Raw genomic sequence first — 225,663 nt, forward strand, 5'->3', positions numbered from 1 at the left:
CCTCGGCCAGTTCCTCGTCGTCGAGGTCGTCGTACTCGTCGAGGTCGTGGTCGAACTCCTCGTCGTCCTCTTCCCCGTCGTCTTCTTCGTCTTCCTCGTCGTACTCCTCTTCGAGCTCGTCCGCGTCCTCGGCGTCCTCGGCGTCGAACTCGGCCTCGTCGTCGTAGTCCTCTTCGTCCTCCGCGTCCACGACGACCTCCGCTTCGGGCTCGGGCAGGACCACGCGCGGCGGCCGGGGCCCGGCGAACCAGGCCACCACCGCGCCCGGCACGGCCACCCAGCCGAACGTGAGCACGGCCAGCAGCCCGGCCGGGATGGTGACCGGGTTGAACGCCCCGCCGCCCAACGTGCCGCCGGCCACCGCCGCCAGCACCAGCGCGGTGACGCCCGCGGTGACCGCCGAGACCAGCACCGCGCGCACCCGGGCCCGCGGCGTCTCGGCCGCGTCGCGCAGCGAGAACCCGACCGCCACGCCGATCACGCCCGGCAGCACGAGCACCAGCGGCAGGTAGCCCGCCTGCGCCTCGGGCAACGCGGCCAGCAGCGGCACGGGCGGCACCGGGCCGCCGACGAACTCCAGCGGGCCGACCACCGCCGCGCCGATCGAGAACCCCGCCCCCGCCACGTACGACAGCGCGCCGACCACCGCGTTGGGCAGGTACGCCAGGCACAGCAGCCAGATGCCGAGGCCGGTGCCGATGGTGCCGCCGCTCTGGTCGAACAGCGACGCGGTGGTCGACCACGAGAACAGCAGCCCGAGCGCCAGCACCAGGGCGCCGCCCGCGACCAGCGCGAACAACGCCAACGCGCCCGCCCGCAGCCCGCGCCGCGCCACCGGGTCGACCCGCTCGAACACGACTTCCACCAGGCCGCACCGCTGCGCGACGCCCGCCACCGCGGCGAGCCCGGACACCACCGCGCAGCCGAAGAACGCCACCGCCGGCGTGGCGCGGACCGGGCCCTCGTCACCCATCAGGAAGGCGATCACGCTGCCCACCACGGCGTGCGCGCCGGCGATGCTGAACACCACCGACCGCGCCTGCAACGGCTCGAACAGCCCCAACCGGTCCGCCGCGCCCGCCGCCGCCCGGTACACCAGCAGCATCACCAGCGCCGTCGGCAGCAGCGGCAGCAGGCCGAGCTGCCCGCCGTCGAAGCGCAGCGGCACGTGGTGCGCGACCAGCCAGCCCGGCGCGGCGGCCGTCAGCACGCCGGTCGTCGAGAACGACGCGTGCGCGGCCGTCGAGGAGATCAGCGCCAGCAGGGCGGCGACGCCCGCGTAACCGACCACCACCGACCCGGCGGCGGTCATAGTGAGCACGCGCACCCGTTCGGCGCGGGAGAACTCGGGCGGGCGGACGGAGTCCGTCACGACGCCGTGCGAGGTCGTTTGCTGCACCGACATCCTCCCACTGTCCCAGTAGCGGTGAGCCGTTCGGGCGAGACTCGCCGGACACGCGAAGAGGGGTGGCGCCGGACACCCGCGCCACCCCTCCCACGACTTGGTCAGCCCTGCTGCGGGCCGCCGAACCCACCGGGCGGCGTGCCCTGGCCGGGCTGCTGGCCGGGCTGGCCGAACTGGCCGGGCTGCGGCATGTAGGACGTCGGCTGCGGCTGGCCCGGCTGCTGGGCCTGCTGGGGCGGCGGCGCCTGCTGGCCGAACTGGCCGGACGGCGGGCCGAACTGCTGCGGCTGCTGGCCCTGCTGCGGGAACGCGCCGGACTGCGGGTTCCAGCCACCGGGCTGGCCGTAGACGTTCGCGGGCTTCGGCTGGAGCTTCACGATGCCGGTCTCCAGCAGGAGGCTCATCACGACGGCCGCCGACAGCAGCAGCGACACGATCAGCAGCACGATCTGCATGCCCTGGACGTCGGCCTCGGTGGTGATCAGCCCCTGGAGCAGCCTGAGCGTGGGGATCAGCGCGATCGGCACCGCCGCGTACAGCAGGCCCTTGGGTGCCCGCGGCAGCACGGACAGGCCGGCGAGGATGCCCGCCGCGATCAGGAAGTCGTCGAACTGGACGTCGTCGGCGAACGCGAGCAGGAACGCGATCAGCGCCAGACCGGCGGCGACCAGCGGAAGGATGAGGTTCAGGTTCACACCCACCGCCGGCTGCGCCGGACCCGGCTGCTGCTGAGGGGCGCCGTACGGCTGGGACATGATGCGGTCTCCTCCACCTTCGGAACTGATTTCGGGTCGACAGAACGCTAGCCGATGCGCACTCTCCGACGGCGACCGGACCTCCGTGGTTCCCCCCAATGTGCGCATTGACTCGTCCCCGGAACGCACTGAGGGCCACCTCCCGGGGGAGGCGGCCCTCAGCGTTCGCACGAACGGCCCAGTGTCAGCCGATGGACTGCATGATCTCCCGCATCAGCGCGGCCGTCTCGCTCGGCGTCTTGCCGACCTTGACGCCCGCCGCCTCCAGGGCTTCCTTCTTCGCCTGCGCGGTGCCGGCCGAGCCGGACACGATCGCGCCCGCGTGGCCCATCGTCTTGCCCTCGGGCGCGGTGAAGCCCGCCACGTAGCCGACGACCGGCTTGGTGACGTTCTCCTTGACGTAGGCCGCGGCCCGCTCCTCGGCGTCGCCGCCGATCTCGCCGATCATCACGATCGCCACGGTCTCCGGGTCGGCCTCGAAGGCCGCCAGCGCGTCGATGTGGGTGGTGCCGATGATCGGGTCGCCGCCGATGCCGATGGCGGTGGAGAAGCCGAAGTCGCGCAGCTCGTACATCATCTGGTAGGTCAGCGTGCCGGACTTCGACACCAGACCGATCTTGCCCGCGCCGGAGATGTTGGCCGGGATGATGCCCGCGTTGGACTGCCCGGGGCTGATCAGGCCGGGGCAGTTCGGGCCGATGATCCGGGTCTTGTTGCCGGTCGCCACGGCGTGCGCCCAGAACGCGGCGGTGTCGTGCACCGGGATGCCCTCGGTGATCACGACGGCCAGGCCGATGCCCGCGTCGATCGCCTCGATCACGGCCGCCTTGGCGAACGCCGGCGGCACGAAGATCACGGTGACGTCGGCGCCGGTCGCCTCCATGGCCTCGGTCACGGACCCGAACACCGGCAGCACGTTGCCGTCGAAGTCGACCTTCTCGCCGGCCTTGCGCGGGTTCACGCCGCCGACGATGTTCGTACCGGAGGCCAGCATCCGCTTGGTGTGCTTGGTGCCCTCGGCGCCGGTCATGCCCTGGACGATGACCTTGCTGTCCTTGGTGATGAAGATAGCCATCGTCAGACCCCCGCAGCCGCGAGCTCGGCGGCCTTGTCGGCCGCGTTGTCCATAGTGTCCACCACGGTGACCAGCGGGTGGTTGGCCTCGGCGAGGATCCGGCGGCCCTCCTCCACGTTGTTGCCGTCCAAGCGGACCACGAGCGGCTTCTTGGCCTCGTCGCCCAGGATGCCGAGCGCGGCCACGATGCCGTTGGCCACCGCGTCGCACGCGGTGATGCCGCCGAAGACGTTCACGAAGACGGAACGCACGTCGGGGTCGTGCAGGATGATGTCCAGGCCGTTGGCCATGACCTCGGCCGACGCGCCGCCGCCGATGTCGAGGAAGTTCGCGGGCTTGACGCCCTTGTGCTTCTCGCCCGCGTACGCCACCACGTCGAGGGTGGACATCACGAGACCGGCGCCGTTGCCGATGATGCCGACCTGGCCGTCCAGCTTGACGTAGTTGAGGCCTTTCGCCTTGGCCTTGGCCTCCAGCGGGTCCTCCGCCTGCTTGTCCACCAGCGCCTCGTGGTCGGGGTGGCGGAAGGAGGCGTTCTCGTCGAGCGTGACCTTGCCGTCGAGGGCGACGATCTTGCCCTCGGGGTCGCGGACCAGCGGGTTGACCTCGACCAGCGTGGCGTCCTCGGAGACGAAGGTCTCCCAGAGCTTCACGATGACGTCGGCGACCTGGTCGGCCACCTCGGCGGGGAACTTGGCGGCGGCCACGATCTCGTCGGCCTTCGCGCGGTCGACACCGGTGATCGCGTCCACCGGCACCTTGGCCAGGGCCTCGGGCTTGGTCGCGGCGACCTCTTCGATGTCCATGCCGCCCTCGACGCTGGCCATGGCCAGGAAGGTGCGGTTGGCGCGGTCGAGGAGGAAGGAGAAGTAGTACTCCTCGGCGATGTCGGACGCGGGCGTCACCAGCACGCGGTGGACGATGTGGCCCTTGATGTCCAGGCCGAGGATCGCCTCGGCCTTGACCTCGGTCTCGTCCGGGGTCTCGGCGAGCTTGACGCCGCCGGCCTTGCCGCGGCCGCCCGTCTTGACCTGGGCCTTGACCACGACGGTCTGGCCGAAGCGCTCCGCGATGGCCTTGGCCTCGGCGGGGGTGGTCGCCACGTCGCCCGGAAGTACCGGGACGTCGTGGGCGGCGAAGAGGTCCTTCGCCTGGTACTCGTACAGGTCCACTCGGGTCTCCTGCGACGTCGGTGTCGGACACCGCGTCAGGTCGTGCGGTCCTCTGAGGTCCCGGCGCTCCAGGCTGGGGCCTGGTGCCCACACGTACCAGGCATCACCTGGAACGCCGGCACAGCCGTGGGGGGACCGGCTCGACGCGGCTTCGCAAGACACTATCGACCTGCCCGGAGTCCACCGCACCCCACGCCCGTGAACTCCGTCATAGAGGTGGTGAGGTCGATCACGACCGCCGGTCGGGCGGGTGGGCGCGCGGTCGGTTCAGCGGGCCGTCCGCAGGGCGCCGGCGATGACGAACGCGGCCGTCGCGGCGGCGGCCAGCCACAGCCCCGGACCGGGGGCGGCCTCGGCGGCGCGCGCCGCCGTGAGCGGGTACTCCCAGGCGCGCACGGCGGTGACGACGGCCGCGCCCAGCAGCAGGGCCGCGCCGCGGCCCGGCCGGGCCCTGAGCGCGACCACCGCCGCGACCACGACCGCGAGCAACGCCACGAGCAGGCCGAACGAGCCGACGCGCAGCCCGAACGCGCCGATCGCCACGTAGTCCGGGGCCCGCAGCACGGGCAGGGCGAACGCGCCGACCGCGAGCAGCGCGGCGATCAGGGCGGCGGCGAGCAGCGGCAGCGGCGGTTCGGCCGGGGCCGTGCCCACCTCGTCCCGCTCGACCGCGCCGGCCAGGGCGGCGGTGACGGCGGCAGCCGCGGCGGCGACCACGGAGCCCGCCGTGAACCAGACCCCGGCGCCGGGCTGGACCACGTCGACCCGGGTCGCGGTGAAGACGGCGTCGAGCGCGCCGGCGGCGCTGAGCGGGATGGTGGCGACGGCGACGGTGAAGGCGGGGCGGACGGCGGCCTTGGCCAGCAGCGCGGCGGCCAGGACGCCGGTCGCGATCGCGGCCGGCCAGAGCAGGCGGGCGGCGTAGTCGACGGGCGGCGGTGAGCCGTCGGGCAGGACCAGGTGGTCGGTCGACGCGCCGACCGCGGCCATCGCGGCGGCGATCAGGCCGAGGGTGCCCGCGATGACGTGCAGGCGGCGTTGGCCCGGCAGCTCGACGTCGCGCTCTTCTGTGTTCTTGTCGTCGCGCACGGCCCGCTGCGGCCAGGCGAGCGCGACGGCGCCGGCGAGGACCAGGAAGGGGCCCACGGCGAGGCCGAGGGCGTCGACCGCGACGGCCGCGGCGATCGGCGGCACGGCGCAGGACAGCAGGACGGCGGCGAGGCCGAGCAGCCCGCCCCGGCGTGCCTCGTGCGTGGTGGCGCTGGCCGCGAGGACGGCGAGCGCGGGCGCGGCCAGGGTGAGGACGAGACCGCCGACCATCGGCAGCGTCGGCGAGTCGACCGCCCCGCGCGCCGGGATCAGCGCGTCGGAGGAGGTGAACGGCGCGGTGAACAGGCCGATGCCCGCGACGATCCCCGCCGTGGCCGGCAGGGCGAAGTTCGCGCGTTCGCCGCGCGCGTCCGGTTCCGCGCCCAGGGTGGCCAGCAGGCCCGCGCCGATGAGCAGGACGTGCCCGGCCAGGAGCAGCCACAGGCCCGCGGCGGGTCCGGGCGGGTCGAGGCTGGTCGGGCGCATCAGCTCGGGGCGCGCGGCGTCGATCGGGTCGACGAGGAGCTGCAGGTCGGCGAACAGCCGGCCGACGGCGAACACGGCGGGCGCCACGAGGGCCGCCGCCGCGGTGAGCTCCTGCCCGCGGGCGAGGAAGAGCACGGCCAGGGCCGTCGGGAGCAGGGCGAGCGGGGCCAGCGCCGGCCAGGCGGTGAACGCGGGCGGCGCGGAGCCGTCGACCACGCCGACGACCGGGGCCACCGCGGTGAGCAGCGCGCCGGCCACGGCCGCGCCGACCGCCGCCCGGAGCCTCGTGCGGACCGGTGAGACCGGTTCAGCGGTTCGGATCACCGGTCGGACGCTAGCAAAACGGAGCCGGCGCCGACGGCCGCGGTCGGGACCGCCGGGGGTTGTGGACGGCGGCTGTCGGGTACTGCCCGTGAGTGCGGGCATCACCTACTTTCAGCCCTATGAGTGACGCGGTGCGGCGGCTCGTCGAGACCTGGTCGGGCCGGGTCGGCGCGAGCGTGGACGCCGGGCTGGGCGTGGCGGGCGAGGCCCTCGGTCTCGCCGGCGACGTGCTCCGGGCCGCCGCCACCCCCGGTGGGGTGCGAGGTGTCGCCGTGGAGGCCGCCTGGCTGGCCGCGCGCACCGTCCTCTACCCGTGGGGCGTCCTGGAGGAACGGGCCAAGCCCGACGGGCACTACCGCACCGACCGCCTGTCGCCCCGCCGGCGCGGTCTGCTGGTTTCGGCCCCGGAGGTGGCGGGCACCCCGATCGTGTTGGTGCACGGCATCGGGGACAACCGGTCCGCCTTCGCAGTGCTGTCGGGGGCGCTGCGGAGGCGCGGCTTCGGTGCGGTGCACGCGGTGAACTACAGCGTGCTGACCGCGTTGACGGGGGACGTCCGGCGGTCGGCGGCGATGCTGGGCGAGCACGTGGAGCGGATCTGCGAGGAGACCGGATCCGACCGGGTGCACGTGGTCGGCCACTCGCTCGGCGGCCTGATCGCCCGTTATTACGTGCAGCGCCTGGGCGGGGACGCGCGCGTGGGCACGCTGGTCACCCTGGGGACCCCGCACCGCGGCACGTTGGCCGCCTACCTGCTGCCCACGGCGCTGACCAGGCAATTGCGGCCGGGTTCCGACCTGTTGTCCGAATTGGCCGAACCGTGCCCGCCCTGCCGCACCCGGTTCGTGGTGGTGTGGAGCGAGATGGACCAGGTGATCGTCCCGCAGCGGAACGCCCGGTTGGAGCATCCGGCGTTGGTCGTGGAGGAGCACCGGATACGTGATTCAGGTCACCTTTCGCTATCGGTTGATACCCGCACCCTTCAGCTCGTTGTGACCGCCCTCACGCATTCGTATGACAGTGGGGTTCACCCCATCGTGCCTGCACGCGCCGGGTATTCGTAGCCTGTTCATAACCCTGAGTCACCGGTCATACGCACGGATGTCCCACTGACCCCTAAACGGCCAACCTCGGCTTCGGGGATTGCCCTTAAGGGCTCCGCGCCGTTATCTTCCCCCGGTCCGTTGTCACGGTCTGGTCACAAGCAGGACGACGAGCCGGTACCCCGACCGGCTCAACCGGGATCCCCCGCCCGGTAGTCCGACCGGACTCCCCGAAGACGGAAGGCCAGGTTTTGTCTCAACACCGCTCCCCCGGCGGCCATACGAGTTCTGCTGTGCTCGACGAAGCGGTGGACCGCGCTTCGACCCGCACGGTGAGCACGCACCGGCTCCCGCCTCCGCCCTCGGCGCTGCGCGGACGGATCGTGGTCGCCGCCGTGGCCGTCGGCGCCTTCGCCGCCGCCGGCGCAGGGCAGACGCTCCACGCGCTCGGCTCCGACTCGCCGGCCTCCGCCGACGAGGTCACACCGCTCGCGAACGCCGCGGCCGATGGCGCCGCCGCGTTCGGCGTCGGTGGCACCGGCCCCGCCTCCCCGCAGGTCCTGCCCGTCGCCAAGACGGTCGACCCGGCGGCCGAGGCGCAGAAGCTCGTCAAGAGCCAGCACATCACCGAGACCCGCGAGGCCGAAGAGGCCGAGGCTCGGCGACCCAAGTTCGCCCGTCCCGCCGCCGGCGAGTTCACCTCCGGGTACGGAGGTCGCTGGGGCGAGATGCACTACGGCATCGACATCGCGGGCCCGATCGGCACGCCGATCCTGGCCGCCGCCGATGGTGTCGTGATCGAGGCCGGTCCGGCAAGCGGTTTTGGCCTGTGGGTCAAGGTCGAGCACGCCGACGGCTCGGTGACCGTCTACGGCCACGTGGACACCTACTCGGTGCGCGCGGGCCAGCGGGTCCTGGCGGGCGAGCAGATCGCGCGCATGGGCAACCGCGGCTTCTCCACCGGTCCGCACCTGCACTTCGAGGTCTGGAACGCGGACGGCAAGAAGATCAACCCGCTGGGCTGGCTGAACGCCCAGGGCATCAGCGTCTGAGCCGACCGGGCTCGTCACCGCGCAGACAGCTCACAGCGCAGATACCGAAGAGGGGCCGGGCTGCTCGGCAGCCCGGCCCCTCTCCTGCGTGGAACCGCCCCCCGAAGGTGATCCCTCGTGCGGTCACCGCCCCGACGCGGCTCCCGCCTTGCCACCTACCCCCGTAGGCAACCCCCTGTGCCGCCAAGCGCTCCCCCTGGCCGGGTTCACCCCGATCGACCCGGCCGTCCCGCTCGTGACACCCCTATAGACGCACGTGCGGGATCCGGGTTGCACGGAAATCAGGCCACGTTCAGGTGAACACCGGTCGACCCTCTGGGGGCCGGCCGGCACACCTCTACACACGTAAGGCGGCGAACTACGGCTGAGCGCGCCTCAGAGCTTCACGAGGGGCACGCCGCCGATGAGCATCAGCCGCACCGTTCCCGCGCCGCCGAAGTCGATCGTGGCGGTCGCGCGGGGCCCGGAGCCGTCCACGGCCACCACGCGGCCGAGGCCGTACTTGTCGTGGCTCACCCGGTCGCCCACGTCCAGCTTCAGCGCGGGCGTGTCCTTCCAGCCCGCGTTCGTCGGCGCCGGGCGCGACGGACCGGAACCGCGACCGCCGCCCCACGAGGTCGGCGCGGACGGCGCGGAGCGCTTGGGCTCCGTGCGCCGCCAGTCGAGCAGGTCGGCCGGGATCTCGTCCAGGAACCGCGACGCCGGGTTCGCCGAGGGCTGGCCCCACGCCGAGCGCACCAGCGCCCGCGACAGGTACAGCCGCTTCTGGGCGCGCGTGATGCCGACGTACGCCAGGCGCCGTTCCTCGGCCAGCTCCGTCGGGTCGCCGAGGGCGCGCAGGTGCGGGAAGACGCCGTCCTCCCAGCCGGTGCAGAACACCACCGGGTACTCCAGGCCCTTGGCGGTGTGCAGGGTCATCAGCGTGACCACGCCGTCGGACTCCGCGTCCGGCACCGAGTCGGCGTCCGCGACCAGCGACACCCGCTCCAGGAACGCCGCGAGCGAGCCCTCGGAGGGCAGGTCCCCGAGGTCGGAGGCCGCCACCTCGTCCGGCGCGGGGGTGTTCAAGTCCCCGAACTCGCGGGCCACCGTGACCAGCTCGTTCAGGTTCTCCACCCGGGTGTGGTCCTGCGGGTCCTCGCTGGCCTCCAGCTCGGCCCGGTATGCGGTCTTCTCCAGCACCGCTTCCAGGACGTCGGCCACGTCGTCGCCGCGCTCGACCAGCACGCCGAGCTCGTCCATCATCTCGACGAAACCGGCGATCGCGTTGCGCGAGCGCGGGTTGAGCAGCGGCACCTTGCCCGTCACGGCGTCGCGCAACGCCGCCGCGAAGCCGATCCGCTCGCGCTCGGCGTACATCGACACGCACGCCTCCGCGCGCTCGCCGATGCCGCGCTTGGGCACGTTCAGGATGCGCCGCAACGACACCGTGTCGTCGGGGTTGGACAACGCCCTCAGGTACGCCAGCGCGTCGCGCACCTCGCGCCGCTCGTAGAACCGGACGCCGCCGACCACCTTGTAGGGCAGGCCGAGGCGGATGAAGATCTCCTCGAACACGCGCGACTGGTTGTTGGTGCGGTAGAACACGGCGATCTCGCCGTTGTTCGCCTCGCCGCCGTCCACCAGGTGGTCGATCTCGCGGGCGACGAACGCCGCCTCGTCGTGCTCGTTGTCCGCGACGTAGCCGACGATCTTCTCGCCGTCGCCCAGGTCGCTCCACAGCCGCTTGTCCCGGCGGTTCGGGTTGCGCGAGATGACCGCGTTCGCCGCGCTCAGGATCGTCTGGGTGGACCGGTAGTTCTGCTCCAGCAGGATCGTGGTGGCCTGCGGGTAGTCCCGCTCGAACTCCACGATGTTGCGGATCGTCGCGCCGCGGAAGGCGTAGATCGACTGGTCGGCGTCGCCCACCACGCACAGCTCGCCCGGCGGCACGCCGTCCTCGCCGGTGCCGATCAGCTCGCGGACCAGCGTGTACTGCGCGTGGTTGGTGTCCTGGTACTCGTCGACCAGCACGTGCCGGAACCGGCGGTGGTAGTGCTCGGCCACGTCCGGGTGGTTCTGCAGCAGCTCGACGGTCCGCATGATCAGGTCGTCGAAGTCGAGCGAGTTCGAGTCGCCGAGCCGGCGCTGGTAGCTCTCGTAGACCTCGGCGACGCGGCGCTCCAGGTCGTTGCTCGCGCGCTCCTTGGCGGTGGCGGCGTCGACCAGCTCGTTCTTCAGGTTCGAGATGTGGATCGCCAGCGTGCGCGCCGGGTAGCGCTTGGGGTCCAGGTCGAGGTCCCGCGCCACCAGCGTGATCAGCCGGCGGGTGTCGTCGGAGTCGTAGATGGAGAAGCTGGACGACAGGCCGAGGGTCTTCGCCTCGCGGCGCATGACCCGCACGCACATCGAGTGGAACGTGGACACCCACATCGAGCGGGCCCGCGCGCCGACCAGGTCGGCCACGCGTTCCTTCATCTCGGCGGCGGCCTTGTTGGTGAAGGTGATCGCCATGACCTCGCCGGGGTGGACCTGGCGCTCGGCGAGCAGGTAGGCGATGCGGCGGGTGAGCACGCGCGTCTTGCCGGAGCCCGCACCCGCGACGACCAGCAACGGGGCGCCCGCGTGCTCGACGGCCCGTCGCTGGGACGGGTTGAGGTCTTCGAGCAGCCGCCCAGAAGGGGAATGCGCGGACCGGGAGGAGGGGGGACTTGCAGGCAAGTCGAACAAGGCGCTCATCGCCTGTCCACGTTACCGGGTACCCCCGACAGTCCGTGGCTGTGGCATGATGAGCGGGTGCGCATGGCCCACTTCGAGTTTTTTTACGGGAACCGGACTCCGGCTCCCGTGGACCGCTAGCGCCGACAAGCCACCACGAAGCCCCGGAGTCCTCGGACCCCGGGGCTTCGCTGCTGCCAGGGCTGGGACTCCAACCAGAGTCGAGAGGTCGTCACGATGAACAGCACCGAAGCCGCACCGGACATCGACGCGCTGCGCCAGGAGATCGACCACCTGGACGCCGAGCTGCTGAGGCTGGTCAAGCGGCGGGTAGAGGTCTCCAAGGTGATCGGCGCGGCGCGGATGGCCGCCGGCGGCACCCGGATCGTGCACAACCGGGAGATCGACGTGATCAACCGCTACAAGGACCTCGGCCCGGAGGGCCGGGACCTGGCGATGATCCTGCTCAGGCTGGGCCGCGGCCACCTCGGTCGGTAGGGCCGTTCGATCGCCGCTGCTCCGCGGACGGCGGGCGAGGTCGCCGCCGCGGCTCCGTCCGCGGCTCGGCGGCGAATCTCCAGGCGGTGAGGGTGGACCTGGCCCTGGCCAGGTCCACGTCCACCAGCTGGGTGTCGTCCGGCACGTAGGCGAGCGGGTCGTCCAGCAGGTCCAGGCCGAGCAGGCCCTCCACCAGCGCGTGCAGGCACAGCGCCGAGTAGCCGCGCAGGTAGCCGCCCTCCTGCGTGAGCACGGTCGGCAGGCCGAGCCCCGACACCGCCCGGCCGATGTCCCGGTAGCCGGCGGCGGTCAGGTTGTGCCTGCCGTTCGGGTCGAACGCGGAGCCGTCGAACCCGGACGCGCAGACCAGGAAGTCCGCGCCGAACTCGGCCAGCGCCGGGAACGCGATCTCCGCCAGCGCACGCCGGTACGCGCCGTCGCCCGCGCCCAGGGACAGCTCGACGTTGATGTTCGACGCGCCCGACTCGGCCGGCGCGCCGGTCTGCGCGTGGTTGGCGCCCCACGGGCCGTGCCGCATGTGCACGGACACCGTGAGCACGTCGTCGGTGTCGCGGAACACCTCCTGCGTGCCGTTGCCGTGGTGCACGTCCCAGTCCAGGACGGCGACCCGGCGACCCGCGCGGCGGGCCGTCTCGGCGACCAGCGCGGCGTTGTTGACCAGGCAGTACCCGTCCGCCGCGGTCGGCTGGGCGTGGTGGCCGGGCGGGCGGACCAGGGCGTAGGCCAGGCGCGTCCGGCCGGCCGCGACCGCCTCGTAGGCCGCCAGCGCGGTGCCGGCGGCGGCCCGCACCGCGTCCCACGAGCCGGGGCCCACGACGGTGTTCGCCTCCACCACCGTGCGCCGCTCGCACGCGGTCCGCAGCCGGGCCAGGTAGGACGGCGCGTGGACGCGGGCCAGCTCCTCGTCGTCGGCGAACCGGCCGGTCGACCAGGACAGGTGCGGCGCGACCGGCCCGTGCGCCAGCGCGTGCCGGAACGTGCGCAGCCGGGCCGCGTTCTCCGGGTGCGGTTCGGGCTCGTCGAGCCACTCCCACCGGCCGGGCAGCTCCCACAGCCCGGCGCCGGTGTCGTGCGCCAGGCAGGCGTCGTGCCAGAAGACCTCCACCCCTGGGAGATATCAGGGCGATCACGGATGGTCCAGCGGGTTTGGCGACGGGCACACTGGTGCCATGGTCATCGGTCTCATCACGGGCCTCATCGCGATCATCGGTGTGCTCGCCGCGCTGGCGCACGACGGTTACCTCGCGATGCTCGGTTCCGCCGCCAAGTCCAAGCGCGCCGCCGGCGCGCCCATCGCCCAGTACGTGCGCAGCCGGTGGACCGTCGCCGGGGTGACGACGATCATCGCGCTCGTCGGTCTGCTGATCACGTCGGGCGCGTCCACCTCCGGCGACATCATCGGCGCGCTGATCGCGGGCGGCGCCGGCCTGGCCGCCACCAACGCGCTCCAGGGCACCAGGAAGAAGCTGAACAGCGGCAGCTGAAAGATTCACTCTTAAGTGTGTCGCCGGCCCCCACAAGGCTGATCAGCGCAGCTCTCCGTGCACCCTGCACCTACCCTGAGGTAGCGGCGGGGTCCTCGGCGTCCCACCCCCATTCCCCGCGCCACTCGGACCCGCTGGTGAGTCCGAGCCACAGGTGAACCGCGAGGGCCGTCAGGTCGGGGGGCGGAGGGGTCTGCACAGCATGGACATCGGGGAACCGGAACGGTCGGGTCGGCATCGGCTGGAGGACGGGGCGGCGATCTGGCTGCCCATGGGCGGGGAGCTGGACCACACCCCGCTCGACCGCGCGGTGGCGCGACCGGCGCCCGCGCCACCACCACGACCGGCGCCGCCACCACCGCGAGCGCCACGACCACCGGCGCCCCCACCCGAGCCGCCACCACCGGACCCGTTCGTCGACACCGACGCGATGGGGCTGCGCAAGTTCAACATCGGCCTGGTGCCGGCCTCGGTGACGCCGCCCCGGACGTGGAAGCGGGCCGCCTGGTTCACCGTGCTGTCCTCGGCGGGCGTGCTGGTGGGGCTGGCCGTCGTGGCGTCCAACCTGGTCGGCACGAACGGCCCGGCCGAGCGCATCGCGCTGCCCGGCTACCCGACCGGCGTGCCGCTGCTCACCGGCTTCCCGCCGCCACCGCCACCGCCCACCTCCTCCACGGCGCGCCACGTGCCCGCCGCGGCCGTGGTGGACGAGCTGTCCCCCGCCGGCGGCGACCGGGCCGCGGCGGCCGGCAGCGCCCCCGACGACCCGGTCGCCGGCCCGGTCGTCGACCCGGCGCCGGAGACCTCCGCGGTCGTCACCGCGGTGCCCTCCGAGTCCGCGCCGGTCGTGGACGCCGACACGCTCGCGATGAGCACCGAGCTGTTCTACGAAGAGGTGGCGGCGAACTCCGACGGCGCGCTGACGCTGGTCTCGGAGGCGTTCCGGATCGCGGGCGACGTGCTGGACCTGGAGCGAGAGTTCGCGGACGTGTCGCTGATCGAGGTGCTGGAGATCAGCGTCGACCCGACACGGGGCGTCACGGTGAGCACGTTGGGCGTGACCCACGAGGACGGGTCCAGGACCACGGAGAAGCGGGAGCTGGTGTTCACCACCACCGGCACACCGCTGATCGACGGAGAACGGCCCGCCGGCGGCGCCTGAGCCCACCCGGGGTGGGCGTCGCTCCGTAATCCTTCCTCCGTTCGAGGTACCGGCGTCGACCACTGGCCGCCACGAACGAGTGAACTCACACGCTGAGCTGGCTTCTCGCAGGTCCCCCACGGTACGAGTCTTGGCGACTACACGACCGAGGGAGTCGCCAGTGCAGCGCCCTACGACGAGCGGTCGCAGGCACAACCGCACGGGTTCGGTCACGGTGGCGGAGCTGATCAGGAAGCAGCCCGCGCCGGTGCGGATCCGGACCCGCGATCAGGCCGCCACCCATGGCCTGGTCGCCGACCTGTTGCGCGAGGAGAACGACACGGCTCTCTCAGGGAGACGTCCCACCCGCACGGCGAAGCTCGCCGGCGTGACCACCGGTGCGGTCGTGCTGCTGGCCTCGATCGCCGCCACCGCGGTCCTCGCGGGCAACCGCCCCGCCGGTCCCGACGGGCCCCGGGTCGAGCCGCCCGCGGCGATCAGCGGGTCGGCCGCGCTGCGCCCGGACCTGCTGTCGGCGGGGCTGGGCGCCGAACGGCCGGACGGGGTGCCCGCGCAGGCGCGCCTGGTCGCCCCGACGGCCGTCTACACGCCGGCGGAGCCGCCGATGATGGTCCCGCCGACGCAGGTCGACGTCGGCCCCGAGCCGCAGGTCGACATCGTGCGGAAGTTCTTCGAGCTGCTGCCCGCCAACCCCACGCAGGCGGCCCGGCTGCTGTCGCCGGAGCTGCTCGGCGGCAGCCGGCGCGACTTCGTCGAGTCCTGGGAGCACGTGCAGGCGATCACGATCGAGTCGACCTCGCTGCGGCCGGACGGCGCGGTGCTCGCGGTCGTGTCGATGCAGGAGCGCACCGGCCGGTGGATGCGGGTCGAGCAGCTGTTCCGGCTGACCGACACGAGCGTCCCACGCATTGTCGCGACCGAGGTCCTATCGGCCCAGCGCGGGTGACGCAGCGTGACGATCCAGCCCTAACTGTTCACTCAGCGTTCAACTGATCTGCGAAAGCGTAGGAAACTTCACTCAAAGGGGTTACGTAGACGGTCACGATTCGGTATCCATGGTCCCGGTCAGTAGCGCAATGCTCTCCCCCGGGAAAGGTGTCCAGCGGTGTCGAACGACGACAAACGCCGTCGACAGGATGGCTCGACGGCCAAGCTGTCGGTCGCCGACCTGCTCGCCAGGCGCGAGGCGGAGACGCAGCCGATCCCGCGGATCACCGACACCGGAGCCGACACCCGGGCCACCGCGCGGACCGGCGACGACGAGGAGACCGTGCGCTTCTCGGTGGCCGCCCTCTCGGCCGCGGCCGCCGCGAAGAACCTCCCGAACCTCTCGGGCCGCGAGCTGCACATCACCGAGCTGCTGCGCCGCGAAGGCCGCGCCGGCGAGGAAGAGCGGGGCGGCGGCGGGTTCTCCGTGCCGAAGCTCGTCGCGATGGCGAGCGGCGGCGTGGTGCTCGCCGGCACCGTCGCGTTCACCGCGACCAACCTGATGTCGTCCCCGGACGAGCGCCCGCTGGCGGAGGTGCGCTTCGACGCCCGCCCGGCGGCACGCGCCACCAACACGCTCACCAAGGACCTCGGCGCGGCGGCCGCCCAGCAGCAGGCGCAGCAGCAGACGCAGGCCGAGACCACCACGACGACGCCCGAGCAGGCGGCCGAGACGACGACCCAGCGCGCGCCGCGGCCCGTCACGCAGCAGCCGACGACCACGACGCAGCAGCAGGAGACGCAGCAGGCCCCGCCGGGCACGAGCACCACCACGCCGGCGCCGAGCAGCAGCACCCAGCAGACGACGACGCCCCCGCCGCCGAGCACGACGACTCCCCCGGCGCCGAGCAGCAGCTCCCAGCCGCCGTCGTCCTCCACGCCGCCGCCGTCCTCGTCCACCCCGAGCACCCCGAGCACCCCGAGCACCCCGCCGTCCGACGACGGCTCGGGCATCGACCTCGGCCTCGGCCTCGACCTGGGCGGGATCCTGAACCCGATCGGCGGGTTCGACTTCTTCGCCCCGGCCAGCTGACCTCCGCACCGCCCTTCCCCGACCCCGCCGCCCGGACACGCCGAGTGGCGGGTTCGAGGTGTGCGGTGGGGTCGAGGTGCGCGAGCGGTGCGCCCGAACGGGTGGCGTGTCGGGCAGTTAGCCCGTTCGGCCGCAAAACTGGCGATCTTCGTGCGAACGGGTGTCCTTACGGCCCGGTATCAGGTATCCCTTCCCGGTCACCTCTCGGCTCACGTGACCTGCGCAACGGCTCGAAAGGCGTAGTCACGGCCGGGGTAGGCTCTGCGGGCGAGCGGTGGCCTAGCCTGTTCCGCGCACCGATCCGCACGACGAGGAGCCCGAGCGTGAGACCTGCTGCCCTTGCCGCGGTCACGCAGCGCCCCAGCGAGGTGGTCCGGTGAGCAACGACGGTCGCGTCATCGCCGACCGCTACCGCTTCCTGGACCGGATCGGCAGCGGCGCGATGGGCGTCGTGTGGCGAGCCCAGGACGAGCGCCTCGGCCGCATCGTGGCGATCAAGCAGCTGCTGCTGGCGCCGAGCCTCGACGAGCGCGAGCAGGACGAGGCGATCCAGCGCGCCATGCGCGAGGGCCGCATCGCCGCCAAGCTGCACCACCCCAACGCCATCGCCGTCTACGACGTGGTGGAGGAGAACGGCGCTCCGTGCCTGGTCATGGAGTACCTGCCGTCCTACAGCCTGGCCGACACGATGGCCGAGCACGGGCCGCTGGACCCGATCGAGGTGGCGCAGATCGGCATGCAGGCCGCGTCCGCGCTGGCCGCCGCGCACACCGCCGGGATCGTGCACCGGGACGTCAAGCCCGGCAACGTGCTGCTCGCCGACAACGGCCTGGTCAAGATCACCGACTTCGGCATCTCTCGGGCCAGCGACGACGTCACGGTCACCAAGACCGGCCTGATCGCGGGCACGCCCGCCTACCTGGCGCCGGAGATCGCGCGCGGCCAGGACCCGGGCCCCGCCTCGGACGTCTTCTCGCTCGGCTCGACGCTGTACGCGGCGGCCGAGGGCGAGCCGCCGTTCGGGCTGTCGGAGAACACCCTCGGCGTGCTGCACGCCGTCGCGGCGGGGCGGATCAACCCGCCGTCGGTCGACCACCCGTTGACCGACGTGCTGCTGCGGCTGCTCAACTACGACCCCGCCGACCGGCCGACCATGGCGCAGGCCCGCGACATGCTCAGCGCCGTCGCGCACGGCCGCAACCCCAGCCTGACCGGCCTGCTGCCGGCCAGCTCGCCGGGTTTCGCGCCGGTGCCGGCGGGCGCCACGGCCCTCATGGACGCCGACCGCACCCGCGTGGTGCGGCCCGGGCCGCGGTCGACGAGCGGCGCCACGCCGGTCGTCGCGCCGCCGCCGTCGCGGTCGAGCGACAACCGGCCGCTGGTGATCGCCGCCGTGGTGCTCGGCGCCGTGCTGCTGCTCGGCTTCCTGGCGGTGGCGCTGGACTGGTTCGGCGGCAAGGAACCGGTCACGCCGCCGGCGAGCGAGTCCAGCTCGTCCACGGCCAAGCCGACCACGACCACCACGCCGCCGCCCACGACCACCGTGGAGACGGAGACGGTCACGGTCGAGCCGACCACGACGACCGAGCCGACCACGACCACCACCACGACGACGACCACGCCGCCGCCGACCACGACCACTACGACCACCACGACCACGACCACTACGACGACAACCACCGTCGCGGGCTCTACACCCCCCACTGCGGGACAGGGCGGACCGTGAACCTCGTAAGGTGGTGCCGAGCCCGATCGGGTGACGCAACGTTCTTGTCCTAGTGGCGTCTTGTCGTTCGCCACTGAATGAAGCCCTAGCAGCTACTGGGAGCACGCCGTGAGCGACGATGGCCGCCTGGTTGCCGGCCGCTACCGACTTGGCCGGCGGATCGGCAGCGGTGCTATGGGCATCGTCTGGGAAGCGCACGACGAGCGGTTGCACCGCACCGTCGCGGTCAAGCAGCTGCTGCTGCAGCCCGGCTTGGCCGAGTCCGACACGGACGAGGCGAAGCGCCGCGCCATGCGCGAGGGCCGGATCGCGGCACGCCTGCAGCACCCGCACGCGATCGCGGTGTACGACGTGGCGGAGGACGACGGCCAGCCGTGGCTGGTGATGGAGTACCTGCCGTCCAAGAGCCTGTCGACGGCGTTGTCGGAGCGCGGCACGCTGCCGCCCCGCGACGTGGCGTCGATCGGCTCGCAGGTCGCCTCGGCGCTCGCCGCCGCGCACAACGCGGGCATCGTGCACCGCGACATCAAGCCGGGCAACATCCTGCTCGGCAACGACGGCACGGTGAAGATCACCGACTTCGGCATCTCCCGGGCCACCGGCGACGTCACGGTCACCGCGACCGGGATGCTCGCGGGCACGCCCGCCTACCTCGCGCCCGAGGTGGCCAAGGGTTACGACCCCGGTCCGCCCTCGGACGTGTTCTCGCTCGGCTCGACGCTGTACGCGGCCATCGAGGGCGCGCCGCCGTTCGGCCTGAACGAGAACACCATCGCCCTGCTGCACCAGGTCGCGTCGGGCAAGGTGGTGCCGCCGAAGCAGGCGGGCCCGCTGACCGCGCTGCTGATGCGCCTGCTGCGCGCCGAGCCGGAGGACCGGCCCACCATGGCCGAGGCCCGCGAGGCGCTGGCCGCGGTGGCGGCGGGCCGGGCCGCGCCGGAGTTCCCGGTGGCGATGCCGCAGAGCCACCCGCCGTCGTGGCAGGGCTCGCCCGTGCAGGCCCAGCCGACCCGCGCGCTGACCCCGGCGGGCCAGCACAACCCGCCCGCCGCGCCGAACAACCCGCCGCACTCCGCGACCAGGGTGGCGCCCGCGCCGACCCCGCAGCCCGCGGCGCAGCGGCAGCAGGGCCACGCCCCGGCGGTCCGCCCGGCCGCCCGCCCGGCCGGCGCGTCGAGACCGGGCGGCGGTCCGATGAAGAGCAAGCGGTCCACCGTGTTCACCGCGCTCGCCATCGCGGGCGCGGCGGTCGTGGGCATCCTGCTGGCGAGCGTGCTGTCCGACAAGGACGAGCCGGGCGACAACCAGGCCGGCGCGACCACGACGACCGCGGCGCAGGAAGCGGGCGGCGAGGCGTCGGTGACGCCGTCGAAGAAGCCGACCACCCCGACCGCCAAGATCACCGCGATGCCGTCGCCCCAGCAGCAGGAGCAGGCGCTGCGCGACTACTTCGCCCTGCTGCCGGAGTACGTGGACGAGGGCTACAGCCGGTTGACCGCCAGGATGCAGTCCACGGCCGGCGGCCCGAGCGGCTACCAGGGCCTGTGGGGCCAGGTGAAGTCGGTCGAGCTGGAGAACGTTCGGGAGAACTCGTCGTTCGCCTACGAGGTCGACATCGCCTACCACATGAAGGACAACTCGGTGATGACCGAGCGCAAGCTGATCATCCTGAAGTGGGAGAACCAGGGCATCTACATCGACGGTGAGCAGAAGCTCGGCCAGCCGTAGGCAGGCAGGTCAGCGGGACGACGACTTCAGCGCCTCCAGCAGGGTGGTCACGGCCGGTGAGCCGGCGCCGTCCTCGCGGATCGCCGCGCAGATGGACCTGGTCGGCTCCGGGTGGCGCAGCTTGCGGACCACCACGCCGGGGTGCACGACGCCGAGGCTGAGCTTCGGCACGATGGTCACCCCGAGCCCGGCCGCGACGAACCCCTGCGCGGTCGGGTAGTCGTCGGCCTCCACCACGGTGTTGGGCGCGAACCCGGCGCCCGCGCAGGCGTTGAGCACGATGTCCCGGCACGGTCCGGGCGGCGACACGGCGTCCACCCACTGCTCCCCGGCGAGGTCGGCGAGGTCGAGCACGCGCTTGCGGGTCAGCTCGTGGCCGCGCCGCAGCACGGCCACGTACGGGTCGTCGAGCAGGTGCACGAGCTGCACGCCGCGCGGCGGCTCGGCGTCCGGTTGGTGCACCACGATGGCCACGTCGGCACGACCGGCCTCGACCTCCACCATCGGGTCGTCCGGCTCGGTCAGCTTGAGGTCGAGCTGGACGTCCGCGTGCTTGGCCCGGAACAGGGCGACGGCGGGCGGCACGAGCGCCGCGCCGGCCGTGGCGAAGTAGCGCACCCGCAGCCGCCCGGTGCGGCCCGCGCGCAGGTCCGCGAGCGCCGCCTCCGCCTCGACCAGCCGGTCGGTGATGTGCGCGGCGTGCTCGGTGAGCAGCCGACCGGCCAACGTCGGCCGCACGCCGCGCCCGACCCGGTCCAGCAGGGGCAGGCCGGCCTGCTTCTCCAGCGCCGAGACCTGCTGGCTGACGGCCGAGGGCGTGTACCCGAGGTTGACCGCCGCGGCGGTGATGGAGCCGGTGGTGACCACGGCCCGGAGCACCTGCATGCGTCGCACGTCCAACATGGCACAACCTTACAGCTGTGCTTAAGCATCGTGCAGTTCTATTCACTTGTGCTGATACTTCGCGAAGCGCACAGTGTGCTCGTGAACAAGCCTGGCACGCTGATCAGGATGGGTGTCCTGGCCCTGCTCTGGGGTTCCAGCTTCCTGTGGATCAAGATCGCGCTCACCGGCCTCTCGCCGATCCAGATCACCCTCACCCGCACGGCGCTCGGCGCGCTGGTGCTGGTCGCGCTCGTCTACGGCAGCAAGCAGCGGCTGCCGCGCGACCGGGCGTCGTGGCTGCACCTCGGCTTCGCCGCGCTCTTCGGCAGCGCGGTGCCGTTCGCCCTGTTCGCGCTGGGCGAGACGACGGTGGACTCGGGCGTGGCCGGTGTGCTCAACGCCACCACGCCGCTGTTCGCGCTGGGCATCGGGTTGGTCCTGGGCACGGAACGGCAGCGCAACCCGGCCCGGTTCGCGGGCCTGGCGCTCGGCTTCGCGGGCGTGCTCGTCATCTTCGCCCCGTGGCAGAAGGCCGGTCTGGCGAGCTGGGGCGCGCTCGCGTGCCTGGCCGCGGCGGCGTCTTACGCGGTCAGCTACGCCTACGTAGGCCACAAGGTGTCCGGCCGCGGCCTGACGCCGATGCAGATCTCCTCGAGCCAACTGGTGGCCGCGGCGGGCATGACGGCCCTGGTGGTGCCGGTGGCCGGGTTGCAGCCGGTGCACCTGTCCTGGCAGCCGCTGGTCGCCGTGGCGATCCTGGGCGTGTTCGGGACGGGCGTGGCGTTCGTGCTGAACTACCGCGTCATCGAGGACGAGGGCGCGACCAACGCCACGATGGTCGGCTACCTGCTGCCCGTGGTGTCGGTGCTGCTGGGCGCGCTGTTCCTCGGCGAAGCGCTCAACCTCCGCGTCGTGCTGGGCATGGTCGTGGTCCTCGTCGGCGTCGCGCTGACCCGGAAGCAGCCCGCGACGGCGATCGCGCCGGTGCCGGACGAGCCCGCCGAGCCCGCGCGGACCACCGTCGCTACGCTCAAGTGACCTGCGATAACGCAGTGTTACCCGCCGGTATGGCGGGCCGCGGGGCCAACTGAGACACCCGTCCTGGGCAAACGGGTGGACTTGAGACACAGGTCTCCCCCGATCGCGTGGTGTTCAGGCGATACGCGTCCTGATTCGCCCTCTCGGACGTCTCCTCACATGAGAGGGACGACTTCGGAAGGGAACCCACAGGACATGAGCAACGACAGCATCACCATCACGACGACGTTCCACCTCCTCGTCCCGGGCGTGGCCCCGGCGCCGGTGGAGGCCGAACTCCACTACGAACCCGAGGACCCGTACGCCGTAGCCGTGCTGTTCCACACCGGCCAGGGCAAGGTCGAGTGGATCTTCGCCCGGGACCTCCTCGCGGACGGCCTGCTGACCTCCTCCGGCGAGGGCGACATCCTGGTCCGGCCGGCCGCCGACGACCCGGAGCGGGTCCTGGTGGAGCTCAACGCGCCGACCGGGTTCGCCATCCTGTCGGCCGACGCCGAGGACATCGCCGAGTTCCTGGACCTCACCTACGACGTGGTCCAGCCCGGCGAAGAGGACCTGTGGATCGACTTCGACCGCGAACTGGCCAAGCTGGTCTCGACCAACTGACACCCCCGCGGGCCACGCCATCGCCTAACCTGCTGGCGTGGCGGAGTCCGGGGGGACGGGTACGGGGACCGGAGCGGGGACGGTCGGCGGCCGGTACGCGCTGGTCGAGCGGATCGGCAGCGGCGCGATGGGCGTCGTCTGGCGGGCGCGGGACGAGCTGCTGGACCGCGAGGTGGCGGTCAAGCAGCTGCGGTGGCCCGACCTGACGGCGGACGAGGTCGAGGTGGCCAGGGCGAGGGCGATGCGCGAGGCGCGCAACGCGGCCCGGCTGCAGCACCCCGACGCGATCTCCGTGTTCGACGTGGTGGTGGAGGACGACCGGCCGTGGCTGGTCATGGAGTACCTGCCCTCGCGCAGCCTGGCCGGGCTGCTGGCCGAGCGGGGCAGGCTGAGCCCGGACGAGGCGGCCCGGATCGGCGGCCGGGTGGCGGCCGCGCTGGCCGCGGCGCACGCGGCGGGCATCGTGCACCGGGACGTGAAGCCGTCGAACGTGCTCATCGGGCACGACGGCACGGTCAAGCTCACCGATTTCGGCATCTCGCGAGCCGCCGGCGACGGCACTCTGACCGACAGCGGCATGATCACCGGCACCCCGGCGTACCTGGCGCCCGAGGTGGCGCGGGGTGAGCAGCCGGATCAGGCGTCGGACCTGTTCTCGCTGGGCGCGACGCTGTACGCGGCGACGGAGGGCCAGTCGCCGCACGGGGTGAGCGACAACAGCTTCGGGCTGCTGTACCGGGCCGCGGCGGGCCGGATCGAGCCGCCGACGCGTTCCGGGGCGTTGACGGGTGTGCTGACGAGGTTGCTCGCGTCCGACCCCGCCGAACGGCCCACGGCGGTGGAGGCGGTCGAGTTGCTGGTCGGTCCCGGGCGGACCGGGCTCGAGCCGGGAGGCGCGAAGCGGGCCGGTGCGAGGACGGTGGCCGTCAGGAGGCCCGGTGCCGAGCGGGTGGACCGCGAACCGGCCGGCGTGGACCCGGCCGGCGTGGACCCGGTCGACGTGGAGCCGGTCGAGGTGGGGCCGGGCACGTCGGAGACGGGCACGTCGTCGGTCGAGGCGGGGGCGGGGGCGGAAGCGGGTCGGGGCAGGCAGCGGAAGTGGTTGGCGCCCGTGGTGGCGGCGGTCGTGCTGCTGCTCGGCGCGGGAGCGGTCGCGGTCGCGGCGCTCCAGCCCTGGACGTTCAAGGACGCGAGCCCGACCACGCCCCCTCCCCTGGGCCTCACGGCGAGCGACGCGGCCGAACTCGTGCGCAGGCACTACGAGGCACTGCCCGAGGACCCGGCGGCGGCCTACGCGAACCTGGCCGCGCCGTTCCAGCGGCCGTTCGAGGAGTACCAGGCGTTCTGGGGCCAGTACGACGACGTGCGCGTCGACGGCATCGAGGTCGTCGAGGTGAGTTCGGCGAGGTACGCCGTGCGGGTGCACGTGAACTTCTCGCACGCGGGCACCGCGTCGTACGGGCGGTACGAGCTGGGCGTGTGGCCGGACGAGGGCAGGTTGCAGATCTTCTCGTCCCAGCAGCTGGAGTAGCGGGCCCGACCCGACCCGTCAGACCAGCCTGCGGTCCGAGGCCCAGCGGGACAGCTCGTACCGGTTCGACAGCTGCGTCTTGCGCAGCACGCTCGACACGTGCGTCTCGACCGTCTTGACCGAGATGAACAGCTCGGACGCGATCTCCTTGTACGCGTACCCGCGCGCGAGCAGCCGCAGCACGTCCCGTTCGCGCGGGGTCAGCAGGTCGAGCTCGGGGTCGCTGATCGGCGCCGCGCCCGGCCGGTCGGCGAACGCGTCCAGCACGAACCCGGCCAGCCGCGGGCTGAACACCGCGTCGCCCTCCGAGACGCGCACGACCGCGCGCACCAGCTCCTGGCTGGAGATGGTCTTCGTCACGTACCCGCGCGCACCGGCGCGGATGACCGCGATGACGTCCTCGGCCGCGTCGGACACCGACAGCGCCAGGAACACCACCTCGGGCAGCGCCGTGCGGACCTGCCGCAGCACCTCCGCGCCACCGCCGTCGGGCATGTGCACGTCGAGCAGCACCACGTCCGGGCGGTGGTGCCCGATGCCCGCGACCGCCTCGCCGACCGAACCGGCCTCGCCGACCACCTCGATCTCGTCGGTGATCGAGTCCAGCTCGGCCCGGACCCCGGCGCGGAACAACGCGTGGTCGTCCACCAGGAACACCCGAACGGTCATGTCCTGGCCCCCGTCTCTCGCTTGTCTGCGGTTTTCCTCGGCATCATCAGCTGCACCTCCGTGCCCTCACCCATCCGGGTGCGGATCCGGACTTCGCCGCCGTGCCGGTCCATCCTCCCCCCAATGGAGTCCGCGAGGCCATGCCGGTCGTCCGGGACGGTCTGCGGGTCGAAGCCCTTGCCCCGGTCGCGGACGAACACCGTCACCCGTTCGGGTTCGACTTCGCCGTAGACGCTGATCTCGCCGACGCCCGCGTGCTTGGCCGCGTTGACCATGGCCTCGCGGGCGGCCTGCACCAGCGCGTACAGGTTCGGGTCGAGCTCGCAGTCGCCGACCACGACCTGCTGCACGGCCAGCGCGAAGCTGTCCTCGACCTCCCCGGCCGCCTTGGCGATCGTGGCGGACACGGTGGTCGGCTGGTTGTTCTCCTCCACGACCCGCCCGTAGAGCCACTCCCGCAGCTGCCGCTCCTGGCCGCGCGCCAGGCGCTTGACCTCGCGCGGCTGCTCGGCCTGCTTCTGGATCAGGGCGAGCGTCTGGAGCACGGAGTCGTGCAGGTGGGCGGCGATCTCGGCGCGTTCCTCGGTGCGGATGCGGACCCGGCGCTCCTCGCCGAGGTCGTTGATCAGCTTGATCCACAGCGGCACGGTGAGCACCGCCACCCCGCCGAGGGTCGCGACCACGGCGAGCAGCGCGAAGCGGAGCTGGTCGACGCCGTAGCTGTTGACGAGGAGCACGCCGATGCCGATGGCGACGAGCGCCACGCCGGCGAGGACGCGCACGATCGTGCTGCGGCCCGTGCCGCCGAAGATGCCGGACTTCGCGCCGTCCCGCCAACGGCGGCGCTGCGCCTCGTCCGCCTCGCGCCACACCACGGCCGCGCCGACCAGGGCCACCGCGAGCGGCCCGGCGATCCAGCCGCTGACCGGGCCGGAGAACAACCCGGCGAGCACGGCCGCGGCGATGCCGATGGCGACCAGGCCGAGCGCCTGCTGGCGTTCCCTCGGGTTCGAGGGCGCCTCCGGCTCGCCGGCCGCGCGTTGCGGCACGAACAGCCACAGCAGGCCGTACGCGATCACGCCGACGCCGTTGAGCGCGGTCAGCGCGGCGAACGCCGCCCGCACCCAGAACACCTCGATGCCGAGGTGGTCGGCCACACCGCCCGCCACGCCCGCGACCACCCGGCCGCCGCGCCTGCGGCGCACCGGCTCGACGGCCTTCGTCTCCACACTCACCCGTTGATGGTCACACGCGGGTCCGGGCCGGTCATCAGGGTTCCACCCGATGCGCGGTTCAGGGTGGGTCCCCGATGTGCTGGGCGCGCCGGTTCAGCAAGCTTGTCGTCGTGAGCGGGAGCATCAGCGCAGCCAGCGTCGAAGAGACGCTGAAGGACTTCTGGGCCACACGGCCCAGGCGGCCCCACGACGGTCGCAAGATCGCCGGTGTCGCCGCCGGTATCGCCAGGCGGTACCAGATCGACCCGGTGATCGTCCGGGTGGCGTTCGTGGCCATGGCGTTGTGCAACGGCGCCGGGGTCCTCATCTACCTGCTCGGCTGGTTGCTGCTGGCGCAGGCCGACGACGAGGTGTCGGCGGCGGAGTCGCTGATCGGGCGGGGGCACAGCTCGACGCCGACGGCGTTGACGGTGCTGCTCGGGCTCGCGGTGATCCCGGCCACCGGGTTCTTCGTGGACGGCGGCTTCACCATGGTCGGCGGCGTGCTGCTGTCCGTGGGCGCGATCTACCTGCTGCACCGCGGTCGCGGGCAGCTCAACCGGCCGGAGCCCGCGGTGGCGTTCGGCGGGGGTGGGAGCGGAGAGGGAGAAGTCGGGCTCGGCGGAACGGGGGGCAAGGTGTCGGCGACGGACGAGCAGACGACGACCGGGGGTGTGACGCCACCGGCCTGGGACCCGCTCGGCGCGGCGCCGTTCGCGTGGGACCTGCCCGAGCCGGGGGGCGCGCCGGAACCGGTTGCCGCGTCGACCCCGGTGGTGGCACGTCGGCCCAGGTCACGGGTGGGCGTGGCGACGTTCGGGGTGGCGCTGGTCGCGCTGGCCGGGTCGCTGGTGACGTCGTCGTACTCGGACTGGTTCCACGCGCAGCACGTCATCGGCCTGCTGGTCGCGGTGCTCGGCGGGGGCATGGTCCTCGGCGCGCTGCGCGGCGGCGGCGGACGCGGGCTCATCTGGCTCGTCGTGCCGCTGTCCGTGGTGGGGGTGCTGTTGACCACGGTGGACTTCGACGTCGACGGCAAGCAGATGGGCAGCACGAAGGCGTCGCCGACGACGGTGGCCGAGGTGCTGGACCGGTACACGGCCAGCGTCGGCGAGGTGGAGCTCGACCTGACCGGGCTGCCGAACACCGGGACGGTCACCACGGGTGTCGAGGTCGGGTTGGGCAGCGCGAAGGTCCGGGTGCCCGCCGACGCGGACGTGACGGTGGACTGCCGGGCCGACCTGGGCTCGGTGCGCTGCCTCGACCGGGAGTCCGACGGCGAGGGGCGGCACGAGTCGGTCACCGACTACGGCGACGACGGTCCCGGCGGGTTGAAGATCGTGCTGGACGTGCGCAGCGATCTCGGAGAGGTGGAGGTGCGTCGTGGCTGACCAGGATTCGATCGAGAAGCGCGGGGTCGACGTGGTGGGGCTGGTGTTCGGGGTCGCGGCCCTGGTCGCGGCGGCCTACATGCTCTCCGACGGCGCGGCGTGGCCGGACTTCCTCGACCTGAGGTGGGCGCTGGCCGGAGGGGCGTTGGTGATCGGGTTGGGGCTGCTGGCGGGGTCTGCTCGACGTCGCCGGTGAGGGGTATCGGCAGGGGTTGGAGTTGGGGTTGGGGTTGGAGTAGGGGCAGGGGGTAGGGAAAAGGAGAAGGCCCGTCCTGGGGAGGACGGGCCTTCTCCTTTGTGCGGCTGGTGGGTCACTCCCACTCGATGGTGCCCGGCGGCTTGCTCGTCACGTCCAGGACCACGCGGTTGACCTCGTTCACCTCGTTGGTGATGCGGGTCGAGATGCGCTCCAGCACGTCGTACGGCAGGCGGGTCCAGTCCGCGGTCATGGCGTCCTCGCTGGACACCGGGCGCAGCACCACGGGGTGGCCGTACGTGCGACCGTCACCCTGCACGCCCACGCTGCGCACGTCGGCCAGCAGGACGACCGGGCACTGCCAGATCTGCCGGTCGAGGCCGGCGCTGGTCAGCTCCTCGCGGGCGATGGCGTCGGCCCGGCGCAGGATGTCCAGGCGCTCCTGGTTGACCTCGCCGATGATCCGGATGCCCAGGCCGGGACCCGGGAACGGCTGCCGCTGCACGATCGTCTCCGGCAGGCCCAGTTCGGTGCCGACGCGGCGGACCTCGTCCTTGAACAGCGCGCGGAGCGGCTCGACCAGCGTGAACTGGAGGTCCTCGGGGAGGCCGCCGACGTTGTGGTGGCTCTTGATGTTCGCCGCGCCGGTGCCGCCGCCGGACTCGACCACGTCCGGGTAGAGCGTGCCCTGCACGAGGAACTGGTAGTCGCCCTCGGCCTTCAGGTCGCGCTCGGCCTGCTCGAAGACCCGGATGAACTCACGGCCGATGATCTTGCGCTTCTGCTCGGGGTCCGTGACGCCCTTGAGCGCGTCGAGGAACCGCTCACGGGCGTCGACGGTGATCAGGTTCACGCCGGTCGCGGCCACGAAGTCGCGCTCGACCTGGGCGCGCTCACCCGCGCGCATCAGACCGTGGTCGACGAAGACGCAGGTCAGGCGGTCACCGATGGCGCGCTGGACGAGCGCCGCGGCGACCGCGGAGTCCACACCGCCGGACAGGGCGCAGATCGCCTTGCCGTCGCCGACCTGCTCGCGGATCCGGGCCACCTGCTCGTCCACGATCGAGGACGTCGTCCACTGCGGCCGGATGCCCGCGATCTCGTGCAGGAACCGGCGCAGCACCTCCTGGCCGTGCGGCGAGTGGCCGACCTCCGGGTGGTACTGGACACCCGCGAAACGCCGTTCGGCGTCCTCGAAGGCCGCCACCGGCGCGCCTTCGCTGGTCGCGGTGACGGTGAAACCCTCGGGAGCCTTGGTCACGCAGTCGCCGTGGCTCATCCACACCGGGTGGTTGGCGGGCAGCTCCTCGTGCAGCAGACCACCGGCCTGCCGCACACCGAGCTCGGTGCGGCCGTACTCGCGGGTCCCGGTGTGCTCGACCGTGCCGCCGAGCGCGCCCGCCATCGCCTGGAAGCCGTAGCAGATGCCGAAGACGGGGACGCCGACGTCGAACAGCTTCGGGTCGACCTGGGGCGCACCCGGCTCGTACACGCTGGACGGACCGCCGGACAGCACGATGGCGGCCGGGTCGCGTTCCAGCAGTTCCGCCACGGGTGTGGTGTGCGGGACGACTTCCGAGTAGACCTGCGCCTCCCGGACTCGCCGGGCGATCAGCTGCGCGTACTGCGCGCCGAAGTCGACTACCAGCACAGGGCGGTTGCTGCTCTCGGCCACTGGGGAAAAACCTCTCGTCTGGCGGATCCGCGCAGGTGAAGGATGTCATGCGTGCAGGAAGAAGCGCTCACCGGAGGCGGGCTCAACGAGGTCGTGCGGATCGGGTCGACGGTGCGGAGGCCGACCGGTCCGTGGACACCCAACGTGCACCGGTTGCTGGAATACCTTGCGCCGCTTGGCATTGCGCCGGTGCCGCACGGGGTGGACGAGCGCGGCAGGGAGGTGTTGACGTACCTGGAGGGTGAGGTCGGCCACCCGCCGTTGGCCGACTGGTTGCGATCGGACGAGGTGCTGGTGGCGGTGGCGCGGATGGTGCGGCGGTTGCACGACGCGACGGCTGGGTTGGTGGAGGGGTGGGGGAAGGGATCGGGGAAGGGGTTGGGGAAAGGGCTGGGGAAAGGGTCGGGGAAGGGGTTGGTCGAAGGGTGGGAGGAGTGGCAGGGGTGGCAGTTCCCGGCGGTGGTGCCGGTGGAGGTGATCTGCCACAACGACCTCGCGCCCTACAACATGGTGTTCCGGGACGGGATGCCGGCCGGGGTGTTCGACTTCGACGGCGCTCGACCAGGGCCACGGTGGTGGGACGTCGCGTACACGGCCTATTGCCTCGTGCCGTTCTCACCGGAATTCGGGACGGTCGAGGACCAACGGCGGCGGGCGGGGTTGTTCTGCGAGGCGTACGGGTTGCCGGTGGCCGGAATGGGGCGGCGGGTGTTGGCGAGGTTGGACGACATGGTCGCGATGATCCGGGAGCGGCCTGAGTTCTGGAGACAGCGCGAAGAGGGGCACGAAGGGTATTACCTGGGGCACGTCGAGTACGTGAAGGACAATTTTTTGGGGTTGTAGGTCGGGGTCGAGCAAGTTTCGAGTTCTGCTCGATTCAAGTCGGGAGGCGAGAGGCGAGAGGCGCAGGTTCGGCTCGATTTGACATGGGGCCCTTACGGGCGCTCCAGGCAGGCCAAAGCCGGGCAGGCCTGGCGGATAAAGCGCCCGCCAAGCCTGTCCGGCTTCGACCAGCCTAAAGCACCCGAACCCATGTCAAATCGGGCCTGGGTGGGGTGGTGGCGGGTCCGTTGGGGGTGGGTGGGGGGCAGGGGTGGGTGGGGGGCAGGGGTGGGGGGCAGGGGTGGGTGGGGGGCAGGGGTGGGGGGGCAGGGGTGGGGGCGAGGTGAGGGGGTGGGGTTGCTGGCTGTGCTCCGGCTGCCGGGGGTGGCGTCCGGGGGGTCTTCGAAGATCAATAGGTCGAAGTGCGCGGGTCGGGCTTACGGTGTTCGGCATGGACGCGTTTACGCCGCAGCCACGGCCCTGTTGGATTGCCGGACACGCCGAGCAGGGCGTTTCCTCCCTCGCTGTGCACCACCCGTTCGATGGAACAGAGGTGGCCTCGGTCGCGGTGCCGGGGGCGGAGCAGGTGGAACGGGCCGTTGCCGCCGCGGCGGCGGTGGCGAAGGAGTTCAGGCGGACGCCGGCGCACGTGCGGGCCGCCGCGCTGCTGCAGGTGTCCCGGATGTTGGAGGAGCGGGCCGAGGAGATCGCGGAGACGATCACGGCGGAGAACGGCAAGCCGTTGAAGTGGGCGGATGTCGAGGTGAAGCGGGCGGTCAGCACGTTCCGGTTCGCGGCCGAGGAGGCGCGGCGGTTCACCGGCGACCTGCAGCGGTTGGACACGGACGCCACCGGGGAAGGGCGGTTGGCGGTGGTCCGCCGGGTGCCGCGTGGACCCGTGCTGGCCGTCGCGCCGTTCAACTTCCCGTTGAACCTCGTGGCGCACAAAGTGGCGCCGGCACTGGCGGTGGGCGCACCGGTCATCGTGAAACCCGCCTCGGCGACACCGTTGTCGGCATTGCTGTTGGGCGAGTTGTTGGCCGAGACGGATCTGCCCGAAGGCGCGTTCTCCGTGCTGCCGGTGCGCGGGGCGGACATGAAGGCATTGGTGACCGACGAGCGGTTGCCCGTCATCTCGTTCACCGGGTCGACGGAGGTCGGGTGGTCGCTGATGGATTCCGCGCCGCGCAAGCACGTGGTGATGGAACTCGGGTCGAACTCGGCGGCGATCGTGTGCCCGGACTGGGCCGACCTGGAATTCGCGGCCGAGCGGATCGCCACGTTCGGGAACTACCAGGCCGGGCAGTCGTGCATCGCGGTGCAGCGGGTGCTGGTGCACCGCGAGGTGGCCGGCGAGTTCGTGCCGAAGTTGGTGGAAGCGGTCCGGGGATTGCGGACCGGTGACCCGCACGACCCCGAGGTGGAGGTCGGGCCGCTGATCGACGAGGACAACGCCCGGCGGGTCGAGGAGTGGGTGGCCGAGGCCGTGGCCGGTGGCGCGGTGCTGCACGTCGGTGGTGGGCGGTCCGGGACGTCGGTCGAGCCGACCGTGGTGCAGGACGTGCCCGCGGAGTCGAAGCTGTGGCGCCAAGAGGTGTTCGGGCCCGTGCTGGCGGTCGCCGTGGTCGATTCGGTCGAAGAAGCGTTCGAGCAGGCCAACGCGACGGACTACGGCCTGCAGGCGGGCGTGTTCACCAAGGACGTGACGGTGGCGTTCGCGGCGGCGGCGGAGCTGGAGGTCGGTGGGGTGATCGTCGGCGACGTGCCGTCCTACCGGGCCGACCAGATGCCCTACGGCGGGGTGAAGGGGTCCGGGACCGGGCGGGAAGGCGTCCGGTCGGCGATGGTGGACTTCACCGAGGAGCGCACGATGGTGCTCACCGGCATCACTCTCTGAGCGCGCCCTTGGCGATCATCAACAGGCCGTCGACCAGGTCGTCGGTGCCGGACCCGGTGGCCAGGGCGCGGAGCTTCAAGCCCATCACCATGCCGACGACGGCACTGGCCACCCGGTCCGCGTCCTTCACGCCGATGGACGCCAGGACCGTTTCGGCGAGCTTGTCGTAAGCGGCGAAGCACTCGGCGGCCGCGGCCCGGAGCTCCGGGTCGCGGCCGGCGTGCAAGTACAGCTCGTAAGGCGCGATGCGGTCGCTGTCGGTGCCCGTCGCCTCCGCGACCTGGCCCACGATCTCCACCACCTGGCCGAGGTCGTCGCACTTCACGTCATTCTGGGCGGCCAGGTCGCCGAAGCGCTTCGTCTCCTCGGTGACGAAGTGGCGCAGGCTCTCCCGCAGCAGGTCCTGCTGGGTGGCGAAGTGGTAGGTGACGGAGCCGAGCGAGACGCCCGCCTCCTGCGCGATGCGCCGGTTGGTGACGCCCGCGACGCCGTCGTCGCCGATGATCCGCAGCACGGCCGCGATGATCCGCTGCCTCGTCTCGGCCGGTCTCGTCATGCCGCTCATTGTCCGCCATGAGACCGACCCGCCGATCCGCGATACTGTTCGTTCGAACGAACAGTTGAGGAGGCGTCATGCGGGTGTCCGGGTCGACCGTGTTGGTGACCGGTGCGACGGGCGGGATCGGGCAGGCCATCGCGCGTGCGCTGGCCGGTCGTGGGGCCGAGGTGGTGCTGACCGGGCGGAAGGTCGCCGAGCTGGAGCGGCTGGCCGCCGAGGTCGGCGGGCGGGCGGTGGCGGCCGACCTGGCCGAGCCGGGTGCGGCCGGGCGGTTGGTGGCGGAGGCGGGCGCGGTCGACGTGCTGGTCGCCAACGCGGCGCTGCCGGCCAGTGGCGCGCTGGTGGACTTCACGGCCGAGCAGGTGAAGCGGGCGCTGGCGGTGAACCTGGAGGCGCCGATCGCGTTGACCCACGAGCTGGTGCCGTCGATGCTGACCGCGCGGCGCGGGCACGTGGTGCTCATCGGGTCGTTGGCGGGCAAGGTGGCGTCGGCTCACGCCTCGCTCTACAACGCGACGAAGTTCGGGCTGCGCGGCTTCGCGCTGGGGCTGCGGGAGGACCTGCGCGGCAGCGGGGTCGGGGTGTCGATCGTGCAGCCCGGGTTCGTGCGGGACGCCGGGATGTTCGCCGACACGGGCGCGAAGCCACCGGCGGGGATGCGGACGGTGTCACCGGAGGAGGTCGCGGCGGCGGTGGTGAAGGCGATCGAGGAGGACCGGGGCGAGCTGACCGTGGCGCCGCCCGAGCTGCGGGTGGCGAGCGTCCTCGGTGGCGCGTTCCCGGCGTTCTCGTCGGGGTTGCAGCGGCGGCTGTCGAACGACGAGCTGATGAAGCGGATGGGCACGGCGAACAGGGGGAAGCGATGACGGCCGCGGTGATCCCGCACCCCCGGTGGCGGGTGCCGTTCCTGGGCGACGTGCTCGGCACGAGCCGGCGCACGCCCGTGCAGGACACGATGCGGATGGGGCGCGACCTCGGGCCCGTGTTCACGCGGCGGTTCCTGGACCAGGAGATCGTGTTCGTGGGCGGTGCGGCGTTGGCGGCGGACCTGGCCGACGAGTCGCGGTTCGCCAAGCACCTGGCGCTGGGCGTGGAGGCGTTGCGGGACGTCGGCGGGGACGGGCTGTTCACCGCCTACAACGAGGAGCCGAACTGGCGGGCGGCGCACGAGGTGCTGCTGCCCGCGTTCACGCAGAGCGCCATGCGCGCCTACCACCCGACGATGGTCGACGTGACCGCGCAGCTGGTCGGGAAGTGGGACCGGGGCGGGGTCGTCGACGTCTCCGGCGACATGACGAAGCTGACGTTGGAGACGATCGGGCGGGTCGGGTTCGGGTACTCGTTCGAGTCGTTCTCGCGGGCCGAGACCCACCCGTTCGTGCGGGCGATGATCGGGTCGTTGCGGTACGCGCAGCGCAAGAACTTCGTCCTGCCGCTGGTGCGCAAGGTGTTCGGGCGCGAGGCGGAGGAGCGCTACCAGCGCGACCTCGCCTACCTCGCGGAGGTCGTGGACGAGGTAGTGCGGTCCCGGCGGGGGTCGGGCGGGTCGGACCTGCTCGGGTTGATGCTGTCGTCCGGGGAGCTGGACGAGGTGAACATCCGCAACCAGGTGATCACGTTCCTGATCGCCGGGCACGAGACGACGTCCGGTGCGCTGTCGTTCGCGCTGTACTACCTGTCACGGCACCCCGAGGTGGCGGAGAAGGCCCGCGCGGAGGTCGACGCGGTGTGGGGCTCGGCGGACGTGCCGGAGTTCGAGCAGGTCGCGAAGCTGCGGTACGTGCGGCGGGTGCTGGACGAGGCGTTGCGGCTGTGGCCGACGGCGCCGGGGTTCGCGCGGGAGGCGCGGGCGGACACCGTGCTCGGCGGGCGGTACCCGATGCGGGCGGGCCAGTGGGCACTGGTGCTGCTGCCGCTCGTGCACCGCGACCCGTCGGTGTGGGCGTCGCCGGAGGCGTTCGACCCGGACCGGTTCGCGCCGGCGGCGGTGAAGGCGCGACCCGCGCACGCCTACAAGCCGTTCGGCACGGGGGAACGGGCGTGCATCGGGCGGCAGTTCGCGGTGCACGAGGCGACGTTGGCATTGGGCACGGTGCTGCGCCGGTACGACCTGGTCGGGTCGCCCGACTACCGGTTGCGGGTGGCGGAGATGCTGACGTTGAAGCCCGACGGGTTCACCGTGGCGCCTCGGCGGCGGTGAAGCCCTTGGCCCGGCGCAGCGCTTGGGCGAGGTCGGTCGCGGTGGCGGCGGTGTGACCGTCGGGGCGGATCAGGGTGTCGCCCTCGACGGTGAAGCCGGGGCCGTACCGGCGGCTGTCCGGGCGGAGCGCGCCGTCGCCGTCGGTGGTGAGCGGCGAGTCGCGGTAGGCGAAGGGCTCGAAGAGCTTGCCGGAGTCGATCCGGTCGGTGAGGGCGTGCTCCAGGACGTGGTTGCGGTGGGCGCGTTCGGCGTCGGTCCGGGGCACCAGGAAGCGCATGGTGGCGTCGGTGACGCGCAGGTTCTCGTCGGCGGCGGCGGCCCGCTCGTGGTGGTAGGAGTCGAGGAGGTGGGGGCCCGCTTCGCCGGCGCGGTCGAGGGCGACCTTCCACGCGGCGTTGTCGGCGTCGCAGATCCCGGAGTTGAGGCCGCGGGCGCCGAACGGGCTCATCACGTGGGCGGCGTCGCCCGCCAGCAGGACGTTGCCGTCCCGGAAGCGGGCGGCTCGGCGTTGGTGGAAGCGGTAGGTGGACTGCCACAGGACCTCGTGCGGGCGGTCCCCGGTGACCGCCCGGACGTGGTCGGGGGTGAACGCGAAGTCGTCGGGGACCTGCCAGTCGATGCGGTGCACGCCACCCGGTTGGGGGTGCACCAGGACCTGGCGGCCGGGGTTGGCCGGCGGGTCGAAGTAGAAGCGGCGCTCGGGCTCGGGGTGGCCGAGGTCGACGCGGACGTCGGCGATGACGAACCGGTCGTCGTAGGAGTGGCCCTCGAACGGGATGCCGAGCAGGTGCCGGACGGTGGAGTGCGCGCCGTCCGCCGCGATGCAGTGCGTGCCCTCGAACCGCTGGTCCCGGGTGTGCAGGACGACGTGGTCGGACTGCTGCACGCGTTCGACTCGGTGGCCGAAGCGGAGGTCGATCAGCGGTTCGTCCCGGGCTCTCGCGTGCAGCAGGCGTTCGACGGTGGTCTGCGGTGTGTTGACGAACGGCGGGAAGCCCTCGGTGCGCGGCAGCTCGACGGTCAGCACTTCGCGGTCGCGGTAGTAGGTCCGGCCGCGGTACCAGGTGACGCCGGCGTCGACGACGGCCTGGCCGACGCCGACGCGGTCGAGGACGTTCAGCACGTCCCGGTGGACGCAGAGGGAGCGGCTGCCGATCGCCAGGTGCCGCGGCGCGGCTTCCAGGACGACCGTCGGCACGCCGGCGCGGGCCAGCAGGAGCGCGGCGGTCAGACCCACCGGGCCCGCGCCCACCACCAGCACCGGTGTCATCGCGGGCCCCGGGTCATCGCAGCGCCGCCCAGACCTCGCGGTCGCGTTCGGCGGTCCAGATCCGGGGCCACGACACGCCGTCGCGCTCGTCCCAGTACCGCTGCACGTTGAACGGCAGGCAGTGCTCGAAGATCGGCCAGCGGCCGTAGCGCGGGGCCAGGGCCGCGTGCGCGGCCTCGAACGCGTCCTTCACCGTGCCGCCGCTGACGTGCACGGTCCCGACCGTGCGGCGCAGCTCGTCCAGGAAGTGCCGGGACTGGGCGATGGCCGCGTCCACCTCGACCCGGTCACGGGCGGGCGCGCCGCGTCCGCCCACGAGCTGCTCCGCGCCCAGCGCGGCGACCCGGTCCAGCGTCGACGTGGCCCACTCGTCGTGGAACGCGTCACCGGTGTACAGCGCGGCCTGGGCCTCGACCAGGTCGCCGGCGAACAGGATGCGCTGGTGCGGCAGCCAGGCCACGATGTCGCCCGCCGTGTGCCCGCGCCCGCAGAAGCGCAGCTCCACCTCGCCCCGGTCGCCGCCGAGCGGGATGGTGAGCCGGTCGGAGAACGTGACGGTCGGCCAGGTCAGGCCGGGGATGCCCGCGGGCTCCTCGAACAGCCGGGGCATCCGGCCGTACTCGCTGAGCCAGTCCTCCCGGCCGCGCTCGGCGATCAACGCCCTGGTGTTCTCGTGCGCGATGACCTCGGCGGCGCCGAACGCGCTCGCGCCCAACGTGCGGACCGCGTGGTAGTGGGTCAGGACCAGGTGGCGGACCGGTTTGTCGGTGCGCTCGCGGAGCAGGTCGAGCCAGCGGCGGGCGGCCGTCGGCGTGGCCCTGGCCTCGACGCAGACCAGGAAGTCCTCGCCCTCGATCGCGCCGACGTTCGGGTCGCCCCCGGCGGTGAGGGCGTACACGCCGTCCGCGAGTTCGACGAGCTGCTCGTCCTTCGGCGTGAGGTCGGCGCTGGAGGCGAACGGCTTCGTGGCCACACCACCCACCATAGGACGATCAGGCGTGCTTGACCTCCACGATCGGCAGCCGCAGGGCGCCGGGCGCACCGGTCGGCACGGCGGGGTTCCGCGGCGCCACCGCCGCGACCCGCCGGTAGCCCGCGGCCTGGTCGGGGCGCTGGTCCGGCTCGCCCTTGTTCGGCCACACCGAGAACGCCCGCTCGGCCTGCGCGGTGATGGTCAGCGACGGGTTCACGCCCAGGTTCGCCGAGATCGCCGAGCCGTCCACCACGGACAGGCCCGGGTAGCCGTAGACCCGGTGGTAGGGGTCGATGACGCCGCCCGCCGGGTCCGACCCGATCGGGCAGCCGCCGATGAAGTGCGCGGTCAGGGGGATGTCGAACAGCTCGCCCCACGTGCCGCCCGCGATGCCGTCGATGTGCTCGGCCGCGCGCAGGTTGGCCTCGTGACCGGCCTTGATGAACGTCGGGTTCGGCTGCCCGTGCCCCTGCTTGGAGGTGAGCTTGCGGCCGAAGAGCCCTTTCCTGGTGTACGTGGTGATGGAGTTGTCGAGGCTCTGCATCACCAGCAGGATCACCGTCCGCTCGCTCCACCGGTGCACCGACATGAGCCTGGCCAGCCGCAGCGGGTGGCGGACCGCCTGGGACAGGAACTGCAGGATGCGCGGGGTCGACCTCGCGCCGTCCGTGGCCAGCGTCTGGAGCAGCCCCATGGCGTTGCTGCCCTTGCCGTAGCGCACCGGCTCGATGTGGGTCTGCTCGTCCGGGTGGATGGACGAGGTGATCGCCACGCCCTGGCTGAAGTTGCGCTCCTCGTCCACCGTGAAGCGCGCCGCGCCGATGATCGACTCGGAGTTGGTCCTGGTCAGCTCCCCCAGCTTGGGCGAGAGCTCCGGCAGCGCGCCGTCGGCCTTCATCCGGTGCAGCAGCTGCTGGGTGCCCCAGGTGCCGGCGGCCAGCACGACCTGGCCCGCGGTGATCGTCCGCCGGCCACGGCGCAGCTTGCCGCCGGTGCGCCGGGTGCCGATCGCCCACGTGCCGTCCGGCGCCTGGCGCAGGTCGGTGACGGTGGTCAGCGGCAGCACCTCCGCGCCGTTGCGCTCGGCCAGGTAGAGGTAGTTCTTGACCAGGGTGTTCTTCGCGCCGACCCGGCAGCCCGACATGCACGCGCCGCACTGCGTGCAGCCGGTCCGGGCGGGGCCCGCGCCGCCGAAGTACGGGTCCGCGGCCGGCTCGCCGGGCTCGCCGAAGAACACGCCGACCGGCGTCGGGTGGTAGGTGTCGGCCACGCCCATGTCCTCGGCGACCCGCCGCATCACCTCGTCCGACGGGGTGGTGGTCGGGTTCTCCACCACCCCGAGCATCCGGCTCGCCTGGTCGTAGAACGGCGCGAGCTCGGCCTCCCAGTCGGTGATGTGCGCCCACTGCCGGTCGGCGTAGAACGGCTTGAGCGGTCGGTACAGCGTGTTCGCGTACACCAGCGACCCGCCGCCGACACCCGAACCGGCCAGGACCATCACGCTGCGCAGGGCGTGGATGCGCTGGATGCCGTAGCAGCCGAGCGCCGGCGCCCACAGGTATCGCCGCAGGTCCCAGGACGTCTTGGCGAACTCGTCGTCGGCGAACCGGCGGCCCGCCTCGACCACGGCCACCCGGTAGCCCTTCTCGGTGAGCCGGAGCGCGGCGACGCTGCCGCCGAAGCCCGACCCCACCACCACGACGTCGTAGTCGGTGTTGTTACCGGCGAGTTCACCCATGGTGGGAGATTAGGCGTAACTTCCGGTAACAGGCTAGTGCTCGATCGGTTCAGGCGGCCTCGGGCACGAAAAAGGCCCCCGCCTGGAGCAGGGGCCTCTTCGGGCGTCGCCTAGCCGCGGATGGTCAGGCCGACCTTCTGGAACTCCTTGAGGTCCGAGTAGCCGGTCTTCGCCATCGCCCGGCGCAGCGAGCCGAACAGGTTCGTCACGCCGCGCGGGTCGACCGACGGGCCGAACAGCAGCGTGCGCAGGTCGACGACCTGGTCCACCCCGGTCGACACGTGGCTGCGCGGCACCGACGGGTGCGCCGACGCGGCCGTCCAGTACAGGCCCTGGCCCGGCGCCTCGGACGCCGCCGCCAGCGGCTCGCCCAGCATCACCGCGTCCGCGCCGCACGCGATCGACTTCGCGATGTCGCCGCTGGTCAGCACGCCGCCGTCGGCGATCACGTGCACGTACCGGCCACCGGTCTCGTCCAGGTAGTCCCGGCGGGCCGCGGCGGCGTCGGAGATGGCCGTGGCCATCGGCACGCCGATGCCGAGCACCGAGTCCGTCGTGGTCACGCCCGGCGTGTAGCCGTAGCCGACGATCACGCCCGCCGCGCCCGTGCGCATCAGGTGCATCGCGGTCCGGTAGTCGCCGACGCCGCCCGCGATCACCGGGATGTCGAGGTCCGCGATGAACGACTTCAGGTTCAGCGGCTCGCCGTCGCGCGACACGTGCTCGGCCGAGATGATCGTGCCCTGCACGACCAGGATCTCCACGCCCGCCGACAGCAGGTCCGGGGTCAGCTCGGCCGCGCGCTGCGGGCTGACCCGCACCGCCACCGTGACGCCCGACTCTCGCACCTGCTTGATCGCCTCGGCGATCAGGTCCATCCGCACCGGCGCGGCGTGCAGCTCCTGCAGCACCCGCACCGGCGCGGCCGGGTCGTCGGTGTCCTCGACCGCCTGCACCAGCCGGAACAGGGCCTCTTCCACGTCGCCGTGCCGGGCCCACAGGCCCTCCGCGTTGAGGACGCCCATGCCGCCCAGCTCGCCGACCGCGACCGCCGTGCCCGGCGACACGATCGCGTCCGTCGGGTGGGTGATCAGCGGGATCTCGAACCGGTAGGCGTCGATCTGCCACGCCGTCGAGACGTCCTTCGAGGACCGGGTCCTGCGGGACGGGATGATCTCGAGGTCGTCCAGCTCGTAGGCCCGCCTCGCGGTCCGGCCCATGCCGATCTCGACCAGATCGCGCACCTTTGTCGTCCTTCCGTGGAGCTGATGGTCCCGGGGGGAGCCGGCGGAACCTGCGAACACTAGCCCAAGGCGATCCGGTTCAGCGGGTCGTGTAGTTCGGGGCCTCGACGGTCATGGTGATGTCGTGCGGGTGGCTCTCCTTGAGCCCGGCCGCCGTGATCCGCACCAGCTGCTTGCGCTGGAGGTCCACGACGGTCTTCGAGCCCGTGTAGCCCATGGCCGCCCGCAGGCCGCCGACCAGCTGGTGCACCACGGTCGACAGCGGGCCGCGGAACGGCGTGCGGCCCTCGATGCCCTCGGGCACCAGCTTGTCCTCCGACAGCACGTCGTCCTGGAAGTAGCGGTCCTTGGAGTACGACTTGCCCTCGCCGCGGCCCTGCAGCGCCGCCAGCGAACCCATGCCGCGGTAGGTCTTGAACTGCTTGCCGTTGACCAGCACCAGCTCGCCGGGAGCCTCGGCCGTGCCCGCGAGCAGGCTGCCGAGCATGACCGCGCTCGCGCCCGCCGCGATGGCCTTCGCGATGTCGCCCGAGTACTGGATGCCGCCGTCGCCGATCACCGGCACCCCCGCCGGACCGCACGCCAGGCCGGCCTCGTAGATCGCGGTGATCTGCGGCACGCCGACGCCCGCGACCACGCGCGTGGTGCAGATCGAGCCGGGGCCGACGCCCACCTTCACGCCGTCCGCGCCCGCGTCCACCAGCGCCTGGGCGCCCGCGCGGGTGGCGACGTTGCCGCCGACCACGTCGACGTCGTCGCCCAGTTCCTGCTTCACCTTGGCGACCATCTCCAGCACGTTGCGCTGGTGGCCGTGCGCGGTGTCGACCATGATCACGTCGACGCCCGCGTCGGCCAGCGCCATCGCGCGGGCGAAGCTGTCGTCGCCGACGCCGATCGCGGCGGCGCACAGCAGCCGGCCGTCCGGGTCCTTCGAGGCGTTCGGGTACTGCTCGGTCTTGACGAAGTCCTTGACCGTGATCAGGCCGCGCAGCTTGCCGTCGCCGTCCACGATCGGCAGCTTCTCGATCTTGTGCCGGCGCAGCAGGCCGAGCGCGGCCTCCGCCGACACGCCCACCTGGGCGGTGACCAGCGGACCCTTGGTCATCACCTCGCTGACCTTGCGCGAGTGGTCGACCTCGAAGCGCATGTCGCGGTTGGTGATGATGCCGACGAGCTTGCCGTTCTCGTCGGTCACCGGCACGCCGGAGATCCGGTAGCGCGCGCACAGCTCGTCGACGTGGCGGATCGTGTCGTCCGGGGTGCACGTCACCGGGTCGCTGACCATGCCGGCCTCGGACCGCTTCACCGTCTCCACCTGGCGGGCCTGCTCCTCCAGGGACAGGTTGCGGTGCAGCACGCCGATGCCGCCCTGGCGGGCCATCGAGATGGCCATCCGGCCCTCGGTCACGGTGTCCATCGCCGCCGAGGCCAGCGGCACGCGCAGGGTGATGTTGCGCGAGAGCTTGGTGCTGGTGTCCACGCCGCTCGGCACGATCTCCGACTCGGCGGGCAGCAGCAGTACGTCGTCGAAGGTCAGTCCCAGCATGGCGAACTTGGGCGGGACTCCGTCAGCGTTGAGCTCGCTGGTCATGGCGGCTGGCTTGCCTTCCGTCGTGCGGCGATCCCGCCGCCGCGGATCGGGTTCCACGCAGCGGCGATGGGTTCAGGTCATGGTATCTGGACGTGGCCGGGGGTCCGCCCGGTACCGTGCGGGGTCGTGCCGCACGACGCGTTGCCACCAGACCCGTTCGCGGGCGACCCGGAGGACCCGGCCCGGGCCCTCGGCGAACCCGACCACGACCACGACCACCCGCCGATGGACGACGCCGAGCGGGCCGAGCTGGTCGGCGACCTCAGCGACCTCGCGGTGTACCAGGCGTTGCTCGAACCCCGTGGTGTCAGGGGAATCGTGGTGGACTGCGGCGAGTGCCAGGAGCCGCACTACCACGACTGGGCCCTGCTGCGGTCGAGCCTGGAGCAGCTGCTGGCCGACGGCCGGATGCGCCCGCACGAGCCCGCGTACGACCCGGACCCGGCGGCCTACGTCAGCTGGGAGTACTGCCGCGGCTACGCGGACGGGGTCACCGCGACCGAGAGCGCCCGCTGACGATGTGACGAAGCCCGCCCCCGGACGAGGGGCGGGCTTCGTCACACGTGCGCTCCGGGCTCAGCTGTCGGACGTGGTCTCGCCGTCCGTGGTGCCCTGGGTCGGCGTCTCGCTGCGACCCTGGCCGCTCCCCGGTGACTCGCCCGACGTGGGCGGCGGGGGCGGGGGCGTCTCGCCGCCCGTGGGCAGGGTGGAGTCGTCGACGGGCGCCGTCGTGGTCGTGGTGATCGGCGCGGGCGACGAGGTCGTCGTGGTGGTGGTCGTGGGGAGGTCGACCGGCGGGACCTCGGGCGCCGCCGACGGCTCGACGGTGGTCGGCGTGTTCACCGGCGGCGTGGTGCTGGTCAGCTCGTCCAGCAGCGACTCGTGCTTCTGGGCGAGGTCGTCCTTGCCGTCGTCCGGCGAGACCGACGGCAGGGTCGCGCTGGCCTTGAGCAGCGCGTCGCGCGCCTCGCCGTAGCGGCCGTCGCGCAGTGCCGCGCGAGCGGTGTCGAGGTCGGTGCGCACGGCCACGGCGGCTTCCACCGACCGCGCGTGCTCGGAGTAGAGGACCCTGGTCAGGCCCCAGAGCGCGTCGCCCGGCTCGGCGTCGCGCGCGACCAGGCTCATCCCGGTGAACGCGATCGCCAGCACCGCGGCGGCGGCGGCGAGGGGGATGAGCAGGCGTTGCCTGGCCCTCGGCTGGGTGCGGGCGGCGGCGATCGTGGCCACCGCCGTGTCGGTGTCGACCAGCTCACCCATGGGCGGGCGGTCGACTTCGCGGCGCCAGGCCAGCAGCAGCTCGTTCAGCTCGTCGTCGACGAGCGAGTCCGGCTGGTCGCCGTCACGCCCGCCCAGCACGTCGAGCAGCGCGTCGTCAGCCCGGATACCCGCGAGGTCGTCCCCCGGCTCGGCCGCGGTGTCCTCGGCCAGGGTGTCATCAGACTGCGGCGGTCTCTCATCTCGTCCGCGCACGACTTCTCCATTGCCCTTCTCGTGCTGGTCAGCCACTCAGACCACCTCCTCCGCTGCCAACGTCTTGCGAAGGCGGGCCAGGGCGCGGTGTTGTGCCACCCGAACCGCGCCCGGCGTGGAGCCGACCGCGTCGGCGGTCTCTTCGGCCGACAGGCCGACGACCACGCGAAGCAGCAGGATCTCCCGCTGCTTCTCCGGAAGGACCTTCAGGAGCACGGCCATCCGCTCCGACAGCTCGCCCTGCATGGCGCGCTGCTCGGGACCGGCCTCCGTCTCAGGGGCGTCAGGGACCTCCGGGACCGGTTCGGACCGGTTCCGGGCTGCGGAGCGATGCGCGTCGGCCACCTTGTGCGCGGCGATCCCGTAAACGAACGCCAAGAACGGCCGACCCTGGTCGCGATAGCTGGGCAGGGCCGTCAGCACCGCGAGACACACCTCCTGGGCCACGTCGTCCGCCGAAGCGAAAGACCTCTCCTGCCTTCCGACTCTGGCGCGGCAGTACCGCACCACGAGGGGTCGGATGGATGCCAGGAGCCGCTCGATCGCGTGGCGGTCGCCATCGACGGCTGCGCCCACTTCGGCGTCCAGTCCGTCCCCCAAGTTGGTCATCGCAGACAACTGCCCTGGTGTTACGCGTAGGCGTACCGACAAAGAACAGCACGGGACGATCGACGTCGCCCGTACTGGTGATGCTCACCGTACCGGTCAGCCGGCCGGATGTTCCGCAATGGGGTCCAGATGGGGTCTTTAGACCTCACCTGATCAGCCGACACGCGGTGAGCGCGCCACCACCCTCCGACGGGCCCTGACCTGCCCGGCACGGCGGTTGGCGGGGGTGCGGCGACGTTGTCCGGCACAGGGCGGTCGTCGGGCCCCGCCCGGCCGTCTCCGGGACCTTGCGCGGAGGGCGTGCCGGCGCACGGCGCTTGCGGCCGTTGACCCGGCGCACACGACCCGCTTGCGGACGCACGGAAGCCTGGCGACACCTGTCGGCGTCACCGGGCCGTGGCTGGAGGAAGGGTGCCGGTGCGACTCGTCCGACGAGTCCGACGAGCCTGTGCCCCGAGCCCTTGAGTCCGTGCGCCGGCTACGACACGAGGCCGCGCCGGAATCCGTGGGCGACAGCCTGGGCGCGGTCGCGCACGCCGAGCTTGCGGAACAAGCGCCGGGCGTGCGTCTTCACCGTGTCCTCGGACAGGTAGAGCTCACGCCCGATCTGCCCGTTGCTCTTGCCCTGGCTCATCCCGCGCAGCACCTGGAGCTCGCGCTCGGTGAGCTGGACGCCCGGGTCCGACGGCTGGCGCGGCGCGGGCACGCTCGTGCTCGCGAGCGTGTGCGCCAGTGCGGCGACCAGCTCGGGGCGCGAGGCGTCCCAACGCAGGTAGCCGCGAGCTCCGCCGGCGATCGCGGCGGCGATGCTGCCCGCGTCGTCCGGTGCGCCGAAGACGATGACGTTTGCCTGCGGGTTGGCCGAGACGAGTCGTCGGGTCGCTTCGACCCCGGTCGGGACGGCGCGCTGGGTGCCAACCAGTACGACGTCGACCGGCTGCCGAGAGAACCGAGCCAACAACTCGTCACCGTGCGCTACGCAGTCGATGCGGCTGACCCCTGGGACAGCCGACATCACGCGGGTGAGACCCTCCCGCACACTGCGCCGGTCGTCGCAAATAAGGACCGTGGTCACGGGGACTCCTTCCTGCAGCCGAGTGACGTTCCACATCCCCTATCGGACGCTAGATGATTGATTCCAAGAGGTGGCCGGGCTGACGGCATGAGGCGAGGGTGTCCATGATCATTGTGTGACGAACGACCTGGACACCCTCGCGACCGCACTCTATGTCAGAACCGACGACCTGTTGAAGCAGGCCCCACACCTGGCCCCATGGCGGCCGAGGGTGGGCTTCACACCGGTGCTCACCGATGCTGAGCTGGTGACCCTGGCGGTGATGCAGGCGCTGCTCGGGTTCACCTCCGAGGCCAGGTGGCTGCGCCACGCCCGTGCACACCTGGGCCACCTGTTCCGCCACCTGCCCGGACAGCCCGGCTACAACAAGCGGCTGCGCCGCGCCACCGGCCTGATCACCCAGGTGATCCGATTATTGGCCGTGGACACCACGCTGTGGACCGACGACGTGTGGGTGGCCGACTCCACCCCGGTGGAATGCGGCCGCTCCCGCGAGACCACGAAACGCTCGGACCTGGCCGGATGGGCACAGTACGGCTACTGCGCCTCGCACTCCCGCTGGTTCTGGGGCCTGCGGCTCCACCTGGTCTGCACCCTTGGCGGGCTCCCCGTCGCCTTCGCGTTGACCGGCGCCAAGGCCGACGAACGCACCACCCTGCTCGACATCCTCGACGCCGACCCCACCCTCACGGCGCAGCGGCCCGGTCAGACCCTGATCGCCGACCGCCACTACCACGGCCGCGACTTCGAACGGACACTGGCCGACGCCGGGATGGAACTGCTGCGCCCGGCCCGCAAGGGCGAGGCCGAACGACCCGGCGCGGCACTGTTCAAGCCGCTGCGCCAGACCATCGAGTCGATCAACCAGACCTTCAAGGCCCAACTCGACCTCGAACGCCACGGCGGACGCACCCCGACAGGCGTGATCGTCCGCGTCCTGCAGCGCATCCTCGCCCTGACCACCGCCATCTGGCACAACGACAAGACCGGACAACCGGTCAAGCGCTCGCTGGTCGCCTATGACCACTGACCCCTTGGAATCAATCATCTAGAGGCCGAACCTTGACACGATCCGGTGCTTAATCCGTCAAGAAGTTCGTCTCAGGGTCTGCGTTCGGGGGTTCCCCGGAACGGAGCAGCGCGGTCGGGATCCACGGCGAGCGGTCCGCAAGCGAGCGACCCGTCGGGTCCGCTCTGCGCAACACGCAGCTCAGAGCGTTTTCTGCGCGTTCCTTCATGTTTTCCTTACCCGCAATAGTGCGGTCTGCCTGGGCGTTTGCCAGGACAAGCGCCGTCGGCCAGACCAACGAGAAAAGCCCTCGGCGGTCAGTGTGATTTAGGTCACAGAGTAGCACTTCGACCCCTCGGTCGACGCTTTCGGGTGTCCCCCACACCACCAATGCCGCACCGAGGACGAGGTCGGACTTGAGGATGTGTCGCGTTGCGCCGGCCTCGCGGGCGGTCGCGGCGGCCACCTCCGCCGGGTGCACCGCGCCCTCGGCGAGACCGCCGGCCAAGGCGATCTCGGCGGCCAGCCACTGGTGCCGGACCCGGCTGCGCCACCCGCGCGGCTCGACCCGCGCGTGCAGCCGGCGCGCCTCGTCGAGCCGACCGGTCCCGATCGCGTCCGCGGCGAGCCCGAGGAGCGCGTCGGCCCGCGCGCCGGCCGGGTCCACGTCGTCCGGGTCCTCGCCGTCACCGCCGGGGGCCAGGGCCAACGCCCGCCCGTCGAGCGCCCGGGCCGCCGCGTGGCCGCCGAGCTGCCGCCGGTGCGACGCGAGCGTGGAAGCCGCCAACGACCCGAACAACCCGCCGCGCCCGATCAACTCGCCGAGCACCGAAGCCGCCGCCGCGTAGTGCCCCTGCCCACCGAGCACCACCGCCGCCAGCCACCGCTCCTCCACCCCACCCCGCAACGCCGCCCACACGTCCGCCTCGGGCCGGCCCCCGAACGCCGCTTCCCGCACCCCCACCGCTCCACCCACCCCTCGTCCCACCTCCACGCTCCGGACCACACCGGCAGTTGTCCACAGGCCCCTCGCCGGCACCTCTGATCGTCGGCCCGTCGTGGCAGGGTAAAAGCAGGGGTCCCTCTGGCGGGGACCCCTGCGCAGCGAGGACGGCGGCGGAAGTGCGCCGCGAAGAGCCCTCGGAGACCGGCCGACGGCACGCTCGACAACGCCCCCGGTGGGCGCGGCAAGACCGCCGACCCGTCCGACGGCAGGCAGCCAGGCCGCAGGCAGGCTGGCGGGCCGGTGGCAAGCAAGCGGCCTGGTCGCAGGCGGGCGGCAGGCCGGTCGGCTGGCCGGTGGCACCAGGCACGCGGGCCAGGTGAGCGGAGGCTGAGGTCGGTCAGGGCGTGGCACGCCTTCGACCAGCACGAACGGTTCGGCGAAGCCCGTTGTGGCTCCTCGCGCGGCGAGGGGTCGGGCGGGGTGGGGCGCAGGTCAGCAGACGGCGCGTTCGACGGCGTCCGCGGCGGCGGCCAGGTCGTTGATCCGCTCGGCCGGCTGCGGCACGACGCCGCGTTCCCAGCCCGGACCCCCGGCGAACACGCGGACCTGCTGGCGGGTCCTCGGCAGCGCCGTCACGACACCCGGATCGGCGTAGCGCGGCAGCTGCGCCCACAGCACCACGGCGGCCGGGGCGGTGCGGCGGACGGCCGAGGCCAGGGCGTCCGCGGGCAACGCCGCACCCAGTTGGCGCACCCCGACGCCGCGCTGCGCCAGCACCGCCGCCAACGGGTACAGCGGCAGGTCGTGCCGTTCGTCCGGCATGCACGCCAGCAGCACGGGACGGTGGTTGCGGGGCGCCGCCACGACCGGGGTGGCGCGGACCACGGCGGCCAGCACGCACTCCTCCACCAGGTGCGACACCTCGACGCCCGCGCCGGAGTGCTCCCACCTCGCCGCGATCGCCGCCATCACCGGCCGCACCACCTCGTCCCACGTGGTGATCACGCCGTCCGCCTCGATCGCGTCGGCCAGCAGCGTCTGCACCGCCGCCGAGTCCATCGCCAACGCCGCCCGCCCCACGCCCCGGGCCCGCCGGTTCCCCTCCTGCAGCTTCAGGCCGCGCCCGCCCGCCGGCGCCGAACCACCGTCGAGCTCCCCGCCGGTCAACGACGGGGGCACGGCCGTCAGCGGCGCGCGGACCGGGCTGGCGAGGGCGTACTTGGCGGCTTCGGCGGACGACGCGCCGCGCAGCAGGGCCCGCTGCATCAGCTCCAGCCTGGCCACGTCGAGTGGCGCGTACTTCCGGTGTCGCCCGGTTGTGTGATCGCTGGGTCCGAGGCCGTACCGCCGGTCCCAGGTGCGGAGAGTGGCCGGCGCGACGCCGAGCCGGCGTGCGACGGCGGCCACCGAGAGGGTCACCGAATGCGCGGGATCGTCTTCCGCCGCAACGATTTCCTGACCGCCTTCCGACACGGTCCCGGCGTGGTCAGGTGGCGTCATCACGCTGACATCGTCCGTTCACCTCACGTCACCGGCAACTCCGGCTCAGGCCCTGATCGATCACCCATCGTATGAATTGCCGACAAAAGCCCCCGCACCCCCTTGAACAAGTTTTGGCGCGGTTCTACGGTGGATCATCGTTAAGCCGAATGGAGCAGTTCTCGTCCATGGGCCAAGGAGGCGGTCTCGATGGCGGACACCCGAAGGCTTCCCGGTCCCAACGCGGATCTGTGGGACTGGCAGATGCGCGGCTCGTGCCGCGGGATGGACAGCGCGTTCTTCTTCCACCCGGACGGGGAGCGCGGACCGGCGCGGGCTCGGCGGGAGGCACGGGCGAAGGCCGTGTGCCTGTCGTGCCCGGTGTTGGAGATGTGCCGGCGGCACGCCCTGGCGGTCCAGGAGCCCTATGGGATCTGGGGCGGCCTGTCGGAGTCCGAGCGGGACAGCATCATCAAGGCGCGCAAGCGGCAGTTGACGCCCGCCTGACGCCGAACGCGCGGGAGGGACGGCACCTCGTGGTGCCGCCCCTCCCGTTCGCGCTGTTCCGACCTGTGATGCCTGGTCAGTGACCGTGCACCTGGTCAGTGACCGTGGCCGTGACCGTGGCCGTGACCGCCGGCGCCGGCGGGCTCCTCTTCCTTCTTCTCCACGACGGCGCTCTCCGTGGTGAGCACCATGCGGGCGATGGAAGCGGCGTTGGTGACCGCGGAGCGCGTCACCTTCACCGGGTCGATGATCCCGGCCTCGAGCAGGTCGCCGTAGACCAGGGTGGCGGCGTTGAGGCCGAAGCCCCAGTCCTGCTCGCGCACCTTGTTCACCACGACGGCGCCTTCGAGGCCCGCGTTCGCGGCGATCCAGAAGAGCGCCGAGCCCAGGGCCTCGCGGACGATCGCGACACCGGTCGCCTCGTCACCGGACAGGCCGAGCCCGCCGTCGAGCACCTTGGCCGCGTGCACCAGGGCCGAACCGCCGCCGGGCACGATGCCCTCCTCGACCGCGGCCTTGGTCGCCGCCACCGCGTCCTCGATGCGGTGCTTGCGCTCCTTCAGCTCGGTCTCGGTGGCCGCGCCGACCTTGATCACCGCGATGCCGCCGGACAGCTTGGCCAGCCGCTCCTGCAGCTTCTCGCGGTCCCAGTCGGAGTCGGTGGCCTCGATCTCGCGGCGCAGCTGCTCCGCGCGACCCGCCAGGTCGGCCTTGGCGCCGCCGCCGTCGACGATGGTCGTGTTGTCCTTGGACACGACGACCCGCCGGGCGGAGCCCAGCACGTCGAGGTTGGCCTCGGACAGCTTGAGGCCGACCTCGGCCGCGATGACCTGCGCGCCGGTGACGACGGCCAGGTCGTCCAGGAACGCCTTGCGGCGGTCGCCGAAGTACGGCGCCTTGACCGCGACCACGCGCAGCGTCTTGCGCAGGGCGTTGACGACCAGGGTGGACAGCGCCTCGCCCTCGACGTCCTCGGCGATGATCACCAGCGGCTTGCCGGCCTCGGCGACCTTCTCCAGGATCGGCAGCAGGTCGGCCAGCGCCGAGATCTTCTCGCGGTGCAGCAGGATGCGGGCGTCCTCGAACACCGTCTCCTGGGCCTCGAGGTCGGTGGCGAAGTGCGCCGACACGTAGCCCTTGTCGAACTGCACGCCCTCGGTGATCTGGAGCTCGGTGGCCATCGAGGAGGACTCCTCGACGGTGATCACACCGTCCTCGCCGACCTTCTCGATGGCTTCGCCGAGCAGGGCGCCGATGGACTCGTCGCGGGACGAGACGGTGCCGACCTGGGCGATGTTGTCGCGGCCCTTGACGGGGGTGGCCTTGGCCTTGAGGGCGTCGACCACGGCCTCGGCGGCGGCCTGGATGCCGACGCCGAGCGACATCGGGTTCGCGCCGGCCGCGACGTTGCGCAGGCCGACCCGCACCATGGCCTGGGCCAGGACGGTCGCGGTCGTCGTGCCGTCGCCGGCCACGTCGTTGGTCTTGGTGGCGACGCTCTTGGCGAGCTGCGCGCCGAGGTTCTCGAACGCGTCGTCCAGCTCGATCTCACGGGCGATGGTCACGCCGTCGTTGGTGACGGTGGGCCCGCCGAACTTCTTGTCGAGGACGACGTGCCTGCCGCGCGGGCCGAGGGTGACCTTGACGGTGTCCGCGAGCTTGTTCACGCCGCGCTCGAGCGCCCGACGAGCGTCCTCGTCGAAGCTGATCTGCTTGGGCATTGCCTACGCCTCTCTTGATGCGAAACGCCCCGGGAGCCCCGGTGAGGGGTTCGCCGGGGCGTCTTGCGTGTCAGCCGAGCGTCAGTTGATGACGGCCAGCACGTCGCGGGCGGAGAGGATGAGGTACTCCTCGCCGTTGTACTTGACCTCGGTGCCGCCGTACTTGGAGTAGATGACGACGTCGCCGACAGCCACGTCCACCGGGACGCGGTTGCCCTTGTCGTCGATCCGGCCGGGGCCCACCGCGATGACCTTGCCCTCCTGGGGCTTCTCCTTCGCGGTGTCCGGGATCACGAGGCCGGAAGCGGTCGTGGTCTCGGCCTCACTGGCCTGGACGACGATCTTGTCCTCGAGCGGCTTGATGTTCACGCTCACCGGGCTGACCTCCACGGTCGTCGAAAGCGTTGGCAGGTTGCGTTACGGCTCCTGCCACCCCGCCGTCGCGGGGGTCGGGGCGGTTGCTGGTGCCGTGCGTCTAGCACTCTACCCATGCGAGTGCCAACGCTTCAACGAACCCCCCGCAACCGGCCGGGTGAAGTCGTCCACTCGTGTCACACCGCCGTTCACCTCGTCGCCAATCTCGTCGGGAACGGTGTGGCGCATGACCACGGTGACCCGACGTTCCCTGCTCATCGGCGGTGTGGCCGGTGTGGCGCTCGCCACCGCCGGCGCGGGCCTCCCCCGGCTCGACGACCCCTTCACCCTCGGCGTCGCCTCCGGCGACCCCCGCCCCGACGGCGTGGTGCTGTGGACGCGCCTCGCGCCCCGGCCGCTCGCCGAGGACGGCCTCGGCGGCATGCCCGACCGGGTCGTCCCGGTGCACTGGGAGCTGGCCGAGGACGAGCGGTTCCGGCACGTGGTGCGCCGCGGCGTGCAGCCCGCCCGGCCCGAGCTCGGGCACAGCGTGCACGTGGAGCCGTTCGGCCTGCGGCCCGGCCGCGAGTACTTCTACCGGTTCCGGGTCGACAACCACCTGTCCCCCGTCGGCCGCACCCGGACCACGCCCGAACCGTGGGTCCTCGGACAGGACCTGACCATGTGCTTCGCGTCGTGCGCGCACTACGGCGAGGGCTACTTCACCGCGTACCGGCGGCTGGCCGAGGACCACCCGGACGTGGTGCTGCACCTGGGCGACTACCAGTACGAGTACGCGGCGAAGGCGGCGGACGTGCGCCCGGTGCTCGGGCCGGAGACGCGGACCCTGGCCGACTACCGGCTGCGGCACGCCCAGTACAAGACCGACGCCGACCTCCAGCTCGCGCACGCCGTGGCGCCCTGGCTGGTGGTGTGGGACGACCACGAGGTCGAGAACAACTGGGCCGACGACGTGCCAGAGCAGCCCGACCCGGCCTTCGCGGCCCGGCGCACGGCGGCGTTCCAGGCGTACTACGAGAACATGCCGTTGCGGCGCGGCGCGCGTCCCGACGGCGTCGACCTGCGGCTCTACCGGCGGGCGTAGTGGGGCGGGCTGGTCAACTTCCACATGCTCGACACCCGGCAGTACCGCGACGACCAGGCGTGCGGCGACGGGTGGAAGACCTGCGCGGACGCCGGGCTGCCCACCCGGTCGATCACGGGCGCGGAGCAGGAGGAGTGGCTGCTCGACGGGTTCCGGCGCTCCCGGTCGCGGTGGGACGTGCTCGGCCAGCAGGTGTTCTTCGCCGAGCGCGACCGCGAGGAAGGGCCGGAGAAGGAGGTCTCCATGGACGGGTGGGACGGCTACCTGGCCTCCCGCGACCGGGTGACGCGCGGGTGGGTCGACGCGGGTGTGCGCAACGCCGTCGTGCTGACCGGCGACGTGCACGCGCACTACGCGGCGGACGTGAAGCTGGACTGGGACGACCCGGCGTCGTCGCCGACCGTCGGCACCGAGCTGGTGTGCTCCTCGGTCACCTCCGGCGGTGACGGCGACGACACCGCCGACGAGGTGCAGCTGCGGCTGAACCCGCACATCAAGCTGCACAGCCGGCGGCGCGGCTACGTGCGGACGAAGTTCACCGCGCGGGAGGTGCGGGCCGACTTCCGCACGCTGCCGTACGTGCGCACGGCCGGGGCCGGGGCCACGACGCTCGCGTCGTTCGTCGTCGAGGACCGCAACCCCGGCCTGAACCCCGCCTGATCAGCCCCGCAGGACGTTGACCAGGGCGGTGAAGCTGTCCTTGCCGTGCCCCGCCGCGATGGCGCGGTCGTAGAGGGACTTCACCGCCCCGGGCAGCCCGGCGTCGATCCCGGCGGCCTCGCTCGCGCCCACGACGTGCGCCGCGGTGGCGCCCATCATGGCCGTGGTGGCGAGGTCGCCGGGGTGCTCGCCGGAGTCGACGTGCTTCGCGATCCCCGGCACGTACATCGACAGCGTGGAGACGTTGTCGCTGAGGTAGGGCGCGAACCGCTCGGCCGAGACGCCCGCCGACCTCGCCAGGGCGATGCCGTGCAGCATCGCGGCCAGCGAGGTGAGGAAGACGTCGAGCTGCGCCTGGTAGAGCAGCTGGGCGAGGCCGTGGTCCGCGCCGAGGTAGTCGGGCCTGCCGATCACGGCGAGCGCGTCGGCGTGCCGGTCGAAGACCTCGCGCGGCCCGCTGTAGAAGACGTAAGCGTCGGGGTGGCCGACCATCTCCGCGTTCGCCATGACGCCGCCGACCAGCAGCTCCGCGCCCCGTCCGGCCAGGCGGGCGGCGGCCTCGACGGTCTTGCCCGGTGTCTCCGAGCTGAGGTTGACGACGACGCGGCCGGCGAGGTCGACGCCGGCGAGGACGTCGTCCATGGCGGCGTAGTCGGTGAGGCTGAGGACCAGCAGCCGGTTCGCGGCCACGGCGTCGGCGGCGGTGGCGGCCCGGACGGCGCCCTCGGCGACGAGGGCGTCGGCGCGGGACGGGGTGCGGTTCCAGACCGTGGTCGGGTGGCCGGCGTCGAGGAACCGGGTGACCATCGCCTGGCCCATCGGGCCGAGGCCGAGCACGGTCAACGGGGTCTTGGCAGTCATGTGTTCTTCACTCCTTCGTGTGACTTCCACGGTGGCCGGGGGCGCGCACGGTCCGCTGGGGGTTCGCTGCGGGTCGGCTGGGTCCGCCGGGGTCCGGCCGACGGCGGCCCGGTTACGGTCCGGGCGTGAGATTCGGGGTGTTGGGGCCGCTCGGGGTGTGGACGGCGGGCGGTGAGGCGGTCCGGGTGCCCGAGGCGAAGGTCCGGCTGCTGCTGGCGGACCTGCTCGCGCACGAGGGGCGACCGGTGTCGGCGGACCGGTTGGCGTTCGACCTGTGGGGCGACGAGCCGCCCGGCAACCCGGTGAACACGTTGCAGACCAAGGTGTCGCAGCTGCGGCGGGCGTTGGAGGCGGCCGAACCGGGCGCGCGGGAGCTGGTCGCGCACGGCCCGGCCGGGTACGCGGTGCGGGTCGACCAGTCGACCTTGGACGTCCTGCGGTTCCGGGAGCTGGCCGCGGCCGGGAGGTTCGGCGAGGCGTTGGCGTTGTGGCGCGGCGAGCCGCTGGCCGAGTTCGCGGACGCGCCGTCCCTGGCGCCCGCCGTGGCGCGGTGGGCCGAGGAGCGGTTGGCCGCGCTGGAGGAGTTCGCCGGGTCGGTCCCGGACGGGGTGGACCTGGCGGCCGAGGTGGCGCGGCACCCGTTGCGCGAACGGTTGCGCGGACTGCACATGCGCGCCCTCTACCGGGCCGGGCGGCAGGTCGAGGCGTTGGCGAGCTACGCCGAGCTGCGGCGGTCGCTGGCCGAGGAGCAGGGGCTGGAGCCGGGGCCCGAGCTGGTGGCCCTGCACCGGGCGATCCTCCACCACGACCTCGGTCCGGAGCCGGCGCGCACGAACCTGCCGGCGCCCGTGACGGAGCTGGTCGGCCGGGACCGGGCGGTGCGGGACCTGTGCGAGCTGCCCCGGGACGCCCGGTTGGTGACGCTCACCGGTCCCGGCGGGGTCGGCAAGACGAGCCTGGCCCTGGAGGTCGCCCGGCGGGCGCCGGGCTCGGACGTGGTGTGGCTGGTCGAGCTGGCGGGGGTCGGCCGGGCCGAGCAGGTGGTGGGCGCGGTGGCCGACGTGCTCGGCGTGCGCGAGGACGCGTCGGGGACGGCGCTGGTGGAGGCGTTGCGCGGCCGGGAGGTGCTGCTCGTGCTCGACAACTGCGAGCGGCTGGTCGAGCCGGTCGCCGCCCTGGTCTCCCGGCTGCTGCGGGCCGTGCCGGGGTTGCGGGTGCTCGCCACCAGCCGGGAGCCGCTCGGCCTGGCGTTCGAGACGGTGTGGGCCGTGTCGCCGTTGGACCTCTCGGACGCGGTCGCCTTGTTCGCGGCACGCGCTGCCGCCGCCGCGCCCGGCTTCACCGTGACACCGGACAACGCGCCGGTCGTCGAGGCGATCTGCCGACGGCTCGACGGGCTGCCGCTGGCGGTGGAGCTGGCCGCGACGCGCGTGCGCGGGATGGGCGTGCCGGCGCTGCTCGACCGGCTGGACGACCGGTTCCGGCTGCTCGCCACCGGGCACCGGGACGCGCCCGCCCGGCAGCGGACGCTGCGCGCGATGATCGACTGGAGCTGGGACCTGCTCGGCGACGTCGAGCGGACCGTGCTGCGGCGGCTGTCCGTGCACGCGGACGGGTGCGCGCTGGACGCCGCCGAGGCCGTCTGCGCGGGTGACGGGGTGGCGGCCGACGAGGTGCTCGACGTGCTGACCCGGTTGGTGGACCGGTCGCTGGTGGTCGCGCCGGAGCACACCGGCGAACCGCGGTTCCGGCTGCTGGAGTCGGTCGCCGACTACGGACGGGAGCGGCTGCGCGAGGCGGGCGAGTTCGAGCGGGTGCGGGCGCGGCACGCGGCGTTCTACCTGGCGCTGGCCGAACGGGCGGACCCCCGGTTGCGCGAGGCCGGGCAGTTGGCGTGGCTGGCGCGGCTGGACGCGGACACGGCGAACCTGCGTGCCGCGCACGACGCGTTGGGGGCGGCGGACGCCGTTCGGCTGACGCGCGCGTTGACCTGGTACTGGTTCCTGCGCGGGCGGCTGCGGGAGGGTCGACGGCTGATGACCTCGGCCGATCCGGTGACGGCGGCGTGGCGGGCCGGGTTCGGCGTGCTGCTGGGCGAGGCGGCGGACCCGGCCGCGGTCGCCGGCGTGGCGGAGGTCGCCGACCGTCCGCGGCAGGCACGAGCCCGGTGGTTCCTCGGCTACGTCCTGTCGACCGTGGGCGACATGCCGTCGGCCGAGGAGCTGACCTGCCAGGCGTTGGCGGCGTTCGAGGAGCTGGGCGACGAGTGGGGCGTCGCCGCCGCGCACAGCGACCGGGTGAGCCAGGCCCTGGCCCGCGGCTCCGTCGAGGAGGCGCGGGCCTCGGCGGCGAGGTGCGCGGCGCTGTTCGAGTCCCTGGGCGAGCGGTGGGGGCAGCTGAAGGCGTCGTTCGGGCTGGGGGTGCTCGCCCAGTTGGCCGGCGACCACGACCGCGCGGAAGCCGTGCACCGGGAAGGGCTGCGGGTGGCGGAGGAGCTGCGGTCGTGGCCGGAGGTGTCGTACAAGCTGTCGTGGCTGGGACGGGTGGCGTTGACCCGCGGCGACTACGCGAAGGCGCGTGACCTGCACGAACGGGCCCGTCGGACGGCGGCCGAGCACGGGTTCTCGCCGGGCGAGGTGTACGCGGAGACGGGGTTGGCGCTGGGCGCGCGGCGGGAGGGGCGGCTGGACGCGGCGCAGGCGCACTGGGAGCGGCTGCGGTCGTGGCACCGGCAGGTCGGGTTCGCGGCGGGCGCGACGTTGGTGCTGGCGGAGCTGGGGTTCGTGGCCGAGCTGCGAGGTGACGCGGAGGCGGCGGCGGAGCTGCAGTCGGAGGGGTTGGCGCTGGCCCGGGAGGTGGGCGACCCGAGGGCGATCGCGTTGGCGCTGGAGGGCACGGCGGGCGCCCGGGCGTTGGCGGGCGACGCGGCGACGGCGGCCCGGTTGTTGGGCGCGGCGACGGCGGCGCGCGCGTCCGTGGGCGTGCCGCTGCCGGCCGGTGAGCGGGGTGACGTGGACCGGATCGCCGCCGCGGCCCGTGCGGCGTTGGGCCCGGAGGGGTTCGCGGCGGCGTTCGAGTCCGGGCACGCCGAAGGGCTCGACGTGACGTTCTGAGCGTTCAACTCGGGTGTCCCGAACGTAGGACACGGGTGTCCTGAACGTAGGACACGCGGGTGGAGGTCAGAGGATCTGGATGGTGCTCACGGGGAGGCCGGGGGTGGTGGAGAGGTCCAGGGCGGAGGGCTTCGCGCCGGCGGCGACCAGGTGCGCGCCGAGGGCGGCGATCATCGCGCCGTTGTCGGTGCACAGCCGGGGACGCGGGACGCGCAGCTCGATGCCCGCCTCGGCGCAGCGCTCGGCCGCGAGGCCCGACAGGCGCGAGTTCGCCGCCACGCCGCCGGAGATCACCAGGGTGTCCACGCCCAGGTCCTTGCAGGCCCGGATCGCCTTGGCGGTCAGCACGTCGGCCACCGCCTCCTGGAACGACGCGGCGACGTCGGCCAGCGGGATCTCCTCACCCGCGCGTTCCTGCTTCTCGACCCACCGCGCCACCGACGTCTTCAAGCCGGAGAACGAGAAGTCGTACTTCGAGTCGCGCGGCCCGGTCAGCCCGCGCGGGAACGCGATGGCGCAGCCGTCGCCCTGCTTGGCGAGCTTGTCGATCGGCGGACCGCCGGGGTAGGGCAGGTCCAGCAGCCGGGCCACCTTGTCGTAGGCCTCGCCCGCCGCGTCGTCCACGGTCGACCCGATCTCGGTGATCTTCTCCGCCAGGCCCTCGATCAGCAGCAGCTGCGAGTGGCCGCCCGACACCAGCAGCGCCAGGCACCGCCCCGGCAGCGGGCCGTGCTGGAGGGTGTCCGCGGCGACGTGCCCCGCGAGGTGGTTGACGCCGTAGAGCGGCTTGTCCAACGCCGCCGCGTACGCCTTGGCCGCCGACACGCCGACCAGCAGCGCCCCCGCGAGCCCGGGACCGGCGGTGACCGCGATGGAGTGCACGTCCCGCAGCTCGATCCCGGCCTTCTCCACGGCGCGGCGCATGGTCGGCACCATCGCCTCCAGGTGCGCGCGCGACGCGACCTCGGGCACGACGCCGCCGAAGCGGGCGTGCTCCTCGACGCTGGACGCGACCTCGTCGGCGAGCAGTTCCATCGACCCGTCCGGGCCGAGCCGGACGATGCCGACGCCGGTCTCGTCGCACGAGCTCTCGATACCGAGGATGAGCCGGTCAGTCACGGTTCGCGGGCCTTCCCATCGTGTACGCGTCGGCGCCCGACGGCTGGTAGTAGCGGCGGCGCAGGCCGACGTGCTCGAAGCCGTGCGCCAAGTAGAGGCCGATCGCCCGCGCGTTGTCCGTGCGGACCTCCAGGAACACCGGGAGCCCGCCCTCGTCGGCCTTGGCGAGCAGGGCGCGCAGCAGGGTCTTGCCCACGCCGGCGCCCTGGTGGTCGGCCACGACGGCGATGGTGTGCACGCTGGCCTCGAAGTCCGTCAGGCCGAGCCCCGCGTACCCGATCAGCGCGCCGCCGACGTACGCGCCGACGTAGAAGTTGCCGTTGTCCAGCTCGCTGCGGAACGCGTTCGCGCTCCACGGGTCGTCGCCGGGGAACAGGTCCTGCTCGATCCGCGCGCACCGCGCCGCGTCCTCCCGGCGCAGCGGCGCGATCGTGACGGTGCCGGAGTTCACGCCTTGGTCACCCGCTTGCGGCCGACCGGCTCCACGGCGTCGGGACGCCGCAGGTAGAGGGGGGTGAGGGCGGCCGGGCGGGCGCCGGCCAGCAGCTCCTCGGCCGCCACCGCCACCAGGGACACCGGCGACGGGTAGCGCGCCGCCACCACCGGCAGCCCGATCACGTCGGCGTACAGCTCCGCGCCCTCGCCGGCGGCCTCGGCCACCGCGGGCAGCTTCGCGACCAGGTCGGCGGGCCGGTCCACGTGCGGGCCGTCGGTGCGCCGGCCGGCCGCGTCGTAGGCCGCCCAGTACACCTCCTTGCGCCGCGCGTCGGTGGCCACGAGCAGCGGCTTGCCGGTGGCGGCGTCCAGCGCGACGGCGTCCGGCGTCGGCACGGGGTACACGGGCCGGTTGAGCGCCTGGCCGAGGGCGGCGGCGGTGACCAGGCCGACGCGCAGGCCGGTGAACGGTCCGGGCCCCGAGCCGCACACGATCGCGTCGAGGTCGGCGAGCCGGTGACCGGCCTCCGCCAACGCCGCCTGCAGGTGCGGTGTCAGCAGCTCGCCGTGCGCCTTCGCGTTCACCGTCACCCGCTGGGCGAGCAGCCGGGGAGGCGAGCCGGGGGTCAGTTCGACGACACCGGCCGTCACGGCGGGGGTCGCGGTGTCCAAGGCGAGGACCAGCACAACTGACAAGGGTATCGGGTGGCGTGGAGCACACTTGTGTTGACGTCAACGTCAAGGCGGAGGATCGACGCGTGCGCATCGGAGAACTGGCCCGGCGGGGTGGCACGACCACCCGCGCGCTTCGCTACTACGAGTCCCTCGGCCTGCTGCCCGCCCGCCGCGCGGCGAACGGCCAGCGGGAGTACGACGAGGAAGACCTGAGGCTGGTGCACGAGATCCGCTCGCTCGCCGACATCGGGTTCGCGCTGGAGGACACGCGGCCGTTCGTGCAGTGCCTGCGCGACGGCCACACCACCGGCGACGCCTGCGCGGCGTCCGTCGAGGTGTACCGGCGCAAGGTGGCGGAGCTGGACGACTGCATCACCCGGTTGCAGGCCGTTCGGGACCAGGTGCGCGCGCAACTGCGGGAAGCCGAGCAGAGGAGCGGGCCGTGCGGACGTTGACCGACGACGAGTTCACCGGGGCCGTGGCCGCCGGGAACGTGCTGGTGGAGTTCGGCGCCGACTGGTGCGGGCCCTGCCGGATGCTGGAACCGGTGCTGGACGAGATCGACCGCGAGCGCGGCGACCTGACCGTGGTGAAGGTGGACATGGACGCGAGCCCGCGCACGGCGCGCGACCAGCGGATCATGTCCGCGCCCACGCTCCAGCTCTACCGGGACGGCCGGTTGGTGGCACAGACCGTGGGCGCCCGGCCGAAGATCCACCTGATGGCGTGGCTCGAACCACACTTGTGATGCGGGCCGCATCCGGCAAGGTCACTGTATGGAGATGCTGCTGCCGGCGCTGGCCTCGCCGTCGTCCAAGATCGCCCTTCGCTTCCCCGAGCGGGAGCTGAGCTACGAGCGGTTGGCGCGCGAGGCGCGTGCGGTCGCGGCCGGGTTGGCCGGCGCGCGGCGGGTCGCGGTGTGGGCCCGGTCGACGCCCGAGACGTGCGTGGCCGTGGTCGGCGCGCTGCTGGCCGGTGTGCCGGTGGTGCCGCTCAACCCGAAGATCGGGGAACGGGAGCTCGCGCACGTCCTCGCCGACAGCGCGCCGGACCTCGTGGTCGACGACGAGCTGCCGTCCGGCCCGGAGGTCGACCTGCCGGAGCCGGACGGCGAGGCGCCCGCGTTGATCGTCTACACCAGCGGCACGACCGGGCCGCCCAAGGGCGTGGTGCTGCCCAGGCGGGCCCTGGCGACGAACCTCGACGCGCTGGCGGAGGCGTGGGCGTGGACCGAGGACGACGTCGTCGTGCACGGCCTGCCGCTGTTCCACGTGCACGGCCTCGGCGTCGGGGTGATCGGGCCGTTGCGGCGGGGCGGGACGGTGCGCCACCTCGGGTCGTTCAGCGTGGCGAAAGCCGCCGAGGCGCTGCGCGACGGCGGCACGATGATGTTCGGCGTGCCCACCATGTACAGCCGGATCGCGGCCGAGCCCGAGCACGCCGAGGCGTTCGGCGGGGCCAGGCTGCTGGTGTCCGGCTCGGCCGCGCTGCCCGCGACCGTGCACGAGCGCATCGAGCAGCTGACCGGTCAGCGGGTGGTCGAGCGGTACGGGATGACCGAGACGTTGATGAACACCAGCGTCCGCGCGGACGGCGACCGGAGGCCCGGGACGGTCGGGGTGCCGTTGGACGGGGTGCGGGTGCGGGTCGTCGGGAGCGAGTCGGGTGACGAGCCCGGCGAGGTCGAGGTGCGCGGGCCGAACCTGTTCCTGGAGTACCTGAACCGGCCGGACGCCACGCGCGAGGCGTTCCGCGACGGCTGGTTCCGCACCGGCGACCTGGCCGTGGTCGAGCCGGACGGGTACGTGCGGATCGTCGGCCGCCGGGCCACGGACCTGATCAAGAGCGGCGGCTACAAGATCGGCGCGGGCGAGATCGAGAACGCCCTGCTGGAGCACCCCTCGGTGGCCGAGGTCGCGGTGACCGGCGAGCCGGACGACGACCTGGGCGAACGCGTGGTGGCGTGGGTCGTGGCGAAGGGCGAGGCGCCCGCGCCGGAGGCGTTGAGCGACCACGTGGCCCGGCTGCTGTCGCCGCACAAGCGGCCGAGGGTGGTCCGGTACGTGGACGCGTTGCCGCGCAACGACATGGGCAAGGTGCTGAAGCGGGAACTGCGGTGAACCCGCTCGGCTGGCCGGGGTACGAGGAGCAGCTCGGCCGGGCGCGGGAGCGGTCCGGTGGCGTCGAGTCGGTGTCGTGGCGGCGGCTGCCGCGCGCGGTGGAGGTCGCCTTCGACTTCCGGTTCCTCGGCGGTTCGGTCGGCACGGCCGCCGGCGCGCTGATCGAGGAGGCGTTCACCGAGGCGCGGCAGGCGTGGCTGCCGGTGGTGTCGAAGATCGCGACCGGTGGCAGTCGGATGCAGGAGGGGATGCTGTCGCTGCGGCAGCTCCAGCGGGTGGCGCGGCTGTGCGCCGTGCACCGGGAGGCCGGGCTGCCGCACGTGTCCGTGCTGCGCGACCCGACCACCGGTGGGCTGTGGGCGTCGCTGGGGGCCGGCGCGGACGTCGTGGTCGGCGTGTCCGGCGCTCAGGTCGGGTTCGCGGGCAGCCGGGTGCGCCCGGTGGACGATCCCGCCTACACGGCGGAGGGCCAGTTCGCGTCGGGCACGGTGGACCTCGTGGTGCAGCCGCGGGACGTCGACGTGACCGTGGCGGAGCTCCTCTCCCTGCTGACGCGCGGTGACGCCGTGCCCGCCGAGGTGCCACGCGCGTTGGGTGCGCGGGACCTGCCCGCGGACGGGTGGGGCGCGGTGCTGCGGGCGCGGTCCGCGCAACGCCCCCGTGCCGCGGCTTACCTGGACGACTACTTCGACTTCCGGATGCCGATCAGCGGCGACCGGGCGGGCGGGGTCGACCCGGGGATGCTGTGCGGCATCGGGCGGCGGGGCGAGCGGGCGATCGCGTTCGCCGCGCAGACCGGCACCGCCAACACCCCGGCCGGCTTCCGCACGGCGGCCAGGCTGATCCGGCTGGCGTCCCGCTTCGCCCTGCCCGTGGTGACGTTGGTCGACACCCCGGGCGCCGCCAACGACGTCGCCGCCGAGCGGTCCGGCGTGGGCGCGGCCATCGCGGAACTGTTCGCCGCCGTCGCGGAGGCACGGGTGCCCATCACCACGTTGGTCATCGGAGAGGGCGGATCGGGCGGGGCGTTGGCGCTGTCGTCCCCGGAGCACACGTGGATCACCCCGGACGCCTACTTCTCCGTGATCGCCCCTGAGCTCGCGGCCTCGATCCTCAAGCGCGACGACGTGCGACGACTCGCCGACGACCTGCGGTTGCGGCCTCAGGACCTGGTGGAGTCCGGGGTGGTGCGCGGCATCTCGGAGGGGTGAAGCACCCGTGCTCCCCGAACAGCGAGCACCCCGGCCCCGACCGACCTCAGGCGGGAAGCTCGCGGTCGACCCAGGCGCCGTGGGGGTGGAGGTGGGCGATGCGCACGTCGTCGTCCCGGCGTTCCAACCGGATCAACAAGTGGTCCTCGGACAGCCGCTCCGCCGAGCCCTCGCCCCATTCGACGGCGACCACGGCGTCCACCAGGTCGGTGTCCAGGTCGAGGTCGTCCAACTCGTCCAGGTGACCACCGAGCCGGTAGGCGTCGACGTGCACCAGAGGCACGCCGCGACCGTCCGGCGAGGGGTCGTGGACGCGGGCGATGACGAAGGTCGGGGAACTCACCCGGCCCGTCACGCCGAGGCCGTCGGCCAGGCCGCGCACCAGCGCCGTCTTGCCCGCGCCCAACGGGCCGGACAGCAGCACCAGGTCACCGCCCCGCACCAGACCACCCAACTTGCGCCCGAACTCCTCGGTGTCGTGCACCTCGGGGAGCGTCACGCTCACGCTCGTCGCCACCACCGCCGCCTGCTTTCCGACCGTTCGGCGGCACTGCGCCGAACCAATCCGACCAGGTGCCCGGTGACCAGGTCGGGTTGTTCCAACATGAGCATGTGACCCGCGCCGGACACGCGGACCAGTTCACCGTGCGGCATCTCCTCGGCCATCCGCTCGGCGTGCGAAAAAGGCGTCAGCTTGTCCGCGTCGCCGCTGATGACGAGCACTTCGCAGTGCCGGAGACCGGCGAGCGCCTTGTAGCGGTTGTGGGTGCCGAGGGTTTCCAGGAACTCGGTGAGCACCTGCACCGTGGCGCCGCTGATCATCTTCTCCATCAGGTCGACCAACGACGGGCTGACCTTGCCGGTTCCGAAGGCGAACGCGCGGATCCCGCTCCACGTCAGCGTGGACGCCCGGCGCCTGACCCACTCGACCAGGCCCGGTTGCAGGCCGGCGATCCTGCCGACGCCCAGCGTCACCGGGTTGTGGCGGGACAGGACGGACTTCGGCAGGCCCGCTCCGCCGACCGCGCCGGCCGCCGTGCCGACGAGCGCGACGCCGCGCACCCGGTCGGCGAACAGGTCGGGCCGCTGCTCGGCCAACGCCATGATCGTCATGCCGCCCATGGAGTGGCCGACGAGCACGAGCGGGCCGTCGGGGGCCATCGAGCGGATCACCGCGTCGAGGTCCTTGGCGCACTGCTCGATCGTGCTGCCCTCGGTGGTGGACCGGCCGGACCGGCCGTGGCTGCGCTGGTCGTACAGGACCTGGCGGACGCGCGGCTCGGTGAGCGGGGCCAGGTCGCGGCGCTGGAAGTGCCAGCAGCGGCGGTCGAGGGCGAAGCCGTGCACCAGGACGACCGTGACCTCGGGTTTCCCGCCGTCCTCGGGGTCGACCTCCTCGACCGACAGCGGCACGCCGTCGTCGGCCGCGACGGTGGACTCGCGGGTCGGGGTGAGGCGGCCGAGCGGTTCGTCGGCGAGCGGGTCGGCGGCCAGGCGGTCGTTCGAGACCTTCTTCTGGTTCGCGGCCACACCCACCGCGACACCGGTCGCGGCGGCGCCGAGGATGCCGCCGGCCCAGCCGACGGCCTTCCACACCGTGTTCACGGATGCGCCCCGACATACGTCCGGGTGACACGCGGTCGGTACATGCCGGTGACGATCTCGTAGTCGATGGTGCCGGTGGTGTCGGCCCACTCGCGGGCCGTCGGCTCGCCCAGCGCGCCGGAGCCGAACAGCACGACCTCGTCGCCCTCGACCACCACGTCGTCGCCGCAGTCGACCACGACCTGGTCCATGCAGACGCGGCCGACGACCGGGCGGCGGCGTCCGGCCAGCCAGACGTCCATCCGGTTCGACAGGCTGCGCGGCACGCCGTCGGCGTACCCGACGGGCACCAGCGCCAGGTTCGTGTCCGTCCTCGCGGTCCAGCTCAGGCCGTAGGACACCGACTCGCCCGCGGGGATGCGCTTGGCCAGCGCGACCGCGGACCGGAACGTCATCACGGGGCGCAGGTCGGCGGGCACGGGGACCGGGTTGAGGCCGTAGATCGCGATGCCCGGGCGGACCAGGTCCAGGTGGAGGTCGGGGCGGGTGATGAGGGCGGCGGAGTTGGCGATGTGCCGGCGCGGGTCGAGGCCGGCCGCGAGCGCCTCGCGGTAGGCGTCGTCGAAGCGCTCGGCCTGGGCGTCGGTGCCGCGGTGGCCGATCTCGTCGGCCACCGCCAGGTGCGACCAGATCGCGTGAACTTCGACGTTGTGCGTCTTGGCGGCGCGTTCGACCAGCTCGGACCAGCGGGTGGCCGGGCAGCCGTTGCGGGACAGGCCGGTGTCGATCTTGAGGTGGACGCGGGCGGTCCTGCCCGCCTTGTCGGCCGCCGCCGAGATCTCCTCCAGCTGGGCGAGGGAGGAGGCGGACAGGTCGACGTCCTGCTCGACGCCGGGCGCGTAGTCGGTGCCGGCCGGGTCCAGCCAGGCCAGGATCGGCACGGTGATCCCGGCCGCGCGCAGCGCCAGGGCCTCGGCCAGGGAGCAGGAGCCGAGCCACGTCGCGCCCGCCTCGACCGCCGCTCTGGCCACCTGCACGGCGCCGTGCCCGTACCCGTCGGCCTTGACGACGGCCATCGTGTCGGCGGTGGGCGCGAGGGCGTCGAGGTGGGCGACGTTGTGCCGGAGGTTCTCGAGGTCGATCACGACCTCGGCGCGAGGAGCAGCCATAACGCCGTTCATGGTGACACAACCGCCGGGAGTCCCACCTTCGCGTCCCGCGTGTCCTACGTTCGCGTCGCGCGTGTCCTACGTTCGGGACCCCCGAGTTGAACGCTCAGGACACGCGCACGGCGTCGTGGTCAGAGGGGGCGGACGGCGCGGATGGCGTCGGGGATCGCGCCCAGCAGCGAGGTCGCGGGGATCGGCGCGCCGTCGGCGGCCAGCTCCGCGGCCAGGACGTGGACCTTCGCCGCGCAGCCCGCCGCCAGCACCGGGTCGAGGCCGGCGGCCAGGAGGGAGCCCAGGACGCCGGACAGGACGTCGCCGGAACCCGCCGTCGCGGCCCACGACGACCGGGCGCGGTTGACCAGCACGCGGCCGTCGGGACCGGCGATCACGGTCGCGTGGCCCTTCAGCAGCACGACGGCGTTGAACCGCTCCGCGGCCTTCCGCGCGGCCGTCACCCGATCGTCCCCGACGGGTCCGGCCAGCCGCTCGTACTCGCGGTCGTGCGGCGTCAGGACCAGCGGGGTGTCCGGGTCGCGTGCGTCCCACAGGTCGGGGTTGTTGGCCAGCATGGTGATCGCGTCGGCGTCCGCGCAGACCGGCACGCCGGCCTCCAGGACCGTCCGCAGCACCGCCTCCGCGCCCAACCCGGTGCCCAGCCCCGGCCCGACGACCCACGCCTGCACCCGGCCGGCGTCGGTGACCGATCCCGTGCAGACGGCCTCCGGCCACCGCGCCCGAACGCCCTCCGCCGCCGCACCGGCATACCTGACCAGGCCGGACGTCGACAGCAGCGCCGCACCGGCGGCCAGCACCGCCGCACCGGGGTACGTCGCCGAACCGGCCGCGATCCCCGTCACGCCCTGCGTGTACTTGTCGTCCTCCGGCCCGGGTACCGGCCACGCCAGGCCGACGTCGGCGACGTCCAGCTCGACCAGGTCCGGCCCGTGCAGCTCGCCGGCCAACCCGATGTCGACCAGCCGCACGTCACCGCAGTCGGCCAGCGCGTGCACGGGCTTGAGGCAGCCGAACGTGACGGTGGTGTGCGCGCGCACGGCGGGCCCGGAGGTCGCGCCCGTGTCGGGGTCGATCCCGCTGGGCAGGTCGACCGACAGCACGGGCGCGTCGAGGTGCGCGACGTGCTCGGCGGCGTCCGGGCGCAACGGGCCGCGGGCGGAGAGGCCCACGATGCCGTCGATCACCAGGTCGACGTCGGCCAGGCGGTCGACCACCCGCCCGCCGACGCGACGGAACGCGGCCAACCCCTCGGCGTGCACACGATCAGGTGTCAGTAGGACAGCGGACACGGCGACCCCGCGTTTGCGGAGGTAGTAGCCCGCCCACAGCGCGTCGCCACCGTTGTTGCCCGCGCCGACGAGCAGGCCGACCCGCCGCCCGCCCGCCAGCAGCTCCGCCGCGACGACCGCCACGCCGAACGCCGCCCGGCGCATCAGCGCGCCGGCCGGCACGACCGCCATGACGCGTTCTTCCGCCGCCCTGACCCGATCCGTCGTCCACAGACCCCGCATGGGGCCAAGCCTGCCCTACTCGACCGTGACGGACTTGGCGAGGTTGCGCGGCTTGTCCACGTCGTAACCGCGGCTGCGGGCGATCTCCGCGGCCAGCACCTGCAACGGCACCGTGGAGATCAACGGCTGGAGCAGCGTCGGCACCGCCGGGATCTCGATCAGGTGATCCGCGAACGGGCGAACCGTCTCGTCACCCTCCTCGGCGATCACGATCGTGCGCGCACCCCGTGCCTGGATCTCCGAGATGTTCGACACCAGCTTCGAGTGCAGCACCGCCCGGCCCCTCGGCGACGGCATCACCACGACCACCGGCAGGCCCTCTTCGATCAACGCGATCGGGCCGTGCTTCAGCTCGCCCGCCGCGAAGCCCTCGGCGTGCATGTAGGCGAGCTCCTTGAGCTTGAGCGCGCCTTCGAGCGCCACCGGGTAGCCGACGTGCCTGCCGAGGAACAGCACGGCCTTCGAGTCGGCCAGCTCCCGGCCCAGCGCGCGGACCTGCTCGATGGTGCCCAGCACCTTCTGCACGGCGTCCGCCATGGCCTCCAGCTGGTGGAACTCCTGGGCCACCTCGTCGGGGTACTTCGTGCCGCGCGCCTGCGCCAGGGCCAGGCCGACCAGGTAGTTCGCCGCGATCTGGGCGAGGAACGCCTTGGTCGACGCGACGCCGATCTCCGGGCCGGCGTGCGTGTAGAGCACGGCGTCGGACTCGCGCGGGATCTGCGCGCCGTTGGTGTTGCAGACCGCCAGCACCCGCGCCTTCTGCGACCGCGCGTGACGCACGGCCTCCAACGTGTCCGCGGTTTCACCTGACTGGGAAACGGCGACGACGAGCGTGTCGCGGTCCAGCACGGGGTCGCGGTAGCGGAACTCGCTGGCCAGCTCGACCTCGACGGGCAGCCGCGTCCAGTGCTCGATGGCGTACTTCGCGACCAGGCCGGAGTGGTAGGCCGAGCCGCAGGCCACGACGAAGACCTTGTCGACGTCCCGCAGGTCCTGGTCGGACAGGCGCTGCTCGTCGAGCACGACCCGGCCGTCGCGGAAGTGGCCGCGCAGCGTGTTGGCCAGCGCTTCCGGCTGCTCCTCGATCTCCTTGAGCATGAAGTACTCGTGGCCGCCCTTCTCGGCGGCCGACAGGTCCCAGTTCACCGTGAACGGCTTGGCCTGCGCGTCGGCGCCGTCGAAGTCGGTGACGCGGTAGCCGTCGCGGTCGATCACCACGACCTGGTCCTGGCCGAGCTCGACGGCCTCGCGGGTGTGCTCGATGAACGCGGACACGTCGCTGGCGACGAACGTCTCGCCCTCGCCGACACCCACTACCAGTGGTGACGAACGACGGGCCGCGACGACCACGTCCGGGTGATCCGCGTGCGTGACGACGAGCGTGAACGCGCCTTCGAGGCGGCGGACCACCATGCGGACGCTCGCCACCAGGTCGCCCTTGGTGTCGCCCTCGTCGTACGCGCGGGCGATGAGGTGGGCGGTGGTCTCGGTGTCGGTGTCGCTGGCCATCTCGACGCCGACGGCTTCGAGCTCGGCGCGCAGGGCGGCGAAGTTCTCGATGATGCCGTTGTGGACGACGGCGACGCGGCCCGTGACGTCGCAGTGCGGGTGGGAGTTGCGGTCGATCGGCGCGCCGTGGGTGGCCCAGCGCGTGTGGCCCATGCCCGCGGTGCCGGTGAAGGCGTCGCGGCCGACCTCGTCCAGGCGGGCCTCCAGGTTCGTCAGGCGGCCGGCTTTGCGCTCGACGGCCAGGCCGCCGTCCCCGTCGAGGACGGCGACGCCCGCCGAGTCGTAGCCGCGGTACTCCAGCCGCCGCAGCCCGTCGAGCACGACGTCCAACGCCGACCTGTGTCCCACATATCCCACGATTCCGCACACGCCGCACAGCGTAACTAGACCAGGGCCGTCACCCGAACAGGCCACTTCACCGCGTTTGCGCAGGTCAGGTCGTCAATTGGTGTAGACCAATCAGAGCGTGCGCGCCGTCACCACGATCGACTACCGTTCGCGGGGTGAGCGGCTACTCGGCGAAGCAGGTGCTCGACCAGCTCAGCAGGCCCGGTGAGCACCCTGTGCTGCGCGGTGACCTGGCGCTGGTCGGGCTTCCGGGCCTGATCTACACGCCCGCGGTCGGGCTGGGGCTGCCGGCGGTGGCCTTCGGGCACGGCTGGTTGCAGCCGGTCAACCGGTACCGGGCGTTGCTGCGGCACCTGGCGTCGTGGGGTTTCGTGGCCGCCGCGCCCGGGACCCAGCGCGGGCCGCTGATGTCGTCGCGGCTGATGGCCGGGAACCTGCGGACGGCGCTCGACGTGTGCACCGGCGTGCGGCTGGGCGACGGCGGGATCAGCGTGGACGCGTCACGGCTGGCGGTGGCGGGTCACTCGATGGGTGGCGGCGCGGCGGTGCTGGCGGCGGCCGACGACCCGCGCGTGCGGGCGGTCGTGACGTTGGCCGCGTCCGAGACCCGGCCGTCCGCGCTGGACGCGGCCCGGCGGGTCGCCGTGCCGGGGTTGCACCTGGCCGGTGGGGAGGACCGCATCGCGCCGCCGGTCGGGCACGCGGAGGCCATCGCGGAGGCGTGGCAGGGGCCGGTGCAGCTGCGGTCGTTGCCGAAGGCCAGCCACCTGGGGTTCGCCGAGGGGCGGCACTGGAGCGAGCTGCTGCTCGACGGCAAGGGTGAGCGGGCGGCGCAGAAGCTGGCGCGGGCGCTGACGACGGCGTTCCTGCTGCGGACCCTCAAGGGCGAGAAGAAGTGGGACGTGCTGCTGGACGGCGACGTGAAGGGCGCTGTGCTGACGTTCCAGCGCGGTCCGCTGGTCCGCCACTGACCCACCGCCGCCTCACCCCTCAGCGGCAGGGTGGTTGCCCGGAGCCGCGTGCCCGCGCGGCCGGGGTAGGGCTGCGGCTGCCGGGAGTGGCCGGCCGGGGACCGCGTGGGGCCGGGAGGGTACGCAGCGGCCGGGAGTGGCCGGGTTCGCGGCGGCGGCCGGGCAGGCCGGGTCAGCCGGGCAGGCCGGGTCCGCGGTGGCGGCCGGGCAGGCTGGGGTCAGCCGGGGTCGCCGCGGCGGCCGGGAGTGGCCGGGCAGGCGGGTCGGCCGGGCAAGCCTGGGTCGTCGGGTGGGCCGGGGTCAGCCGGGGTCGCCGGGTCGGCCGGGTGGTGGCGAGCCGGCGGTGGGTGGGGCGTGGGGTGGTGCTGGGCATGGTTCCTGGTTCCTCCGGCCCCTCGTCGTCGTGTGCCTGGTGAGCCGGTCCCCGGTGGTCGCGGTCGTTGCCGTGGTGGCGTGGGCCGTGGTTGCGGGGGGCGGTCATATCAACCGAGGTACGGGAACAGTGTTTCCGTACATTCTCGGGCGATGTTCACCCGATCGGGTTGGCACGCGGGGCGTGGGGCCGGAGGAATGGTCAGGTCAGCCAGCTCTGGCCGCCGAAATCGTCGTCGTCGTCCACCGGCGCCGGGCGGCGTGGGGCGGGGCGCGCCGGAGGTGGCGGCGGGGGCGGGGTGGCTGCCGGGGGTTGGACCGGCGGCGGCGGAGGGGCCGGGGTCCAGGCGGTGGACACCGGTGGCGGGGTCTCGTAGGTCGGCTCGTCGTCCTCGGCGCCGAACTTGTACTCGCCGCTCTTCTTCTCCGTCGCCGCCTTGGTGTTCCAGCCGCCGGCGGCCTTCTGCGCCTTCTCGTTCTCCTCCAGCCGCTCGACGATCTTCTGCGCCATCTGGCCCTGCTTGGAGAAGCTGTCCCGCGCCTGGTCCCGCGCCTCGCGCGAGTGACGTTCCCGCAGCTCACGCCGGTCGGCGTGCTCCCGCGAAATCTGGTCCATGCGGCTCATCGCCGCCGCCAGCCTGTCCGACGCGACGCTCATCGGCCCTCCTCACCCAGCACACCCTGCACTCGACTGAGGCTGACGTCGTCGTCGAACAGCGACCCGGTCGTGCGCCACTGCCCGGGGCTGCTGCGCTCGTTGTCGCCGCCGCCGCCCTGCTGACCGCCGCCGGCCATGCCGCCGCCCATCATCCCGCCGCCCATCATGCCGCCACCGGTGGCGGAACCGCCCGGTTGGCCCGCGGTCTGGGACTCCTGCATGGACGGGAGCGTGGCGGAGCCGGCCTGGCCCGCCTGCGAGGCGTTCGTGTCGGACGCGAGGCCGTGGTCGGCCGAGCTGGCCGGCGGGCTGCTCCACGTGTTGTCCGAGCCGGACGACGCCGAACCGCCGCCCAGCACCGAGTCCGCGCCGTTGAAGCCCGAGCCGCCGCCGAGGACGGAAGCGCCGGACGTCGAGGTGAGGCCTTCGGTGTTGTACTGCGGGACACCGCCGCCACCAGCGAAACCGCCACCGCCACCGCCACCGCCACCGTCGAAGGCGACGGGCGGCGCCTGGAAGCCCTGGGGTGCGGTGGCCTGGAACGCCGACGGTGCCTGGAACCCGGACGGCTCGGTGAAGCCGCCGCTGACGGCCGGCCCGGCGACGCTGCCCGCGAAGCCCGGGTTGTCCGGTGCGGGCGTCGGGGCGAACTGCGGCTCGGTGAAGCCGCCGCTGAACCCACCACCGGCCACCCCGCCACCGCCCGCGCCGCCACCGAAACCCTGGTCGGGAGCCGTGGGAGCGGTGAACTGCGGCTCCGTGAAGCCACCGCTGACGCCACCGCCGCCCACCCCGGCCGGTTCCGGTTGGCCGATCAGCGTCTCCGCCTGGGCGGGCATGGTCGTGACGTCGGACGGCAGGCCGCCGGGCACGTCGGCCGGCAGCGTCACGGCGTTGTCCAGGCCCGGGATGCTCGGCGTCTCGCCGGCGCCGGAGCCGGCGGTGTCCTCGCCGAACTCCACGCCGTACTCCTCGGGCGTGCCGTCGCCGTTGTCGACGGTGAGGTTGATCTCACCGGTCAGCGGGTCGACCTCGGCGGTGATGGCCAGGCCGTCCAGCTCGATCAACGCCTTGCCGTCGGCGCCGGCCTCGATCGGGATCGCGCCGTTCGCGCCGCCCTCGGCCGAGCCGGCCACCGCGCCGACCGCCGCGCCGGGCGTGCCGCCGGCCGCACCGGGCACGCCGCCCGAGGTGGCCGTCGCGCCGGCCAACGCGCCCGCCAGCGCCGCCCCGCCGTTCTGGCCCATCAGGGCCTTCGCCGCGTCGGGGTTGTTGCTGAAGTCGACGTCGTAGGTCTTCGGCTCGCTCGTCGGCGTGTCGACGGTGATCTGCACGTGGCCGTTCTCGTCCGGCTCCGTGATCTTGATCTCGTTGTCGCCGCTCTTGATGGTGACGGTCTCGGGCGGCTCTTCGTCGCCCTTCAGGCCGTCCGGCTTGCCGTCGCCGTCGGGCTTGCCGTCACCGTCGAGGTCGTCGGGCTTGCCGTCGCCGTCGGTGTCGCCGGGCACCTCCAGCGCGTCCGGCTTGCCGTCGCCGTCCTTGTCCAGCGGGTTCTCGGGCTTCGGCATCTCCGGCACCGACGGCATGCCGCCGCCACCGCCGGAACCGCTGCCGCCGCCACCGGTGCCACCACCGCTGCCGCCGCCGCCCGTGCCGCCACCACCGCCGCCGCCACCGTTGTCGTCCCCGCCGCCGTCGTCGCCGCCCTTGTCACTCGCGGGCGCCGGGAACGGGTTCTCGAACTCCGCCATGTACTTGGCGAGCGTCTCCCACTTGGCGTCCACCGAGGACTTGGTCTCCGTGCAGCAGGACTTGAACTGCTGGTAGAGGCCCCAGAACTCGCGGTTGAACGAGTCGCGGATCCACTTCTTGCACTGGTTGATCGCGTAGTCGCGGTTCTCGTCGTTCAGGCTGCAGTCGTCGGAGTTGATCCGGTCCGCAATGTTGCTGCCGGTCTTCGAGTCCACCCAGCCGGCGATCTCCGAGACGCGGTCCTTGGAGTAGTCGCCCTCGCCGCGCGCGAACGAGACGACCTTCTCGGCCATGAACGTGTCGGCCTGGCCGATCTGCTCCCGGTACATGCCGAGGACCTCGTCGGCCTTGCCCTTGCACAGCGAGTACACGCCCTGGACCGCGGTGCGGGTCAGCTTGGCCGCGCCCTCGAACGCGTCGGCCAGCTCGGTGATCTTCGGCGCGATCTTGCCGGTGTAGTGCTCGTGGGACTTGGTGGCCGCTTGGCCCTCCCACTCGCCGTACAGGCCCTTGAGCTGCCCGTCCACGTCCGACTTCATCTCGTCGATCTTGGACTTGGCGGTGGTGAACTCGTCGGCTTCCATCAGCAGCTTGTGGAAGTTGATCCCGCGCTGCTCGTCGTAGGGCTTCTGGATCTGCTCGGCGAAGTTGAGCGCGGTCGTGTTGCCGATGCAGTCGCCGGGCCGGTTGTTCCAGATGCCCTCGAACTTCTGGAACACCTTCAGCCCGGCCTGGCCCGCGTCGAACAGCTCGTCGGACAGCTTCACGCCCGCGCCGGACGAGGTCGGCGGCCGCGTCGCGTCGAGCTGCGCCTGGCCGTCGTTGACGGCCTTGGTCTGCTCCTGCGAGTTGTAGCTGTTGGACTCGCCTTCGGCCTTGGCCTCGTCGTAGCGGTTCTTCAGGCCGTCGTCGCGGGACGCGCCGTCGCCCCAGTCCCACAGGCTGGAGGTGTCGTAGCGGTCCTTGTAGGTGTTCGCCTCGTCGGGGATGTTCCACGGCGCGGTCTCGGACACGTAGGCGTGCATGAGCTCCGCCTTCTTGTCCTCCGACACGTTCGGGTCGTCGAGAACGGCCTTGATGTCGTTCCAGCCCGGATCGGCCATCAGTACTGGCTCCCCAGGTCAGCGGCGTTGGAGGATTCGACATCGCCGTAGGTCGAGGCGCCGGAAGCGATCTTCCCGGCGAATCCGCCGAGCACGCTGGTCATGTTCGCGATGCCCTTGCCGAAGTTGTCGATCCCCGTCTTGTAATTGGTGAAGTGCTGCTGGTGCGCTTCACCGAAATCACGGGCGATCGTCTGGGTCTGGCCGACGTCCTTCAGCCCGTCGGCGGTCTCCTTCGCCGCATCGGAAATGCCCTTCGAGGCTTTTCGCATCGCCTCGGTACTGGTGCCGTAACCGGCCACGGCGCTTCACTCCCCTCCGCGGCCCGGAGGCCACGACCCAACTCGACGACTCGCCCCTTTTCGACGCGACGCTTCGGCGTGCGGTTCCCATGGTGGCAGGGCGGCGGGCCGCCCGGCGGCGGTTCCGGCCTGGTCCTTGCAGGTGTGAACGGCGGGCGGACGTCAGCCCTGCGGCGGCGGGCCGGTCGGCGGCTGCGGCGGACCGGTCGGCGGCTGCGGCGGACCGGTCGGCGGCTGGGGCGGCTGGTGACCGTGGGGTGGGTACTGGCCGCCCGGCTGACCCGGCTGGCCCGGGAACTGCTGGCCTGGGAACTGCTGCCCCGGGTGCGGCTGTCCTGGGTAGGGCTGTCCTGGGTAGGGCTGGCCCGGGTGCGGTTGACCGGGGTGCGGTTGTCCTGGGTAGGGCTGACCGGGATACGGCTGACCAGGAGGTTGGCCCTGGTGGGGACGGGAGGCCTGCTTGCCGCCGCTCTTCTTCACCAGCACCACGATCCCCACGACGATGCCGATCAGCACCACCGCGATGATCGCCATCTCGACGAAACCGATGTTGCCCATCCCCGAACCCCCGAACGACTCGCGCGTCAGTGCACCGAGGAAACCACACCGGCGAGCCGCTGCGCGGCGGACTCCGCGAGTTCGGGCGTGGCCGCCTCGACCATGACCCGCACCAGCTGCTCGGTGCCGGACGGGCGCAGCAGCACCCGGCCGGTGTCGCCGAGCTCGGCCGTCACGGCGGCGACCGCCTCGTCGACGGCCGGGTCCTTCGCCACGGCCGCCTTGTCGCCGACGACCACGTTGATCAGCACCTGCGGCAGCCGGCGCATCACGCCCGCGAGCTCGGCCAGCGGCTTGCCGGTCTCCGCCATCCGCGACATCAGCCGCAACGCGGTCAGCAGGCCGTCGCCGGTGGTGGCGTGCGCCGGGAGGATCACGTGCCCGGACTGCTCGCCGCCCAGCGCGAACCCGCCGGCGCGCAGCTCCTCCAGCACGTAGCGGTCGCCGACCGCGGTGGTCTTGAGGGCGATGCCGTGCTCGCGCATCGCCAGGTGCAGGCCGAGGTTGCTCATCACGGTCGCGACCAGCGTGTCGTCGGTCAGCTCGCCGGCTTCCTTCATGCCCAGCGCCAGCACCGCCATGACCTGGTCGCCGTCGAGGTCGTTGCCGTCGGCGTCGACCGCGACGCAGCGGTCCGCGTCGCCGTCGTGCGCGATGCCGAGGTGGGCGCCGTGCTCGACCACGGCGGCACGCAGCTTCGCGACGTGGTTGGAGCCGCAGTCGTCGTTGATGTTGAGCCCGTCGGGCGCGGTGTGGATCTCCACGACCTCGGCGCCCGCGCGGCGGTAGGCGTCCGGCGCGGCCACGGACGCGGCGCCGTTCGCGCAGTCCACCACGACCTTGAGGCCGTCCAGGCGGTGCGGCGTCACCTTCAGCAGGTGCTGCACGTACTGGCCCTCGGCGTCCTCGATGTCGCGGACCCGGCCGATGCCCGCGCCGGTCGGGCGGTGGTCGCGGTCGCCGAGCTTCTGCTCGATCTCGTCCTCGACCGCGTCGGGCAGCTTGTGCCCGCCCGCGGCGAACAGCTTGATGCCGTTGTCGGGCATGGGGTTGTGCGAGGCGGAGATCATCACGCCGACGTCCGCGCCGAGCGCCGACACCAGGTAGGCGACCGCCGGCGTCGGCAGCACGCCCGCCCGCAGCACGTCCGCGCCCGCCGATGTGAGGCCGGCCACCACGGCCGCCTCCAGCATCTCGCCGCTGGCCCGCGGGTCGCGGCCGACGACCGCGACCGGGCGGTGCGAGCGGTCGTGCTCGGCCAGCACCCGTGCCGCCGAGGCGGCGATGGACAGCGCGAGTTCCGGGGTCAGGTCCGCGTTGGCGAGACCGCGTACGCCGTCAGTGCCGAACAGCCGAGCCATGATCGCCGTGACCTCCATGCACACCGGGCAACAGGGGGAAAAACACTGCGGGAGCAGCAGTTCGACGAAGAACTGACTGCTCCCGCAGGGTGGTGCTCGCTCGACCAGGGAAAGGTCAGCGCTTGCTGTACTGAGGCGCCTTGCGGGCCTTCTTGAGGCCGTACTTCTTCCGCTCCTTGACCCGGGGGTCACGGGTGAGGAAACCGGCCTTCTTCAGCACCGGGCGGTCCTCGGAGTCGACGGCGATCAGCGCACGCGCGATCGCGAGGCGCAGCGCACCGGCCTGGCCGGTGGTGCCGCCGCCACGCAGGGTCGCGATGACGTCGAACGTCTCCGGCTTCTCCGTCGTCACCAGGGGCTCGCGGATGAGCTGCTGGTGCACCTTGTTCGGGAAGTAGTCGTCCATCGACTTCCCGTTCAGGGTGAACTTGCCGGTGCCGGGCAGGAGCCGCACGCGGACGATGGCCTGCTTGCGCCGGCCGACCGTCTGCGCGAGGTGGTGCGCACCCGCGTTGAGGGTGTGCCGCACGACGGGCGTGCCCTCGACCTCGGCGTCCTCGGCCTCGTCGGCGTCGGCTTCCGCGGTCTCGGCTTCGGTGGCCTCGGCGTCAGCGGCCTCGGCCTCGGGGGCCTCCGCCTCGACGGTGTCGGTCTCCACCGCGTCGCTCTCCACCGCGTCGCTCTCCACGGCGTCGGTCTCGACGGCGTCGAGCTCGGCCTCAGGGGTCGTCACGTCGTTGTCCTCGGTCTGGTGCTCGGTCACTGGGCGACCTTCTTGATCTCGAACGGCTGCGGCAGCTGCGCAGCGTGCGGGTGGTTCGGGCCCGTGTAGACCTTGAGCTTGCCCGCGATCGCACGGCCGAGGCGGTTCTTGGGCAGCATGCCCTTGATCGCCTTCTCGACCAGCCGGTCGGCGCGGGTGTCGAGCACCTCGCCGAACGAGCGCTGGCTCAGGCCGCCCGGAAAACCGGAGTGCCGGTACACGAACTCCTGATCACGCTTCTTGCCGGTCAACGCCACCTTGTCCGCGTTGATGACGATGACGAAGTCACCGGTGTCAACGTGTGGGGCGTAAGTCGGCTTGTGCTTGCCGCGCAGCAGCGTCGCGGCCTGGGTGGCGAGCCGACCGAGCACCACGTCCTGGGCGTCGATCACGTGCCAGGTTCGGGTCACCTCGCCGGGCTTCGGGCTGTACGTGCGCACGGGTCTACCTCGTCGTCACTTGCGTCTGGGGTCATTGCGGCGGCTGCTCAGGCCAGAGACCCCAGGTGGGCAGAGGACCAGAACACGAGGTACGCATAGTGCGCACCAGTTACCGCACAACAACGTAGGAAGATACCGGTTGGGGTCGGGGCGGGTCAAAACGACCCCTCCTAAACCCCCCGGACCGGCCTCGACCGACCCGGACCGCACCCTGGCGAACCGGCCGAAACACGTACGTGGGCCCCGGATCCTCGAGGATCCCGGGGCCCACGGGGGGTCGTGCGGCAGATCAGGCCCAGCGGCCCTGGTTCTTGGACTCAGCCGCCTGGTAGGCGTCGGTCGCGGACTGGACGGCCGTGCCGATCTGGGCCAGCACCTGCTGGAGACCCGCGGCGGACTCGTCCCACGCGCGCTGCGCGTCCTGGTAGCTCGCCGACGCGCCACCGTCCCACTGGGCGATGACGGGCGCGAGGCGCGACTTCAGGTTGTCCAGCTCGGACTGGATCTTGCCGGCCTGGCCGCTGATGTCGCCTGCCGCGCTGCTCAGCTGCCCGAAGTCAACCTTGATGTTGTTGGCGTCGACCATGATCTCCCCTTGGAAGTGAAGTCAGAAAGAAGAAGGAAAGCGAAAGGAACGGAAACGCGACCTGAATACGGATGGATCAGCCGCCGAGCCGGTTGGTGATGGCCGACATCTCCTGCGCCTGCTCCTCTTCCTGCTGGATGTAGGTCGCCGCGCTGCCGTCCATCTGCTCGGCGATGTCCATCAGGGCCTTCTGCAGCTTGTCGGCGTCCTCGCGGAAGCGCTCCATCAGCTTGTTGAAGGCGATGGCCGCGCCACCCTGCCACGCGCTGGACAGGCCGTCGATCGTGTTGCCGAGCTGACCCAGGACGCCCTGGACGTTGCCGTTGGTGCTGACGATGTCCTTCGCTGCGCCGACGAGCTCTTCATGTCCGGTGGAGTAACCAGCCATTGGGTGCGACCCCCTTGGTCGAAGTGATCAGGCGTTCTTGGTTCGTACGCCTCTTACGACGCAGACCTTGCCATGCCCGGTTCCACGCTGTCGCGACTTCTCCGGAAGTAGTTGCGGGTGTAAACGCGACGGGTCGCGGAACGGGGTCAGTAGAGGATTCGCGCTTGCGAAAAGTCCTCGTCATCGCCCCTTTCGGGGGGCAGTTGGCCGCTCGGGCCCGCCACCGCGCGGGAACCGGTCACCGGGCGCGGTGGAACTGCATTTGCATTCGCGTCCGTTTGCTCTCGCGATTTCTCCGGCGCGAGCAGTTCCCCGCCCGGGGGCAGCTCCGGCACCGGCAGGCCGCGGTGGTGGCGGAACCCGGTGGCGACCCGCTGCACGTCCGGCGACGTCGGCGCGTGCCCGTCCGGCCGCACCTGCCGCGCCTTGGCCTGCTCGGCGAGCTGCCGGTTCCGGTCGCGCTGGGCGGCGTTCTTCGCGCCCGCGGCGTCCGCCGCGCGCCGGCCCCTGGTCACCGCCGCGTCGAGGTCCGAGCGGAACCGGGCGAAGGCCTCCGGGATGCCGGTCATCACATTCCCCACAAAGTCAGCTGGTCACGGTCAGCGTGCGGACGACCTGCTCGCACGCGGGGCGGACCCGGTCGTGCCCGTCCTGCGGGTACTGGCACCCCACGCTGACCTGCACGTCGTCCTGGAACAGCACGTACCAGTCGATGACGGCCGACTCCACCACTTCCCGGTAGTAAACGACATCTTTGGTGGCGAAGTCGGCGGAAGCGTCGAAATCGGACACGTTCGCCCGCTGGTCGTACTGGCCGCGCAGCTCGGTCTCGGCCCGCGCGGGGTCCTGGGTGGCGTCGTAGTTGAGCCGCCGCTCCTCCACCGCGATGACGTCGAGCCCGGACCCGGGCTCCTCGGGCTTGAGCAGCACCTTGCGGGTCTCGACTTGGCCGCCGGTCTGCTGCCAGCCGCCCGGCACGGTGAAGCTGTAGTCGTACTGCGCGATGATCCTGCCGTCGGACGTGACGGACGTCTCGGCGGTGGACGTGGGCGGCGTGGTCGGCTCGCCGGTGGTGGCGTCGCCCTTGCCGAGCACGTAGGCCGTGGAGGCTGCGGCGATGGCGAGCACTGCGGCGACGCCGACCACGACCAGCGGCACGCGGCTGCGGCGCGCCGGGGCCGGCGCGGGCACGGGGGCGGGCGGCGGGAAGTACGGCGGCTGCGGGAACCCGGCGGGCGGCGACGCCGTGATCCGCCGGGTGATCTTGCGGGTCTGGTCGTCGGTGATCTTGCGGGTGACGTCGCCCTGGCCCGCGGGCAGCGCGCCGGTCCGCAGCGGGTCCGTGCTCACCGCGCGCAGCGCGCCCCGGGCGACCACGGTCTCCGGCTGGTCGATGCTCGTCGGCACCACGCCGGACTGCTCCAGCACCAGGCGGGCCACCAGCGGGATGCGGCTGGACCCGCCGACGAGGAACACGCCGGCGAGGCCGCGCGGGTCGAGCCCGGCGTCGCGCACCGCCGTCACCACCAGCGCGGCGGCGCGCGTGAGCGGTGCGCTGATCAGGCGTTCGAGGTCGGTGCGGGTGACGTGGGCGTCGGGGAACGGCGGCGGCATCGGCACGTCGGTGTAGGCGTGCCGGGACAGGGTCTCCTTCGCGCCGCGCACGTCCTGGCGCAGCACCCGGCGCTTGCGGCGGTCGGACAGCTCCCGGCCCTCCACGAGCTGCCGCCACGCGTCCGGGTCGCCGGGTGAGACCAGGGAGCCGATGTGCTCCAGCAGCGCCTGGTCGACGTCCGCGCCGCCGAAGCCGGGGTCGCCCTTGGTGGCCAGCACGCGGAACGCGCCCCCCTGGCGGGCCACCACGCTCGCGTCGACCGTGCCGCCGCCGAGGTCGAGCACGGCCAGCGCCGCGCCGTCCGGGATGGCGTGGCTCGCCGAGTGGAACACCGCCGCCGCGACCGGCTCGGGCACCAGCCGCAGCTCCTGGCCGAGACCCCGGGCGGCCTGCAGCAGCACCCTGGTGCGGATCGCGCCCCAGTCGGCCGGGTGGGTGAGCACGAGCAGGTCGACCCGCGCGCCGCCGGCCACGTGCCGCGCCTCGTCGACGGCCCTGGTCAGCACGGCCCGCACGACGTCGACCACCGGCAGCACGCTGGAGCCGAGCAGCAGTTCGCCCTCGTCGACGCGGCGCTTGGGGTGCGGCTCGTAGCGGGACGGGTCCACCGCCGCCTGGCGTTCGGCCTCCTGGCCGACGAACAGCGTGCCGTCGGCCGCGGCGAACACGGCGGAGGGCACGATCGGCTGGCCGTCGACCACGACGACCTGCGGTTCGCGGCCGTGCAGGGACATGGCGACGCAGGTGCTGGACGTGCCGAAGTCCACCGCCACGCGCAAGCTCATCCGTCATCCCCTCGTCGGCCGGGGCGGGCCTGCATATGCATACCCCACCGGACCGACCCTCCGCTGCGGGGTCGGCGTCACCCGCGTCGGCCCCGCCGGTTCGCGCGCGACGCGCGACCAGGTCAGGACAGCAGCGCGCGGGCTTCGTCCGCCTCCGGCATGCCCATCTCCTCGGCCAGCTCCAGCGCTCGCCCCAGCGACGCCCTGTCCCCGGTGAGCTCACCGAGCAGCAGCCAGGTCCGCGCCTCGTCCGGCCGGTACCCGTACTGCCGCTGGGTCACCAACGCCGACTCGGCCGCCGAGCGCGCCGCGGCCAGGTCGCCGTGCGCCCGGTGCACCGCGGCGGACACCGTCCTGGCCCGCGCGCCGACCATCCGCGCGCCCATGGTCGAGGCCAGCTCCACGGCCCGGCCGACGGTCGAGGGCGCCGCCTCGTCGCCCGGGTCCACCGAGGCCACGCCGATGAGCGCGTGCACCTCGCCCAGCCGGTAGCCGCTCTCGATCGCGGCGCGCAGGGCGACCCGGTACCGCCGCGAGGCCGCGACGCGGTCGCCGAGCCGGTGCTCGACGCCGGCCAGCGTGTTCAGCGCGTCGACCGCGTTCCAGTTGTCGTCGGACTCCTCGGCGACGGCCAGCGACTCGCGCGCGAACCGCGCCGCCGCCGGGTAGTCGCCGAGGTGGCTCGCGATCACCGCCAGGTTGTCCAACGTCGCCGCCTGGCCCCGGCGCGCGCCGGCGTCGCGGAACAGCCGCAGCGCCTGCTCGCGGAGTTCGCGCGACCGGTGCGGGTCGCCCTCGGCCAGCTTGACCCCGCCGAGCACGTTGAGCACCACGGCCTGGCCGATCGGCGAGCCCGCCGTCACGAGCAGGTCGAGGGCCTCGCACAGGACCGACCTCGCCTCGACCAGGTCGCCGCAGTCGTACAGGGCCGTGCCGAGGTTGGACAGGCTGACCGCCTCGCCCCGCCTCGGCCCGATCGCCCGGTCCGCCGCGTGCGCCTGCCGGAACGTCCGCGCGGCCCGGACCAGCCGACCCTGCTGGTGGTGGACGCTGCCGAGACCGCCGAGGGCGATCGCCCGGCCCTTGGGCCAGGCGCCGCGGTCACCGAGGGCCACCACCCGCTGGTAGTGCTCGGCCGCCTCCTGGATCTGGCCCACCGAGTAGGCGTGGACCGCGAGGCACAGCCCCACGGCCATCTGCCCGACCTCGTCCGACGCCGACCGCGCGGCGGCCAGGGCGGCGCGGCCCGCGTCCGCCCAGCCGTCGAAGTGCCGGCGCGCCCAGGTGAACACCCGCATGCCGAACAGCAGGCGCCAGGACAGCTCGCGGGGCCCGTGACCGGCGGCGTCGGTGATCGCGGCGACCACGTTCTGCCGCTCGGCCGCCAACCACCGCGCCGCCGCCTCGCCGTCGGTGAACGAACCCGGGTCGACCTCCTCCTCGCCGGTGGTGTGCGGCGCGTGCGGGTACAGCAGCGCCGACGCCGACACGACCCGGCGGAGGTAGCCGCGGCACAGCCGCGCCCGGCCCTCGGCCGCCTCCGCCTCGCCGACGAGCCCGCGCGCGTACTCGCGGACCAGGTCGTGCAGCCCGTAGCGGCCCTGCCCGTCGTGCTGCACCAGGTTCGCGGCGGCGAGCCGGTCCAGCGCCCGGCCCGCGTCGTCGCCCGCGCCGGTCAGGTCGGCGACCGCGTCCCGGTCGAAGTCCGCCCCCGGCACGACGCCGAGCAGCCGGAACACCCGCCGCGCCGGGCCGTCCAACGCCCGGTGGGACAGGTCGAACGCGGTGCGGACGGCGGCCTGCGGGTCGTCCTCGACCGCGAGCCGCGCCACGCGGTCGCCGCCGCGCAGCGCCGCCAGGTAGGGGCCCAGGCCGTGCGCCGCCGCGTTCGCGACCGCGATGCGCAGCGCGAGCGGCAGGTGACCGCACAGCCGGGCCAGCTCCGCCAGGTCCGCCGGGTCGGCCTCGGGCACGGCCGCGCGCAGCAGGCCGGCGGACTCCTCCGGCGCGAGCACGTCCAGCCGCAGTGCGCGCGCACCGTCCAGTGCGGACAGCCCGCGCAGCTCGTTCCGGCTCGTCACGACGACCATGGACGAGGCCGTGCCGGGCAGCAGCGGTCGCACCTGCTCGGCCGACGCCGCGTTGTCCAGCACCACCAGGAACCGCCGGTCCGCGACCAGCGAGCGGTACAGGGCGACCAGCTCGTCCAGGCCCTCCGGGATCCGCTCGGCGGCCACGTCCAGCGCGCGCAGGAACCGGGCCAGCACCTGCTCCGGCCGCACCGGGCCGGCCGGGTCGTAGCCGCGCAGGTTCGCGAACAGCTGGCCGTCCGGGAACACCGGCCGGGCCCGGTGCGCCCAGCGCACCGCCAGCGCGGTCTTCCCGATCCCCGCCGAGCCGGTGACGGCGACGATCACGACGGAACCGGCGGCGGAGGACACCGCGTCGTCCAGCTCCGACAGTTGCGGCAGCCGTCCCGCGAACCCCGCCACGTCCGGTGGCAGCTGCCGCGGCGCCGGCGCCCGCGTGGCCACGTCCTCGGCGCGCAGCATGCGGCTGAACAGGTCCTGCAGCTCGGCGGACGGGTCGACGCCGAGCTCGTCGGCCAGCGCCTCGCGGATCTCGCGGTAGGCGGCCAGCGCCTCCGCCTGCCGGCCCGACCGGTACAGCGCCCGCATCAGCCGCGCCCACAGCCGCTCGCTGAGCGGGTGCCGCCGGGTCAGCGACCGCAGCTCGGCCACCAGCCCGTCCGTGCGACCGGCGTCGAGGTCGGCGTCGATCCGGCGCACGAGGACGTCGAGGCGTTCCTCCAGCAGCGGCACGACGTGCTCCCGGTGCAGCCAGTCCGACTCGACGTCGGACAGCGGGTCGCCCCGCCACAGCTCCAGCGCCTCGGCCGCCCGGCCCCGGTCGGCGAGTTCGCGGAACACGTGCAGGTCCAGCGAGCCCGGCGGGACCTCGGCGACGTAGCCCTTGGTGGTCGTGCGCACCACGTTCGCCTCGCCCAACGCCTGCCGCAGCCGCCGCACCACCATCTGCAACGTCGCCTTGGCCCGGTCCGGGTTTGGCGCGCCGCCGTCCCACAACCGGTCGACCAGCTCGTCCGCCGTCACCGGCTGGTTGGCCCGCAGCAGCAGGATCGCGAGCAGCACCCGCGCCCGCCCGGCGGGGATCGGCACGGGCACGTCGCCGTGCCGCACCTCCAGCGGTCCGAGGACGTTGAACCCGATCACCAGACCCCCTTGGACCACTCGGTGGAGAATCCTCTACGACACGCTCCAGGCGGCTATCCGGTTGCCCCGGCGCGGACCAGCCGCGCGAAGTCGAAGTCGTCCCGCACGCGGTCGGGCGTGGAGAGCGGGTGCGGCGCGGTCGGCGACACCCGCGCCTTGCCCGCCGGGACGAGGACGGGGCGGCCCGCGGACCCGACCCCCCGCAGGCCGAGCATCCCCGACTCGGTCGTCACCAGGCTTCCCCGCACGGTGACGAGTGTACCGGCGCGATCACGCGCCGTGACGTGACGTGACGGTCGGCTCATCTCCACGCGGCGGGTGAGGCCGTCGTGAGAGGTCTGTGAGGCCCTTCCAGCACAGTGGGGGCGTTCACCGCCGCGACCCCCAGTGGGCGCGGGACCGGCGGTTCGCACGAGGGGGGAAGCCGGTCCCGGTGGCAGGTGCTCGTCGAGGGGGGCGACGCGCCCGCCCTGCCCTCGCGCGGTGACGACCGGACCGCGGGCTCCGCCGCGCTCTGCGCCGAGGAGCCCGCGGTCTCGGTCGCGGAGGTCCGCCGCCGGCGCGATCTCGGTGAGCCGGCGCCACTCGGCCGAGGCGGATCGGGTCGGGTCGGGTCGCCGCGGGTCGGGCCGCTCGCCGTCCCACAGCCGCTCGACCGGCGGGCGCGGCCGGCGGCCCGTCGCCGCGCCACACCCGCAGCGGCCCGAGGACGGCGAAGCGGGTCAGCGGCCTGTCACGGCAGACCGGCCGCTTTCACCCGCAGCGCCTCGGCCGTGCCGTGGCCCAGCTCGTCCAGGATGTCCAGCGCCGCCCGCCACACCTCGCGGGCCGCGTCGTGGTCGCCCGCCAGCACGTGCGCGTCACCGAGCCGTTGCAGCGTCGCGGCCTCCTCGTAGCGGTCACCGCTCTCCCGGTAGCGCGGCAACGCCTCCCGGTAGCAGCGGACGGCCTCGGCCAGGTCGTGCAGGCGGTGGTGGACGTAGCCGAGGCTGTCCCACGTCGCCGCCTCCGCCAGCACGTCGTTGACCTCGCGGAACAGCACCAGGGCCCGGCCGCAGTCGGCCAGCGCCCGGTGCAGGTCCTCGCCGAGCATCGCGCGGGCCCAGCCGACGGCGTTGAGCGCGCGGGCCGTGCCGGCGCGGTCACCCAGCACCTCGAACAGCGCCAGCGCCCGCTCGGCGTGGTGCAGGGCCTCGTGCAGCCGCTCCCACGCCTCGTACAGCCCGGCCAGGTGGCGGTGGATGTGCGCCTGGCTCTGCCGGTCGCCCAGCTCGCGCGCCAGGTCGAGCGCGGCGGTGAGGTGGGCCTCCGACTCGGCGAAGCGCCGCAGCGTGATCAGGATGCGGCCGAGGGCCCGGTTGGTCGAGGCGAGCGCCACCCGGTCGTCCAGCCGCCGGGCCGCGGCCAGCGCCGTGTCGAGGCACCGCGCCTGCTCGTGCCAGAACGACCGCAGCCGGGCGAACGCCGTGGTCGTCCACGCCAACTGCCAGGCGTGGGTGTCGAACCCGTGCGCGGCGGCGTGCCCGACCGCGGCGAACAGCGACGCCCGCTCCAGGTCGAACCAGGCCAGCGCGTCGGCCCGCTCGGTCAGCTCCGTGACCACCACGCCCGGCGCCGGCTCGGCGATCGGCACCTCCTCGCGCTGCGAGTACAGCAACCGGTCGGCCGTGTTCGCGGTGTGCAGGTAGTGGTCGAGCAGCCGCCGCAGTGCTTCGCGCGGACCGCTCCGGTCCTCGTGCGCCGCGACCAGGTCACGTGCGCAGGCGTGCACCAGGTCGTGCAGCGTGAAGCGGCCCGGCGCCGGCTCCGCGATCATGTGCAGCCTGCTCAGCTCGCCCATCGCCCGGCGGGCGGCGGCCAGCGGCACACCGGCCAGGCTGGCCGCCGCCGGGATCGACACCTCGGGGCCCGCGTGCACGCCCAGCAGCAGGAACATCCGGGCCGCGGCCGGGCTCAACCGCTCGTAGGACCAGGAGAACACCGTCTTGACGCTGGTCGTCGCCTCGCCCGTGTCGAGCGCCTCCAGCCGGGTCCGCTCGTCGGCCAGCTCGCCCGCCAGCGCCCGCAGCGCGAAGGACGGGTGCGCCGCCGCGCGGGCCGCCACCACCGACAACGCCAGCGGCAGCCCGGCGCAGTGCCCGATCAGCTCGCCCACCGCGGCCGGCTCGGCCCCGACCCGCTCCTCCCCCAGCTGCCGCACCAGCAGCGCGGTCGCCTCCCCGTCGGACAGCACGCCGAGCGGCAACGACTGCGCCCCCTCGCGCACCACCAGCCCGTCGAGCTGGTTGCGGCTGGTCACCAGGGCCAGGCAGCGCGACCCGCTCGGCAGCAGCGGGCGCACCTGCTCGCTGTCCGCCGCGTTGTCCAGCACCACCAGCACCCGGCGCTCGGCCAGCAGGCTGCGGTACAGGCCGACCTGCTCGTCCAGCCCGGACGGCACGCGCTCCGGCGCCACGCCCAACGCGCCGAGGAACCCCCGCAACGCCTCGTCCGGGCCCATCGGCACACCCGTCGGGTCGAACCCGCGCAGGTTCACGTAGAGCTGGCCGTCCGGGAAGCGGTGCGCGCTCTGGTTCGCCCAGTGCAACGCCAACGCCGTCTTGCCCACGCCGGCCGTGCCGCTGATCGCCGCGATCACCACCGCGCCCGCCGACGCCGTGTCGAGCAGCTCCCACAGCACGGCCAGCTCGCCGTCGCGGCCGACGAAGAACCGGGTGTGCAGCGGGAGCTGCCGCGGCTTGTTCGAGGCGCCGCGGGTGTTCGGGCGCGCGACGACCGGCGCGGTGAGGATCCGCTGGTGCACCTCCTGCAACCGCGGCCCCGGGTCGACGCCGAGCTGCTCGGCCAGCAGCCCGCTCACCGACCGGTAGGCGGCCAGCGCCTCCGCCTGCCGGTCCGACCCGGAAAGCGCTTCCATCAACTGGCCCCAGAACCGCTCGCGCAGCGGGTGCTCGCGGGTCAGCGACCGCAGCTCCGGCACCACCTCCGCGGAGCGGCCCGCCGCCAGGTCCAGGTCGAGCCGCCGTTCCAGCGCGTCGAGGCGCTCCTCCAGCAGCGGCGCGACGTCCTCGCCGTGCAGGACGTCCGACGGCACGTCCGACAGCGGCGCGCCGCGCCACAGGCTCAGGGCCTCGCCCAGCCGGTCGCGGTCGACCAGCTCGCGGAACCGGTGCAGGTCCAGCGCGCCCGGCGGCACGTCCGCCGCGTACCCGCCGGTGGCGGTGCGGACCACGTTGGCCGCGCCGAGCGACTGGCGCAGCCGGGTCACCACCATGTGCAACGTCGCCTTGGTGCGGCCCGGGTTCACCGACCGGCCGTCCCAGAGCCGGTCGACCAGGATGTCCATCGGCACCACGCTGCCCGCGCGCAGCAGCAGGCTGGCCAGCAGCACCCGGGCCTTGCCCGTCGGCAGCACCACCTGCCTGCCGTCGTGCCAGACCTCCAGGGGCCCGAGCACCTTGAACTCAGTCTCCACGTCACCCCCCGTACGTGCGGGGCGAAGCATAAAGCAACAGACCGACACTTTCCGGGCACCGTGCGTCAGCGACGAGCGCCGCGACCGGCGCCGGCGGGGCCCGCAAACGCGGGAAGGCCCCGCCGGAGCGAGGCCTTCCCGTCGTGCGCGGTACCCGTCAGTCCGGGTCGATCCACGCCAGCTGGACGCGCTGCTGCCCCAGCTTGCGGGTGACCAGCGTGCCCCGGCCGGGAGGCTGCGGCGACGCCTTGAGGTTGCCCACGATCGCCCCTTCCTCCTTCGAGCCGGAACCCACCATGATCGGCGCCGAGATCTCCTTGAGCTTGCCCAGGATCGGGTCGTACATCGCCCGCGACGCGCCACCCATGCGCCGCACCGCGATGATGTGCAGGCCCACGTCCTTCGCCTGCGGGATGAACTCCGCCAGCGGCTGCAACGGGTTCTGCGAACCCTGCGGCGCGACCAGGTCGTAGTCGTCCACGACCACGAACAGCTCCGGGCCCTTCCACCAGGACCGGTTCTTCAACTGCTCCTGGGTGACGTCCGGGCCGGGCAGGCGGTTGGCCATCGACCCCCGCACGTCCTTGATCATGTCCGTGAGCTGCGCCGAGGACACCGCGTAGGACAGCAGGTGGTCGGTCTCGATGTAGCCGAGCATGGTGCGCCGGTAGTCGACCAGCATGATCAGCGCCTCGGACGAGGTGTAGCTGGTCATGATGCCGCGCACGATGGCGCGCAGCAGGTTCGTCTTGCCCGACTCGCCGTCGGCCAGCGCCATGAAGTGCGGGTCGGCGTCGAAGTCCAGGTACACCGGCGCCAGCTCGTCCTCGTTGACGCCGATCGGCACCAGGTGGCCCCGGTTCGGCCGCTGCTGCTGCACCTGGGCCATGAAGTCGTGGTAGGGCAGCAGGTCGGGCAGCAGGCGGACCTGCGGCGCGCGCGGGCCCCGCCAGGCGTTGCCCACCTTGGCGATCATGTCCTGCACGCCCGCCGCCACGTTCTCCGCGTCCGACGAGGCATCGATGCGCGGCAACGCGGTCAGGAAGTGCAGCTTCTGCGGCGACAGACCGCGACCCGGGCGGCCCGGCGGCACGTTGACCGCGACCTTGCGGTCCACCTCGGACTCGCTGACGTCACCGAGGCGCAGCTCGAACCGCGTGCCGAGCAGGTCCTTCATCGCGGGCCGGATCTCCGCCCACCGGTTCGCCGCCACCACCACGTGCACGCCGTAGGACAGGCCCTGCGCGGCCAGCGCCTGGACCGCGGGCTCCAGCGCCTCGAACTCCTGCCGGAAGTTCATCCAGCCGTCCACGACCAGGAACGCGTCGCCGAAGTCGTCGTCACGGATCTCGCCGCGCCGCCTGCGGTTGCGGAACTCGACCATCGAGTCGATGCCCTGCGCGCGGAACCGCTGCTCGCGCTCGGTGATCAGGCCCGACAGCTCTGCCACCATCCGGCGCGCCTTGTCCACGTCCAACCGGCTGGCGAACCCGCCGACGTGCGGCAGGTTCTCCAGCGACGCCAGCGTGCCGCCACCGAGGTCGAGGCAGTAGAACTGCACTTCCTGCGGCGTGTGCGACAACGCCATGGACGTGATCAGCGTGCGCAGCATCATCGACTTGCCCGACTGCGGACCGCCGACGATCGCGCCGTGGCCGGCCGCGCCGGAGAAGTCCGCCCACAGCAGGTCGCGCCGCTGCTCGAACGGCTTGTCGACCACGCCGAGCGGCACCTGGAGCTTGCCGTTGGAGAAGAAGCCGGGCGCGGTCAGGCCGCGGTCCTCGGTCGCCTGCAGCGGCGGCAGCAGCGTGTCCAGCGACGGCGGCTCGTTCAGCGGGGGCAGCCACACCTCGTGCGCCGGCGGGCCCTGGCCCACCAGCCGCTCGACGATGACCTCGAGCTCCGAGGGCTCGTTCGAGTCCTCTTCCTTCTTCTCCTGCTTGACGGGCTCGATCGGCTTGATCGGCTCCTTGGGGATCTCGATGTAGTCCGGCACGAAGTAGCGGGGCCGCTTGTCGCTGGTCACCGGCGCGGACGGGCCCGCGACCTGCAACCCGGCCGGCCGGTAGGGGCCGGACACGTACAGCGCCTTGAACCGGGTCAGCGGCGAGCCCTGCACGCCCAGGTACCCCGAGCCCGGGATGGGCGGCAGCTCGTAGGCGTCCGGCACGCCGATCGCGGCGCGCGACTCGGCGGCGGAGAACGTCTTCAGACCGATCCGGTAGGACAGGAACGTGTCCAGGCCGCGCAGCTTGCCCTCTTCCAGCCGCTGCGACGCCAGGAGCATGTGCATCTGCAGCGACCGGCCGACGCGGCCGATCTGCAGGAAGATGTCGATGAAGTCCGGCTTCGCCGTCAGCATCTCGGAGAACTCGTCGATGCAGATGAACAGCGCCGGCAGCGGGTCGAGGTCGGCGCCGTTCTCCCGCGCCTTCTCGTAGTCCCACACGTTCTTGTAGTTGCCCTTGGCCAGCACTTCCTGGCGCCTCGACACCTCGCCGGCGATGGCGTCCTTCATGCGGTCGACGAGGGTCAGGTCGCCCGCCAGGTTGGTGATCGTCGCCGCGACGTGCGGGGCCTTGTCCAGGCCGAGGAACGTCGCGCCACCCTTGAAGTCGACCAGGATCATGTTGAGCGAGGTCGACGAGTGCGTCGCCAGCATGCCCAGCACGAGCGTGCGCAGGAACTCGGACTTGCCGGAACCGGTCGCGCCGATGCACAGGCCGTGCGGGCCCATGCCCTCCATCGCGGCTTCCTTGATGTCCAGCTCGACCTGCTGACCGAACTCGCCGATGCCGAACGGCACCCGGTAGCGGTCGCGCACCGGCCGGGGCCGCCACGCCGCCTGCACGTCGAAGGTCATCGGGTCGCCCGGGATGCCCAGGAACTCCAGCAGCGGCGGGTTGTTGCTCATCGACAGCGGGTCCTCGTCGCTGCCGCCCGCGTCCACGCCGCCGATCCGGTACGGCGACAGCCGCCGGGCCAGCGCCTCGGCCTCGACCACGCTCAGCCAGTCCGGCGCGCCGAACCACTCCACGCCGCTGGCGCTGCGCGCGCCGAGCTTGCCGTCCTCGATCACCAGCCGCAGGCCGCGACGTGCGGTGAGGTTGCCCAGGGACTCGGACAGGTCGAACAGCGTGACGCCGACCAGCCCCTCCTCCAGGATGATCTGCTCTTCCCGGGTGACGTCGCCGTCGTCGATCAGGATCACGATGTGCGGCTGGTCGGCGGGCGGCGGCGCGTTGCGGGTGAACCGCTGCCGGTCGCGCAGCTGCTCGTCCAGCATCTGCTCGACCTCGGCCAGCGAGCCCGCCATCATCCGCATCTGCCCGATGCCGTCGACGATCGCCGGGTGCTGCACGTGCGGAAGCCACTTCATCCACTCCCACTCGGCCTTCGTGCGGCCGGTGGTGACGACGGCGACCAGCAGGTCGTCCGGCGAGTGGAAGGTGACCATCTGGGCCAGCAGGGCGCGGGCCAGGCCGCGCTTCTCCTCGATCTCGCCCAGCAGGCCGACGGCGGCGAAGCCGCGCAGCGCGATGGAGATCGGCAGGTCGGGCACCAGCGAGTGGGCGCGCACGAACCGGCGCAGCGCCAGCGTCGCGATCGGCTCCAGCTCCTCGACCGGACCGGTCTGCGGCGGCACGAGCCGGGTCGCCAGCCGCTGCGAGCCGCGGCCCGCGCGCAGGTGGCAGAAGTCGGGGTCGTTCTGCCGGCGCTCCCACATGCGCCGGGTGGTGGCCAGCGACCACAGCATCTGCGGGTCGGGGTGGACCCACTCGCGCTCGGCGCGCTGCTCGTTGGCGGCCTCGCGGGCGCGGTCGCGCATCTGGCCGAGGTAGCGCAGGTAGTCCTTGCGGTCCTCGTTCATCTCGGCCTTCTTCTGGCCCTTGCCGCCGCCCATGCCGCCGGCCATCATGCCGATGGTCGAGACCAGCATCATGCCGGGCATGATCATCGCAGCGGGGCTGCGCCCGCTGTAGCTGAACATCAGCACCATCATGCCGACGGACGACACGATCATGACGACGGGCATCGCCTTCATCATGATGTTGCCGGGGATGACCCGCGGCACCTCGGGCGGCGGTTCGAGGTGGACCTCACCGCCCGGCGGGCGGGGAGCGGCGAGGCGTGCCGTGCGCTTGAACTGCAGCGTGCTCACCTGACAGGCACCTCTTCAGCGTCGATCCGTAAACGTTCAGCCCGACTGCGCTCGAAATCCCGATCCGGGCGTGTGGGCCCGCCACAGTCGCACCGACACTATGGCGCATCGGAACCCCGCACGACGGGGGGTCGGGCAAATCCGCGGCCAACGTGTTGTGACGTGTTGCGCGGAACAGCCCAGCCGCGACGCCCGCTGCCCCCATACTGGGTCGGCTCCTCCGCAGGGGCGGGCCGAAGCGCGTCCGACCGGACCAATAGGGTCGGGACGGACCACAGCACACACTCATCAGGACTTAGGGGGCGCTGGTGGCGACCGGAACGACGGTGTTCAGCCGGGTGACGGTGGTTGCGCCGCGAACGCGTATCGACGTCGCGCTGCCCGCCGACGTCGCGGTGGCCGACCTGCTGCCGATGCTGCTGGACATGGCCAAGGAGGCCACTCCGGACGGTGGCGTGCGGCACGGCGGTTGGGCGTTGGCCAAGCTGGGCGAGGGCCCGCTGGACCCCAGCCGCACGCTGGCCTCGCTCGGCGTGGTCGACGGCGAGCTGCTGCAGCTGCGCAAGCGCAACGAGAACCCGCCGCCCCCGCTGTACGACGACGTGGTCGACGCGATCGCCGAGTCGGACCCGGACAGCTTCCGCCCGTGGACCAAGGACACGGCACGCCGCTACGGCCACCTCGCGGGCGCGCTGGCGCTGGTCACGGCCGCCATCGCGGTGCTGATGGCCGGACCGCTCGCGGGCGGCGGCAACCTCGTGCCGGCGATCTGCGCGGGTGTGATCGCCATCGCGTCGCTCATCGCGGGCGCGGTCGTGGCGCGGTCCTACAACGCCACCGGCACGGGCGTGCTGATCGCCGCCGCGGGCGGGCTCCCGATGGCCTACGTCGCGGGCCTCTACATCGTGCCCGGCGAGATCGGCCGGCCGAGCCTGCTGCTGGCCAGCGTGCTGGTGCTGATCTTCGCCTCGGCGTCGATCATGCTGATCGGCCGCGGCATCACGGTGTTCATCGCCGCCGCCACGGCCGGCGCGCTGAGCGGTCTCGCGTTCCTCATCGGCATCTTCGTGGACCACCCGGTGCAGGGCATCGCGGCGGCCACCGCGGCGGTCTCGCTCGCCGCCCTGTCCGTGCTGCCCCGGTTGACGATCCAGCTGGCCAAGCTGCCGCTGCCGACCGTGCCGGGCAGCGCCGAGGACCTCAAGGAGGACACCGGCTTCCCGGAGTACTCCGTGATCGAGCGGCGCACCGCCAACGCGCACGAGTACCTGACCGGCATGATCATCGGCTGTGGCGGCGTCGCCGCCCTGTTCGCCGTGATCGCCGCGGGCGACGGCTCCATCTGGGGCCCGCTGCTGGCGATCGTGGTGACGCTGGTGCTGCTGCTGCGCGGCCGGGCCTACGCCAACGGCGCGCAGGCGGTGGCGCTGCTGGCCAGCGGCATGGTCGCGGGCGCGGGCGTGCTGCTCGGGTGGCTGGTGCAGTCCACCCCCGGCGACCGGCTGCTGTACGTGTTCGGCACCCTCGTGGTGGTCGGCGCGGGCGCGCTGGTGCTCGGCGTGATCTTCCCCAACCAGAAGTTCTCCCCGGTGCTGCGCCGCACGGTCGACGTGCTGGAGGCCATCCTGATCGCCGCGGTGCTGCCGCTGGCGCTGGCGGTGATGGACCTCTACGTGGCCATGCGCCAGCTCATCCCCGCGTGAGGCCGTGATGCGCATCCGCAAGATCGCCGCCCTGACCGCGGCGGCGGTCACCCTGGTGACGGCGCCCGGCGCGCACGCCCAGCCGTCGACGACGACCCCGGCCGCCCCGGCCCGGCTGAACTCGCAGCCGCCGCCGGTGGACCGGTCGTTCCTGCGCGCGCCCGAACCGCCCGTCGAGGACGTCGACTACCAGCCGAAGACGCAGTGCATCACGTCCAACACCGGCGACCGCCCCATCCCGAACAAGCCGTGGGGCCAGATGCAGCTGCGCCTGGAAGAGGCGCACCGGTTCGCCACCGGCAAGGACATCAAGCTCGCCATCATCGACACCGGCGTCAACAAGGACCACCCGCGGTTGCAGGGCCGGGTCGTGGCGGGCGGTGACTACGTGGAGACCGAGAAGCGCGGCGTCAGCGACTGCGACGGCCACGGCACCGAGGTCGCGGGCGTCGCGGCGGCCAGCCGCGACGAGGCGACCGGGTTCGTCGGCGCCGCGCCCGAGGCGACCGTGCTGGCGTTCCGGCAGACCAGCAACAGCTTCAAGTTCGACGACCCGAAGAAGCAGGACAACCGGCCGTCAGCGGGCAAGGTCGGCACCCTGGCGAAGGCCATCGTCTCGGCGGTGGACCAGGGCGCGAGGGTCATCAACATCTCGCTCACCGCGTGCGCCCCGCCGGCCGAGCCGAGCAGCGGGGAGCGCGAGCTGCAGGCCGCGATCAACTGGGCGGTGAACGACAAGGACGTCGTCATCGTGACCGCCGCGGGCAACATCGACCCGGACAGCGGCTGCCAGGGGCAGAACGACGGCCAGGACCCGAACCGGGTCAACGTGGTCGCGTCGCCGCCGTGGTACGCCGACGACGTGCTGTCCGTGGCGTCGATGAACGCGGAGGGCGGCGTGTCGCCGTTCTCGGTGTGGGGCCCGTGGGTCAGCGTGGCCGCGCCGGGCGAGAACATCGTCACGCTCGACCCCGCGGGCAAGGGCCTGACGAACGCGAACTTCGAGAGCGGCCGGCCCGTCCCGATCCAGGGCACGAGCTTCGCCTCGCCGTACGTGGCGGGCGTGGTCGCGCTGGTGCGCGAGCGGTTCCCCGACCTGACCGCGAGGCAGGTCATGAACCGCATCAAGTCGACCGCGCAGCACCCGGGCAACCCGAACGGCCGCGACCACAAGATCGGCTACGGGATGATCAACCCGGTGGCCGCGCTGACCGCCGAGCTGCCGCTGGAGGAGTCCGGCGCGAAGCAGGCGGCGCCGGAGCAGCTGATCACCAACCTGGGCCCGCTGAACCCGCCGAGCAGCACGCCGATGATCGTGGCGCTGTCCGGCACGGGCGCGGGCGTCGGCCTGCTCCTGCTGACGATGTTCATCGTGCACACCGTGAACCGCAACCGCGCCAGGCGCCTCCCGGCCCCGAAGCGCTCCGTGATCTAGACGAGGTGCGGGAGGGCCGCCCAGCGGCCCTCCCGCGTGTCCTACGTTCGGAACGCGCGTGTCCTACGTTCGGAACACCCGAGTTGAACGCTCAGGAACGCGCGCGGGCCCGTCAGTCCTCGCCGAGCACCGGCGGGGCCGACTTCTTGGGCTTGCCGAAGACCTGTTCGGTCGAGCCGGCCAGCTGGACCTTCGACTTGTGCTCCTTGTCGCCGCCCTGCTGGCCGCCGGCGCCCATGCCGCCCATCATGCCGCCGCCCATCATCCCCGCGCCGCCCGCCGCCGGAGCGGCCGAACCACCCGCCGCGGCGGCCGCCGGACGTGGGGCGGACTCCGTCGGTCGCGGCTCGGCCACGCCCGTCGACCCGCCGGGCTGCATCCGCTCCGCCGAGTCGCCGCCGGGGACCCCGCCGCCACCACCGCCGGGCACGCCACCACCGCCGGCCACGCCACCACCGCCACCGGGCACGCCACCGCCACCGCCCGGCACGCCGCCGCCACCGGACCCACCGGCGGCGGCCGGCTTCGTCCCGGCGGGCGGGGTGGCCGCCGGCTCCGGCGCGGCCGGTCTCGCCGGCGCGGTGAACGACCAGTCCTGCTCGGGGTACCTGTGCTCCATCTTCACGTCGGCGAAGTCGTCCGAACCGGACACGCCGTCGCACAGCCGCAGGAACGCCTCCAGCACGTCCCGCACGGACTCGTGCAGCTCCTTCGCCGGGTCGTGCAGCTCGTCCAACGCCTCCATCACGCGCCGGTCGCCGTCCACCGGCAACGCCGCCGCGCCGGACACCGCGTCGGCCGCCTCGGCGAACACCCGGGACATGTCCTGCACGATCCCGCGCACGCCCTCGGCGGTCTGGTCCAGCGCCTCGGCCATCGCGTGCATCGCGTCGGACATGTCGTGCCCGGCCAGGCCGACCTTCTGCATGTGGTCCACGAACGCGTCCGCGTCCTTGCCCTGCCACGCCGAGTCGAGCTTGCCGAGCGGCTTGGTCAGGTCGCGCGTCACGTGCTCGGCGACGAGGCCGGCCTTGCGCCAGCGCTCGGCCTCCTCGTTCAGGTCGTTCCAGTCGCCCAGGACCGGCGCGAAGTAGTCCGCCACGAGGTCGCGCACGCCCAGCCGCCTGCTGATCCCGGACAGGTAGTCGAGCTCCGGCCCCACCTCGGCGGCGATCTGCCTGCCGTCCTTGCCCCGCATCAGCTCAACCCCGCCCGCCGGTCGACCGCCTGGATCAACGCCACCGCGTCGTCGTCCTGGGCGCCGTAGTGCTCGGCCACGTCGTGCAGGCCCTTCGCCGCGGACGTCAGCACCTCGCACGCCCGGTCGAGCTGCTGGTGGAGCAGCCCCGCGGCCCGGCCGTAGGCCTCCGCGCTGCGCAGCGTCCGCCCCAGCTCGCCGAAGCTCTGCGGACGCATCGGCGCTTCCCTGAGCTCGGACCGCGCGCGGGTCAGCTCCTCGGCCGCCTCGTCGACGCGCTTCGCGTACAGCTCCAGCCAGCGCGGGTCGACCGAAACCTGCCTGCCGCCCGCCGGCCCGCGTGTGACCTCGTTCACCCGGACACCTCCTGCTCCCTCTGACGGGAACCGGCCCACGCCGGTTCCCCCAAAGGGCTCAGCAATACCGGCTCAGCCGCCCTGCTTCTGGGCCTTCTCCTCGGGCAGCAGGCCGTTGTTCTTCGGCACCGGGATCGAGTCCCAGCTGCGCGAGGCGTCGTTGCGGTTGAGCTGCGGCCCGTTCGGCAGCAGCCGCAGGATCGACTCCGGTCCGGGGGAGAACCCGTCCACGCCGAGGCCCAGCGCGCCGCTCGTGGTGGTGTCCGGGACGCCGTACTTCACGCCGCGGCCGGTGATCAGGTGGATCGGGCCGCTGTCGAAGTCCTGGGTGGACGTCGCGCTGCGCACCACGGCCGACTTGCCCGGCGCCATCACGAACTGGCTGACGACCTCGCCGGTCGCGCCGACCTGGTTGATCTCCACCGGCACCACGCCCGACGGGATCGGCAGCGACGGCGCGATGGTCACCTTGGTGTGCTGCGACCTGTTGTCCGAGGACACGTTCTGCGCCTGCCAGCCGAGGCAGATGACCCGGTTGTTCTGGTTCGGCTCCAGGACCTCGGGCACGTCCGGCGGGTAGTCGGCGAAGTCGAGCAGCTCGACGGTCGGCGCGCTGTTGGTCCGCGCGATGTCGACCAGCTTGGGCTCCGCGCCCTGCGCGTAGGCCGCGCGGAGCAGGTCGGCCGCGGCCCGGCTGATCTTCTGCAGGCCGTCCTTGAGCGCCACGTGGAACTCGGAGTCGGCGCCGGAGCGGCGGACCTCGATCACGGCGCCGATCTTCAGGTTCTCGCCCTGGACGTAGGTCACGTTCTGGCCGCGGCCCGGGATCTCGGGGGCCACCAACGGCTTCGCCTCGGGAATCGCGTTGAGCAGGCCGGAGCTGATCGCGCGCGGCTTCTTCTGGCTCAGGTTCAGCGCCGTGCGGACCTCGGCGTTGGTGAGGTCGACCTTGGCGCGCACGGTGGACGTCGAGGTGATCTTGGAGTTCACCGGCGCCTTGTAGATCAGGTACGCCTGCTTGTCGTCGGTGCCCGCGCGCACCAGCAGGGCGCGGTTGCCGTCGAGCAGCTCGCCGCCGCCGCTGAAGCCCGCGAGGACGGTGGTGGTGAACTTACCCGGCGCGGACGGGTCGTTCAGCGACTCGTCCAGCTGCAGGGTGTCGCACACCGACCAGTCCGGGCCGACCCGGTCGGCGGGCTTGGGCAGCACGTCCGGCCCGTCGGGGATGCCGGTCAGCCGGCCCTTGGGCAGCTTCGCCAGGGCCTTCTCGCTGACCAGCTTCGGGTCGCCGCCCGCGACCTGCGGCCCCATGTTCACCTGGCCCGCCGCCGCGTCGCCGCCCGCGACCGCCGCCTGGCCCTTGTCCGGGTTCGACCGCTGCAGCAGCAGCAGCCGCGCGGAGGCGAGGTTCGTCATCGGGATCAGCGTCTTGGTCGTGCCGACCGTGTGCACGACGTAGACCTGGCCGGTCTCCTTGGAGATGGCGATCTGCGTCTGGTCGTCGACCTGCGGGTCCGGCGAGAAGAAGCCGAAGATGAGGAAGCCGAGCAGCCCGATGACGCCGAGCAGGACGCCCACCGCGGTCGCGCGCGAGTGCGTGCGCATCGGGTCGTGCAGCATCACCGCGTCTCTGCGCACCAGGGCGGACTGCATCCTGCGCAGCACGAAGCGGTAGGCCTGGACCTGTGACTTGGTGGTGGGTGTTGATGCCATTCTCGGCTCGCTGCTCTCCCAGTCGCGGTACGGTCTGCACGATAGCCGGACGGCGGGTGGTCCGTGTGCGGGTTGGTCAGACCCGGTCGGTCCCCACCCGGCGCACGCCGACGGAAAGAGAACCAGAGCGGATGTCCGTGACCACCCCACATCCGGGCCAGCCCAACCCCGCCATGGCACGCGCGCAGGCAGCCGGCGGCGCCGTGCGCGCCGCGCTGCTCCGGGCGCGTCGCCGCACCGCGGGCGCGAGCCTGGGCTCCCTGCCGGTCGCCAACCTGGTCGTGCTCGAGGTCGGCGTCGCCATCGGCCTGGTCCTGCTCGCCGTCGGCGCCACCGGCGACACGGTCGCCCCCGTGCCGATGTACGTCGCGGGCGGCATCGTGCTGATCGCCCTCATCATCGCCTTCACCAGGTCGCGGGGTCGCTGGCTGACCCAGTGGATCGGCCTGGTGGTGCGCTACAGCTTCCGCTCGCACGGCCGCACGGCCAAGCGCACCGGCCCGGTGGAGATGAAGCCGCCGTCGGAGGAGGAGTCCTCGGTCATCGGCCCGGACGACCCGCGCGTGGCGTTGCTGCGCCTCGCGGTGCCGGACCTGGTGGTGGCACGGGGCGTCGACCACGAGCGCCGGCCGCTGGGCATGGCCTGGCACCAGGGCGCGTGGACCGCCGTGCTGCTGGTCGACCCGGCGCCGGGCCTGATCACCGCCGTGGGCAGCGCGCCGTCGCTGCCGCTGGGCGCGCTCGCGCCGACGTTGGAGGACCGCGGTGTGGTGCTCGACGCGATCTCGGTGATCTGGCACTGCTACCCCGGCAGCGCGGCGCTGCCGTCGAACTCGCCCGCGCTCAACTCCTACATGGAGGTGCTCGGCCCGCTGCCCGCCGCGGCCCGCCGGACCACGTGGATCGCGGTGCGGCTGGACCCGCGCCGGTGCGCGGCGGCGATCCGGGAGCGCGGCGGCGGCGTCGTCGGCGCGCACCGGGCGTTGATCGGCGCCCTGTCCCGCGTGCGCAACGCCCTGGAGTCGACGGGCGTGTCGATCCGGCCGCTCGACCCCGACGAGCTGATCCGCGCGGGCATCTCGGCGGCCGAGCTGACCTCGGTGGCCGGGTCGAACAACTCGGTGTCGTTGCGGGAGAAGTGGTCCGGTGTGACGGCCGGTGGCGTAGGCCACGCCAGCTACGCGATCACCGGCTGGCCGTCCAAGGGCATGCGCAACAACCTGAACGCGCTGACCGGCGTGCGGGCCCTGTCCTCGACGCTGTCCATGACGATCTCGCCCAGCAGCGAGCAGGGCCAGGTCGGCCTGCGCGGCATGGTGCGGGTGAGCGCGCGGACGCCGACCGAGCTGAACCGCGCCGACGACCGGCTCAAGGCGTTGGCCGACAAGCTCGACATCACGCTGACCCCGTTGAACGGCCTCCAGGTCGCCGGGCTGGCCGCGACGCTGCCGCTCGGAGGTGTGGCGTGAGCAACTCCCGCTTGTTGGACTCGCAGGGCAAGGGCGTGGCGCCGGAGTTCCTGGTGTCGCCGCAGATGCTGGACGTGGTGAGCCCGTCGGGCGACCGCGGCGGCATGGTGCTCGGCTCGGGCCTCCAGGGCGAGCCGCTGACGATCTCGGTGCTGCGGTCCGCGCCGACCCGCATGGTCGTGGTCGGCGGGCTGTACCTGGCGCGGCAGATCGCGCTGCGGGCCATGGCGACCGGCGCGTGGATCACCATCGCGACGGGTCGCCCGGCGGCCTGGCAGCCGGTGGTGCGCGCGGCGGGCGCGGGCGCGGACGGCCGCCCCTCGCCGCTGGTGCAGCTGCGCCGGCTGAGCCCGGTCGAGCTGCCGCGGCCGTCGGAGGACAGCCCGCTGCTGGTCGTGCACGACGGCGGCCACGTGCCGCAGGAGTTGTTCCCGCCGCGGTCGCCGTGGCAGACCACGATGTACGTGCTGCCCTATTTGCACCCCCAGGCGGCGACCACCGCGAATTCCGCGGACCTCGTGCTGCTGCAACGGCTGCCGGTCGGGCAGGCCCAGTTGGCGTCGCAGATCTGGCGGCTGCCGCCGCAGATGGCGCACCAGCTCACCACGCTCAAGGACGACCAGGTGATCGCGCTCGGCACGAACCTGTGGCGGCCGTTGCGGCTGGTCACCACCCCCGGTGAGCAGCAGATCCTCGGTGCGGTCCGCCGCGGCGACTGACCCGCGCGAGACCGCCGACGTGCCCCCGGACGAATGTTCGGGGGCATATTTCTTGTGCGCGGTCCAGTGACTGTCCGCATCCATTCGTTCACAGCACGACCAAAACTGTGGACGAGCCGTTCGCCGGTTGATGCGGATAAATTCTTGCGCCCCACCCGCGAAGCGAACTAGGAACAACTCACCGTGCCCGGTCGGTCGCGGGGGCGACACCGACCGGGCGCCCACCCTGCGAAGAGGAGACCCCCGTTATGGCAGACGTTCGCGCGTCCTGGACGAGACGGTTGGCCGGTGTCGGGCTGGCCACGGGCACGGCGTTCGCGGTCACGGCCGCACTGACCACCTTCAGCTCCGCCGCCACCGAGGCCAAGATCATCGGGTTGGGCGCGCCCAACGCGGTCAAGGACAGCTACATCGTCGTGCTCAAGGACATGAGCACGAGCAGCGTCGCCACGCTGAGCGACAAGTACCGGGCGAACGTCAAGCACACGTACACGAGCGCGCTGCGCGGCTTCTCGGCGACGATGACCGAGCTGCAGGCCCGCAAGCTGGCCGCCGACCCGTCGGTGGCCTACGTGCAGCAGGACGGCGAGGTCTCGATCTCCGCCACGCAGGCGCCGACCCCGTCGTGGGGCCTGGACCGGATCGACCAGGCCGCGCTGCCACTGGACAACTCCTACACCTACCCGAACGAGGGTGAGGGCGTCACCGCCTACATCATCGACACGGGCATCCGGTTCTCGCACAGCGACTTCGGCGGCCGCGCCGTGACCGGTCGCGACACCGTCGACAACGACGCCGACGCCACCGACTGCAACGGCCACGGCACGCACGTCGCGGGCACGGTCGCCGGCACCAAGCACGGCGTGGCGAAGAAGGCCAAGCTGGTCGGCGTGCGGGTGCTGAACTGCGCGGGCTCCGGCACGTACGCGGGCGTCATCGCGGGCATCGACTGGGTCACCGCGAACGCGGTCAAGCCCGCGGTCGCGAACATGTCGCTCGGCGGCGGCGCGGACGCCACGGTCGACCAGGCCGTGCGCAACTCCATCGCGTCGGGCGTGACCTACGGCCTCGCGGCGGGCAACGAGAACGGCGCGAACGCGTGCAACGTGTCGCCGGCGCGCACGCTGGAGGCGATCACGGTCGGCTCCACGACCAACACCGACGCCCGGTCGTCGTTCTCCAACATCGGCACCTGCCTGGACATCTTCGCGCCGGGCACCAACATCACCTCGGCCTGGTACAGCAACGACACCGCCACCAACACGATCAGCGGCACGTCCATGGCGACGCCGCACGTCGTCGGCGCGGCGGCCGTCTACCTGGCCGCGAACCCGACCGCCACGCCGGCGCAGGTGCGCGACGCCCTGGTCAACGGCGCGACGAACGGCGTGGTCGGCAACGCGGGCACCGGCTCGCCGAACAAGCTGCTGCGCCTGGTCGGCACGTCCACCCCGCCGCCCGGCGGCTGCCCGGCCAAGACCAACGCGACCGACGTGGCCGTGCCGGACCTGGGCACCGCGTCCAGCCCGATCGCGGTGACGGACTGCGGCGGCAAGGCCGGCGCGTCGGCCACCGTCGAGGTGCACGTCAAGCACACGTACCGGGGTGACGTGGTGGTCGACCTGGTCACGCCGAGCGGCGCGGTCAAGCAGCTGAAGGTGCAGTCCGGTTCGGACAGCGCGGACAACGTGGACGCCACCTACACGGTGAACCTGTCGTCCGAGGACGCCAACGGCACCTGGCAGCTGCGCGTCCGTGACGCGTACAGCCAGGACACGGGCTACATCGACAGCTGGACCCTCGACCTGTAACCGGCCCCGCCCGGTCCAGTCGCGCCACCGCGGCCCCTCGCCTTTCCACCGGCGAGGGGCCGCTCGCGCATTTCACCTGATCAGGACCGGTACCGCCCCTGTGGGGCTGTGGCAGGGTCATAATCGAGTCGATCGAGGAGGTGGACCCGTGTCCGCAGCGCTGCAGCACCCGATCGGCCCGCACAAGGTCGAAGACTGGCTGGCCCTCCCCCCTTCCGAGGACGGGTCACGCACCGAGCTGATCCAGGGACATCTCCACGTGTCACCCGCACCCTCCTACCGCCACCAACTGGTCGCGTTCGAGTTGGGGGTGCAGATCCGCGGCGCGGTTCGCGCCGCCGGCCACCGAGGCCTGCGTGCCGTGCTCGCGGTGAACGTGAAGATCTCTTCGACCTTGCGCACCGGGCTGATCCCCGATATCGCGATCGTCGACCGGCCGACGGGCGTGGCTTTCCCGGCCGAGGCGCTGATGCTGGCGGTCGAGGTCTGGTCACCCGGCAACACGCGCGCCGAGCGGGAAGCGAAGATGACCGCGTACGCCGGAGCCGGTGTGCCGTTCGTGTGGACGGTCGACCAGAAGACGGACCTGCACGAGTTGAAGCTCACCGCGCACCGGCTCGACGGCGACCGCTACGCGGTGGCGCAGACGGTGCGGGCCGCCGGGCCGGTGACCATCACCGCCGCGCCGCTGCCGATCACCGTGGACCTCGCCGACCTCGCCGGCTGACGCTCACACCCGGGACGCGCACGAGCGGAGGGCGGCCAGGACCCGCGGCCACGTGCAGTGGGTCGGTTCGGTGCTCCGGTTGTGCGCGGCGATCCGCAGGCGTTCCTCCCGGTCGTCCGCCAGGCGGGCGATCGCCGAAGCCAGGTCGTGCGTCAGCAGCCCTTCCACGCCGTCGCGCACGAAGTCCGCCACCCCGGTCCCCGGCCGCGCGACCACCGGCACCCCCGCCGTCCGAGCTTCCAGCGCCGCCAGCCCGAACGCCTCCTGCGACGCCGCGTTCACGAACACGTCCGCCCCGGCCAGCAGGCGACCCACCGCCGGCCGGTCGAGCCGGCCCGGCAGGCTCACCCACCCCAGGCCGTGCCGCTCGACGTACCGCCGCAGGACAGCCATCTCCGGCCCCACCCCGGCCACCGTCGCCCGCAGCGGCACGTCGGCCGACACCTCGCGCAACGCCCGCAGCAGCGCCATCGGCTCCTTGCGGGCCGCGAGCCGACCCACCGACACCACGTGCACCGCGTCGTCCGGCCGCCGCGCCGCCGACGCCCGCCACGCCGACGGCACGATCCCGTTCGGCACGACCCCCACCGGCAGCCCCGGCGCCACCGCCCGCACCCGCTGCGCCGCCGCCCGGCTCACCGCCGCGACCACCACCGGCGCGGAGCTCCACGAGGCCAGCCGGTCCAGCGCCCGGTAGCACCGCTGCACCACCGGGTCCCACATGCTGTGCACGACGACCACCGCCGGCAGTCCCAGCCGGGCCGCCGACCGCACCCCCGACCACGCGAACGGCGAGATCGCGCCGACGTGCACGTGCACCACCGACGGCGACAGCGAGGCGATCAGCCGGTCGAGGCGCGAACCCGCCCTCGGGTGCACGGGCACGTCCCACGGCAGCCGCACCGCGATCCGGTGCACCGAGTACCCGTCACCCGGTGACGCGTTCCTGGTCGCCGTCACCACGTGCACGTCCGCCCCGGACCGGGCCTGCGCCGCGGCCAGCCCGGCGACCTGGATCTCGATCCCGCCCAGGCGCGGCAGGAAGCAGTCGGTGACGTGGACGATCGACAAGTGCCCTCCCGTCAAGCCGCCGAACGGAGCAACTGACACTCTTGCACCCGTGAGCCGAACGTGCGTCTTCTTCCACGCCCACCCCGACGACGAAGCCCTGCTGACCGGCGGCACCATGGCGCGCCTCGCCCAGGAGGGGCACCGGGTCGTGCTGGTCGTCGCCACCGCGGGCGAACAGGGGCTGAGCACGCACCGCGCCGATCTCGGCGCGGTCCGCACCAAGGAGGCGCACGCGTCGGCCCGCGCCCTCGGCTGCGCCCGCGTGGAGTTCCTCGGCTACCCCGACTCCGGCCTGGACGGGCGGCACGGGTTCGCCCGCGCCGACGTGGGCGAGGCCGCCGGCCGGCTGGCCGAGCTGCTGCACGAGGAGCACGCCGACCTGCTCACCGCCTACGACCCCCACGGCGGCTACGGCCACCCCGACCACGTCCAGGTGCACCGGGTCGGCACGCTGGCCGCCGAGCTCGCCGGCACCCCGCGTGTCTGGGAGGCGACGGTCGACCGCACGTGGCTGTTGCGCGGGCTGCGGCTCGCCCGGCTGGTGCGCGGGTTCGACCTGGCCGCGTTCGAGCACGCCTACACCGCCCGCACCGACATCACCCACTCGGTGGACGTCCGCCGGTACGCGCACGTGAAGCGGGCCGCCATGGCGGCGCACGCCACGCAGACCACCGGCGGCGAGTCGACCCGCACCCTCGCCGCGCTGCTCAAACTGCCGCCGCCGCTGTTCAACGTGGTCCTGGGCACCGAGTGGTACGTCGAGCGCAAACGATTGCGAGCACGGTGAGGCGGTGGTCGCGCATCGCCGCGTCGCTGGCGTCACTGGGCCTGGCGGCGTGGCTGGTGGTCGCCCTGGTGCCCGCGGTGGGCGGTGTGGCGTGGACGGCGGTCGCGGAGCAGCTGCGCGCCGTCGGACCCGGCACGGCGCTGGGGTTGACCGCGCTGTGGCTGGCCGGGCTCTGGGCCTACACCTACGTGCTCACCGCCTCGCTGCCCGGCCTGAGCCACGTCCAGGCGTTCAGCCTGAACGCGGCGGGCAGCGCGGTCAGCAACGTGCTGCCGTTCGGCGGCGCGGCCGGGGTGGCGGTGACCGCGGTGATGGCGTCGAGCTGGGGCCACTCCGCGCGGTCGATCACCACGTCGGCGATCGTCACCGGCCTGTGGAACGCGCTGTCCCGGGCGGCGCTGCCGCTGCTCGCGCTGGCCGTGCAGGGCGCGGCGGTGATCGGCGGCGGTGTGCTGGTCGCGGCGGTGGCCACGGCGGTCGGGGCTGGCCTGGCCGTGGTCGTCCTGATGCGCCTGCGCTGGTCCGGCAAGCTCCTCGGCGGTCGGGCCACCCGGTTCCTGCTGCGGCTGCGCCGGCAGACCGGTGAGGTCGTGCGGGCCGGGTGGCGGCGGATGACCGGCGGCATGCTCGCCTACCTGCTGCTGCAAGCCGTGCTGCTGTGGTGGTGCCTGGCCGCCGCCGGCGTCCAGCTGGGACCCGGGCCGACGGTGGCGGCGTTCGCGGTGAGCAGGCTGCTCACGCTGGCCGTGGTCACGCCCGGCGGCGTCGGGATCACCGAGAACGGCACCATCGCGTTGCTGGTGGGCCTGGGCACGCCCGCCGCGCCGGCCGTGGCGGGCGTGCTGCTGTTCGCGTTCTTCACGTACCTGGCGGAGATACCGCTGGGCGGTGTGGCCTGGCTCAGCTGGTCGGCACGCCGGTCGCGGTCACCGCGCCGCGCACGTTCCGCGTGACGGCGGCCCGCGCGGCGAGCTCGTCGTCGGCCGGGTAGTCGACCCGGACCAGCGACAACCCGTGCGGCGGCGCGACCGTGACCTCGCTGGACCGCGCGGTCAGCGTCAGCAGCGACGCGGGCCAGCCCACCGGCTTGCGCCCCTCGCCCACCGCCAGCAGCGCGCCGACCAGGCTGCGGACCATCGAGTGGCAGAACGCGTCCGCGGACACGTGCGCGGTCAGCACGGCCCCGTCGCGCACCCACTCCAGGCGTTGCAGCTCGCGGATCGTCGTCGCGCCCTCACGCCGCTTGCAGAACGCGCAGAAGTCACGTTCGCCCAACAACAGCCGCGACGCGGTGTTCAACGCGTCCAGGTCCAGCGGACGCGGCCAGGCCAGCGTGTCCAGCCGCCGCAACGGGTGCGCCCCGAACGCGGCATCGGTGACCCGGTACTCGTAGTGCCGGCGCAACGCGGCGAACCGGGCGTCGAACTCGGCCGGCGCCACCCGTGCCGAGAACACCCGGACGTCCGGGGGCAGCGCGCGGGCCAGGCGCTTCGGGAGGCCCGCGACGTCCACCGAGGCCGGCAGGTCGACGTGCGCCACCTGCCCCGACGCGTGCACGCCCGCGTCCGTGCGCCCCGCCACGGTGAGCTGCACGTCTTCGCGCAGCACCGTCGACATGGTGTCTTCCAGCACCCCGCACACGGTGCGGCGGTCGGGCTGGCGCGCCCACCCGGAGAACCCGGTGCCGTCGTAGGCCAGGTCCAGTCGCACACGAACGAGCCCGTCGTCCCCAGCGGGAACGACGGGCTCGTCGGTGAAGTGCGCGTCCGTCAGGACTCGTCCTTCTTGTCCTCGGCCTTCGGGGCCTCAGCGGCCTCGTCCGAAGCGCCCTCGGCGGGCTCCTCGGCGGCGTCCTTGGTGGCCGACTCGGGCGCGTCCGCGTCCTGGTCGGCGTCCTCGACCTTGGTCTCCTCGGTCGTGGCCGCCGCCGTGTCCTTCTTGGGGGTGGCCTCGTCCTTGGCGAACTTGGTCTTGCGGGCGCGCTCCGCCTCGGAGGCGACGGTGGACTCCGCGATCAGCTCGATCACGGCCATGGGGGCGTTGTCGCCCTTGCGCGGCAGCGTCTTGGTGATGCGGGTGTAGCCACCGGGGCGGTCGGCGAACTGCGGGCCGATCTCGGCGAACAGCTTGTGCACGATGTCCTTGTCGCGGATCACCTTCAGGATCTCGCGACGGTTGTGCAGGTCACCGACCTTCGCCTTGCTGATCAGCTTCTCGGCGTACGGGCGCAGCCGCTTCGCCTTGGCCTCGGTGGTCGTGATCCGACCGTGGGTGAACAGGGACGTGGCCAGGTTGGCCAGCATCAGCCGCTCGTGGGCCGGCGAGCCCCCGAGACGGGGTCCCTTGGTGGGGGTGGGCATCGAATTGCTCCTCGGATTTCTTTCTGATCCTCTGCTCCGGCCCGGCCGCTAAGCGACCTCAGAGCTGCTCGGTCTCCGCGTAGTCCTGGCCGTCGTCGTGGGTGTCCACGGCGGTGTCCGTGCCCCAGCCTTCGGCGGGGTAGTCGGACGCGGCGGCCGACGGGTCGAACCCGGGGGGGCTGTCCTTCAGCGCGAGGCCGAGACCGACGAGCTTCATCTTGACCTCGTCGATCGACTTCGCGCCGAAGTTGCGGATGTCCAGCAGGTCCGCCTCGCTGCGCGAGACGAGCTCGCCCACGGTGTGGATGCCCTCGCGCTTGAGGCAGTTGTAGGACCGGACGGTGAGGTCCAGGTCCTCGATCGGCATCGCGAACGCCGCGATGGTGTCCGCCTCGGCGGGCGAGGGGCCGATCTCGATGCCCTCGGCGTCGACGTTCAGCTCGCGAGCGAGACCGAACAGCTCGACCAGCGTCTTACCGGCCGACGCGACGGCGTCGCGCGGCGTGATGGACGGCTTGGTCTCGACGTCGAGGATCAGCTTGTCGAAGTCGGTCCGCTGCTCGACACGGGTGGCCTCGACCTTGTAGGTCACCTTCATGACGGGCGAGTAGATCGAGTCGACCGGAATGCGGCCGATCTCGGCGCCGGCCTGCTTGTTCTGCACGGCGGGGACGTAGCCGCGACCGCGCTCGACCACGAGCTCGATCTCCAGCTTGCCCTTGCCGTTCAGGGTGGCGATGTGCAGGTCGGGGTTGTGCACGGTGACACCGGCCGGAGGCACGATGTCGCCCGCGGTCACCGCGCCCGGCCCCTGCTTGCGCAGGTACATGGTCACCGGCTCGTCCTCCTCGGAGCTGACGACCAGCTCCTTGAGGTTGAGGATGATGTCGGTGACGTCTTCCTTCACACCGGGGACGGTCGTGAACTCGTGCAGCACACCGTCGATGCGGATGCTGGTCACGGCCGCGCCGGGGATGGACGACAGCAGGGTGCGGCGAATCGAGTTGCCGAGGGTGTAGCCGAAGCCCGGCTCCAGCGGCTCGATGACGAACCGGGAGCGGGTCTCGTTGACCGCTTCCTCGCTGAGCGAGGGACGCTGGGAAATCAGCACTGGGTTCTTCCCTTCTCACCCCGACGCCCGCTATTTGACGTCGTGGAAGCCGGTCGCGGAGACCGGCAAACGCATGCGGCACACCATTTCGCGCCGCCGCGGGACCCGACTGGAGGGGCCGCGGACGGCCCCTCCAGGAGGATCACTTCGAGTAGAGCTCGACGATGAGCTGCTCGGTGACGGGCGTGTCGATCTGCGCCCGCTCCGGCAGCTGGTGGACCAGGATGCGCAGGTTGCTCTGCACGACCTGGAGCCACGCCGGGATCGGCCGGTCGCCGAAGGAAGCGCGCGCGGCCTCGAAGGGCAGCGTGGGCAGCGACTTCGGCTTCACGTCGATGATGTCGAACTTCGACACCCGGAAGCTCGGGATGTTGACCTTCTGGCCGTTCACGATGAAGTGACCGTGGCTGACCAGCTGGCGGGCCTGACGACGGGTGCGCGCGAGACCCGCGCGGTACACCACGTTGTCGAGCCGGGACTCCAGGATCTGCAGCAGGTTCTCACCGGTCTTGCCGGGACGACGAACCGCTTCCTCGTAGTAGCGCCGGAACTGCTTCTCCAGGACGCCGTACGTGTAGCGGGCCTTCTGCTTCTCCTGCAACTGCAGCAGGTACTCGGACTCCTTGATCCGACCGCGGCCGTGCTGGCCGGGCGGGTAAGGACGACGCTCGAACGCCTGGTCCCCGCCGACGAGGTCGACCTTGAGACGGCGCGAGATGCGAGTGGCCGGTCCGGTATAGCGAGCCATAGTGTCTTACTCCTCCCCGTGCCTCAGACCCGGCGCCGCTTGGGCGGGCGGCAGCCGTTGTGGGGCTGCGGGGTCACGTCCTGGATGGTGCCGACCTCGAGGCCGGCGGCCTGCAGCGAACGGATCGCGGTCTCCCGGCCGGAGCCGGGGCCCTTCACGAACACGTCCACCTTGCGCATACCGTGCTCGGCGGCCTTGCGGGCGGCGTTCTCGGCGGCCATCTGCGCGGCGAACGGCGTGGACTTGCGAGAGCCCTTGAAGCCGACGTGGCCGGCGGACGCCCAGCTGATCACGTTGCCCAGCGGGTCCGTGATGGACACGATGGTGTTGTTGAACGTGCTCTTGATGTGCGCCTGGCCGTGCGAGACGTTCTTCTTTTCCTTGCGCCGGACCTTCTTGACCCCGGCGCCCGTGCGGGACTTGGGTGGCATGTCTGGGTGAACTCCTACTTGTCAGAGCTGGAGACGCGAGGTCTTACTTCTTTCCGGCCTTCTTCTTGCCGGCGACGGTCTTCTTCGGACCCTTACGAGTGCGCGCGTTCGTCTTGGTGCGCTGCCCGCGGACGGGCAGGTTGCGACGGTGGCGCAGCCCCTCGTAGCAGCCGATTTCCATCTTCCGGCGGATGTCGGCCTGAACCTCGCGGCGGAGGTCACCCTCGACCTTGAAGTGGTTCTCGATGTAGTCCCGCAGCTTCGTCAGGTCGTCGTCGCCGAGATCCTTCACCCGGATGTCCGGGGAGATCTCGGTGGCGGTCAGCAGCTCCTTCGAGCGCGTCCGACCGATGCCGAAGATGTAGGTGAGCGCGATCTCCAACCGCTTTTCGCGGGGGAGGTCGACGCCAGCGAGTCGTGCCATACGGCGCTTGCTCCTAACAGTGGTGTCGCTCCAGGTCTGCTCCTCGCCCGATCCCGGGACTGACTCGCTGTGTCAGTTCCGGTCGCTCTCGCGACCGGTGTCCCGGCCCCGGCCTGGAGTCCGGGGGTGTGCCGCGCGCGGTGCTCGGTGCGCGGCAGGTGCGAGGAGGCTTACTCGTGGTCGCGTCCGGTGAAGACTCGACTCGTGCTGGTCGTGCTCCGCTCAGCCCTGGCGCTGCTTGTGGCGCAGGTTCTCGCAGATCACCATGACCCGGCCGTGGCGGCGGATCACCTTGCACTTGTCGCAGATCTTCTTGACGCTCGGCTGGACCTTCACGCCTGAGCTTCTCCTGCGTCAGCCGACGTGCCCGTGCTGGGGCGCGTCGGAGGTCACTTGTAGCGGTAGACGATGCGCCCGCGGGACAGGTCGTAGGGCGAGAGCTCCACGACAACCCGGTCCTCAGGGAGGATGCGGATGTAGTGCTGACGCATCTTGCCGCTGATGTGTGCCAGGACCTTGTGACCGTTCTCCAGCTCGACGCGGAACATCGCGTTGGGGAGCGGTTCGACTACGCGGCCCTCGACCTCAATGGCCCCGTCCTTCTTGCCCATGTCCTCCGCGTTTCGTGACGGTGGGTGTTACTTCTGAAGTGGGGGCACGCGGCACCCCGACTCCTCCAGGCCCTTGCGAACCCTGGCCACCTCCGGGGAGAAATCCCCGGGCATGGCGGAACCGGCGCGACGTGTGCGCCACCGTTCCATAGTACGCGGGTCAGCTCGAACGCCCAAATCGAGCCTGGTGACCGACCAACAGGAGCAGCCCCCACGGTCCCGCGACCCAGATCCACCAGGGGTAGACGGCCTCGCCCAGGGAGAGGCTGATGATGCCCCAGATGAGGAAGTTGACGAAGCTCGCGGCGAACCAGGCGCCTGCGACCACCTTAGCCGTCGTGCTCCAGCGGCGTCGCTCCGGTGGTGGTGGTGGTGGTGCGTGGTGCGCGCGGGTCGGGGGCTGGTAGGAGGTGTGAGGTTGATAGGACGTGCGGGCTTGGTACGACGTGCGGGGGCCGTAGGGGGCGTCACGGGGCAGGTCCGCGGTCAGCGCGCCGAGTTCGGCGTACGTGCCCGCTTCGTAGACGGCGCGGGTGCGCTCGTCGAGCTCGGCCAGGGTCAGCCTGCCCTCGGCGTGGGCGCGGGACAGCACCTCGACGGTCGCGGCACGGTCGTTGTCCACCGCGCGGGTGAAGGACTCGAAGGACTCGGACTGCTCGTGGGGCTCGTGGGGCACGTTCACGTCGCCACCTCCCTGCCAGTCATGCTACTCACCCGTAACAGCGTTACCGTTGCGGGTGAGTGCTCCACCAGAGGACCCCGAGGACGGCTCCCGGCGGTACCGCGACCCAGAGGAACCACGGGTGCACGAAGCCGTCGCCGCCGAGCAGGCTGACGAGCAGCCAGAGGGCGAGGTTCAGGGCGCTGACGCTCAGCCAGATCGTGCTGAGCACCTTCAACGCCTTGCGCCCTCCGCTCGTTTTCACCGGTTCGGGTGTGGGCAGCACGACCGAGGTGATCGGGGTCGGCAGCTGGGCGGACGTGTGGAACACGTTCGGCAGGTCGACGGTGAGGGCAGCCAGGTCACCTCGGGTCTTGGACTCCCAGGTGCGCACCACCCGGGCGTCGAACTCGGCGAGGTCGAGGCTGCCGTCGGCGTGGGCGCGGTGCAGCCACTGCTGGACCAGTTCGCGCTCGGCGTCGGAGGCCCGCATGTCCTCGGGCCGCACAGGCTGGGTCACCGGTCAATGGTGACGGGGAGGGGTGGGGTTCGGACATGGTGCTAGCCCCCGTTCGGGAGGTTCAAAGCTATAAAAGCTTGAAAAACATGTCCTCGCCGGACGGGCAGATCAGCAGGATGACCGGGGCTGGGTGGTTGTGTGCCGGGTCCGTCGTTGGTCCGGGGTACGTGCCATCCCACCGACCTCCACAAGGGCTACCACACGTATCAAGGGGGGCCGCCCCCAGTGAATGCCGTGGCCATCGGTGAACCCGGCCCCCCTTGACACGCGTGGCAGGGCTGCGCCAGGTCGGCGGGATGACACGAACCCCTCCTCTAGGGAGAAGGGCCCGCCAGTGGACCGACAGCGACCGGCCCGCGGCGACGGACCCGGATCATCCCCCGTCGGCCGGGTGCCTGACCCGCTGTCAGTGCCAGGGCGGTTTGCTTAATCGAGGGGTTCGTGTCATCCCGCCGACCTGGCTTTGCCCTACCGCGCGTGTCAAGGGGGCGTTGTCCAGCACTGGCTACGGCTCTCACTGGGGGCGCCCCCTTGATACGTGTGGTAGCCCGGAGGGAGGTCGGTGGGATGACACGCACCCCGGACCACAACGGACCCGCAACACAACCACCCAAACCCCCCGTCATCCTGCTGATCTGCCCGTCCGGCGAGGACATGCTTTTCAAGCTCTTCAGCCCTCCCCAACCCTCGACCTCAACCCCACCCACGCCAAACGCCGGTGAGCCCGAGTACGGGCCCACCGGCGCAGGGAGTCGAGAAGATCAGTCAGCGACCGAGCTGACGACCAGGAGGACCAAGAGGACCAGGTCAGTCGTCGTCGAGAGCGGTCAGCACCCAGGGCCCGTCATCGGTGATGGCCACCGAGTGCTCCCAGTGCGCGGCGCGCGAACCGTCGGCGGTGATGACGGTCCAGCCGTCGTCCAGCTCGACGGTCCGCTCGGTCCCCAGCGTGAGCATCGGCTCGATGGCGATGGCCATGCCGGGCTTGAGGCGCGGCCCCTTGCCGGGCTTGCCGTGGTTCGGCAGGAACGGGTCCATGTGCATCTTCGTGCCGATGCCGTGGCCGCCGTAGCCCTCCACGATGCCGTACTCGAAGCCGTGCTCCTCGCCGGCGAGGATGGTGGCCGACTCGATCGCGAACGAGACGTCGCTGAGCCGCGCGCCGGCCACGGCCGCCTCGATGCCGGCCAGCATGGACGCCCGGGTGGCCTCGGACAGCTTCAGCTCCGCGTCGGTCACCACGCCCACGGGCAGGGTGATCGCCGAGTCGCCGTGCCACCCGTCGAGGATGGCGCCGCAGTCGATCGAGATCAGGTCACCCTCGGCCAGCACCTGGGTGCGGCTGGGGATGCCGTGGACCACCTGCTCGTTCACCGACGCGCAGATCGACGCGGGGAACCCGTGGTAGCCCTTGAACGACGGGATGGCGCCCGCGTCGCGGATGTTCTGCTCGGCCAGCTCGTCCAGCTCGGCGGTGCTGACGCCGGCCTTCGCGTGCGAGGCGAGCAGCGCCAGGGTGCGCGCCACGACCAGCCCGGCAGCCCTCATGGCTTCGAGCTGGTCGCGGCTCTTGATCTCGATCATGCGGTCCCGACCGGGGACGACCCGACGCAGCGCATCGACAAGTCCACCGCTCACTTCAGGTCGCGCAAGGCGCGCAGAGCGCGCTCGCTGATCTCGTCGACCTCGCCGACGGCGTCGATGCTCACGACGATGTCGGCGTAGTAGTCGAGCAGCGGCGCGGTCTCCGTCCGGTACACCTGCTGGCGGTGCCGGATCACGTCTTCCTTGTCGTCCGTGCGACCCCGGGCGAGCAGGCGCTCGACCACGACGTCCTCGTCGATCCGGAACTCCAGCACCGCGTCGAGCCTCTGGCCCTCGGCCGCCAGCATCTCGCCCAGCACACCCGCCTGGGCCGTGTTGCGCGGGAAGCCGTCGAGCAGGAACCCGTTGGCGGCGTCCGGCTGCGAGAGCCGGACGCGCACCATCTCGTTGGTCACCTCGTCCGGCACCAACTCGCCCGAGTCCAGGTACTCCTGGACTTCCTTGCCCAGATCGGTCTGCTCGCTGATGTGGGCGCGGAACAGGTCCCCGGTGGAGATGTGCGGCACGCCGAGCTCACGGCTGAGCGTTTTGGCCTGGGTGCCCTTGCCCGCACCGGGCGGGCCGACGAGAACGAGTCGCACTAGCGGAGGAACCCTTCGTAGTTGCGCTGCATGAGCTGGCTCTCGATCTGCTTCACGGTGTCGAGGCCGACACCGACCATGATCAGCACCGCCGTGCCGCCGAACGGGAAGTTCTGGTTCTGGCCCTGACCGGTGAGGTCGAGGAACAGGTTCGGCAGGATGGCGACGATGCCCAGGTAGAGCGAGCCCGGCAGCGTGATCCGCCCCAACACGAAGCGGAGGTACTCGGCGGTGGGACGGCCCGGCCGGATGCCCGGGATGAACCCACCGAACTTCTTCATCTCGTCCGCGCGCTCGTCCGGGTTGAACGTGATGCCGACGTAGAAGTACGTGAAGAAGACGATCAGGAGGAAGTAGAGCGCGATGTGCACCGGGCTGGACTGGCTCACCAGGTGCGTCGCGACGAAGCTCTCCCACCAGTTCGGCGCCCCGCCGTCGGTGGACGCGGTCAGGCGCGAGATCAGGTCGGGCAGGTACAGCAGCGACGAGGCGAAGATGACCGGGATGACACCGGCCTGGTTCACCTTGAGCGGCAGGTAGGTCGACGTGCCGCCGTACATCCGGCGGCCGATCATCCGCTTCGCGTACTGGACCGGGATGCGGCGCTGCGCCTGCTCCACGTAGATGACGCTGGCGATGATCAGCAGTGCCGCGACGCAGACCAGGAAGAACGTCAGGCCACCGCGGTCGAGGATGATCTTGCCCTCGATCGGGATGCGCGCCGCGATGCCGGTGAAGATCAGCAGCGACATGCCGTTGCCGATCCCCTTCTCGGTGATGATCTCACCGAGCCACATGATCACGCTGGTGCCCGCGGTCATCACGACCACCAGGACGGCCAGGTTGAAGATGCTGTCGTCGGGGATGACGGGCACGTCGCAGTTCTGGAACAGCTGCCCGCGCACGGCCAGGGCGATGATGCCCGTGGACTGCAGGACCGCCAGCGCGATGGTCAGGTAGCGGGTGTACTGGGTCAGCTTGCCCTGACCCGCCTGCCCTTCCTTCTTCAGCTGCTCGAACCGCGGAATCACCACGGTGAGCAGCTGGACGATGATGCTCGCCGTGATGTACGGCATGATGCCGAGTGCGAAGATCGACAAGTTCAGCAGCGCGCCACCGCTGAACAGGTTGATCAGGGAGTAGATCCCCTGCTGGTCGACCGACTCGACACACTGTTTGACGTTCTTGAAGGAGACGCCCGGCGCGGGCATGGTGGCGCCCAACCGGTACACCACGACGATCCCCAGTGTGAAAAGGATCTTCTTGCGTAGGTCCGGCGTCGCGAGAGCCGAGCGGAATGCGCCGAGCACGCGAACCTCCATCAGCGTTGCCGCCCCACTGGGGTCGGCATCCTGCGGTGCCGGCTGTGTTGCCGGCACAGTCTTGCGGACATGCCGTCGACCATCGCCGACGGTGGCGGAAGCGACGGATAGCCGCGACCACCCGGAGGGCATCCGGGTTCAGCCCGCGACTTTAACAGCCGCTTGGCCGATCGCCGTAGTCAGTCTTCCCTCACACTTCGTACCCGATCGACTACCGCTGCCGGCAAGCCCCCGAATGGATCAAGTTCGACTGGTCGCCAGCAGACCGGCCATGCCGAGCAGGACCGCCGCCGTGCCCTTGTCCAGCCGGGCCTTGGCGCGCCGGGTCAGCCCGGCCTTGCGGATGCCCGCGCCCAGCGCCACGTACGCCGTGCCCGCCAGCGCCTCCGCGGCCAGGTAGACCGCGCCGAGGGTGGCGAGCTGCACCGGGATGGGCCCGCGCGCCGGGTCGACGAACTGCGGCACGAACGCGGTGAAGATCAGCAGGGCCTTCGGGTTGGTGATCGCCACCAGGAACTCCTTGCGCAGCGGAGTGCCCTTCCTGGCTGGGGTTTCGGCGCTCTCCCGGCTCGTCAGGATGCGCACGGCCAGGTAGACGAGGTACGCCACGCCGGCCCACTTGATCACGGTGAGCGCGGTGTGGCTGGCGGCCAGGACGGGCCCCAGCCCGGCGACCACCGCGCCGACCATCAGGGAGAAGGCCGCAAGACGGCCCAGGAGCGCCACCACGGCCCGCAACGGGCCGTGGTGGACCCCGTGGTGCATGCCCAGGAGGTTGTTGGCGCCGGGGGTCAGTGCGACCAGGACCGAGGCGCCGAAGAAGACCGCGAGCCACATGGGTGCACGCTAACCCGGCCGACAACCGGGTTTACGCCCTGCGCGAACACCGTCTCATCAGCCCGGGAGCACGTCTCCCGCCCCGCGGGACACCCCGCGCGAACGCCGGCAACCGTCAAAAACCCGGGCACGCGAACGGCCCCGGAGCGGGGGGCTCCGGGGCCGTTCGGCAGTGCGTCGTGCGTCAGAGCACGGTGGTGGTGCCACCGGCGGCGGCGATCTTCTCGACCGCGCTGCCGGAGAACTTGTTCGCCACGACGTCGAGCTTGACGCCGTCCAGGTCACCGTTGCCGAGGACCTTCACGAGCTCGTTCTTGCGCACCAGGCCCGCGTTGATGAGGGCGTCCACGTCCACCCGGCCACCGTTCGGGAACAGGCGGGCGAGGTCGCCCACGTTCACGACCTGGTACTCCGTGCGGAACGGGTTGCGGAAGCCCTTCAGCTTGGGCAGGCGCATGTGCAGCGGCATCTGGCCACCCTCGAAGCGCGGGGAAACGTTCTTCCGCGCTCCGGTGCCCTTCGTGCCGCGGCCCGCCGTCTTGCCCTTGGAGCCCTCACCGCGACCGACACGGGTCTTCGCGGTCTTGGCGCCGGGGGCCGGACGCAGGTCATGGATCTTGATGGTCACGACTGGACCTCCTCGACGACCACCAGGTGGCGCACGGTGTGGATCAAACCGCGCACCTGCGGCGTGTCCTCGCGGACCACCGACTGGCGGATCTTGCGCAGACCGAGGGTCCGGAGGGACTCGCGGTGGTTGCGCTTGGTACCGATGCTGCTCTTGACCTGCGTCACCTTGAGCTCAGCCATGGTCACACCGCCCCTGCACGGGCACGGAGCATGCCGGCGGGAGCCACATCCTCGAGCGGCAGACCGCGGCGGGCGGCCACCTCCTCGGGACGCTGGAGGCCCTTCAGGGCCGCCACCGTGGCGTGCACGATGTTGATGGCGTTGTCCGAGCCCAGCGACTTGCTCAGCACGTCGTGGACGCCGGCGCACTCGAGCACCGCGCGGACCGCGCCACCGGCGATGACACCGGTACCGGCCGAGGCCGGGCGCAGCAGCACCACGCCGGCCGCCTTCTCGCCCTGGATCGGGTGAGGGATCGTGCCCGCGATGCGGGGGACGCGGAAGAAGTTCTTCTTCGCCTCCTCGACACCCTTGGCGATGGCCGCCGGCACTTCCTTGGCCTTGCCGTAGCCGACACCGACCATGCCGTCGCCGTCGCCGACCACGACCAGCGCGGTGAAGCTGAAGCGACGACCACCCTTCACGACCTTGGAGACGCGGTTGATCGCAACCACGCGCTCCAGGTGCGGGGTCTTCTCCTGGGCCGCTCCGCCGCGGCCACCGTCACGACGGTCGCGGCGCTCTCCGCGCTCGCCCCCGCCGCCTTCGCGACGCGTGCGTCCTGGCATCAGGCGTCCCTCTCAATTCGGTTCATTTGCCCAAAGTTAAGGCTCATTGTCAGAACTCCAGCCCAGCCTCGCGAGCGGCATCGGCCAGAGCGGCGATCCGACCGTGGTAGGCGTTGCCGCCGCGGTCGAAGACCACCTTGCTGATCCCGGCGTCCTTGGCACGGGCGGCGGCCAGCTGGCCGACCTTCGCCGCACGGGCCTTCTTGTCGCCGTCGATCGACCGGACGTCCGCCTCGACGGAGGACGCCGCCGCCAGGGTGCGGCCGGCCAGGTCGTCGATGATCTGCACGGTGATGTGCTTCGACGACCGGTGCACGACCAGGCGCGGGCGCTCCGCCGTGCCGCTGACCTTCTTGCGGAGACGGAAGTGACGGCGCGTCTTGGCGATGCGGCGAGTGGTCGAGATGTCCTTGCCCACCGGCTTCCGCCCCGAAGAAACGGACTTCGTTGCAGTCTCGCTCATGTCACTTACCCGTCTTTCCGACCTTGCGGCGGATCTTCTCACCCGAGTAGCGCACGCCCTTGCCCTTGTACGGGTCGGGCTTGCGCAGCTTGCGGATGTTGGCGGCGACCTCGCCGACGAGCTGCTTGTCGATACCGGCCACGGAGAAGCGGGTCGGGGTCTCCACCGCGAAGGTGATGCCCTCGGGGGCCTCGACCTTCACCGGGTGGCTGTAGCCCAGCGCGAACTCCAGGTCGGAACCCTTCAGCGCCACGCGGTAACCGACGCCGTGGATTTCCATCTTCTTCTCGTAGCCCTGCGTGACGCCGACGACCATGTTCTGCACCAAGGTGCGCGACAGGCCGTGCAGCGAGCGGCTGCGACGCTCGTCGTTCGGGCGCTTCACCTCGAGGGTGCCGTCTTCGGCCTTCTCGATGATGATCGGCTCAGCGATGTTGAGCGACAAGGTGCCCTTGGGCCCCTTCACGCTCACAGCCTGGCCGTCGATGTTCACGTCGACCCCGGAGGGGACGGTGATCGGCAGTTTTCCGATGCGCGACATTGCCTAGTCCCCCTTCCTCACCAGACGTAGGCGAGGACTTCTCCGCCCACGCCCGACTTGTTGGCCTGGCGGTCGGTCATCAGACCGCCAGAGGTCGAAATGATCGCGACGCCCAGACCGCCCAGCACCTTCGGCAGGTTGGTCGACTTCGCGTACACGCGCAGGCCCGGCTTCGACACGCGGCGGAGGCCGGCGATGCTGCGCTCCCGGTTCGGGCCGTACTTCAGCTCGATCACCAGGTTCTTGGCCACGTCGCCCTGCTCATCGCGGTAGCTCGCGATGTAACCCTCGCGCTTGAGGATCTCGGCGATGTTGGCCTTCAACTTCGAGTGCGGCATCACGACCTTGTCGTGGTAAGCCGAGTTCGCGTTCCGCAGACGCGTCAACATGTCTGCGATCGGGTCGGTCATCGTCATGGTGACCTGGTCAACCTTTCTCGCTGCGGTTCCCCAGCCAGGGTCCGAGCCGGCCTTGCGGCCGGCTGGTCGTGGACGGGCCTACAGCGAAGTGATGAGACTGGAAAAACCTGCCGCCGAGCCGGACTTACCAGCTGGACTTGTTCACACCGGGCAGCTCGCCCCGGTGCGCCATCTCGCGGAGGCAGATCCGGCACAGGCCGAACTTGCGGAACACCGAGTGCGGGCGACCGCAACGCTGGCAGCGGGTGTAACCCCGCACCTTGAACTTCGGCTTGGCCGCGGCCTTGTTGATCAGCGCCTTCTTGGCCATGATCAGTTCTCCTTGAACGGGAAGCCCAGGAGCTTCAGCAGCGCCCGGCCCTCTTCGTCGTTGGTCGCGGTCGTCACCACGGTGATGTCCATACCGCGGGGGCGGTCGATGGCGTCCGGGTCGATCTCGTGGAACATCGACTGCTCGTTGAGACCGAACGTGTAGTTCCCGTTGCCGTCGAACTGCTTGCCCGACAGACCGCGGAAGTCGCGGATACGCGGCAGCGCGATCGTCAGCAGGCGGTCCAGGAACTCCCACATGCGGTCGCCGCGCAGCGTGACGCGCGCGCCGATCGGCATGCCCTCGCGCAGCTTGAACTGCGCGATGGACTTGCGGGCCCGACGGACCTCGGGACGCTGACCGGTGATGATCGAGAGGTCCTTGACGGCGCCCTCGATCAGCTTGCCGTCACGGGCGGCGTCGCCGACACCCATGTTGACGACGACCTTCACCACGCCCGGGATCTGCATGACGTTCGCGTACTCGAACTGCTCGCGCAGCGAGGCGACGATCTCCTCGCGGTAGCGGACCTTGAGCCGCGGCAGGGTCTTCTCAACGGTGGTCATCAGATGTCCTTCCCGTTACGACGGGAAATGCGGACCCGCTTGCCCTCGTCGTTCGTCCGGTAGCCCACACGGGTCGGCTTGCCGTCCGCGTCGACCACCATCACGTTGGACACGTGGATGGAGGCCTCTTGCGTCACGATGCCGCCCGACTGCGCGCCGCGCTCGGTCTGCGAGATCCGGGTGTGCTTCTTGATGCGGTTGACGCCCTCGACCAAGACGCGGTTCTCAGCGGGGTAGGCCATGATGACCTTGCCGCGAGCACCCTTGTCCTTGCCGGCGATAACGACGACCGTGTCGCCCTTCTTCACCTTCATGGTCAGAGCACCTCCGGCGCCAACGAGATGATCTTCATGAACTTCTTGTCGCGCAGCTCACGACCGACCGGGCCGAAGATGCGGGTGCCCCGCGGCTCGTTGTCGTTCTTGATGAGCACCGCGGCGTTCTCGTCGAACCGGATGTAGGAGCCGTCGGGACGACGCTTCTCCTTCACGGTCCGGACGATGACCGCCTTGACGACGTCGCCCTTCTTGACGCCGGCACCCGGGATGGCCTGCTTCACCGTCGCGACGATGATGTCCCCGATGCCCGCGTAGCGGCGGCCCGAGCCACCGAGAACACGGATGCAGAGGATTTCCTTCGCACCGGTGTTGTCGGCGACGCGCAGCCGCGACTCCTGTTGGATCACTTACCTGCTCCTTGACCATTCCTGGCCCGCCAGATTTCCGACCTGACGGGCTCGGTCGTACGACTGGCTACTTGGCCTTCTCGAGGACCTGCACGAGGCGCCAGCGCTTGGTGGCGGACAGCGGCCGCGTCTCCATCAGCAGCACGCGGTCACCCACGCCGGCGGTGTTCTCCTCGTCGTGCGCCTTCACCTTGGTGGTGGAGCGCATGACCTTGGAGTACCGGCGGTGCTTCTTGCGGTCCTCGACCGCCACCACGATCGTCTTGTCCATCTTGTCGGACACGACGTAGCCCTCGCGGACCTTGCGGTCGTTGCGAACCTCGGTGGTCACTTCGTTGTTCTCGCTCATGCCGCACCCTCACCAGTGGAAACCGCGTCGGGAGAGGCCGACAGGCCCAGCTCCCGTTCCCGCATCACGGTGTAGATCCGGGCGATCTCGTGCCGGACCGTGCGCAGGCGGCGGTTGTTGTCGAGCTGCCCGGTGGCCATCTGGAAGCGGAGGTTGAACAGCTCCTCCTTCGCCTCCCTCAGGCGCAGCACGAGCTCTTCCTCGGTGAGCTCACGCAGCTCGGAAGCGGTGGTACCCGCTGCCATCAGAACTCACCACCCTCACGCGTAACGATGCGGCACTTCATCGGGAGCTTGTGGATCGCGCGGCGCAGTGCCTCGCGGGCCACAGCCTCGTTCGGGAAGCTCATCTCGAAGAGCACCCGACCCGGCTTGATGTTGGCCACCCACCACTCCGGCGAACCCTTGCCGGAACCCATGCGGGTCTCGGCGGGCTTCTTGGTCAGCGGGCGGTCCGGGAAGATGTTGATCCAGACCTTGCCACCACGGCGGATGTGCCGGGTGATCGCGATACGAGCCGACTCGATCTGCCGGTTGGTCACGTAGGCGGGCTCCAGAGCCTGGATGCCGAACTCGCCGAAGGTGACCCTCGTGCCGCCCTTGGCAGCACCGGACCGTCCGGGGTGGTGCTGCTTGCGGTGCTTAACCCTGCGCGGGATGAGCACGACTCAGCCCTCCGTCTTCTCATCGGTCGGCGCGGCGGCCTGGTCGCCCGCAGCGGCCCGGCCGGCCTCGGTGCTCGTCGCGGTGGTGCCGCTGGCGCCGGAACGACGCGCCCGGTTCGGGCGGTCGGCGCGGTCGCGGCGCGGGGCGCGGTCGGCCGCCGGAGCGGCGTCACGCTCACGCTTGGCGCTGATGCCACCGACGATGTCGCCCTTGTAGATCCACACCTTCACGCCGATCCGGCCGAACGTGGTGCGGGCCTCGAAGAAGCCGTAGTCGATGTCGGCGCGCAGCGTGTGCAGCGGGACCCGGCCATCGCGGTAGTGCTCGGAGCGGGACATCTCGGCGCCGCCGAGACGGCCGCCGCACTGCACGCGGATGCCCTTCACCTGGGGCGAGCGCATGGCCGACTGGATGGCCTTGCGCATCGCGCGGCGGAACGCCACGCGGTTGGACAGCTGCTCGGCCACACCCTGTGCGACGAGCTGCGCGTCCGACTCCGGGCTCTTCACCTCGAGGATGTTGAGCTGCACCTGCTTCTTGGTGAGCTTCTCCAGCTCACCGCGGATGCGGTCGGCCTCGGCGCCGCGGCGGCCGATGACGATGCCCGGCCGGGCGGTGTGGATGTCGACGCGGACCCGGTCCCGGGTGCGCTCGATCTCCACCTTCGAGATGCCGGCCCGCTCCATGCCCTTGGAGAGCAGCTTGCGGATCTTGACATCCTCGGCCACGTACTCCGCGTACTGCTTGTCGGCGTACCAGCGGGACTTCCAGTCCGTGGTGATACCAAGTCGGAAGCCGTGCGGGTTGATTTTCTGGCCCACTACCGAGCCCCCTTCCTGTCAGCGCCGGCCTTCGCGCTGGTCTTCTTCGGACGGCTCTCCACCTCGACGGTGATGTGGCTCGTCCGCTTGCGGATCCGGTAGGCGCGGCCCTGGGCGCGCGGGCGGAACCGCTTGAGGGTCGGGCCCTCGTCCACGTAGACCTTCGACACCCACAGGGTGTCGGGGTCGAGGGACAGGTTGTTCTCGGCGTTGGCCACGGCGCTCTGCAGCACCTTGCGGACCGGCTCAGATGCCGCCTGCGGCGCGAACTGGAGCACGGCCAGGGCCTCGCTGGCGCTACGACCCCTGATGAGCTCGACGACGCGACGCACCTTCATGGGCGTGTCACGGACGTAGCGAGCCCGAGCCACGGCGCGCGGGAACTCCGGCGCTTCGGCTTCGTTACGGGCGTTCATCGCTGCTTCCCCTTGCTCTTCCTCTAGTTCGTCGCCTAGCGACGGCGCGACTTCCGGTCGTCCTTGATGTGGCCCTTGAACGTGCGGGTCGGGGCGAACTCGCCGAGCTTGTGCCCGACCATCGCCTCCGAGACGAACACCGGCACGTGCTTGCGGCCGTCGTGCACCGCGATCGTGTGGCCCAACATGTCGGGGATGATCGTCGACCGGCGGGACCAGGTCTTGATGACGGTCTTCTTGCCCGACTCGTTGAGGACGTCCACCTTCTTGAGCAGGTGGTCGTCCACGAAGGGGCCCTTCTTAAGGCTGCGAGGCATCCTTCACTCCCTCCCTGCTCAGCGCTTCTTACCGGTGCGACGACGCCGGACGATGAGCTTGTCGCTTGGCTTGTTGCGGCGGCGCGTGCGGCCCTCGGGCTTACCGGCCGGGTTCACCGGGTGGCGACCACCGGAGGTCTTGCCCTCACCACCACCGTGCGGGTGGTCGACCGGGTTCATGGCGACACCGCGGACGGTGGGCTTCTTGCCCTTCCACCGCATGCGGCCGGCCTTGCCCCAGTTGATGTTCTGGTGCTCGGCGTTGCCGACCTCGCCGACCGTGGCGCGGCACCGGACGTCCACGTTGCGGATTTCGCCCGAGGGCATCCGCAGCTGGGCGTAGGGGCCGTCCTTGGCGACGAGCTGAACGCTGGCGCCGGCGGACCGGGCGATCTTCGCGCCGCCGCCGGGGCGGAGCTCGATCGCGTGGATCACCGTGCCGACCGGGATGTTGCGCAGCGGCAGGTTGTTGCCCGGCTTGATGTCAGCCTTCGGGCCGTTCTCCACCATGTCGCCCTGCTGCAACTTCGACGGGGCGATGATGTAGCGCTTCTCGCCGTCGAGGTAGTGCAGCAGCGCGATGCGCGCGGTGCGGTTGGGGTCGTACTCGATGTGAGCGACCTTGGCCGGCACGCCGTCCTTGTCGGTGCGGCGGAAGTCGATGAGGCGGTACGCCCGCTTGTGGCCGCCGCCCTTGTGCCGCGTCGTGATCTTGCCCGACGCGTTGCGGCCACCACGGCCGTGCAGCGGGCGGACCAGCGACTTCTCCGGCGTCGTCCGAGTGATCTCGGCGAAGTCGGAGACGCTCGCACCGCGACGACCGGGGGTCGTCGGCTTGTACTTGCGAATGCCCATCTCTACGCAGTCCTCGTCGTCATCAGGCGGCCGGGCCGCCGAAGATCTCGATCGGCTTGCTCTCGGCGGACAGCGTCACGATGGCGCGCTTGGTGTCCTTGCGCTTGCCAAAACCGGTCCGGGTCCGCTTGCGCTTGCCCTGGCGGTTGAGCGTGTTGACGCTGACGACCTTGACGCCGAAGACCTTCTCCACGGCAATCTTGATCTGGGTCTTGTTCGAGCCGGGAGCCACCACGAAGGTGTACTTGTTCTCCTCGAGCAGCCCGTAGGACTTCTCGGAGATGACCGGCGCGAGCAGGATGTCCCGGTGGTCGGGGATCACTTCGCGGCCTCCTCGTCGACCTCGGACGACTCGGCGGTGGCCTCGGCGGAGCCCTGCCCGTGCTGGGCCTTGCTCGCCAGGAACACGTCGAGCGCGTCCTTGGTGAACACCACGTCGTCGTTGACCAGCACGTCGTAGGTGTTGAGCTGGTCCGGCGCGATGATGTGCACGTGCGGCAGGTTGCGCAGGCTGACCCACGAAACCTCGTCGGTGCGCAGCAGCACGGCCAGCACGCGACGGGCCTCGGTCACCGACTCCAGCACGTTGCGGGCCGACTTGGTCGACGGCGTGTCGCCCTCGACGAAGCTCGTCACCACGTGCACCTGCTCGGCGCGCGCCCGGTCGGAGAGGGCGCCACGCAGGGCAGCGGCCTTCATCTTCTTGGGGGTGCGCTGGCTGTAGTCACGCGGCTGGGGGCCGTGGACGACGCCACCACCGGCGAACTGCGGGGCGCGGGTCGAGCCCTGACGGGCGCGGCCGGTGCCCTTCTGCCGGTACGGCTTCTTGCCACCGCCGCGGACGTCGCCGCGGGTCTTGGTCGAGTGCGTGCCCTGGCGGGCCGCGGCCAGCTGGGCCACGACGACCTGGTGCAGCAGGGCCACGTTCGCCTGCGCGTCGAAGATCGCGGCGGGCAGCTCGACGGAGCCGTCGGCCTTGCCCTCCGGGGTGCGGATCTCAACGGAAGTCATGATCAGGCACCACCCTTCGCAGCGGTCTTGATGAACACGGTGCCGCCCTTGGGACCGGGCACGGCGCCCTTGATGAGCAGGAGGCCGGATTCGGCGTCCACGCGGTGCACCTTGAGGTTCTGGGTGGTCACCCGCACGTGGCCCATCCGGCCCGCCATCCGCAGGCCCTTGAACACGCGGCCGGGCGTGGCGCAGCCGCCGATGGAACCCGGCGAGCGGTGCTTGCGCTGCGTGCCGTGGCTCGCGCCGAGGCCCTTGAACCCGTGGCGCTTCATGACACCCGCGGTGCCCTTGCCCTTGCTGGTGCCGACCACGTCGACCACCACGCCGGCCTCGAAGACCTCGGCGGTGATTTCCTGGCCGACCGTGTACTCGGACGCATCCGTGGTGCGCAGCTCCGCCAGGTGGCGGCGGGGCGTGACGCCCGCCTTGGCGTAGTGGCCCGCGACGGGCTTGTTGACCTTGCGCGGGTCGATCGCGCCGAAGGCCAGCTGCACGGCCGAGTAGCCGTCGATTTCCTGGGTCCGAACCTGGGTGACCACGTTCGGCTCGGCCTTGACGACGGTCACCGGAACGATCCGGTTGTTCTCGTCGAAGACCTGAGTCATGCCGAGCTTGGTGCCCAGGAGGCCCTTAACCTGCCTGTCAGACATGGGTCTCGTTACTCTCCGCCCCAAATGGGATCAACACTGCCGCGTCCAACGCTTACTGGATGTTGACGTCGACGCTCGCCGGCAGGTCGATGCGCATGAGCGCGTCCACCGTCTTCGGCGTCGGGTCGAGGATGTCGATCAGACGCTTGTGCGTGCGCATCTCGAAGTGCTCGCGCGAGTCCTTGTACTTGTGCGGCGAGCGGATGACGCAGTAAACGTTCTTCTCAGTGGGCAGCGGCACAGGCCCGACGACCCGAGCGCCGGTGCGCGTCACGGTCTCGACGATCTTGCGCGCGGACGCGTCGATCGCCTCGTGGTCGTAGGCCTTGAGCCGGATGCGGATCTTCTGTCCCGCCATGATGGCTTGCCGTTCCTCTGCTTCTAGTACCGCTGCGGTGCGGGCACCTTGCACGAGGTCACGGGACCTCCGGCGCGCTCCGCCCCCTATTCAGGATTGACACCGAGCGGTGTCACGGTGCCCGGTCCACGCGGTCGGGCGTGTCGCGCCCCAACGCACAGACCGGTCCCACTGATGAAACCTGTGGGATTGTCTTGCTCGATCAAACCCCACTCGTGACGGGGCGGCCGAGTCCAGAACTCGAACCGGCCGCCCCGACGAGCAACCCGTCAATGGTCGCACACGAGGGTGCGCAGACCAAATCGGGGGGTGAGAACTAGAGCCAGGTCACTTGATGATCTTGGTGACCGAGCCCGCGCCGACGGTGCGGCCACCCTCGCGGATGGCGAACCGCAGGCCCTCGTCCATGGCGATCGGCTGGATCAGCTTCACGGCCATCGACGTGGTGTCGCCCGGCATGACCATCTCGGTGCCCTCGGGGAGGGTCACGACGCCGGTCACGTCGGTGGTGCGGAAGTAGAACTGCGGGCGGTAGTTGTTGAAGAACGGCGTGTGCCGGCCACCCTCGTCCTTCGACAGGATGTAGACCTGCGCGTCGAACTCGGTGTGCGGGGTGGTGGTGCCCGGCTTCACGATGACCATGCCGCGCTCCACCTCCTCGCGCTTGATGCCGCGCAGCAGCAGCGCCGCGTTGTCGCCCGCGCGACCCTCGTCGAGGAACTTCTTGAACATCTCGATCGAGGTGACCGTCGTCTTCTTCGAGGTCTCCTTGATGCCGACGATCTCGACCTCTTCGTTGACCTTGATGATGCCGCGCTCGATGCGGCCGGTCACCACGGTGCCACGACCGGTGATGGTGAACACGTCCTCGACCGGCATCAGGAACGGCCGGTCGACCTCGCGCTCGGGCTCCGGGATGTTCTCGTCCACGGCGTCCATCAGGCCGATGAGCTTCTCGCCCCACTCGGCGTCGCCCTCCAGCGCCTTCAGCGCGGAGACGCGGACGACCGGCAGGTCGTCACCGGGGAACTCGTACTCGGAGAGCAGCTCGCGGACCTCGAGCTCGACGAGCTCCAGGATCTCCTCGTCGTCCACCATGTCGGCCTTGTTCAGGGCCACCACGATGTAGGGCACACCGACCTGGCGGGCCAGGAGCACGTGCTCCTTGGTCTGCGGCATCGGGCCGTCGGTCGCCGCGACCACCAGGATGGCGCCGTCCATCTGCGCCGCACCGGTGATCATGTTCTTGATGTAGTCGGCGTGACCGGGGCAGTCGACGTGCGCGTAGTGGCGCTTGTCGGTCTGGTACTCGATGTGCGCGATCGAGATGGTGATGCCGCGCTGCTTCTCCTCCGGCGCCTTGTCGATCTGGTCGAACGGCGTGAAGGGGTTCAGGTCCGGGTACTTGTCGTGCAGGACCTTCGAAATCGCAGCGGTCAGCGTCGTCTTACCGTGGTCGATGTGACCAATGGTGCCGATGTTGACGTGCGGCTTCGTCCGCTCGAACTTCGCCTTCGCCACTGGAATGTCCTCCTGGACTTCTATTGCTTAGCCCGGCGGGCGGATCGCTGCCCGCCGGGCGTCACGTCAGGGTCGGTTGTGCGGACCCCGGGGCATCCCCCCGGAGAGCCCGCGTGGTGCTGCGGTGCTCCGGTTGGGGTTACTCGCCCGTCGCCTTCGCGATGATCTCCTTCGCGACGTTCGCGGGAACCTCGGCGTAGGAGTCAAAGGTCATCGAGTAGTTCGCGCGACCCTGGGTCCTGGACCGCAGGTCGCCGACATACCCGAACATCTCCGACAGCGGGACCAGCGCCTTCACGACACGGGCACCACTGCGCTCTTCCATGGCCTGGATCTGACCACGGCGGGAGTTCAAGTCGCCGATCACGTCGCCCATGTAGTCCTCGGGCGTGGTGACCTCGACGGCCATCAGCGGTTCGAGGATGGCCGGGCTCGCCTGGCGGGCGGCTTCCTTGAGCGCCATGGAGCCGGCGATCTTGAACGCCATCTCCGACGAGTCGACCTCGTGGTAAGCGCCATCGGTCAGCGTCAGCTTGACGCCCACCAGCGGGTAGCCCGCCAGCACGCCGTACTGCATCGCGTCCTGGGCGCCCGCGTCCACGGACGGGATGTACTCCCGCGGGATGCGACCACCGGTGACCGCGTTGACGAACTCGTAGAGAGCGCCGTCCTCGGTCTTCTCCAGCGGCTCCAGGTCGATGAGGACCTTCGCGAACTGGCCCGAACCACCGGTCTGCTTCTTGTGGGTGTAGGAGTACTTCTCCACCTTGCGGCGGATCGTCTCCCGGTACGCCACCTGCGGCTTGCCGATGTTCGCCTCGACCTTGAACTCGCGGCGCATGCGGTCCACCAGGATGTCCAGGTGGAGCTCGCCCATGCCGGCGATGATCGTCTGGCCGGTCTCCTGGTCGAGGTTGACCCGGAACGTCGGGTCCTCCTCGGCCAGCTTCTGGATCGCGGTGCCCAGCTTCTCCTGGTCGGCCTTCGTCTTCGGCTCGATCGCCACCTGGATGACCGGCTCGGGGAAGGTCATGGACTCCAGCACGATGGGCGACTGCGGGTCGCAGAGCGTCTCACCGGTGGTGGTGTCCTTGAGCCCGATCACGGCGTAGATGTGACCGGCGATGGCCTCGTCGACCGGGTTCTCCTTGTTGGCGTGCATCTGGAAGATCTTCCCGATGCGCTCCTTGCGGTCCTTGGTCGAGTTGATGACCTGGGTGCCCGCCGCGACCTTGCCCGAGTAGACCCGGATGTAGGTCAGCTTGCCGAAGAACGGGTGCGCCGCGATCTTGAACGCCAGCGCGGCGAACGGCTCGTCCGTGGACGGCTTGCGGAAGGCCGGCGTCTCGCCGTCCTGCAGCGTGCCCTCGACGGGGGGGAGGTCCAGCGGCGCCGGCAGGTAGTCGATCACCGCGTCGAGCATGGGCTGGACGCCCTTGTTCTTGAACGCCGAACCGCACAGCACCGGGTAGGCGGAGCGGTTCTTGACGATCGCGCGGATGCCCGTCTTGATCTGCTCGACGGTGAACTCCTCGCCGCCGAGGTAGGCCTCCATGAGGGCGTCGTCGGTCTCGGCGACGGCCTCGACGAGCGCCTCGCGGTACTCGGCGGCCTTGTCGGCGAGGTCGGCCGGGATCTCCTCGACCGTGTAGTCCTCACCCTTCTGGACCTCGCCGCGCCAGGTCAGCGCACGCATCTCGACCAGGTCGACGACGCCGATGAAGTCGCTCTCCGACCCGATCGGGATCTGGATCGGCAGCGGCTTGGCGCCCAGGCGGTCCTGGATGGTCTTCACGGTGAAGTAGAAGTCCGCGCCGAGCTTGTCCATCTTGTTGACGAAGCAGATGCGCGGGACGTCGTACTTGGTCGCCTGGCGCCAGACCTGCTCGGACTGGGGCTCGACGCCTTCCTTGCCGTCGAACACGGCAACGGCACCGTCGAGGACGCGGAGGTTGCGCTCCACCTCGACGGTGAAGTCGACGTGGCCCGGCGTGTCGATGATGTTGATCTGGTGGTTCTTCCAGAAGCACGTCGTCGCGGCCGACGTGATCGTGATGCCGCGCTCCTGCTCCTGCTCCATCCAGTCCATCACGGCGGCGCCGTCGTGGACCTCGCCGATCTTGTAGCTGATCCCGGTGTAGAACAGGATCCGCTCGGTCGTCGTGGTCTTGCCCGCGTCGATGTGGGCCATGATCCCGATGTTGCGGACCTTGGCCAGGTCGGTGAGCACGTCCTGTGCCACGGGTGTCTTCCCCTGTCTTGAGCTAGCTGGTAGCAGGCTCACTAGGGCTGGGAGAGCCCCACCGGTCCTCGGGGGACCGGCGGGGCGTCACATCACCAGCGGTAGTGGGCGAAGGCCTTGTTGGACTCGGCCATCTTGTGCGTGTCCTCGCGGCGCTTGACGCTCGCGCCCAGGCCGTTGCTCGCGTCGAGCAGCTCGTTCATCAGGCGCTCGATCATGGTCTTCTCGCGGCGCTGCCGGGAGAAGGTGATCAGCCAGCGCAGCGCGAGCGTGGTCGAGCGGCCCGGCTTCACCTCGACCGGCACCTGGTAGGTGGCGCCACCGACGCGGCGGGACTTCACCTCGAGCGCGGGCTTGACGTTGTCCAGGGCGCGCTTCAGGGTGACGACCGGGTCGGTGCCCGTCTTGTCGCGGGCGCCTTCGAGGGCGCCGTACACGATCCGCTCGGCCACGGAGCGCTTGCCGTCGACCAGCACCTTGTTGATGAGCTGGGTCACCAGCGGAGAGCTGTAGACCGGGTCGGAGATCAGCGGCCGCTTCGGGGCCGGTCCCTTGCGGGGCATCAGCTCTTCTCCTTCTTCGCGCCGTACCGGCTGCGAGCCTGCTTGCGGTTCTTCACGCCCTGCGTGTCGAGCGAACCGCGAATGATCTTGTAGCGGACACCGGGGAGGTCCTTCACACGACCGCCGCGCACGAGCACCATCGAGTGCTCCTGCAGGTTGTGGCCCTCACCGGGGATGTAAGCCGTGACCTCGATACCGCTCGTCAGCTTCACGCGGGCGACCTTGCGCAGCGCCGAGTTCGGCTTCTTGGGCGTGGTCGTGTAGACGCGGGTGCACACACCGCGCCGCTGCGGGCTGCCCTTGAGCGCCGCGGTCTTCTGCTTGGCGACCTTGTCCTGCCGGCCCTTGCGGACCAGCTGCTGGATCGTTGGCATACGCCGGCTGCTTCTTCCCTTTACGTGCCCGCCGCGTGGGCGACGAGCCCTGTTTACTTGGTCCCTCTCTGCACCCGAGGTCGGGCGTGTCGCCGCTCTCGGCGGTGCCGAGACTGCAACACAGCGCCCCAGGTCCGCAGGCGACATCCCAGGATGCCCCTACGCGTGGAGGTCACCGCGGCCGGCTTTCCAGCACCACTGGCGCGTAGGCACGCGGAGCGGCCCGACATGGGTCGGGCACGAGTACCAAAGATACCCCGCCTGGTTCCCACGGGTCAAAACGGATGCGCTCCCGCGCCTGCCCGATCCGACGTGCGCCGCACGCGGACCGTTCGCAGGGGTGTTCTCGTGACGGTCCTCGCACCGCTCGCCCGACGGGGCCGACGTCGGAATCGAGCGGCGACTCACCCGCAATCAGAACACGATCCGGGGAACGCCGCAGGTCGACGTGATCGCCGTTTCACTCGATCGAGTGAACACGGGGTGGCGGCGGGCGTGACCCGGGCCTCGCCGGCGGCCGGTCACACTGGGCGGGTGAACTCCGATCTCATCGCGGGCATGGCCGCGCTGGTGGCCGCCGACGCCTCGCCCGAGGTGCTCGCGGTGCGCGGCGACGTCGTGGTGGTCCGGGTCTCGGACGTGGTGCTCAAGGCGCACGAGCCGGGCACGGACCTGGACGTGCTCACCGCGCGGCTCCGGCTGGCCGCCGACCCCCGCGTGGGCGAGCTCCTGCTCGCGCCCCGGTCGGCGCCCGCCGTGGTGCTCGGCCGGGTCGTCACGGCCTGGCCGATGGGCACCCCGGTGCCGCAGAGCGAGCCCGAGGACCTGCCCATGGAGGCGGCCGGGCGGATGCTGGCCGCGCTGCACCGGTTCACCGCCGCCGACTTCGCGCCGCCCGTGCCCCTGGCCGGCGCCCGGCCCCGGATGGAACGGGCGGTGCGGGACCTGGCGCTCGACACGCCCGCGGCCGACCTGGTGCGGCGGGCGTTCGCGACGTTGCCGGCGTTCGACGACGGCGGCGTCACGCTCATCCACGGCGACTGGCACCTCGGCCAGCTGGTGTGGCGGGACGGCTACCGGTTGATCGACGTGGACGACCTCGGCGTCGGCGACCCGGCGTGGGACCTGGCCCGGCCGGCCGCGCTGCACGCGGCGGGCGTGCTCGACGCCGAGGCGTGGGGACGGCTGCTCGGGTCGTACCTCGACGCGGGCGGCACCGGCGTGCCGCGCGACGACCCGTGGTCGGTGCTGGAGCTGCCCGCGCGCGCCCTGGTCGTGCAGATGGCGGCCCGTGCCCTCTCCGCTGCGCAGCGCGACGGAACGGCGTTGAACGACGCCCAGGAAGCGCTGATCGAGACCTGCGCCCGGATCGTGTCGGCACACGAACCCATTCGGCGCGGCTAATATCGGGATCATCGCGTCAAGAGCAGGAGGCTCACACGATGCAGTGTCCCAAGTGTCATGCGAACATGCGCACCTTCGACCGCATGGGCGTGCACATCGAGCAGTGTGATGGCTGCCGCGGGGTCTTCCTCGACTACGGCGAGCTGGAGGCCATCACCCGGCTCGAGCAGCAGATGGCTCCCCCGCCGCCGCCGCCCGTCGCGCCGCAGCCCCAGGTCCACTACGTGCAGCAGCCGGTGCAGCCGGGCTGGGGCGCCGCGCCGGGTTACGGCGGCCACTACGGGCACCGGAAGCACCGCGGCCTGGGCGGGCTGTTCTTCTCGTCCTGATCTTCGTGGTGGTGGCCCCGCGCCGGTGGTGCGGGGCCACCGTTGTCACTACCGGAAAACTGGGCGATAATCGGTAGTGACCCGGGGAGGCCCGTCATGTCCGTCGCCACCGAGGCCGCGCAGATCCGCGACCTGTTCGACCAGATCGAGGAGATCGAAGAGGTCGCGTCGAGCTTGTCGGAGGACGACGAGCGGCGGCGCAAGCTGCACGGCGTGGTGGCGAAGGCCCTGCGCAAGGCGCCGCCGGTGCGGCCGGTCGTGGCGGGTGAGCTGCTGGAGCTGACCGAGAAGACGGTCAAGGCGTGGGCGCGCGAGGGCGTGCTCGCCATCCACAGCCAGGAGCCCCGGATGTTGTTGGACGCCGTGCGGCTGCACCAGGTGCTGCACGTCGTGTCGGACCTGAGGCGGGCGGGCAAGAGCCGCGCGCTGCTGGACGAGGTGCACCGGCGGTTGAGCGACGCGGCGCTGCTCGACCGCGACGACCTCGCCACCAGCATGGCCCAGCTGCACCGCGGCGAAGGACGCGTGGTTCGCTGATCACCGTCGTCGAAACGCCGGTCGCGGCCGGCCAGTCCGCCGGCCTGCGCGGCGCGGCCAGGGTCGCCTACGACAGGTTCCTGGACGAGCTGGCCCACAGCGGCTGCCTGGCGCTCGGGTACCGCGTCACCGGCCCCGAACCACTGCCGCGCCTGTGCGTGAAGCACCTGCGCGGGACCGACCGGGTGGTCGTCGCCTTCCCGTCCCCGCGCACCGCCTGGGTCCTGCTGGTCGGCCCGCACGACGACGACCCCGGCCGCGACCTCTACGAGACGCTGTACGAGCTGGCCGGCGTCCGCCCGAAGCTCACCGAGAAGCGCACCAAGCCTCCGTGCTGCGCGGACGCCACTCCCCCGGTCGCCGACGCGGACCTGGTCGACGACCTGGTCGCCCGCGCCCGCTCCCTGGCCAAGTCCCGCCGCCGCCCCACCTGACCGGGTCGCGAGTCGGACCTCCGCGGCCCTGACACGGCTACCGCGCGTTCACCCACGCGATCCGGTCCGAGCCGAACCGGAAAGTCGGGTCGAGGAGCACCACGTACTGGCCAGGAGGTTTCCCCTGCCCGGCGTCGAAGCACACGTCGGCGGTCATCTTGCCGCCCGGAGCCAGTTCGCCCGACCGCAGGAGGTTGTCGCTCCCGGTGAACGTGTTCGACAGGATCGCGCCGTTCGGGCTCTGCAACTTCCAGTCGAAGCCGCCGTTGAAGGGAGCGGGTCGGCCGGACTGGTTGTCGTAGGTCACCGTCGTGCACAACGTCGGACCCAGGGTGTCGTCGCCGTCGACCAGGCCGGTAGTCGTTATTCGCAGCCCTTCGGCGTCCACCGTCTCACCGGCCTGGGCCACGGCGTCCTTGGCCGTCGCTCCGGGGAAGGCGGGTTGAGCGCCTGGTTCCCGGGTGCCGGAGAGCGGATCAGCGGGGGACACGACTTTCGGCCCGTCGCCGTCTCCGCCGGTGCTCACGGCGATGATCACCACGAGCGCGACGAGCGCCAATCCCAGGATGTACCGCTTCTTCTTGTACCAGGGCCGTTGAGCCTTGCGATACGCCTTGTCGGCCTTGGCCTGAGCTCTGGCTTCACCCGGGTTGTGGAACGGGGGTGATGAACCCTCTGGTTGGGACATGTGGATCACTTCACACTGGATGTCGGTCGAGCGTGGGCGGCCGGCGTACTGCCGGTCCACGTGACCCGCTGGCTCTCGCCGGTCGCGAAGGCACCGCCCGACGCCTCTTCGGGACAGCCGGGCGGTCGGCGTGGAACAGGGAAAGGCCCCCGGAGCGGGAGGCTCCGGGGGCCTTTCGGTCGACTGGCTGCGTCAGCGGTAGTCGCGGCCGAAGTCGTAGTCGTCCAGCGGGACCGCGGCGCCCGTGCCCGTGCCGAAGACGTCCGGCGTGTAGTAGCCGTCGTCGTAGCTCGGGATGGCGTACGCCGCCGCACGCGCTTCCTCGGTCGGCTGCACCTGGATGTTCCGGTACCGGTTGATGCCGGTGCCGGCCGGGATCAGCTTGCCGATGATCACGTTCTCCTTCAGGCCGATGAGCTTGTCCGAACGCCCGTTGATGGCGGCGTCGGTCAGGACCCTCGTCGTCTCCTGGAAGGAGGCCGCCGACAACCACGAGTCCGTGGCCAGCGACGCCTTCGTGATGCCCATCAGCACCGGACGGCCGGCGGCGGGCTCGCCGCCCTCGGCCACCACGGCCCGGTTGCCCGACTCGAACTCCGCGCGCTCGACCAGCGAGCCCGGCAGGAACTCGGTCGCACCCGAGTCGATGATCGTCACCCGGCGCAGCATCTGCCGGACGATGACCTCGATGTGCTTGTCGTGGATCGCCACGCCCTGGGCCCGGTAGACCTTCTGGACCTCACCCACGAGGTGCAGCTGGGCCTCACGCGGGCCCATCACGCGCAGCACCTCGTGCGGGTCGGGCGTGCCCTCCAGCAGCTGCTGGCCGACGCCCACGTGGTCGCCGTCCTGCAACGGGCCGGTGGCCGTGTTCGCGAGCCGCTGACGCTTGGACAGCTTCTCGAAGAGGATCTCCTCGGACCCGTCGTCCGGGATGAGGGTGATCTTCCAGAACCGGTCGCCGTCCTCGATGCGCACCCGGCCGTCGACGTCCGCGATGGGCGCCTTGCCCTTCGGCACGCGGGCCTCGAACAGCTCCTGCACACGCGGCAGACCGGTGGTGATGTCGTCACCGGCCACACCGCCCTGGTGGAACGTGCGCATGGTCAGCTGCGTGCCGGGCTCACCGATGGACTGCGCGGCGACGATGCCGACGGCCTCGCCGACGTCGACCAGCTTGCCGGTCGCCATCGAACGGCCGTAGCAGGACGCGCACACGCCGACCGCGGACTCGCAGGTCAGCACCGAGCGGACCTTGACCCTGGTCACGCCCGCCTCGACGAGGGTGGCCAGCGCCGGGTCGCCCAGGTCGTCACCGCGGTTGAGCACGATGTTGCCACCGGCGTCGGTGATGTCCTCGGCGATGGTCCGCGCGTACACGCTGGTCTGCGCGAACTCGGCCAGCACGACCTTGTCGCCCAGCCGCTCGCCGACCGTCATGTTCACGCCGCGGGTGGTGCCGCAGTCGACCTCGCGGATGATGACGTCCTGCGAGACGTCCACCAGACGACGGGTCAGGTAACCCGAGTCGGCGGTGCGCAGCGCGGTGTCGGCCAGACCCTTGCGGGCGCCGTGCGTGGCGATGAAGTACTCCAGCACCGACAAGCCCTCGCGGAACGAGCTCTTGATCGGCCGCGGGATGTACTCGCCCTTCGGGTTGGTCACCAGACCGCGCATACCCGCCAGCGAGCGGACCTGGGTCATGTTGCCCGCCGCGCCCGACATCACGATCATGCGGATCGAGTTGTCCTCGGGGAAGTTGGCCTCCATGACCTCGGCGACCTCTTCGGTGGCCTTGGTCCACACCTTGACCAGCTCGTTGTTGCGCTCCGTGTGGGAGAGCTGACCGCGCTGGTAGCGCTTCTCGACCGCGTCCGCGAGCTTCTCGTACTCGTCCAGGATGCCCTGCTTGGCAGCCGGCACGAGCACGTCGGAGATCGCGACCGTGACGCCCGACCGGGTGGCCCAGTAGAAACCGGCGTCCTTCAGCTTGTCCAGCGTCCGGGCGACGGTGACCATCGGGTACCGCTCGGCGAGGTCGTTGATGATCGTCGCCTGCCGCTTCTTGGGCATGACGTCGTTGATGAACGGGTAGTCCGGCGGCAGGACCTCGTTGAACAGCACGCGACCGAGGGTGGTCTCGGCCAACCACGCCTGGCCGGGCTCCCAGCCCTCGGGCTCCTGGCCCTTCGGCGGGTTCTTGTCCGTGATCCGGATCTTGACCATGGACTGCAGGCCCAGGATCTTGCGGTCGAACGCCATCAGCGCCTCGGCGGGCGAGGAGTAGGCCTGGCCCTCGCCGAGGTCGTCCTTCTTGTGCCGGGTCAGGTGGTACAGGCCGGTCACCATGTCCAGACGCGGCATGGCCAGCGGCTTGCCCGACGCGGGCGAGAGGATGTTGTTCGACGACAGCATCAGCACGCGCGCCTCGGCCTGCGCCTCGGCGGACAGCGGCAGGTGGACCGCCATCTGGTCACCGTCGAAGTCGGCGTTGAACGCCTCGCAGACCAGCGGGTGCAGCTGGATGGCCTTGCCCTCGACCAGCTGCGGCTCGAAGGCCTGGATGCCCAGCCGGTGCAGCGTGGGCGCGCGGTTCAGCAGCACGGGGTGCTCGGTGATGACCTCTTCGAGCACGTCCCACACGGCGGGGCGCGCGCGCTCCACCATCCGCTTGGCGGACTTGATGTTCTGCGCGTGGTTGAGGTCGACCAGCCGCTTCATCACGAAGGGCTTGAACAGCTCCAGCGCCATCTGCTTGGGCAGGCCGCACTGGTGCAGCTTCAGCTGCGGGCCGACCACGATGACCGAACGGCCCGAGTAGTCGACGCGCTTGCCGAGCAGGTTCTGGCGGAACCGGCCCTGCTTGCCCTTGAGCAGGTCGGACAGCGACTTGAGCGGCCGGTTGCCCGGGCCCGTCACCGGCCGGCCGCGGCGGCCGTTGTCGAACAGCGCGTCGACGGCCTCCTGCAGCATCCGCTTCTCGTTGTTGACGATGATCTCGGGCGCGCCGAGGTCGATCAGTCGCTTGAGGCGGTTGTTGCGGTTGATGACGCGGCGGTACAGGTCGTTCAGGTCGGACGTGGCGAAGCGGCCACCGTCGAGCTGCACCATCGGGCGCAGGTCCGGCGGGATGACCGGCACGCAGTCCAGGACCATGCCCTGCGGGTTGTTGCGGGTCGCCTGGAAGGCGGCCACGACCTTCAACCGCTTGAGGGCGCGCAGCTTCTTCTGGCCCTTGCCGCTGCGGATCGTCTCGCGCAGCACGTCGGCCTCGGCGTCGACGTCGTAGTCACCCAGCAGCCGCTGGATGGCCTCCGCGCCCATGGCGCCGGTGAAGTAGTCGCCGTAGCGGTCGTACAGCTCGCGGTAGAGCAGCTCGTCCGCGATCAGCTGGGCGCGCTCGAGCTTGGTGAAGGTGGACCAGATCTCGTCGAGCCGGTCCAGCTCGCGCTGGGCCCGGTCGCGGAGCTGGCGCATCTCGCGCTCGCCGCCCTCCTTGACCTTGCGGCGGACGTCGGACTTGGCGCCCTCCGCCTCCAGCTCGGCCAGGTCGGCTTCCAGCTTCTGCGCGCGGGCCTCGACGTCGGCGTCACGCCGGTTCTCGACCCGCTTGCGCTCGACCTGCATCTCGTTCTCGAGCGTCGGCAGGTCGTTGTGGCGCAGCTCGGTGTTCACGCCCACGATGACGTAGGCCGCGAAGTAGATGATCTTCTCGAGGTCCTTGGGCGCCAGGTCGAGCAGGTAGCCCAACCGGCTGGGGACGCCCTTGAAGTACCAGATGTGCGTGACGGGCGCGGCCAGTTCGATGTGGCCCATCCGCTCACGGCGCACCTTGGCGCGGGTCACCTCGACGCCGCAGCGCTCGCAGATGATGCCCTTGAAGCGCACGCGCTTGTACTTGCCGCAGTAGCACTCCCAGTCCCGGGTGGGACCGAAGATCTTCTCGCAGAACAAGCCGTCCTTCTCCGGCTTGAGCGTGCGGTAGTTGATGGTCTCGGGCTTCTTGACCTCGCCGAAGGACCACTGGCGAATGTCGTCCGCGGTCGCAAGACCGATGCGAAGCTCATCGAAGAAGTTGACGTCGAGCACGTCTACTCTCTTCCCCTTTTTGGTTCGGTGCTGCTTGGGGTGCTGGTGGCTGGGTCACCGGGGACGCGGGAGGCGTCCCCGGTGACCGGCGAGCGTCAGTTGACGACGTCGTCCACGGAGGGCGACTCGGACCTCGACAGGTTGATGCCGAGGTTCGCGGCCGCGCGCTCCAGGTCCTCGTCGTCGCCGTCGCGCATCTCGATCGCGGCGCCGTCCGAAGACAGCACCTCGACGTTGAGGCACAGCGACTGCAGCTCCTTGAGCAGCACCTTGAAGGACTCCGGGATACCCGGTTCCGGGATGTTCTCGCCCTTGACGATGGCCTCGTAGACCTTCACGCGGCCGAGCACGTCGTCGGACTTGATCGTGAGCAGTTCCTGGAGCGTGTACGCGGCGCCGTACGCCTGCATCGCCCAGCACTCCATCTCACCGAACCGCTGACCACCGAACTGCGCCTTACCACCCAGCGGCTGCTGCGTGATCATCGAGTACGGGCCGGTCGAACGGGCGTGGATCTTGTCGTCGACCAGGTGCAGCAGCTTCAGGATGTACATGTAGCCGACCGACACCGGGAAGGGGTACGGCTCGCCGCTGCGCCCGTCGAGGAGCACCGCCTTGCCGTTCTCCTTGACCATCCGCTCGCCGTCGCGGTTCGGGATCGTCGAGCCGAGCAGGCCCGTGATCTCGTCCTCCTTGGCACCGTCGAAGACGGGCGTGGCGGTCTTGGTGCCGGGCTCGACGTCGTACAGCTCGGCGGGCAGGTTCTTCGCCCAGTCCGGGTCGCCGTTGATGCTCCAGCCCTGCTTGGCGATCCACCCGAGGTGGGTCTCCAGCACCTGGCCGATGTTCATACGACGCGGCACGCCGTGCGTGTTCAGCACGATGTCGACGGGGGTGCCGTCCTCGAGGAACGGCATGTCCTCGACGGGGAGGATCTTGCCGATGACGCCCTTGTTGCCGTGGCGGCCGGCCAGCTTGTCGCCGTCCTGGATCTTGCGCTTCTGGGCCACGTAGACGCGGACCAGCTCGTTCACGCCGGGAGGCAGCTCGTCGTCGTCCTCGCGGCTGAACACGCGGATGCCGATGACCTTGCCGTACTCGCCGTGCGGCACCTTCAGCGACGTGTCGCGCACCTCGCGCGCCTTCTCGCCGAAGATCGCGCGGAGCAGGCGCTCCTCCGGGGTCAGCTCGGTCTCGCCCTTGGGCGTGACCTTGCCGACCAGGATGTCGCCGGGCTGGACCTCGGCGCCGATGCGGATGATGCCGCGCTCGTCGAGGTCGGCCAGGACCTCCTCGGAGACGTTCGGGATGTCCCGGGTGATCTCCTCGGCGCCCAGCTTGGTGTCCCGCGCGTCGATCTCGTGCTCCTCGATGTGGATCGAGGTCAGGACGTCGTCCTGCACGAGGCGCTGCGACAGGATGATCGCGTCCTCGTAGTTGTGGCCCTCCCACGGCATGATCGCGACGAGCAGGTTCTTGCCCAGCGCCATCTCGCCGTTCTCGGTGCACGGGCCGTCGGCCAGCACCTGGCCCTCGTGCACCCGGTCGCCCTCGTTCACGATGGGCTTCTGGTTGATGCACGTGCCCTGGTTGGACCGGCGGAACTTGTGCAGGCCGTAGGTCTGCCGCGAGCCGTCGTCGGCCATGACCGTGACGTAGTCGGCGGAGATCTCCTCGACCGCGCCGGTCTTCTTGGCCACCACGACGTCACCGGCGTCGACCGCGGCGCGCAGCTCCATGCCGGTGCCGACCAGCGGGGACTCGCTGCGCAGCAGCGGCACCGCCTGGCGCTGCATGTTCGCGCCCATCAGGGCGCGGTTCGCGTCGTCGTGCTCGAGGAACGGGATCATCGCGGTCGCGGCCGACACCATCTGCCGCGGCGAGACGTCCATGTAGTCCACGTCGGACGGGTCGATCTGCTCGACCTCGCCGCCCTTCTTGCGGACCAGGACCTTGTCCTCGAGGAAGTTGCCCTCGTCGTCGATCTTGGCGTTCGCCTGCGCCTTGACGTAGCGGTCCTCTTCGTCGGCCGTCAGGTAGTCGATCTGGTCGGTGACCCGGCCGTCGACGACCTTGCGGTACGGCGTCTCGATGAAGCCGAACGGGTTGACCCGCCCGTAGGAGGACAGCGAGCCGATCAGGCCGATGTTCGGGCCTTCCGGCGTCTCGATCGGGCACATGCGGCCGTAGTGCGACGGGTGGACGTCGCGGACCTCCATGCCGGCGCGCTCACGCGACAGACCACCCGGACCCAGCGCCGAGAGGCGGCGCTTGTGGGTCAGGCCCGCGAGCGGGTTCGTCTGGTCCATGAACTGCGACAGCTGGGACGTGCCGAAGAACTCCTTGATCGCCGCCACCACGGGGCGGATGTTGATCAGGGTCTGCGGCGTGATGGCCTCGACGTCCTGGGTCGTCATGCGCTCGCGGACGACGCGCTCCATGCGGGACAGGCCGACCCGGATCTGGTTCTGGATCAGCTCGCCGACGGTGCGCAGGCGGCGGTTGCCGAAGTGGTCGATGTCGTCGACCTCGACGGGCACCTCGGTGTCGCCGGGCTGCATCGTCGTCTCACCGGCGTGCAGGCGGACCAGGTACTCGATCGTCGTGACGATGTCGTCCTCGGTCAGCACGCCCGTGGAGATCGGGGAGGCCAGGCCCAGCTTCTTGTTGATCTTGTACCGGCCGACCTTCGCCAGGTCGTAGCGCTTGTCCTTGAAGAACAGGTTCTCCAGCAGCGCCTGCGCGGACTCCTTCGTCGGCGGCTCGCCCGGACGCAGCTTGCGGTAGATGTCGAGCAACGCCTCGTCGGTGCCCGCGGTGTGGTCCTTCTCCAGCGTCGTCAGCAGCGTCTCGCTGAAGGAGAAGCGCTCGCGGATCTGCTCGGTGGTCCAACCCAACGCCTTCAGCAGCACGGTCACCGGCTGGCGGCGCTTGCGGTCGATGCGGACACCGACGGTGTCGCGCTTGTCGACGTCGAACTCCAGCCAGGCACCCCGGGACGGGATGATCTTGACGCTGAAGACGTCCTTGTCGGTCGTCTTGTCGATCGCGGTGTCGTAGTAGACACCCGGCGAGCGGACGAGCTGGGAAACCACGACCCGCTCGGTGCCGTTGATGATGAACGTGCCCTTGTCGGTCATCATCGGGAAGTCACCCATGAACACCGTCTGGCTCTTGATCTCGCCAGTGGTGTGGTTGGTGAACTCCGCCGTGACGAACAACGGGGCGGCGTACGTCATGTCCTTGTCCTTGCACTCCTCGGTCGAGGCCTTGACCTCGTCGAAGCGCGGGTCGGAGAAGGAGAGCGACATCGAGCCGGAGAAGTCCTCGATCGGGGAGATCTCGTTCAAGACCTCCTCGAGGCCGCCCGTCGGCGCCTCGTCACCCTCGTCGACACGGCGCTGGAACCACGCCTCGTCGCCGGTGAGCCATTCGAACGACTGGATCTGCAGGTCGAGCAGGTTGGGCGTCTGAAGCGGTTCGTGGATCTTCGCGAAAGAGACTCGCTTCGGCGCTCCGGGAATCCCCGACGTGGAGTTGGTCGCAGCAGTGGCCTTGGTCGCGCGAGAGATCGCCAAGATGCGTCCTTCCAGGGACAGGTAGCTGGCTAGTCAGCGGAACTAGCACGGCTGTCAAGGGTGCGGCGATGCCCGGCAATCCAGCTCTCGGCGAAGGGCAAACGGAAAGAGGGCAGCGCAAAGGAGCAGTCTAGCCACGCGCGCGGCAACTGTCGAGAGGCACCTGGAAGGACCTTTCTCGTGCTCACCGACAGAGTGACCCCGCCGACGCCCACAGTCAAGATGCCACGCGGCGATCACTCCACTGGCGCAAGGCGCGATAACGCGGAGTTACCTCTGTGACCTGCGAAAATACATTGACGTGAGCAACCGTGAACCTTTGGCGGGTGGTCAGACCCCGAAGGGAGATGGTGTCGATTTCGTTCGGTCACCGACCGAAAAGTGTGACCGGGATCACGTTGTGCTGAGGCTTGAAACCGGCTTCGCAGTCCTGAGTGGACGTCCGCCGAGGCCGGCGGGGCGCCCGCCGGTCAGCACTTGGCGGTCTCGGCCGCCTGGTCGCCGGTCTGGCCGAACATCTCCATGTTGTCGACCTTCCACCGGCCGTCGACCTGCTGCGCGCCGACCCGCATCGTCGCGATGCCGCCGCCGCTCTGGTTGTCGGTCGTGCGGGTGGTGACCTGGTCGAGGAACAGCAGCACGGTGGCGCGGTCGCCGTCGAGCGTGGTCACGCCGCTGGACACGGCCTTCACCGTGACCACGAGCTTCTGCTCGGGCGCGAGCGCGCGCACCGGGCCGAAGATCGCGTTGTACTGGCACTTGGCCTTGCCGACGAGCAGCTCGTTGGCGGCTTGCTCGGTCGCGGAGACGTCGGCGAAGTTGTAGGAGAACGCCTTCTCGACCGCCTCGCGCGCCTGGCCGGCGACCTCGGTCGTGCCCCCGCTGTCCACCAGGGCCTGGTTGTAGCGGACGTCGGCGGCCTGGCTCTGGAACCAGGCGCCGAGGCCGACCAGGAGGGCGGCCAGCACGAGCAGGGAGATCGGCAGGACCAGGCCGGACTCGCCGAACCGGGTCGGGCGGGCACCGGGGTCGTTGTGCCGGGCGGCCCACGCCTCGGCGTCGGCCGTCGGGCGCGCGGCGTCGTCGTCGGCCAGGACGCTGGGTGCGACGGCCTCGCCGGTGCGCCGGCGGCGGCCGGTCGGGCGGGGGCGCGGCGCGGGGTCGGCGTCCTCGGGGTGCTCGGCGTCCTCGGGGTGCCCGGTGCCCTCGGTGTGCTCGGTGTCCTCGCCGGGCTCGATCAGGCCGGTGGCCTCGGTCGGGCGCGTGACGTCGCGGTCGGAGGGCGAGCTCTCGGCACCCGGCGACCGGTCGGCGGCGGTCGATCCGGGGGCAGCAGCTTCGGCGGCGGTCGGTTCGGCGGCCGGTTCGGCGGCGGCGGCGGGGTCAGCGTCCGCGTGCTCGGGACGCGTGTCCTGGGTCGGTGAATTCTCGGGCGCCACCCCGGCGTTGGGTCCGGGTGGGGTCGGCGCGGCGCCCGGGTCGGGGCGTTTGCGCAGGCCCGCGACGCGCGGACGGGTGGTCGGCGTGGTCGGGACCGGGCGGCGGCGGGACGGTGGCACTGACGTCATCTCCTCGGTTCACGCGCCGCCGGCCGCGACCGGCCCCAGCGCGCTGAGCTTCCAACCGGCGTCGGTGCGGAGCAGGTCCGTCTGGTACCGGTTGACCTTCTTCACCGCCTGCCCGCCCTCCGGCGTGACCGTGGTCTCGACGACCGCGATGAGGTGCGCCTTCCCGGCCCGGTCGTCGAGCTCGGTGACGGCCGCGTCGAGCACCCGGCTCACGGTCACCGTCCTGGCGTCCTCGATCTGCTTCTTGCGGGTGGCCCGGCCGTCCTCGATCTCGGTGCGCAGCCCGCCGGTGGACGAGTCCAGCCACCGGTCCAGGTCCTCGTCCACCTTCCGGTAGTCGAGGGTGGTGAAGTTCGCGATCCCGACCTGGCCGACCCGCAGCACCTCGTCCCGCTCGCGCGAGAACGCCACCGAGTCGTTGGACGACGCGCTCCACCACGACACCCCGGCCCACACCGCGTACCCGGCGGCCAGCACCGCGAGCACGGCCGCGACCGGGAGCACCCAACGTCGAACGTCCATCCGTCCCTCTCCTCAGCCCGGCAGCCCGAGCAACTGCCCCAGGCTGGTCAGCAGCGGCGCCTCGGGGGCGGGCTCGCCAACGGCCGGTTCCCGCGCCGGCTGCGACGTCGCGTCACCGGTCGGGGTGGTCACCGGGACCCCACCGTAAGGCGCGTTCTGCGCGCCCCGCACGCCGGTGGCGCTGCCGGGCGCCAACGCGCAGTAGGCCTGCGTGTTGAAGGCGGCCGGCGTGAGGTCGGTGCCCTGCCGGATCCTGGTGGTGTCGTAGCCGACCGTGCACGGCGGCGGGTCGAACACGTTCAGGGCCAGCCCGAAGTGCGCGCCCGTGCCGTCGCCCTTGGCCACGGAGAAGCCGCCGCCGACGATGATCGGGTAGGTGACGGCGATCTGCTCCAGCCCGTTCAGCCGCGTGACCAGGATGTTCCCGGTGGTCAGCAGGTTGGCCAGCACCACGCCCAGGTTGGGCCCGGTCTCCCGCAGCAGCGCCGACACCTGCTCCGCGGCCTGCGGCGACACGCCGATGAGCCGCCGGAGGTCGGTGTCGGAGTTCTTCAGCTGCTCGGCGAGCGCCCGCAGGTCCGACGAGAACGACCTGATCGCGCCGCCCTGCGCGGCCTGCGTGTTCAGCACGACGAGCCCGCTGTCGATCAACGCCTTGGTCTGCGGCAGGTGCTCCGTCGCCGCCTGGGTGAACACCTTCGTGCTGTCCAGCAGCACCTGCAGGTCCGGTCCGGTGCCGTTGAACGCCAGGTCCAGCTCGTCCACCACGGTCCGCAGCGACTCGGTGGGCACCGACTTGGCGAACGCGTCGAGGTTGCTCAGCAGGGTGTCCACCGGCGGCGGCGTCCTGGTGGCCGAGCGCGGGATGACCGACCCGTCCGCCAGGTACGGCCCGTCGTCGCCGCGCGGGCGCAGGTCGACGAACTGCTCGCCCACCGCCGACCGGTTGGCGACCACGGCCTCCAGGTCGGACGGGATCGACGGCGCGCTCGGGTCGATGTCGAGGTCGACCTCCAGCCCGTCCGCGGTCAGCCGCATCTGCCCGACCCGGCCGACGGCCACGCCGCGGTAGGTGACCTCGGCGTTGGTGAACACGCCGCCGGAGTCGGCGAGCTGCATCGTCACCACGTACCCGGACGAGCCGAACACGCGGCCGAGCCCGACGTACCGCGCGCCGACGTAGCTCACGCCGACCAGCGCGATCAGCACGAACGCGCCGATCTGGAGCTTGATCCGGCCGGGGATCACCGCCCACCTCCGAGCAGTCCGCCGAGCAGGTCGCCCAACCCGGACCCGCCCGACAGGCCGGGCAGCGGCAGGTTCGGCAGGGGCAGCGGCAGCGACGGCGCGTTGCCGTCGACACCGGGCAGCAGGGGCAGGTTCGGCAGCGGCGACTGCCGCGACCGGCCGAGGTTGTCCACGACCGTGGCCAGGTTCAGGTCGATGTCGGCGTACAGGTTCGTGTAGTCGCCCTTGATGGCGTCCACCGCCGAGTCCGGGAACGGGTAGGTGAGCAGCAGCTCGAAGCCGTTGGGCAGGTTCGTGCCCGCCTCGGCGAGCTTCTGCAACGTCGGCGTCAACGCCTTGAGGTCGGCCACCAGGTCGTCCTTGGACTTGTTCACCGTGTCCACCGCGACGTCGGACAGCGCGTCCAGCGACTGGAGCAGCGTGACCAGCTGGGTGCGCTGCTCGCTGAGCACCTTCAGCCCCGGTTCCAGCCCGTCCAGCACGCCGGTGAGCTGGTCGCGCTGGGCGTTGAGGGTGCCGCCGAGCCGGTTGAGGCCGTCCAGCGCGCGGGTGATCTCCCCCTTGTGCGCGTCCAGGTCGCCGACCAGCGTGTTCAGGTTGGTCAGCAGCGAGCGGATCTGCGGCTCGTTGCCCTCCAGGGCCGCGTTCAGCTCGCGGCTGATGTCCTGGAGCTGGGCGATGCCGCCGCCGTTGAGCAGCATGGACAGCGCGCCGAAGACCTCTTCGACCTCGGGGTTGCGGTTGGTCCGCTCGACCGGGATGACGGAGCCGCCGGTCAGGGCGCCCTCTTCGCGCCCCTCGGCGGGCCTGGCCAGCTCGACGTACTTCTCGCCGAGCAGCGCGGACTGGCGCAGCCGGGCGACCGCGTTGCCCGGCAGCTTCACGTCGCCGTTGACCAGCACCGTCACCTCGGCGGTCCAGCCGTCCGCGCCCAGGTCGATCCGGTCCACCCGGCCGACCGGCACGTCGTCGACCTTCACCCCGGCCTGCGGCACCAGGTCCAGCACGTCCTTGAACCGCACCTTCACCTCGTACGGCCGGTCGCCCACGTCCGCGCCGCCGGGCAGCGGCATGTTGTAGACGCCGTCGAAGCCGCCCGAGCCGCAGCCGGTCAGCACCAGCGCGCTCGCCACGAGCACCGCGACCCGCCTCACCGGGGCACCCCCGCGAGCGGCAGGGGCAGCGGCAGCTTGCCCTGGGCGAGGTCCGTCGCGATCTCCTGGGGCGTCGGCAGCGGCACCGCGCCGGCGAGCACCGGCTCCAGCTGCCGGCACGCCTCGGCGAGCACGCCGGGCACCCGGCCCGGTTCGATGCCCTGGACCAGCTTGCAGACCAGCACGATCGGCGGCTGGCTCAGCTCGTTGATGTCGGCCCGCACGTCGAGCGTGCCGGACGCCGCGTTGTAGGCGTTCTGCAGGTTGCCCAGCGCGAGCGGCCCGACGTCGAGCGCCTCGGCCAGCGACGCGCGCTGGTCGACCAGGATCTGGGTGATGCCGGCGAGCTTGTCCACGTTGGACTTGAGCACGGCCCGGTTGTCCTGGATGAAGCCCTGCACCTGGCCCAGGGCCGCGGCCAGCTCGGCCAGCGCGGCGCCCAGGTTCTCCCGCTCGTCGGCGAGGAAACCGGCGACCTCGGCCAGCTGCCGGTTGAAGTCGCGCACCTGGCTGTCGTTGGCGGCCAGCATGCCGGTGAACTTCTGCAGGTTGTCCACGGTGCCGAACAGGTCGTCCTTCGAGCCGGACAGCGTGCGGGTGGCGTCACCGAGCTGCTTGACGGTGTCGCCGAGCGCCTGCCCGTTGCCCCGGAGGTTGGCCGCGGCCGAGTCGAGCAGCTCCGACAGCGCGCCGTCCTCGTTCGCGCCGTCGGGGCCCAGCGCGGTGGTCAGCTCGTCCAGGCTGGCGTAGAGCTCGTCCAGCTCGACGGGGGTGGCGGTGCGCTCACGCGGGATGGTCGCGTTCTCGCCCAGCACGTCGCCGCCGGTGTAGGCGGGCGCGAGCTGCACGTACCGGTCGCTGACCACGCTGGGCGCGACCACGACCGCCTGCGCCGCCGCCGGCACCTTCACCGAGCGGTCGAGCGACATCACCACCTTGACCAGCGGGCCCCGCGGCTCGACCTCCTCGATCGTGCCGACCCGCACGCCCAGCACCCGCACGTCCGAGCCGGGGTAGACGCCGACGGCCGCGCCGAACAGCGCGGTCACCCGGCGGCTGTCGCCACCCGCGAACACCCACCACATCGCCGCCGCGGCCACGATCGCGAGCACGCACGCGATCGCCGCGGCGCGGACCAGGCCGCGGCCCGTCTTCGTGGTCGCCACGTCAGTTCCCTCCCCCGGAAGGATCGGATACAGCAGGTGCCTGCCCGACGGAGGGCTGCCGTTGCACGCCGGGAGGGAGGCAGCCCTCTTCGTTGAAGCCGACCACCCCGAGGTTCACCGACGGCGGCAGCAGCCCGCAGATGTAGGTGTCGAACCAGCGGCCGTTGCCCAGGGTGTTGGCGAACACCCGGAAGAACGGCCCCATCAGCGACAGGCTGCGGTCGAGCGAGTCCTGGTTGCGCTGCAACATCGTGGTGACCCGCTCCAGCTGCTCCAGCGCGGGCCGCAGCTGCGCGGAGTTGTCGGCGACCAGGCCGGACAGCTCCTTCGACAGCTGACGGGTGCCGTTGAGCAGGGCGCTGATCGCGTCCCGCCGCTTGCGCAGCTCGCCCAGCAGCAGGTTGCCGTCCGCGAGCAGCTTCTCGAACTGCTCGTTGCGGTCGGCCAACGTCTTGGTGATCGTGTTCGTGTTGGCCAGCAGCTCCGCCAGCTGCTCGTCGCGCGACGAGATCGTCTTCGACAGCGCCGACAGGCCGTCCAGCGCGCCGCGCACGCTCTGCGCCGAGCCCTGGAACGTCTCCGACAACACCCGGAAGCTGTCGGCGAGCTGCCCGGTGTCGATCTGGCCGACCGTGGACGCCAGGCCGTTGAACGCCTCCTGCACGTCGTACGGCGACAACGTGCGCTCACGCGGGATCGGCTCGCCCGGGTCCAGCGGCTGCGAGCCCTGCGGGTCCAGCGCCAGGAACTTCTGCCCGAGCAGCGTCTTGATCCGGATCACCGCGGTCGTGCGGTCGCCGACCCAGGCGTCCCTCACCCGGAACGACACCTTCACCTTGTCGCCGTCCAGCTCCACCTCGGTCACCTTGCCGACCTTCACCCCCGCCACCCGCACCTCGTTCGACGGGATCAGGCCCGCCGCCTCGGTGAACTCGGCCGAGTAGGTGGTGCCGCCGCCGATGATCGGCAGGTCGTCGGAGTTGAACGCGGCGAGCAGCAGCAGGACGATCACGGTCAGGCTCACCGCGCCGACCGCCACCGGGTTGCGTTCGGTTCTCATCGGCGGCACCTCGGCTGCGTGACCGGCAGAGCCGTGATCGGGATCGGGTCGTTGATGATCGGCGGCAGGGCGACCTGCCCGGCGCCCTCGCACAGGAAGAAGTTGAACCAGGAACCGTAGGACGCGGTCCGCGACATCGCCTCGATCTTGGTCGGCAGGCGCTGGATGACACCCTCCACGATCGCCTCGTTGTCCCCCAGCGTCTTCGACACCAGGCCGAGGTTGGCGATGTCGTCCTTCAACGGCTGCCGCGCCTGGCCGAGCAGGTCGGCCGTGGTCGTGGTCAGCTCGCCCATGGCGCTGATCGCGTCGCCGATCGGCTCGCGGTCACCCGCCAGGCCCGTCGTCAGCTCCTGCAACGTGGTGACCAGCGTGGACACCTGCTCCGTCCGCGAGTTCACGGTGTCGAGCACCGAGTTGAGGTTGTCGACGACCTCGCCGATGACCTGGTCGCGGCTCGCCAGCGTGGACGTCAACGACGCGGTGTGGCGCAGCAGGCTGTCGATCGTGCCGCCCTCGCCCTGCAACACCTGGATGATCTCGCCGGACAGCCGGTTCACGTCATCCGGGTTCAGCGCCTGGAACAACGGCTTGAAACCGTTGAACAGCACGGTCAGGTCCAGCGCGGGCTTCGTGCGCTCCAACGGGATCACGTCGCCGGGCCTCAGCGGGGACGCGTCGCCCACGCCGTGCTCCAACGAGATGTACCGCTGGCCGACGAGGTTGCGGTACTTGATCGTCGCGGTGACCGACGCGGGCAGCGTGCGGTCGCCCTCCAGCGAGAACTCCACCTCCGCCAACCGCCGGTCCACCACCCGGATCCCGTCGACCTGGCCGACCCGGACACCCGCGATGCGGATGTCGTCGCCCTCGTTGAGCGCGGTCACGTCGGTGAACCGGGCGGTGTAGCCGGTGTCACCGGTGAAGCTCACGTTGGAGATGGTCACCGCGAGCAGCGCGGTCGCCAGGACCGTGATCGCGGCGAACACGCCGAGCTTGATCAGCGGCGCGGCCAGGGACCTCATGCCGTCACCTCCGCGCCCCGGTACAGGGGGCCGAGCAGCAGCGCGGTGAAGCTCGGCATCTCCCGCTCGGCCAAGCCGAACTGCGGCGCGAGCAGCGCGGCCAGGAAGTCCTGCTCCTCCGGCGAGTTCGCCAACGACGGCACACCGCCGAACGACGACACGACCGTGCCGTCCTCCCGGATCGTCCCCGTGTTCGGCGGCAGCACGCCGTCGGTCGCCGAGCGCGCGGGCGGCGGCGACGAAGAGCCGTCCTTGACCGGACCCTCCGGCGGGTACTGCGGGAACGGGTCCGGCCGCGGCACGATGTCGTAGCAGCGCGGACCGCGCCGGTCGGCGTACTCCGGGTCGTCCTTGCCGGGCTCGTACTTGCCGCGGTTCGCGGTGATCTCCAGCGTGATGTGCAGGCCGGGCTCGTCCGTGCCCTTGCCGAACACCTCGTCCATGATCGGCTTGAACTCCGCCAGGCCCTTGAGCAGGCACGGGTACTCGGGCGCGTACTTCGCCAGCAGCTCCAACGTCGGCCTGCTGACGTCGGCGAGCTGGATCAGGTTGTTCTTGTTCACCGCGAGGAAGCTGTTCAGGTCGAGCGACGTGGTGGTCAGCGTGCCGTACAGGGCGAGCAGGTCGTCGCGCTGCTCGACCAGCGTGCGGCTGGTGACGGTGGCGTCCGACAAAGCCTGCACGAGATCGGGCGCGGCGTCGGCGTAGACGTTCGAGACGTCCGCGAGGCGGCTGATGCCCTCCTTCAACGCGGGCAGCTGCGGGTTGAACTCGCCGAGGTAGGAGTCGAGCCGCACCAGCGTCTCGCCCAGCGGCCTCCCCCGGTTCTCCAACGCCTGCGACATCGCGGTCAGCGTGGTGGCCAGCTTCTCCGGCTGCACGGCCTGGAGCACCGGCATCAAATCGTCGAGCACGCGTTCCAGCTCGACGGCGCTGCTGGAGCGGTCCTGCTCGATGACGGCGCCATCGGTGAGCGGGTCCTCGCGCTGCGCCGGCAGCACCAGGTTCACGTACCGCTCACCGAACAAGGTCTTCGGCAGCAGGCGCGCGGAGACGTTCGCCGGGATGTGCCTGACCTGCTCCGGTTCGAGCGCGAGGTCGAGCTCCGCGCCGTCACCCGCGGTCCGGATGCCCTTCACCTGGCCGACGACCATGCCGCGGACCTTCACGTCGGAGTCGATCAGCAGCTGGTTGCCGACCCGGTCGGTCTTCAACGTCACCTTCACGACCTCGGTGAACGCGTCGTTGTACAACGCCACCGTGACGGAGAGGAAGAGGGCGATGACCGCGATGAACACGACGCCCAAGAGCCGCCGCCTCACCATGTCGCCCCCTCGGCCGAGGAGAACACGTCGACCCAGCCCGTCACCGCCTCCGCTGAGAAGAACACGTCGACCCAGCCCGTCACCGCCTCCGCTGAGAAGAACACGTCGACCCAGCCCGTCACCGCCTCCGCTGAGAAGAACACGTCGACCCAGCCCGTCACCGCCTCCGCTGAGAAGAACACGTCGACCCAGCCCGTCACCGCCTCCGCTGAGAAGAACACGTCGGCGGTCATCCCGCGATCCTCACCGTCGTCGTAGTGCCCCAGATGGCCATGCTGAGGAAGAAGTCCAACAAGCTCGTCGTCACGATCGCCGTGCGCACCGCCCGACCCACCGCGATGCCCACACCCGCCGGGCCGCCGCTGGCGCGGTAGCCGTAGTAGCAGTGGGTCAGGATGATCACCACGGCGAAGACGAGCACCTTGCCGAACGACCAGAGCACGTCCACCGGTGGTAGGAACAGGTTGAAGTAGTGGTCGTACGTGCCCGCCGACTGCCCGTAGAACTCGACCGTGATGAACCTCGCCGCCAGGTACGACGTCAGCAGACCGATCACGTACAGCGGGATGATCGCGACGAAACCCGCGATGATCCGCGTGGTCACCAGGTACGGCAGACTGGGGATGCCCATGACCTCCAGCGCGTCGATCTCCTCGGAGATCCGCATCGCGCCCAGCTGCGCGGTGAAACCCGAGCCGACGGTCGCGCTCAACGCCAGACCCGCGACCAGCGGCGCGATCTCACGGGTGTTGAAGTACGCGGACACGAAGCCCGCGAACGCCGACGTGCCGATCTGGTTCAACGCGGTGAAGCCCTGCAGGCCGACGACCGTGCCGGTGAACACCGACAGGCCCACCATCACGCCGATCGTGCCGCCGATGACGGCCAGCGCGCCCGAACCGAAGCTCACCTCGGCCAGCAGCCGCAGCGTCTCGCGCAGGTAGCGGGTCAGCGTCCGCGGCGTCCAGCACAGGGCGCGGACGTAGAACCACAGCTGGTCGCCGAAGGTGTCCAGCACGGACAGCGGCGCGTTCGCCGCCTTGCGGAACCGGTCGTTGATCGCGGCCACCTCAGCTCCCCTTCGCCGGGACGACCTGCAGGTAGATCGTGGTCAGCACGAAGTTCACGAAGAACAGCAGCAGGAACGTGATGACCACGGCCTGGTTGACCGCGTCACCCACGCCCTTCGGCCCGCCCGCCGGGTTCAGGCCCCGGTACGCGGCCACGATGCCCGCGATGAACCCGAAGATCAGCGCCTTGATCTCGGAGATCCACAGGTCCGGCAGCTGCGCCAGGGCGCTGAAGCTCGCCAGGTACGCGCCGGGCGTGCCGTCCTGCAGGATCACGTTGAAGAAGTAGCCGCCCATCACGCCGACCACGCTCACCATGCCGTTGAGCAGCACGGACACCAGCATCGCGGCCAGCACCCGCGGCACGACCAGGCGGTGGACCGGCGAGACGCCGAGCACCTCCATCGCGTCGATCTCCTCGCGGATCTTGCGCGAACCGAGGTCCGCGCAGATCGCGCTGCCACCCGCGCCCGCGATGAGCAGGGCCGTCACGATCGGGCTGGCCTGCTGGATGATCGCCAGCACGCTGGCCGCGCCGGTGAACGACTGCGCGCCGATCTGCCTGGTCAGCGAACCGATCTGCAACGCGATGACCGCGCCGAACGGGATCGACACCAGGGCCGTCGGCAGCACCGTCACGCTCACCACGAACCAGCACTGCTGGATGAACTCCCGCAGCTGGAACGGCCGCCGGAACGTGTTGCGCACGACGTCGATGGCCAGCGCGAACATGCGCCCCGTCTCGCGCAGCGCGCCGACACCGGGGAACGTCGCCGGTGAGCTCACAGCACGCCCCCCTGCCGGGGCCACGGGCTGGGCGTGACCCGGTCGACCGCGACCGGGCCCGTCCGGTCGCCCGCGTCGGCCATCAGCCGGTAGTGGCGCTGCTCGTCGGGCGTGAGGCTGGCGATGATGCCCTGCTGCGCCTCGGGCGGCAGCGTGTGCAGGATGCTCATCACCCGGTCCTTGCGCCGGCGCACCGCGCCGCGCGGCGGCAGGCCGGGCGTCGGTTCCAGCTGCGGCACCACGCCGCGCACGTCCTCGTCCGGCGGGCCGTCCGCGTGGCCCGCGTCGCGGTGCGCCAGCTCGGCGGCCATCGTCGCCTGGTCCTTCTCCTCCGACATGCCGATCGGGCCGATGCGGCGGCCGTTGAGGAACTGCTCCACCACCGGCTCGTCGCTGGTCAGCAGCACCTCGCGGGGACCGAACATGACCAGTTCGCGGCGGAACAGCATGCCGAGGTTGTCCGGGACCGTGCGGGCCACGGTGATGTTGTGCGTGACGATCAGGATCGTCGCGTCGATCTGCGAGTTCAGGTCGATGAGGAGCTGGCTGAGGTAGGCCGTGCGAACCGGGTCGAGGCCGGAGTCCGGCTCGTCGCACAGGATGATCTCGGGGTCCAGCACGAGGGCGCGGGCGAGGCCGGCGCGCTTGCGCATACCGCCGGAGATCTCGCCGGGCAGCTTCTTCTCCGCGCCGACGAGGCCGACCATCTCCATCTTCTCGAGCACGATCCGCCGGACCTCGGCCTCGGTCTTGCGGGTGTGCTCGCGCAGCGGGAAGGCGACGTTGTCGAAGAGGTTCATCGAGCCGAACAGCGCGCCGTCCTGGAACAAGACGCCGAACAGCTTCCGGATCTCGTAGAGCTTGTGCTCGGAGCAGCGGACCAGGTCCACGCCATTGATGACGATCTTGCCCTGCTCGGGTTTCAGCAGGCCGACCAGGGACTTCAGGAAGACCGACTTGCCCGTGCCCGACGGGCCGAGCATCACGCTGACCTCACCCGGCGGGAGGGTGAGCGTGACGTCCCGCCAGATGGTCTGCTTGCCGAAGGACTTGGTCAGGCCCTCGACGACCACCTCGACGCCCATCGCACCTCCAGGTCAGCGGCCCGCTTCGCCCGACGCCGGACAGGCCGGCGTCATACCGGTGCAACGAGGCCGCCCCGTCGTGGTTACTCACCAGTTGGGTTAATGCGGGTCTCGGGTGGGTAACGGTGTGAGCGGCGTCCTGCCGTCGACCCTCCCAGGTCCCGATGGTGGGCCACCCACGACGACGTGGTCAAGATCACGGGCCCTGGACAGCACGAAGGCGGGCACCCGGATCGGGTGCCCGCCTTCGCGGCAGCGGTAGCGCTAGATCACTTGAGCGAGATCTTGGCGCCGGCGGCCTCGAGCTTCTCCTTGGCGGCGTCGGCGACGTCCTTCGCCACATTCTCCAGCAGCGGCTTCGGAGCGGACTCGACCAGCTCCTTGGCCTCCTTCAGGCCCAGGCCCGAGACGACCTCGCGGACGACCTTGATGACCTGGATCTTCTTGTCGCCGGCGCCCTCGAGGACGACGGTGAACTCGTCCTTCTCCTCCACCTCGGCGGCGGCGGGGCCGGCCGGACCGGCAGCGGCGACCGCGACCGGAGCGGCGGCGGTGACCTCGAAGGTGGTCTCGAACTCCTTCACGAAGGCCGAGAGCTCCAGGAGGGTCATTTCCTTGAACGCGTCGAGCAGCTCGTCGGTGCTGAGCTTCGCCATGATGGCGGTCCTTTCTCTTTCAACGCCCGAACTGCGGCCGGGACGCGGAGTGTCTGGGTGTGATCAGCTTTCGGCGGGAGCGTCGGACTCGGCGGCGGCAGGCGCCTCCGCGGCCTTCTTCTCCTGCAGGGCAGCAGCCAGGCGAGCGACCTGGGAGGCGGGGGCCTGGAACAGACCCGCGGCCTTCGACAGGTTGCCCTTCATCGCGCCCGCCAGCTTGGCGAGCAGCACCTCACGGGTCTCGAGGTCCGCGATGGCGGTGACCTCGTCGACCGAGAGGGGGCGGCCGTCCATGTAGCCGCCCTTGATGACCAGGGCCTTGTTGTCCTTCGCGAAGTCACGCAGGGCCTTGGCCGCGTCGACCGGTTCGCCTTCGACGAAGGCGATCGCGGTCGGACCGACGAGCAGGGCTTCGAGACCCTCGATGCCCGCGTCCTCAGCGGCACGCTTGACCAGCGTGTTCTTCGCAACGGTGTACGTGGTGCCCGCGCCGAGAGCGCGACGCAGCGTGGTGAGCTGCGCCATGGAGAGGCCGCGGTACTCGGTCACGACAGCGGCCGAGCTTCCACGGAACTTGTCCGTGAGCTCGGCGACGGCCGAAACCTTGCTGGGCTTCGCCATGATCGCCTCCTCTCTGGGCTGGTGACACGCCGGTCGAGTGCGATCAGGCCGCGCAATGCAAAAACGCCCCGGCGCAGCAGCACGGGGCGTGACGGGCGTGCGAACACGCCTGGGTCTTCCTCGTTCTCCTGCGCGGGCCGCCCGCTTCGCGGGACCTTCGCTGCATGACTGGTGACATGCACGACCAGCGGTCTTTGGTGAACCGTCGCCAACACTAGCAGAGCGCTATTGGTGACCCAAATCGGTCATGATGTGACGCGTGACCGAAGAGCCGCCGAGGAACCCGCCGCCACCGGACATCGACCCGGAACAGCTCCGGCAGTTCCAGGAGTTCCAACGGTTCCAGGAGTTCCAGCGCTTCCAGCAGGCCCAGGGGTCCGAGCCGGCCCTGCCGCCGGGCGCCACCCCGCCGCTCGGCCTCCCACCCGGCGCCACCCCGCCGCCGGCGATCCCGCCGGCCGCCCCGCCACCGCCCGGCCCGCGCCGCAGGCCGCTGTGGCAGGTCCTGCTGCGCAGCAAGTTCGTCCGCCGCCTGGTGTACCTGGTGGTCGTGCTGCTCGTCGCCTCCTACTTCTACGAGCAGTACTTCGGCGGCGACGACCCCGGCGGCGTGGCGGAGGACAGCGGCGGCGTCGAGAACAACGTCATCGCGCCGGCCAACCCGTACGGCAGCAACGGCACGGTCGGCCAGTTCTACAAGCACGTCGGCACCGGCGACGGGGGCCGCGCGTGCGCGTACTTCAAGAGCGACGGGCCGAAGAAGGCGTTCGCCGAGGCCTTCGGCGCGCCCGACTGCCCGGCCGCGGTCGCGAAGCTCAAGGGCGAGGTGACCGACGTGAGCACCTACCGGCAGCTCGTCTTCCCGCAGACGATGGTCAACCCGCCCGCGTCCGGCTCGGTCGACGTCAGCTCCTGCGCGCTGGAGGTGCGCAGCGGCCCGCGGCTGGGCAAGTTCGTGCTCACCAGGCAGACCAGCGGCGCGTGGGCGATCACCGGCTACGAGGCCGAGCCGAGCTGCCCCTGACGAGCCGCCCCTGACGACGCGAAGCGCCCCCCGGCGGGAGGCCGGGGGGCGCTTCGGGTGGTTCGGACGAGCCGTCGTCAGACGGTGGCCTCGTCGGACAGCAGGTTGCGCGTCCGGTTCGGGTCGACCGGGATGCCCGGGCCCATCGTCGTCGAGACGGTGATCTTCTTCAGGTACCGGCCCTTGGCCGCGGACGGCTTGGCGCGCAGGATCTCGTCCAGCGCGGCCGCGTAGTTCTCGACCAGCTTCTCCGGCTCGAACGACACCTTGCCGATGACGAGGTGCAGGTTGGCCTGCTTGTCGACGCGGAAGTTGATCTTACCGCCCTTGATCTCGTTCACGGCCTTGGTGACGTCGGGCGTCACGGTGCCGGTCTTCGGGTTCGGCATCAGGCCGCGCGGGCCCAGGATGCGGGCGATGCGACCGACCTTCGCCATCTGGTCGGGCGTGGCGATCGCGGCGTCGAAGTCGAGCCAGCCGCCCTGGATGCGCTCGATCAGGTCCTCGGAGCCGACCGCGTCGGCGCCGGCGGCCTCGGCCTCGGCGGCCTTGTCGCCGGTCGCGAAGACGATCACGCGGGCGGTCTTGCCCGTACCGTGCGGCAGGTTCACGGTGCCGCGGACCATCTGGTCGGCCTTGCGCGGGTCGACGCCGAGCCGGATGGCGACCTCGACGGTCGCGTCCAGCTTCACCTTGGAGGTCTCCTTGGCGAGCTTGGTTGCCTCCAGCGGCGAGTAGAGCCGCTCACGGTCAACCAGCTCAGCAGCGTTCTTGTACGCCTTGCTGCGCTTCATGCTTCTGTCCTTAAAGTGGATCAGTTGTGGTGACGAGCCAGCGCGCGGCTCTCCCACGACTACGAAAAGAGAGAGGTCAGCCTTCGACGGTGATGCCCATGGAGCGGGCGGTGCCGGCGATGATCTTCGCCGCCTGGTCCACGTCGTTGGCGTTGAGGTCGACCATCTTGGTCTGCGCGATCTCGCGCACCTGGTCCATGGTCACCTTGGCGACCTTGAGGCGGTGCGGCTCGCCGCTGCCCTTCTCGACACCGGCGGCCTTGAGGATCAGCTTCGCGGCCGGCGGGGTCTTGAGCTTGAAGTCGAACGAGCGGTCTTCGTACACGGAGATCTCGACCGGCACGACGGTGCCGCGCTGCGACTCGGTCGCGGCGTTGTACTGCTTGCAGAACTCCATGATGTTGACGCCGTGCTGACCCAGCGCGGGGCCGACGGGCGGCGCGGGGTTCGCGGCCCCGGCCTTGATCTGCAGCTTGATGATCGCTGCGAGCTTCTTCTTCTTGGGAGGCATCTCGGTTCCTTTATTGCGGTGTCCGCGCGCGGCCCTGCCAGCCGCAGCGTGGCTGCCGGCTCCCCCTGTGCGGAGGAGCCGGAGATCTTGTTGTCCTGGCTAGATCTTGGAGACCTGGCTGAACGACAGCTCGACCGGGGTCTCGCGACCGAAGATCGACACCAGGACCTTCAGCTTCTGGCCGTCCGCGTTGACCTCGCTGATCGTCGCGGGCAGCGTCGCGAACGGGCCGTCCATGACGGTGACCGACTCGCCGACCTCGAAGTCCACCTCGACGGTCGACTTCGCGGGCGTGCCGGCGCTCTTCTTGCCGGCCGCGGGCTTCTGCTCGACCTGGGGCAGCAGGAACTTCAGCACCTCGTCGATGGTCAGCGGCGACGGCTTCGAGGTCGCGCCGACGAAACCCGTGACGCCCGGCGTGTTGCGCACCGCGCTCCACGACGCGTCGTTGAGCTCCATCCGGACCAGGATGTAGCCGGGCAGCACCTTGCGCTGCACCTGCTTGCGCTGGCCGTTCTTGATCTCGGTGACTTCCTCGGTCGGCACCTCGACCTGGAAGATGAAGTCCTCCATGTCCAGGGTCTGGATGCGCGTCTCGAGGTTGGTCTTGACCTTGTTCTCGTAGCCCGCGTACGAGTGCACGACGTACCAGTCGCCGGGCGCGCGCCGCAGTGCTTCGCGCATCTCCTCGGCGGGGTCCGCGGGCTCGGCGTCGATGTCGACGACGGCGGCCTCGACGTCGCCACCGGACTCGACGGCGTCGGACTCGGCCTCGACGTCACCGCCCGACTCGATGTCGCCACCGGACTCGATGTCGCCACCGGACTCGACGTCCTCGTCGGACTCGGCCTCGACGGGGGCGGACTCCTCGGTCTCCTCCGACGCCTCCGCCTGCTCGACGTCCTCGACGCCACCGTCGAAGTCCCGCTCGTCGGTCAGGTCGTTCAGCTCCTGGGCGTCAACGCCGCCGTTCTCGGAGGTCACTGTGGGTCTCGCTTCCTCTCATGCATCACATGCTCCGCCGCCACCGGGGGCGGCAGGCGATCGGCTCAGCCGAACACCCTGAACATGCCCCAGGCGAAGGCCGTGTCCAGGCCGAACACCAACGCCACCATGAAGGCCACGAAGACCAACACGACTCCGGTGTAGGTGATCATCTGCTTGCGGGTCGGCCAGATGACCTTCCGCAGCTCGCTGACCACCTCGCGGATGTACCGGACGATGCGGGCGAAGAAACCGACCCGCTTCTCCGAGTCCGCCCGCGAACGCGTGGGACGGCCCTTCTTGGCCTCCTCGGCGTCGGAGTCGGCCTCGGCCGCCTTCTTCGCCTCCACGGAGTCCTTGCGGCCCGCCGGTCGCGCGGAACCACGGCGCTCGCGCCGCGCTGCGGCGGTAACCGGCCGGGACGCGCCCTCGCGCTCTTCCGGCTGGTCCTGCTCGCGGCCCTCGCTCATGCCGTCCTCCGCTCACCATCGCGCTTCGACGCAGGGGCGACAGGACTTGAACCTGCAACCTGCGGTTTTGGAGACCGCTGCTCTGCCAGTTGAGCTACACCCCTTTGGGATCCGGCGGTCCGGATCCCCTGGCTGGAGACGCCCCGCACCCTCCTCACGTGGCCCGTGAGGCAGCGACTGGACGTTCCAAGACCGGAAGCATACGGCACCAGGTGCCCCCTCTTCCAACTGGCCCGGTCAGAGGGGGTGCCGGGCGCTCACCCGGTTGTGCGATCTGCCACGATTGGCGGCATGGGCACGCCTGAGACGACCACCGGGACCAGTACCTCCGAGCACCCGCGGATCTCCAAGCGGATCGGCGGCATCGCCGAGTCCGCCACCCTCGCGGTCGACGCGAAGGCGAAGGCGCTCAAGGCCGCGGGTCGACCGGTGATCGGCTTCGGTGCGGGCGAACCGGACTTCCCGACCCCGGACGCCATCGTAGCCGCAGCTCAGGCCGCCTGCGCGGACCCGAAGAACCACCGCTACACCCCCGCCGCCGGCCTGCCCGAGCTGCGGGAGGCCGTAGCCGCGAAGACCAAGCGCGACTCGGGCTACGACGTCACCGCCGCCCAGGTGCTGATCACCAACGGCGGCAAGCAGGCCGTCTACCAGGCGTTCGCGACGGTCGTGGACCCGGGCGACGAGATCCTGCTGCCCGCCCCGTACTGGACCACCTACCCCGAGGCGATCACGCTGGCGGGCGGCATCCCGGTGCAGGTCACGGCGGACGAGTCGACCGACTACCTGGTCACGGTGGAGCAGCTGGAGGCGGCGCGCACCCCGAAGACCAAGGTGCTGCTGCTGTGCTCGCCGTCCAACCCGACCGGCTCGGTCTACTCCCGCGAGCAGATCACCGCGATCGGCGAGTGGGCCCTGGAGCACGGGCTCTGGGTGATCACCGACGAGATCTACGAGCACCTGGTGTACGACGGCGCCGAGTCGGTGTCGCTGCCGGTGGCCGTGCCCGCGATGGCGGACCGCACGATCGTGCTCAACGGCGTGGCCAAGACCTACGCGATGACCGGCTGGCGGGTCGGCTGGCTGATCGGCCCGGCGGACGTGGTGAAGGCCGCCGCGAACCTCCAGTCCCACCTGACGTCGAACGTGGCGAACGTGTCGCAGCGGGCCGCGCTGGAGGCCGTGTCCGGGCCGCTGGACGCGGCGCACGAGATGCGCGAGGCGTTCGACCGCCGTCGGCGCGCCATCGTCGACCTGCTGTCCGCGATCCCCGGCGTCGAGTGCCCGACCCCGAAGGGCGCGTTCTACGTGTACCCGTCGGTCAAGGCGCTGATCGGCAAGACGCTGCGCGGCGCCGAGATCACCGACACCGTGCGGCTCGCGGCGCTGATCCTGGAGCACGCCGAGGTGGCCGTGGTGCCCGGCGAGGCCTTCGGCACCCCCGGCTACCTGCGGTTGTCGTACGCGTTGGGCGACGACGACCTGAAGACCGGTGTGACGCGGATGGCCGAGCTGCTGGCCGAGGTCGAGTAGCACACAGTTTCGACGCTCCGTCACGGAAGGCACCTCCGATGGGGGTGCCTTTCGTCGTATTGAGACTTATTCGCGTCACGCCGGGTAGCTGTGATGTGTACCACTCTGACGGAAGCGGAGGGGTCATGTCCGACCCACAGCGCAACGGCCCCGGCACCGCGGGGTTCGTGCTCGGGCTCCTGGGCCTCGTGGCGAGCTTCGTCCCCCTCCTCGGCGTCGTCGCCTGGTCACTGGTCCTCGCGGGGCTGGGCCTCGGGCTGCTCGGCCTGCTCCGGGTCGCCCGCGGGCAGGCCGACAACAAGGGCCTCGCCACCGCCGCCGTGGTGCTCTCCGCGCTCGGGCTCGTCGTCTCCGTGGCGTGGGTGGCGCTGTTCGGCCGGGCCACGTCCGACGCCGAGAACGCGCTCGACGACCTCCAGACGAGGGCCGACAAGGGAGCCGTGCTCCTCTACGAGGTGACCGGCGACGCCTCGGGGGCGACCGTCAGCTACTCGACCTTCGGCGCCACCGGCTCGACCGCCACCGCCGAGGAGGTCGCCACGCTGCCGTGGAGCAAGGAGTTCACCGTCAAGGGGCTGTCCCACGGCGGGACGCTCGACGTCACGACCAGCGCGGACGGCGGCACGGTGACGTGCGCGGTGACGGTGGACGGCGTGGCGCGGAAGACCGCGACCGCCTCCGGACCGAACGCGGTCGCGAGTTGCTCGAACTTCTGACTTAACTCCTTCGGGTGACCGGTGTAACCGTCGGTAGAACGAGACCGATGGTCCATTCAGTCGAATCGATCTTCACCCGAGGAGCGCAACGATGGCGGAACCCGCCCTGCCCGACCCACCCGGGCGTCCGGGCCGCAGGTGGCTCGTGATCACCTCGGCGGTGGCGCTCGTGGTGGGCTCGATCGCGCTCGTCCGGTGGACCGCGGCGCCGGAGCCGCCGGTCCGGGTCGTCTACCAGGTCAGCGGCACGGCGGGCCGGGCCACCGTCACCTACTCGACCTTCCGGGACGGCGAGACGCGCCAGGAGGAGCTGAGCGCGCTGCCCTGGCGGCTGGAGCTGTTCACCGCCGAGCCCGATCACGGCGAGCTGACCGTCACGATCGGGCCCGACGGCGGTGACGTGGCGTGCGAGGTGCGGGTGGCGGGCGTGGAACGGCGCTCCGCGACCGCCACCGGCGCGCACACCAGCGCGCTGTGCGGGTTCTAGGCGAGCCGGACGACGGCCGACGCGCCACCGAGCACGGACTTGCCCTCGACCACGGCCGTCACGTTGACCTTGACCGTCCCGTCGTCCAGGACCTTGGTCACCTTCGCGGTGACGTCCACCAGCGCGCCCTGCTCGTCGTCAGGCACCGGCACGGGCCTGCCGAAGCGCACGCCGTACTGGACGACGGCGCCGGGGTCGCCCACCCACTCGGTGACGATCCGGGCGGCCAGGCCCATGGTGAGCATCCCGTGCGCGATCACGCCCGGCAGGCCGACCTCGCGGGCGAACCGCTCGTTCCAGTGGATCGGGTTGAAGTCGCCGGACGCGCCCGCGTACCGGACGAGGTCGGCGCGGGTGATGCGGACCGACAGCGGCGGCAGCTCGTCGCCGACGGAGACCTCCGACGCGCGGATCACGCGTCCTCCCCCCGCACCACGAGCGTGCAGCGACCGGTCGTGACCGGCTCGCCGTCCTCGGTGCGCACCTCGGCGCGGACCGCCAGCATGTCGTTGCCCATCCGCGACGTGATGTTGTCCACGTGCAGCACGGAGGTGAGGCGGTCGCCCGCGACGATCGGGCGGTGGTGGACGAACGTCTGGTCGCCGTGCACCACGCGGCTGTAGTCCAGGCCGAGGTCGGGGTCCTCGACCAGCACGTCGTTCGCCTTCAGCGACACGATGATCGCGAACGTGGGCGGCGCGATGACGTCGCGGTACCCGGCCGCGCGGGCGGCTTCGGGGTCGCGGTGCAGCGGGCTGGTCTCGCCCACCGCCTCGGCGAACTCGCGGATCTTCTCGCGGCCGACCTCGTAGGGCGGCGACGGCGGGTAGGAACGTCCGACGAACGACTGGTCGAGAGGCACGCGCAGCAGGTTATACGCGACGAGGCCCGCCCCGGTTCCCGGGACGGGCCTCGTCGTGCGGTCTGGCTACCGGCTCAGCGGGTTTCCTTGTGAGCGCGGTGGGTCTTGCAGTTCGGGCAGAACTTCTTGATCTCCAGGCGGTCCGGGTCGTTGCGCCGGTTCTTCCTGGTGATGTAGTTCCGGTGCTTGCACTCCTCGCACGCGAGGGTGATCTTGGGGCGTACGTCGGTTGCAGCCACGGTCCTTGCCTTCCCAGAGCTCGTGTGCCCCGACCCGACCGGGCGACCAGTGCGGGCTTACCGCCTGGCGGGGATCTAGCTGAGTAGCGGTGGCCGGACTTGAACCGGCGACACAGCGATTATGAGCCGCTTGCTCTACCAACTGAGCTACACCGCTTTACACAACACGGCCGCGATGCTCGTGCACCGCGGCCAGTTGTGGAGCCCCTTTACGGAATCGAACCGTAGACCTTCTCCTTACCATGGAGACGCTCTGCCGACTGAGCTAAAGGGGCTTGCTCTTGCGGAGCCAAGAGAACTCTACAACAGGCGTGCCGCAGAAAGGAAATCGGGGGGCCTCACTAGTGGACCAAGGTGAGCACCGTCTCATCCCGCGCTCCCCTGACCTGGACCGTCCGGGCCCGCAACCAGGCCTCGAAGCGGTCCTCGGACAGCGGCCGGGAGATCAGGTAGCCCTGCGCCACGTCGCAGCCCATGCCGACGAGCTGGTCGCGCGCGGCGTCGTCCTCGACGCCCTCGGCGACCACCGTGAGGCCCAGCGAGTGGCCGAGCTCCACGATCGACCGGACCACCGCCATGTCGCCGAGGTCGGTGCCCATGCCCAGGACGAAGCTCTTGTCGATCTTCACCTCGTCCACCGGCAGCTGCCTCAGGTAGGCCAGCGACGAGTAGCCGGTGCCGAAGTCGTCCACGGCCAGCACGACGCCCATCTGGTGCAGCCGCCGCAGCACGGGCAGGGCCCGCTCCGGGTCGGCCATCACGCCGGACTCGGTCAGCTCGAACGTCAGCAGCTCCGGCGGCACCTCGTGGCGCTTCAACGCCGCCGCCACGCGGTCCGGGAACTCCTCGTCGGCCAACGTGCGCACGGACAGGTTCACCGCGATGGACATCCGCAGCCCGCGGTCGATCCAGAGCCGCACCCGCGCCAGCGCCGTGTCCATGACGAAGTCCGTCAGCACGTCGATCAGACCGGTCGCCTCGACGGCCGGCACGAACTCGTCCGGGTCGACGCGGCCGAACTCGGGGTGCTTCCACCGCACCAGCGCCTCCGCGCCGATCACCTGCCTGCTCGGCAGCGCGACCTTCGGCTGGTAGTGCACGGAGATCTGGCCGGTCTCCAGCGCGGACCGGAACTGCGTGACCAGCTGGAAGCGGCGCAGGAAGATCTGGCCCATGCTCGGCGCGTACTGGCGCAGCGGCTCGTTGTCGCTGGTCGCCCGGACGGCCACGTCGGCGCGCTGCAGCAGCGCGTCGGGGTCCGGCTCGTCGACCTCGCAGTCCGCCGTGGTGGCCCAGCCGACGACCGCGCCCGCCTCGACGGTGAGCCGGTCCACCGGGTAGGGCACCGACAGCGCGGCGCGCAGCCGTTCGGCGATCTCCTGGATCTGCTCGGCCTGCCGGTCCAGCAGCAGCGCGGCGAACGCGCCGCCCTCCAGCCTGGCCAGCGGCACCTCGGGGCCCAGCTCGTCGCGCAGCCGGCGGCCCGCGGCGACGACCATCCGGTTGCCCCACGCCTGGCCGAGCGCGTCGGAGACGGTGGACAGCACGTCGAGGTCGATGCGGACCACCACGGCCGCGTCCGCCTCGCGCATGGGCTCGTTGGCGGCCTCGCGGAAACCGGGCCGGTTGAGCAGGCCGGTCAACGGGTCGTGGTAGGCGTCGTGCCGCAGCCGGGCCAGCAGCCGGCGGTTGTCCACGGCGGTGGACAGGTGGCTGGCCAGGGTGCGCAGGAGCTGGATGTCGGCCTTGCCGAAACCGCGCCACCGGCTGAGCCGGTCGTGCACCTCGACCGCGCCGAGCAGCTGGGTCGCCCCGCGCAGCGGCACGACCAGCGCTTCCTGCGCGTCCCGGCGGACCAGGGACTCGGAGACCTCTTCGCCCGCGTCGACGATGCGGAAGTACCGCACCTGGGCGCCGGGCAGCTGGAGCATCGCGTCCTCGCGCAGCACGCGCGGGTCGTCGCGGCGCATGCCCGGCGGCAGCGGCTCGCCCGCGACCAGCGTGCGCATCGGGGCCTGCGGGTCGGTGCGCAGCCGCAGCACGACCCGGTTGGCGTTGAGCTGCTCGCGGATGCGTTCGGCGATGAGCTGCCAGTCGTCGTCCTCGCCGCAGCCGTCGTCCTCTTCCTGGTTCGCGCCGCGCGGTCCGGTGACGTGGCGGCCCGAGCGGGCCACCCGCAACGAGACCTCGCTGAGCGCCTCCAGGTCGCGCTGCTCGCGCAGCAGGCCGGAGTAGGCCAGGTAGATCGCCGTGATGCCGAGGAAGACCAGGCCGATCAGCAGGCCGCCCCACGGCGCCTTGTCGGCGATCTCGTAGCCGGCCAGGCCGGCGGAGGTGTTCAGCAGGGCCACCACGAGCGTCTGGAGCACCAGGCGCAGGCTCGGCGCGACCCTCATGCCCTTGCCCATGATCCGCAACGCGGTCAGGCCGAGCACGCTGGCCAGCAGCGGCACCGCGATCGTGCCGATGAACGCGCCCGCCCAGAACGGGCCGTCCGCGCCGAGGAACCGCTTCACCAGCTCGGCGACCGCGAAGGCCACCGAGATCTCCATGAACATGAGGCCCGCGTTGTAGACGGCGCGGTCGAGCACGCGGCGGCCGAGCAGCGTGCCCACCCCCGCGACCACGTGCGCGGCGAGCACGATCTCGAACGGCGCGACGAGCAGGCCGAGCACGAGCGGGATCTCGGTGAACGAGATGGTCCAGGCCACTCCGCTGCGCACGTCGACGTTGATGGCCAGCTGCTCGGCGAGCAGGAACCCGATCACCAGCAGCGGGCCGGTCCACCACAGGTCGACGTCGGGGTCCGAGTCGGGCAGCCAGCTGCCGACCAGGAACGCGGACAGCGCGCCCGCGACGAGGAGCAGGACCGCGAACACGCTGAACGCGCGGTTCGTGGACCGGGTCGGCGCGCTGGGCGCCGTGGCCGACGCGTGGTCGGACATCCAGCCTCCTCGTCGGCCGTCGTCGCGGCAGGCCGGGTCGCGGCCTACGGGCTCCGGGCGTGACTGAGGGGCCCCGAACACCGACCAGGACCCCTCCAAGGCTGCCAATGTACCCCGGTCGGGGGACGAAATGGCAGGTCGTGTAGCGGAACGCCACGAGAAGTCACGGACCGGATCACACGATCAGTCGGCCCCGGATCACCGTGACGGCCTGTCCGGCGAGGCGTACCCGATCTTGGTCCAGAGTGGTCCGGACCAGCCCTCCGCGGGCCGACGCCTGCTCGGCCAGCAGGTTCGCGCGGCCGAGCCGCGGCGCCCACCACGAGGCGAGCGTGCAGTGCGCGGAACCGGTTACGGGATCCTCCGGGACTCCGTAGGAGGGGTAGAAGCACCGGCTCACGACGTCGAGGCCGGGCCGGTCGCCCGGTGCGGTGACGATCACACCGCGGCCGGACACCTCGGCGATCGCCGCGAAGTCCGGTCGGAGCCCGCGGACCTCGTCGGCGGACGCGGCTTCGACCAGGACGTCGGACACGGCCCGCGCGACGGCCCTCACCGTGACGCCCGGCAGGCCCGCGCGCAGCGGCGTGGTCATCTCGATCGGCTCCGCCGGGTCGGCCGGGAAGTCCATCTCCACCCAGCCGTCCTCGGCCGTGCAGGTGAGCACGCCGCTGCGGGTGTCGAAGCCGCGGCTGCCGCCGAGCACGTGCGCGGCGGCCAGGGTGGCGTGACCGCACAGGTCGACCTCGGCGACGGGCGTGAACCAGCGCAGCGGCAGCGGGTCCCCGCGGTCGACGCGCACGAACGCCGTCTCGGCGTGCTTCATCTCGGCCGCGACGGCTTGCATCCACCGCTCGTCCGCCGGGCCGTCCAGCAGCACCACGCCCGCCGGGTTGCCCGCGAACGCGCGGTCGGTGAACGCGTCGACCACGTAGAGGTCCACGCCGGCAATGTACGTCCCGGAGGGGTTGGCCGGCAGGTGTGGACCCGCTGCTGCCCGACCTCGCGCCCGCCGACGACCCGCACTCGTTCACCGAGGTGTCCGCGGACGACCTGAACGCCTCGTGGGGAGCGCTGCGCACGCACTCGTTGCGCCGGCACCCCGGCGCGGACCTGGACGACCTGCTGCGCCGGTGGCCGTTGAGCGGCGCGGGCGACCACGACACGGCCGCGTCGGTGACCGTGCCCAGCCGTGCCGTGGAGGCGGCCGAAGTGCTCGCGCGGCACGGGTTCGCACCCCTGCTCGTGACCGCCGCCCGGCTGCCCGGCCGCGGCCTCGACGGCCGCTCGGCGGTGCGGGTCGTGCCGTTGGCGCGCGGGCACCTGGGCGCGGCGGTCGCGCTGAACCTGGAGACGGTGCGGTTCGACGGCCGGTTCGGCGTGGTGACCGCCCGGCCGTCCAGCGGCCAGCGGCTGCGCGAGCACGTCGAGTCGCTGCTCGCGAGGTCCGAGCCGTGCGCGTGGCCGGCGGAGCGCGACGGTGAGGCCGTCGGCTTCCTCTACTACGACCTGCCGGGGCACTCGGACTGGATCGCGGCGCGGACGTCCGTGCGGCCGGTGGCGTACATCGGGCTGCTGGGCGTGCGGGAGGACGCGCGGGGCGGTGGCGTCGGCGCGGCGCTCGCCGACCACGCGCACCGGTTGCTGGACGGTGCGGGCGTCGGCGTGACGCTGCTGCACCACGCCCTGCCCAACCCGCTGTCCGCGCCGTTCTGGTACTCCCACGGCTACCGGCCGCTGTGGACGACCTGGCAGCGGCGCCCCGCCCGTTAGACCAGCACCTGCTCGCGGCGCTCGGACCGCAGGCCGCCGCGGATCTCGTCCAGCACCAGGCGGGCCTGCGTGGCGGCGACGTGCTGCGCCGCGCCGCTGCCGATCGCGTCGCGCAGCGCCAGCCAGACCGCGGCCTCGTCCTCCCGGACCGCGGTGAGCAGGTCGCGCTGCTCGGGGTAGGGGTGCAGGGCGATCTTGTCGGTGTGCGCCTTCAGCGTGGCCAGGGCCGCTCTGGGCACCTCGCCGGTGGAGGCGACGCGGTCGAGCTTCGCGGGCAGGTCGACGGACGCGAGCTCGGACAGCGACAGCGGGCCGAACTCGAGCACGGTGTTCAGCCCGTACTCCAGGTCGTCGGCGGCGTGGAGCAGTTCGCGCGCGTCGGCGACCAGGGGTGCCCGGCGCCGTCCGGCGGACCGGACGACCAGGCCGAGCGCGACACCGGTCGTGAGGGCGGCGAGGGCGACGAGGATTTCGCTCATGGACGCCAGTCTCAGCGCCCCACTGGCCCCATCCGCCCCTGCGGGCGACAACGGGTCGATCGGAGCGCCGGCCGGTCACGGGTAGTTCGGTTGGGCTGATCGGCGCAACCGGTCGGCGTGGCGTCGTCGTCCGAAAGGCGCAGTGGGGGACAGTGGTGATGCCCTGGTCCACCCGAGTGAACTTGCCCGGGCGGGGTACTCGAAGCGCAGGTCCAGACCTCTTACAGGGTGAGGAAGCAGGAACGGGAAGGACGGGCGAGGGGGCCGCCATGAACGTTGCGAGGGAGCTGTCCGGCCGGGCGAAATCCATGCTCCGCGCCGTTGCCGCAGGTCGGGCCGAGCTGTCGGGGGGACGCGAGCCGGACCTGTACGTCGACGGGTTGCCGTGCTGCGACCAGATGGTCACCCACGACCTGGTCCACGCGGGACTGCTGCGGGCACGGCGCGCGGTGGGCCTGGACGAGCGCACGGACGCCGAACTGACCGAAGAGGGCCGAGCCGCCATCGCGTAACCCTCGAACAGGCGTTCGATATGGGTTATGCTGCACACGAGGCCGGCACGCAAGCGAGAGGAAGCGCTTGCGCGCCGGCCTCGCCTACGTCAACGGACTGGCCCCACGCTTGACGACCTACTTGCGCTGGGCCGCTGTCGCCGAGGTCGGGACCGGGAGCAGCGCCTGCCAGCGGGCCTCGTGGTCGCCCCCTCGGAGGGCACAACGCAAACCCCTGCTCGCGCTTTCGCGAACAGGGGTCTGCGTTTACGTGGCGGGTAGAGGATTCGAACCTCTGTAGCTTTCGCGACGGATTTACAGAGTCCCGCGTAGACCATCTGTGACCAGCGCTTACAGCTCTCGGCGCAGTCACTTCGGTACACACTCGGCACAGACGTCCGCTGGAGCCCTCAGCGGGCGCTCGTGTACAGCGCCAGGCGAAGCGCGGACAACACTGGCCGCCCAGTCTGTATCTGGCGATATGAGCAACCGCTGTCGGTGTAGGCACCTAGTGCGCACAGGTCGGTACGAGAGGGCGTGCACAGCAGCGGTCGGGAGCAGGTAGGGATCGACGTGGAGTTCGTTGAGGTGTGGGCTTGAGCTGTGGACGCCAGCCTGTAGATGAGCGGATGTCGCGGTCATGCGTGGTTTTGGTAGCGGTGGGCGGGCGGGGTGCGATGATCGGGTATCGGTCCGTGGGCGCTGTAGCTCTTGTGGGTTGAGGGGTGTCGTGGTGGTCGGTCGGAGCCGTGCCTGGTGGGTGGCCGGTGGCGCGCTGGTCGGCGGTGGTGTGGCGTGGGCGGTGTTGCGGTTCGGTGTGCCGGTCTTCCTGACCGACGAGACACATAAGGCGCGGCCGGTCCTGGAGGCGTTGAGCTGGCTCGCGGGCATCGGCGGGCTGGTGGTGGCGGTCGTGGCGTTGGTGGTGGCGTTGCGCCAGGGACGTGACCGCACTGCTTCCCGGGAGGTGGCTCCGCCTCCGGCATCGCAGACTGCCACCGGCGGCGGTGTGGTCTTCACCGGCGGCGTGACCGGCGGCTCGGGCTCGGGGACGACGACCGGGGTGCACATCGGTCAGGTTGGTGACCCTCCGGACCCTCCGGACCCTCCGGACCCTCCGGTGCCGACGGGGCATTAGGCCACGCCACGTCGGCGGCAGCAACCATGGTCGCACCGGCAGCCTCGGTCACCGGGAACGTGACCGGTGCCGACGGGACCACGATCGGTACCCTGCAAGGCACCCTGGTGCAGGGGGATCTGGTACTCGACGGACCGGGTGTGCCTGACATGGAATCGATCCCCGCAACGCCCGGACTGGGCAGGATTCCGGCCGACTCGGAGCTGTTCGTGGGGCGGTCCAGTGAGCTGGCGCGTCTGGACGCGGCGGTGGCGGGTTCGGGGCGCGCGGTGGTGGTCACGGTCCACGGGTTGGGTGGGGTCGGTAAGAGCACCCTGGCCGCCCGCTTCGCCCACCTGCACACCGACCGCTACGCGCCGGTCTGGTGGATCACCGCGGACTCCCCGGCCGCGATCGACACCGGCCTGGCCGACCTGGCGACGACCCTCGCCCCTCAGGTTGCGGGTGCGCCGCTGGAGCAGCGCACCGAACTGGGCGTGCGGTGGCTTGCCACCCATGACCGGTGGCTGCTCGTGCTGGACAACCTGACCACGCCGGCAGACGCGGCGGGGCTGCTGGAACGTGTCCGGACCGGCACGATCGTGATCACCTCCCGCCAGGGCACCGGCTGGCGGGGCGTTGCCACGGTCCCGCTGGACGTGCTGCCCGCCGAGGAGGCCGTGGAGCTGCTGACCCGCGTCGTGCGGGCGGAGCGGCCCGAGGCCGACCTGACCGACGCCGACCGGCTGTGCGAAGAGTTGGGGTGGCTGCCGCTGGCGATCGAGCAGGCGGGCGCCTACCTCGCTCAGACCCGCATCACCCCGGCCGCCTACCTGGACCTGCTGAGGCGGTACCCGGCGCGGATGTTCACCGCGACCGCGGAGGGCGGCGACGCCCAGCGGACCATGGCCAGGGTCTGGCACGTCACCCTGGACCGCCTCGCCGACACGCCCCTGGCCGGGCGGGTGCTGCGGCACCTGGCCTGGTACGCCCCCGACGCCATCCCCCGCGCCCTGCTCGCGGGCACGTTCGACGAGCCGGACCTGTCGGAGGCACTGGGCCGGCTGGCCGCCTACAGCATGATCACCCTCACCGGCGACACCATCGGCGTGCACCGCCTGGTCCAAGCCCTCACCCGCACCCCCGACCCCGACCTCACCGACCCCCACCGCCAACCCACGGACATCGCCCACGCCCGCGACACCACCGCCACCGCCCTCGCCACCGCGCTTACCGGAATAGACCCAGACCTGCCTGCCGACTGGCCCGTCTTCCAGACGGTCCTGCCCCACGCGCGGGCACTGCTCGACCACACCCACCCCGACACCGACACCGAACCGCTCTGCCACCTCGCCAACCACCTCGGCGTCTACCTCGACGGCCAAGGCGACACCACCACAGCCATCGCACTGCACACCCGCAGCATCCACAGCCACCAACGCCTCTACGGCCCCGACCACCTGGACACGCTGGGCTCACGCCTCAACTTGGCCTGCGCCTACGGGTCGGCGGGTAATCTGGAGCGGGCGATCCCGCTGTTCGAGGCCGTGCTGGCCGATGCCGAACGGGTGCTAGGCCCCGACCACCCGACCACGCTGGGCTCACGCCACAACCTGGCCAGCGCCTACCAGTTAGCGGACGATCTGGAGCGGGCGATCCCGCTGCACAAGGCGGTGCTGGCCGATGCCGAACGGGTACTGGGCCCCGACCATCCGAACACGCTGGGCTCACGCCACAACCTGGCCTACGCCTACCAGTTAGCGGGCGATCTGGGACGGGCGATCCCGCTGCACGAGGCGGTGCTGGCCGATCAGCAGCGGGTGCTGGGCCCCGACCACCCGACTACGCTGGGCTCACGCCACAACCTGGCCAGCGCCTACCAGTTAGCGGACGATCTGGAGCGGGCGATCCCGCTGCACAAGGCGGTGCTGGCCGATGCCGAACGGGTACTGGGCCCCGACCATCACCTAACCAGAACGATCCGCTCGATTCTCGATACCACGACAAGCGGCCATGACTGATTCGCCACCTCAATCCAGTGCCTGACGAGTTCCTCTCCCTGCGGTATCGCATCCTCTTCCAGGACGGTAACTCCGGTAACGTGCGGGTCAGGGGCTTGTAGCTCGGTTATCAATCTGCATGGTTCGTGACCCGCACGGTTACCGAAGCCTCTGGTACCAGAGACGGCCACGCATGGACTGCCAAGCATGTGCGGCTGCGCCGAATCAGCTTGGCCCGGCTGGCGACTGATCCCCAGAGTGTCGCATGAACCATACTGACCAGCGCTTATAGTTCACAGCATCATCACTTCGGCACACATCCGGATCAGGCAGCCCTGACTGGGCCCCAAGCGATTCCTGAACCACGTTGCGGGCATCCGGCAGATCTGCGAAGAGACCCGCTGTCGTAGCCCGCATACAGCCGTCTCCAAGGTCGATAACCTCGGTAACCTCGGTAACTGTGCAGGTCAGAGCATCTCAGCACAGTAACCGGCCAAGACCAGGTTACCGCTCGGATGGTAACCACATCACGCAGCGGGCTCCACAGGGTCCAACAAGCCATGAGGACACCGGGCGGTAGATCCGCAGACCAACATCTACCACTCCTTGGATCAGCCCGGCTCACATCGAGCCTCTCATCCGCTTGGCTACCGTTCGATCGGTAACCCGATCCCGATCAGTTGCTTGTATACACCCCGCTGACCTGCACGGTTACTGAAGTTACCGAAGTTACCGACACTCGATACAGCCGTGAGTCACACCCTTCAGCATGTCACCAATCGAACCAGTTCGGCGGCATTCACTGTCGCCTAGTAGTCAATTTCGCCTCACCTTAATGGTTTAGTCATTAAAGCGTTAGGCGCGACAATAAAGGCGGTGAACTATAGACGAACTCAAGAGCGTCGTGGTCACGAACTCAAAGCCCGCGCGCTTTACTTTCCGAAGCTTTTTTGAACATACTATAACCAGCAAGACCAAGCACTACGGCCAACGGAAGGGTTACCGGCAGAAACCATTCAGCCAAAACGGCAACAGATGCAGCAAAGGTGAGACAACAGAGCAGAACCCCGGATTTCCTGTAACTACTACGCTTGCGTTGCGCCGCGATGCGCATCTCTGGGATACTTTTTTCATAGTTAATCAACTCCTTCGATAGAGCATCGATCTCATTCTGAAAATTCTGCCATTCTTCCCCATGCAGCGTGGTCCGATCACGACGACTGATCACCTTATCAATTCGTTCGTCAAGTTCCGCAAGATGCTGCTTGTACGGGTCAATTTGCCGATCACTTAGGTCAGGCTGCTCATCAGGGCTCATGGCGATCTCTTACCGCACCACACCGAGCCGGTCAATCACCAAAAAGTGGAAATAAAGTTATCGTTCCGCCGAATAGTTGTATTAAATTACTCCATCTTGGTGAGTTCACAGGGCCTATTTGGTGAACGTGTCACCGCAGTTCACAACACCTAGGGCGCGGGTGACAGTAGTTTGATCACCATAACAGTACGGTATTGCAAAATCTCAATTTTCGGTTCCTGCGCTAGCATCATCGTGTCACGGCATTAGAAGGTACCCCACCAGCCGCCAAGGTCCGGATCTGCTCCACAGCGACCGAGTAGCACAGACTATTGGCGCCGGGAACTGTACGCGCGGAGTGAGGGCTAATGATTAGCCCTGGAAAGGTCCACAATGGATGACCTGTCGGCAGCGGCTCCGGATCTGTGACGTCTAGGGCAGCGCACAGTCTGCCGTTTCGAAGCTCGGCGACCAAGGCGTCGGTCTCCACGATTTGGCCGCGCGCGACGTTCACCAACAAGGAGCCATCATCCATCGCTGACAGAAAGGCACCGTTCACCAGTCCGCGCGTCGCAGCGGTAAGCGGCGCGGTGATGACGACTATATCGTGCCCTTTGATGAGGCTTGGGAGTTCGGAGGGTGCGTGAACGCCCTCACGGGCAGCGCTCGCCACCAGGGTTGATGTCGCGTTGAACGCTGTGAGACGCTTAGCCACCGCAAGGCCGATATGTCCAGCACCCACAATAAGGACGCGTTTGCCGTCGAGCGTGTCCGCCTGGAACCGGCGGTGTGCCCACTCCCCCACGTCTTGGAATCTCACGAGCATTGGCCACTGACGCAACTGCGTAAGGATTGCCGAGAGAACCCACTCAGACACCGGACCAGCGTGAGCACCACGGGCACTTGAGAGAGTCACATGCGCCGACACATGATTAGCCCATTCGTCTACCCCTGCTGATAGGAGTTGGACCATACGCAAGTTCGTCAACTGTTCGAGCAGCGGGATCGGACGATGGCTGCCCCGGTACGGCGGGATCAGAATTTCGGACTTGCGCTGCTCATCCGTCAACTCGGAGACGTTCGGGTCATAAGTATGCACCTCGATGCCGTCCAGGCTCGACAGCTTCTCCACGCCCACTTCGTCATCAGGTTCGTTACTGATGAGCACTCGCATCGGCTCTCCCACTACAGCGCGTTGGTCTATCTGAGTAAGCTACTTCGAGTTAAGCACTGCCGACCAAGGTTTTAACCAACTCACGCGCTTGATCCTGTAGCGGCGCACCCGACGCGCTGTTGTCGATAACAGAGTGTCCGACCGGCGGACGGAACTCCACGTCGATCGCCGCCAAGTACTCCGTCCAGTTGCTCAACTTGGCCGCATCGCGTGCTGCTCCACGATGCCGGATGTAGGTGTGCATGGTGTCAGCATCGCAGTAGACCCACACAACGGACACCTTCGCGCCCACCTCACGACAGGTCGCTTCGATGCGGTTCAACCAAGCGAGGTCTTTGAACTCCTTGATGAACGGCGCTGTCACGATGGCGCTGTTGCCGCACTGGACGTTCTCCGTCAATGCGTTGATGAGCGCTTCGTACTCACGCGGCCGGATGCGGGACAGGTACTCCGCCGACTCCCGATCGTGCGGAGAGCACCCGAGGATTTCAAGAGCCGCTTCAACGACCGGACGCGTGAGCGTGTCCTTGTCGAGCATCGGCCACCCGGTCTCACGTGCCAGCACGCGCCCCAGCTCGGTCTTGCCGCTCCCCGCGTACCCACCGACGAGCAGCACGTGCGGAGCGGTCGTCCGCACCTCGGCGTGCGCGGCCTGGTCCGGCGCGTTGACGACTCGTCCTGCCCGCGGCTTGCTAGTGATGACGTTTTCGCTGGCGAGAAGCTTCATGGCTTCGTTGATCGTGAAGACGCTGACATCCCACTGCTGGGCCAGCTCGCGCGTGGACGGCAGCGGCTGACCGTCTCGCAGCAGGCCGGCCGCTATCTGGTTCCGGATGTTCCGTGCCACCTGCTGGTGCAGGGACTCGCCACGCGACACACGTGGGTTCTGGCTGGACATGCCACCTCCGGTCCACTCGATGTGGAACCTCAGCATACCAGTGACCTAACAGGGCGCTGACCAGCATCACCGCAGGTAGAACGCATATTTGCGGAGAGTTGCTACCTAACAGTTGACCCGCTGACCATTCAACTGTTAGCTTGCTCTCGCCGCCACTGTGGCGACGACCACACGGAAGGAAGTGCGATGTACCTCGAAGAGGACGAGTACCGGTTCAGCCCGGACGGGCTGACGGAAGACTCGATCGACGCCCTGATCGCAGCCGTCGCCGATGAGCTGACCGAGCTGCCCACCGCCACGACGGCGCTGCTGGACGGCACGGCCCGCCACCAACGCGACCGGCGGACCGTCGAACGCAAGCTCGGCGGCATCGTGCGTGTTCTGCGCATCTACGGCCCGGTGTTCGAGAACGACTCCGCCGCGTCCGCTGCCTAACCCCTCACCAACAACGAAAGCGAGCACGCAGCCATGAGCACGATCCGTCTGACCTCCGACGCCGTCCTGTTCGCCAAGCACGACGACCGCTTGTTCCTGCTGATGATCGAGCGCGGCTGGGACCCGTACGCGGGCAAGTGGGCGCTTCCGGGTGGCCACGTGGACGGTGACGAGGACTTCGCCGACGCCGCCGCGCGGGAGCTGGTGGAAGAGACCGGCCTGACGATGCCCGCAGGTGCCGAACTGGTCGGCGTGTACGGCACGGCGGGGCGCGACCCGCGTGGCCGCTACGTGTCCTGGGCCTACATGTCGGTCCTGGACCACCTGCCGACGCCGCACGCCGCCGACGACGCCCGCGCTGCCCGTTGGGTTCCGCTCTCCGAGGTCGTTGCCGACCTGGAGGCGCTGGCGTTCGACCACGACCGCATCGTCATCGACGCCCTGGCACGGCTGGGCATCACCCTGCGCTTCGGCAACGTCATGAAGATGACCAACCGCCTGGAGTCCGGCGACGTGGTCACCCGCGACCACCCGGAGTTCTCGCCGACCTGGTGGCGCATCGACAGCCCCGCCGGTACCGACGACGCGGAGGTCATGCACTTCGCCGCCGAGTGCGTGGGCAGCCCCGACGCCGCCCTGATCGGCCAGTGGGGGCTGTTCAGCCACCCCGGCAACCGCACGGCCTACCTCAAGCACTGACTTCGCCCGAACCGGCGGCCCACTCCCGCGAAGAAGACGCCGCCGGTCCGGTCCACCCAACACCGCCCAGAGGGCGGGTCAGGAGACCAAGAGCATGTCGAGCACGACGGCAACACACAACCCGGCAACAGGGGTATCGGTGGTCGAACCCGCCGCCCGCGCCGCCTACAGCGCCCAGCACCCCGACCGGCCCTGGGACCAGGCCCCGGCCTACCTGCGGGACTCGTTCCGCCTCACCGAGCGGCAGCGTGCGGGGGTGGCCGACGATGAGTGACCTCATTGCCACCGTCCCGGCTCCCCTGCTGCTGTTGGCCGCGCTGCTGGCGCTGGTCGCGGTAATCGCACTGTGGAGGCTCGTCGCGACCGCCGGGCTGATCAGCGTCGGTCAGTGGGCGCTGATCACCCAAACCGACGACCCGGCCGCTGCGGTGCTCGCCCTCGGGGTGCCCGCGCTGGTCACGGTCCTGGTGCTTTCTCGCCTGGTAGCTCGCTCCAAGGACGTCGGGACGCGGTCCGTGCGCATGACCCGCTTGTCTCACGCGGGGGTGTCCCGATGAGCACGTGGGCTGAGAACCGTCGCGCCGACAAGGTGGTGGCCGCCGAGCAGCGGCGTGCCGACCAGGCGCTGTTGTTCGAGCAGCGTCGCACCGACCGGGAGGCCGAGGCCCGGTTGAAGCAGGCGCAGACCGATGCGGCTCGCGCCCGTCGCGCCGAGCTGCGGGCGGCGTTGACCGGTTGGCTGCGCGCCCACACCCTGGACCTGCTGTTCGTGCCCGTCATCGTGGTCCCGGCGGTGCTGGCGTGGACCGCGATGGCCGCCTACGGCCAGGAAGTGTTCGGGCCGGTCGGGACGCTGCTGCCGCTGTTCTCCGAGGGCGCGATGTGGACGTTCGCATTCGCCGTGCCGATGGCCCAGCGCGCGGGCCGGTCGACCGGGTGGCTGCACCTGGGCACGTGGGTGTTCGCCGCGGTGGCCGCCGTCCTGAACTACGTGCACGGCTCGACCGTCGCGCACGGCATCGTCATGGCGCTGGTGTCGGTCGGTGGCGTCGTCGTCCACCAGCTCGTCACCGCGTCCCCTGCCGGCAAGCGCCGGAGCCGCGCCGAGCGGGACGCCCAGCGGCTCGAACGGCAGGCCGCTCGTCGGGTGCTGGCGGTGCGCCGCGCGGCGCTGGACCAGGCGGTGGCCGAGCTGGCTTCGGACGGCACTGCCACGCTCGTGCACCGTCCCGGCCTGGTGGCCTACCGGCGCCGGTTCGGCCGCGCCCGGTTGGTACCCGCCACCGTTCCCGGTCTGCCCGTTCCCGACTCCGACGACGTGCTCGGCGACGACCTGGCCGCCGAGATCAGCGAGTACCTGACCGCCCTGCCCGCGCCCCGGCCGTCCGTCGAGCGGAACGCCCGGAACGCGGCCGGTAGTGCGGAAACGGCCCCGGCGGAGATCACGGACAAGGTCGCGGGGTACGCGGCCAAGGTCCGTGCCGCGATCGACGCCCAGCAGCTCCCGGCGCGTCCGTCGCAGACCCAGGTGCGCAAGTTCCTGCGCATCCGGGGTGCGGTCGCGGTGGAGGTGCACCGCGTGCTGTTCCCGACCGACACCGACCCCGGTGACGACGACCCCCGTCAAGCGGTGTCCGCATGAGCGCCCCCAATCCCACCGACGACATGACCAACGTGGTGCCGCTGCGCCGCGCCGAGTCCACCCGCGCCGCGCTGCCCGCTGCGGACGTGGAGACGGACACGGCGGTGGCCGGTGAGCTGCTGACCGCCGAGCGGGAAGCCGAGCTGGCCAACCGGCGGACCGCCGAGGGCGACGAGCGGACGCGCGCCGACGCGGTGCGCGCCGCGGCGACGACGTTCGGCAAGGCCGCGCTGCGCGCCGGGTACCGGGTGTACCGGGGGCACGAGCAGTGGCTGACGCACGCGGTGCAGGCCGCGACGTACGCCCACTACCGGGAGCGCATCGCGGCGGCACGGGCGCAGGGCGACGCGGCCGGTATCGCCGAGTGGCAGGACCGGTTGCGGCAGGCGAAGGCCGACCGGCGCGACCGGATCACCGGCGCTCCCCGCACGGTGCTGGCGCTGGTGCGCACGGTGCTGTTGGCCGTGATCGTGCTGTTCGCGGTGCTGCTCATGGTCGGCGTGGCCGTGCACCTGTGGGAAGGCGGCTGGACCTGGTCGGAGTGGTGGGGCTTCGTCACCGCCACCGGCGACGTCATCGGCACCGTGGTCATGCTCGGCGTTCAGGCCGCGATCATCGGTGTGCCGGCGGTGTGGCTGCTGGCCGCGCACCGCGCCGGTTCGTCCGCCGCCGACGTGCCCGCGTGGGCCATGTCGCCGACCCAGCGGGAGGAGACCCACCGCGTGGTCACCCCCGGCGGCATCGGTGAGGCCCTGGTGCACCTGGGCATCCCGGCGCTGAACAAGGCCATCAAGTCGGGGTGGACGGTCGAGTTCGCCACGCCGCCGGTACGGGTGAATCAGCGCGGCTACCAGGCCACGTTCTCCCTGCCGCTCGGCGTGACCCCGGACATGATCAGCGACAAGCGGGACGTGCTGGCGCGCAACCTGCACCGCGACCCGATGGAGGTCTGGCCCAACGCGGCCGAACGCGCCGGGTTCGTGGACCTGTGGGTGGCCGACCCCGGTCTGTCGACCAAGGCAGCGCCGCCTTATCCCCTGCTCAACGCCGGTACCGCCGACGTGTTCACCGGTGTGCCGCTGGGTGTGTCGCAACGCGGTGACGTCGTCCAGCCTCCGCTGGTCTCGTCCAACGTCGTGTTCGGCGGGATGATGGGTCAGGGCAAGTCCAACGCCGCCCGTGTGCTCATGCTCGGCGCGGCCCTGGACCCGCTGGCCGAACTGTGGGTGTTCGTGTTCGCGGGCAACGGTGACTTCGACGCCTACCGGCCCCGTCTGGCCCGCTACGAGCGCGGCACCGACGCGTCCGTTGTGGACTCGGCGGTGGAGTCGTTGCGGGAGCTGTACGACGAGGTCGGACGCCGTGAGGCGCGGCTTGCCGAGTTGGGCGCGAAGAAGGTCACACGCGGACTCGCCGAGAAGCACCCGGACCTACGGCCGATCGTGGCGCTGTTCAGCGAGTGCCACGAGCTGTTCGGCAGCGCCCAGGGCGAGGAAGCCGCGGAACTGGCGGTGCAGACCCTGCGCCGTGCTCGCAAGACCGGCATCATCCTGGCCTTCGACACCCAGTCGTCACGGGCCGACGCCATCCCGCCGAAGATCGTGGAGTTGGTGCAGCTCAACGCTTGCTTCGCGGTGAAGTCGTGGCGCAGCAACGACGGGTTCCTCGGCGACGGGTCGTTCCAGGCCGGTATCCGGGCGACCGAGCTACGCGCGGGCAAGGACCGGGGGACCTCCATCCTCACCGGCGCGACCGCCGAGCGGTTCGAGGTGCTGAAGTGGTTCTTCATCCAGGTCAACGACGACACCGGGTGGGACGCCGCGACGGACGTCATCGAGCGCGCCATGACGAAGGTCCACCCGGCCGTGGTCGTCGGCACACCGGAGCGTGCCGCGCCGCCGGCTGCACGCGACCTGCTGGAGGACGTGTCCGAGGTGCTGGGCCACGACACCGTGCCTGCGGCTGACGTGCCCGCGCTGCTGGCCAAGCTCGCTCCCGACTGGGCCCCGTACCGCAAGCTCACCGGCAAGCAACTGCGTGAGCTGCTGGCCGACCAGGGCGTCAAGGTGCCCTCGACCGGCAACCGCTACCCGGTCGATCCGGTCACAGTGCGTGAAGCGCTGGCCAAGCGTTCCACGCGCGACCTGGACGACGAGGACTAGCCACCACCGCCACCGGGTTAGGTCCCGCAGACCTCTCCCCAGGTCTCCAGAGCGGCCCTGAACAGGGCTCACCAGCGGGACCTAACCCGGCTGAGCGGCTAACTAACTCCAGCTCAAGCCCATGATCACGCCACCGGTCCCGACGAGTTACGAACTTAACTCCGTCCCGGTGAGCTAACTCCACCCCACACCGCTTTGCGCGACCGACGCGACACCTGCTCCTGGTGCTCGTGCCGACCCCGCGCACCCGCACATCGTCACACACAGTGACAGAGAGGTCGTCATGAGCGACGACAACCTGATCCACCTCCAGGTGAAGCGCTCCTGGTGGGACGGCAGCGCCCTGACCGCGTGCGGACTTCGCGTCGAGAAGCCCGAAGGCGTCTGGACCTGGTTCACCGACCTGACCTGGTGCCCGACCTGCAAGGCCGCGGACAAGGCGAGGCGCAAGTGACCACGCACCACGTCGCCGACGCCCACCAGACCCAACACCTGCCAGGGAGACCGGTCATGAGCACCCAGGCCCGACGCCCGTTCTGCGACCCGGACGCCGTCCGCCCGTGGAACCGCGCACCGAGGTTCGACCTCGACGCCGTCCGCCGGTGGGCCGAACCGCTGTTGCGCCGTGCCTACGCCGCCGCACCCCGACGTCCGCTCACCGGCCCGCACAGCCTCATCCCGCTGGCCGGTAGTCCGGAGTGGATCGCGCTGGCCGACTCCGACCCGCGCAAGCCCGCCGCCCTGGTGCTGGCCGCCTTGGCGCGGCTGGAGGAGTCCACGGCGCACGCCATCGCGCAGCGCGTGGCCGCTGACTGGGCCGACGCTCAGGTCGGCCACCGTGAGCGTGTCCGTGCGGTCGTCACCGCGCCGGACCAACTCCCGCACATCGTCGGACACCAGCCGTTCTGCCTGTCCGCCAAGCGCAAGCTCGTCAGCAACCTCCCGTGTGGACACACCGGGTGCACCGCGCTCGTCCGGTTCGTCCACCCGCTGGCCGACGAGCTGGCCGCGCGCTTGCCGGACACGTCGTGGGTGCGCTGCGCCCGTCACGACGGCACCACGCGGTTGGCGGTGGCCGCGTGAACGGCCACGCACCGCACTCCACCGACCCAGGTTCACCGCTCGTCACCTGGGAGACCGTCGAGCACCAGGCCAGGGAGGAAGTCGGCATGAGCACCGCCACCGGCATCACGGTGACGCAGCACAGCGAGGCTGAACGGCCAGGGCTGCGGCTGCTGACGCCCGAGACCACCATGGGCGCCGGTCCCCAGCTCGACGGCGCGAAGGTGCTGGACGACGTCCGGGAGTTCCTGGCCCGCTTCTCGGCGTTCCCGCACGAGCACTGCGCCCCCATGCTGGCGCTCTGGTACGCCCACACCTGGGCAGTGGAGCAGTTCTACGTCACGCCGCGGCTCGTGCTGTCCTCCGCCGAACCCGGATCGGGTAAGACTCGCGTTCTGGAGGTCGCTCAGTACCTGGTCAAGTCGCCGGAGATGACGTTCTCGGCGAGTCCGGCCGCGCTGTTCCGCATGGTCAGCAACGCGCCGATCACGATCCTGTTCGATGAGGTCGACGCGATCTTCACCCGCAACGGCAGCGGGAACGAAGACCTCCGGGCGCTGCTCAACGCCGGGTACAAGCGGTCCGCCACGGTGGCCAGATGCAAGGGCGATGCCAACAACATGGTCGTGGAGCGGTTCGCGGTCTACGCGCCCGCCGCGCTGGCCGGAATCGCCGGCGGAATGCCCGCCACGATCACCACGCGCGCCATCACGATCAACCTGCGTCGCCGACGTCATGAAGAGCGCGTGGACGCCTTCCGTGAACGGCTGGTGGCCATTGAGTCGGCACCGATCCGCGAAGCGCTAGCCGAGTGGATGACCAGCGTCGGGGAGCAGGTCGGCACGGCCACGCCGGTGATGCCCGAGGGTGTCACCGACCGACCGGCGGAAATCTGGGAACCGCTGCTGGCGATCGCCGACGCGGCCGGTGGGCACTGGCCGGAGACCGCGCGTGCCGCGTGCCGGTACTTCGTCGCCGAAGCCACCGCGGTGCCCGTGTCGGACGGTGTCCGGTTGCTCTCGGATCTGCGGACGCTGTTCGCCGAGCGCCGCACCGACCGGATGACCACGGTCGAGATCCTGCTGGCGCTTCACGAGCTGGACGAATCGCCGTGGGCCGACTTCCACGGCAAGCCGTTGAACGCCCGCGCGCTGTCAGCCGAGATGCGGGCCTACGGCGTGAGGACGAAGACGTTCAAGCACAACGGCGGTTCGGCCAAGGGCTACATGGTCAACGGCGAGAACGGTCTGGCCGACGCCTGGTCGCGGTACCTGCCCGCTGTGCACGAGGGGGAGAACTAGCCATGGCTCGACGTGAGTTGCTGACGGTCGCCGAGTTCTGCGCTGAGTTCAAGGTGGCCCGTTCGACCTTCTACGACTGGCTGGCCAAGGGTGTCGCGCCACGCGTGCGGAAGCTCCCGAACGGTCAGTTGCGGCTGGACCGCCGAGACATCGACACGTGGTTCGACGGACAGGAAGTGGCCGCGTGACCGACACGAGCTTCGACGTCCGCTTCTACAAGACCGACATCTACCGGGGCACCAGGACCACGACCTACTGGGTTCGTTGGTCGGTGGCCGGTGAGCGCTTCAAAGAGCCGTTCAAGACCTCCGCTCTCGCGGAGAGCTTCCGATCCAAGCTCAACACCGCAGCTCGTGAGGGAGAGGCGTTCGACCGGGAGAGCGGCCTTCCGCTGTCTCTGATGCGCAAGACGAACGCCGCATCATCGTGGTTCGCGTTCGCGTGCTCATTCGTGGACATGAAGTGGCGCGACTCGTCGCCGGGACAGCGCCGGACGATTGCCGACGCTCTGACGCCCATCACCGCGGCGCTGCTCATGGGCACGCGGAGCAGACCGGATGGTGCTGTTCTCCGCAGGGCTATGCGAGCGGCGTTCAACACCAGCCGCCGCGATGCCCAGCAGCCGGCGGAAGTAGCCGCGGCGCTGGCGTGGCTGTCGCAGAACACCCGACCGGTAGCCGACCTGGCCAAACCGGACGTGCTTCGGGCGCTGCTGGCCGACGTTGAACGCAAGCTGGACGGCACGCGTGCCGCGCCGGACACGATCCGGCTCCGCCGGATCACGCTCGGCAACGCGCTGAACTACGCGGTGGAGAAGGAGCTGCTGTCCGCGAACCCGCTGAAGGAGGTGACGACCAAGAAGCGAAAGAACGTCGCCCACCAGGTCGACCGGCGGTCGGTGGCCAACCCCGTCCAGGCCCGGACGCTGCTCAACGCCGTAGGTGGCATCGGGAGGACCGGTGGCAAGCTCGTGGCGTTCTTCGGGCTGATGTACTTCGCGGCCCTGCGCCCCGAGGAAGCCTCCGTGGTGCGTCGCAGTGACCTGGTCATGCCGCCGAGGGAGTGGGACGACCAGGCGGGCCGCTGGCGGGTCACTCAGTGGGGTGACATCCACCTGGCCAAGGCAGCCCCCGAGATCGGCGCTGAGTGGACCGACAGCGGCCGACGCAGCGAGGAACGGGGGTTGAAGCACCGGGAGGACGGCGAGGGCCGCACGGTGCCGCTCTCACCCGAACTGGCGGTGCTGCTCTACGAGCACTTCAACCGGTTCGACACCGCGCCGGGCGGGCTGCTGTTCGTCGCCGAACGAGGCGGACGGATCGGCAGTTCGACCTACGGACGGGTGTGGGCGCTGGCACGTGAAGCGGTCTTCACTCCCGATGTAGTGGCCTCTCCGCTCGCCAAGCGGCCCTATGACCTTCGTCACGCCTGCGTCTCGACGTGGCTGAACCTGGGCGTAGAAGCTCCACGCGTCGCCGAGTGGGCCGGGCACAGCCTCAACGTCCTGATGCGGGTCTACGCGAAGTGCCTCGACGGCGGAGAGGAACGAGCACGTCAGCTCGTCCAGGCGGGCCTGGGCACGGTCGCCTAGAACTTCGGCACGTATTCGGCACAGCCACCCGTAGAACGCCGGTACCGGCCGGACACAGCCGGACCGCACGAGAAAGCCCCCGTGACCCGAACTTGCTGGTCACGGGGGCTTCCCCTGTGTTGTGGCGGGTAGAGGATTCGAACCTCTGTAGCTTTCGCGACGGATTTACAGTCCGCTCCCATTGGCCGCTCGGGCAACCCGCCCCGCGCCCGGTCTCCCGGGTGCGGTGGAGACAATACATAAGCCCGTGGGGGGATGCGCAACCGGGTTCCCCGGTAGGCTTCCGGGCGGTTCCAGACCCACCTACGCGGAGGTACCGAGCACGTGGCAGACCCGTCGTTCGACGTGGTGAGCAAGGTCGACCGCCAGGAAGTCGACAACGCGCTCAACCAGGCCGCCAAAGAGCTGAGCACCCGGTTCGACTTCCGCGGCACGGAGACGCAGGTGTCCTGGGCCGGCGAGGAGGCCATCACCTTCCAGTCGGGGACCGAGGAGCGCTGCCGGGCCGCGATCGACGTCTTCCAGGAGAAGCTGGTCAAGCGCGGCATCTCGATGAAGGCCTTCGAGATCGGCGACCCGGCCCTGTCGGGCAAGGTGTTCAAGGTGACCGGCAACCTGGTCCAGGGCATCTCGAGCGAGAAGGCCAAGGAGATCGCGAAGAAGGTCCGCGACGAGGGCCCCAAGGGCGTGCAGGCGCAGATCCAGGGCGACCAGCTGCGCGTCACCGGCAAGAAGAAGGACCACCTGCAAGACGTGATCGCCCTGCTCAAGAGCTCCGACTTCGGCATCGCCATCCAGTTCACCAACTACCGATGAAGGGGATCGTCCTCGCGGGCGGCAGCGGGACGCGGCTGCACCCCATCACGCAGGCGGTGTCGAAGCAGTTGCTGCCGGTGTACGACAAGCCGATGGTGTATTACCCGCTCTCGGTGCTGATGCTGGCGGGCGTGCGCGAGGTGCTGCTCATCTCGACCCCGGTGGACCTGCCGCTGTTCCGGCGGCTCCTCGGTGACGGCTCGCAGTTCGGCCTCAGCATCTCCTACGCCGAGCAGGCTCACCCGAACGGGCTGGCCGAGGCGTTCGTCATCGGCGCGGACTTCATCGGCGACGACGACGTGTCGCTGGTGCTCGGCGACAACATCTTCTACGGCCACGGCTTCTCCCGGGTCCTGCAGGACAACGTCGCGGCCCTCGACGGCTGCGTGCTGTTCGGCTACCCGGTGAAGGACCCGGAGCGCTACGGGGTCGGCGAGGTCGACGCGGACGGCAGGCTGGTCAGCATCGAGGAGAAGCCCGCGCAGCCGAAGTCGAACAAGGCCATCACCGGCCTGTACATCTACGACAACGGTGTCGTGGACATCGCCAGGTCGCTCGAGCCGTCGTCGCGCGGCGAGCTGGAGATCACCGACGTCAACCTCGCCTACCTGCGGGAGGGCCGGGCGAAGCTGGTCGACCTCGGTCGGGGGTTCGCGTGGCTGGACACCGGCACGCACGACTCGATGCTGGAGGCGGGCCAGTTCGTGCAGGTGCTGGAGCACCGGCAGGGCGTGCGCATCGCGTGCCTGGAGGAGATCGCGCTCCGGATGGGGTTCATCAGCGCCGAGCAGTGCTACGCGCTGGGCGAGAAGCTGGCCAAGTCCGGCTACGGCCAGTACGTGATGAACGTCGCACTGGAAGCCCGCTAGACCGCTAGCAGCGGCGGGCCATCTCCTCCAGCCGGCGCACGCGGTCCGCGATCGGCGGGTGGGTGGAGAACAGCCTGACCCGGTTCTCCCCCGCCCGGAACGGGCTCGCGATCATCAGGTGCGACTGGGCGAGCACGGCCGGTTCCGGCGCCAGCGGCGCGGCCCGCGTGCCGAGGTCGATCTTGCGCAGGGCCGAGGCCAGCGCCAGCGGGTCGCCGGTCAGCTCCGCGCCCGACGCGTCGGCCTGGTACTCCCGGGACCGGCTGACGGCCATCCGCACGATCATCGCCGCGATCGGGCCGAGCACGGCGACGAGCAGCAGCGCGAACGGGTTGGGCCGGTCCTCGTCGCCGCCGTCGTCGCCGAACACGCTCGCGAAGACGGCCAGGTTCGCCACCGTGCTCACCGCGCCCGCCAGCGCGCCCGCCACGCACGAGATGAGGATATCGCGGTTGTAGACGTGCGACAGCTCGTGCCCGAGCACCGCGCGCAGCTCGCGCTCGTCGAGCAGCTCGAGGATGCCGGTAGTGCAGCAGACGGCGGCGTTGCGCGGGTTGCGGCCGGTCGCGAAGGCGTTCGGGGCGACGGTCGGGCTGATGTAGAGGCGCGGCATGGGCCGGCGGGCCGCCATGGCCAGCTCGCGCACGATCCGGTACATCGCGGGCTGCTCCACCTCGGACACCGGCCTGGCGCGCATGGCGCGCAGCGCGAGCTTGTCGGAGTTGACGTAGGCGTAGGCGTTCACGGCCAGCGCCAGCAGCAGGCCCACGACCAGGGCGGTGCGGCCGAACAGCGAGCTGATCGCCACGATCGACCCGCTCGTCACAGCGAGCAGCAACGCGGTCTTCAACGCGTTGAAGTGCTGGTGCACGCTTCGCCTCCGGCTGTTGCTAAGTCCCCTCCCTCAACGCGCCCGGTCGGCGCGTGGTTCCGGTACCGGGGCGTGCCGGGCGTGTGGCGGTGGTCTCGGGGGCGGGTTCGGCGTCCGCGTCCAACGGCGGTGGCGGCGGCACCCGGGTGACCCACGTGGCCAGCACGTCGCGTTCGTGGACGAGTTCGGCGACCGCGCCGTCCCCGTCGAGGCCGCCCGTGCCGGGGTAGGAGAAGTCCGGCGCCCAGTGCAGGGCGTCGAACGGGCACGCCTCCACGCAGATGCCGCAGTACAGGCACTGTCCGTAGTCGATGGCGAACCGGTCGAGCACGTTGCGCGCGCGGGGTCGGGCCGAGCCGGGCTGCTGCTCGACCTCGGTGTGCGAGTCGATGTGGATGCACCAGTCGGGGCACTCGCGGGCGCAGATCATGCACACCGTGCAGTTGGCCTCCAGCAGCGCGATGACGCCTCGGGTGCGCGGCGGCAGCTCAGTCACGGGTGTCCTCCTCAGAGCGCTCGTAGCGCGGTCCCCAGGACGGGTCCGGCACGCCGGGTGGCGCGGTCCGCCGGCGGCTGGGCGCCGACGTGCCGTCCTCGCCCGGTTCGAGTCTGCCCGGCCACGGGCGCACCACGCGGGAGGCGAGGACGAAGTCCTTGCGCAGCGGGTGGCCGCTGAAGCCGTCCGGCAGCAGCAGGTGGGCCGGTTCGCCCTCGGCGAGGGCGATGCCGAACATCTCCGCGGCCTCCCGCTCGTGCCACGCCGCGCCCGCCCACTGGGCGGCCACGCTCGGCAGCACGTCGTCCGGGCCCAGCTCGGTGCGCAGCAGCACGCCGTCCTTGGTGTCGGGGTCGAGCACGTGCAGCAGCACGGCGTGCCGCTGCCCGACGGCGCCGGGACGGCCCGCGTCCTCGACGCCGAGCCAGTCGAACTGCGCGCAGCCCAGCTCGTCGCGCGCGTGGCGGGCGGCTTCGGACCACGCGTGCAGCGGCACGTGCGCGGTCGTCTGGCCGAACGCCGTCTTGACCTGGGCGTCGGGGATGCGGGCGGCCAGGGCCTGCGACGCGGCGCTCACGACACCATCCGGTGCAGCGCGGCGAGGCCGTCGAGCAGGGCCTCGGGACGTGGCGGGCAGCCCGGCACGGCGACGTGCACCGGCAACACCTGGTCGATGCCCTTGGTGACGCTGTAGGAGTCCCAGTACGGCCCGCCGGTGTTGCTGCACGCGCCGACGGAGATCACGTAACGGGGTTCCGGCATCTCCTGGTAGGTCGCGATCACCGCGGGCAACATGACGTCGGTGACCGTGCCGGAGACGACGAGCACGTGTGCCTCGCCCGCCGCGTGCACCGGGTCGACGCCCAGGGCTTCGAGGTGTTCCGGGCGGTGGCCCTCGAGCGCAGCCATCACCTCGACGCCGCAGCAGGCCAGGCCGAGGTCGAGCACGGTGACCCGGTACGTCGTGCCCCAGTCCAAGGTGGAAACCGTCACGCGGGTGAGGTTAATACGTGGGGGCCCGTCGGGCTGCCGCCCGGCGGGCCCCCAACCCCCCAATACCCCCCTGTTTGCTCCCACGTGAACAAGCACCTGGTTGCGGCAGAAGTCTCTTACGGATCACGTATACCTGTCCAGGGAAATCCGACAAGATCTACGGATAATTTCAGCTCGAACTGTGGTCAAGTTCAGTACAACTAATCGGTAGAACATCACGCCCCGACCCGAGAGGCCCTGCATGTCGACCTCGGCCCAACTGCTCCTGCCCGCGGGCAACCAGCTCAGCAGGCTCCTGCAGACCTCGCCGCTGCTGATGGACACCACGTTGGACCAGCTCAGAACCCTGATCGCGGTGTACGAGACACGATCGGCGCTGCGCGCGGCGCGGGTCCTCGGGCGCGAGCAGTCCAGTGTGCAGAAGCAGATCGACACGCTGAACCGCAACTTCAAGTCGTTGTGCGGCGAGCCGCTGGTCGTCAAGCAGGGTCGGGGAAAAGACGTGCTGATCACGCAGACCGGCGAGGCGTTGGTTGAATTGGCACGTACCACCTTGACCGAGTGGCTGGATTCGATTCACGAGTGCCGGCGCAAGCTCGGCACCACGGTCACCGTCGGCACGACGCGGTTCATGCTCGACTCGCTGGCCAAGGCGTGGCACCACGTCGCGGACGACTTCCGCCGGCGCGACGTGGAGCTGAAGGTCGTGCACATCCGCACCAAGGACATCTGGAAGAGCCTGGAGTCCAAGGAGGTCGACATCGTGTGCGGCAGCGTGGTCACGCACGCGGGCCGCAACAGCGGGGTCGAGGACTTCGACGTGATCGAGTGGCGGCGCGGCGGGTTGGCGCTGCTCACGAACCTGCCGGAGAGCAGGCTGGGCGGGAGCGTCGGCACCGGGGAGTTGCCGAAGCTGCCGCTGGTCGTGCCCGGTGACGGGCTGATCGCGGAATTCCTGCGCGGCTGGTTCGGAGCGGATTACCGGAACGAACTGGACATCGCGGCGGAGATCGACGAGATCCAGTACGGCATGTCGTTGTTGCGGTCCGGGCTGGTCGAGGGCTGCATGATCGTCACGTCGGGCCTCGGCGTGGTGGCCGCGAACAACGAGCTGCGCGAGGGGTCGGGCCTGCGGGTGGTCGAGCTGACGAACGACCGGAAGCCGCAGCTGGAGCGCTTGGTCGGGGTCTTCGCCCGCAAGGAGGAGCGGGCGAAGTTCCCGGCCGACCACCCGTTGAACCTGCTGTGGGCGGCGTTCCAGCGCGAGGTGTCGGACTAGCGGTGCGGTCCGGCGGTGGTCCTAGCGCGCCGGTCCCGCCGGGCGTTCCTCACGGCGCCGTTGGGCTTGGCGCACCAGCCACTCCAGTCCGGTGAGGGGCTTCGGCTCCTCGGGCTTCTGCCGTTCCACGGGCTCCTCCTGCTCCTGTTGCGGTTGGGGCGACGGACGCTGGGCGTCGAGGTCGTTCATGGCGCGCTCCCTACCTTGGTCGACAGCGAGTGCCGTCGATCGGAGCACCGACCGGGGTCGGTTCGCTAGAGCGATCAGCCCTATGGGTGACGCCGGAGGGTTCAGCGCCGGCCGGTGGCGAGGGCGTCGCCGTAGCGCTCGGCGTACCGGGTGGGCGTCTCGCCGACCATGGCGGTGAAGTCGCGGACGAAGTGCGGTTGGTCGGCGTAGCCGAGGTCGGCCGCCAGCGCGGCCCAGTCGATCCGGCCGCCCGCCTCCATGCGCTCGGTCACCTCGCGCAGGCGGTAGCGGCGGATCACCCACTTCGGGCCGACGCCGACGTGCTCGGCGAACAGGCGTTGCAGCTGCCGGACGCTGCCGCCGGCCTCGCGGGCCAGCACGTCGACGCGCGTCATCAAGGGGTCCCGGGCGATCCGCTCGACGATCTCCACCGCCTCCGCCGCCCTCGGGTCCGGCGCGGGCAGGTTGCGGCGCAGCGCGGCCTCCACGCGCTCGACGTCGGCGTGGGCGGGCAGGTGGTCGAACAGGGTCCCGGCGGGGACGGTCCGGTCCGTGAGCGACTGCACCGGCGCGCCCAGGAACGGCCGGAAGGCGCCCGGGCGGAAGGCGACGCCGAAGACGCGGCCCGTGCCGTCGAGCTCCTTGGACACGTGCCCGCTGGACACGCCGGCGACCACGGCGGCGTCCCCGTGGAACGTCAGGTGCACGTTCGGGTAGGGCACGACCAGCTGGCGGTACGGCCGGTCGTAGTCCCACCGCACCACCCAGTACCGCGCGACGTGCGCGGCCAGGTCGGGCGAGGGCTGGTGGAACTCGTGGCTCTGGTGGCGCCGCCACGCCAGCTCGCGCTCGTCCCTCGTCACGTCCGCGAGCGTATGTCGCCTTTGTTCAATACACCCGCGACGGGCGTTCCTACGGTGGGCGGCATGTCACGTGAGCAGTTGATCGGCAAAGCCGTGGCGACCGCGTTGGAGGTCGTCGGGAACATCGGGCCGGACCGGATGGGCGCGCCGACGCCGTGCGCCGGGTTCGACGTGCGCGGGCTCGTCAACCACCTGTTGTTCTGGGGTCCGTCGCTCAACGCCGCCGCGCGCGACGAGCCCGTGCCGCCGCCCGCCGCCGCCGAGTCGGACGTCGACCTCACCGCGGGTGACTGGGCCGCGGACCTGGGCGCCCAGCTGCGGGACCGCGCGGTCGCGTGGGGCGAGCCGTCGGCGTGGACGGGCACGACGACGGTCGGCGGGCCGCAGCGGATGCCGGCCGAGGTGATCGGCGCGATGGTGCTCGGGGAGACGGTCGTGCACACGTGGGACCTGGCGCGGGCGACCGGTCAGGCGCCGTCGTGGGACGAGGAGCTGCTGGCGTTCATCCACGCCGACCTCGTCGTGAGCGCGCCGGTGGGACGCGACATGGGCCTCTACGGGCCCGAGGTGCCGGTGCCGTCCGACGCGCCCCTGATCGATCGCGTCCTCGGCCTCACCGGTCGCACCCCGTAGCGCTTCCACCGCATTCCGTGTCCTGCCGGGGTTCGGTTCCGGCGGCTGCGCGAACGAATTCGCGCAGCCATCGGGAATGCCGATGGCGCGATTGTCGGAACCGTTCTTCTTTGCCGTGACGTGCGGCACCATGTGCTCTTCGTCGGGGAGGCGACAGCGATCGACACAGGACCCATCCCACCTTAGGACGGCACGAGTGTTCGTTCCCGAGACCGCCCAGTTGGATCCCGAGACACCCAACATCTCCCGCATCTACGACTACTACCTCGGCGGCGCGTTCAACCTGCCGGTCGACCGCGAGCGCGCGGACGTGATCAAGTCGGTGCTGCCCGGCATGGAGATGCTCGCGCGGTTCAACCGCGGGTTCCTGCGCCGTTCGGTGGCGTTCATGGTCGAGCAGGGCGTCACCCAGTTCCTCGACCTCGGTTCCGGCCTGCCCACGGCGGGCAACACGCACGAGGTGGCGCACGCGCTCGACCCGGCGGCCAAGGTCGTCTACGTGGACTACGAGCCGGTGGCCGTCGCGCTCGGCGAGCGCATCCTGCGCGACAACCCGAACGCGGTGATGGTCGGCGCCGACGCGCGGCGGCCGGACGACCTGTTCGCCCACCCGGAGGTCCGCCGCGTGCTCGACCCGGACCGGCCCCTGGGCGTGCTGATGACCGGGGTGATGGTGTTCGTCGGCGACCACGAGGACCCGACGGGCCTGATGAAGGCCTACCGCGACCTGTGCGCGCCGGGCAGCTACATCGCCCTCTCGCACCTGACGGACGAGCGCGCCGACCCGGAGACCAAGGTCCAGGTGCACGCCATGGTCGAGGCGTACAAGGGCGTGATCGAGCAGCTATACGTCCGCGACCTGGCGGGCGTGCGGGCGCTGTTCGACGGCATGGCCCTGGTCGAGCCGGGCGTGACCCTGATGCCCGAGTGGCGTCCCCGCCCGGGTCTGGACATCCCCACCGGCAGCCCCGCCCACCACCTCGGCTACGCCGCCGTGGGCCGGGTGGAGTGACCACCGCGTCGGTCAGCCCGGTTCGTCACCGGGCTGACCGGCAGCGGGGTCAGTCCCGCAGTTCCATCGTGCAGCACTTCGGGCCGCCGCCGGACTTGCGCAGTTCGGAGATGTCCACGAAGACCGGTTCGAAGCCGTGCTGGGCGACCTGGTCCGCCAGCGCCGTCGCCTCGACCGGCAGGATCACGTGGCGGCCGTCGGAGACCGCGTTCAAGCCCAGGCAGGCGGCGTCCTCGGCGGTGGCGAGGATGGCGTTCGGGAACAGGCGGCGCAGGACTCGGCGGCTGCCCGGCGAGAAGGCGTCCGGGTAGTAGGCGATCAGGTCGTCCGCCAGCACGAACAGCGCGACGTCCAGGTGGTAGTAGCGGGGGTCCGTGAGCTGCAGGGAGATCACCGGGACGCCCAGGGCCTCCTGCGCCTCGGAGTGCGCGAGGGGGTCGGTGCGGAAGCCCGTGCCGGCCAGCAGGTACTTGCCGGTCCAGGTGAAGTCGCCCTCGGCCTCGTTGGTGCGCTCCGGCATGACGACGTCGCGGTAGCCGTTGGCGAGGAACCAGCGGCGGAAGTGGTCGGCTTCGGCGGCGCGTTGGGGCGCCCGGAAGCGGGAGCCGAGGACCTGGCCGTCGATGACCGTGCCCGAGTTGGCCGAGAAGACCATGTCGGGCAGCCCCGGCTGGGGCTCGATGGTCTCGACCTGGTGCCCCAGGCGCTCGTAGGTCTCCTTCAGGGCCGTCCACTGCTCCACCGCCAGCGACGTGCTGATCGGCTGCGTGGGGTCCATCCACGGGTTGATCGCGTACTCCACCGTGAAGTACGCGGGCGGGCACATGAGGTACCGACGGGTGGTCGGCACGCGCACCTGCGCGGCGGGCGTGGTGACGTCGAGCACGATCGGCTCGTCACCGGGGCCCGCGAAGGAAACCGAGGTCATGGATCGAAATGTAGATTGCCGTCTGACCCTCGAACAACGCCGCGATATTGCGTCTTCTAGGGCACTATGTTGCGTGTGGACACGATCGACCAGCGAATCATTTCACGCCTCATGGCCAACGCCCGTTCGAGCTACGCCGACGTCGGCAAGGAAGTGGGCCTGTCCGCCCCCGCGGTGAAGCGGCGGGTGGACAAGTTGCTCGACACGGGTGTCCTGCGCGGCTTCACCGCCGTGGTCGACCCGGAGCAGCTCGGGTGGGGCACGGAGGCGTTCGTCGAGGTGCACTGCCGCGGCAACGTCGCGCCGCACGACATCCAGCAGCGCCTGGAGTCGATGCCCGAGGTCCGCGCCGCCTACACCGTCTCCGGCGCGGCGGACGCGATCGTGCACCTGCGCGCGGCGGACATCCACCACCTGGAGACCGCGCTGGAGCGGTTGCGCGCCGTCGAGATCATCGACCGGACCGTCTCGACCGTTGTGCTGTCCCGACTCCTGGACCGACCGCCGGCACCCTAGAGTCGCGCGCATGGCCGAGGTGCTCCTGGAACGCTCCGACCGCGTGGCGGTCATCACCGTGCACGACCCCGAACGCCGCAACGCGCTCACGCTGGACCTCTCCGACCAGCTCGTGGCCGCCGTCCGGACCTGCGAGGACGACCCCGACGTGCACGCCGTCGTGATCACGGGCACACCGCCGGCCTTCTGCGCGGGCGCGGACCTCACCGCACTCGGCGAAGCCCGGGAAGAGGGCCTGCGGCGCATCTACGCCGGGTTCCTCGCGGTGGCCCGCTGCACGGTGCCCACGATCGCGGCGGTCGGCGGCGCGGCGGTCGGCGCGGGCCTCAACCTCGCGCTGGCCTGCGACGTGCGGCTGGTCAACGGGGACGCCAGGTTCGACGCGCGGTTCCTCCAGCTGGGCATCCACCCCGGCGGCGGGATGACGTGGATGCTCCAGCGGCTCGCCGGTCCCCAGACCGCGACCGCCATGACCCTGTTCGGCCAGGTTTTGGCGGCGGACGCGGCGGTATCCCACGGACTGGCGTGGGCACGGGTCGACGGCGGGCACGACGAGCTGGTCGCCGCCGCGGTGGGGTTCGCGCGCCCTTCGGCCGAAGCTTCGCGCGAACTGGTCCGGACGATCAAGGCGTCCATGCGCACCACCGCGAACCTCGCCGACCACGACGAGGCCGTGGACACCGAGCTGACGCCCCAGGTGGCCTCGATCGCAACGCCCCAGTTCCAGGCGAGGCTGGCGGCGATGAAGGCCAGGATCAGCGGCCGCGGGTGACCTGGACAGCCGGCCCGAACAACTGTAACTTCGGGTAACAGTTACTGGCCAGTACTACTCGATTGCTGCCCAGTTGCCGCCCTCGGCACCAGGTGGGACGAACCGTCCCGCAGAGTGGTACTGGGGAAACCGGCTCCCGCGCGGGCACGACTACCCTCGCGGAGGGGCACGGGGGCAGCAGCCCTCAGGCGTTGTGAGGAAAGGGATCGGCGTAGGACATGACTACCGACGTTGGTAACGGCGCCGCGCCAGGTGGCTCGCCGGACAGGACCACGCCCGAGAGGGCGGGCGCGGTCCGCAAGCTCGACCGCGTGGTGATCCGGTTCGCCGGCGACTCCGGCGACGGCATGCAGCTCACGGGTGACCGCTTCACCTCGGAAGCCGCCGCGTTCGGCAACGACCTCGCCACCCAGCCGAACTTCCCGGCCGAGATCCGGGCGCCCCAGGGCACGCTCCCGGGCGTCTCCAGCTTCCAGCTGCACTTCGCCGACTACGACATCCTCACCCCCGGCGACCGCCCCGACGTGCTGGTGGCGATGAACCCGGCGGCGCTCAAGGCGAACATCGACGACCTGCCCAAGGGCGGGATCCTCATCGTCAACACCGACGAGTTCACCAAGCGCAACCTGGTCAAGGTGGGCTACGCGGCCGACCCCCTCGAGGACGACTCCCTCACCGACACCTACCAGGTGCACAAGGTCGCGATGGCCACGCTGACCATCGGCGCCCTGGAGAACACCGGCCTCGGCAAGAAGGACGCGGAACGGGCGAAGAACATGTTCGCCCTCGGCCTGCTGTCCTGGATGTACCACCGCCCGACCGAGGGCACGGAGCGGTTCCTGCGCGAGAAGTTCGCCAAGAAGCCCGACATCGCCGAGGCCAACGTCCTCGCGTTCCGCGCGGGGTGGAACTACGGCGAGACCACCGAGTCCTTCGCGGTCACCTACGAGGTCGCGCCCGCCAAGCTCGACCAGGGCACGTACCGCCAGATCACCGGCAACACCGCGCTCGCCTACGGCCTCGTCGCCGCAGGTCAGCAGTCCGGGCTGCCCGTGGTGCTGGGCACGTACCCGATCACGCCGGCGTCGGACATCCTGCACGAGCTGTCCAAGCACAAGAACTTCGGCATCACGACGCTGCAGGCCGAGGACGAGATCGCGGGCATCGGCGCGGCGCTGGGCGCGTCCTACGGCGGCGCGCTGGGCGTGACGTCGACGTCGGGCCCCGGTGTGGCGCTGAAGTCGGAGACCATCGGCCTGGCCGTGATGACCGAGCTGCCGCTGATCGTGATCGACGTGCAGCGCGGCGGCCCGTCCACCGGCCTGCCGACCAAGACCGAGCAGGCCGACCTGCTCCAGGCGATGTTCGGCCGCAACGGCGAGTCGCCGGTCGCGATCGTCGCGCCGCAGTCGCCCTCGGACTGCTTCGACGCCGCGCTGGAGGCCGCCCGCATCGCGCTGGTCTACCGCACGCCGGTGCTGCTGCTGTCCGACGGCGCCATCGCCAACGGCTCCGAGCCGTGGCTCATCCCGGACCTCGCCGACCTGCCCGACCTGCGCGTGGAGTTCGCCACCGAGCCGAACGCGGAGGACGGCACGTTCTGGCCGTACCTGCGCGACCCGGAGACGCTGGCGCGGCCGTGGGCGGTGCCCGGCACGGCCGGCCTGCAGCACCGCATCGGCGGGCTGGAGAAGGCCGACGGCACCGGCAACATCTCCTACGACCCGGCCAACCACGACTACATGGTGCGGCTGCGGCAGCGCAAGATCGACGGCATCGAGGTGCCCGACGTCGAGGTGGACGACCCGTCCGGCGAGGCGCGCGTGCTGGTCGTCGGCTGGGGCTCGTCCTACGGCCCGATCGGCGCGGCCGCGCGGCGGGTGCGCAAGCTCGGCCTGCCGGTCGCGCACGCCCACCTGCGGCACCTCAACCCGTTCCCCAAGAACCTGGGCGACGTGCTCGCCCGGTACGACCGGGTCGTCGTGCCGGAGATGAACCTCGGCCAGCTCGCGCTGCTGCTGCGGGCCAAGTACCTGGTCGACGCGATCAGCTACACGAAGGTGCAAGGCCTGCCGTTCAAGGCCGAGGAGCTTCAGGACGTGCTCGCCGACGTGATCAAGGGAGTGTCCGAATGACGGCGACGGAACTGGGCCTGCCGACCGTTGGTGGTCTCGTCGGCGTGCCCACGGCGGACGAGCCGCAGAAGGCCAAGGACTACAAGTCGGACCAGGAGGTCCGCTGGTGCCCCGGCTGCGGCGACTACGTGGTGCTCAACGCCGTGCAGTCGTTCCTGCCCACGCTGGGCCTCAAGCGCGAGAACATCGTGTTCGTCTCGGGGATCGGCTGCTCGTCGCGGTTCCCGTACTACATGAACACCTACGGCATGCACTCGATCCACGGGCGCGCGCCGGCCATCGCGACCGGCCTGGCCGTGGCCCGGCCGGACCTGTCGGTGTGGGTCGTCACCGGTGACGGCGACGCGCTGTCCATCGGCGGCAACCACCTCATCCACACGCTGCGCCGCAACGTGAACCTCAAGATCCTGCTGTTCAACAACCGGATCTACGGCCTGACCAAGGGCCAGTACTCGCCGACGTCCGAAGAGGGCAAGGTCACCAAGTCCACGCCGCTCGGCTCGCTGGACCACCCGTTCAACCCGGTGTCGCTGGCGCTGGGCGCGGAGGCCACGTTCGTCGGCCGCGCGGTCGACTCGGACCGGGCGGGCCTGACCGAGGTGCTGCGGCAGGCCGCCGAGCACCGCGGGTCGGCGCTGGTCGAGATCTACCAGAACTGCCCGATCTTCAACGACGGCGCGTTCGACGTGCTCAAGGACGCCGACGAGGCCGCGCGCCGGATCATCAACGTGGTCGACGGTCAGCCGATCACGTTCGGCAACGGCGAGTACGCCGTGGTCCGGGACGGCTTCGGCCTGGCCGTGGCCAAGTCGGCGGACGTGTCCCCGCAGGACGTCGTGGTGCACGACGCGTCGGACCTGAACCTGGCGTTCGCGCTGTCGCGGCTCTCGACGCAGGACCTGCGGCACACCGTCACCGGCGTGTTCCGCAACACCGCGCGCACCACGTACGACGACGCGGCGCGGGCGCAGGTGGAGCAGGCCAAGGCCGCGAAGCCCGCCGACCTGCGGGCGCTGCTGCACGGCAAGGACACCTGGACCGTGGCCGGCTAGTCCGGCGCCACGGCCGGCGACCCACCGGCACGACTACGACGAAGACCCCTGTTCCGCCTCCCGGAACAGGGGTCTTCGCGCTTCCCTCCCCAGGGAAGAGCCTGGTTACGGAGCCTGGCGGAAACCCGCCTTCTCCGCGTCCGACGTGGTGCGGAACCAGACGTCGGCGCGCGTCTCGCGGAAGTTCGCCGACTCGTCGGTGAAGTACCGGCGGCCCGTCAGGGTCGCCTTGACCTGGAACTCCGGCGCGGGGGCCAGGCCGTCGGACTTCGGCAGCACCGAACCGGGGCCGAACGGCGAGCGCGGGTTGAAGCCCTCCTGCTGGCCCTGGAAGCGGCTGCTGGCCGGTGCGGGCTGCCTGCCTCCGGTGCTCGGGCTGAACCCGACGGGCCGCGGGCGCACCGGGCGCGGTGGCGGCGGCGTGATCGGCTTCGGCGCGAGCGGCGCGGGCGAGGGGGTGCGCGGCGCGCCGGCGGGGCGGGTGGGCCGCTGCGGCAGGCCGGTCCCGGTCGGGTTCATCGGCAGCGGGTTGCCCGCCAGCAGCTCGGGCGACAGCGTCGGCACGAACGGCTGGTCGTTGCCGGACGAGGCCGCCGCCGGGCGGGGCCGCTCCGGCTCCGGCTCCCCGTCGTCCTCCAGCGGCTCGAACAGGCTGCGCGGCCGGGCGGGCTCGTCCTTCTTCGGCTCGACCTTGGGCGCCGCGGCCTTGTCGGCCGACCGGGCGGGCAGGGGCTGCTCGGCCGGCTGCGGGACGAACGTCGGCTCGAACGCCGGCGGCTCCGCCGCCTCGGGCTCCGCGTCGGGCTCGGGCGTGGCCGCTTGCGCGACGACGGGCTCCGGCTCCGGCTGCGGCTCGGCGACCTCGGGCTTCGGCTCCACCGGCGCGGGATCGACGACCGCGCGGATGACGTCGGTGTGCGGGCCTTCTTCTTCGTGGACCTCGTCGGCCGGACGCGTGGCGGGCTCGACCTGGTGGGACTCGACCTGGTGAGGCTCGGCCTGGCGGGGCTCGACCTGGCGCGGTTCGAGCAGCTGCGGGTCGACCGGGCGCACCTCGGTCAGGGCCTCGCTCTCCCCGGTCGGCCGCGCGTCGTCGTGCCGCGCCTCGTCGTGCCGCGTCTCGTTCCGGGCCGTGTCGGTCCTGCGCGGGTCGTTGCGCGACAGGTGGTCCAGGAACGCCTCGTCACTGGGGGTCGGGCGCGTGACCGGCTCGGACAGCTCACCACGCGCCGACTCGACGTCCACCGGCGCGAAGTGGCCGGTCAGGTCGTGCTCGGGCCACACCTGCGGCTCGGGCTCCTCGGCGCGCCGCTGCTCGCCGTCCACCTCGGCGATGGCCTGCGCCAACGCGGTGGCCGGGATGAGCGCCGTCTGCTCGGTGGAGCGCGGCGCGCGTTCCGGCTCGTCCTCCTCCTCGCGGCCGGCGGTGTCCACGTCCTCGTCGTAGACCTCCTGGACGGGCTCCTCGCGCCACACCTCGCGCGGCTGGAAGACCTCCACCTCCGGCGGCGCGGTCGGCTCGTCCTGGCGCGGCGCGACCTCGGCGACCGGCGCGGCGGGCACCGCCGGCATCAGGTGCGTCGTCTCGGCGGGCAGCTCGGGCTCGTCGTCGGACCGGTACGGCCGGGGGCGGGGCTTGGGCTCCAGCGTCTCCCGGGTGTCCTCGCCCGGCGCCAACCGCTCGAACAGGCTGCGCGGCGGCTCGGCCTCGTGCTCGGGGAAGTCGTGCTGCTCCTCGAAGTCGGACAACGGCCGGTGCTCGTCGTCCAGCTCCTCCAGCAGCGAGTCGCGCTGGTCCAGCTTCATGTTCGTCACGTCGTACCGGACCGGCTCGGCCGGCGCGTCGAACCGGGCGCGCTCGGCGGCGGCGGGCTCGTAGGGGGGCGGGTCCGGTGTCAGCACGTCGTCGGCCAGCGACCGGGACGCCTCGACGTGCCAGTTGTCGAACTCGTCACCCGCGTCGGCCCTCGGCGCGACCGCGGCGCCCGAGGTCGAACCGGTGGCGGGGCGCGGCGACGTGAGGAGGCGTTCCTCCAGGTCTTCCAGCTCCCGCTTGGCCGGACGCACCAGGACCAGCCAGGTGAGGGCGACGCCGGCTACGAAGGACAGCAGGCTCCACAGCCACACCTGCCCGAAGAGCGAACTCACGGGAGACCCTCCCACTGCTGCTTGTCACACCCCGACACGCTCCGCTTCCGAGCCTTCACCCGGTAGGGGAAGCGGTGCAAAACTACCCTGACCGCCGGGTCCGGCGCGTGGGGCCGGCCGGACCTGTGACCAGGGTTCGATAGTAGGCCACCCGGAGCAACTGACCAGCCAAAACGGCCGCGTACAGTAGCCCGTGTGCCGCCGTTGACCTCTGCCTCCGCCGCCCCGACGGAAGTCGACCGCACGAACCGCGGCATGGCGTTCGGCGTCGGCGCCTACCTCCTCTGGGGCATCGTGCCCGCGTACTGGCCGCTGCTGCAGCCGGCCGGTTCGGTGGAGATCCTGGCACACCGGATCGCCTGGTCGCTGGTCGTGATGGTGATCGTGACCGCGGTGCTCGGCCGTTGGGCGGGCATCCGGGGGCTGTCGGCGCGCGGCTGGGCGATGGTCGCCGCCGCGTCCGTGCTCATCGCGGTCAACTGGGGCGTCTACATCCACGCGGTCAACACCTCGCACGTCGTCGAAGCCGCGCTCGGCTACTTCATCAACCCGCTGGTGAGCGTGCTGCTCGGGGTGGTCGTGCTGCGGGAACGGCTGCGCCTGCCGCAGTACGCCGCCCTGGCCATCGCGGTGGCCGCGGTCGTCGTGCTGGCGGTGGACTACGGCAGGCTGCCGTGGATCTCGCTGGTGCTGGCCTGCTCGTTCGGCGTGTACGGGCTGCTGAAGAAGACCGTGCCGCTGGACGCGACGGCCAGCCTGACCGCGGAGAGCATCGTGCTGGCCCCGATCGCGGTCGGCTACCTGGTCTGGCTCGGCCCGGCGGGGACGTTCCACTCGGGCGGCTGGGGTCACGCGCTGTGGCTGGCGTCGGCCGGGCTGGTCACCGCGGTCCCGCTGATCCTGTTCGGCGCGGGCGCCCGGCTCGTGCCGCTGGTGACCATGGGCATGCTCCAGTACCTGGCGCCCGTGCTCCAGTTCGCGTGGGGCGTGTTCGTGATGCACGAGCCGATGCCCGCGTCGCGCTGGTTCGGCTTCGCCCTGGTCTGGGCCGCCCTGCTCGTCTTCACCGCCGACACCATCCGCACCCGCCGCCACCACCTCTGACCCGCGAGAGTCCTACGTTCACACCGCGTGAGTCGTACGTTCAGAGCACCTGAATTCAACGCTCGCGCATCGGCCGTTCGCGCGTGAGCGTTGAATTCAGGGTGCGTGAACGTTGGACTCTCGAGGCTTGGAGGTTGGACTCTCGGGTTAGTGGGAGCGGGTGACGACGTAGTCGCTCACGGAGGCCAAGGCGTCGCGGGCCGTGCCGGCGGGCAGGACGTCCAGGGTGGCGCGGGCGCGGGAGGCGTAGTCGTCCAGGGTGGCGCGGGCCCGCTGGAGGCCGGAGGAGTCGCGCAGCAGGGCCAGGGCCTCGTCCACCTCGGCGTCGTCGGTGATCGGGGCGGCCAGCAGCTTGGCCAGCCGCGAGTCCGGCTCGTCCTCCAGCGCGTAGAGCATGGGCAGCGTGCGCACGCCCTCGCGCAGGTCCGTGCCGGGTGTCTTGCCCGACTCCTCCGACGGCGAGGCGATGTCGATGACGTCGTCGGAGATCTGGAACGCCGCCCCAATCACGTCGCCGTACGCGCGCAGCGCCTCGACCTGCTCCGGCGTGACGTCGGAGAACATCGCCCCGAACCGGGCCGCGGTGGCGATCAGCGAACCCGTCTTCTCCGAGATCGTGGTCAGGTAGTGCGAGACGGGGTCCTCGCCGGGCCGCGGGCCCATCGTCTCGCGCATCTGGCCGGTCACCAGCTCGGAGAACGTCTCCGCGATGATCCGCGCCGCACCCGTGCCCAGGTCCGCGACCAGCGCCGACGCGTGCGCGAACAGGTAGTCGCCGGTGAGGATCGCGATGCTGTTGTCCCACTTCGCGTTGGCCGACGCCGCGCCGCGGCGCATGGTGGCCTCGTCCATCACGTCGTCGTGGTACAGCGTGGCCAGGTGGGTCAGCTCGACGACCGCCGCCGCCTTGATCACGCTCTCCCGGTCCCACGTGCCGCCGAACTGGGCGGACAGGATGGTGAACAGCGGGCGGATGCGCTTGCCGCCCGCGGACACCAGGTGCAGGGACGTCTCCATCACCGGGTGGAACTCGCTCTGCACGACCTTGTGCAGCAGCTCCTCCACCTCGGCCAGCCCGTCCTGAACCACCTCCGCGAGCACGGGGTCCGAAAACCGGAACCCCGTCCCCGCCCGCTCGCTACTGGTCACGGCTACAGAGCCTACGTACCACTAGAAGATGAACGCGCCGGCACCCGCCCAATCGAGGGCGAACGACGGGTACACGCCGAGCACGAGCGTGATCGCCGCACCCAGGGTGATGGCCACGGTCGTGAACGCGCCGGGCACGCTCACCGTCGGGCCGTCCGCCGCGGGCTCGCTGAAGTACATCAGCACGATCACCCGCAGGTAGAAGAACGCCGCCACGGCCGAGGCCACCAGGGCGATCACGACCAGCGGCACCATCTCGGCCTCCACGGCCGCCGCGAACACCACGAACTTGCCGACGAAACCGCTGGTCAGCGGCAGGCCGGCCAACGCGAGCAGCAGGAACGTGAACACGCCCGCCACGACCGGCGACCGCTTGGCCAGACCCGCCCACTGGGACAGGTGGGTGGCCTCGCCGTCGCCGTTGCGCACGAGGCTGACGATGCCGAACGCGGCGATCGTGGTGAAGCCGTACGCCATCAGGTAGAACATCGTGCCGGACAGGCCCTGGTCGTTCAGCGAGATCACGCCGATGAGCAGGAAGCCCGCGTGCGCCACCGACGAGTACGCGATCATCCGCTTCACGTCGGTCTGGGTGAGGCCGAGGACCGCGCCGATCAGCATGGACGCGATGGCCACGCCCCACAGCACGCCGTTCCACTCCCAGCTCGACCGCTCGAACGCGCCGTAGAGCACGCGCAGGATGCCGCCGAACGCGGCGACCTTCGTGCACGCGGCCATGAACGCCGTGACCGGGGTCGGCGCGCCCTGGTAGACGTCCGGGGTCCAGGCGTGGAACGGGCCGACCGAGGCCTTGAACAGCAGGCCGACGATGAGCAGGCCGAAGCCCGCGTAGAGCAGCGTGTCGGACCGGTCGTTGGCCGTGGTCGCGGTGGCGATGTCGGACAGCTTCACGGAGCCCGCGAAGCCGTACAGCAGGGCCACGCCGTAGAGGAAGAACGCCGACGCGAACGCGCCGAGCAGGAAGTACTTTACCGCGGCCTCCTGCGACAGCAGGCGGCGACGGCGGGCCAGGCCGCACATCAGGTACAGCGGCAGCGAGAGCACTTCCAGCGCGATGAACATGGTGAGCAGGTCGTTCGCCGCGACGAAGGTCATCATCCCGCCGAGCGCGAACAGCGTCAGCGGGAACACCTCGGTCTGCATCTCCCGGCGGCGCAGCTGCTCTCGCACCCCCACCGGCGAGCCGGGCAGGATCGAGGCGTCCGCGACGAACGCGCCGCCCGGCTCGACCGACCGGTCCGCGATGAGCAGCACGGCGCCGAGGCCGAGCAGCAGCAGCGTGCCCCACAGGAAGATCACCGGGCGGTCGACCGCGATCGTGCCCGAGAGGGTCAGCTTGCCCTGTTCGAGGGTGCTCTCGGCGGACGCGTGCAACACCAGCCCGGCGCCCGCGGCGGCGAGGGTGAGCAGGGTCAGCACGACCTGCGCCGCCCACCGCTGCGCCTTGGGCAGGAACGCCTCGAAGAGCACGCTGAGGCAGGCCGCGCCGAGGACGATCAGCAACGGTGCGACGGCCCCGTAGTCGATCTCCGGGGCTTGCAGCCGCTCCACTTGCGAGAGGAACGTCGTCACGTCACTTGCCTTCCTGCGCGACCGGGTCGGCCACCCCGACCTCGCTGAGCGTCGCCCCGACGGACGGGGTGATCACGTCCAACACCGGCTTCGGGTAGAAGCCGAGCACCAGGATCAGTGCCACCAGCGGCGCGAGCACGGCCAGTTCGCGCTTGTTCAAGTCGGGCACGGCGGCCTTCTCCGGGTCGACGGCCGCACCCGGGCCGCCGACGAGGTTCAGCATCGCGGTGCCGCGCACCGGACCCTGGAACACCCGCTGGTACAGCCACAGGACGTACAGCGCGGCCAGGACCATGCCGACGGCGGCCAGGATCGTGTAGACCGGCTCGTTCGGGTAGGAGCCGATGAGCACCAGGAACTCGCTCACGAACGAGTTGGTGCCCGGCAGCGCCAGCGACGAGAGGCCGGCCACGAAGAACAGCCCGCCGAGCACGGGGGTCAGCTTGGCCATGCCGCCGTAGTCCTCGATCAGGCGCGACCCGCCGCGGGCCATCACCATGCCGACGACCAGGAACAACATGCCGGTCGAGATGCCGTGGTTGACCATGTAGAGCACCGCGCCGGTGCCGGCCTGCGAGCTGAACGCGAAGATGCCCAGCGCGATGAAGCCGAAGTGCGCGATCGAGGTGTAGGCGACGAACCGCTTCAGGTCGGACTGGCCGACCGCGAGCAGCGAGCCGTACAGGATGCCGACCACGGCCAGGACCAGCACCAGCGGTGCGAGCTCCTTGCTGGCCGCCGGGAACAGCGGCAGGCAGTAGCGCAGGAACCCGAACGTGCCGATCTTGTCCAGGATGCCGACCAGCAGCACGCCCGCGCCGACGGGCGCCTCGGCGCCGGCGTCGGGCAGCCAGGTGTGCAGCGGCACCAGCGGCGCCTTGATCGCGAACGCGACGAAGAAGCCGAGGAACAGCCAGATCTGGGTGGACAGCGGCAGGTCGCGGGTGATCGTGACCAGCGTGGCCCAGTCGAGCGTGCCCTGGCCGATCTTGTCCGCGCTGACCACGTACAGGCCGATCACCGAGGCCAGCATGATCAGGCCGCCGAGCAGCGAGTACAGGAAGAACTTCATCGCCGCGTACTGCCGGTTCGGCCCGCCGAAGCGGCCGATCAGGAAGTACATCGGGACGAGCACGGCCTCGAAGAAGACGTAGAACACGAACACGTCGGTGGCCGCGAAGACGCCGACCATGCCGGTCTGCATGGCCAGCAGCAGCGCGAAGAACCCGCCGGCGCTGCGGCCCTCGGGCAGCTTGTCCGCCCACGAGCCGCCGATGACGACCGGCACCAGGAAGGCGATCAGCGCGATCATCACCAGCGCGATGCCGTCCACGCCGAACGACAGGTGCACGCCGAAGGCCGGGATCCACTCGGCCGAGCTGGTCAGCTGCAGCCGGTCGCCGCCCGGGTCGAACGCCGTCCACGCCAGCACCGCCAGCACCAGCTCCGCCAGCGAGAACGCCAGCGCGACCGTCTTGGCCAACCGGTCGTTGCCCCGCAGGAACGCCACCACCAGGCTGCCGACGAGCGGCAGCAGGAGCAGCGCGATCAGCGTCCAGCTCACGAGAACCTCACCATCAGCAGCGCGCCCAGGACGAAGACCGCACCCAGGAGCATGGAGAGCGCGTACGAGCGCACGAACCCGGTCTGCAGCCTGCGCAGCCGGCCCGAGCTACCGCCGAGCAGCGCCGCCGACCCGTTCACCAGGCCGTCGACGCCCTTGTTGTCCACGAACACCAGCGCGCGGGTGAGCCAGGTGCCCGGCCGCGCGAACAGCGCTTCGTTGAGCGCGTTGCCGTACAGGTCGGCGCGCGCGGCGCGGACCGGGAACGACACCCGTGCCGGCCGTTCCACCGGCTGCTCACGGCGCAGGAAGAGCAGGAAGCCGAGCGCGGCGCCGAGCGCCGACAGGGCCAGCACCAGGATGTTGACCACACCGTGGTCGAGCACGCCGTGCTGCTCCTGCAGCTCGCCCAGCGACGGGGTGAGCCAACCGGCCAGGTTGTGGCCGGAGGAGAAGAACCAGCCCGCGCCGACCGAGCCGACCGCCAGCACGATCATCGGCAGCGTCATGCTCACCGGCGACTCGTGCGGGTGGTAGTCGCGGCCGTCGGCCGACTTCAGCTCGGTGTAGCGGGGCTTGCCCAGGAACACCAGGACGAACAGGCGGGTCATGTAGAACGCGGTCAGGGCCGCACCGAGGGCGGCCACGCCGCCGAAGACCCAGCCGCGCCATCCCTCCATGCTGAACGCCGCCGCGATGATGGCGTCCTTGGAGAAGTAGCCGGACAGGAACGGGAAGCCGATGAGCGCCAGGTAGCCGAGCGTCCAGGTGACGAAGGTGATCGGCATCTTCTTCATCAGCCCGCCCATGCGGCGGATGTTGCCCTCGTCGTTCATGCCGTGCATGACCGAACCGGCGCCGAGGAAGAGCCCGGCCTTGAAGAAGCCGTGCGTGAGCAGGTGCATGATGCCCAGCGCGTAGCCGATGGGGCCGAGGCCGACGGCCAGGATCATGTAGCCGATCTGGCTGACCGTCGAGTAGGCCAGCACCTTCTTGAAGTCGTCGTACGCGCAGCCGATGACGCACCCGATCAGCAGCGTCACGCCACCGATGATCATCACGACCAGGCGGCCGTCGGCCGAGAGGTTGTAGATCGGGTTCGAGCGGGCGATCAGGTACACGCCCGCGGTGACCATCGTGGCCGCGTGGATGAGGGCGGAGACCGGCGTGGGGCCCGCCATCGCGTCCGGCAACCACGCCTGCAGCGGGAACTGGCCCGACTTGCCGCACGCGCCGAGCAGCAGCAGCAAGGTGATCGCCAGCACCTCGGCCGAGGAGAACTCCCCGACCCGGGCGAACACCTCGGTGTACTGGGTCGTGCCCAGCGTCTTGAACATGATGAAGATGGCGATCGCCAGGCCCAGGTCGCCGACCCGGTTCATCAGGAACGCCTTCTTCGCGGCCGACGCGGCCTCCGGCTTGTGCTGGTACCAGCCGATGAGCAGGTACGACGCGAGGCCGACGCCCTCCCAGCCGAAGTACAGCGTCACGAAGCCGTTGCCGAGCACCAGCAGCAGCATCGCGGCGACGAAGAGGTTCAGGTAGCCGAAGAACTTCCGCCGCCCGGCCTCGTGCGCCATGTAGCCGATCGAGTAGATGTGGATCAGCGACCCGACACCGGTGATCAGCAGCACGAACGTCAGCGACAGCGGGTCGAGGCGCAGCCCGAACTCCACGTCCAGCGCGCCGACCGGGATCCAGTCGAACAGGTGCACCTCGGTGCTGCGCTGCTCCGGGTCCAGGCCGAGCGTGTCGAAGAACAGCGCGACCCCGTACGCGAACGCGGCGATCACGGTGGCGCAGCCCAGCAGGTGGCCCCACTTGTCGGTGCGCTTGCCACCCAACAGCAGCACGAGCGCGCCGAAGGCCGGCAGGGCTAGCAACAACCAGGCGAGACTGCCGATCCCGCTGGCGGCAACAGTTTCCGTCACCGTCGACCTCTCAGTACTTCAGCAGGTTGGAGTCGTCGACCGAGGCCGAGCGACGGGTCTTGAAGATCGCCATGATGATCGTCAGACCGACCACGACCTCGGCCGCCGCGACGACCATCACGAAGAACGCCATCACCTGGCCGTCGAGCCCGCCGTTGATCCGGGCGAACGTGACCAGGCTGAGGTTCACCGCGTTGAGCATGAGCTCGACGCACATGAACACCACGATGGCGTTGCGCCGCACCAGAACGCCGACCGCGCCGAGGCTGAACAGCAGCGCGGACAGCAGCAGGTAGTACGTAGGGGTCACGACGACTCTCCCTTGAGCGCGTGCGCGTCGGCCTGGTGCCCGCTGCCGGACACCTCCGCGACGTCGTCCTCGAGAGTTTCCTTGGCGGTCGTCTCGATCAGCTCGGACAGGGACTCGGCGGCGACCGAGCCGTCCGGCAGCAGGGCGGGCGTGGCCACCGAGTTGGCGGTGGCGAACACGCCGGGGCCGGGCAGCGAGCCGGGGCGGTCGCCGCGGAAGCGCTCCTCGACCAGCTGCTTCTGGGTCTTCTTCGCGTCCTTGCCGGTGCGCGAGGTGAACGCGAGCACCATGGCCCCGACCGCCGCGGTGATCAGCAGCGCCGACGTCAGCTCGAACGGGAACAGGTAGTCGGTGAACAGCGCCTCGCCGATGTTGGCGACGTTGCCGCCGTTCTGCGTGTTCTGCGCGGCCAGGCCGACCGGTTCGACGTCGGTCAGCGCGCGGGCGACCGAGGCGACCACGAGGCCGGCGAAGCCGACGCCGATGACCGCCGCCGCGAGCCGCTGCCCGCGCAGCACCTCGACGACCGAGTCGGAGCTGTCCCGGCCGACCAGCATCAGCACGAACAGGAACAGCATCATGATCGCGCCGGTGTAGACGATGATCTGCACGAAGCCGAGGAACGGCGCCTGCTGGACCATGTAGAGCACGCCGAGGCTGAGCATGGTGAGCACCAGCCACAGCGCCGAGTGCACCGCGTTGCGCGCGAAGAGCATGCCCAGCGCGCCGGCGAGGGCCAGCGGGCCGAGGATCCAGAACGCGACCGCCTCGCCGGTGGTGACGGTGTCGACCACCCGCTGCACCTCGTCGGGCTGCTGGAGCAGGAACGAGAGGCTCACTTCCCCGCCTCCTCGGGCCCGGTCTCCACGGTCGCGCCGGCGGGCACGCCCGCCTCGCGGGCCAACCTCGGGCCGTCCACGTAGTAGTCCTGCTCGTTCTCGCCCAGCCGCATGGGGTGCGGCGGCTGCTCCATGCCGGACAGCAGGGGCGCGAGCAGGTCCTCCTTGGTGAAGATCAGCTTCTGGCGGTCGTCGTCGGCCAGCTCGTAGGAGTTGGTCATGGTGAGCGAGCGGGTCGGGCAGGCCTCGATGCACAGGCCGCAGCCGATGCACCGCAGGTAGTTGATCTGGTAGTCCTTGCCGTAGCGCTCACCGGGCGAGTAGCGCTCGTCCTCGGTGTTGTCGCCGCCCTCGACGAAGATCGCGTCCGCCGGGCACGCCCACGCGCACAGCTCGCAGCCGACGCACTTCTCCAGCCCGTCCGGGTGCCGGTTGAGCTGGTGGCGGCCGTGGAACCGCGGCGCGGTGACCTTCTTGACCTCGGGGTACTCCTCGGTGACGACCTTCTTGAACATCGTGCCGAAGGTGACGCCGAAGCCCTTGACGGGATCAAACACGCCCATCGCTGGCCTCCTTGTGTGAAGCTGCGGGTACCGCGGCCGGTTCCTGCGTCTGGTTCTCGGCGCCGGGCAGCTCGGCCACCCGCACCTGCCTGCGGGGTGGCGACTGCGGGACCTTCAGGTCCAGCGGCGGCACCGGGTAGCCGCCACCGGTGACCGGCACGGCGTCGGGGTCGTGCGGTTCCCGCTTGTCGGGCAGCAGGAACGCGATCAGCAGCACCGCGGCGAGGAAGCCGCCGATCACGATCAGCGCCGTGCTGGTGTCCAGGCCGCTGTTGGCCTCCCACTCCTGGCGCAGGTAGCGGGCGACCGCCACCGCGACGAACCAGACCAGGGCGATCGGGACCAGGAACTTCCAGCCCAGCCGCATGAACTGGTCGTAGCGCAGGCGGGGCAGCGTGCCGCGCAGCCAGATGAACAGGAACAGGAAGCCGAGCGTCTTGACCACGAACCACAGCAGGCCGAACCAGCCGCTGTTGAGCAGGTGGTCGTCCCCGACGAACGGGAACCGCCAGCCGCCCAGGAACAGCGTGGTGGCCAGCGCGGAGACGGTCACCATGTTGACGTACTCGGCGAGGAAGAACAGCGCGAACTTCAGCGAGCTGTACTCGGTGTGGAAGCCGCCGACCAGCTCCGACTCGGCCTCGGGGAGGTCGAACGGCGCGCGGTTGGTCTCGCCGACCATCGACGTGACGTAGATCAGGAAGCTGACCGGCAGCAGGTAGAAGTACCAGCCGCCGCTCTGCGCGTCGACGATGTCGGCGGTGGACAGCGAGTGCGAGTGCATGACGACCGCGATGATCGACAGGCCCATCGCGATCTCGTAGGAGATCACCTGCGCGGCCGAGCGCAGCGCGCCCAGCAGCGGGTACGGCGAGCCGGACGCCCAGCCCGACAGCACGATGCCGTAGACACCGAGCGAGGAGCAGGCCAGCACGACCAGCACGCCGACCGGCAGGTCGACCAGCTGCAACGCGGTGCGCTCGCCGAAGATGGAGACCTCGCCGCCCAGCGGGATCACCGAGAAGGCGACGAACGCGGGGATGCAGGAGATCACCGGCGCGAGGAAGAACACCCACTTGTCGGCCAGGACCGGGCGGATGTCCTCCTTGAACGCGAGCTTCAGGCCGTCGGCGAGCGACTGGAGCCAGCCGTTCGGGCCGACCCGGTTGGGCCCGGGGCGCTGCTGCATCCGGGCCACGACCTTGCGCTCCCAGTTGATCATGAACAGCGTCATGACCACGAGGAACGCGAAGATGCCGACGACCTTGACGACGATCAGCCAGAACGGATCATCGGCGAGGAGTTCCGCGGTGCTCATGCCTTGCCTCCAGCGGGCGACGCGATCTTCTCGGCGGAGCCCGTGACGAACCGGGAGACGGCCACCACTGAGCCGTGGCCGGCGGCGAGGTTGCGCCGCACGGTGACCGCACCCGAGTTGCCGGGCAGCCACACGACGCCGTCGGGCAGGTCGGCCGCCTCGACCGGCAGCACCACCTCGCCCCGATCGGTGGAGACGGTGATCTCACCACCGAGTTCGACACCCAGGTGCGCGGCGGTGGCGACCGACAGCTTGGCCACCACCGGGCGCGCGGTGCCCGCCAGGTTCGGCTCGTCGTCCTGCAACGACCCGTTGTCCAGGAGCCTGCGCCAGGTCGCGAGCACGGCCTCGCCGGCCTTGGGCTGCGTGAGGAGCGGCGCGGGCACGGTCGGCGCGGACGCCGTCACCGGGGCGGAGCCCAGCCTCGCCAGGTCCGCCGCGGCGGCGGCCGGGGTCTGCGTGAACAGGTCCGCGTCCATCTCCACGGCGAGCGTGTCGAGCACCCGGCCGTCCGACAGCGCGCCCGTGCCCTCGATCGTGGTGCTGAAGGGGCGCGGGCGGCCTTCCCAGTTCAGGTAGCTGCCCGCCTTCTCCACCGCGGGCGCGACCGGGAGGACCACGTCGGCGTGCGCGGTGACCGCGCTGTGCCGCAGCTCCAGGCTGACCACGAAACCGGCGAAGTCCAGCGCGCGCTCGGCCAACGCCGGGTCCGGCAGGTCGAACGGGTCGACACCGCCGACGACCAGCGCGTCCAGCCCACCGCTCGCGGCGGCGGTCAGGATGCCGTCGGTGTCGCGGCCGGCCTTCGCGGGCAGCGCGCCCGGCTCCAGGCCCCACGCCTGCTCGACCTCGGCGCGGGCCGCCTCGTCGCCGACCAGGCGACCGCCCGGCAGCAACGTCGGCAGCAGACCTGCCTCCAGCGCGCCGCGCTCACCGGCGCGGCGCGGGATCCAGGCGAGCTTCGCGCCGGTCCGCTCCGCCAGCGCGGCCACCGCGGAGAACAGGCCCGGCACCTCGGCGGCGCGCTCGCCGACCAGGATCACCGAACCCGGCTTCGCCAGCTCCTCGACCACGTCGGCGGCGTGCTCGGGCAGCGCGTTGATCGCCGACGGCTCGCTGCCGGGCACGCACGCGAGCAGCACGCCGTTCGTCTTCTCCACCGCGGGCGTCGTGTACTGGCCCAGGTGGTAGACCTTCGTCCGGTTCGTGCGGGCCGCCTTGCGCAGCCGCAGGAACACGATCGGCGACTCCTCCTCCGGCTCGAACGCGACCAGCAGCGCGGCCGGCGCGGACTCGATGCCCGCGTAGGTGACGCCGCCGTTGTCGGGGTTCGTGCCGAGGACCGCGCCGGTCAGGAACTCCAGCTCCTCCGCCGAGTGGGCGCGGGCGCGGAAGTCGACGTCGTTGGTGCGCAACGCGATCCGGGCGAACTTCGAGTACGCGTAGGCGTCCTCGACGGTGAGGCGACCGCCGGCCAGCACGCCGACGCCCTTGCCGGCACGCGCCTTCGCCAGGCCCTCGGCGGCGTACTGCAGCGCCTCGGTCCAGGACGACTCGCGCAGCTCGCCGCTGGCCTTGTCGCGCACCAGCGGGCGGCGGACGCGGTCGCCCGCGGTGGCGTAGTTGAACGCGAAGCGGCCCTTGTCGCAGGTCCACTCCTCGTTGACCTCGGGCGCGTCGCCCGCCAGCCGGCGCTGCACCTTGCCGCGCCGCCAGTCGGTGCGCGTCGAGCAGCCCGACGAGCAGTGCTCGCACACGCCCGGCGTGGACATCAGGTCGAACGGCCGGGCGCGGAACCGGTACGCGGCGCTGGTCAGCGCGCCCACCGGGCAGATCTGGATCGTGTTGCCGGAGAAGTAGGACTGGAACGGCTTCTCCTGCGCGACACCGATCTGCTGCTGCGAGCCGCGCTCCAGCAGCTCGATGAACGGGTCGCCGGCGATCTGCGCGGAGAACCGCGTGCAGCGCTGGCACAGCACGCACCGCTCGCGGTCCAGCAGGACCTGCGTCGAGATCGGGATCGGCTTCGGGAACGTCCGCTTGTGCTCGTGGAACCGCGAGTCCGAGCGGCCGTGCGCCAGCGCCTGGTTCTGCAGCGGGCACTCGCCGCCCTTGTCGCAGATCGGGCAGTCCAGCGGGTGGTTGATGAGCAGCAGCTCCATCACGCCCTGCTGCGCCTTGTCGGCCACCGGCGAGGTCAGCTGCGTCTTGACGACCATGCCGTCGGCGACCGTCATCGTGCAGGAGGCCTGCGGCTTCGGCATCGGCCGGCCGCCCATCTCCACCTCGACCAGGCACTGCCGGCAGGCGCCCGCGGGCTCCAGCAGCGGGTGGTCGCAGAAGCGCGGGATGACGGTGCCGAGCCGCTCCGCGGTGCGGATCAGCAGCTCGCCCTTGGGCGCGACGACCTCCACGCCGTCGATGACGAGCTTCACGTGGCCCTCGGGGACCACCAGCTCGGCCTTCTGTTCAGGGGCAGTGGCTTCGACCGTCATGCGCTTGCTCCCGCCAGGGCTGCTGCGTCCTTGTTCTTGGCCGAGTTCTGGTCGCACAGAGCCAGGAACTCGTGCTTGAAGTACTTGATGCCGCTGGTGATCGGGCTGACCGCACCGTCGCCGAGGGCGCAGAACGAGCGGCCCAGGATGTTGTCGCAGACGTCCAGCAGCGTGTCGATGTCACTGGCCGTGCCGTTGCCCGCCACCATGCGCTGCAGGATCTGGACCAACCAGTAGGTGCCCTCGCGGCAGGGCGTGCACTTGCCGCACGACTCGTGCTTGTAGAACTCGGTCCACTTCATGACCGCCCACGGCACGGACACCGTCTCGTTGAAGATCTGCAACGCGGTGGTGCCCAGCATCGAACCGGCCTCGGCCGCGCCCTCGAAGTCGAGCGGCACGTCCAGGTGGTCGGCGGTGAACAGCGGGGTGGACGAGCCGCCCGGCGTCCAGAACTTCAGCGGGATGCCGTCCTTCATGCCGCCCGCCAGGTCGAGCAGCTCCCGCAGCGTGACGCCCATCGGGGCCTCGTACTGGCCGGGGCGCTCCACGTGGCCGGACAGCGAGAAGATCTTCGGGCCCGGCGAGCGCTCGCGGCCCATGGTGCGGAACCAGTCCGCGCCGCCGTTGACGATGTAGGGCACGCTGGCGATCGTCTCGACGTTGTTCACCACGGTCGGCGAGGCGTACAGGCCGGCGGTCGCCGGGAACGGCGGCTTGAGCCGGGGCTGGCCGCGCTTGCCCTCCAGCGAGTCCAGCAGCGCCGTCTCCTCGCCGCAGATGTAGGCGCCCGCGCCCGCGTGCACGACCACGTCGAGGTCGAAGCCCGAGCCGAGGATGTCCTTGCCCAGGTAGCCCGCCTCGTACGCCTCGCGCACGGCCGCGTGCAGCCGGCGGATCACGTGCAGCACCTCGCCGCGCACGTAGATCGCGGCGAAGTTCGCCCGGATCGCGTACGAGGTGATGATGATGCCCTCGATCAGCGAGTGCGGGTCCGCCATCATCAGCGGGATGTCCTTGCAGGTGCCCGGCTCGCCCTCGTCGGCGTTGATGACGAGGTAGTGCGGCTTGCCGTCGCCCTGCGGGATGAAGCCCCACTTCAGGCCGGTGGGGAAGCCCGCGCCGCCGCGACCGCGCAGCCCGGAGTCCTTGCACTGCTGGATCAGCTGGTCGGGGTGGGCCTTGAGCGCCTTGCGCAGCGCCGTGTACCCCTCCAACTGCTCGTAGGTCTTCAGCGTCCACGAGCGCGGCGACAGCCAGCGCTTCGTCAGGACGGGAGTCAGGGGTGCCGACGTGCTCTTCCCCGCGGAGGCACCATTGGATACACCGACCATGTCCGCTCGCCTTCCCTACTTCTTCTCCGGCAGCGGCGGGAACTCCGCGTTGTCCGGCATGGCCGGCGCGGTCCAGCCGCGCTCCGCGGCGATCTTGGCCCCGCGAACCGTCTCCGGCGCGGCCGACGGGCCGTCCAGGTCCGCGTCCCGGCCCTCGAAGAACCCGGCCAGCTGCAGCTCGGCCTGGCGGAAGTCGGTCAGCGGCGCGCCGCGCGTCGGGTGCGGCTTCTCACCCGACTGCAAGGACTTCACCAGCTCCAGCGCGCCGTCCGGCGTCTGGTTGTCGAAGTACTCGTAGTTGACCTGGAGCACCGGGCCGAGGTCGCAGGCCGCCAGGCACTCGGCGTGCTCCAGCGTGATCGAGCCCGGCGTGCCCGGCTCGCCCGCGGTCCCCTCGTGGCCGACGTCCAGGTGGTCCTTGAGCTTGGCGTAGATGGCGTCACCGCCGAGCGCGGCGCACAGCGTGTTCGTGCAGACGCTCACCAGGTGCTCGCCGCACGGGCGGCGCTTGTACATGGTGTAGAACGTCGCGACCGCGCTGACCTCGGCGTTGGTCAGGTCGAGCTGACCGGCGCAGAAGGTGATGCCCGCCTGGCTGACGTAGCCCTCGACCGACTGCACCAGGTGCAGCATCGGCAGCAGCGCCGAGCGCGGCTGCGGGTAGCGCGCGATGATCGCCTGCGCCCGGTCGACGGTGGACTGGTCGAACACGCTGGTGTCGACCGCGTTCTCGGTCACCAGCCGCTGCGTCTGGCCGGGGTCCAGCGGCGAGGCCGCGTAGACCTCTTCGGAAGTGCTCATCGGTCACAACCACCCATCACCGGGTCGATAGAGGCCACCGACGCGATGACGTCGGCGACCATGCCGCCCTCGCACATCGCGGGCATCGACTGGAGGTTCACGAAGCTGGGTTCGCGCACGTGCACGCGCATCGGCCGGGTGCCGCCGTCGGAGACCACGTGGTAGCCCAGCTCGCCGCGCGGCGACTCGATCGGCACGTACACCTGGCCCGCCGGCACCGCGAAGCCCTCGGTCACCAGCTTGAAGTGGTGGATCAAGGACTCCATGGACTGGCCCATGATCTTGCGGACGTGCTCCAGCGAGTTGCCCATGCCGTCCGCGCCGATGGTCAGCTGCGCGGGCCACGCCACCTTGGCGTCGGCCACCATGACCGGGCCGGGCGTCAGGTTGTCCACGGCCTGCCGGACGATCCGCAGCGACTGGTGCATCTCCTCCAGCCGCAGCAGGTAGCGGGCGTAGGAGTCGGCGGCGTTCGACGTGGGCACGTCGAACTCGTAGTTCTCGTAGCCGCAGTAGGGGTCGACCTTGCGCAGGTCCCACGGCAGGCCCGCGGAGCGCAGGATCGGGCCGGTGATGCCCAGCGCGAGGCACGCGTCCACCGGCAGGTAGCCGACGCCCGCGAGGCGGTTGCGCCAGATCGGCTGGCCCGACAGCAGCTTGTCGTAGTCCGGCAGCCGGGAGTCCATCACCTTGATGAAGTCCTTGATCTTCTGCTCGGCGCCCTCGGGCAGGTCCTGCGCCAGGCCGCCGGGCCGGATGAACGCGTGGTTCATCCGCAGACCCGTGAGGAACTCCAGCAGGTGCAGGACCTCTTCGCGCTCGCGGAAGCCCGCGGTCATGCCGGTCAGCGCGCCCAGCTCCATGCCGCCGGTGGCCAGCGCCACCAGGTGCGAGCTGATCCGGTTGAGCTCCATGAGCAGCACGCGGATCGTCTGCGCCCGCTGCGGGACGGTGATGCCGAGCAGCTTCTCGACCGCCATGCAGTACGCGGCCTCGTTGTGCAGCGGGGCCAGGTAGTCCATGCGCGTCACGAACGTGACGCCCTGGGTCCAGTTGCGGTACTCGACGTTCTTCTCGATGCCGGTGTGCAGGTAGCCGATGACGCTGCGGGCCTGGGTGACGGTCTCGCCCTCCAGCTCCAGCACCAGGCGCAGCACGCCGTGCGTGGAGGGGTGCTGCGGGCCCAGGTTCATGACGATGCGCTCGTCACCCGCGGCCTCGGCCAGCACCTCGTCCCAGTCGCCGCCGGTCACCGTGTAGACGGTGCCCTCGGTCGTCTGGCGCGAGCCCGCGTACGCGTCGGCGTCCGGCGTGGTGCGGCCGGTGTCGGGGGCTTCGCTGTCGCGGCCCGCGGCACTGGTGTCGGTGCCGGTGGTCACGTCGGAAAGTCGCTCGGTCATGAGTAGGACCGCCTCTGGTCTGGCGGGGGGATCTCCGCGCCCTTGTACTCCACCGGGATGCCGCCGAGCGGGTAGTCCTTGCGCTGCGGGTGGCCGTCCCAGTCGTCCGGCATGAGGATCCGGGTCAGGCCCGGGTGGCCGTCGTAGACGATGCCGAACATGTCCCAGGCCTCGCGCTCCTGCCAGTCCGCGGTCGGGTAGACCGAGACCACGCTGGGGATGTGCGCGTCGTCCACGTCGACCGCGACCTCCAGCCGGATGCGCCGGCGGTAGGTCATCGACGTCAGGTGGTAGACCGAGTGCAGCCGCTGCGGCGCGTCGACGCCGTAGTCGACGCCGGACACCGAGCTGCACAGCTCGAACCGCAGCGCCGGGTCGTCGCGCAGGATGCGCGCCACGTCCACCAGCCGCTCGCGGCGCAGGAAGAAGGTGATCTCGCCGCGGTCGACGGTGATCTGCTGGACCGTGTCGGCCGGCAGGCCCTGCTCCCGCATCGCGGCCAGCAGCTCGTCGGCGACCTCGTCGAACCAGCCGCCGTAGGGCCGCTCGGACGGCGCGGCGACGTGGGCGGGCAGCCGCAGGCCGCCGAAGCCGGACGTGTCGCCGGTGCCGGAGATGCCGAACATGCCCTGGCGCGCCTTGCCCGCGACCATGCCGCCGCGCGCGAGGTGCTCCTCGTGCTGCTCTTGGTCCATGCTCGCCGAGCTCAGCGCCTCGTCGTTGCCCGGGGTGCCGGCGCCGGGGGTCTCGGCGACCTCGTCCTTGGCGTTGTTGTCGTCAGCACCGGTGTCATTTGGCATTGCCGCTCACTTCTTCGCAAAGCGCTCGGAGGACGGGATGATCGCCGTCTGGTGGCCCGACTCGGCCAGCAGCGCGGCGCGGTTCGCCCCGAGCGGTTCGTCCATGATCTTCGCGTGGATCTTGAGGATCGCGTCGATCAGCATCTCCGGCCGCGGCGGGCAGCCCGGCAGGTACATGTCGACCGGCACGACGTGGTCCACGCCCTGCACGACCGCGTAGTTGTTGAACATGCCGCCGCTGGAGGCGCAGACGCCCATGGCGAGCACCCAGCGCGGCTCGGGCATCTGGTCGTAGATCTGCCGCAGCACCGGCGCCATCTTGTTGGTCACCCGGCCCGCGACGATCATCAGGTCGGCCTGGCGCGGCGAGGCGCGGAAGACCTCCATGCCGAACCGCGCGAGGTCGTAGCGCGGACCGCCGGTGGTCATCATCTCGATCGCGCAGCACGCCAGGCCGAAGGTGGCGGGCCACAGCGAGGACTTGCGGGTCCAGTTGACCAGCTTCTCCACGCTGGCGAGCAGGATGCCGTTCGGGAGCTTCTCTTCGAGACCCACTGGTTCCCCCTCAGTTCCAGTCCAGGCCGCCGCGACGCCACACGTAGGCGTACGCGAAGCCGACCGTCGCGACGAACAGGGCGATCTCCACCAGGCCGAACAGGCCGAGCCGGTCCGCGGAGACCGCGAAGGGGTAGAGGAACACCATTTCGATGTCGAACAGGATGAACAGCATCGCCGTCAGGTAGTAGGCGACCGGCATGCGGCCACCGCCCACCACCGGTTGCGGCGACGGCTCGATGCCGCACTCGTAGGCGTCGAGCTTCGCGCGGTTGTAGCGGCGGGGACCGATGTACGGCGCGGCCGTCACCGAGAACAGCGCGAAGGCCCCGGCGAGGACGAACATCAATACGAGGGGGAGGTAAGGGTCCAGCACTCTCCGTCGTCCTTTCCTCGCGTCGCGGTGGTGGTGCACCGCCGACCGTTGCGCACCCTAAAGGGTGTTCTTGCGGCCTCCGGAGGTTAGGCGCGCCTAACAATCCGCAGGTCGCTTGTGAAACACTTCACAAGCCATCTCAGCCGGTTGTGAACTGATTCACAAGACCTGAGGGTCAGTGTAGAACGTCACACAGAGGCGTGACGGGCACCCCCGACCTATGCGCTGACCTGCACTTTCACGGTGCAGATCAACAGTTGGCCGGCTCGTCCGTGAACGGGAGCACACCGGAAACGAAACAGCGCCGACCCTGAAGTCGGCGCTGCGTCGATGAGCGGAAGGCCCGTTAGGCCGTTGGGGCGAGTTTCGTGGCCGCGGTGATGACGCGGTCGAACGAGTCGCCGTCCTTGGGGTCGTAAAGACCCGCGAGCAGCTTCAGGACCAGCTTCATCAGGGTCTTGCGCGGCAGCCCGTACTTGGTCGCGGTGCGCATGACGGTGGGGTTGCCGATGAGCTTGCTGAAGACGTTGCCGAGCCGGTAGTAGCTGCCCAGGGCCTGTTCGATGCGCACCGGGTAGCCGTGCAGCGCGCGTTCACGGCTCGCGCCCTGGCGGGCCAGCGCCTGCACCACGGTCTCGGCGGCGATCCGCGCCGACTCCATCGCGTAGCCGATGCCCTCGCCGTTGAACGGGTTGACCATGCCGCCCGCGTCGCCGACGAGCAGCAGGCCGTCGCGGTAGTGGGGCTTGCGGTTCAAGCCCATCGGCAGGGCCGCGCCGCCGATCTTGCCCGTGGCGTTCTCCTCGCGGAAACCCCACTCCTCCGGGGTGCCGTCGAGCCAGCTCTTGAGCAGCGCGCGGTAGTCCGTGGTGCCGTAGGCCTTCGAGGTGCTGAGGATGCCGAGGCCGACGTTCACCGTGCCGTCGCCCATGCCGAAGATCCAGCCGTAACCGGGCAGCAGGACGTCGTTCGCGCGGTCCCACAGCTCCAGGTGCGACTCCAGGTAGTCGTCCTTGGTGCGGGGGCTGGCGTAGTAGCGGCGGACCGCGACGCCCATCGGCTTGGCGTCGTCCTTCTGGATGCCGACGCTCAGGGCCAGGCGGGCGCTCACGCCGTCGCAGGCCAGGACGATCGGGGCCCGGTAGGTGACCGGCGCCTTGTCCGGACCCTGCTTGGCCGTGACGCCGACGACCCGGCCGTTCTCCACGACGGCGCCGGTGACCGTGGTCTGCTCGTGCATCCGGGCGCCCGCCGCGACGGCGGTGTTCGCCAGCATCTCGTCGAAGTCCTGCCGGGGGCGCACCAGGCCGTAGGGCGGGAACGTGGCCAGCTCGGGCCAGTCGAGCTCCAGCGTGACGCCGCCGCCGACCACGCGCAGGCCGCGGTTGTGCAGCCAGCCGGCTTCCTCCCGGGTGTCGATGCCCAGGTCGATCAGCTGCTTCACCCCGCGCGGGGTCAGGCCGTCGCCGCACACCTTCTCTCGCGGGAAGGTGCTCTTCTCCAGCAGCACCACGTCCAGGCCCGCGCGTGCCAGGTAGGTGGCCGCGGTGGAGCCCGCGGGCCCCGCCCCGACCACGATCACCTCGGCGTCCTCGCCTGCCTTGCGGCGGCTGGGAGTCGTCATCCCCGCTCCTTGTGCCCGTGTTCACAAAGTCCAGGGCGAGTCTACTTGCGCGTTGCTGAGGGCTTTGCGCGCTCGACCGCTACGGGGGCCTCCCGGCGGCTACGCGGGCTCGGGCGGCGCGGGCTTGGTGCCCCGGTGCAGCGCGACCATGCCGCCGGTGAGGTTCATCCAGGCGACGTCCTCCCAGCCGGCGCGGGCCACGACCTCGCCGAGCGCGCGCTGGTCGGGCCACGTGCGCATCGACTCGGCGAGGTACTTGTAGGCCTCCGGGTTGGAGGAGACGAAACGGGCGATGAGCGGCAGGATGCGCAGCAGGTGGCGCATGTAGACGAAGCGGAACGGGCGGAACGTCGGCGTGGAGACCTCGCACACCACGAGCCGTCCGCCGGGCTTGACCACCCGTGCCATCTCGCGCAGCGCGGCCTCGGTGTCGTTGAAGTTGCGCAGGCCGAAGGAGACGGTGACCGCGTCGAAGGAGTCGTCGGCGAACGGCAGGCGCAGGGCGTCGGCGGCCACCTTCGGCACCGGCCGGTGCGCGCCGCCCAGGAGCATGCCGAGCGAGAAGTCGGCCGCCACGCACCACGCGCCCGACGCCGCGTACTCCACCGTGGACACCGCCGTGCCGGCGGCGAGGTCGAGCACCTTCTCGCCGGGCTTGGCGTCCAGGACCCGCCTGCTCCACTCCCGCCAGCGCCGGTCGAACCCCAGGGTCATGACCGAGTTCGTCCGGTCGTAGCCCTTGGCCACGCCGTCGAACATCTCGGCGACCTCGCGGGGGTTCTTGTCCAGACCTGCACGCGCCATGCCGGAAGCCTAGGTGACGCCCCCACCACCCGCGCGAGAGTCCTACCTCCACGCCTCGAGAGTCCAACCTTCCCGTCGCGCGTGTCCAACGTTCGGAACGCGCGTGTCCTACGTTCACGCACCCCGAGTTGAACGCTCAGCACAGCCGGCCGACGTGCTGAGCGTTGAACTCGGGTGTTCCGAACGTAGGACACGCGCGTTCTGAACGTTGGACTCACGCGGGGTGGGGGTTGGACTCTCGAGGTCAGGTGGCGCGGAGGGCGGTCAGCATGCCGGTCACGGCGGCTTGCCAGGGGTACTCCTCGGCGCGGGCCCGGGCGGCGCGGCGGCGGGTCGGCTCGGGGTGGTCCAGCAGCGCCGTGACGGCGCCGGCGAACGCGGGCGCGTGGTCCGGCACGGCGGCCCCGCAGCCGGGGCGGACGATCTCGCGCAGGGCGGACGACGCCGACACGACGACCGGCGTGCCCGAAGCCAGGGCTTCCAGCGCGGCCAGGCCGAACGTCTCGTGCGGGCCCGGCGCCAGCGACACGTCGGCCGCGGCCAGCAGGTCGGCGACGTCGGCGCGCTGGTCGACGAAGCCCAGGAACGTGACCGGCAGCCCCGCGGCACGGCGTCGCAACGCCTCGCGGCGCGGACCGTCACCGGCGATCACCAGCCGCACGTCGACCCCGGCCGCGTGCAGCTCGGCCGCGGTGTCGACGCTGCGCTCGACGTGCTTCTCCGCCGACAACCGCCCGCAGTGCACGAGCAGCGCGTCGGCGCCCCGCGCCAGCTCAGCCCGCAACGACCGGTCGCGCCGGGCGGGGGTGAACGTGCGCAGGTCCACCCCCAGCGGCACCCGGGCCACGTTGCGCGCGCCGATCCGGTCGAACTCCTCCCGCGCGAACTCCGTCGTGCACACCACCGTGTCGTAGGAGGCGGCCATCCGCGCGTTCGCCCGGTCCGCGGCCCACCGCGCCACCGGCGTGGGCAGCAGGAACTGCTCCAGCAGCCGGTCCAGCCGCTCGTGCGAGATCACCACGCTCGGCACGCCGCGCTCGGCCGCCCACCGGCCCATCCCGCGCAGCGTGAGCCGGTCCGAGACCTCCAGCCGGTCGGGCGCGAGGTGGTCGAGCAGCGCCCGCACGCGCCACGGGTCCACCGCCCGGTACCCGCCGGTGCCCGGGATGCGCGGCGCGGGCAACGTCACCCGCCGCACGCCCGGCGACAGCTCCTCGTCGGCGTGCGCGGCGCCCGGCACGACCAGCGTCACCTGGTGCCCGTTCGCCGCGTAACCGCCGCCGAGGTGGTGCAACGCCGTGCGCAACCCGCCGGAGCGCGGGCCGTAGAAGTTGGCCAGCTGCACGATCTTCATGCTTGCCCGATTCTCATGCTGCGCAGCGCTCCGGCAGGTCCAGCACGGCCGCGTAGTGGCCGAGCAGCTCGTCGCACACGGCCGACCACGTGCGCCCGCGCACCGACCGCCGGGCGGCCTGCCCGTACCGGCGGCGGCGCGGCGGGTCGCCCAGCTCCAGCACGGCCCGCCTGAGCTGCGCGTCGTCGGCGAAGAGGTAGCCGGTGCCGGGTCGCACCAGGTCACGCGGCCCGCCCGCGTCCGGCGCGACCACCGGCACACCGCTGGCCAACGCCTCCTGCACGGCCTGGCAGAACGTCTCGTGGGGGCCCGTGTGCACGAACACGTCCAGGCTCGCGTACGCGGTGGCCAGGTCGGCGCCGCTCTTGAACCCGAGGAACGCCGCCCCCGGCAGGTCGTGCCGCAACCGCGCCTCCTCCGGCCCCTCGCCGACCACCACCAGCCGCACGCCGGGCAGGTCGGCGAGCACGGCGAGCCGGTCCACCCGCTTCTCCGGCGAGAGCCTGCCGACGTACCCGACGAGCAGTTCGCCGCGCGGCGCCAGCGAGGCCCGCCACGCGTCGTCCCGCCGGGACGGGTGGAACAGCTCGACGTCCACGCCGCGTCCCCACCGGTGCACGCGCGGCACGCCGTGCTCCCGGAGCGCGTCCGCGGCCGACGTCGACGGCGCGAGCGTGCGGTCGGCCCGCGCGTGCAGCCGGCGCGTCCACCGCCAGGCGGCGTTGGCGGTGAGGCCGAGGCCGTAGTGGCCGGCGAACCCGGCGACGTCGGTCTGGTAGACCGCGACGGTCGGGACGCCCAGCCTGCGTGCGGCGGACAGGCCCCGCGCGCCCATCACGAACGGGCTCGCCAGGTGCACGACGTCCGGCCGGAAGTCGGCCAACGCGGTCAGGACCTTGCGCGTGGGCACCCCGACGGGCAGCGAGCTGAGCCTCGGCAGGTCCACCGCCGGGACGCGCACGACCGGGGTGCCGAGGTGGTGGTCCTCGCCCGCGCCGGGCGCCACCACCAACGCCTGGTGGCCGCGCGCTCCGAGGTGGTCGAGTATCCGCAGCACCGAGTTGGTGACCCCGTTGACCCGGGGCAGGAAGCTCTCGGTGACGATCGCTACGCGCACGCCGGTCACCCTGCGGTGCGCAGGACACGGCCGCGTGACACCTCCGCGAACGCCCGCCGAACACCTCGCGTCGCCGACGACGTTGGCCCCGGGTTCACCTGGAGTACGTGGCGCGGTCACTCCGTGCGGTGACACTAGGTCGGCATGACCGTCTTGTCGTCCCGGCCCGCGCAGCCCGTCGATCCCGGCCTGGTGTCGATCGCGCTGGAGATAGCGGGCCGACTCGCCAACGACGCGTCGGACGTGATCATGGCGACCGCCGGGCGGGGCGCGCGGCCCGACGACGAGGCATCGCCGTTCGACTGGGTGACCGACACCGATCGGACGTTGGAGCGGCACACGCGGCGGGTGCTGACGGCCGAGTTCCCGCACATCCCGGTGTTCTGCGAGGACAGCGACACCGACGTGGCGAGCGACGCGGAGTTCCGCTGGGTGGTCGACCCGGTCGACGGGACCGCGAACTACGTCGCCGGGGTGCCCTGGTGCGCGTACAGCCTGGCGCTGGTCGACCGGTGGGGTCCGGTCGTCGGCGTGGTCGCGGACCCGTACCGGGCGCAGATCTACGCGGCGGCGCGGGGGCGCGGCATGCGGGCCAACGGCACGCCGGTGCGGCTCGGTGACCAGGCGGTGAGCTCCATCGTGTGCACGGAGATGACGCGGACCGGTCCGTGGCCGGGGATGGGCGGGTTCATCTCCCGGGCCGCGCTGGCGGGCACGGGCGTGCGGGTGCTGGGCTCGAAGGCCCTGGCCGTCGCCCAGGTGGCCCTCGGCCACGCCGCCGCCGCCGTCCTGGACAGCTACCACGAGTGGGACGTGGCGGGTGCGGTCGCCCTGGCCGTCGAGTCGGGCGCCGCCGTGCTGGACCGCAGGGGCGAGGACGACCCGCTGCCGGTGGACGGCCTGCTGGTGGCCGTGCCGGAGGTGGCGGAGGAAGTCCTGGCGTGGTGGCAGGCGGCGTCCACGTCCCGCTAGGCCGTCGAGCGCGGTGACGGCGGCCGGGCTAGCTCTTGCCCAGGTGGGGCAGTTGTTGTTCCAGGACTTCCAGGTGGGTGCGGACCGCGTCCAGGGAGGTCTGGTTCAGCAGTTGGAGGGCCACTCGGCCCACCTCGTCCTCGAACGAGGTGAAGTCGTGCACGGCGGTGTTCAGGCGGGCGGCCACCGGGTGTGCTTGGTCGGCGCCCAGGGCGCGGCCCAGGTCGGCGATCCGGCGCACGTCCGGCAGCTCGGCGGCGAACTGGGCGACGATCCGCTCCAGCCACGCCCGGGCCGGTGACGGCGGCACGGTGGTCACGGCGGCGGCCACGCGGCGCACGGACAGCTCGCAGCGGCCCACCATGGCGGCCCAGCGGTCGTTCACCGGTGGCAGCGGGGGCAGCGGTGGGAGCAGCGTCGGCGGGCGCGGGGGCAGGGCCGGCGGGCGCGAGCGGTGGCGGATGGCTCCCACGACGAGGCCCACCAGCGTGCCCGGCACGCCGCCCATCACCACGCCCATCATCCCGGACGCGATCAGGGTCGCCACGACCGACGTCGCGGTCGCGTCGTCGGGCGACGACAGGACCAAGCCGGACATCAGCAGGGCCGACATCAGCAGCGTGCCGATGACCAGTCCCCAGAGCGCCGAACGTCCCATGCGCCCAATGTGCCAGATCAGGCGTCGTAATCCACGGTAACGGCCGGAGTCACGGCGACCGACTGGCAGGTCAGCACGAAACCGGCCGCCACCTCGCGCGGCTCCAGCGCGTAGTTCCGCCGCATCTCCACCTCACCGGACACGACCAGCGCGCGGCAGGTCCCGCACACACCGCCCTTGCACGCGAACGGCAGGTCGGCGCGCACCCGCTGGGCCGCGTCGAGGATCGGCACGTCCGCCGGCAGCGGCACCTCGGTGCTGCGCCCGTCCAGGATCACGGTGGCCGAAGCGGTGACCGCGGCGGACGTCTCGGCACGGCGCGGCGGGGGCGGCGGCTCGTCCACGTAGAACAGCTCGTGGTGCACGGCGGCGGGCGGGACGCCCAGGGACCCCAGCACGTCCTGCGCGTCCCGCACCATCCCGTACGGCCCGCACAGCCACCACGCGTCGACATCCGCCCACGGCACGACGGTCGAGAACAACGCCCGCAGCTTCGCCGCGTCCAACCGCCCGCTGAACAGCTCGACGTCGCGGGGCTCCCGCGACAGCACGTGCACCAGCTGGAACCGAGCCGCGTAGCGGTCCTTCAGGTCCGCCAGCTCGTCGGCGAACATCACCGTGTCGGCACGCCGGTTCCCGTACAGCATCGTCACCCGGGCCCCGCCGGCCAGCACCGACGCCGCGATCGACAGCGCGGGCGTGATGCCCGACCCGGCGACCACCAGGCCGTGGTGCGCCCCGCCGGACGGCGTGAAGCCACCCAGCGGCGGCAGCACCTCCAGCACGTCGCCGCGCTGGAGCCGGTCCACCAGCAGCGTGGAGAACCGCCCGCCGTCCACCCGCCGCACCCCGATCCGCAGCGGACCGCCGGCGGGCGCGCAGATCGAGTAGGACCGCCGCTCGTCGCCGTCGCGCAGGGTCAGGTACTGCCCCGGCGCGAACGCGAAGTCCGCGGCCAGCGAGGCGGGCACGTCGAACGTCACCGCGACCGCGTCCGAGCACAACCGCTCGACCGACGCGACGGTCAGCTTGTGGAACACCGGCCGCGCCATCAGATCTCCTTCACGTGCTCGAACGGCTCGGCGCAGTCGGCGCACCGGCGCAGCGACTTGCACGCCGTCGACCCGAACCGGGACACCTCCGAGGTCCGCGCCGACCCGCACCGCGGGCACGGCACCCGCTGTGACGGCGGCGTCAGGTTCAGCGGCACCGGGCCGACCGCGCGCGGCCCCAGCCGGGACGGCGGCGCGATGCCCGCCTCCCGCAGCTTGCGCAGGCCGTCCTCGCTGATCCAGTCCGTGGTCCACGCGGGCGACAGCGACAGCCGCACGTCCACCGCCCGGTACCCGGCCGCCAGCAGCGACCGGCGCAGGTCCGCGGCCATCTCGTCGATCGCCGGGCACCCCGAGTAGGTGGGCGTGATCGTCACCGACACCCGCCCGTCCGACTCGGTCACGTCCCGCAGCACGCCGAGGTCGGCCAGCGTCAGCACCGGCAGCTCCGGGTCCCGGACGCGCGCGGCGACCTCCACCGCGGCGCCCGTCCCGGCCGGGGCTACCACGACGCACCCGGCAGCGACCGGTGCAGGTGCTGCATCTCGGCCAGCAGGTAGCCGAACGCCTCGGTGTGCACGCCGTCGCGCCCCGCCAGCCCGTTGACCCGCGCCGCGGGCACGTCCTCGGGCCGCGTCAGCCCCGCCGCCGCGAGCACCGCGTCCAGCACACCGTCCACTTCGGACCGCAGCTCGGCCGGGTCGACCGCGACACCGGCCAACCGCAGCTCCACGGCGTGCGCGGTGAACAGCTCGGCCAGGAACGGCCACACCCGCGCCAGGCCCGCCCGCATCCGCCGGTGCGACTCCTCGGTGCCGTCGCCGAGCCGCACGACCCACTGGGCGGCGTGGTCGCGGTGGTAGGCCAGCTCCTTCAGGCCCTTCGCCGCCACGGCCGCCAGCACCGGGTCCGCGCTGCCGCGCAGCCGCGAGTACTGGGCGAGCTTCCACGACGAGAACACCAGCAGCCGCGCCACGGTGGTGGCGAAGTCGCCGCCCGCGAACGGCCCGCACTCGATCTCGGCCAGGTGCACGTTGCGGAAGTCGCGCTCGTCGCGCAGGTACGCCAGCGCGTCCTCGTCCCGCCCCGCGCCCTCGACCTCGCCCGCCCTGGTCAGCAGCATCCGGGACTGGCCGAGCAGGTCCAGCGCGATGTTGGCCAGCGCGACGTCCTCCTCCAGCTCCGGCGCGCGGGAGCACCACTCGGCCAGCCGCTGCGACATCACCAGCGCGTCGTCGCCGAGCATCAGGCAGTAGGCGGTCAGGTCGGCGCGGTCGACGTCGGGCACCTCGCGGTCCACCCCGGCCAGCGGCTCGGCGAACCCGGTGCCGAACGCCCAGTGCGCGTCCTCGTGGCCGTCGATCAGGGATTCGTAGGCGTTGTCGAAGCTCATAGGTGCGGCACGTCCTCGGGGATCTCGTAGAACGTCGGGTGCCGGTACACCTTGTCCCCGCTGGGCTCGAAGAACGGGTCCTTCTCGTCCGGCGACGACGCGGTGATCGCCGCGGCCGGCACCACCCAGATCGACACGCCTTCGTTGCGCCGGGTGTAGACGTCACGCGCGTTGCGCAGCGCCATCTCGGCGTCCGGCGCGTGCAGCGACCCGACGTGCACGTGGTTCAACCCGCGCTTGCCGCGCACGAAGACTTCCCACAGCGGCCACGACGCGCTCATGCCACACCCTCTTCCCGTGCCGCGTGCTTGGCGGCGTGCGCCTCGGCGGCGGCACGCACCCACTCGCCGTCCTCGTGCGCCTTGCGCCGGTGCTCGACGCGCTGCGCGTTGGTCGGCCCGTTGCCGCCCACGACCTGCCAGAACTCGTCCCAGTCGGGCTGCCCGAAGTCGTGGTGCCCACGCTCGGCGTTCCAGCGCAGCTCCGGGTCGGGCAGCGTCACGCCCAGCTTCTCCGCCTGCGGCACGGTCATGTCGACGAACTTCTGCCGCAGCTCGTCGTTGGTGTTGCGCTTGATCCGCCACTTCATCGACTGCTCGGTGTTGGCCGACTCGGCGTCCGGCGGGCCGAACATCATCAGCGAGGGCCACCACCAGCGGTTCACCGACTCCTGCACCATCGCGCGCTGGGCGTCGGTGCCGGACATCATCGTCATCAGCAGCTCGTAGCCCTGCCGCTGGTGGAAGGACTCCTCCTTGCAGATGCGGATCATCGCCCGCGCGTACGGCCCGTAGGACGTGCGGCACAGCGGCACCTGGTTGCAGATCGCGGCGCCGTCCACGAGCCAGCCGATCACGCCGACGTCGGCGTAGGACAGCGTC

At 71.2% G+C, this 225,663-nt stretch carries 223 protein-coding genes, 4 tRNA genes and 1 pseudogene (2 of these 228 running past the window's edge); 70 read left to right on the plus strand and 158 right to left on the minus strand.

Annotated elements, in window-relative coordinates; genetic code table 11:
• The 5 genes from IOD16_RS33275 to IOD16_RS33295 form a co-directional block, all read right to left on the minus strand.
• A protein-coding gene (locus IOD16_RS33275; protein WP_201437650.1) for a cell division protein PerM crosses the window boundary here: on the minus strand, positions 1–1,405 show its 5' portion. 161 nt of this gene lie to the left of the window's left edge; the window shows 1,405 of its 1,566 coding nt (coding positions 1–1,405); the start codon lies at positions 1,403–1,405; the stop codon falls past the left edge of the window.
• A 101-nt stretch (positions 1,406–1,506) separates the two neighbouring features.
• Complete coding sequence (locus IOD16_RS33280; protein ID WP_201437651.1) at positions 1,507–2,160, minus strand: DUF5336 domain-containing protein; 654 nt, start codon at positions 2,158–2,160, stop codon at positions 1,507–1,509.
• A gap of 184 nt (positions 2,161–2,344) precedes the next feature.
• Positions 2,345–3,235, minus strand: a complete 891-nt coding sequence (gene sucD, locus IOD16_RS33285; RefSeq protein ID WP_123745354.1) for a succinate--CoA ligase subunit alpha — start codon at positions 3,233–3,235, stop codon at positions 2,345–2,347.
• A 2-nt stretch (positions 3,236–3,237) separates the two neighbouring features.
• Complete coding sequence (sucC, locus tag IOD16_RS33290) at positions 3,238–4,407, minus strand: ADP-forming succinate--CoA ligase subunit beta (RefSeq protein WP_123745353.1); 1,170 nt, start codon at positions 4,405–4,407, stop codon at positions 3,238–3,240.
• Positions 4,408–4,674: 267 nt separating this feature from the next.
• Positions 4,675–6,306 (minus strand): hypothetical protein, encoded by a 1,632-nt coding sequence (locus tag IOD16_RS33295; protein WP_123745352.1) that lies wholly within the window; start codon positions 6,304–6,306, stop codon positions 4,675–4,677.
• Between the two features lie 119 nt (positions 6,307–6,425).
• On the opposite strand from IOD16_RS33295, the gene IOD16_RS33300 reads away from it, so the two are divergent.
• Both IOD16_RS33300 and IOD16_RS33305 read left to right on the plus strand, forming a co-directional pair.
• Positions 6,426–7,370: an alpha/beta fold hydrolase gene (locus IOD16_RS33300; RefSeq protein ID WP_170185205.1), complete on the plus strand. Its 945-nt coding sequence runs from the start codon at positions 6,426–6,428 to the stop codon at positions 7,368–7,370.
• A gap of 272 nt (positions 7,371–7,642) precedes the next feature.
• Positions 7,643–8,401, plus strand: a complete 759-nt coding sequence (locus IOD16_RS33305) for a M23 family metallopeptidase (protein WP_236594531.1) — start codon at positions 7,643–7,645, stop codon at positions 8,399–8,401.
• A gap of 375 nt (positions 8,402–8,776) precedes the next feature.
• Here IOD16_RS33305 and pcrA read toward each other — a convergent pair whose 3' ends face one another.
• On the minus strand, positions 8,777–11,119 hold the full coding sequence (pcrA, locus tag IOD16_RS33310; protein ID WP_201437652.1) for a DNA helicase PcrA: 2,343 nt from the start codon (positions 11,117–11,119) through the stop codon (positions 8,777–8,779).
• A gap of 216 nt (positions 11,120–11,335) precedes the next feature.
• On the opposite strand from pcrA, the gene IOD16_RS33315 reads away from it, so the two are divergent.
• Positions 11,336–11,596: a chorismate mutase gene (locus IOD16_RS33315; RefSeq protein ID WP_123745350.1), complete on the plus strand. Its 261-nt coding sequence runs from the start codon at positions 11,336–11,338 to the stop codon at positions 11,594–11,596.
• On the opposite strand, the gene IOD16_RS33320 is transcribed toward IOD16_RS33315, so the two are convergent.
• Positions 11,565–12,722: a histone deacetylase gene (locus IOD16_RS33320; protein ID WP_201437653.1), complete on the minus strand. Its 1,158-nt coding sequence runs from the start codon at positions 12,720–12,722 to the stop codon at positions 11,565–11,567. The genes IOD16_RS33315 and IOD16_RS33320 overlap by 32 nt on opposite strands.
• A gap of 64 nt (positions 12,723–12,786) precedes the next feature.
• On the opposite strand from IOD16_RS33320, the gene IOD16_RS33325 reads away from it, so the two are divergent.
• The 6 genes from IOD16_RS33325 (at position 12,787) to IOD16_RS33350 (ending at position 19,737) form a co-directional block, all read left to right on the plus strand.
• Positions 12,787–13,101: a hypothetical protein gene (locus tag IOD16_RS33325; protein WP_123745348.1), complete on the plus strand. Its 315-nt coding sequence runs from the start codon at positions 12,787–12,789 to the stop codon at positions 13,099–13,101.
• A 202-nt stretch (positions 13,102–13,303) separates the two neighbouring features.
• Positions 13,304–14,263 (plus strand): hypothetical protein, encoded by a 960-nt coding sequence (locus IOD16_RS33330; RefSeq protein WP_201437654.1) that lies wholly within the window; start codon positions 13,304–13,306, stop codon positions 14,261–14,263.
• A 160-nt stretch (positions 14,264–14,423) separates the two neighbouring features.
• Positions 14,424–15,209 carry a hypothetical protein gene (locus IOD16_RS33335; protein ID WP_201437655.1) on the plus strand — a complete coding sequence of 262 codons (786 nt, stop codon included), beginning with the start codon at positions 14,424–14,426 and terminating at the stop codon, positions 15,207–15,209.
• A gap of 159 nt (positions 15,210–15,368) precedes the next feature.
• Positions 15,369–16,283 (plus strand): hypothetical protein, encoded by a 915-nt coding sequence (locus tag IOD16_RS33340; protein ID WP_201437656.1) that lies wholly within the window; start codon positions 15,369–15,371, stop codon positions 16,281–16,283.
• Between the two features lie 376 nt (positions 16,284–16,659).
• Positions 16,660–18,009 (plus strand): serine/threonine-protein kinase, encoded by a 1,350-nt coding sequence (locus IOD16_RS33345; RefSeq protein WP_201437657.1) that lies wholly within the window; start codon positions 16,660–16,662, stop codon positions 18,007–18,009.
• 108 nt (positions 18,010–18,117) lie between these two features.
• Positions 18,118–19,737, plus strand: a complete 1,620-nt coding sequence (locus IOD16_RS33350) for a serine/threonine-protein kinase (RefSeq protein ID WP_201437658.1) — start codon at positions 18,118–18,120, stop codon at positions 19,735–19,737.
• 9 nt (positions 19,738–19,746) lie between these two features.
• Here IOD16_RS33350 and IOD16_RS33355 read toward each other — a convergent pair whose 3' ends face one another.
• Positions 19,747–20,640 (minus strand): LysR family transcriptional regulator, encoded by an 894-nt coding sequence (locus tag IOD16_RS33355; protein WP_201437659.1) that lies wholly within the window; start codon positions 20,638–20,640, stop codon positions 19,747–19,749.
• 75 nt (positions 20,641–20,715) lie between these two features.
• Between IOD16_RS33355 and IOD16_RS33360 the strand changes: the two genes are divergently transcribed.
• From IOD16_RS33360 to IOD16_RS33370, 3 genes are all read left to right on the plus strand, one after another.
• Positions 20,716–21,660 carry a DMT family transporter gene (locus tag IOD16_RS33360; RefSeq protein ID WP_442978072.1) on the plus strand — a complete coding sequence of 315 codons (945 nt, stop codon included), beginning with the start codon at positions 20,716–20,718 and terminating at the stop codon, positions 21,658–21,660.
• 195 nt (positions 21,661–21,855) lie between these two features.
• Positions 21,856–22,266: an SsgA family sporulation/cell division regulator gene (locus IOD16_RS33365; protein ID WP_053721570.1), complete on the plus strand. Its 411-nt coding sequence runs from the start codon at positions 21,856–21,858 to the stop codon at positions 22,264–22,266.
• Between the two features lie 37 nt (positions 22,267–22,303).
• Entirely contained in the window at positions 22,304–23,797 is a 1,494-nt protein-coding gene (locus IOD16_RS33370) for a serine/threonine-protein kinase (RefSeq protein WP_236594532.1), read from the plus strand.
• 18 nt (positions 23,798–23,815) lie between these two features.
• Here IOD16_RS33370 and IOD16_RS33375 read toward each other — a convergent pair whose 3' ends face one another.
• Positions 23,816–24,466, minus strand: a complete 651-nt coding sequence (locus IOD16_RS33375; RefSeq protein WP_053721568.1) for a response regulator — start codon at positions 24,464–24,466, stop codon at positions 23,816–23,818.
• A complete protein-coding gene (locus IOD16_RS33380) occupies positions 24,463–25,701 on the minus strand; it encodes an ATP-binding protein (RefSeq protein ID WP_236594533.1) in 1,239 nt (412 codons plus the stop codon). The genes IOD16_RS33375 and IOD16_RS33380 overlap by 4 nt, the downstream gene beginning before the upstream one ends.
• A 110-nt stretch (positions 25,702–25,811) precedes the next feature.
• On the opposite strand from IOD16_RS33380, the gene IOD16_RS33385 reads away from it, so the two are divergent.
• Both IOD16_RS33385 and IOD16_RS33390 read left to right on the plus strand, forming a co-directional pair.
• Positions 25,812–27,071: a PspC domain-containing protein gene (locus IOD16_RS33385; RefSeq protein WP_236594534.1), complete on the plus strand. Its 1,260-nt coding sequence runs from the start codon at positions 25,812–25,814 to the stop codon at positions 27,069–27,071.
• On the plus strand, positions 27,064–27,267 hold the full coding sequence (locus IOD16_RS33390) for a hypothetical protein (RefSeq protein ID WP_201437661.1): 204 nt from the start codon (positions 27,064–27,066) through the stop codon (positions 27,265–27,267). Before IOD16_RS33385 ends, IOD16_RS33390 begins: the two co-directional genes overlap by 8 nt.
• 115 nt (positions 27,268–27,382) lie before the next feature.
• On the opposite strand, the gene guaA is transcribed toward IOD16_RS33390, so the two are convergent.
• Positions 27,383–28,942: a glutamine-hydrolyzing GMP synthase gene (gene guaA, locus IOD16_RS33395; protein WP_123745338.1), complete on the minus strand. Its 1,560-nt coding sequence runs from the start codon at positions 28,940–28,942 to the stop codon at positions 27,383–27,385.
• A gap of 144 nt (positions 28,943–29,086) precedes the next feature.
• Here guaA and IOD16_RS33400 point away from each other — a divergent pair, with 144 nt between their 5' ends.
• A complete protein-coding gene (locus IOD16_RS33400) occupies positions 29,087–29,785 on the plus strand; it encodes an aminoglycoside phosphotransferase family protein (RefSeq protein WP_236594535.1) in 699 nt (232 codons plus the stop codon).
• Between the two features lie 430 nt (positions 29,786–30,215).
• Positions 30,216–31,661, plus strand: coding sequence for an aldehyde dehydrogenase family protein (locus tag IOD16_RS33405; RefSeq protein ID WP_201437663.1), 1,446 nt, complete (start codon positions 30,216–30,218; stop codon positions 31,659–31,661).
• On the opposite strand, the gene IOD16_RS33410 is transcribed toward IOD16_RS33405, so the two are convergent.
• Entirely contained in the window at positions 31,651–32,217 is a 567-nt protein-coding gene (locus IOD16_RS33410) for a TetR/AcrR family transcriptional regulator (RefSeq protein ID WP_201437664.1), read from the minus strand. The two genes, IOD16_RS33405 and IOD16_RS33410, sit on opposite strands and share 11 nt — an antisense overlap.
• Before the next feature lie 77 nt (positions 32,218–32,294).
• Here IOD16_RS33410 and IOD16_RS33415 point away from each other — a divergent pair, with 77 nt between their 5' ends.
• Positions 32,295–33,086: an SDR family NAD(P)-dependent oxidoreductase gene (locus tag IOD16_RS33415; protein WP_123745335.1), complete on the plus strand. Its 792-nt coding sequence runs from the start codon at positions 32,295–32,297 to the stop codon at positions 33,084–33,086.
• The gene (locus IOD16_RS33420; RefSeq protein WP_201437665.1) at positions 33,083–34,420 is read left to right on the plus strand and encodes a cytochrome P450; all 1,338 of its coding nucleotides are present in this window, start codon (positions 33,083–33,085) and stop codon (positions 34,418–34,420) included. Before IOD16_RS33415 ends, IOD16_RS33420 begins: the two co-directional genes overlap by 4 nt.
• On the opposite strand, the gene IOD16_RS33425 is transcribed toward IOD16_RS33420, so the two are convergent.
• From IOD16_RS33425 to guaB, 5 genes are all read right to left on the minus strand, one after another.
• Positions 34,395–35,690 carry an FAD-dependent monooxygenase gene (locus tag IOD16_RS33425; protein WP_201437666.1) on the minus strand — a complete coding sequence of 432 codons (1,296 nt, stop codon included), beginning with the start codon at positions 35,688–35,690 and terminating at the stop codon, positions 34,395–34,397. The genes IOD16_RS33420 and IOD16_RS33425 overlap by 26 nt on opposite strands.
• A 13-nt stretch (positions 35,691–35,703) precedes the next feature.
• The gene (locus tag IOD16_RS33430; protein WP_201437667.1) at positions 35,704–36,663 is read right to left on the minus strand and encodes an MBL fold metallo-hydrolase; all 960 of its coding nucleotides are present in this window, start codon (positions 36,661–36,663) and stop codon (positions 35,704–35,706) included.
• A 19-nt stretch (positions 36,664–36,682) separates the two neighbouring features.
• Positions 36,683–38,401 (minus strand): FAD-dependent oxidoreductase, encoded by a 1,719-nt coding sequence (locus IOD16_RS33435; protein ID WP_201437668.1) that lies wholly within the window; start codon positions 38,399–38,401, stop codon positions 36,683–36,685.
• 110 nt (positions 38,402–38,511) lie between these two features.
• The gene (locus IOD16_RS33440) at positions 38,512–39,645 is read right to left on the minus strand and encodes a GuaB3 family IMP dehydrogenase-related protein (protein WP_201437669.1); all 1,134 of its coding nucleotides are present in this window, start codon (positions 39,643–39,645) and stop codon (positions 38,512–38,514) included.
• A gap of 79 nt (positions 39,646–39,724) precedes the next feature.
• The gene (gene guaB, locus IOD16_RS33445) at positions 39,725–41,236 is read right to left on the minus strand and encodes an IMP dehydrogenase (protein ID WP_201437670.1); all 1,512 of its coding nucleotides are present in this window, start codon (positions 41,234–41,236) and stop codon (positions 39,725–39,727) included.
• Between the two features lie 66 nt (positions 41,237–41,302).
• On the opposite strand from guaB, the gene IOD16_RS33450 reads away from it, so the two are divergent.
• On the plus strand, positions 41,303–41,752 hold the full coding sequence (locus IOD16_RS33450) for a DUF5319 domain-containing protein (protein ID WP_123745329.1): 450 nt from the start codon (positions 41,303–41,305) through the stop codon (positions 41,750–41,752).
• Between the two features lie 60 nt (positions 41,753–41,812).
• Here IOD16_RS33450 and IOD16_RS33455 read toward each other — a convergent pair whose 3' ends face one another.
• From IOD16_RS33455 to IOD16_RS33465, 3 genes are all read right to left on the minus strand, one after another.
• Positions 41,813–42,742 carry an anti-sigma-D factor RsdA gene (locus tag IOD16_RS33455; protein ID WP_201437671.1) on the minus strand — a complete coding sequence of 310 codons (930 nt, stop codon included), beginning with the start codon at positions 42,740–42,742 and terminating at the stop codon, positions 41,813–41,815.
• Positions 42,743–43,315, minus strand: a complete 573-nt coding sequence (locus tag IOD16_RS33460) for a sigma-70 family RNA polymerase sigma factor (RefSeq protein WP_033436769.1) — start codon at positions 43,313–43,315, stop codon at positions 42,743–42,745.
• Between the two features lie 478 nt (positions 43,316–43,793).
• A complete protein-coding gene (locus tag IOD16_RS33465; protein ID WP_015805222.1) occupies positions 43,794–44,390 on the minus strand; it encodes a response regulator transcription factor in 597 nt (198 codons plus the stop codon).
• 115 nt (positions 44,391–44,505) lie between these two features.
• On the opposite strand from IOD16_RS33465, the gene IOD16_RS33470 reads away from it, so the two are divergent.
• Positions 44,506–45,420, plus strand: a complete 915-nt coding sequence (locus IOD16_RS33470; protein WP_201437672.1) for an IS982 family transposase — start codon at positions 44,506–44,508, stop codon at positions 45,418–45,420.
• Between the two features lie 49 nt (positions 45,421–45,469).
• Here IOD16_RS33470 and IOD16_RS33475 read toward each other — a convergent pair whose 3' ends face one another.
• A complete protein-coding gene (locus tag IOD16_RS33475; RefSeq protein WP_236594536.1) occupies positions 45,470–46,357 on the minus strand; it encodes a hypothetical protein in 888 nt (295 codons plus the stop codon).
• Between the two features lie 480 nt (positions 46,358–46,837).
• Complete coding sequence (locus IOD16_RS33480) at positions 46,838–47,818, minus strand: MerR family transcriptional regulator (protein WP_328809500.1); 981 nt, start codon at positions 47,816–47,818, stop codon at positions 46,838–46,840.
• Positions 47,819–48,034: 216 nt separating this feature from the next.
• Here IOD16_RS33480 and IOD16_RS33485 point away from each other — a divergent pair, with 216 nt between their 5' ends.
• On the plus strand, positions 48,035–48,331 hold the full coding sequence (locus IOD16_RS33485) for a WhiB family transcriptional regulator (RefSeq protein ID WP_033428626.1): 297 nt from the start codon (positions 48,035–48,037) through the stop codon (positions 48,329–48,331).
• Positions 48,332–48,426: 95 nt separating this feature from the next.
• On the opposite strand, the gene groL is transcribed toward IOD16_RS33485, so the two are convergent.
• Together groL and groES are read right to left on the minus strand one after the other, a co-directional pair.
• Positions 48,427–50,052, minus strand: a complete 1,626-nt coding sequence (groL, locus tag IOD16_RS33490; protein WP_123745325.1) for a chaperonin GroEL — start codon at positions 50,050–50,052, stop codon at positions 48,427–48,429.
• A gap of 81 nt (positions 50,053–50,133) precedes the next feature.
• Positions 50,134–50,427 (minus strand): co-chaperone GroES, encoded by a 294-nt coding sequence (gene groES / locus IOD16_RS33495; protein WP_015105192.1) that lies wholly within the window; start codon positions 50,425–50,427, stop codon positions 50,134–50,136.
• 226 nt (positions 50,428–50,653) lie between these two features.
• On the opposite strand from groES, the pseudogene IOD16_RS33500 reads away from it, so the two are divergent.
• Positions 50,654–52,171: pseudogene (locus IOD16_RS33500) on the plus strand (alkaline phosphatase D family protein).
• Here the strand turns inward: IOD16_RS33500 and IOD16_RS33505 are convergent.
• Entirely contained in the window at positions 52,172–53,032 is an 861-nt protein-coding gene (locus tag IOD16_RS33505; protein WP_201437674.1) for an NAD(P)-dependent oxidoreductase, read from the minus strand.
• A 125-nt stretch (positions 53,033–53,157) separates the two neighbouring features.
• Here IOD16_RS33505 and IOD16_RS33510 point away from each other — a divergent pair, with 125 nt between their 5' ends.
• Complete coding sequence (locus IOD16_RS33510) at positions 53,158–56,145, plus strand: BTAD domain-containing putative transcriptional regulator (protein WP_201437675.1); 2,988 nt, start codon at positions 53,158–53,160, stop codon at positions 56,143–56,145.
• Between the two features lie 66 nt (positions 56,146–56,211).
• On the opposite strand, the gene tsaD is transcribed toward IOD16_RS33510, so the two are convergent.
• The 3 genes from tsaD to tsaB are packed head-to-tail and all read right to left on the minus strand — an operon-like array spanning position 56,212 to position 58,386.
• Positions 56,212–57,264, minus strand: coding sequence for a tRNA (adenosine(37)-N6)-threonylcarbamoyltransferase complex transferase subunit TsaD (tsaD, locus tag IOD16_RS33515; RefSeq protein WP_201437676.1), 1,053 nt, complete (start codon positions 57,262–57,264; stop codon positions 56,212–56,214).
• The gene (gene rimI / locus IOD16_RS33520; RefSeq protein ID WP_123745320.1) at positions 57,257–57,715 is read right to left on the minus strand and encodes a ribosomal protein S18-alanine N-acetyltransferase; all 459 of its coding nucleotides are present in this window, start codon (positions 57,713–57,715) and stop codon (positions 57,257–57,259) included. The genes tsaD and rimI overlap by 8 nt, the downstream gene beginning before the upstream one ends.
• Positions 57,712–58,386 carry a tRNA (adenosine(37)-N6)-threonylcarbamoyltransferase complex dimerization subunit type 1 TsaB gene (tsaB, locus tag IOD16_RS33525; protein ID WP_123745319.1) on the minus strand — a complete coding sequence of 225 codons (675 nt, stop codon included), beginning with the start codon at positions 58,384–58,386 and terminating at the stop codon, positions 57,712–57,714. The genes rimI and tsaB overlap by 4 nt, the downstream gene beginning before the upstream one ends.
• A 71-nt stretch (positions 58,387–58,457) precedes the next feature.
• On the opposite strand from tsaB, the gene IOD16_RS33530 reads away from it, so the two are divergent.
• The 4 genes from IOD16_RS33530 to IOD16_RS33545 are packed head-to-tail and all read left to right on the plus strand — an operon-like array spanning position 58,458 to position 61,705.
• A complete protein-coding gene (locus IOD16_RS33530; RefSeq protein WP_123745318.1) occupies positions 58,458–58,829 on the plus strand; it encodes a MerR family transcriptional regulator in 372 nt (123 codons plus the stop codon).
• Positions 58,817–59,122, plus strand: coding sequence for a thioredoxin family protein (locus IOD16_RS33535; RefSeq protein ID WP_123745317.1), 306 nt, complete (start codon positions 58,817–58,819; stop codon positions 59,120–59,122). The genes IOD16_RS33530 and IOD16_RS33535 overlap by 13 nt, the downstream gene beginning before the upstream one ends.
• 34 nt (positions 59,123–59,156) lie before the next feature.
• Positions 59,157–60,494, plus strand: coding sequence for an acyl-CoA synthetase (locus IOD16_RS33540; protein WP_201441677.1), 1,338 nt, complete (start codon positions 59,157–59,159; stop codon positions 60,492–60,494).
• A complete protein-coding gene (locus IOD16_RS33545) occupies positions 60,491–61,705 on the plus strand; it encodes a carboxyl transferase domain-containing protein (RefSeq protein ID WP_201437677.1) in 1,215 nt (404 codons plus the stop codon). The genes IOD16_RS33540 and IOD16_RS33545 overlap by 4 nt, the downstream gene beginning before the upstream one ends.
• A gap of 46 nt (positions 61,706–61,751) precedes the next feature.
• Here the strand turns inward: IOD16_RS33545 and tsaE are convergent, their stop codons facing one another.
• The 5 genes from tsaE to glmS form a co-directional block, all read right to left on the minus strand.
• Complete coding sequence (gene tsaE / locus IOD16_RS33550) at positions 61,752–62,210, minus strand: tRNA (adenosine(37)-N6)-threonylcarbamoyltransferase complex ATPase subunit type 1 TsaE (protein WP_236594537.1); 459 nt, start codon at positions 62,208–62,210, stop codon at positions 61,752–61,754.
• Positions 62,207–63,310 carry an alpha/beta fold hydrolase gene (locus tag IOD16_RS33555; RefSeq protein WP_236594538.1) on the minus strand — a complete coding sequence of 368 codons (1,104 nt, stop codon included), beginning with the start codon at positions 63,308–63,310 and terminating at the stop codon, positions 62,207–62,209. The genes tsaE and IOD16_RS33555 overlap by 4 nt, the downstream gene beginning before the upstream one ends.
• A complete protein-coding gene (alr, locus tag IOD16_RS33560) occupies positions 63,307–64,419 on the minus strand; it encodes an alanine racemase (protein WP_123745313.1) in 1,113 nt (370 codons plus the stop codon). Before alr ends, IOD16_RS33555 begins: the two co-directional genes overlap by 4 nt.
• Before the next feature lie 131 nt (positions 64,420–64,550).
• Positions 64,551–65,945 (minus strand): NAD(P)H-hydrate dehydratase, encoded by a 1,395-nt coding sequence (locus IOD16_RS33565; RefSeq protein WP_201437679.1) that lies wholly within the window; start codon positions 65,943–65,945, stop codon positions 64,551–64,553.
• 15 nt (positions 65,946–65,960) lie between these two features.
• Entirely contained in the window at positions 65,961–67,823 is a 1,863-nt protein-coding gene (gene glmS / locus IOD16_RS33570; protein WP_123745311.1) for a glutamine--fructose-6-phosphate transaminase (isomerizing), read from the minus strand.
• 134 nt (positions 67,824–67,957) lie between these two features.
• On the opposite strand from glmS, the gene IOD16_RS33575 reads away from it, so the two are divergent.
• Complete coding sequence (locus IOD16_RS33575; protein WP_123745310.1) at positions 67,958–68,773, plus strand: dienelactone hydrolase family protein; 816 nt, start codon at positions 67,958–67,960, stop codon at positions 68,771–68,773.
• Positions 68,774–69,347: 574 nt separating this feature from the next.
• On the opposite strand, the gene IOD16_RS40745 is transcribed toward IOD16_RS33575, so the two are convergent.
• The 15 genes from IOD16_RS40745 to eccCa form a co-directional block, all read right to left on the minus strand.
• Positions 69,348–69,803: a hypothetical protein gene (locus tag IOD16_RS40745; RefSeq protein WP_236595287.1), complete on the minus strand. Its 456-nt coding sequence runs from the start codon at positions 69,801–69,803 to the stop codon at positions 69,348–69,350.
• Positions 69,800–72,658 carry a WXG100 family type VII secretion target gene (locus IOD16_RS41140; protein ID WP_201437680.1) on the minus strand — a complete coding sequence of 953 codons (2,859 nt, stop codon included), beginning with the start codon at positions 72,656–72,658 and terminating at the stop codon, positions 69,800–69,802. The genes IOD16_RS40745 and IOD16_RS41140 overlap by 4 nt, the downstream gene beginning before the upstream one ends.
• Complete coding sequence (locus IOD16_RS33590; protein WP_201437681.1) at positions 72,658–72,960, minus strand: hypothetical protein; 303 nt, start codon at positions 72,958–72,960, stop codon at positions 72,658–72,660. Before IOD16_RS33590 ends, IOD16_RS41140 begins: the two co-directional genes overlap by 1 nt.
• Before the next feature lie 162 nt (positions 72,961–73,122).
• Complete coding sequence (locus IOD16_RS33595; protein ID WP_201437682.1) at positions 73,123–73,518, minus strand: hypothetical protein; 396 nt, start codon at positions 73,516–73,518, stop codon at positions 73,123–73,125.
• A gap of 26 nt (positions 73,519–73,544) precedes the next feature.
• Entirely contained in the window at positions 73,545–74,879 is a 1,335-nt protein-coding gene (glmM, locus tag IOD16_RS33600) for a phosphoglucosamine mutase (protein ID WP_123748290.1), read from the minus strand.
• Positions 74,880–74,994: 115 nt separating this feature from the next.
• Positions 74,995–75,642, minus strand: coding sequence for a 30S ribosomal protein S9 (gene rpsI / locus IOD16_RS33605; protein ID WP_236594539.1), 648 nt, complete (start codon positions 75,640–75,642; stop codon positions 74,995–74,997).
• Entirely contained in the window at positions 75,639–76,082 is a 444-nt protein-coding gene (gene rplM / locus IOD16_RS33610; protein WP_053718450.1) for a 50S ribosomal protein L13, read from the minus strand. The genes rpsI and rplM overlap by 4 nt, the downstream gene beginning before the upstream one ends.
• 289 nt (positions 76,083–76,371) lie before the next feature.
• Entirely contained in the window at positions 76,372–76,668 is a 297-nt protein-coding gene (locus tag IOD16_RS33615; RefSeq protein ID WP_201437683.1) for a WXG100 family type VII secretion target, read from the minus strand.
• A 76-nt stretch (positions 76,669–76,744) separates the two neighbouring features.
• The gene (locus IOD16_RS33620) at positions 76,745–77,056 is read right to left on the minus strand and encodes a WXG100 family type VII secretion target (protein ID WP_053718448.1); all 312 of its coding nucleotides are present in this window, start codon (positions 77,054–77,056) and stop codon (positions 76,745–76,747) included.
• Positions 77,057–77,202: 146 nt separating this feature from the next.
• Entirely contained in the window at positions 77,203–77,625 is a 423-nt protein-coding gene (locus IOD16_RS33625; protein ID WP_201437684.1) for a hypothetical protein, read from the minus strand.
• A 16-nt stretch (positions 77,626–77,641) separates the two neighbouring features.
• Complete coding sequence (locus IOD16_RS33630) at positions 77,642–79,456, minus strand: type VII secretion-associated protein (protein WP_201437685.1); 1,815 nt, start codon at positions 79,454–79,456, stop codon at positions 77,642–77,644.
• A gap of 122 nt (positions 79,457–79,578) precedes the next feature.
• A complete protein-coding gene (locus IOD16_RS33635; RefSeq protein WP_201437686.1) occupies positions 79,579–82,689 on the minus strand; it encodes an AfsR/SARP family transcriptional regulator in 3,111 nt (1,036 codons plus the stop codon).
• Between the two features lie 53 nt (positions 82,690–82,742).
• Positions 82,743–82,937 carry a hypothetical protein gene (locus IOD16_RS33640; protein ID WP_201437687.1) on the minus strand — a complete coding sequence of 65 codons (195 nt, stop codon included), beginning with the start codon at positions 82,935–82,937 and terminating at the stop codon, positions 82,743–82,745.
• Positions 82,938–83,422: 485 nt separating this feature from the next.
• The gene (locus IOD16_RS33645; protein ID WP_201437688.1) at positions 83,423–86,164 is read right to left on the minus strand and encodes an AfsR/SARP family transcriptional regulator; all 2,742 of its coding nucleotides are present in this window, start codon (positions 86,162–86,164) and stop codon (positions 83,423–83,425) included.
• Between the two features lie 157 nt (positions 86,165–86,321).
• Positions 86,322–90,326, minus strand: a complete 4,005-nt coding sequence (gene eccCa, locus IOD16_RS33650; RefSeq protein WP_201437689.1) for a type VII secretion protein EccCa — start codon at positions 90,324–90,326, stop codon at positions 86,322–86,324.
• A 308-nt stretch (positions 90,327–90,634) separates the two neighbouring features.
• Between eccCa and eccD the strand changes: the two genes are divergently transcribed.
• Positions 90,635–92,029, plus strand: coding sequence for a type VII secretion integral membrane protein EccD (eccD, locus tag IOD16_RS33655; RefSeq protein ID WP_201437690.1), 1,395 nt, complete (start codon positions 90,635–90,637; stop codon positions 92,027–92,029).
• A gap of 7 nt (positions 92,030–92,036) precedes the next feature.
• Entirely contained in the window at positions 92,037–93,464 is a 1,428-nt protein-coding gene (gene mycP / locus IOD16_RS33660; protein ID WP_201437691.1) for a type VII secretion-associated serine protease mycosin, read from the plus strand.
• A gap of 112 nt (positions 93,465–93,576) precedes the next feature.
• Here the strand turns inward: mycP and IOD16_RS33665 are convergent, their stop codons facing one another.
• The 3 genes from IOD16_RS33665 to eccB all read right to left on the minus strand — a co-directional run bounded on the left by IOD16_RS33665 (position 93,577) and on the right by eccB (position 96,731).
• Complete coding sequence (locus tag IOD16_RS33665) at positions 93,577–94,662, minus strand: WXG100 family type VII secretion target (RefSeq protein ID WP_201437692.1); 1,086 nt, start codon at positions 94,660–94,662, stop codon at positions 93,577–93,579.
• Positions 94,662–95,018 carry a hypothetical protein gene (locus IOD16_RS33670; protein ID WP_123745297.1) on the minus strand — a complete coding sequence of 119 codons (357 nt, stop codon included), beginning with the start codon at positions 95,016–95,018 and terminating at the stop codon, positions 94,662–94,664. Before IOD16_RS33670 ends, IOD16_RS33665 begins: the two co-directional genes overlap by 1 nt.
• Positions 95,019–95,090: 72 nt before the next feature.
• The gene (gene eccB, locus IOD16_RS33675; RefSeq protein ID WP_201437693.1) at positions 95,091–96,731 is read right to left on the minus strand and encodes a type VII secretion protein EccB; all 1,641 of its coding nucleotides are present in this window, start codon (positions 96,729–96,731) and stop codon (positions 95,091–95,093) included.
• A 131-nt stretch (positions 96,732–96,862) separates the two neighbouring features.
• On the opposite strand from eccB, the gene eccE reads away from it, so the two are divergent.
• The 4 genes from eccE (at position 96,863) to IOD16_RS33695 (ending at position 101,457) form a co-directional block, all read left to right on the plus strand.
• Positions 96,863–98,200 carry a type VII secretion protein EccE gene (eccE, locus tag IOD16_RS33680; RefSeq protein ID WP_236594540.1) on the plus strand — a complete coding sequence of 446 codons (1,338 nt, stop codon included), beginning with the start codon at positions 96,863–96,865 and terminating at the stop codon, positions 98,198–98,200.
• A 65-nt stretch (positions 98,201–98,265) separates the two neighbouring features.
• On the plus strand, positions 98,266–98,919 hold the full coding sequence (locus tag IOD16_RS33685) for a hypothetical protein (protein ID WP_238598838.1): 654 nt from the start codon (positions 98,266–98,268) through the stop codon (positions 98,917–98,919).
• Between the two features lie 248 nt (positions 98,920–99,167).
• Positions 99,168–100,730: a S8 family peptidase gene (locus IOD16_RS33690; protein ID WP_201437694.1), complete on the plus strand. Its 1,563-nt coding sequence runs from the start codon at positions 99,168–99,170 to the stop codon at positions 100,728–100,730.
• 148 nt (positions 100,731–100,878) lie between these two features.
• Positions 100,879–101,457, plus strand: a complete 579-nt coding sequence (locus tag IOD16_RS33695; RefSeq protein WP_201437695.1) for a Uma2 family endonuclease — start codon at positions 100,879–100,881, stop codon at positions 101,455–101,457.
• Positions 101,458–101,460: 3 nt separating this feature from the next.
• Here the strand turns inward: IOD16_RS33695 and IOD16_RS33700 are convergent, their stop codons facing one another.
• Positions 101,461–102,528, minus strand: a complete 1,068-nt coding sequence (locus IOD16_RS33700) for a glycosyltransferase family 4 protein (protein WP_201437696.1) — start codon at positions 102,526–102,528, stop codon at positions 101,461–101,463.
• Positions 102,529–102,577: 49 nt separating this feature from the next.
• Here IOD16_RS33700 and IOD16_RS33705 point away from each other — a divergent pair, with 49 nt between their 5' ends.
• On the plus strand, positions 102,578–103,315 hold the full coding sequence (locus tag IOD16_RS33705) for a PIG-L deacetylase family protein (protein ID WP_201437697.1): 738 nt from the start codon (positions 102,578–102,580) through the stop codon (positions 103,313–103,315).
• Positions 103,312–104,268, plus strand: a complete 957-nt coding sequence (locus tag IOD16_RS33710; protein WP_201437698.1) for a lysylphosphatidylglycerol synthase domain-containing protein — start codon at positions 103,312–103,314, stop codon at positions 104,266–104,268. The genes IOD16_RS33705 and IOD16_RS33710 overlap by 4 nt, the downstream gene beginning before the upstream one ends.
• On the opposite strand, the gene truA is transcribed toward IOD16_RS33710, so the two are convergent.
• The 39 genes from truA to rpsL all read right to left on the minus strand — a co-directional run bounded on the left by truA (position 104,216) and on the right by rpsL (position 129,073).
• Positions 104,216–105,025: a tRNA pseudouridine(38-40) synthase TruA gene (gene truA / locus IOD16_RS33715; protein WP_236594541.1), complete on the minus strand. Its 810-nt coding sequence runs from the start codon at positions 105,023–105,025 to the stop codon at positions 104,216–104,218. The two genes, IOD16_RS33710 and truA, sit on opposite strands and share 53 nt — an antisense overlap.
• A 59-nt stretch (positions 105,026–105,084) precedes the next feature.
• Positions 105,085–105,675 carry a 50S ribosomal protein L17 gene (gene rplQ, locus IOD16_RS33720; protein WP_201437699.1) on the minus strand — a complete coding sequence of 197 codons (591 nt, stop codon included), beginning with the start codon at positions 105,673–105,675 and terminating at the stop codon, positions 105,085–105,087.
• Positions 105,676–105,733: 58 nt separating this feature from the next.
• Complete coding sequence (locus IOD16_RS33725) at positions 105,734–106,786, minus strand: DNA-directed RNA polymerase subunit alpha (RefSeq protein WP_123745287.1); 1,053 nt, start codon at positions 106,784–106,786, stop codon at positions 105,734–105,736.
• 142 nt (positions 106,787–106,928) lie between these two features.
• On the minus strand, positions 106,929–107,534 hold the full coding sequence (rpsD, locus tag IOD16_RS33730) for a 30S ribosomal protein S4 (RefSeq protein WP_053718426.1): 606 nt from the start codon (positions 107,532–107,534) through the stop codon (positions 106,929–106,931).
• 23 nt (positions 107,535–107,557) lie between these two features.
• A complete protein-coding gene (gene rpsK / locus IOD16_RS33735; RefSeq protein WP_015105236.1) occupies positions 107,558–107,965 on the minus strand; it encodes a 30S ribosomal protein S11 in 408 nt (135 codons plus the stop codon).
• Positions 107,966–108,008: 43 nt separating this feature from the next.
• Positions 108,009–108,389, minus strand: a complete 381-nt coding sequence (rpsM, locus tag IOD16_RS33740; RefSeq protein WP_123745286.1) for a 30S ribosomal protein S13 — start codon at positions 108,387–108,389, stop codon at positions 108,009–108,011.
• A gap of 222 nt (positions 108,390–108,611) precedes the next feature.
• Entirely contained in the window at positions 108,612–108,725 is a 114-nt protein-coding gene (rpmJ, locus tag IOD16_RS33745; protein ID WP_010148647.1) for a 50S ribosomal protein L36, read from the minus strand.
• A 53-nt stretch (positions 108,726–108,778) separates the two neighbouring features.
• A complete protein-coding gene (infA, locus tag IOD16_RS33750) occupies positions 108,779–109,000 on the minus strand; it encodes a translation initiation factor IF-1 (protein ID WP_005166804.1) in 222 nt (73 codons plus the stop codon).
• A 160-nt stretch (positions 109,001–109,160) separates the two neighbouring features.
• Positions 109,161–109,682, minus strand: a complete 522-nt coding sequence (locus tag IOD16_RS33755) for a DUF1707 SHOCT-like domain-containing protein (protein WP_236594542.1) — start codon at positions 109,680–109,682, stop codon at positions 109,161–109,163.
• Between the two features lie 43 nt (positions 109,683–109,725).
• Positions 109,726–110,181, minus strand: coding sequence for a DUF1707 SHOCT-like domain-containing protein (locus IOD16_RS33760; protein WP_201437700.1), 456 nt, complete (start codon positions 110,179–110,181; stop codon positions 109,726–109,728).
• A gap of 807 nt (positions 110,182–110,988) precedes the next feature.
• Positions 110,989–111,765, minus strand: coding sequence for a type I methionyl aminopeptidase (gene map, locus IOD16_RS33765; RefSeq protein ID WP_201437701.1), 777 nt, complete (start codon positions 111,763–111,765; stop codon positions 110,989–110,991).
• A gap of 50 nt (positions 111,766–111,815) precedes the next feature.
• On the minus strand, positions 111,816–112,367 hold the full coding sequence (locus tag IOD16_RS33770) for an adenylate kinase (RefSeq protein WP_201437702.1): 552 nt from the start codon (positions 112,365–112,367) through the stop codon (positions 111,816–111,818).
• Complete coding sequence (gene secY / locus IOD16_RS33775) at positions 112,367–113,677, minus strand: preprotein translocase subunit SecY (protein WP_123748288.1); 1,311 nt, start codon at positions 113,675–113,677, stop codon at positions 112,367–112,369. Before secY ends, IOD16_RS33770 begins: the two co-directional genes overlap by 1 nt.
• A gap of 252 nt (positions 113,678–113,929) precedes the next feature.
• Entirely contained in the window at positions 113,930–114,526 is a 597-nt protein-coding gene (locus IOD16_RS33780; protein ID WP_123745282.1) for a LysE family translocator, read from the minus strand.
• 184 nt (positions 114,527–114,710) lie between these two features.
• Positions 114,711–115,154: a 50S ribosomal protein L15 gene (rplO, locus tag IOD16_RS33785; RefSeq protein ID WP_123745281.1), complete on the minus strand. Its 444-nt coding sequence runs from the start codon at positions 115,152–115,154 to the stop codon at positions 114,711–114,713.
• The gene (rpmD, locus tag IOD16_RS33790; RefSeq protein WP_053715223.1) at positions 115,151–115,336 is read right to left on the minus strand and encodes a 50S ribosomal protein L30; all 186 of its coding nucleotides are present in this window, start codon (positions 115,334–115,336) and stop codon (positions 115,151–115,153) included. Before rpmD ends, rplO begins: the two co-directional genes overlap by 4 nt.
• Before the next feature lie 2 nt (positions 115,337–115,338).
• Complete coding sequence (rpsE, locus tag IOD16_RS33795) at positions 115,339–115,944, minus strand: 30S ribosomal protein S5 (RefSeq protein ID WP_037329520.1); 606 nt, start codon at positions 115,942–115,944, stop codon at positions 115,339–115,341.
• A gap of 49 nt (positions 115,945–115,993) precedes the next feature.
• The gene (gene rplR, locus IOD16_RS33800; protein WP_236594543.1) at positions 115,994–116,407 is read right to left on the minus strand and encodes a 50S ribosomal protein L18; all 414 of its coding nucleotides are present in this window, start codon (positions 116,405–116,407) and stop codon (positions 115,994–115,996) included.
• A 1-nt stretch (position 116,408) separates the two neighbouring features.
• Positions 116,409–116,948 (minus strand): 50S ribosomal protein L6, encoded by a 540-nt coding sequence (rplF, locus tag IOD16_RS33805; protein WP_123745279.1) that lies wholly within the window; start codon positions 116,946–116,948, stop codon positions 116,409–116,411.
• Between the two features lie 17 nt (positions 116,949–116,965).
• Positions 116,966–117,364, minus strand: coding sequence for a 30S ribosomal protein S8 (gene rpsH / locus IOD16_RS33810; RefSeq protein WP_033428586.1), 399 nt, complete (start codon positions 117,362–117,364; stop codon positions 116,966–116,968).
• Between the two features lie 127 nt (positions 117,365–117,491).
• Positions 117,492–117,677 carry a type Z 30S ribosomal protein S14 gene (locus IOD16_RS33815; protein WP_033436724.1) on the minus strand — a complete coding sequence of 62 codons (186 nt, stop codon included), beginning with the start codon at positions 117,675–117,677 and terminating at the stop codon, positions 117,492–117,494.
• A gap of 2 nt (positions 117,678–117,679) precedes the next feature.
• Entirely contained in the window at positions 117,680–118,243 is a 564-nt protein-coding gene (rplE, locus tag IOD16_RS33820; protein ID WP_123745278.1) for a 50S ribosomal protein L5, read from the minus strand.
• The gene (gene rplX / locus IOD16_RS33825; RefSeq protein ID WP_123745277.1) at positions 118,243–118,557 is read right to left on the minus strand and encodes a 50S ribosomal protein L24; all 315 of its coding nucleotides are present in this window, start codon (positions 118,555–118,557) and stop codon (positions 118,243–118,245) included. The genes rplE and rplX overlap by 1 nt, the downstream gene beginning before the upstream one ends.
• A gap of 2 nt (positions 118,558–118,559) precedes the next feature.
• Positions 118,560–118,928, minus strand: a complete 369-nt coding sequence (rplN, locus tag IOD16_RS33830; protein ID WP_033436721.1) for a 50S ribosomal protein L14 — start codon at positions 118,926–118,928, stop codon at positions 118,560–118,562.
• A 67-nt stretch (positions 118,929–118,995) separates the two neighbouring features.
• A complete protein-coding gene (gene rpsQ / locus IOD16_RS33835) occupies positions 118,996–119,277 on the minus strand; it encodes a 30S ribosomal protein S17 (RefSeq protein WP_123745276.1) in 282 nt (93 codons plus the stop codon).
• On the minus strand, positions 119,274–119,522 hold the full coding sequence (gene rpmC / locus IOD16_RS33840; protein ID WP_033428581.1) for a 50S ribosomal protein L29: 249 nt from the start codon (positions 119,520–119,522) through the stop codon (positions 119,274–119,276). The genes rpsQ and rpmC overlap by 4 nt, the downstream gene beginning before the upstream one ends.
• Positions 119,522–119,941: a 50S ribosomal protein L16 gene (rplP, locus tag IOD16_RS33845; RefSeq protein ID WP_123745275.1), complete on the minus strand. Its 420-nt coding sequence runs from the start codon at positions 119,939–119,941 to the stop codon at positions 119,522–119,524. The genes rpmC and rplP overlap by 1 nt, the downstream gene beginning before the upstream one ends.
• A gap of 3 nt (positions 119,942–119,944) precedes the next feature.
• Positions 119,945–120,763, minus strand: coding sequence for a 30S ribosomal protein S3 (rpsC, locus tag IOD16_RS33850; protein WP_123745274.1), 819 nt, complete (start codon positions 120,761–120,763; stop codon positions 119,945–119,947).
• A complete protein-coding gene (rplV, locus tag IOD16_RS33855) occupies positions 120,763–121,179 on the minus strand; it encodes a 50S ribosomal protein L22 (RefSeq protein ID WP_053715232.1) in 417 nt (138 codons plus the stop codon). Before rplV ends, rpsC begins: the two co-directional genes overlap by 1 nt.
• A gap of 35 nt (positions 121,180–121,214) precedes the next feature.
• Complete coding sequence (gene rpsS, locus IOD16_RS33860; protein ID WP_033436717.1) at positions 121,215–121,496, minus strand: 30S ribosomal protein S19; 282 nt, start codon at positions 121,494–121,496, stop codon at positions 121,215–121,217.
• A gap of 18 nt (positions 121,497–121,514) precedes the next feature.
• Positions 121,515–122,351, minus strand: a complete 837-nt coding sequence (gene rplB / locus IOD16_RS33865) for a 50S ribosomal protein L2 (protein WP_073885917.1) — start codon at positions 122,349–122,351, stop codon at positions 121,515–121,517.
• A 22-nt stretch (positions 122,352–122,373) separates the two neighbouring features.
• The gene (gene rplW / locus IOD16_RS33870) at positions 122,374–122,673 is read right to left on the minus strand and encodes a 50S ribosomal protein L23 (RefSeq protein WP_123745273.1); all 300 of its coding nucleotides are present in this window, start codon (positions 122,671–122,673) and stop codon (positions 122,374–122,376) included.
• Entirely contained in the window at positions 122,670–123,362 is a 693-nt protein-coding gene (gene rplD, locus IOD16_RS33875) for a 50S ribosomal protein L4 (protein WP_201437703.1), read from the minus strand. Before rplD ends, rplW begins: the two co-directional genes overlap by 4 nt.
• A 2-nt stretch (positions 123,363–123,364) precedes the next feature.
• Positions 123,365–124,015 carry a 50S ribosomal protein L3 gene (rplC, locus tag IOD16_RS33880; protein WP_123745271.1) on the minus strand — a complete coding sequence of 217 codons (651 nt, stop codon included), beginning with the start codon at positions 124,013–124,015 and terminating at the stop codon, positions 123,365–123,367.
• 52 nt (positions 124,016–124,067) lie between these two features.
• Positions 124,068–124,373 carry a 30S ribosomal protein S10 gene (gene rpsJ, locus IOD16_RS33885; protein ID WP_003938093.1) on the minus strand — a complete coding sequence of 102 codons (306 nt, stop codon included), beginning with the start codon at positions 124,371–124,373 and terminating at the stop codon, positions 124,068–124,070.
• A 327-nt stretch (positions 124,374–124,700) separates the two neighbouring features.
• On the minus strand, positions 124,701–125,894 hold the full coding sequence (gene tuf, locus IOD16_RS33890; RefSeq protein WP_123745270.1) for an elongation factor Tu: 1,194 nt from the start codon (positions 125,892–125,894) through the stop codon (positions 124,701–124,703).
• Positions 125,895–126,033: 139 nt separating this feature from the next.
• Positions 126,034–128,136: an elongation factor G gene (gene fusA / locus IOD16_RS33895; protein ID WP_123745269.1), complete on the minus strand. Its 2,103-nt coding sequence runs from the start codon at positions 128,134–128,136 to the stop codon at positions 126,034–126,036.
• A 92-nt stretch (positions 128,137–128,228) separates the two neighbouring features.
• Entirely contained in the window at positions 128,229–128,699 is a 471-nt protein-coding gene (rpsG, locus tag IOD16_RS33900) for a 30S ribosomal protein S7 (RefSeq protein WP_053715239.1), read from the minus strand.
• A complete protein-coding gene (rpsL, locus tag IOD16_RS33905) occupies positions 128,699–129,073 on the minus strand; it encodes a 30S ribosomal protein S12 (protein WP_030473471.1) in 375 nt (124 codons plus the stop codon). The genes rpsG and rpsL overlap by 1 nt, the downstream gene beginning before the upstream one ends.
• A 534-nt stretch (positions 129,074–129,607) precedes the next feature.
• Here rpsL and IOD16_RS33910 point away from each other — a divergent pair.
• The 4 genes from IOD16_RS33910 (at position 129,608) to IOD16_RS33925 (ending at position 131,777) form a co-directional block, all read left to right on the plus strand.
• Complete coding sequence (locus IOD16_RS33910) at positions 129,608–130,477, plus strand: phosphotransferase (protein WP_201437704.1); 870 nt, start codon at positions 129,608–129,610, stop codon at positions 130,475–130,477.
• A 38-nt stretch (positions 130,478–130,515) separates the two neighbouring features.
• On the plus strand, positions 130,516–130,806 hold the full coding sequence (locus IOD16_RS33915) for a TFIIB-type zinc ribbon-containing protein (protein WP_201437705.1): 291 nt from the start codon (positions 130,516–130,518) through the stop codon (positions 130,804–130,806).
• 96 nt (positions 130,807–130,902) lie between these two features.
• Positions 130,903–131,343 carry a hypothetical protein gene (locus IOD16_RS33920; RefSeq protein WP_201437706.1) on the plus strand — a complete coding sequence of 147 codons (441 nt, stop codon included), beginning with the start codon at positions 130,903–130,905 and terminating at the stop codon, positions 131,341–131,343.
• A gap of 158 nt (positions 131,344–131,501) precedes the next feature.
• Entirely contained in the window at positions 131,502–131,777 is a 276-nt protein-coding gene (locus tag IOD16_RS33925) for a hypothetical protein (RefSeq protein WP_123745266.1), read from the plus strand.
• A 37-nt stretch (positions 131,778–131,814) separates the two neighbouring features.
• Here the strand turns inward: IOD16_RS33925 and IOD16_RS33930 are convergent, their stop codons facing one another.
• The 17 genes from IOD16_RS33930 to rplJ form a co-directional block, all read right to left on the minus strand.
• Positions 131,815–132,525 (minus strand): DUF4352 domain-containing protein, encoded by a 711-nt coding sequence (locus IOD16_RS33930; RefSeq protein WP_201437707.1) that lies wholly within the window; start codon positions 132,523–132,525, stop codon positions 131,815–131,817.
• Between the two features lie 132 nt (positions 132,526–132,657).
• Positions 132,658–136,554: a DNA-directed RNA polymerase subunit beta' gene (locus tag IOD16_RS33935; RefSeq protein ID WP_201437708.1), complete on the minus strand. Its 3,897-nt coding sequence runs from the start codon at positions 136,552–136,554 to the stop codon at positions 132,658–132,660.
• Positions 136,555–136,649: 95 nt separating this feature from the next.
• Positions 136,650–140,132, minus strand: coding sequence for a DNA-directed RNA polymerase subunit beta (gene rpoB / locus IOD16_RS33940; RefSeq protein ID WP_201437709.1), 3,483 nt, complete (start codon positions 140,130–140,132; stop codon positions 136,650–136,652).
• Between the two features lie 470 nt (positions 140,133–140,602).
• A complete protein-coding gene (locus IOD16_RS33945; protein ID WP_201437710.1) occupies positions 140,603–141,700 on the minus strand; it encodes a hypothetical protein in 1,098 nt (365 codons plus the stop codon).
• 9 nt (positions 141,701–141,709) lie between these two features.
• Positions 141,710–142,222 carry a hypothetical protein gene (locus IOD16_RS33950; RefSeq protein WP_123745261.1) on the minus strand — a complete coding sequence of 171 codons (513 nt, stop codon included), beginning with the start codon at positions 142,220–142,222 and terminating at the stop codon, positions 141,710–141,712.
• Positions 142,223–142,234: 12 nt separating this feature from the next.
• A complete protein-coding gene (locus IOD16_RS33955) occupies positions 142,235–143,470 on the minus strand; it encodes an MCE family protein (RefSeq protein WP_201437711.1) in 1,236 nt (411 codons plus the stop codon).
• Positions 143,467–144,624 (minus strand): MCE family protein, encoded by a 1,158-nt coding sequence (locus IOD16_RS33960; protein WP_123745259.1) that lies wholly within the window; start codon positions 144,622–144,624, stop codon positions 143,467–143,469. The genes IOD16_RS33955 and IOD16_RS33960 overlap by 4 nt, the downstream gene beginning before the upstream one ends.
• Positions 144,621–145,790, minus strand: a complete 1,170-nt coding sequence (locus IOD16_RS33965; protein WP_201437712.1) for an MCE family protein — start codon at positions 145,788–145,790, stop codon at positions 144,621–144,623. Before IOD16_RS33965 ends, IOD16_RS33960 begins: the two co-directional genes overlap by 4 nt.
• Before the next feature lies 1 nt (position 145,791).
• Entirely contained in the window at positions 145,792–146,850 is a 1,059-nt protein-coding gene (locus IOD16_RS33970; protein ID WP_201437713.1) for an MCE family protein, read from the minus strand.
• Positions 146,847–147,875, minus strand: a complete 1,029-nt coding sequence (locus IOD16_RS33975; RefSeq protein WP_201437714.1) for an MCE family protein — start codon at positions 147,873–147,875, stop codon at positions 146,847–146,849. The genes IOD16_RS33970 and IOD16_RS33975 overlap by 4 nt, the downstream gene beginning before the upstream one ends.
• The gene (locus IOD16_RS33980; RefSeq protein WP_201437715.1) at positions 147,872–149,200 is read right to left on the minus strand and encodes an MCE family protein; all 1,329 of its coding nucleotides are present in this window, start codon (positions 149,198–149,200) and stop codon (positions 147,872–147,874) included. Before IOD16_RS33980 ends, IOD16_RS33975 begins: the two co-directional genes overlap by 4 nt.
• Positions 149,194–149,433: a hypothetical protein gene (locus IOD16_RS33985; RefSeq protein ID WP_201437716.1), complete on the minus strand. Its 240-nt coding sequence runs from the start codon at positions 149,431–149,433 to the stop codon at positions 149,194–149,196. Before IOD16_RS33985 ends, IOD16_RS33980 begins: the two co-directional genes overlap by 7 nt.
• On the minus strand, positions 149,430–150,269 hold the full coding sequence (locus IOD16_RS33990) for an MlaE family ABC transporter permease (RefSeq protein ID WP_123745254.1): 840 nt from the start codon (positions 150,267–150,269) through the stop codon (positions 149,430–149,432). Before IOD16_RS33990 ends, IOD16_RS33985 begins: the two co-directional genes overlap by 4 nt.
• 1 nt (position 150,270) lies before the next feature.
• Positions 150,271–151,002 carry an MlaE family ABC transporter permease gene (locus tag IOD16_RS33995; protein WP_236595253.1) on the minus strand — a complete coding sequence of 244 codons (732 nt, stop codon included), beginning with the start codon at positions 151,000–151,002 and terminating at the stop codon, positions 150,271–150,273.
• 50 nt (positions 151,003–151,052) lie between these two features.
• Positions 151,053–152,141, minus strand: a complete 1,089-nt coding sequence (locus tag IOD16_RS34000; protein WP_123745252.1) for an ABC transporter ATP-binding protein — start codon at positions 152,139–152,141, stop codon at positions 151,053–151,055.
• A 269-nt stretch (positions 152,142–152,410) separates the two neighbouring features.
• A complete protein-coding gene (rplL, locus tag IOD16_RS34005; RefSeq protein WP_123745251.1) occupies positions 152,411–152,797 on the minus strand; it encodes a 50S ribosomal protein L7/L12 in 387 nt (128 codons plus the stop codon).
• A 63-nt stretch (positions 152,798–152,860) separates the two neighbouring features.
• Positions 152,861–153,418 (minus strand): 50S ribosomal protein L10, encoded by a 558-nt coding sequence (rplJ, locus tag IOD16_RS34010; RefSeq protein WP_123745250.1) that lies wholly within the window; start codon positions 153,416–153,418, stop codon positions 152,861–152,863.
• 259 nt (positions 153,419–153,677) lie between these two features.
• Between rplJ and IOD16_RS34015 the strand changes: the two genes are divergently transcribed.
• A complete protein-coding gene (locus tag IOD16_RS34015) occupies positions 153,678–154,442 on the plus strand; it encodes a hypothetical protein (protein WP_201437717.1) in 765 nt (254 codons plus the stop codon).
• Positions 154,443–154,519: 77 nt separating this feature from the next.
• On the opposite strand, the gene rplA is transcribed toward IOD16_RS34015, so the two are convergent.
• The 5 genes from rplA to IOD16_RS34040 form a co-directional block, all read right to left on the minus strand.
• A complete protein-coding gene (rplA, locus tag IOD16_RS34020; protein WP_123745248.1) occupies positions 154,520–155,236 on the minus strand; it encodes a 50S ribosomal protein L1 in 717 nt (238 codons plus the stop codon).
• A 76-nt stretch (positions 155,237–155,312) separates the two neighbouring features.
• Positions 155,313–155,747: a 50S ribosomal protein L11 gene (gene rplK / locus IOD16_RS34025; RefSeq protein ID WP_123745247.1), complete on the minus strand. Its 435-nt coding sequence runs from the start codon at positions 155,745–155,747 to the stop codon at positions 155,313–155,315.
• A 99-nt stretch (positions 155,748–155,846) separates the two neighbouring features.
• Complete coding sequence (gene nusG, locus IOD16_RS34030) at positions 155,847–156,731, minus strand: transcription termination/antitermination protein NusG (RefSeq protein ID WP_201437718.1); 885 nt, start codon at positions 156,729–156,731, stop codon at positions 155,847–155,849.
• Positions 156,732–156,796: 65 nt separating this feature from the next.
• The gene (gene secE, locus IOD16_RS34035) at positions 156,797–157,201 is read right to left on the minus strand and encodes a preprotein translocase subunit SecE (protein WP_123745245.1); all 405 of its coding nucleotides are present in this window, start codon (positions 157,199–157,201) and stop codon (positions 156,797–156,799) included.
• A gap of 31 nt (positions 157,202–157,232) precedes the next feature.
• A tRNA-Trp gene (locus IOD16_RS34040) sits at positions 157,233–157,305 on the minus strand.
• 187 nt (positions 157,306–157,492) lie between these two features.
• On the opposite strand from IOD16_RS34040, the gene IOD16_RS34045 reads away from it, so the two are divergent.
• The 3 genes from IOD16_RS34045 (at position 157,493) to IOD16_RS34055 (ending at position 159,937) form a co-directional block, all read left to right on the plus strand.
• A complete protein-coding gene (locus IOD16_RS34045; RefSeq protein ID WP_201437719.1) occupies positions 157,493–158,734 on the plus strand; it encodes a pyridoxal phosphate-dependent aminotransferase in 1,242 nt (413 codons plus the stop codon).
• A 125-nt stretch (positions 158,735–158,859) separates the two neighbouring features.
• Entirely contained in the window at positions 158,860–159,450 is a 591-nt protein-coding gene (locus tag IOD16_RS34050; protein WP_201437720.1) for an MmpS family transport accessory protein, read from the plus strand.
• Positions 159,451–159,541: 91 nt separating this feature from the next.
• Positions 159,542–159,937 (plus strand): MmpS family transport accessory protein, encoded by a 396-nt coding sequence (locus tag IOD16_RS34055; protein ID WP_201437721.1) that lies wholly within the window; start codon positions 159,542–159,544, stop codon positions 159,935–159,937.
• Here the strand turns inward: IOD16_RS34055 and IOD16_RS34060 are convergent.
• From IOD16_RS34060 to IOD16_RS34090, 7 genes are all read right to left on the minus strand, one after another.
• A complete protein-coding gene (locus IOD16_RS34060; protein WP_201437722.1) occupies positions 159,934–160,353 on the minus strand; it encodes a MaoC family dehydratase in 420 nt (139 codons plus the stop codon). The genes IOD16_RS34055 and IOD16_RS34060 overlap by 4 nt on opposite strands.
• On the minus strand, positions 160,350–160,799 hold the full coding sequence (locus IOD16_RS34065) for a MaoC family dehydratase N-terminal domain-containing protein (RefSeq protein WP_123745240.1): 450 nt from the start codon (positions 160,797–160,799) through the stop codon (positions 160,350–160,352). The genes IOD16_RS34060 and IOD16_RS34065 overlap by 4 nt, the downstream gene beginning before the upstream one ends.
• Before the next feature lie 74 nt (positions 160,800–160,873).
• Complete coding sequence (rpmG, locus tag IOD16_RS34070; RefSeq protein WP_015105301.1) at positions 160,874–161,038, minus strand: 50S ribosomal protein L33; 165 nt, start codon at positions 161,036–161,038, stop codon at positions 160,874–160,876.
• Positions 161,039–161,122: 84 nt separating this feature from the next.
• Positions 161,123–161,195 (minus strand) — tRNA-Met (locus IOD16_RS34075).
• Positions 161,196–161,237: 42 nt separating this feature from the next.
• Positions 161,238–161,313: transfer RNA gene (locus IOD16_RS34080), tRNA-Thr, on the minus strand.
• A 66-nt stretch (positions 161,314–161,379) separates the two neighbouring features.
• Positions 161,380–163,983, minus strand: coding sequence for a bifunctional diguanylate cyclase/phosphodiesterase (locus IOD16_RS34085; protein ID WP_123745239.1), 2,604 nt, complete (start codon positions 163,981–163,983; stop codon positions 161,380–161,382).
• A gap of 175 nt (positions 163,984–164,158) precedes the next feature.
• Positions 164,159–164,926 (minus strand): PhzF family phenazine biosynthesis protein, encoded by a 768-nt coding sequence (locus IOD16_RS34090; protein ID WP_201437723.1) that lies wholly within the window; start codon positions 164,924–164,926, stop codon positions 164,159–164,161.
• Between the two features lie 38 nt (positions 164,927–164,964).
• Here IOD16_RS34090 and IOD16_RS34095 point away from each other — a divergent pair, with 38 nt between their 5' ends.
• Positions 164,965–165,756: a GNAT family N-acetyltransferase gene (locus IOD16_RS34095; RefSeq protein ID WP_201437724.1), complete on the plus strand. Its 792-nt coding sequence runs from the start codon at positions 164,965–164,967 to the stop codon at positions 165,754–165,756.
• Here the strand turns inward: IOD16_RS34095 and IOD16_RS34100 are convergent.
• A complete protein-coding gene (locus IOD16_RS34100; RefSeq protein ID WP_201437725.1) occupies positions 165,753–166,235 on the minus strand; it encodes a hypothetical protein in 483 nt (160 codons plus the stop codon). The genes IOD16_RS34095 and IOD16_RS34100 overlap by 4 nt on opposite strands.
• Before the next feature lie 269 nt (positions 166,236–166,504).
• Between IOD16_RS34100 and IOD16_RS34105 the strand changes: the two genes are divergently transcribed.
• The 3 genes from IOD16_RS34105 to IOD16_RS34115 all read left to right on the plus strand — a co-directional run bounded on the left by IOD16_RS34105 (position 166,505) and on the right by IOD16_RS34115 (position 169,864).
• Entirely contained in the window at positions 166,505–166,747 is a 243-nt protein-coding gene (locus tag IOD16_RS34105; RefSeq protein ID WP_123745235.1) for a hypothetical protein, read from the plus strand.
• Between the two features lie 712 nt (positions 166,748–167,459).
• Positions 167,460–167,864 (plus strand): hypothetical protein, encoded by a 405-nt coding sequence (locus tag IOD16_RS34110; RefSeq protein ID WP_236594545.1) that lies wholly within the window; start codon positions 167,460–167,462, stop codon positions 167,862–167,864.
• Between the two features lie 26 nt (positions 167,865–167,890).
• Positions 167,891–169,864: a tetratricopeptide repeat protein gene (locus IOD16_RS34115; RefSeq protein ID WP_201437727.1), complete on the plus strand. Its 1,974-nt coding sequence runs from the start codon at positions 167,891–167,893 to the stop codon at positions 169,862–169,864.
• A gap of 895 nt (positions 169,865–170,759) precedes the next feature.
• Here the strand turns inward: IOD16_RS34115 and IOD16_RS34120 are convergent.
• The 3 genes from IOD16_RS34120 to IOD16_RS34130 form a co-directional block, all read right to left on the minus strand.
• The gene (locus tag IOD16_RS34120) at positions 170,760–171,161 is read right to left on the minus strand and encodes a hypothetical protein (RefSeq protein ID WP_201437728.1); all 402 of its coding nucleotides are present in this window, start codon (positions 171,159–171,161) and stop codon (positions 170,760–170,762) included.
• Positions 171,162–171,390: 229 nt separating this feature from the next.
• Positions 171,391–172,314, minus strand: a complete 924-nt coding sequence (locus IOD16_RS34125) for an NAD(P)-dependent oxidoreductase (protein ID WP_236594546.1) — start codon at positions 172,312–172,314, stop codon at positions 171,391–171,393.
• Between the two features lie 49 nt (positions 172,315–172,363).
• A complete protein-coding gene (locus IOD16_RS34130; RefSeq protein WP_201437729.1) occupies positions 172,364–173,212 on the minus strand; it encodes a GntR family transcriptional regulator in 849 nt (282 codons plus the stop codon).
• A gap of 186 nt (positions 173,213–173,398) precedes the next feature.
• Here IOD16_RS34130 and IOD16_RS34135 point away from each other — a divergent pair, with 186 nt between their 5' ends.
• The 11 genes from IOD16_RS34135 (at position 173,399) to IOD16_RS34180 (ending at position 182,104) form a co-directional block, all read left to right on the plus strand.
• The gene (locus IOD16_RS34135; RefSeq protein ID WP_201437730.1) at positions 173,399–173,647 is read left to right on the plus strand and encodes a hypothetical protein; all 249 of its coding nucleotides are present in this window, start codon (positions 173,399–173,401) and stop codon (positions 173,645–173,647) included.
• A 33-nt stretch (positions 173,648–173,680) separates the two neighbouring features.
• Complete coding sequence (locus IOD16_RS34140; protein ID WP_201437731.1) at positions 173,681–174,346, plus strand: NUDIX domain-containing protein; 666 nt, start codon at positions 173,681–173,683, stop codon at positions 174,344–174,346.
• A 139-nt stretch (positions 174,347–174,485) separates the two neighbouring features.
• Positions 174,486–174,620 (plus strand): hypothetical protein, encoded by a 135-nt coding sequence (locus tag IOD16_RS41145; RefSeq protein WP_268957653.1) that lies wholly within the window; start codon positions 174,486–174,488, stop codon positions 174,618–174,620.
• Positions 174,613–174,903 (plus strand): hypothetical protein, encoded by a 291-nt coding sequence (locus tag IOD16_RS34145; RefSeq protein ID WP_201437732.1) that lies wholly within the window; start codon positions 174,613–174,615, stop codon positions 174,901–174,903. Before IOD16_RS41145 ends, IOD16_RS34145 begins: the two co-directional genes overlap by 8 nt.
• A complete protein-coding gene (locus tag IOD16_RS34150; RefSeq protein WP_201437733.1) occupies positions 174,900–175,988 on the plus strand; it encodes a DUF2637 domain-containing protein in 1,089 nt (362 codons plus the stop codon). The genes IOD16_RS34145 and IOD16_RS34150 overlap by 4 nt, the downstream gene beginning before the upstream one ends.
• The gene (locus IOD16_RS34155) at positions 175,985–178,150 is read left to right on the plus strand and encodes an FtsK/SpoIIIE domain-containing protein (protein WP_201437734.1); all 2,166 of its coding nucleotides are present in this window, start codon (positions 175,985–175,987) and stop codon (positions 178,148–178,150) included. The genes IOD16_RS34150 and IOD16_RS34155 overlap by 4 nt, the downstream gene beginning before the upstream one ends.
• A 283-nt stretch (positions 178,151–178,433) precedes the next feature.
• Positions 178,434–178,604, plus strand: coding sequence for a hypothetical protein (locus IOD16_RS34160; RefSeq protein ID WP_201437735.1), 171 nt, complete (start codon positions 178,434–178,436; stop codon positions 178,602–178,604).
• Positions 178,605–178,660: 56 nt separating this feature from the next.
• Positions 178,661–179,233 carry a DUF2742 domain-containing protein gene (locus tag IOD16_RS34165; protein ID WP_201437736.1) on the plus strand — a complete coding sequence of 191 codons (573 nt, stop codon included), beginning with the start codon at positions 178,661–178,663 and terminating at the stop codon, positions 179,231–179,233.
• An 86-nt stretch (positions 179,234–179,319) separates the two neighbouring features.
• Positions 179,320–180,513, plus strand: coding sequence for a DUF3631 domain-containing protein (locus tag IOD16_RS34170; protein WP_201437737.1), 1,194 nt, complete (start codon positions 179,320–179,322; stop codon positions 180,511–180,513).
• A 2-nt stretch (positions 180,514–180,515) separates the two neighbouring features.
• Positions 180,516–180,701: a helix-turn-helix transcriptional regulator gene (locus IOD16_RS34175; RefSeq protein WP_123745227.1), complete on the plus strand. Its 186-nt coding sequence runs from the start codon at positions 180,516–180,518 to the stop codon at positions 180,699–180,701.
• Positions 180,698–182,104, plus strand: coding sequence for a tyrosine-type recombinase/integrase (locus IOD16_RS34180; RefSeq protein ID WP_201437738.1), 1,407 nt, complete (start codon positions 180,698–180,700; stop codon positions 182,102–182,104). The genes IOD16_RS34175 and IOD16_RS34180 overlap by 4 nt, the downstream gene beginning before the upstream one ends.
• Positions 182,105–182,226: 122 nt before the next feature.
• Here the strand turns inward: IOD16_RS34180 and IOD16_RS34185 are convergent.
• Positions 182,227–182,307: transfer RNA gene (locus tag IOD16_RS34185), tRNA-Tyr, on the minus strand.
• Positions 182,308–182,428: 121 nt separating this feature from the next.
• Here IOD16_RS34185 and IOD16_RS34190 point away from each other — a divergent pair.
• Both IOD16_RS34190 and rfbA read left to right on the plus strand, forming a co-directional pair.
• Positions 182,429–182,920, plus strand: a complete 492-nt coding sequence (locus tag IOD16_RS34190; protein WP_123745226.1) for a YajQ family cyclic di-GMP-binding protein — start codon at positions 182,429–182,431, stop codon at positions 182,918–182,920.
• Positions 182,917–183,789 (plus strand): glucose-1-phosphate thymidylyltransferase RfbA, encoded by an 873-nt coding sequence (gene rfbA / locus IOD16_RS34195; protein WP_123745225.1) that lies wholly within the window; start codon positions 182,917–182,919, stop codon positions 183,787–183,789. Before IOD16_RS34190 ends, rfbA begins: the two co-directional genes overlap by 4 nt.
• Positions 183,790–183,793: 4 nt before the next feature.
• Here rfbA and htpX read toward each other — a convergent pair whose 3' ends face one another.
• Genes htpX through IOD16_RS34215 form a run of 4 tightly spaced genes read right to left on the minus strand, consistent with a single transcriptional unit; the run spans position 183,794 to position 186,149 of the window.
• Positions 183,794–184,660, minus strand: coding sequence for a zinc metalloprotease HtpX (gene htpX / locus IOD16_RS34200; RefSeq protein WP_201437739.1), 867 nt, complete (start codon positions 184,658–184,660; stop codon positions 183,794–183,796).
• A gap of 19 nt (positions 184,661–184,679) precedes the next feature.
• A complete protein-coding gene (locus IOD16_RS34205) occupies positions 184,680–185,156 on the minus strand; it encodes a 4Fe-4S binding protein (RefSeq protein ID WP_123745223.1) in 477 nt (158 codons plus the stop codon).
• Positions 185,149–185,733 carry an NADH-quinone oxidoreductase subunit C gene (locus IOD16_RS34210; protein ID WP_123745222.1) on the minus strand — a complete coding sequence of 195 codons (585 nt, stop codon included), beginning with the start codon at positions 185,731–185,733 and terminating at the stop codon, positions 185,149–185,151. The genes IOD16_RS34205 and IOD16_RS34210 overlap by 8 nt, the downstream gene beginning before the upstream one ends.
• On the minus strand, positions 185,730–186,149 hold the full coding sequence (locus IOD16_RS34215; protein ID WP_123745221.1) for an NADH-quinone oxidoreductase subunit B: 420 nt from the start codon (positions 186,147–186,149) through the stop codon (positions 185,730–185,732). The genes IOD16_RS34210 and IOD16_RS34215 overlap by 4 nt, the downstream gene beginning before the upstream one ends.
• A gap of 241 nt (positions 186,150–186,390) precedes the next feature.
• On the opposite strand from IOD16_RS34215, the gene IOD16_RS34220 reads away from it, so the two are divergent.
• Positions 186,391–187,428 (plus strand): LysR family transcriptional regulator, encoded by a 1,038-nt coding sequence (locus IOD16_RS34220; protein ID WP_123745220.1) that lies wholly within the window; start codon positions 186,391–186,393, stop codon positions 187,426–187,428.
• Positions 187,429–187,449: 21 nt separating this feature from the next.
• Here the strand turns inward: IOD16_RS34220 and IOD16_RS34225 are convergent, their stop codons facing one another.
• Positions 187,450–187,617: a hypothetical protein gene (locus tag IOD16_RS34225; protein WP_170185194.1), complete on the minus strand. Its 168-nt coding sequence runs from the start codon at positions 187,615–187,617 to the stop codon at positions 187,450–187,452.
• 101 nt (positions 187,618–187,718) lie between these two features.
• Positions 187,719–188,480 (minus strand): helix-turn-helix domain-containing protein, encoded by a 762-nt coding sequence (locus IOD16_RS34230; protein WP_201437740.1) that lies wholly within the window; start codon positions 188,478–188,480, stop codon positions 187,719–187,721.
• 63 nt (positions 188,481–188,543) lie between these two features.
• On the opposite strand from IOD16_RS34230, the gene IOD16_RS34235 reads away from it, so the two are divergent.
• Both IOD16_RS34235 and IOD16_RS34240 read left to right on the plus strand, forming a co-directional pair.
• Positions 188,544–189,113: a TIGR03086 family metal-binding protein gene (locus tag IOD16_RS34235; RefSeq protein WP_201437741.1), complete on the plus strand. Its 570-nt coding sequence runs from the start codon at positions 188,544–188,546 to the stop codon at positions 189,111–189,113.
• Between the two features lie 196 nt (positions 189,114–189,309).
• A complete protein-coding gene (locus IOD16_RS34240; RefSeq protein WP_236594547.1) occupies positions 189,310–190,125 on the plus strand; it encodes an SAM-dependent methyltransferase in 816 nt (271 codons plus the stop codon).
• Positions 190,126–190,174: 49 nt separating this feature from the next.
• Here the strand turns inward: IOD16_RS34240 and ddaH are convergent, their stop codons facing one another.
• Positions 190,175–191,053 carry a dimethylargininase gene (gene ddaH / locus IOD16_RS34245; protein WP_201437742.1) on the minus strand — a complete coding sequence of 293 codons (879 nt, stop codon included), beginning with the start codon at positions 191,051–191,053 and terminating at the stop codon, positions 190,175–190,177.
• A 75-nt stretch (positions 191,054–191,128) separates the two neighbouring features.
• Here ddaH and IOD16_RS34250 point away from each other — a divergent pair, with 75 nt between their 5' ends.
• From IOD16_RS34250 to IOD16_RS34265, 4 genes are all read left to right on the plus strand, one after another.
• Complete coding sequence (locus IOD16_RS34250; protein ID WP_123748282.1) at positions 191,129–191,569, plus strand: Lrp/AsnC family transcriptional regulator; 441 nt, start codon at positions 191,129–191,131, stop codon at positions 191,567–191,569.
• Between the two features lie 10 nt (positions 191,570–191,579).
• Positions 191,580–192,341 carry an enoyl-CoA hydratase gene (locus tag IOD16_RS34255; RefSeq protein ID WP_201437743.1) on the plus strand — a complete coding sequence of 254 codons (762 nt, stop codon included), beginning with the start codon at positions 191,580–191,582 and terminating at the stop codon, positions 192,339–192,341.
• A gap of 218 nt (positions 192,342–192,559) precedes the next feature.
• Positions 192,560–194,476: a 2-oxoacid:acceptor oxidoreductase subunit alpha gene (locus IOD16_RS34260; protein WP_123745215.1), complete on the plus strand. Its 1,917-nt coding sequence runs from the start codon at positions 192,560–192,562 to the stop codon at positions 194,474–194,476.
• Positions 194,473–195,528, plus strand: a complete 1,056-nt coding sequence (locus tag IOD16_RS34265) for a 2-oxoacid:ferredoxin oxidoreductase subunit beta (RefSeq protein WP_201437744.1) — start codon at positions 194,473–194,475, stop codon at positions 195,526–195,528. Before IOD16_RS34260 ends, IOD16_RS34265 begins: the two co-directional genes overlap by 4 nt.
• A 105-nt stretch (positions 195,529–195,633) precedes the next feature.
• Here IOD16_RS34265 and IOD16_RS34270 read toward each other — a convergent pair whose 3' ends face one another.
• Positions 195,634–197,676, minus strand: a complete 2,043-nt coding sequence (locus IOD16_RS34270; protein ID WP_201437745.1) for a sunset domain-containing protein — start codon at positions 197,674–197,676, stop codon at positions 195,634–195,636.
• A gap of 195 nt (positions 197,677–197,871) precedes the next feature.
• Here IOD16_RS34270 and rarD point away from each other — a divergent pair, with 195 nt between their 5' ends.
• Entirely contained in the window at positions 197,872–198,780 is a 909-nt protein-coding gene (gene rarD / locus IOD16_RS34275; protein WP_236594548.1) for an EamA family transporter RarD, read from the plus strand.
• A 147-nt stretch (positions 198,781–198,927) separates the two neighbouring features.
• On the opposite strand, the gene IOD16_RS34280 is transcribed toward rarD, so the two are convergent.
• The 19 genes from IOD16_RS34280 to IOD16_RS34370 form a co-directional block, all read right to left on the minus strand.
• On the minus strand, positions 198,928–199,929 hold the full coding sequence (locus tag IOD16_RS34280; protein ID WP_123745211.1) for a polyprenyl synthetase family protein: 1,002 nt from the start codon (positions 199,927–199,929) through the stop codon (positions 198,928–198,930).
• 21 nt (positions 199,930–199,950) lie between these two features.
• On the minus strand, positions 199,951–201,522 hold the full coding sequence (gene nuoN / locus IOD16_RS34285; RefSeq protein ID WP_123745210.1) for an NADH-quinone oxidoreductase subunit NuoN: 1,572 nt from the start codon (positions 201,520–201,522) through the stop codon (positions 199,951–199,953).
• 1 nt (position 201,523) lies between these two features.
• Positions 201,524–203,086, minus strand: coding sequence for an NADH-quinone oxidoreductase subunit M (locus tag IOD16_RS34290; protein WP_123745209.1), 1,563 nt, complete (start codon positions 203,084–203,086; stop codon positions 201,524–201,526).
• On the minus strand, positions 203,083–205,017 hold the full coding sequence (gene nuoL, locus IOD16_RS34295) for an NADH-quinone oxidoreductase subunit L (RefSeq protein WP_425471255.1): 1,935 nt from the start codon (positions 205,015–205,017) through the stop codon (positions 203,083–203,085). Before nuoL ends, IOD16_RS34290 begins: the two co-directional genes overlap by 4 nt.
• A gap of 10 nt (positions 205,018–205,027) precedes the next feature.
• On the minus strand, positions 205,028–205,327 hold the full coding sequence (gene nuoK, locus IOD16_RS34300; protein ID WP_053715303.1) for an NADH-quinone oxidoreductase subunit NuoK: 300 nt from the start codon (positions 205,325–205,327) through the stop codon (positions 205,028–205,030).
• A complete protein-coding gene (locus tag IOD16_RS34305; protein WP_236594549.1) occupies positions 205,324–206,166 on the minus strand; it encodes an NADH-quinone oxidoreductase subunit J in 843 nt (280 codons plus the stop codon). The genes nuoK and IOD16_RS34305 overlap by 4 nt, the downstream gene beginning before the upstream one ends.
• A complete protein-coding gene (gene nuoI / locus IOD16_RS34310) occupies positions 206,163–206,729 on the minus strand; it encodes an NADH-quinone oxidoreductase subunit NuoI (protein ID WP_123745208.1) in 567 nt (188 codons plus the stop codon). The genes IOD16_RS34305 and nuoI overlap by 4 nt, the downstream gene beginning before the upstream one ends.
• Complete coding sequence (gene nuoH, locus IOD16_RS34315) at positions 206,716–208,047, minus strand: NADH-quinone oxidoreductase subunit NuoH (protein WP_201437746.1); 1,332 nt, start codon at positions 208,045–208,047, stop codon at positions 206,716–206,718. The genes nuoI and nuoH overlap by 14 nt, the downstream gene beginning before the upstream one ends.
• On the minus strand, positions 208,044–210,542 hold the full coding sequence (locus tag IOD16_RS34320) for an NADH-quinone oxidoreductase subunit G (RefSeq protein WP_123745206.1): 2,499 nt from the start codon (positions 210,540–210,542) through the stop codon (positions 208,044–208,046). Before IOD16_RS34320 ends, nuoH begins: the two co-directional genes overlap by 4 nt.
• Positions 210,539–211,876, minus strand: a complete 1,338-nt coding sequence (gene nuoF, locus IOD16_RS34325) for an NADH-quinone oxidoreductase subunit NuoF (protein WP_123745205.1) — start codon at positions 211,874–211,876, stop codon at positions 210,539–210,541. Before nuoF ends, IOD16_RS34320 begins: the two co-directional genes overlap by 4 nt.
• A gap of 15 nt (positions 211,877–211,891) precedes the next feature.
• Positions 211,892–212,677: an NADH-quinone oxidoreductase subunit NuoE gene (gene nuoE, locus IOD16_RS34330; RefSeq protein ID WP_123745204.1), complete on the minus strand. Its 786-nt coding sequence runs from the start codon at positions 212,675–212,677 to the stop codon at positions 211,892–211,894.
• Positions 212,674–214,077 (minus strand): NADH-quinone oxidoreductase subunit D, encoded by a 1,404-nt coding sequence (locus IOD16_RS34335; RefSeq protein WP_201437747.1) that lies wholly within the window; start codon positions 214,075–214,077, stop codon positions 212,674–212,676. Before IOD16_RS34335 ends, nuoE begins: the two co-directional genes overlap by 4 nt.
• Positions 214,074–214,772 carry an NADH-quinone oxidoreductase subunit C gene (locus IOD16_RS34340; protein WP_236595258.1) on the minus strand — a complete coding sequence of 233 codons (699 nt, stop codon included), beginning with the start codon at positions 214,770–214,772 and terminating at the stop codon, positions 214,074–214,076. The genes IOD16_RS34335 and IOD16_RS34340 overlap by 4 nt, the downstream gene beginning before the upstream one ends.
• Before the next feature lie 111 nt (positions 214,773–214,883).
• On the minus strand, positions 214,884–215,432 hold the full coding sequence (locus IOD16_RS34345) for a NuoB/complex I 20 kDa subunit family protein (RefSeq protein WP_123745201.1): 549 nt from the start codon (positions 215,430–215,432) through the stop codon (positions 214,884–214,886).
• Between the two features lie 10 nt (positions 215,433–215,442).
• The gene (locus tag IOD16_RS34350; RefSeq protein ID WP_053715312.1) at positions 215,443–215,808 is read right to left on the minus strand and encodes an NADH-quinone oxidoreductase subunit A; all 366 of its coding nucleotides are present in this window, start codon (positions 215,806–215,808) and stop codon (positions 215,443–215,445) included.
• A gap of 346 nt (positions 215,809–216,154) precedes the next feature.
• Entirely contained in the window at positions 216,155–217,432 is a 1,278-nt protein-coding gene (locus IOD16_RS34355; RefSeq protein WP_123745200.1) for a geranylgeranyl reductase family protein, read from the minus strand.
• Between the two features lie 99 nt (positions 217,433–217,531).
• On the minus strand, positions 217,532–218,236 hold the full coding sequence (locus IOD16_RS34360; RefSeq protein ID WP_201437748.1) for a demethylmenaquinone methyltransferase: 705 nt from the start codon (positions 218,234–218,236) through the stop codon (positions 217,532–217,534).
• Between the two features lie 244 nt (positions 218,237–218,480).
• Complete coding sequence (locus IOD16_RS34365) at positions 218,481–219,590, minus strand: glycosyltransferase (protein WP_201437749.1); 1,110 nt, start codon at positions 219,588–219,590, stop codon at positions 218,481–218,483.
• 13 nt (positions 219,591–219,603) lie between these two features.
• Entirely contained in the window at positions 219,604–220,707 is a 1,104-nt protein-coding gene (locus tag IOD16_RS34370) for a glycosyltransferase family 4 protein (protein ID WP_201437750.1), read from the minus strand.
• A 144-nt stretch (positions 220,708–220,851) separates the two neighbouring features.
• Between IOD16_RS34370 and IOD16_RS34375 the strand changes: the two genes are divergently transcribed.
• Complete coding sequence (locus IOD16_RS34375; protein WP_123745196.1) at positions 220,852–221,679, plus strand: inositol monophosphatase family protein; 828 nt, start codon at positions 220,852–220,854, stop codon at positions 221,677–221,679.
• A 28-nt stretch (positions 221,680–221,707) separates the two neighbouring features.
• On the opposite strand, the gene IOD16_RS34380 is transcribed toward IOD16_RS34375, so the two are convergent.
• The 6 genes in view from IOD16_RS34380 to paaA are tightly spaced (at most 17 nt apart) and all read right to left on the minus strand, a layout consistent with a single transcriptional unit that may run on beyond the window.
• Positions 221,708–222,337: a hypothetical protein gene (locus tag IOD16_RS34380; RefSeq protein ID WP_201437751.1), complete on the minus strand. Its 630-nt coding sequence runs from the start codon at positions 222,335–222,337 to the stop codon at positions 221,708–221,710.
• 17 nt (positions 222,338–222,354) lie between these two features.
• The gene (gene paaE, locus IOD16_RS34385) at positions 222,355–223,389 is read right to left on the minus strand and encodes a 1,2-phenylacetyl-CoA epoxidase subunit PaaE (protein ID WP_201437752.1); all 1,035 of its coding nucleotides are present in this window, start codon (positions 223,387–223,389) and stop codon (positions 222,355–222,357) included.
• On the minus strand, positions 223,389–223,898 hold the full coding sequence (paaD, locus tag IOD16_RS34390) for a 1,2-phenylacetyl-CoA epoxidase subunit PaaD (RefSeq protein ID WP_201437753.1): 510 nt from the start codon (positions 223,896–223,898) through the stop codon (positions 223,389–223,391). The genes paaE and paaD overlap by 1 nt, the downstream gene beginning before the upstream one ends.
• A complete protein-coding gene (gene paaC, locus IOD16_RS34395) occupies positions 223,892–224,782 on the minus strand; it encodes a 1,2-phenylacetyl-CoA epoxidase subunit PaaC (RefSeq protein WP_201437754.1) in 891 nt (296 codons plus the stop codon). The genes paaD and paaC overlap by 7 nt, the downstream gene beginning before the upstream one ends.
• Positions 224,779–225,063, minus strand: a complete 285-nt coding sequence (paaB, locus tag IOD16_RS34400) for a 1,2-phenylacetyl-CoA epoxidase subunit PaaB (RefSeq protein ID WP_201437755.1) — start codon at positions 225,061–225,063, stop codon at positions 224,779–224,781. Before paaB ends, paaC begins: the two co-directional genes overlap by 4 nt.
• On the minus strand, positions 225,060–225,663 hold the 3' portion of the coding sequence (paaA, locus tag IOD16_RS34405) for a 1,2-phenylacetyl-CoA epoxidase subunit PaaA (protein WP_201437756.1). 332 nt of this gene lie beyond the right edge of the window; the window shows 604 of its 936 coding nt (coding positions 333–936); the start codon falls outside the window, past its right edge — the gene reads right to left on this strand; its stop codon occupies positions 225,060–225,062. Before paaA ends, paaB begins: the two co-directional genes overlap by 4 nt.

The sequence above is a fragment of the Saccharothrix sp. 6-C genome (genome assembly GCF_016695385.1).
Classification (GTDB): Bacteria; Actinomycetota; Actinomycetes; order Mycobacteriales; family Pseudonocardiaceae; genus Actinosynnema; species Actinosynnema texasense.

Excerpts from the sequence above, each read along its gene's own strand:
- IOD16_RS41140 (WP_201437680.1), bottom strand. The coding sequence starts at position 72,658 with ATGGCCGATCCGGGCTGGAACGACATCAAGGCCGTTCTCGACGACCCG.
- infA (WP_005166804.1), bottom strand. The coding sequence starts at position 109,000 with ATGGGCAAGAAGGACGGGGCCATTGAGGTCGAGGGCCGCGTAGTCGAA.
- IOD16_RS33425 (WP_201437666.1), bottom strand. The coding sequence starts at position 35,690 with ATGACACCGGTGCTGGTGGTGGGCGCGGGCCCGGTGGGTCTGACCGCC.
- IOD16_RS34130 (WP_201437729.1), bottom strand. The coding sequence starts at position 173,212 with ATGTCCAGCCAGAACCCACGTGTGTCGCGTGGCGAGTCCCTGCACCAG.
- IOD16_RS33315 (WP_123745350.1), top strand. The coding sequence starts at position 11,336 with ATGAACAGCACCGAAGCCGCACCGGACATCGACGCGCTGCGCCAGGAG.
- rpsL (WP_030473471.1), bottom strand. The coding sequence starts at position 129,073 with ATGCCAACGATCCAGCAGCTGGTCCGCAAGGGCCGGCAGGACAAGGTC.
- rpsJ (WP_003938093.1), bottom strand. The coding sequence starts at position 124,373 with ATGGCGGGACAGAAGATCCGCATCCGGCTCAAGGCCTACGACCACGAG.
- nuoF (WP_123745205.1), bottom strand. The coding sequence starts at position 211,876 with ATGGTCGGTGTATCCAATGGTGCCTCCGCGGGGAAGAGCACGTCGGCA.
- IOD16_RS34000 (WP_123745252.1), bottom strand. The coding sequence starts at position 152,141 with ATGGGCGTCGAGGTGGTCGTCGAGGGCCTGACCAAGTCCTTCGGCAAG.
- IOD16_RS34140 (WP_201437731.1), top strand. The coding sequence starts at position 173,681 with ATGAGCACGATCCGTCTGACCTCCGACGCCGTCCTGTTCGCCAAGCAC.
- IOD16_RS33540 (WP_201441677.1), top strand. The coding sequence starts at position 59,157 with ATGCTGCTGCCGGCGCTGGCCTCGCCGTCGTCCAAGATCGCCCTTCGC.
- IOD16_RS34170 (WP_201437737.1), top strand. The coding sequence starts at position 179,320 with ATGAGCACCGCCACCGGCATCACGGTGACGCAGCACAGCGAGGCTGAA.
- IOD16_RS34335 (WP_201437747.1), bottom strand. The coding sequence starts at position 214,077 with ATGACCGAGCGACTTTCCGACGTGACCACCGGCACCGACACCAGTGCC.
- IOD16_RS34120 (WP_201437728.1), bottom strand. The coding sequence starts at position 171,161 with ATGAGCCCTGATGAGCAGCCTGACCTAAGTGATCGGCAAATTGACCCG.
- nuoE (WP_123745204.1), bottom strand. The coding sequence starts at position 212,677 with ATGAGCACTTCCGAAGAGGTCTACGCGGCCTCGCCGCTGGACCCCGGC.
- IOD16_RS34135 (WP_201437730.1), top strand. The coding sequence starts at position 173,399 with ATGTACCTCGAAGAGGACGAGTACCGGTTCAGCCCGGACGGGCTGACG.
- rplX (WP_123745277.1), bottom strand. The coding sequence starts at position 118,557 with ATGAAGGTGAAGAAGGGCGACACGGTCGTCGTTATCGCCGGCAAGGAC.
- rfbA (WP_123745225.1), top strand. The coding sequence starts at position 182,917 with ATGAAGGGGATCGTCCTCGCGGGCGGCAGCGGGACGCGGCTGCACCCC.
- IOD16_RS34115 (WP_201437727.1), top strand. The coding sequence starts at position 167,891 with ATGGTCGCACCGGCAGCCTCGGTCACCGGGAACGTGACCGGTGCCGAC.
- IOD16_RS40745 (WP_236595287.1), bottom strand. The coding sequence starts at position 69,803 with ATGAGCGTCGCGTCGGACAGGCTGGCGGCGGCGATGAGCCGCATGGAC.
- IOD16_RS34050 (WP_201437720.1), top strand. The coding sequence starts at position 158,860 with ATGTCCGACCCACAGCGCAACGGCCCCGGCACCGCGGGGTTCGTGCTC.
- IOD16_RS33995 (WP_236595253.1), bottom strand. The coding sequence starts at position 151,002 with ATGTTCGCGCTGGCCATCGACGTCGTGCGCAACACGTTCCGGCGGCCG.
- rplA (WP_123745248.1), bottom strand. The coding sequence starts at position 155,236 with ATGAAGCGCAGCAAGGCGTACAAGAACGCTGCTGAGCTGGTTGACCGT.
- rplV (WP_053715232.1), bottom strand. The coding sequence starts at position 121,179 with ATGAACGCCCGTAACGAAGCCGAAGCGCCGGAGTTCCCGCGCGCCGTG.
- rpmD (WP_053715223.1), bottom strand. The coding sequence starts at position 115,336 with ATGGCTGAGCTCAAGGTGACGCAGGTCAAGAGCAGCATCGGTACCAAG.
- IOD16_RS34225 (WP_170185194.1), bottom strand. The coding sequence starts at position 187,617 with ATGAACGACCTCGACGCCCAGCGTCCGTCGCCCCAACCGCAACAGGAG.
- IOD16_RS33685 (WP_238598838.1), top strand. The coding sequence starts at position 98,266 with ATGCTGGACGTGGTGAGCCCGTCGGGCGACCGCGGCGGCATGGTGCTC.
- nuoH (WP_201437746.1), bottom strand. The coding sequence starts at position 208,047 with ATGAGCACCGCGGAACTCCTCGCCGATGATCCGTTCTGGCTGATCGTC.
- IOD16_RS33460 (WP_033436769.1), bottom strand. The coding sequence starts at position 43,315 with ATGACCAACTTGGGGGACGGACTGGACGCCGAAGTGGGCGCAGCCGTC.
- rplL (WP_123745251.1), bottom strand. The coding sequence starts at position 152,797 with ATGGCGAAGCTCAGCACCGACGAGCTGCTCGACGCGTTCAAGGAAATG.
- IOD16_RS33690 (WP_201437694.1), top strand. The coding sequence starts at position 99,168 with ATGGCAGACGTTCGCGCGTCCTGGACGAGACGGTTGGCCGGTGTCGGG.
- IOD16_RS33815 (WP_033436724.1), bottom strand. The coding sequence starts at position 117,677 with ATGGCCAAGAAGGCGCTGATCAACAAGGCCGCGGCCAAGCCGAAGTTC.
- IOD16_RS33620 (WP_053718448.1), bottom strand. The coding sequence starts at position 77,056 with ATGGCTGGTTACTCCACCGGACATGAAGAGCTCGTCGGCGCAGCGAAG.
- IOD16_RS33365 (WP_053721570.1), top strand. The coding sequence starts at position 21,856 with ATGAGCAACGACAGCATCACCATCACGACGACGTTCCACCTCCTCGTC.
- IOD16_RS33970 (WP_201437713.1), bottom strand. The coding sequence starts at position 146,850 with ATGAGAACCGAACGCAACCCGGTGGCGGTCGGCGCGGTGAGCCTGACC.
- groL (WP_123745325.1), bottom strand. The coding sequence starts at position 50,052 with ATGCCCAAGCAGATCAGCTTCGACGAGGACGCTCGTCGGGCGCTCGAG.
- IOD16_RS33985 (WP_201437716.1), bottom strand. The coding sequence starts at position 149,433 with ATGACCGCCGACGTGTTCTTCTCAGCGGAGGCGGTGACGGGCTGGGTC.
- rplR (WP_236594543.1), bottom strand. The coding sequence starts at position 116,407 with ATGAGCGAGACTGCAACGAAGTCCGTTTCTTCGGGGCGGAAGCCGGTG.
- IOD16_RS34150 (WP_201437733.1), top strand. The coding sequence starts at position 174,900 with ATGAGCACGTGGGCTGAGAACCGTCGCGCCGACAAGGTGGTGGCCGCC.
- eccE (WP_236594540.1), top strand. The coding sequence starts at position 96,863 with ATGTCCGTGACCACCCCACATCCGGGCCAGCCCAACCCCGCCATGGCA.
- IOD16_RS33405 (WP_201437663.1), top strand. The coding sequence starts at position 30,216 with ATGGACGCGTTTACGCCGCAGCCACGGCCCTGTTGGATTGCCGGACAC.
- IOD16_RS33780 (WP_123745282.1), bottom strand. The coding sequence starts at position 114,526 with ATGTGGCTCGCGGTCTTCTTCGGCGCCTCGGTCCTGGTCGCACTGACC.
- IOD16_RS33945 (WP_201437710.1), bottom strand. The coding sequence starts at position 141,700 with ATGACGTCAGTGCCACCGTCCCGCCGCCGCCCGGTCCCGACCACGCCG.
- rpsG (WP_053715239.1), bottom strand. The coding sequence starts at position 128,699 with ATGCCCCGCAAGGGACCGGCCCCGAAGCGGCCGCTGATCTCCGACCCG.
- IOD16_RS34380 (WP_201437751.1), bottom strand. The coding sequence starts at position 222,337 with ATGGGACGTTCGGCGCTCTGGGGACTGGTCATCGGCACGCTGCTGATG.
- IOD16_RS33415 (WP_123745335.1), top strand. The coding sequence starts at position 32,295 with ATGCGGGTGTCCGGGTCGACCGTGTTGGTGACCGGTGCGACGGGCGGG.
- rplJ (WP_123745250.1), bottom strand. The coding sequence starts at position 153,418 with ATGGCGAAGCCCAGCAAGGTTTCGGCCGTCGCCGAGCTCACGGACAAG.
- IOD16_RS33505 (WP_201437674.1), bottom strand. The coding sequence starts at position 53,032 with ATGACTGCCAAGACCCCGTTGACCGTGCTCGGCCTCGGCCCGATGGGC.
- IOD16_RS33450 (WP_123745329.1), top strand. The coding sequence starts at position 41,303 with ATGGGTTCAGGTCATGGTATCTGGACGTGGCCGGGGGTCCGCCCGGTA.
- rpmC (WP_033428581.1), bottom strand. The coding sequence starts at position 119,522 with ATGGCAGCGGGTACCACCGCTTCCGAGCTGCGTGAGCTCACCGAGGAA.
- rpsQ (WP_123745276.1), bottom strand. The coding sequence starts at position 119,277 with ATGAGCGAGAACAACGAAGTGACCACCGAGGTTCGCAACGACCGCAAG.
- IOD16_RS33330 (WP_201437654.1), top strand. The coding sequence starts at position 13,304 with ATGGACATCGGGGAACCGGAACGGTCGGGTCGGCATCGGCTGGAGGAC.
- secE (WP_123745245.1), bottom strand. The coding sequence starts at position 157,201 with ATGAGCGAGGGCCGCGAGCAGGACCAGCCGGAAGAGCGCGAGGGCGCG.
- IOD16_RS33410 (WP_201437664.1), bottom strand. The coding sequence starts at position 32,217 with ATGACGAGACCGGCCGAGACGAGGCAGCGGATCATCGCGGCCGTGCTG.
- IOD16_RS34235 (WP_201437741.1), top strand. The coding sequence starts at position 188,544 with ATGTCACGTGAGCAGTTGATCGGCAAAGCCGTGGCGACCGCGTTGGAG.
- IOD16_RS34260 (WP_123745215.1), top strand. The coding sequence starts at position 192,560 with ATGACTACCGACGTTGGTAACGGCGCCGCGCCAGGTGGCTCGCCGGAC.
- IOD16_RS34220 (WP_123745220.1), top strand. The coding sequence starts at position 186,391 with ATGTCGACCTCGGCCCAACTGCTCCTGCCCGCGGGCAACCAGCTCAGC.
- IOD16_RS33355 (WP_201437659.1), bottom strand. The coding sequence starts at position 20,640 with ATGTTGGACGTGCGACGCATGCAGGTGCTCCGGGCCGTGGTCACCACC.
- rplD (WP_201437703.1), bottom strand. The coding sequence starts at position 123,362 with ATGACTTCCGTTGAGATCCGCACCCCGGAGGGCAAGGCCGACGGCTCC.
- IOD16_RS34255 (WP_201437743.1), top strand. The coding sequence starts at position 191,580 with ATGGCCGAGGTGCTCCTGGAACGCTCCGACCGCGTGGCGGTCATCACC.
- IOD16_RS34165 (WP_201437736.1), top strand. The coding sequence starts at position 178,661 with ATGAGCACCCAGGCCCGACGCCCGTTCTGCGACCCGGACGCCGTCCGC.
- IOD16_RS34100 (WP_201437725.1), bottom strand. The coding sequence starts at position 166,235 with ATGAGCGAAATCCTCGTCGCCCTCGCCGCCCTCACGACCGGTGTCGCG.
- IOD16_RS34355 (WP_123745200.1), bottom strand. The coding sequence starts at position 217,432 with ATGACGACTCCCAGCCGCCGCAAGGCAGGCGAGGACGCCGAGGTGATC.
- rpsM (WP_123745286.1), bottom strand. The coding sequence starts at position 108,389 with ATGGCACGACTCGCTGGCGTCGACCTCCCCCGCGAAAAGCGGTTGGAG.
- rpsK (WP_015105236.1), bottom strand. The coding sequence starts at position 107,965 with ATGCCACCCAAGTCCCGCACGGGCGCCGGGGTCAAGAAGGTCCGGCGC.
- rpsS (WP_033436717.1), bottom strand. The coding sequence starts at position 121,496 with ATGCCTCGCAGCCTTAAGAAGGGCCCCTTCGTGGACGACCACCTGCTC.
- sucD (WP_123745354.1), bottom strand. The coding sequence starts at position 3,235 with ATGGCTATCTTCATCACCAAGGACAGCAAGGTCATCGTCCAGGGCATG.
- IOD16_RS34145 (WP_201437732.1), top strand. The coding sequence starts at position 174,613 with ATGAGTGACCTCATTGCCACCGTCCCGGCTCCCCTGCTGCTGTTGGCC.
- rplE (WP_123745278.1), bottom strand. The coding sequence starts at position 118,243 with ATGACCACCGTTGAGAAGACCCTGCCGCGGCTCAAGGTCCGCTACCGC.
- IOD16_RS33300 (WP_170185205.1), top strand. The coding sequence starts at position 6,426 with ATGAGTGACGCGGTGCGGCGGCTCGTCGAGACCTGGTCGGGCCGGGTC.
- nuoI (WP_123745208.1), bottom strand. The coding sequence starts at position 206,729 with ATGGGCGTGTTTGATCCCGTCAAGGGCTTCGGCGTCACCTTCGGCACG.
- IOD16_RS33485 (WP_033428626.1), top strand. The coding sequence starts at position 48,035 with ATGGCGGACACCCGAAGGCTTCCCGGTCCCAACGCGGATCTGTGGGAC.
- IOD16_RS34320 (WP_123745206.1), bottom strand. The coding sequence starts at position 210,542 with ATGACGGTCGAAGCCACTGCCCCTGAACAGAAGGCCGAGCTGGTGGTC.
- IOD16_RS33595 (WP_201437682.1), bottom strand. The coding sequence starts at position 73,518 with ATGGGCAACATCGGTTTCGTCGAGATGGCGATCATCGCGGTGGTGCTG.
- alr (WP_123745313.1), bottom strand. The coding sequence starts at position 64,419 with ATGGCTGCTCCTCGCGCCGAGGTCGTGATCGACCTCGAGAACCTCCGG.
- guaB (WP_201437670.1), bottom strand. The coding sequence starts at position 41,236 with ATGACCAGCGAGCTCAACGCTGACGGAGTCCCGCCCAAGTTCGCCATG.
- rplC (WP_123745271.1), bottom strand. The coding sequence starts at position 124,015 with ATGTCTGACAGGCAGGTTAAGGGCCTCCTGGGCACCAAGCTCGGCATG.
- rpsE (WP_037329520.1), bottom strand. The coding sequence starts at position 115,944 with ATGCCAGGACGCACGCGTCGCGAAGGCGGCGGGGGCGAGCGCGGAGAG.
- IOD16_RS33435 (WP_201437668.1), bottom strand. The coding sequence starts at position 38,401 with ATGGGTGAACTCGCCGGTAACAACACCGACTACGACGTCGTGGTGGTG.
- IOD16_RS34105 (WP_123745235.1), top strand. The coding sequence starts at position 166,505 with ATGAACGTTGCGAGGGAGCTGTCCGGCCGGGCGAAATCCATGCTCCGC.
- IOD16_RS34375 (WP_123745196.1), top strand. The coding sequence starts at position 220,852 with ATGACCGTCTTGTCGTCCCGGCCCGCGCAGCCCGTCGATCCCGGCCTG.
- map (WP_201437701.1), bottom strand. The coding sequence starts at position 111,765 with ATGATCGAGATCAAGAGCCGCGACCAGCTCGAAGCCATGAGGGCTGCC.
- IOD16_RS34265 (WP_201437744.1), top strand. The coding sequence starts at position 194,473 with ATGACGGCGACGGAACTGGGCCTGCCGACCGTTGGTGGTCTCGTCGGC.
- rplK (WP_123745247.1), bottom strand. The coding sequence starts at position 155,747 with ATGCCTCCCAAGAAGAAGAAGCTCGCAGCGATCATCAAGCTGCAGATC.
- rplB (WP_073885917.1), bottom strand. The coding sequence starts at position 122,351 with ATGGGCATTCGCAAGTACAAGCCGACGACCCCCGGTCGTCGCGGTGCG.
- IOD16_RS33280 (WP_201437651.1), bottom strand. The coding sequence starts at position 2,160 with ATGTCCCAGCCGTACGGCGCCCCTCAGCAGCAGCCGGGTCCGGCGCAG.
- IOD16_RS33975 (WP_201437714.1), bottom strand. The coding sequence starts at position 147,875 with ATGAGGTCCCTGGCCGCGCCGCTGATCAAGCTCGGCGTGTTCGCCGCG.
- mycP (WP_201437691.1), top strand. The coding sequence starts at position 92,037 with ATGCGCATCCGCAAGATCGCCGCCCTGACCGCGGCGGCGGTCACCCTG.
- IOD16_RS34125 (WP_236594546.1), bottom strand. The coding sequence starts at position 172,314 with ATGCGAGTGCTCATCAGTAACGAACCTGATGACGAAGTGGGCGTGGAG.
- pcrA (WP_201437652.1), bottom strand. The coding sequence starts at position 11,119 with ATGAGCGCCTTGTTCGACTTGCCTGCAAGTCCCCCCTCCTCCCGGTCC.
- IOD16_RS33565 (WP_201437679.1), bottom strand. The coding sequence starts at position 65,945 with ATGCGGGGTCTGTGGACGACGGATCGGGTCAGGGCGGCGGAAGAACGC.
- IOD16_RS34365 (WP_201437749.1), bottom strand. The coding sequence starts at position 219,590 with ATGAAGATCGTGCAGCTGGCCAACTTCTACGGCCCGCGCTCCGGCGGG.
- rplQ (WP_201437699.1), bottom strand. The coding sequence starts at position 105,675 with ATGCCCACCCCCACCAAGGGACCCCGTCTCGGGGGCTCGCCGGCCCAC.
- IOD16_RS34055 (WP_201437721.1), top strand. The coding sequence starts at position 159,542 with ATGGCGGAACCCGCCCTGCCCGACCCACCCGGGCGTCCGGGCCGCAGG.
- rpsD (WP_053718426.1), bottom strand. The coding sequence starts at position 107,534 with ATGGCTCGCTATACCGGACCGGCCACTCGCATCTCGCGCCGTCTCAAG.
- IOD16_RS33630 (WP_201437685.1), bottom strand. The coding sequence starts at position 79,456 with ATGAGCTTGCGCGTGGCGGTGGACTTCGGCACGTCCAGCACCTGCGTC.
- IOD16_RS33950 (WP_123745261.1), bottom strand. The coding sequence starts at position 142,222 with ATGGACGTTCGACGTTGGGTGCTCCCGGTCGCGGCCGTGCTCGCGGTG.
- eccB (WP_201437693.1), bottom strand. The coding sequence starts at position 96,731 with ATGGCATCAACACCCACCACCAAGTCACAGGTCCAGGCCTACCGCTTC.
- IOD16_RS33375 (WP_053721568.1), bottom strand. The coding sequence starts at position 24,466 with ATGACCGTTCGGGTGTTCCTGGTGGACGACCACGCGTTGTTCCGCGCC.
- IOD16_RS33980 (WP_201437715.1), bottom strand. The coding sequence starts at position 149,200 with ATGGTGAGGCGGCGGCTCTTGGGCGTCGTGTTCATCGCGGTCATCGCC.
- glmM (WP_123748290.1), bottom strand. The coding sequence starts at position 74,879 with ATGGCTCGGCTGTTCGGCACTGACGGCGTACGCGGTCTCGCCAACGCG.
- paaE (WP_201437752.1), bottom strand. The coding sequence starts at position 223,389 with ATGGCGCGGCCGGTGTTCCACAAGCTGACCGTCGCGTCGGTCGAGCGG.
- IOD16_RS33420 (WP_201437665.1), top strand. The coding sequence starts at position 33,083 with ATGACGGCCGCGGTGATCCCGCACCCCCGGTGGCGGGTGCCGTTCCTG.
- IOD16_RS34160 (WP_201437735.1), top strand. The coding sequence starts at position 178,434 with ATGAGCGACGACAACCTGATCCACCTCCAGGTGAAGCGCTCCTGGTGG.
- rpsH (WP_033428586.1), bottom strand. The coding sequence starts at position 117,364 with ATGACGATGACCGACCCGATCGCAGACATGTTGACGCGTCTGCGGAAC.
- IOD16_RS34155 (WP_201437734.1), top strand. The coding sequence starts at position 175,985 with ATGAGCGCCCCCAATCCCACCGACGACATGACCAACGTGGTGCCGCTG.
- IOD16_RS33920 (WP_201437706.1), top strand. The coding sequence starts at position 130,903 with ATGTCCGTCGCCACCGAGGCCGCGCAGATCCGCGACCTGTTCGACCAG.
- IOD16_RS33325 (WP_123745348.1), top strand. The coding sequence starts at position 12,787 with ATGGTCATCGGTCTCATCACGGGCCTCATCGCGATCATCGGTGTGCTC.
- ddaH (WP_201437742.1), bottom strand. The coding sequence starts at position 191,053 with ATGACCTCGGTTTCCTTCGCGGGCCCCGGTGACGAGCCGATCGTGCTC.
- paaC (WP_201437754.1), bottom strand. The coding sequence starts at position 224,782 with ATGAGCTTCGACAACGCCTACGAATCCCTGATCGACGGCCACGAGGAC.
- IOD16_RS34175 (WP_123745227.1), top strand. The coding sequence starts at position 180,516 with ATGGCTCGACGTGAGTTGCTGACGGTCGCCGAGTTCTGCGCTGAGTTC.
- IOD16_RS33665 (WP_201437692.1), bottom strand. The coding sequence starts at position 94,662 with ATGCGGGGCAAGGACGGCAGGCAGATCGCCGCCGAGGTGGGGCCGGAG.
- IOD16_RS33615 (WP_201437683.1), bottom strand. The coding sequence starts at position 76,668 with ATGGTCGACGCCAACAACATCAAGGTTGACTTCGGGCAGCTGAGCAGC.
- IOD16_RS34045 (WP_201437719.1), top strand. The coding sequence starts at position 157,493 with ATGGGCACGCCTGAGACGACCACCGGGACCAGTACCTCCGAGCACCCG.
- IOD16_RS33915 (WP_201437705.1), top strand. The coding sequence starts at position 130,516 with ATGCAGTGTCCCAAGTGTCATGCGAACATGCGCACCTTCGACCGCATG.
- IOD16_RS34360 (WP_201437748.1), bottom strand. The coding sequence starts at position 218,236 with ATGGCGCGTGCAGGTCTGGACAAGAACCCCCGCGAGGTCGCCGAGATG.
- IOD16_RS34085 (WP_123745239.1), bottom strand. The coding sequence starts at position 163,983 with ATGTCCGACCACGCGTCGGCCACGGCGCCCAGCGCGCCGACCCGGTCC.
- IOD16_RS34340 (WP_236595258.1), bottom strand. The coding sequence starts at position 214,772 with ATGGACCAAGAGCAGCACGAGGAGCACCTCGCGCGCGGCGGCATGGTC.
- paaB (WP_201437755.1), bottom strand. The coding sequence starts at position 225,063 with ATGAGCGCGTCGTGGCCGCTGTGGGAAGTCTTCGTGCGCGGCAAGCGC.
- rplF (WP_123745279.1), bottom strand. The coding sequence starts at position 116,948 with ATGTCGCGCATCGGAAAACTGCCGATCACCGTCCCCTCCGGGGTCGAC.
- IOD16_RS33625 (WP_201437684.1), bottom strand. The coding sequence starts at position 77,625 with ATGACCGGCATCCCGGAGGCCTTCGCCCGGTTCCGCTCGGACCTCGAC.